The 230,686-nt window shown below is 36.4% G+C and carries 233 protein-coding genes, 1 other RNA gene, 2 pseudogenes, 2 riboswitches and 1 other annotated feature (2 of these 239 cut by a window edge); of the genes and pseudogenes, 35 read left to right on the top strand and 201 right to left on the bottom strand.

The window, feature by feature from the left end; genetic code table 11:
* The 23 genes from tatC to MHI57_RS05645 all read right to left on the bottom strand — a co-directional run.
* On the bottom strand, positions 1 to 434 hold the 5' portion of the coding sequence (tatC, locus tag MHI57_RS05535) for a twin-arginine translocase subunit TatC (protein ID WP_307313215.1). It extends 310 nt beyond the left edge of the window; the window shows 434 of its 744 coding nt (coding positions 1-434); its start codon is at positions 432 to 434; its stop codon lies off the left edge, out of view.
* Positions 435 to 635: 201 nt separating this feature from the next.
* A complete protein-coding gene (locus MHI57_RS05540) occupies positions 636 to 824 on the bottom strand; it encodes a twin-arginine translocase TatA/TatE family subunit (RefSeq protein ID WP_095372866.1) in 189 nt (62 codons plus the stop codon).
* 85 nt (positions 825 to 909) lie between these two features.
* Entirely contained in the window at positions 910 to 2,178 is a 1,269-nt protein-coding gene (gene ilvA, locus MHI57_RS05545; protein ID WP_095372865.1) for a threonine ammonia-lyase IlvA, read from the bottom strand.
* A gap of 654 nt (positions 2,179 to 2,832) precedes the next feature.
* Entirely contained in the window at positions 2,833 to 3,318 is a 486-nt protein-coding gene (locus MHI57_RS05550) for a dihydrofolate reductase (RefSeq protein ID WP_095372864.1), read from the bottom strand.
* Positions 3,319 to 3,451: 133 nt separating this feature from the next.
* Positions 3,452 to 4,432, bottom strand: coding sequence for a thymidylate synthase (locus MHI57_RS05555; protein WP_095372863.1), 981 nt, complete (start codon positions 4,430 to 4,432; stop codon positions 3,452 to 3,454).
* Positions 4,433 to 4,458: 26 nt separating this feature from the next.
* Positions 4,459 to 5,169 (bottom strand): anthrax toxin lethal factor-related metalloendopeptidase, encoded by a 711-nt coding sequence (locus MHI57_RS05560; RefSeq protein ID WP_307313209.1) that lies wholly within the window; start codon positions 5,167 to 5,169, stop codon positions 4,459 to 4,461.
* Positions 5,170 to 5,287: 118 nt separating this feature from the next.
* On the bottom strand, positions 5,288 to 5,899 hold the full coding sequence (locus tag MHI57_RS05565) for a TerD family protein (RefSeq protein ID WP_340975329.1): 612 nt from the start codon (positions 5,897 to 5,899) through the stop codon (positions 5,288 to 5,290).
* A gap of 22 nt (positions 5,900 to 5,921) precedes the next feature.
* On the bottom strand, positions 5,922 to 7,016 hold the full coding sequence (locus MHI57_RS05570) for a toxic anion resistance protein (RefSeq protein ID WP_370873270.1): 1,095 nt from the start codon (positions 7,014 to 7,016) through the stop codon (positions 5,922 to 5,924).
* Positions 7,017 to 7,044: 28 nt separating this feature from the next.
* Positions 7,045 to 8,676 (bottom strand): YceG family protein, encoded by a 1,632-nt coding sequence (locus tag MHI57_RS05575; RefSeq protein WP_095372859.1) that lies wholly within the window; start codon positions 8,674 to 8,676, stop codon positions 7,045 to 7,047.
* A gap of 436 nt (positions 8,677 to 9,112) precedes the next feature.
* Positions 9,113 to 9,958, bottom strand: coding sequence for a hypothetical protein (locus MHI57_RS05580; protein ID WP_340975331.1), 846 nt, complete (start codon positions 9,956 to 9,958; stop codon positions 9,113 to 9,115).
* Complete coding sequence (locus MHI57_RS05585; protein WP_340978552.1) at positions 9,955 to 11,040, bottom strand: cysteine protease StiP family protein; 1,086 nt, start codon at positions 11,038 to 11,040, stop codon at positions 9,955 to 9,957. The genes MHI57_RS05580 and MHI57_RS05585 overlap by 4 nt, the downstream gene beginning before the upstream one ends.
* Positions 11,041 to 11,065: 25 nt before the next feature.
* Entirely contained in the window at positions 11,066 to 12,424 is a 1,359-nt protein-coding gene (locus MHI57_RS05590) for a phosphoribosyltransferase family protein (RefSeq protein WP_322909530.1), read from the bottom strand.
* On the bottom strand, positions 12,333 to 13,544 hold the full coding sequence (locus MHI57_RS05595) for an HpcH/HpaI aldolase/citrate lyase family protein (protein ID WP_328197680.1): 1,212 nt from the start codon (positions 13,542 to 13,544) through the stop codon (positions 12,333 to 12,335). Before MHI57_RS05595 ends, MHI57_RS05590 begins: the two co-directional genes overlap by 92 nt.
* 130 nt (positions 13,545 to 13,674) lie before the next feature.
* The gene (locus tag MHI57_RS05600) at positions 13,675 to 14,445 is read right to left on the bottom strand and encodes a TerC family protein (protein ID WP_095372854.1); all 771 of its coding nucleotides are present in this window, start codon (positions 14,443 to 14,445) and stop codon (positions 13,675 to 13,677) included.
* Between the two features lie 90 nt (positions 14,446 to 14,535).
* Complete coding sequence (locus tag MHI57_RS05605; protein ID WP_307313193.1) at positions 14,536 to 15,114, bottom strand: YpjP family protein; 579 nt, start codon at positions 15,112 to 15,114, stop codon at positions 14,536 to 14,538.
* A 31-nt stretch (positions 15,115 to 15,145) separates the two neighbouring features.
* Positions 15,146 to 16,312: an LL-diaminopimelate aminotransferase gene (locus MHI57_RS05610; protein ID WP_095372852.1), complete on the bottom strand. Its 1,167-nt coding sequence runs from the start codon at positions 16,310 to 16,312 to the stop codon at positions 15,146 to 15,148.
* A gap of 267 nt (positions 16,313 to 16,579) precedes the next feature.
* On the bottom strand, positions 16,580 to 17,356 hold the full coding sequence (locus MHI57_RS05615; protein ID WP_095372851.1) for a class I SAM-dependent methyltransferase: 777 nt from the start codon (positions 17,354 to 17,356) through the stop codon (positions 16,580 to 16,582).
* Positions 17,357 to 17,454: 98 nt separating this feature from the next.
* Positions 17,455 to 17,889, bottom strand: a complete 435-nt coding sequence (locus tag MHI57_RS05620; protein ID WP_340975333.1) for a BrxA/BrxB family bacilliredoxin — start codon at positions 17,887 to 17,889, stop codon at positions 17,455 to 17,457.
* Positions 17,890 to 18,614: 725 nt separating this feature from the next.
* The gene (locus MHI57_RS05625) at positions 18,615 to 19,595 is read right to left on the bottom strand and encodes a hypothetical protein (protein WP_340975334.1); all 981 of its coding nucleotides are present in this window, start codon (positions 19,593 to 19,595) and stop codon (positions 18,615 to 18,617) included.
* A 287-nt stretch (positions 19,596 to 19,882) separates the two neighbouring features.
* A complete protein-coding gene (locus MHI57_RS05630; RefSeq protein ID WP_340975336.1) occupies positions 19,883 to 21,007 on the bottom strand; it encodes a conserved virulence factor C family protein in 1,125 nt (374 codons plus the stop codon).
* Positions 21,008 to 21,090: 83 nt separating this feature from the next.
* Entirely contained in the window at positions 21,091 to 22,974 is a 1,884-nt protein-coding gene (locus MHI57_RS05635; protein ID WP_340975338.1) for an ABC-F family ATP-binding cassette domain-containing protein, read from the bottom strand.
* Between the two features lie 238 nt (positions 22,975 to 23,212).
* On the bottom strand, positions 23,213 to 23,719 hold the full coding sequence (locus MHI57_RS05640) for a hypothetical protein (RefSeq protein WP_095372845.1): 507 nt from the start codon (positions 23,717 to 23,719) through the stop codon (positions 23,213 to 23,215).
* A 24-nt stretch (positions 23,720 to 23,743) separates the two neighbouring features.
* On the bottom strand, positions 23,744 to 25,426 hold the full coding sequence (locus tag MHI57_RS05645; protein WP_095372844.1) for a formate--tetrahydrofolate ligase: 1,683 nt from the start codon (positions 25,424 to 25,426) through the stop codon (positions 23,744 to 23,746).
* Between the two features lie 188 nt (positions 25,427 to 25,614).
* Between MHI57_RS05645 and metA the strand changes: the two genes are divergently transcribed.
* The gene (gene metA / locus MHI57_RS05650) at positions 25,615 to 26,523 is read left to right on the top strand and encodes a homoserine O-acetyltransferase MetA (protein ID WP_095372843.1); all 909 of its coding nucleotides are present in this window, start codon (positions 25,615 to 25,617) and stop codon (positions 26,521 to 26,523) included.
* Positions 26,524 to 26,919: 396 nt separating this feature from the next.
* Here the strand turns inward: metA and MHI57_RS05655 are convergent, their stop codons facing one another.
* The 9 genes from MHI57_RS05655 to MHI57_RS05695 all read right to left on the bottom strand — a co-directional run bounded on the left by MHI57_RS05655 (position 26,920) and on the right by MHI57_RS05695 (position 35,496).
* On the bottom strand, positions 26,920 to 27,612 hold the full coding sequence (locus tag MHI57_RS05655) for an AIM24 family protein (RefSeq protein WP_095372842.1): 693 nt from the start codon (positions 27,610 to 27,612) through the stop codon (positions 26,920 to 26,922).
* A gap of 4 nt (positions 27,613 to 27,616) precedes the next feature.
* On the bottom strand, positions 27,617 to 28,297 hold the full coding sequence (locus MHI57_RS05660; RefSeq protein WP_340975341.1) for a class I SAM-dependent methyltransferase: 681 nt from the start codon (positions 28,295 to 28,297) through the stop codon (positions 27,617 to 27,619).
* A 118-nt stretch (positions 28,298 to 28,415) separates the two neighbouring features.
* Entirely contained in the window at positions 28,416 to 28,838 is a 423-nt protein-coding gene (gene mntR, locus MHI57_RS05665; RefSeq protein WP_095372840.1) for a transcriptional regulator MntR, read from the bottom strand.
* A gap of 196 nt (positions 28,839 to 29,034) precedes the next feature.
* Positions 29,035 to 31,185, bottom strand: a complete 2,151-nt coding sequence (locus tag MHI57_RS05670; protein WP_340975342.1) for a DNA topoisomerase III — start codon at positions 31,183 to 31,185, stop codon at positions 29,035 to 29,037.
* Positions 31,186 to 31,382: 197 nt separating this feature from the next.
* Complete coding sequence (locus tag MHI57_RS05675) at positions 31,383 to 32,273, bottom strand: metal ABC transporter permease (RefSeq protein ID WP_340975343.1); 891 nt, start codon at positions 32,271 to 32,273, stop codon at positions 31,383 to 31,385.
* Entirely contained in the window at positions 32,274 to 33,185 is a 912-nt protein-coding gene (locus tag MHI57_RS05680) for a metal ABC transporter permease (protein WP_307313741.1), read from the bottom strand. It abuts the gene before it with no gap.
* Between the two features lie 8 nt (positions 33,186 to 33,193).
* A complete protein-coding gene (locus tag MHI57_RS05685) occupies positions 33,194 to 33,949 on the bottom strand; it encodes a metal ABC transporter ATP-binding protein (RefSeq protein ID WP_370873260.1) in 756 nt (251 codons plus the stop codon).
* A 38-nt stretch (positions 33,950 to 33,987) separates the two neighbouring features.
* Complete coding sequence (locus MHI57_RS05690) at positions 33,988 to 34,905, bottom strand: metal ABC transporter solute-binding protein, Zn/Mn family (protein WP_340975344.1); 918 nt, start codon at positions 34,903 to 34,905, stop codon at positions 33,988 to 33,990.
* A 264-nt stretch (positions 34,906 to 35,169) separates the two neighbouring features.
* Complete coding sequence (locus MHI57_RS05695) at positions 35,170 to 35,496, bottom strand: hypothetical protein (RefSeq protein ID WP_095372835.1); 327 nt, start codon at positions 35,494 to 35,496, stop codon at positions 35,170 to 35,172.
* 388 nt (positions 35,497 to 35,884) lie between these two features.
* Here MHI57_RS05695 and cspD point away from each other — a divergent pair, with 388 nt between their 5' ends.
* Complete coding sequence (gene cspD / locus MHI57_RS05700; RefSeq protein WP_053476725.1) at positions 35,885 to 36,085, top strand: cold-shock protein CspD; 201 nt, start codon at positions 35,885 to 35,887, stop codon at positions 36,083 to 36,085.
* A gap of 40 nt (positions 36,086 to 36,125) precedes the next feature.
* Here the strand turns inward: cspD and MHI57_RS05705 are convergent, their stop codons facing one another.
* Positions 36,126 to 36,305, bottom strand: a complete 180-nt coding sequence (locus tag MHI57_RS05705; RefSeq protein ID WP_095372834.1) for a zinc-finger domain-containing protein — start codon at positions 36,303 to 36,305, stop codon at positions 36,126 to 36,128.
* A 15-nt stretch (positions 36,306 to 36,320) separates the two neighbouring features.
* Positions 36,321 to 36,977, bottom strand: a complete 657-nt coding sequence (locus MHI57_RS05710) for a reverse transcriptase-like protein (protein ID WP_095372833.1) — start codon at positions 36,975 to 36,977, stop codon at positions 36,321 to 36,323.
* A gap of 200 nt (positions 36,978 to 37,177) precedes the next feature.
* On the opposite strand from MHI57_RS05710, the gene MHI57_RS05715 reads away from it, so the two are divergent.
* Together MHI57_RS05715 and MHI57_RS05720 are read left to right on the top strand one after the other, a co-directional pair.
* Positions 37,178 to 37,570 (top strand): reverse transcriptase-like protein, encoded by a 393-nt coding sequence (locus tag MHI57_RS05715; RefSeq protein ID WP_095372832.1) that lies wholly within the window; start codon positions 37,178 to 37,180, stop codon positions 37,568 to 37,570.
* On the top strand, positions 37,570 to 38,460 hold the full coding sequence (locus tag MHI57_RS05720) for a DMT family transporter (RefSeq protein ID WP_340975347.1): 891 nt from the start codon (positions 37,570 to 37,572) through the stop codon (positions 38,458 to 38,460). Before MHI57_RS05715 ends, MHI57_RS05720 begins: the two co-directional genes overlap by 1 nt.
* A gap of 106 nt (positions 38,461 to 38,566) precedes the next feature.
* On the opposite strand, the gene MHI57_RS05725 is transcribed toward MHI57_RS05720, so the two are convergent.
* The 13 genes from MHI57_RS05725 to MHI57_RS05785 form a co-directional block, all read right to left on the bottom strand.
* A complete protein-coding gene (locus MHI57_RS05725; RefSeq protein WP_191811007.1) occupies positions 38,567 to 38,836 on the bottom strand; it encodes a DUF6123 family protein in 270 nt (89 codons plus the stop codon).
* Between the two features lie 76 nt (positions 38,837 to 38,912).
* Positions 38,913 to 39,938, bottom strand: a complete 1,026-nt coding sequence (gene splB, locus MHI57_RS05730; protein ID WP_095372829.1) for a spore photoproduct lyase — start codon at positions 39,936 to 39,938, stop codon at positions 38,913 to 38,915.
* Complete coding sequence (locus MHI57_RS05735) at positions 39,935 to 40,183, bottom strand: transcriptional regulator SplA domain-containing protein (RefSeq protein WP_095372828.1); 249 nt, start codon at positions 40,181 to 40,183, stop codon at positions 39,935 to 39,937. Before MHI57_RS05735 ends, splB begins: the two co-directional genes overlap by 4 nt.
* Before the next feature lie 191 nt (positions 40,184 to 40,374).
* Positions 40,375 to 41,274 carry a 5'-3' exonuclease gene (locus MHI57_RS05740; protein ID WP_307313135.1) on the bottom strand — a complete coding sequence of 300 codons (900 nt, stop codon included), beginning with the start codon at positions 41,272 to 41,274 and terminating at the stop codon, positions 40,375 to 40,377.
* A gap of 159 nt (positions 41,275 to 41,433) precedes the next feature.
* Complete coding sequence (locus MHI57_RS05745) at positions 41,434 to 42,267, bottom strand: sulfurtransferase (protein ID WP_328197654.1); 834 nt, start codon at positions 42,265 to 42,267, stop codon at positions 41,434 to 41,436.
* Positions 42,251 to 42,454 carry a hypothetical protein gene (locus MHI57_RS05750; RefSeq protein WP_095372826.1) on the bottom strand — a complete coding sequence of 68 codons (204 nt, stop codon included), beginning with the start codon at positions 42,452 to 42,454 and terminating at the stop codon, positions 42,251 to 42,253. Before MHI57_RS05750 ends, MHI57_RS05745 begins: the two co-directional genes overlap by 17 nt.
* Before the next feature lie 19 nt (positions 42,455 to 42,473).
* Complete coding sequence (locus MHI57_RS05755; RefSeq protein ID WP_340975352.1) at positions 42,474 to 46,124, bottom strand: dynamin family protein; 3,651 nt, start codon at positions 46,122 to 46,124, stop codon at positions 42,474 to 42,476.
* Between the two features lie 194 nt (positions 46,125 to 46,318).
* Positions 46,319 to 46,492: a hypothetical protein gene (locus tag MHI57_RS05760; RefSeq protein ID WP_157733949.1), complete on the bottom strand. Its 174-nt coding sequence runs from the start codon at positions 46,490 to 46,492 to the stop codon at positions 46,319 to 46,321.
* A gap of 18 nt (positions 46,493 to 46,510) precedes the next feature.
* Positions 46,511 to 47,062, bottom strand: coding sequence for an isoprenylcysteine carboxyl methyltransferase family protein (locus MHI57_RS05765; protein WP_095372824.1), 552 nt, complete (start codon positions 47,060 to 47,062; stop codon positions 46,511 to 46,513).
* A 5-nt stretch (positions 47,063 to 47,067) separates the two neighbouring features.
* The gene (locus tag MHI57_RS05770) at positions 47,068 to 48,153 is read right to left on the bottom strand and encodes a type III polyketide synthase (protein ID WP_095372823.1); all 1,086 of its coding nucleotides are present in this window, start codon (positions 48,151 to 48,153) and stop codon (positions 47,068 to 47,070) included.
* 408 nt (positions 48,154 to 48,561) lie between these two features.
* Positions 48,562 to 49,362 (bottom strand): formate/nitrite transporter family protein, encoded by an 801-nt coding sequence (locus MHI57_RS05775; RefSeq protein WP_340975354.1) that lies wholly within the window; start codon positions 49,360 to 49,362, stop codon positions 48,562 to 48,564.
* Positions 49,363 to 49,615: 253 nt separating this feature from the next.
* Positions 49,616 to 50,407, bottom strand: coding sequence for a formate dehydrogenase accessory sulfurtransferase FdhD (gene fdhD, locus MHI57_RS05780; RefSeq protein WP_095372821.1), 792 nt, complete (start codon positions 50,405 to 50,407; stop codon positions 49,616 to 49,618).
* A gap of 14 nt (positions 50,408 to 50,421) precedes the next feature.
* On the bottom strand, positions 50,422 to 50,772 hold the full coding sequence (locus MHI57_RS05785) for a DUF2294 domain-containing protein (protein WP_095372820.1): 351 nt from the start codon (positions 50,770 to 50,772) through the stop codon (positions 50,422 to 50,424).
* A gap of 446 nt (positions 50,773 to 51,218) precedes the next feature.
* Here MHI57_RS05785 and fdhF point away from each other — a divergent pair, with 446 nt between their 5' ends.
* The 5 genes from fdhF (at position 51,219) to MHI57_RS05810 (ending at position 58,800) form a co-directional block, all read left to right on the top strand.
* On the top strand, positions 51,219 to 54,158 hold the full coding sequence (fdhF, locus tag MHI57_RS05790; RefSeq protein WP_095372819.1) for a formate dehydrogenase subunit alpha: 2,940 nt from the start codon (positions 51,219 to 51,221) through the stop codon (positions 54,156 to 54,158).
* Positions 54,159 to 54,179: 21 nt separating this feature from the next.
* A complete protein-coding gene (locus MHI57_RS05795; RefSeq protein WP_095372818.1) occupies positions 54,180 to 54,662 on the top strand; it encodes a DUF1641 domain-containing protein in 483 nt (160 codons plus the stop codon).
* 503 nt (positions 54,663 to 55,165) lie between these two features.
* Positions 55,166 to 56,254, top strand: coding sequence for a hypothetical protein (locus MHI57_RS05800; RefSeq protein WP_340975358.1), 1,089 nt, complete (start codon positions 55,166 to 55,168; stop codon positions 56,252 to 56,254).
* A gap of 418 nt (positions 56,255 to 56,672) precedes the next feature.
* Positions 56,673 to 57,809: a stage II sporulation protein P gene (gene spoIIP, locus MHI57_RS05805; protein WP_340975359.1), complete on the top strand. Its 1,137-nt coding sequence runs from the start codon at positions 56,673 to 56,675 to the stop codon at positions 57,807 to 57,809.
* Between the two features lie 376 nt (positions 57,810 to 58,185).
* Entirely contained in the window at positions 58,186 to 58,800 is a 615-nt protein-coding gene (locus MHI57_RS05810) for a PH domain-containing protein (RefSeq protein ID WP_095372815.1), read from the top strand.
* Positions 58,801 to 59,123: 323 nt separating this feature from the next.
* Here the strand turns inward: MHI57_RS05810 and MHI57_RS05815 are convergent, their stop codons facing one another.
* From MHI57_RS05815 to MHI57_RS05865, 11 genes are all read right to left on the bottom strand, one after another.
* The gene (locus MHI57_RS05815) at positions 59,124 to 60,434 is read right to left on the bottom strand and encodes a nucleobase:cation symporter-2 family protein (protein ID WP_340975361.1); all 1,311 of its coding nucleotides are present in this window, start codon (positions 60,432 to 60,434) and stop codon (positions 59,124 to 59,126) included.
* Positions 60,431 to 61,030, bottom strand: a complete 600-nt coding sequence (locus MHI57_RS05820) for a xanthine phosphoribosyltransferase (protein ID WP_340975363.1) — start codon at positions 61,028 to 61,030, stop codon at positions 60,431 to 60,433. Before MHI57_RS05820 ends, MHI57_RS05815 begins: the two co-directional genes overlap by 4 nt.
* A 118-nt stretch (positions 61,031 to 61,148) precedes the next feature.
* Positions 61,149 to 61,250: riboswitch (purine riboswitch) on the bottom strand.
* 298 nt (positions 61,251 to 61,548) lie between these two features.
* On the bottom strand, positions 61,549 to 62,460 hold the full coding sequence (locus tag MHI57_RS05825) for a DMT family transporter (RefSeq protein ID WP_340975365.1): 912 nt from the start codon (positions 62,458 to 62,460) through the stop codon (positions 61,549 to 61,551).
* A gap of 26 nt (positions 62,461 to 62,486) precedes the next feature.
* Positions 62,487 to 64,007 carry a carboxypeptidase M32 gene (locus MHI57_RS05830; protein ID WP_095372811.1) on the bottom strand — a complete coding sequence of 507 codons (1,521 nt, stop codon included), beginning with the start codon at positions 64,005 to 64,007 and terminating at the stop codon, positions 62,487 to 62,489.
* A gap of 218 nt (positions 64,008 to 64,225) precedes the next feature.
* Positions 64,226 to 66,157, bottom strand: coding sequence for an ATP-dependent DNA helicase (locus tag MHI57_RS05835; protein WP_328197633.1), 1,932 nt, complete (start codon positions 66,155 to 66,157; stop codon positions 64,226 to 64,228).
* A gap of 98 nt (positions 66,158 to 66,255) precedes the next feature.
* Positions 66,256 to 66,423 carry a hypothetical protein gene (locus MHI57_RS05840; RefSeq protein WP_157733946.1) on the bottom strand — a complete coding sequence of 56 codons (168 nt, stop codon included), beginning with the start codon at positions 66,421 to 66,423 and terminating at the stop codon, positions 66,256 to 66,258.
* A gap of 108 nt (positions 66,424 to 66,531) precedes the next feature.
* A complete protein-coding gene (locus MHI57_RS05845; RefSeq protein ID WP_285840841.1) occupies positions 66,532 to 67,680 on the bottom strand; it encodes a THUMP domain-containing class I SAM-dependent RNA methyltransferase in 1,149 nt (382 codons plus the stop codon).
* A 166-nt stretch (positions 67,681 to 67,846) separates the two neighbouring features.
* Positions 67,847 to 68,234, bottom strand: an RNA gene (gene rnpB, locus MHI57_RS05850) — RNase P RNA component class B.
* 77 nt (positions 68,235 to 68,311) lie between these two features.
* A complete protein-coding gene (gene gpsB, locus MHI57_RS05855; protein WP_095372809.1) occupies positions 68,312 to 68,620 on the bottom strand; it encodes a cell division regulator GpsB in 309 nt (102 codons plus the stop codon).
* 86 nt (positions 68,621 to 68,706) lie between these two features.
* Entirely contained in the window at positions 68,707 to 69,270 is a 564-nt protein-coding gene (locus tag MHI57_RS05860) for a DUF1273 domain-containing protein (protein ID WP_340975371.1), read from the bottom strand.
* A gap of 409 nt (positions 69,271 to 69,679) precedes the next feature.
* Positions 69,680 to 69,931: a CotD family spore coat protein gene (locus tag MHI57_RS05865; RefSeq protein WP_095372807.1), complete on the bottom strand. Its 252-nt coding sequence runs from the start codon at positions 69,929 to 69,931 to the stop codon at positions 69,680 to 69,682.
* A 443-nt stretch (positions 69,932 to 70,374) separates the two neighbouring features.
* Between MHI57_RS05865 and MHI57_RS05870 the strand changes: the two genes are divergently transcribed.
* Positions 70,375 to 70,788, top strand: a complete 414-nt coding sequence (locus MHI57_RS05870) for a VOC family protein (protein WP_095372806.1) — start codon at positions 70,375 to 70,377, stop codon at positions 70,786 to 70,788.
* 22 nt (positions 70,789 to 70,810) lie between these two features.
* Here MHI57_RS05870 and MHI57_RS05875 read toward each other — a convergent pair whose 3' ends face one another.
* Complete coding sequence (locus MHI57_RS05875; protein ID WP_095372805.1) at positions 70,811 to 72,067, bottom strand: ribonuclease H-like domain-containing protein; 1,257 nt, start codon at positions 72,065 to 72,067, stop codon at positions 70,811 to 70,813.
* Positions 72,068 to 72,083: 16 nt separating this feature from the next.
* Positions 72,084 to 74,348, bottom strand: a complete 2,265-nt coding sequence (locus MHI57_RS05880) for a DEAD/DEAH box helicase (RefSeq protein WP_095372804.1) — start codon at positions 74,346 to 74,348, stop codon at positions 72,084 to 72,086.
* A 173-nt stretch (positions 74,349 to 74,521) separates the two neighbouring features.
* Here MHI57_RS05880 and MHI57_RS05885 point away from each other — a divergent pair, with 173 nt between their 5' ends.
* A complete protein-coding gene (locus tag MHI57_RS05885) occupies positions 74,522 to 74,968 on the top strand; it encodes an Hsp20/alpha crystallin family protein (protein WP_095372803.1) in 447 nt (148 codons plus the stop codon).
* 28 nt (positions 74,969 to 74,996) lie between these two features.
* Here MHI57_RS05885 and MHI57_RS05890 read toward each other — a convergent pair whose 3' ends face one another.
* Both MHI57_RS05890 and MHI57_RS05895 read right to left on the bottom strand, forming a co-directional pair.
* Positions 74,997 to 77,315 (bottom strand): ABC transporter permease, encoded by a 2,319-nt coding sequence (locus tag MHI57_RS05890; protein ID WP_340975373.1) that lies wholly within the window; start codon positions 77,313 to 77,315, stop codon positions 74,997 to 74,999.
* Entirely contained in the window at positions 77,308 to 78,174 is an 867-nt protein-coding gene (locus tag MHI57_RS05895) for an ABC transporter permease subunit (RefSeq protein WP_307313084.1), read from the bottom strand. The genes MHI57_RS05890 and MHI57_RS05895 overlap by 8 nt, the downstream gene beginning before the upstream one ends.
* Before the next feature lie 1,460 nt (positions 78,175 to 79,634).
* Here MHI57_RS05895 and MHI57_RS05900 point away from each other — a divergent pair.
* Together MHI57_RS05900 and MHI57_RS05905 are read left to right on the top strand one after the other, a co-directional pair.
* Positions 79,635 to 80,855, top strand: coding sequence for a peptide ABC transporter permease (locus MHI57_RS05900; protein ID WP_340975376.1), 1,221 nt, complete (start codon positions 79,635 to 79,637; stop codon positions 80,853 to 80,855).
* Positions 80,852 to 81,514: an ABC transporter ATP-binding protein gene (locus MHI57_RS05905; RefSeq protein ID WP_251161904.1), complete on the top strand. Its 663-nt coding sequence runs from the start codon at positions 80,852 to 80,854 to the stop codon at positions 81,512 to 81,514. Before MHI57_RS05900 ends, MHI57_RS05905 begins: the two co-directional genes overlap by 4 nt.
* Before the next feature lie 172 nt (positions 81,515 to 81,686).
* Here the strand turns inward: MHI57_RS05905 and MHI57_RS05910 are convergent, their stop codons facing one another.
* Both MHI57_RS05910 and MHI57_RS05915 read right to left on the bottom strand, forming a co-directional pair.
* The gene (locus MHI57_RS05910; RefSeq protein WP_340975378.1) at positions 81,687 to 81,917 is read right to left on the bottom strand and encodes a hypothetical protein; all 231 of its coding nucleotides are present in this window, start codon (positions 81,915 to 81,917) and stop codon (positions 81,687 to 81,689) included.
* A 459-nt stretch (positions 81,918 to 82,376) separates the two neighbouring features.
* A pseudogene (locus MHI57_RS05915) lies at positions 82,377 to 82,952 on the bottom strand (site-specific integrase).
* Here MHI57_RS05915 and MHI57_RS25040 point away from each other — a divergent pair.
* Positions 82,952 to 83,086 carry a tyrosine-type recombinase/integrase gene (locus tag MHI57_RS25040; RefSeq protein ID WP_445293194.1) on the top strand — a complete coding sequence of 45 codons (135 nt, stop codon included), beginning with the start codon at positions 82,952 to 82,954 and terminating at the stop codon, positions 83,084 to 83,086. The pseudogene MHI57_RS05915 and the gene MHI57_RS25040 overlap by 1 nt on opposite strands.
* A gap of 19 nt (positions 83,087 to 83,105) precedes the next feature.
* Positions 83,106 to 83,336 (top strand): hypothetical protein, encoded by a 231-nt coding sequence (locus MHI57_RS05920; RefSeq protein WP_340975379.1) that lies wholly within the window; start codon positions 83,106 to 83,108, stop codon positions 83,334 to 83,336.
* Positions 83,337 to 83,555: 219 nt separating this feature from the next.
* Here MHI57_RS05920 and MHI57_RS05925 read toward each other — a convergent pair whose 3' ends face one another.
* Entirely contained in the window at positions 83,556 to 84,131 is a 576-nt protein-coding gene (locus tag MHI57_RS05925) for a YppG family protein (protein WP_251161907.1), read from the bottom strand.
* A gap of 298 nt (positions 84,132 to 84,429) precedes the next feature.
* Between MHI57_RS05925 and MHI57_RS05930 the strand changes: the two genes are divergently transcribed.
* Complete coding sequence (locus MHI57_RS05930; protein WP_095372800.1) at positions 84,430 to 84,642, top strand: YppF family protein; 213 nt, start codon at positions 84,430 to 84,432, stop codon at positions 84,640 to 84,642.
* Between the two features lie 178 nt (positions 84,643 to 84,820).
* On the opposite strand, the gene MHI57_RS05935 is transcribed toward MHI57_RS05930, so the two are convergent.
* Positions 84,821 to 85,183, bottom strand: coding sequence for a DUF1798 family protein (locus MHI57_RS05935; protein ID WP_340975380.1), 363 nt, complete (start codon positions 85,181 to 85,183; stop codon positions 84,821 to 84,823).
* 81 nt (positions 85,184 to 85,264) lie between these two features.
* Entirely contained in the window at positions 85,265 to 85,525 is a 261-nt protein-coding gene (locus tag MHI57_RS05940) for a hypothetical protein (protein ID WP_224937460.1), read from the bottom strand.
* Between the two features lie 319 nt (positions 85,526 to 85,844).
* On the opposite strand from MHI57_RS05940, the gene recU reads away from it, so the two are divergent.
* Together recU and MHI57_RS05950 are read left to right on the top strand one after the other, a co-directional pair.
* On the top strand, positions 85,845 to 86,465 hold the full coding sequence (gene recU, locus MHI57_RS05945) for a Holliday junction resolvase RecU (RefSeq protein WP_340975381.1): 621 nt from the start codon (positions 85,845 to 85,847) through the stop codon (positions 86,463 to 86,465).
* Positions 86,466 to 86,492: 27 nt separating this feature from the next.
* A complete protein-coding gene (locus MHI57_RS05950) occupies positions 86,493 to 89,135 on the top strand; it encodes a transglycosylase domain-containing protein (protein WP_340975383.1) in 2,643 nt (880 codons plus the stop codon).
* Between the two features lie 122 nt (positions 89,136 to 89,257).
* Here the strand turns inward: MHI57_RS05950 and MHI57_RS05955 are convergent, their stop codons facing one another.
* From MHI57_RS05955 to MHI57_RS06045, 19 genes are all read right to left on the bottom strand, one after another.
* Positions 89,258 to 89,737: a YpoC family protein gene (locus tag MHI57_RS05955; RefSeq protein WP_340975384.1), complete on the bottom strand. Its 480-nt coding sequence runs from the start codon at positions 89,735 to 89,737 to the stop codon at positions 89,258 to 89,260.
* Between the two features lie 6 nt (positions 89,738 to 89,743).
* Positions 89,744 to 90,397 carry an endonuclease III gene (gene nth, locus MHI57_RS05960; RefSeq protein WP_224937456.1) on the bottom strand — a complete coding sequence of 218 codons (654 nt, stop codon included), beginning with the start codon at positions 90,395 to 90,397 and terminating at the stop codon, positions 89,744 to 89,746.
* 18 nt (positions 90,398 to 90,415) lie between these two features.
* On the bottom strand, positions 90,416 to 91,123 hold the full coding sequence (locus MHI57_RS05965) for a DnaD domain-containing protein (protein WP_307313069.1): 708 nt from the start codon (positions 91,121 to 91,123) through the stop codon (positions 90,416 to 90,418).
* 132 nt (positions 91,124 to 91,255) lie between these two features.
* The gene (asnS, locus tag MHI57_RS05970; RefSeq protein WP_157734009.1) at positions 91,256 to 92,548 is read right to left on the bottom strand and encodes an asparagine--tRNA ligase; all 1,293 of its coding nucleotides are present in this window, start codon (positions 92,546 to 92,548) and stop codon (positions 91,256 to 91,258) included.
* Between the two features lie 144 nt (positions 92,549 to 92,692).
* On the bottom strand, positions 92,693 to 93,883 hold the full coding sequence (locus MHI57_RS05975; protein WP_095372791.1) for a pyridoxal phosphate-dependent aminotransferase: 1,191 nt from the start codon (positions 93,881 to 93,883) through the stop codon (positions 92,693 to 92,695).
* A gap of 77 nt (positions 93,884 to 93,960) precedes the next feature.
* Complete coding sequence (locus tag MHI57_RS05980) at positions 93,961 to 94,440, bottom strand: cell wall elongation regulator TseB-like domain-containing protein (RefSeq protein ID WP_095372790.1); 480 nt, start codon at positions 94,438 to 94,440, stop codon at positions 93,961 to 93,963.
* Positions 94,441 to 94,452: 12 nt separating this feature from the next.
* Positions 94,453 to 94,623: a YpmA family protein gene (locus MHI57_RS05985; RefSeq protein WP_340975385.1), complete on the bottom strand. Its 171-nt coding sequence runs from the start codon at positions 94,621 to 94,623 to the stop codon at positions 94,453 to 94,455.
* Between the two features lie 103 nt (positions 94,624 to 94,726).
* A complete protein-coding gene (dinG, locus tag MHI57_RS05990; RefSeq protein WP_095372788.1) occupies positions 94,727 to 97,528 on the bottom strand; it encodes an ATP-dependent DNA helicase DinG in 2,802 nt (933 codons plus the stop codon).
* Positions 97,529 to 97,753: 225 nt separating this feature from the next.
* Positions 97,754 to 99,124 carry a vWA domain-containing protein gene (locus MHI57_RS05995; RefSeq protein WP_095372787.1) on the bottom strand — a complete coding sequence of 457 codons (1,371 nt, stop codon included), beginning with the start codon at positions 99,122 to 99,124 and terminating at the stop codon, positions 97,754 to 97,756.
* A gap of 256 nt (positions 99,125 to 99,380) precedes the next feature.
* Entirely contained in the window at positions 99,381 to 99,764 is a 384-nt protein-coding gene (panD, locus tag MHI57_RS06000) for an aspartate 1-decarboxylase (RefSeq protein WP_095372786.1), read from the bottom strand.
* Between the two features lie 21 nt (positions 99,765 to 99,785).
* On the bottom strand, positions 99,786 to 100,631 hold the full coding sequence (gene panC / locus MHI57_RS06005; protein WP_307313061.1) for a pantoate--beta-alanine ligase: 846 nt from the start codon (positions 100,629 to 100,631) through the stop codon (positions 99,786 to 99,788).
* Positions 100,628 to 101,464: a 3-methyl-2-oxobutanoate hydroxymethyltransferase gene (gene panB, locus MHI57_RS06010; protein ID WP_307313060.1), complete on the bottom strand. Its 837-nt coding sequence runs from the start codon at positions 101,462 to 101,464 to the stop codon at positions 100,628 to 100,630. Before panB ends, panC begins: the two co-directional genes overlap by 4 nt.
* Positions 101,465 to 101,717: 253 nt before the next feature.
* Positions 101,718 to 102,698 carry a biotin--[acetyl-CoA-carboxylase] ligase gene (locus tag MHI57_RS06015; protein ID WP_340975387.1) on the bottom strand — a complete coding sequence of 327 codons (981 nt, stop codon included), beginning with the start codon at positions 102,696 to 102,698 and terminating at the stop codon, positions 101,718 to 101,720.
* Positions 102,683 to 103,879 carry a CCA tRNA nucleotidyltransferase gene (locus tag MHI57_RS06020; protein ID WP_095372782.1) on the bottom strand — a complete coding sequence of 399 codons (1,197 nt, stop codon included), beginning with the start codon at positions 103,877 to 103,879 and terminating at the stop codon, positions 102,683 to 102,685. The genes MHI57_RS06015 and MHI57_RS06020 overlap by 16 nt, the downstream gene beginning before the upstream one ends.
* Positions 103,879 to 105,018, bottom strand: coding sequence for an N-acetyl-alpha-D-glucosaminyl L-malate synthase BshA (gene bshA, locus MHI57_RS06025; protein ID WP_095372781.1), 1,140 nt, complete (start codon positions 105,016 to 105,018; stop codon positions 103,879 to 103,881). The genes MHI57_RS06020 and bshA overlap by 1 nt, the downstream gene beginning before the upstream one ends.
* A 2-nt stretch (positions 105,019 to 105,020) precedes the next feature.
* Positions 105,021 to 105,731, bottom strand: a complete 711-nt coding sequence (bshB1, locus tag MHI57_RS06030; RefSeq protein ID WP_095372780.1) for a bacillithiol biosynthesis deacetylase BshB1 — start codon at positions 105,729 to 105,731, stop codon at positions 105,021 to 105,023.
* Between the two features lie 2 nt (positions 105,732 to 105,733).
* On the bottom strand, positions 105,734 to 106,138 hold the full coding sequence (gene mgsA / locus MHI57_RS06035) for a methylglyoxal synthase (protein ID WP_224937444.1): 405 nt from the start codon (positions 106,136 to 106,138) through the stop codon (positions 105,734 to 105,736).
* Between the two features lie 17 nt (positions 106,139 to 106,155).
* Positions 106,156 to 106,956, bottom strand: a complete 801-nt coding sequence (gene dapB / locus MHI57_RS06040) for a 4-hydroxy-tetrahydrodipicolinate reductase (RefSeq protein WP_095372778.1) — start codon at positions 106,954 to 106,956, stop codon at positions 106,156 to 106,158.
* Complete coding sequence (locus MHI57_RS06045; RefSeq protein ID WP_095372777.1) at positions 106,943 to 107,293, bottom strand: nucleotide pyrophosphohydrolase; 351 nt, start codon at positions 107,291 to 107,293, stop codon at positions 106,943 to 106,945. The genes dapB and MHI57_RS06045 overlap by 14 nt, the downstream gene beginning before the upstream one ends.
* A gap of 242 nt (positions 107,294 to 107,535) precedes the next feature.
* Between MHI57_RS06045 and MHI57_RS06050 the strand changes: the two genes are divergently transcribed.
* Positions 107,536 to 108,405 (top strand): YitT family protein, encoded by an 870-nt coding sequence (locus tag MHI57_RS06050; RefSeq protein WP_095372776.1) that lies wholly within the window; start codon positions 107,536 to 107,538, stop codon positions 108,403 to 108,405.
* 66 nt (positions 108,406 to 108,471) lie between these two features.
* On the opposite strand, the gene MHI57_RS06055 is transcribed toward MHI57_RS06050, so the two are convergent.
* Positions 108,472 to 109,149 carry a zinc metallopeptidase gene (locus MHI57_RS06055; RefSeq protein WP_095372775.1) on the bottom strand — a complete coding sequence of 226 codons (678 nt, stop codon included), beginning with the start codon at positions 109,147 to 109,149 and terminating at the stop codon, positions 108,472 to 108,474.
* Between the two features lie 386 nt (positions 109,150 to 109,535).
* A complete protein-coding gene (locus tag MHI57_RS06060) occupies positions 109,536 to 110,327 on the bottom strand; it encodes a sporulation protein YpjB (protein ID WP_095372774.1) in 792 nt (263 codons plus the stop codon).
* A gap of 327 nt (positions 110,328 to 110,654) precedes the next feature.
* Between MHI57_RS06060 and MHI57_RS06065 the strand changes: the two are divergent.
* Positions 110,655 to 111,177 (top strand): annotated as a pseudogene (locus tag MHI57_RS06065) (IS1595 family transposase); the annotation flags it as partial.
* Positions 111,178 to 111,696: 519 nt separating this feature from the next.
* On the opposite strand, the gene MHI57_RS06070 reads toward MHI57_RS06065, so the two are convergent.
* From MHI57_RS06070 to MHI57_RS06215, 30 genes are all read right to left on the bottom strand, one after another.
* Positions 111,697 to 112,302 (bottom strand): DUF1405 domain-containing protein, encoded by a 606-nt coding sequence (locus MHI57_RS06070; protein WP_340975391.1) that lies wholly within the window; start codon positions 112,300 to 112,302, stop codon positions 111,697 to 111,699.
* A 75-nt stretch (positions 112,303 to 112,377) separates the two neighbouring features.
* Positions 112,378 to 113,145 carry a menaquinol-cytochrome c reductase cytochrome b/c subunit gene (locus MHI57_RS06075; RefSeq protein ID WP_095372771.1) on the bottom strand — a complete coding sequence of 256 codons (768 nt, stop codon included), beginning with the start codon at positions 113,143 to 113,145 and terminating at the stop codon, positions 112,378 to 112,380.
* Between the two features lie 36 nt (positions 113,146 to 113,181).
* Positions 113,182 to 113,856 (bottom strand): menaquinol-cytochrome c reductase cytochrome b subunit, encoded by a 675-nt coding sequence (qcrB, locus tag MHI57_RS06080; RefSeq protein WP_095372770.1) that lies wholly within the window; start codon positions 113,854 to 113,856, stop codon positions 113,182 to 113,184.
* A 13-nt stretch (positions 113,857 to 113,869) separates the two neighbouring features.
* Positions 113,870 to 114,367 carry a ubiquinol-cytochrome c reductase iron-sulfur subunit gene (locus MHI57_RS06085; RefSeq protein WP_095372769.1) on the bottom strand — a complete coding sequence of 166 codons (498 nt, stop codon included), beginning with the start codon at positions 114,365 to 114,367 and terminating at the stop codon, positions 113,870 to 113,872.
* 149 nt (positions 114,368 to 114,516) lie between these two features.
* Entirely contained in the window at positions 114,517 to 114,981 is a 465-nt protein-coding gene (locus MHI57_RS06090) for a YpiF family protein (protein WP_095372768.1), read from the bottom strand.
* Between the two features lie 412 nt (positions 114,982 to 115,393).
* On the bottom strand, positions 115,394 to 115,936 hold the full coding sequence (locus MHI57_RS06095) for a ReoY family proteolytic degradation factor (protein ID WP_095372767.1): 543 nt from the start codon (positions 115,934 to 115,936) through the stop codon (positions 115,394 to 115,396).
* A gap of 75 nt (positions 115,937 to 116,011) precedes the next feature.
* Positions 116,012 to 117,274: a tetratricopeptide repeat protein gene (locus MHI57_RS06100; protein ID WP_340975394.1), complete on the bottom strand. Its 1,263-nt coding sequence runs from the start codon at positions 117,272 to 117,274 to the stop codon at positions 116,012 to 116,014.
* Positions 117,275 to 117,295: 21 nt separating this feature from the next.
* Positions 117,296 to 118,195, bottom strand: coding sequence for a hypothetical protein (locus tag MHI57_RS06105; protein WP_340975395.1), 900 nt, complete (start codon positions 118,193 to 118,195; stop codon positions 117,296 to 117,298).
* 149 nt (positions 118,196 to 118,344) lie between these two features.
* A complete protein-coding gene (aroA, locus tag MHI57_RS06110) occupies positions 118,345 to 119,640 on the bottom strand; it encodes a 3-phosphoshikimate 1-carboxyvinyltransferase (protein ID WP_340975397.1) in 1,296 nt (431 codons plus the stop codon).
* A 27-nt stretch (positions 119,641 to 119,667) separates the two neighbouring features.
* Positions 119,668 to 120,774 carry a prephenate dehydrogenase gene (locus MHI57_RS06115; protein ID WP_340975399.1) on the bottom strand — a complete coding sequence of 369 codons (1,107 nt, stop codon included), beginning with the start codon at positions 120,772 to 120,774 and terminating at the stop codon, positions 119,668 to 119,670.
* Between the two features lie 150 nt (positions 120,775 to 120,924).
* The gene (hisC, locus tag MHI57_RS06120) at positions 120,925 to 122,025 is read right to left on the bottom strand and encodes a histidinol-phosphate transaminase (protein WP_322909557.1); all 1,101 of its coding nucleotides are present in this window, start codon (positions 122,023 to 122,025) and stop codon (positions 120,925 to 120,927) included.
* 20 nt (positions 122,026 to 122,045) lie between these two features.
* A complete protein-coding gene (gene aroH / locus MHI57_RS06125) occupies positions 122,046 to 122,420 on the bottom strand; it encodes a chorismate mutase (protein ID WP_095372762.1) in 375 nt (124 codons plus the stop codon).
* A gap of 2 nt (positions 122,421 to 122,422) precedes the next feature.
* The gene (gene aroB / locus MHI57_RS06130; RefSeq protein WP_095372761.1) at positions 122,423 to 123,505 is read right to left on the bottom strand and encodes a 3-dehydroquinate synthase; all 1,083 of its coding nucleotides are present in this window, start codon (positions 123,503 to 123,505) and stop codon (positions 122,423 to 122,425) included.
* A 2-nt stretch (positions 123,506 to 123,507) separates the two neighbouring features.
* The gene (gene aroC, locus MHI57_RS06135; protein ID WP_095372760.1) at positions 123,508 to 124,680 is read right to left on the bottom strand and encodes a chorismate synthase; all 1,173 of its coding nucleotides are present in this window, start codon (positions 124,678 to 124,680) and stop codon (positions 123,508 to 123,510) included.
* A gap of 135 nt (positions 124,681 to 124,815) precedes the next feature.
* On the bottom strand, positions 124,816 to 125,613 hold the full coding sequence (locus tag MHI57_RS06140) for a CheR family methyltransferase (protein WP_095372759.1): 798 nt from the start codon (positions 125,611 to 125,613) through the stop codon (positions 124,816 to 124,818).
* Positions 125,614 to 126,046: 433 nt separating this feature from the next.
* A complete protein-coding gene (gene ndk, locus MHI57_RS06145) occupies positions 126,047 to 126,493 on the bottom strand; it encodes a nucleoside-diphosphate kinase (protein ID WP_095372758.1) in 447 nt (148 codons plus the stop codon).
* A 111-nt stretch (positions 126,494 to 126,604) separates the two neighbouring features.
* Complete coding sequence (gene hepT, locus MHI57_RS06150) at positions 126,605 to 127,567, bottom strand: heptaprenyl diphosphate synthase component II (protein WP_095372757.1); 963 nt, start codon at positions 127,565 to 127,567, stop codon at positions 126,605 to 126,607.
* Between the two features lie 77 nt (positions 127,568 to 127,644).
* Positions 127,645 to 128,346 (bottom strand): demethylmenaquinone methyltransferase, encoded by a 702-nt coding sequence (locus tag MHI57_RS06155; protein ID WP_095372756.1) that lies wholly within the window; start codon positions 128,344 to 128,346, stop codon positions 127,645 to 127,647.
* 4 nt (positions 128,347 to 128,350) lie between these two features.
* On the bottom strand, positions 128,351 to 129,187 hold the full coding sequence (locus MHI57_RS06160; RefSeq protein WP_095372755.1) for a heptaprenyl diphosphate synthase component 1: 837 nt from the start codon (positions 129,185 to 129,187) through the stop codon (positions 128,351 to 128,353).
* Between the two features lie 311 nt (positions 129,188 to 129,498).
* On the bottom strand, positions 129,499 to 129,732 hold the full coding sequence (gene mtrB / locus MHI57_RS06165) for a trp RNA-binding attenuation protein MtrB (protein ID WP_095372754.1): 234 nt from the start codon (positions 129,730 to 129,732) through the stop codon (positions 129,499 to 129,501).
* A gap of 19 nt (positions 129,733 to 129,751) precedes the next feature.
* Positions 129,752 to 130,318 carry a GTP cyclohydrolase I FolE gene (gene folE / locus MHI57_RS06170; RefSeq protein WP_095372753.1) on the bottom strand — a complete coding sequence of 189 codons (567 nt, stop codon included), beginning with the start codon at positions 130,316 to 130,318 and terminating at the stop codon, positions 129,752 to 129,754.
* Positions 130,319 to 130,821: 503 nt separating this feature from the next.
* Positions 130,822 to 131,094: a non-specific DNA-binding protein Hbs gene (gene hbs / locus MHI57_RS06175; RefSeq protein WP_066200607.1), complete on the bottom strand. Its 273-nt coding sequence runs from the start codon at positions 131,092 to 131,094 to the stop codon at positions 130,822 to 130,824.
* A gap of 630 nt (positions 131,095 to 131,724) precedes the next feature.
* Positions 131,725 to 133,203, bottom strand: a complete 1,479-nt coding sequence (spoIVA, locus tag MHI57_RS06180; protein ID WP_095372751.1) for a stage IV sporulation protein A — start codon at positions 133,201 to 133,203, stop codon at positions 131,725 to 131,727.
* A 223-nt stretch (positions 133,204 to 133,426) separates the two neighbouring features.
* A complete protein-coding gene (locus tag MHI57_RS06185; protein WP_095372750.1) occupies positions 133,427 to 134,137 on the bottom strand; it encodes a hypothetical protein in 711 nt (236 codons plus the stop codon).
* A 51-nt stretch (positions 134,138 to 134,188) separates the two neighbouring features.
* A complete protein-coding gene (locus MHI57_RS06190; RefSeq protein ID WP_095372749.1) occupies positions 134,189 to 134,392 on the bottom strand; it encodes a DUF2768 domain-containing protein in 204 nt (67 codons plus the stop codon).
* Between the two features lie 370 nt (positions 134,393 to 134,762).
* Complete coding sequence (locus tag MHI57_RS06195) at positions 134,763 to 135,812, bottom strand: NAD(P)H-dependent glycerol-3-phosphate dehydrogenase (RefSeq protein WP_340975410.1); 1,050 nt, start codon at positions 135,810 to 135,812, stop codon at positions 134,763 to 134,765.
* Positions 135,813 to 136,056: 244 nt separating this feature from the next.
* A complete protein-coding gene (gene der / locus MHI57_RS06200) occupies positions 136,057 to 137,367 on the bottom strand; it encodes a ribosome biogenesis GTPase Der (protein ID WP_095372747.1) in 1,311 nt (436 codons plus the stop codon).
* A 155-nt stretch (positions 137,368 to 137,522) separates the two neighbouring features.
* Positions 137,523 to 137,708 carry a capping complex subunit for YIEGIA gene (locus MHI57_RS06205; protein ID WP_095372746.1) on the bottom strand — a complete coding sequence of 62 codons (186 nt, stop codon included), beginning with the start codon at positions 137,706 to 137,708 and terminating at the stop codon, positions 137,523 to 137,525.
* Positions 137,709 to 137,724: 16 nt separating this feature from the next.
* Entirely contained in the window at positions 137,725 to 138,603 is an 879-nt protein-coding gene (locus MHI57_RS06210; RefSeq protein ID WP_095372745.1) for a YIEGIA family protein, read from the bottom strand.
* On the bottom strand, positions 138,596 to 139,207 hold the full coding sequence (locus MHI57_RS06215; RefSeq protein WP_095372744.1) for a YphA family membrane protein: 612 nt from the start codon (positions 139,205 to 139,207) through the stop codon (positions 138,596 to 138,598). Before MHI57_RS06215 ends, MHI57_RS06210 begins: the two co-directional genes overlap by 8 nt.
* Positions 139,208 to 139,313: 106 nt before the next feature.
* On the opposite strand from MHI57_RS06215, the gene MHI57_RS06220 reads away from it, so the two are divergent.
* Positions 139,314 to 139,451 (top strand): YpzI family protein, encoded by a 138-nt coding sequence (locus tag MHI57_RS06220; protein WP_340975412.1) that lies wholly within the window; start codon positions 139,314 to 139,316, stop codon positions 139,449 to 139,451.
* Positions 139,452 to 139,679: 228 nt separating this feature from the next.
* Here the strand turns inward: MHI57_RS06220 and fni are convergent, their stop codons facing one another.
* The 9 genes from fni to prsW form a co-directional block, all read right to left on the bottom strand.
* The gene (fni, locus tag MHI57_RS06225) at positions 139,680 to 140,744 is read right to left on the bottom strand and encodes a type 2 isopentenyl-diphosphate Delta-isomerase (protein ID WP_307313035.1); all 1,065 of its coding nucleotides are present in this window, start codon (positions 140,742 to 140,744) and stop codon (positions 139,680 to 139,682) included.
* Positions 140,745 to 140,757: 13 nt separating this feature from the next.
* Entirely contained in the window at positions 140,758 to 141,894 is a 1,137-nt protein-coding gene (gene rpsA / locus MHI57_RS06230) for a 30S ribosomal protein S1 (RefSeq protein ID WP_095372741.1), read from the bottom strand.
* A 173-nt stretch (positions 141,895 to 142,067) separates the two neighbouring features.
* Complete coding sequence (locus tag MHI57_RS06235) at positions 142,068 to 142,649, bottom strand: lysophospholipid acyltransferase family protein (RefSeq protein WP_095372740.1); 582 nt, start codon at positions 142,647 to 142,649, stop codon at positions 142,068 to 142,070.
* Position 142,650: 1 nt separating this feature from the next.
* Positions 142,651 to 143,322, bottom strand: coding sequence for a (d)CMP kinase (gene cmk / locus MHI57_RS06240; protein WP_095372739.1), 672 nt, complete (start codon positions 143,320 to 143,322; stop codon positions 142,651 to 142,653).
* Positions 143,323 to 143,578: 256 nt separating this feature from the next.
* Complete coding sequence (locus MHI57_RS06245; RefSeq protein ID WP_095372738.1) at positions 143,579 to 143,764, bottom strand: DUF5359 family protein; 186 nt, start codon at positions 143,762 to 143,764, stop codon at positions 143,579 to 143,581.
* Positions 143,765 to 143,820: 56 nt separating this feature from the next.
* Complete coding sequence (locus MHI57_RS06250; protein WP_340975414.1) at positions 143,821 to 144,474, bottom strand: flagellar brake protein; 654 nt, start codon at positions 144,472 to 144,474, stop codon at positions 143,821 to 143,823.
* Between the two features lie 231 nt (positions 144,475 to 144,705).
* Positions 144,706 to 146,055 (bottom strand): germination protein YpeB, encoded by a 1,350-nt coding sequence (gene ypeB, locus MHI57_RS06255; protein ID WP_322909560.1) that lies wholly within the window; start codon positions 146,053 to 146,055, stop codon positions 144,706 to 144,708.
* A gap of 13 nt (positions 146,056 to 146,068) precedes the next feature.
* Positions 146,069 to 146,845, bottom strand: coding sequence for a spore cortex-lytic enzyme (sleB, locus tag MHI57_RS06260; RefSeq protein WP_370873269.1), 777 nt, complete (start codon positions 146,843 to 146,845; stop codon positions 146,069 to 146,071).
* Positions 146,846 to 147,368: 523 nt separating this feature from the next.
* A complete protein-coding gene (gene prsW / locus MHI57_RS06265) occupies positions 147,369 to 148,055 on the bottom strand; it encodes a glutamic-type intramembrane protease PrsW (protein ID WP_095372734.1) in 687 nt (228 codons plus the stop codon).
* 102 nt (positions 148,056 to 148,157) lie between these two features.
* Between prsW and MHI57_RS06270 the strand changes: the two genes are divergently transcribed.
* The gene (locus MHI57_RS06270) at positions 148,158 to 149,129 is read left to right on the top strand and encodes an asparaginase (RefSeq protein WP_095372733.1); all 972 of its coding nucleotides are present in this window, start codon (positions 148,158 to 148,160) and stop codon (positions 149,127 to 149,129) included.
* A 272-nt stretch (positions 149,130 to 149,401) separates the two neighbouring features.
* Here the strand turns inward: MHI57_RS06270 and MHI57_RS06275 are convergent, their stop codons facing one another.
* From MHI57_RS06275 to MHI57_RS06315, 9 genes are all read right to left on the bottom strand, one after another.
* Positions 149,402 to 150,370: a YpdA family putative bacillithiol disulfide reductase gene (locus MHI57_RS06275; RefSeq protein WP_340975415.1), complete on the bottom strand. Its 969-nt coding sequence runs from the start codon at positions 150,368 to 150,370 to the stop codon at positions 149,402 to 149,404.
* Between the two features lie 120 nt (positions 150,371 to 150,490).
* The gene (locus tag MHI57_RS06280; RefSeq protein WP_095373653.1) at positions 150,491 to 151,768 is read right to left on the bottom strand and encodes a Glu/Leu/Phe/Val family dehydrogenase; all 1,278 of its coding nucleotides are present in this window, start codon (positions 151,766 to 151,768) and stop codon (positions 150,491 to 150,493) included.
* A 363-nt stretch (positions 151,769 to 152,131) separates the two neighbouring features.
* A complete protein-coding gene (locus tag MHI57_RS06285) occupies positions 152,132 to 152,710 on the bottom strand; it encodes an adaptor protein MecA (protein WP_095372731.1) in 579 nt (192 codons plus the stop codon).
* Positions 152,711 to 152,745: 35 nt separating this feature from the next.
* The gene (locus tag MHI57_RS06290) at positions 152,746 to 153,567 is read right to left on the bottom strand and encodes a metallophosphoesterase (protein ID WP_095372730.1); all 822 of its coding nucleotides are present in this window, start codon (positions 153,565 to 153,567) and stop codon (positions 152,746 to 152,748) included.
* Between the two features lie 312 nt (positions 153,568 to 153,879).
* Positions 153,880 to 154,338 (bottom strand): YpbF family protein, encoded by a 459-nt coding sequence (locus tag MHI57_RS06295; RefSeq protein WP_095372729.1) that lies wholly within the window; start codon positions 154,336 to 154,338, stop codon positions 153,880 to 153,882.
* A 62-nt stretch (positions 154,339 to 154,400) separates the two neighbouring features.
* Positions 154,401 to 155,126 carry a LysM peptidoglycan-binding domain-containing protein gene (locus tag MHI57_RS06300; protein WP_095372728.1) on the bottom strand — a complete coding sequence of 242 codons (726 nt, stop codon included), beginning with the start codon at positions 155,124 to 155,126 and terminating at the stop codon, positions 154,401 to 154,403.
* A complete protein-coding gene (locus MHI57_RS06305) occupies positions 155,123 to 155,713 on the bottom strand; it encodes a CPBP family intramembrane glutamic endopeptidase (RefSeq protein ID WP_340975418.1) in 591 nt (196 codons plus the stop codon). Before MHI57_RS06305 ends, MHI57_RS06300 begins: the two co-directional genes overlap by 4 nt.
* Entirely contained in the window at positions 155,703 to 157,205 is a 1,503-nt protein-coding gene (locus tag MHI57_RS06310; protein WP_328197565.1) for a RecQ family ATP-dependent DNA helicase, read from the bottom strand. Before MHI57_RS06310 ends, MHI57_RS06305 begins: the two co-directional genes overlap by 11 nt.
* Positions 157,205 to 158,260: a helix-turn-helix domain-containing protein gene (locus tag MHI57_RS06315; protein WP_157733942.1), complete on the bottom strand. Its 1,056-nt coding sequence runs from the start codon at positions 158,258 to 158,260 to the stop codon at positions 157,205 to 157,207. The genes MHI57_RS06310 and MHI57_RS06315 overlap by 1 nt, the downstream gene beginning before the upstream one ends.
* Positions 158,261 to 158,572: 312 nt before the next feature.
* Here MHI57_RS06315 and MHI57_RS06320 point away from each other — a divergent pair, with 312 nt between their 5' ends.
* Complete coding sequence (locus MHI57_RS06320) at positions 158,573 to 158,821, top strand: ferredoxin (RefSeq protein ID WP_095372725.1); 249 nt, start codon at positions 158,573 to 158,575, stop codon at positions 158,819 to 158,821.
* Between the two features lie 302 nt (positions 158,822 to 159,123).
* Here the strand turns inward: MHI57_RS06320 and MHI57_RS06325 are convergent, their stop codons facing one another.
* The gene (locus MHI57_RS06325; protein WP_095372724.1) at positions 159,124 to 159,708 is read right to left on the bottom strand and encodes an ECF transporter S component; all 585 of its coding nucleotides are present in this window, start codon (positions 159,706 to 159,708) and stop codon (positions 159,124 to 159,126) included.
* Positions 159,709 to 159,866: 158 nt separating this feature from the next.
* Positions 159,867 to 160,032: riboswitch (FMN riboswitch) on the bottom strand.
* Positions 160,033 to 160,294: 262 nt separating this feature from the next.
* Here MHI57_RS06325 and serA point away from each other — a divergent pair.
* Positions 160,295 to 161,869, top strand: coding sequence for a phosphoglycerate dehydrogenase (gene serA / locus MHI57_RS06330; protein WP_095372723.1), 1,575 nt, complete (start codon positions 160,295 to 160,297; stop codon positions 161,867 to 161,869).
* Positions 161,870 to 162,019: 150 nt separating this feature from the next.
* Here serA and MHI57_RS06335 read toward each other — a convergent pair whose 3' ends face one another.
* The 18 genes from MHI57_RS06335 to MHI57_RS06420 all read right to left on the bottom strand — a co-directional run bounded on the left by MHI57_RS06335 (position 162,020) and on the right by MHI57_RS06420 (position 179,407).
* Positions 162,020 to 162,832 (bottom strand): histidinol-phosphatase, encoded by an 813-nt coding sequence (locus tag MHI57_RS06335; RefSeq protein WP_095372722.1) that lies wholly within the window; start codon positions 162,830 to 162,832, stop codon positions 162,020 to 162,022.
* A 205-nt stretch (positions 162,833 to 163,037) separates the two neighbouring features.
* Positions 163,038 to 163,685 (bottom strand): peptidoglycan DD-metalloendopeptidase family protein, encoded by a 648-nt coding sequence (locus MHI57_RS06340; protein ID WP_445293215.1) that lies wholly within the window; start codon positions 163,683 to 163,685, stop codon positions 163,038 to 163,040.
* Between the two features lie 297 nt (positions 163,686 to 163,982).
* The gene (locus tag MHI57_RS06345) at positions 163,983 to 165,275 is read right to left on the bottom strand and encodes a hypothetical protein (RefSeq protein ID WP_095372720.1); all 1,293 of its coding nucleotides are present in this window, start codon (positions 165,273 to 165,275) and stop codon (positions 163,983 to 163,985) included.
* Entirely contained in the window at positions 165,250 to 165,801 is a 552-nt protein-coding gene (gene sigX, locus MHI57_RS06350) for an RNA polymerase sigma factor SigX (RefSeq protein ID WP_095372719.1), read from the bottom strand. The genes MHI57_RS06345 and sigX overlap by 26 nt, the downstream gene beginning before the upstream one ends.
* A 405-nt stretch (positions 165,802 to 166,206) precedes the next feature.
* The gene (locus tag MHI57_RS06355) at positions 166,207 to 167,982 is read right to left on the bottom strand and encodes an ATP-binding protein (protein WP_307313015.1); all 1,776 of its coding nucleotides are present in this window, start codon (positions 167,980 to 167,982) and stop codon (positions 166,207 to 166,209) included.
* The gene (locus MHI57_RS06360; protein WP_095372717.1) at positions 167,979 to 168,695 is read right to left on the bottom strand and encodes a response regulator transcription factor; all 717 of its coding nucleotides are present in this window, start codon (positions 168,693 to 168,695) and stop codon (positions 167,979 to 167,981) included. Before MHI57_RS06360 ends, MHI57_RS06355 begins: the two co-directional genes overlap by 4 nt.
* Positions 168,696 to 168,817: 122 nt before the next feature.
* On the bottom strand, positions 168,818 to 170,005 hold the full coding sequence (ccsB, locus tag MHI57_RS06365; RefSeq protein ID WP_095372716.1) for a c-type cytochrome biogenesis protein CcsB: 1,188 nt from the start codon (positions 170,003 to 170,005) through the stop codon (positions 168,818 to 168,820).
* 2 nt (positions 170,006 to 170,007) lie between these two features.
* Positions 170,008 to 171,651, bottom strand: a complete 1,644-nt coding sequence (gene resB / locus MHI57_RS06370) for a cytochrome c biogenesis protein ResB (protein WP_340975422.1) — start codon at positions 171,649 to 171,651, stop codon at positions 170,008 to 170,010.
* Positions 171,652 to 171,670: 19 nt separating this feature from the next.
* Positions 171,671 to 172,195 (bottom strand): thiol-disulfide oxidoreductase ResA, encoded by a 525-nt coding sequence (gene resA, locus MHI57_RS06375; RefSeq protein WP_340975423.1) that lies wholly within the window; start codon positions 172,193 to 172,195, stop codon positions 171,671 to 171,673.
* A 134-nt stretch (positions 172,196 to 172,329) separates the two neighbouring features.
* Entirely contained in the window at positions 172,330 to 173,061 is a 732-nt protein-coding gene (rluB, locus tag MHI57_RS06380) for a 23S rRNA pseudouridine(2605) synthase RluB (RefSeq protein WP_095372714.1), read from the bottom strand.
* Positions 173,062 to 173,327: 266 nt separating this feature from the next.
* Complete coding sequence (locus tag MHI57_RS06385; RefSeq protein WP_095372713.1) at positions 173,328 to 173,858, bottom strand: spore maturation protein; 531 nt, start codon at positions 173,856 to 173,858, stop codon at positions 173,328 to 173,330.
* A gap of 5 nt (positions 173,859 to 173,863) precedes the next feature.
* Positions 173,864 to 174,451, bottom strand: coding sequence for a nucleoside recognition domain-containing protein (locus MHI57_RS06390; RefSeq protein WP_095372712.1), 588 nt, complete (start codon positions 174,449 to 174,451; stop codon positions 173,864 to 173,866).
* Positions 174,444 to 175,586, bottom strand: coding sequence for a D-alanyl-D-alanine carboxypeptidase family protein (locus MHI57_RS06395; RefSeq protein WP_307313009.1), 1,143 nt, complete (start codon positions 175,584 to 175,586; stop codon positions 174,444 to 174,446). Before MHI57_RS06395 ends, MHI57_RS06390 begins: the two co-directional genes overlap by 8 nt.
* Positions 175,587 to 175,878: 292 nt before the next feature.
* Positions 175,879 to 176,760, bottom strand: coding sequence for a superoxide dismutase (locus MHI57_RS06400; RefSeq protein ID WP_095373652.1), 882 nt, complete (start codon positions 176,758 to 176,760; stop codon positions 175,879 to 175,881).
* Positions 176,761 to 176,931: 171 nt separating this feature from the next.
* A complete protein-coding gene (locus tag MHI57_RS06405) occupies positions 176,932 to 177,420 on the bottom strand; it encodes a YpuI family protein (protein WP_095372710.1) in 489 nt (162 codons plus the stop codon).
* 72 nt (positions 177,421 to 177,492) lie between these two features.
* Positions 177,493 to 177,849: a hypothetical protein gene (locus tag MHI57_RS06410; RefSeq protein WP_095372709.1), complete on the bottom strand. Its 357-nt coding sequence runs from the start codon at positions 177,847 to 177,849 to the stop codon at positions 177,493 to 177,495.
* Between the two features lie 223 nt (positions 177,850 to 178,072).
* Positions 178,073 to 178,654: an SMC-Scp complex subunit ScpB gene (scpB, locus tag MHI57_RS06415; RefSeq protein WP_340975424.1), complete on the bottom strand. Its 582-nt coding sequence runs from the start codon at positions 178,652 to 178,654 to the stop codon at positions 178,073 to 178,075.
* A complete protein-coding gene (locus tag MHI57_RS06420) occupies positions 178,655 to 179,407 on the bottom strand; it encodes a segregation/condensation protein A (RefSeq protein ID WP_095372707.1) in 753 nt (250 codons plus the stop codon).
* 216 nt (positions 179,408 to 179,623) lie between these two features.
* Between MHI57_RS06420 and MHI57_RS06425 the strand changes: the two genes are divergently transcribed.
* Both MHI57_RS06425 and MHI57_RS06430 read left to right on the top strand, forming a co-directional pair.
* Entirely contained in the window at positions 179,624 to 179,758 is a 135-nt protein-coding gene (locus MHI57_RS06425) for a YjcZ family sporulation protein (protein ID WP_095372706.1), read from the top strand.
* A gap of 111 nt (positions 179,759 to 179,869) precedes the next feature.
* Positions 179,870 to 180,382 carry a DUF309 domain-containing protein gene (locus tag MHI57_RS06430; protein WP_095372705.1) on the top strand — a complete coding sequence of 171 codons (513 nt, stop codon included), beginning with the start codon at positions 179,870 to 179,872 and terminating at the stop codon, positions 180,380 to 180,382.
* A 13-nt stretch (positions 180,383 to 180,395) separates the two neighbouring features.
* Here MHI57_RS06430 and MHI57_RS06435 read toward each other — a convergent pair whose 3' ends face one another.
* The 17 genes from MHI57_RS06435 to spoIIM all read right to left on the bottom strand — a co-directional run bounded on the left by MHI57_RS06435 (position 180,396) and on the right by spoIIM (position 195,360).
* Positions 180,396 to 180,758, bottom strand: coding sequence for a GNAT family N-acetyltransferase (locus MHI57_RS06435; protein ID WP_095372704.1), 363 nt, complete (start codon positions 180,756 to 180,758; stop codon positions 180,396 to 180,398).
* Positions 180,759 to 181,127: 369 nt separating this feature from the next.
* A complete protein-coding gene (lysA, locus tag MHI57_RS06440; RefSeq protein ID WP_095372703.1) occupies positions 181,128 to 182,447 on the bottom strand; it encodes a diaminopimelate decarboxylase in 1,320 nt (439 codons plus the stop codon).
* Positions 182,448 to 182,629: 182 nt separating this feature from the next.
* Positions 182,630 to 184,111 (bottom strand): spore germination protein, encoded by a 1,482-nt coding sequence (locus MHI57_RS06445; RefSeq protein WP_095372702.1) that lies wholly within the window; start codon positions 184,109 to 184,111, stop codon positions 182,630 to 182,632.
* Positions 184,108 to 184,674, bottom strand: coding sequence for a stage V sporulation protein AE (locus MHI57_RS06450; protein WP_095372701.1), 567 nt, complete (start codon positions 184,672 to 184,674; stop codon positions 184,108 to 184,110). The genes MHI57_RS06445 and MHI57_RS06450 overlap by 4 nt, the downstream gene beginning before the upstream one ends.
* A gap of 28 nt (positions 184,675 to 184,702) precedes the next feature.
* Positions 184,703 to 185,125, bottom strand: coding sequence for a stage V sporulation protein AB (locus MHI57_RS06455; RefSeq protein ID WP_095372700.1), 423 nt, complete (start codon positions 185,123 to 185,125; stop codon positions 184,703 to 184,705).
* Positions 185,115 to 185,735 (bottom strand): stage V sporulation protein AA, encoded by a 621-nt coding sequence (locus MHI57_RS06460; protein WP_095372699.1) that lies wholly within the window; start codon positions 185,733 to 185,735, stop codon positions 185,115 to 185,117. The genes MHI57_RS06455 and MHI57_RS06460 overlap by 11 nt, the downstream gene beginning before the upstream one ends.
* 167 nt (positions 185,736 to 185,902) lie before the next feature.
* Positions 185,903 to 186,658, bottom strand: a complete 756-nt coding sequence (gene sigF / locus MHI57_RS06465; protein ID WP_095372698.1) for an RNA polymerase sporulation sigma factor SigF — start codon at positions 186,656 to 186,658, stop codon at positions 185,903 to 185,905.
* An 11-nt stretch (positions 186,659 to 186,669) separates the two neighbouring features.
* Complete coding sequence (gene spoIIAB, locus MHI57_RS06470) at positions 186,670 to 187,110, bottom strand: anti-sigma F factor (protein WP_095372697.1); 441 nt, start codon at positions 187,108 to 187,110, stop codon at positions 186,670 to 186,672.
* A complete protein-coding gene (gene spoIIAA, locus MHI57_RS06475) occupies positions 187,111 to 187,461 on the bottom strand; it encodes an anti-sigma F factor antagonist (RefSeq protein ID WP_095372696.1) in 351 nt (116 codons plus the stop codon).
* A 177-nt stretch (positions 187,462 to 187,638) separates the two neighbouring features.
* Complete coding sequence (locus MHI57_RS06480; protein ID WP_095372695.1) at positions 187,639 to 188,817, bottom strand: D-alanyl-D-alanine carboxypeptidase family protein; 1,179 nt, start codon at positions 188,815 to 188,817, stop codon at positions 187,639 to 187,641.
* 270 nt (positions 188,818 to 189,087) lie between these two features.
* Positions 189,088 to 190,392 (bottom strand): pyrimidine-nucleoside phosphorylase, encoded by a 1,305-nt coding sequence (locus tag MHI57_RS06485; RefSeq protein WP_095372694.1) that lies wholly within the window; start codon positions 190,390 to 190,392, stop codon positions 189,088 to 189,090.
* A 22-nt stretch (positions 190,393 to 190,414) separates the two neighbouring features.
* On the bottom strand, positions 190,415 to 191,233 hold the full coding sequence (locus tag MHI57_RS06490; RefSeq protein ID WP_095372693.1) for a purine-nucleoside phosphorylase: 819 nt from the start codon (positions 191,231 to 191,233) through the stop codon (positions 190,415 to 190,417).
* Entirely contained in the window at positions 191,233 to 192,429 is a 1,197-nt protein-coding gene (deoB, locus tag MHI57_RS06495) for a phosphopentomutase (RefSeq protein ID WP_340975427.1), read from the bottom strand. The genes MHI57_RS06490 and deoB overlap by 1 nt, the downstream gene beginning before the upstream one ends.
* A 249-nt stretch (positions 192,430 to 192,678) precedes the next feature.
* A complete protein-coding gene (gene xerD, locus MHI57_RS06500; protein ID WP_095372691.1) occupies positions 192,679 to 193,572 on the bottom strand; it encodes a site-specific tyrosine recombinase XerD in 894 nt (297 codons plus the stop codon).
* Positions 193,573 to 193,579: 7 nt separating this feature from the next.
* A complete protein-coding gene (locus MHI57_RS06505) occupies positions 193,580 to 193,807 on the bottom strand; it encodes a YqzK family protein (RefSeq protein ID WP_095372690.1) in 228 nt (75 codons plus the stop codon).
* 195 nt (positions 193,808 to 194,002) lie between these two features.
* The gene (fur, locus tag MHI57_RS06510) at positions 194,003 to 194,467 is read right to left on the bottom strand and encodes a ferric iron uptake transcriptional regulator (RefSeq protein WP_224936064.1); all 465 of its coding nucleotides are present in this window, start codon (positions 194,465 to 194,467) and stop codon (positions 194,003 to 194,005) included.
* A gap of 251 nt (positions 194,468 to 194,718) precedes the next feature.
* The gene (gene spoIIM, locus MHI57_RS06515; protein WP_307312990.1) at positions 194,719 to 195,360 is read right to left on the bottom strand and encodes a stage II sporulation protein M; all 642 of its coding nucleotides are present in this window, start codon (positions 195,358 to 195,360) and stop codon (positions 194,719 to 194,721) included.
* Positions 195,361 to 195,577: 217 nt separating this feature from the next.
* Here spoIIM and MHI57_RS06520 point away from each other — a divergent pair, with 217 nt between their 5' ends.
* Positions 195,578 to 196,147 carry a GNAT family N-acetyltransferase gene (locus MHI57_RS06520; protein ID WP_095372687.1) on the top strand — a complete coding sequence of 190 codons (570 nt, stop codon included), beginning with the start codon at positions 195,578 to 195,580 and terminating at the stop codon, positions 196,145 to 196,147.
* Between the two features lie 93 nt (positions 196,148 to 196,240).
* On the opposite strand, the gene MHI57_RS06525 is transcribed toward MHI57_RS06520, so the two are convergent.
* From MHI57_RS06525 to MHI57_RS06535, 3 genes are all read right to left on the bottom strand, one after another.
* Positions 196,241 to 197,149, bottom strand: a complete 909-nt coding sequence (locus tag MHI57_RS06525; RefSeq protein WP_307312989.1) for an EamA family transporter — start codon at positions 197,147 to 197,149, stop codon at positions 196,241 to 196,243.
* A 225-nt stretch (positions 197,150 to 197,374) separates the two neighbouring features.
* Complete coding sequence (locus MHI57_RS06530; protein WP_095372685.1) at positions 197,375 to 198,547, bottom strand: endonuclease Q family protein; 1,173 nt, start codon at positions 198,545 to 198,547, stop codon at positions 197,375 to 197,377.
* Positions 198,544 to 199,098: an NUDIX hydrolase gene (locus MHI57_RS06535; RefSeq protein ID WP_095372684.1), complete on the bottom strand. Its 555-nt coding sequence runs from the start codon at positions 199,096 to 199,098 to the stop codon at positions 198,544 to 198,546. The genes MHI57_RS06530 and MHI57_RS06535 overlap by 4 nt, the downstream gene beginning before the upstream one ends.
* Positions 199,099 to 199,174: 76 nt before the next feature.
* On the opposite strand from MHI57_RS06535, the gene mciZ reads away from it, so the two are divergent.
* Together mciZ and MHI57_RS06545 are read left to right on the top strand one after the other, a co-directional pair.
* Positions 199,175 to 199,345: a Z-ring formation inhibitor MciZ gene (gene mciZ / locus MHI57_RS06540; RefSeq protein WP_307312985.1), complete on the top strand. Its 171-nt coding sequence runs from the start codon at positions 199,175 to 199,177 to the stop codon at positions 199,343 to 199,345.
* Between the two features lie 93 nt (positions 199,346 to 199,438).
* Complete coding sequence (locus MHI57_RS06545; protein ID WP_095372682.1) at positions 199,439 to 200,350, top strand: aldo/keto reductase; 912 nt, start codon at positions 199,439 to 199,441, stop codon at positions 200,348 to 200,350.
* Positions 200,351 to 200,411: 61 nt separating this feature from the next.
* Here MHI57_RS06545 and MHI57_RS06550 read toward each other — a convergent pair whose 3' ends face one another.
* Both MHI57_RS06550 and MHI57_RS06555 read right to left on the bottom strand, forming a co-directional pair.
* The gene (locus tag MHI57_RS06550; protein WP_307312981.1) at positions 200,412 to 200,663 is read right to left on the bottom strand and encodes a YqkE family protein; all 252 of its coding nucleotides are present in this window, start codon (positions 200,661 to 200,663) and stop codon (positions 200,412 to 200,414) included.
* A gap of 74 nt (positions 200,664 to 200,737) precedes the next feature.
* A complete protein-coding gene (locus tag MHI57_RS06555) occupies positions 200,738 to 201,928 on the bottom strand; it encodes an acetyl-CoA C-acetyltransferase (protein WP_095372680.1) in 1,191 nt (396 codons plus the stop codon).
* Between the two features lie 133 nt (positions 201,929 to 202,061).
* On the opposite strand from MHI57_RS06555, the gene MHI57_RS06560 reads away from it, so the two are divergent.
* Both MHI57_RS06560 and MHI57_RS06565 read left to right on the top strand, forming a co-directional pair.
* Positions 202,062 to 202,955, top strand: a complete 894-nt coding sequence (locus tag MHI57_RS06560) for a hydroxymethylglutaryl-CoA lyase (protein ID WP_445293165.1) — start codon at positions 202,062 to 202,064, stop codon at positions 202,953 to 202,955.
* Between the two features lie 96 nt (positions 202,956 to 203,051).
* Positions 203,052 to 203,999 (top strand): alpha/beta hydrolase, encoded by a 948-nt coding sequence (locus MHI57_RS06565; protein ID WP_095372678.1) that lies wholly within the window; start codon positions 203,052 to 203,054, stop codon positions 203,997 to 203,999.
* Positions 204,000 to 204,170: 171 nt separating this feature from the next.
* Here MHI57_RS06565 and MHI57_RS06570 read toward each other — a convergent pair whose 3' ends face one another.
* The 7 genes from MHI57_RS06570 to MHI57_RS06600 all read right to left on the bottom strand — a co-directional run bounded on the left by MHI57_RS06570 (position 204,171) and on the right by MHI57_RS06600 (position 208,773).
* Complete coding sequence (locus MHI57_RS06570) at positions 204,171 to 204,530, bottom strand: GIY-YIG nuclease family protein (RefSeq protein WP_322909571.1); 360 nt, start codon at positions 204,528 to 204,530, stop codon at positions 204,171 to 204,173.
* Between the two features lie 12 nt (positions 204,531 to 204,542).
* Positions 204,543 to 205,286: a DUF2087 domain-containing protein gene (locus MHI57_RS06575; RefSeq protein WP_095372677.1), complete on the bottom strand. Its 744-nt coding sequence runs from the start codon at positions 205,284 to 205,286 to the stop codon at positions 204,543 to 204,545.
* Positions 205,287 to 205,370: 84 nt separating this feature from the next.
* A complete protein-coding gene (locus MHI57_RS06580; protein WP_095372676.1) occupies positions 205,371 to 205,697 on the bottom strand; it encodes an iron-sulfur cluster biosynthesis family protein in 327 nt (108 codons plus the stop codon).
* 108 nt (positions 205,698 to 205,805) lie between these two features.
* Positions 205,806 to 206,144 carry a DUF1048 domain-containing protein gene (locus MHI57_RS06585; protein ID WP_307312973.1) on the bottom strand — a complete coding sequence of 113 codons (339 nt, stop codon included), beginning with the start codon at positions 206,142 to 206,144 and terminating at the stop codon, positions 205,806 to 205,808.
* Positions 206,141 to 206,470, bottom strand: coding sequence for a PadR family transcriptional regulator (locus MHI57_RS06590; protein WP_095372674.1), 330 nt, complete (start codon positions 206,468 to 206,470; stop codon positions 206,141 to 206,143). Before MHI57_RS06590 ends, MHI57_RS06585 begins: the two co-directional genes overlap by 4 nt.
* A gap of 211 nt (positions 206,471 to 206,681) precedes the next feature.
* Positions 206,682 to 207,938: an L-lactate MFS transporter gene (locus MHI57_RS06595; RefSeq protein WP_095372673.1), complete on the bottom strand. Its 1,257-nt coding sequence runs from the start codon at positions 207,936 to 207,938 to the stop codon at positions 206,682 to 206,684.
* A 97-nt stretch (positions 207,939 to 208,035) separates the two neighbouring features.
* On the bottom strand, positions 208,036 to 208,773 hold the full coding sequence (locus MHI57_RS06600; protein WP_095372672.1) for an SDR family NAD(P)-dependent oxidoreductase: 738 nt from the start codon (positions 208,771 to 208,773) through the stop codon (positions 208,036 to 208,038).
* Between the two features lie 153 nt (positions 208,774 to 208,926).
* Here MHI57_RS06600 and MHI57_RS06605 point away from each other — a divergent pair, with 153 nt between their 5' ends.
* Positions 208,927 to 209,841 (top strand): LysR family transcriptional regulator, encoded by a 915-nt coding sequence (locus MHI57_RS06605; protein ID WP_095372671.1) that lies wholly within the window; start codon positions 208,927 to 208,929, stop codon positions 209,839 to 209,841.
* Between the two features lie 17 nt (positions 209,842 to 209,858).
* On the opposite strand, the gene MHI57_RS06610 is transcribed toward MHI57_RS06605, so the two are convergent.
* The 5 genes from MHI57_RS06610 to MHI57_RS06630 all read right to left on the bottom strand — a co-directional run bounded on the left by MHI57_RS06610 (position 209,859) and on the right by MHI57_RS06630 (position 214,908).
* Positions 209,859 to 210,188 (bottom strand): YolD-like family protein, encoded by a 330-nt coding sequence (locus MHI57_RS06610; RefSeq protein ID WP_095372670.1) that lies wholly within the window; start codon positions 210,186 to 210,188, stop codon positions 209,859 to 209,861.
* A 23-nt stretch (positions 210,189 to 210,211) separates the two neighbouring features.
* Entirely contained in the window at positions 210,212 to 211,471 is a 1,260-nt protein-coding gene (locus MHI57_RS06615) for a Y-family DNA polymerase (protein WP_095372669.1), read from the bottom strand.
* A 468-nt stretch (positions 211,472 to 211,939) separates the two neighbouring features.
* The gene (locus MHI57_RS06620) at positions 211,940 to 213,055 is read right to left on the bottom strand and encodes an NADH-dependent flavin oxidoreductase (RefSeq protein ID WP_095372668.1); all 1,116 of its coding nucleotides are present in this window, start codon (positions 213,053 to 213,055) and stop codon (positions 211,940 to 211,942) included.
* Between the two features lie 85 nt (positions 213,056 to 213,140).
* Positions 213,141 to 213,935 (bottom strand): SDR family NAD(P)-dependent oxidoreductase, encoded by a 795-nt coding sequence (locus MHI57_RS06625; RefSeq protein WP_095372667.1) that lies wholly within the window; start codon positions 213,933 to 213,935, stop codon positions 213,141 to 213,143.
* 4 nt (positions 213,936 to 213,939) lie between these two features.
* On the bottom strand, positions 213,940 to 214,908 hold the full coding sequence (locus MHI57_RS06630; RefSeq protein WP_095372666.1) for an MBL fold metallo-hydrolase: 969 nt from the start codon (positions 214,906 to 214,908) through the stop codon (positions 213,940 to 213,942).
* A gap of 509 nt (positions 214,909 to 215,417) precedes the next feature.
* Between MHI57_RS06630 and proC the strand changes: the two genes are divergently transcribed.
* Positions 215,418 to 216,245: a pyrroline-5-carboxylate reductase gene (gene proC, locus MHI57_RS06635; RefSeq protein ID WP_095372665.1), complete on the top strand. Its 828-nt coding sequence runs from the start codon at positions 215,418 to 215,420 to the stop codon at positions 216,243 to 216,245.
* A gap of 174 nt (positions 216,246 to 216,419) precedes the next feature.
* Here the strand turns inward: proC and MHI57_RS06640 are convergent, their stop codons facing one another.
* Positions 216,420 to 217,772 (bottom strand): sodium-dependent transporter, encoded by a 1,353-nt coding sequence (locus MHI57_RS06640; RefSeq protein WP_095372664.1) that lies wholly within the window; start codon positions 217,770 to 217,772, stop codon positions 216,420 to 216,422.
* Positions 217,773 to 217,911: 139 nt separating this feature from the next.
* Positions 217,912 to 218,138 (bottom strand) — a binding site (T-box leader).
* Between the two features lie 160 nt (positions 218,139 to 218,298).
* The gene (gene rnz, locus MHI57_RS06645) at positions 218,299 to 219,222 is read right to left on the bottom strand and encodes a ribonuclease Z (protein ID WP_340975431.1); all 924 of its coding nucleotides are present in this window, start codon (positions 219,220 to 219,222) and stop codon (positions 218,299 to 218,301) included.
* A gap of 236 nt (positions 219,223 to 219,458) precedes the next feature.
* Here rnz and zwf point away from each other — a divergent pair, with 236 nt between their 5' ends.
* The gene (zwf, locus tag MHI57_RS06650; RefSeq protein ID WP_307313734.1) at positions 219,459 to 220,922 is read left to right on the top strand and encodes a glucose-6-phosphate dehydrogenase; all 1,464 of its coding nucleotides are present in this window, start codon (positions 219,459 to 219,461) and stop codon (positions 220,920 to 220,922) included.
* A gap of 128 nt (positions 220,923 to 221,050) precedes the next feature.
* Here the strand turns inward: zwf and MHI57_RS06655 are convergent, their stop codons facing one another.
* From MHI57_RS06655 to mce, 5 genes are all read right to left on the bottom strand, one after another.
* The gene (locus tag MHI57_RS06655; protein WP_328197505.1) at positions 221,051 to 222,325 is read right to left on the bottom strand and encodes a DNA polymerase IV; all 1,275 of its coding nucleotides are present in this window, start codon (positions 222,323 to 222,325) and stop codon (positions 221,051 to 221,053) included.
* A 47-nt stretch (positions 222,326 to 222,372) separates the two neighbouring features.
* A complete protein-coding gene (locus MHI57_RS06660; RefSeq protein ID WP_157733941.1) occupies positions 222,373 to 222,849 on the bottom strand; it encodes a chemotaxis protein CheW in 477 nt (158 codons plus the stop codon).
* A gap of 599 nt (positions 222,850 to 223,448) precedes the next feature.
* Positions 223,449 to 224,567: a M20/M25/M40 family metallo-hydrolase gene (locus tag MHI57_RS06665; RefSeq protein WP_095372660.1), complete on the bottom strand. Its 1,119-nt coding sequence runs from the start codon at positions 224,565 to 224,567 to the stop codon at positions 223,449 to 223,451.
* Between the two features lie 112 nt (positions 224,568 to 224,679).
* Entirely contained in the window at positions 224,680 to 226,230 is a 1,551-nt protein-coding gene (locus MHI57_RS06670) for an acyl-CoA carboxylase subunit beta (protein ID WP_307312961.1), read from the bottom strand.
* Positions 226,230 to 226,643: a methylmalonyl-CoA epimerase gene (mce, locus tag MHI57_RS06675; protein ID WP_307312959.1), complete on the bottom strand. Its 414-nt coding sequence runs from the start codon at positions 226,641 to 226,643 to the stop codon at positions 226,230 to 226,232. Before mce ends, MHI57_RS06670 begins: the two co-directional genes overlap by 1 nt.
* A 189-nt stretch (positions 226,644 to 226,832) precedes the next feature.
* On the opposite strand from mce, the gene prli42 reads away from it, so the two are divergent.
* Positions 226,833 to 226,910, top strand: a complete 78-nt coding sequence (prli42, locus tag MHI57_RS06680; RefSeq protein ID WP_218971988.1) for a stressosome-associated protein Prli42 — start codon at positions 226,833 to 226,835, stop codon at positions 226,908 to 226,910.
* Positions 226,911 to 227,000: 90 nt separating this feature from the next.
* Here prli42 and MHI57_RS06685 read toward each other — a convergent pair whose 3' ends face one another.
* From MHI57_RS06685 to MHI57_RS06705, 5 genes are all read right to left on the bottom strand, one after another.
* A complete protein-coding gene (locus tag MHI57_RS06685) occupies positions 227,001 to 227,498 on the bottom strand; it encodes a L,D-transpeptidase (protein WP_307313732.1) in 498 nt (165 codons plus the stop codon).
* Between the two features lie 34 nt (positions 227,499 to 227,532).
* Complete coding sequence (locus MHI57_RS06690; protein ID WP_224936034.1) at positions 227,533 to 228,528, bottom strand: aromatic acid exporter family protein; 996 nt, start codon at positions 228,526 to 228,528, stop codon at positions 227,533 to 227,535.
* A 250-nt stretch (positions 228,529 to 228,778) separates the two neighbouring features.
* Positions 228,779 to 229,501 (bottom strand): amino acid ABC transporter ATP-binding protein, encoded by a 723-nt coding sequence (locus tag MHI57_RS06695; protein ID WP_095372656.1) that lies wholly within the window; start codon positions 229,499 to 229,501, stop codon positions 228,779 to 228,781.
* Entirely contained in the window at positions 229,494 to 230,153 is a 660-nt protein-coding gene (locus tag MHI57_RS06700; protein ID WP_095372655.1) for an amino acid ABC transporter permease, read from the bottom strand. Before MHI57_RS06700 ends, MHI57_RS06695 begins: the two co-directional genes overlap by 8 nt.
* Before the next feature lie 106 nt (positions 230,154 to 230,259).
* A protein-coding gene (locus tag MHI57_RS06705; protein WP_095372654.1) for a transporter substrate-binding domain-containing protein crosses the window boundary here: on the bottom strand, positions 230,260 to 230,686 show its 3' portion. Its footprint extends 347 nt past the window's final position; the window shows 427 of its 774 coding nt (coding positions 348-774); the start codon falls outside the window, past its right edge; the stop codon is at positions 230,260 to 230,262.

The following is a 230,686-nucleotide window of genomic DNA, read 5'->3' on the forward strand; positions in this document are numbered from 1 at the left end:
TCTACCGTAAAACTCATTTCCATCATACCTTCACTTAACCCAGTCAAAAAGTTAAACAATGTAGGCATAATGACAAAATAACCAAAGCTTAACCCAACTAAAAACAATACAAAAAGAGCTGGAATGTAAGCTAATGTAATTTTTCTCTCTTTAGGCACAAGTCCAGGTTTAACAAATTGCCATAATTGCAATGCCACAACTGGTATTGTCCCAGCTATGGCAATAACAGAAGCAATCGTAAAATACACCCAAATGATATCACTTGGTCCAAGTACAATTAACTGCTCTTTCAAATCACGGACAAACCATTGGTAAATATGATCGACGAACAGAAAACCGACAATAAAAAACAATACAAATGCCACTATACAAAGAATTAACCGCTTTCTTAATTCCTCTAGATGCTCAATATAATTCAATTCTTCTTGTTTCATAACCTACTCCTGCTTCGTTTTCAATTTAACCTGTTGAATCTTGCTTCACTTTTGTCCACTATTTAAAGACGAACAAAATGGAAAACCTACACAAAAAACGAGAAACATGTGGTTAGGTCAAAAGTAGTTGATTACTTTGACTAATACATGTTTCTAATTTTCACAATTATTCATTTTCATAACTATATGTAGCCCTTTCGATTAGGCCTTTTTATTCATTGTCTCTCTCTCAGCATCATCGTCATTGGCTAATTCTTTCGTAGATTTCTTAAACTCTCTTAATGTATCACCTAGCGCGCGACCAATTTCGGGTAATTTCTTTGGACCGAAGATGATGAGTGCCAGCACAAGAATGAGAATAAGTCCTGGAAAACCTATGTTTGAAAACATGAAAAACATCCCCTTAAACTGTTGTTCAAGCCATCCCCATTATAGCGTTATTTTAAAAGAAAAGTCAATTAATTCCTAACAATCATTAGACTAAAAGATGAAACAAATTTTCATCATTGTTAATTTCTTGGTAAGAGAATCCTTTTTTATTCATGCGCTCGATTAAACTATGATTATCACGTCGATTCTTTAGCTCAATACCGACTAGAGCTGGACCACTACCTTTATTGTTCTTCTTTGTATATTCAAATCTTACAATATCATCCGTAGGACCAAGCACCTCATCTAAAAACTCTCGTAATGCCCCTGCTCTTTGAGGGAAATTAACAATAAAATAATACAATAACCCTTCATACAACAAGGATCGTTCTTTAATTTCCTGCATTCTTTCAATATCATTATTTCCACCGCTTAAAACACATACAATTGACTTTCCTTTAATCTCATCTTTATAAAAGTCTAAAGCTGCAATTGATAATGCTCCTGCTGGTTCGGCAACAATTGCATGCTCATTGTATAATTCTAATATTGTTGTACAAACTTTTCCTTCTGGGACGCTAATAATGTCATCTACATATCGTTTACAAATATCAAATGTCATCTCACCCACTCTTTTAACTGCTGCACCGTCGATGAATTTATCAATTTCATCTAGGGCCACGACTTGATTTTGTTGAACGGATTCCTTCATCGAAGAAGCTCCTTCAGGCTCGACACCAATCATTTTCGTTAAAGGTGACACACTTTTAATGTACGTGGACAAACCAGACATCAATCCGCCCCCGCCAATACTTGCGAAAACATAATCAATTGGTTCATCGCAATCATGAAGCATTTCAACAGCAATAGTTCCTTGACCAGCTATCACATGCTCATCTTCAAAGGGATGAATAAATGTGCGCCCTTCCTGATTACAGCAAGCCTGAGCCTCAGCGAATGAATCATCAAATGTATCGCCAACAAGAATAATTTCAATTGAATCTTTGCCGAATAATTCAACTTGGCTTACTTTCTGTTTAGGTGTAGTTGCCGGCATAAAGATTTTCCCGTTAATACCTAATCGATGGCAAGCATAGGCAACCCCTTGTGCATGATTGCCTGCACTTGCACAAACAACGCCGTTCTTTATCCGTTCCTCTGGTAATGACATCACTGAATAATAGGCACCTCTTAGTTTAAAAGAGCGTACATGTTGCAAATCTTCCCGTTTAATATACACATTGCACTCATATCTTTCAGACAAGCGATTATTTTTTTGCAGCGGTGTATGGGCAACGATATCCTTTAAGTGCTGGTACGCAATTAAGATATCCTCCAATTGCACCATTTTCTCTTTCACTGCTCTCTGTTCCATTTGCCAACTCATCCCTTTTCCTTTTGTAATTTGTACATTATAACATGAGAATAATAGATTGATGCACAATTTTTTAAAAATTCATGTTTTTTAAAATGAAAACGGTTACTTTATTTCTGATTTTTTAATTTCCTATATATGGAATAATAATCATTTACTTCATAGAAAAAAATTGATGAGGAGATTATAGTGAATCGGGCATAAGACTTGGAGTACATACACTTATAATTGTTCCCGAGCAATAATGGGTTGCACGATTTTTTAGAAGTAAAAACTGGGATGAACGCTTTTTCAAATGTGATTTTACGTTATTCATGGTATGAGGGCAAATTGGCAATGTCATGTTTACATGCAAGAGTCAGAAGAAAAAAGATGACAACTGGTAGAAATGATATTATTTTATAAGAATCACCAGAAAAAAGATAAATGTAGGTGTACCCACCCATAACATATAATTGTTTTTGGACATTCTTAAGTAATCAAAAAAAGAGATTAATAGCTTAACGTTTATAGTTACGCCGCATAATGCATTTTCTTACTCCTTGCCTGTTTTAGGGTAGGCAAATAGATAAAGAACAAATACTTCATAGGAGACCATGAAAAAAACACGAAGCCACTTCGTGTTTTTAATGGCTCATAAAGAAGCCGTCTATTTTATTTTCTAACATATACTTGAAATTCGTAATCGTAAGCATTTTTTTCGTCTTTGCTTCGTTTCTCGACGGACACTTGTTTCCATTCGGTGAGGTCGAATGATGGAAAGCTTGTGTCACCCTCGATTTCAGCATGAATTTTGGTAATATAGAGCTTATCTGCATAAGGTAAAGTAGATTGATAAATTTGCGCTCCACCAATGACAAAAACTTCCTGCTGTTTTTCTTGACTGTATGTAATTAATTGTTCAATCGAATTTAATACTGTTGCTTGCTCTGGAGAAAAATCTGTATTCCTAGTAATGACAATATTTTCTCTTCCTGGAAGTGGCCTTCCAAGTGAGAGCCATGTTCTTCTCCCCATCGCAACTGGGTGACCTAACGTCGTCTCTTTAAAAAACTGCAAGTCCCCTGGTAAATGCCACGGTAACTGATTATCTTTTCCTATCACTCTATTTTCACTCATTGCCCAAATTAATGAAATCATTTTCATATCCTCCAATCGGCACTAGCAATTAATTATAAGTTTAATATAATTCTCTGCACTTGAAAAGAAAATCCAATAATAAAGCTTCTCAGCAAAAGAAAAGCACTCATCCCATGATGAGTGCTTGGTCTACTTAAACGGCAACTGGGGCTTTAATTGTTGGATGAGGATCATAGCCCTCAATTGTTAAATCTTCCATTTCTATATCAAAAATCGAGGTTTTATTGTTATTAATTCGTAGTTGCGGCAATGCCTTTGGTGTTCTTGATAATTGTTCCTGTACTTGCTCAAGATGATTCGAATAAATATGCGCATCACTGATTGTATGAACAAAATCACCAACCTCTAAACCACACTCATGAGCAATTAAATGAGTGAGCAACGAATAGGAAGCCACATTAAATGGAATCCCTAAGAAGGTGTCGCCACTGCGTTGTAATAGATGGCAACTCAACTTACCATTTATGACATAAAATTGGAACATGGCATGACAAGGAGGTAATGCAGCTTTGCTTCCTTTTCCACCTGCATTGATCACATCTTCAGGGTTCCATGCATTCACAATGATTCGTCTTGAGTCAGGGTTATTTTTTATCTGTTCTATCGCATCTTTTAACTGGTCAAGCTCTTCCCCAGTTGAAGCAGTCCAATTTCTCCATTGCTTTCCATATACATTTCCTAAATCTCCGTATTTTTCTGCAAACTCATCGTTAGTAAGGATTCTTTCACAAAACTGTTGTAATTCTTTTTGATAGATTTCATTAAACTCGTTATCAATTAAACAACGTCTACCAAAGTCTGTCATATCAGGACCGTTATATTCATCTGATTCAACCCATTTTTTAAACGCCCATTCATCCCAAATATGGTTATTATGCTGCAATAAATAGCGAATGTTTGTATCACCTTTAATAAACCAGAGTAATTCACTTGCAATTAAACGGAACGGTACACGCTTTGTTGTAAATAATGGGAATCCTTGACTTAAATCGAAACGCATTTGATAGCCAAAAACACTTAAAGTTCCAGTACCAGTACGATCTTGTTTCTTTTGTCCATTTGTTAAAATATGTTGTAGCATGTCTAAATATGCCTGTTCTGGATGTTTCTCCATGACACTCACCTCTTAAACTTTATATCTTAATGATTATGGGCCATTTGTCTAATAAAAGAAAACGTTTTTGGCGCATTTTCATACAAGTAACTTCTCGTTTCTACATTCAAAAAATAAAGGGCAAAGCTCTCAGCAAAATATTCTTCGGAAAACGTAGAGAAATAGGAGTCATTTGGAAATAATCGTGGTTGCTCTTCTTGCCAAATACGAATAAATTGGCTATTCGAACGGATTTCCTCAAAGATATAACGATCAATGGAATGTGCCAGCTCATGTAATTCCAAATTAACGGAGCCATGGTCCATCCCTTGGTCACTATAGCCTATTTTTACAAGCACTGTTTTCCCTCCACCAATGCCTGGAACTTGATCCCATGTCGTTGATGAAGTATATCCACGTGGAATCATTCCAGTTAGATGTTTTACGCTAGGATTCTCTGTCAACCTGCCTGAAAAAAGCTTAATCTTAATATTTTGATTGTCTATTTTTTGTAATAAGGTAGACGGTAATTGGTCCAAGCGGGATATGATGGCAGCTGCTTCTATTTCATCAAAAGATTCTGTTGGTAATAAGACAATCTCTCCTAACAAATCCGCTGATGTAAGATCAACTGCTTGCTTTAGTTCTGAAGAATATGGATAGTTCTTTAACTGAATCGCACCGATATCGGCTTGTGAACTTCCCATTAATGTTAAGGAAACAACTAAAAATAAGCCTGTAAATATCCACTTTTTCATAGCTGTTCCTCCCTTTTCTATCATTAATCGTATCATTACTAGTCTATTAATTATATCATAGATTTTCATTAAATATAAAAAGGACTAATCAAAGATCAGCCCTTTTAATCTAGCACACTTATGAATAAGAACGAACAATATCGCTTAAGGTAGCAGCTTGCGTACCATTCCCTACCGCTGCAAATTTCCAGTCTTGACCATGGCGGTAAATCTCACCAGCAACTAAACTTGTTTTCCCATCGTAATTTTCCGTTAAGTTAAAATGAATTAACTCTTGATGATTATTTGAATTGACAATGCGAATAAAAGCATTCTGAATCATACCAAAATGTTGTTTTCGTTTTACACAATCATAAATATTAACAACAAATACAAGTTTATGGATATGACTAGGAATACGACTCAAATCGATAAGGATTTGTTCATCATCACCATCTCCATCGCCCGTTAAATTATCACCGGTATGTTGAATGCTTCCATCACCACTTTTTAAATTTCCAAAATAAATGACATCTTTATTGTTACGTAATTTATCGTTATCCCCAAGCAGTATAACCGAAGCGTCACAATCGATATCGACACCCCCACCGCCTCCAAAGAGACCAGCTAATAGTCCACCACTACTTTTTTGCTTTACTGGATCCCATCCTAAACCAACAAGTATTTTTGAAAGACTTGGATTCCCTTTTGTTAAATCTACTCTTTGTCCCTTTTGTAAACTAATCGCCATTGTTTATCTCCCCTTTGTTTTTTTATCTCTTGTTTTTCATATTGCGAAAATTATCTTGCAACTGTTCTAATTTTTTCGTTCCTTCTTCTCTTAATTTGCGATTCTCTTCCTCAATCGACTTTGTTTCTTGCATCCCCTTCATGATGATATCCCAAGACTGTTCAATTGTTTCAATCTTAATACTTGGTCCACCAGCAAGTCTTGCAATGTCTGTACTTTGTTGTGATATATTTTGCGCATTTCTAACTAACATTTCATTTGTTCTGCGATCTAATTCACTCATCGAATCAGCAACGAGCTTTTGCCTTTTCGCTGCCATCGCTTGAATAAGTCCATTTTTAAAGATTGGAATCGTCGTCACAAAAGCTGAATTAATTTTCCCAATTAACTTCGTATTCCCTCTTTGAAGCATACGGATTTGTGGTGCCGTTTGTAATGCAACCATTTTCGCCATTTCTAAATCATACACTCGTTGATCTAATAATTCGACTGCATTTCTTAGAGTATCTAATTGCATAGAGGCCATTTGATCACCTGCAATTGCTTTTTGCTCTAATTGTGGCAATTGATTGGCTTTGAGTTCATCAGATTTCATCTGACCAGCAACAGCATACTGTTCAAGGGAAAGGTAATATTGATAGTTTTCCTCATACATCCTATCTAACGTAGTGGTTGCTTCAACCATTTCATTTTGATATTTAGAGATTTCAACATAAATTTTATCGATTTCCTTGCCCATTGTTTGGTATTTTCCAAACAACTTTTCAATAAGTTTTTCGCCCTTTTTGAAGAGTTTATCAAAGAAACCTGGCTTTTCTTTCTCAAAATCTTTCGGGTCAAACTGATCCATAATTTTTCCAAGCTGTTTCAATAATTCTCCGGAATCCTCTACTTTTGTTGTTCTCATATTGCCGAGAATTTGATCAGAAAACTTGGATATCTCCTCAGCTGGTTCTTTACCAAATTCCAAAATTTGGATTTGATCGCGCTCGTCTATTGAGGCAGAGAGTTGTTGAACCTCTTTATTTTCTCTTAAAGCTAGTTTAATTTGACTCGCAGATGCTTCTGTTAACTTGTCTTCTGGGTTTGTTGAAATGACATCCAAATTCGTTTGCATATCAGATGAATTCATTTATTTCACTCCTTTATAACTTCTTGAAAAATTTAGTTAGTGCAGATTTTATGAAAGATGGTTCTTTATACTCTAATTCAAAAATGACATCTTCCAACCAATGAACATCATATAAACGCTCATCAATATAATTCTCAATATCATTATGTCCTGCTGGATTATAAACGGTGATATCCACACCGAACTGATTCATCAAAAGTAGCAATACGGCATCATGGCGACTCATTAAGCCATTTAATTCATTATTAAATAAGATAAGCTTAGGTACATCTTGTGAATAATCAAAACGTTGAATGAGTTGTAGCATCTTACCTTGGAGTTGCATACTTTGAGCGAAAATATAAACCTTTAAATCTTCTTCAGATTCATTTGCTTGTTTTTTTAATAATGATTTTTCACAAATTTTTCTTATCGCATAGGCTATCCCTTGCTGTAAGCCATTAGGTAAATGCTTGTAAGTCCAAAAATGAGCATTCATCACTTTATCTGGATCAACTAATCCGTCTTGATCAAGTGCATTACGATAATGGTAGCGATAATCGCTGCTCACCCCTTTTGAAAAAGGAAAAGAGCGGATTAAATAACTATGATCGTTTTCTTCAAGTGTGTGAAGCCTTTCCCAGTATTCTTTGCGGTCTCTACTGACACCTTGAATTTTTGCAAATACGTGCGGAATTTTCACAACCTTGTCTGCCACATCAAAATTAGGGCGAATCATCGCCTTTTCTTTAACAAGTAGAAAAAGTTCATCATAAGTTGTTTTCAACGTCAGCGACGCGGGCAAATATTCTCGTAATTGCCATGGCTTAAAAATACCTGATCCATCTTGATTAAGTATCGATTCTATTTCTTTTGATGCACGATAGGCAACGGTCGATTTTCTTCGTCGCTTTTCAGTTGGAAAAGGTTCAGCCTCATTCTTATTTTGAAAATGATGTACCGGAGTATTTGCCCAATCTAATTGAAACGAGGCAAACGCATCTTCTCCACTAGGTGATATGTAAATCACATCACAACCGAGCGAAAGTAAATAGTAAATAAAGTAAGCATGCGTTTTTTTATAAGGTCCATACCAAATAAATTTCGGGAGCTTTACTGTTAAATCAGCGTTGGTTAAGCTTTCTCCCAAATGGTTATGAGACCATTTAATAAGATCTGTTAAGATTCTACGCAAATCATTATGCTTAAGCCCACCTTCCTCTTTATCAGAGAAAAGTTGTAATGTTTCCATTAATGCTTCGCGGATTTTACGCTGAATAGCTGGTAGTTCTGAACGAAGTAGTAATCCTTCCCCATCTAAAAAAGCGACAAATCGATTAATTGAAAGCTGCTGATCTCTATGGATATTAATAACCTTTTGGATGGACTTAAAATGTTCATTATTCATCGATTTGTCTAAATAGTCTTCACCAATTACTGAAATATCGATCGTTGGATCATTAGCTAGGTCAAACAGTTCATTATAATAGGCATCCTCGTCTAATGGTACACCTAATAACCGGAGAAAGATTTGATTATAAGTAAGTGTACGATTGGCCACCTCATACATCGGCCTTTCATTTAGTGGCGTTTTTAATGCTTCTTTATACCCTTCATATGTAACTGCCATTCGGATATTTTTCACATGACTATGAGTGACATTCATTGACTGATCCCTTCCCTTTAATACATTCGTCTTACAGGTTCATTTTGTATATATATTGTTGTTTTAGAAACAATGATTATAAACACGTATCCATTTCATCTTAACATAAATAGTTACGATTTGAAGCTATTGAATAAGGGCTTCTGCCATTTTCACCATTTACTGTGGTTATGCATATAGTTGCATTACTAAGGATACCTGTATTTGCTTCAAACGAAAGGATAAATGTAATCAAAGGATGGATTAAAAATGAGAATGTTAGCGAAGCGTTCCAAGTTACCTAATATCGATTCAGAATTAAAAATACTGGAACGAACTTTAAACTCCTCAATATTTATAATGCTTGATTTACTCTTTTTGGCTGCCTTTCTTTCATTATTCACTTATACAGTTCACCAGTCCATTTTCTACACGAGCATGATCTTTATTTTCTTTATCACAGCTGGATTGGTTGTATTTTCTGTTGTAAATCGGATCTTTCTCTCCGGTCGAAAGGATTGGTAACTGTCTGAAGTATTTTAGTAAGGAATTCTTCTGTTGCCAGCATCCCTTTTTCCTTTGTTAACCAACGGGAAGACTTTTTTATATGTTGAGCCAGTTCTCCATGAGCAGGAACAAATGATTCATCACAAATTTTTAAAAAGTCATAATCTAATAATGAATCGCCTGCTCCGAATAAATACTGGGCCCCTTCATTTTCTGCGATATACTGTAGTGCCCTACCTTTGCTTATCGCATTTGGTATAAAATATAATTTTCTACCTTGCAAAGAAATACGCCATCCAAGCCCTTCTGCCGTTAGGCGTATTTCAGCCAATTGGCAATCTGGCAATGTTTCCATTAGCACATAGTAGAAAAACCACCCATCTGCTTCACGCAATCTACCCTCTATCTTAAAGGGGATTAAATGATTCAAGAGTTTCTCTTTCGTTCCACTCTTATCATAGACTTCTCGCTTGATACTTTCTTCCCAATTTAGCAAAGGCTGACCGTTATATAGAATTTGTGCGCCATTGGCAACAACTGCATAACGATGGCTAAAAGGAAATTCAATCCGCTCAAATTGTTGCCGTGTTCGTGTAGTAATTGGCACGAACAGAAGGGTATTGCGAATTTGTTGTAATAATTTTATGGCACGATCACTCATCACAGATAAAGCTTTATTATTTTTATATTCAACAACGGTTGCAGATTTACTTGGAATTGCTTCCAATTGCGATATCGCTGTCTCTGAATAGATTAATGTCCGATCTAAATCTGAGGCAAAAATTCCTCCTCTCATTGGATAACCTTCTTAATTAGCCCACAACATGTATAGCTCATTTGTGGATAATAAACCAATTCAATCTTTCTCTCCTCAGCAAGTGCAAACAAATGTTTTAGATAAGGACTATTTTTATCTTTAATCAGTATTTTCCAAGGTACCCTTCTTAAAGCTACTCTCGTCGTCTCACCTACACCTGGTTTAACGAAATGAGAAGATTCGATACCGAACTCCTTTTGGATTCTTAGTATTTCATTCATACCTGAAAAGGTCGCTCCGTAATTTTCATCCACTATTTTACTTGCTTCCTGCTTTGCAATAGATACAACTTTTTGAAATTGCTGAGTTATTTTGTCTAAATAGATGTTTGATAAATCTTCATCAATCATATGATGGTAATATTTCGCCCCATGAAAATCCTTTTCACCAATCCATTGATTATTTAAAACCGTCCTGCTGACTAGTCCAGAAACAGTCGAATTTAAGCAAGCACTCGGAATTAAAAAGTCTTCCCTCGTTCCAAATACGGTTGTACAATGGCCAGGGTCAGCTAAAACAGCCAATGTATCATCAATTTTCACTCCATATTTCTGAAAGAATAAGTGGCAAGCATTTGTTAATTCTATCGAAATGGCACCTTTTCCTGTCCAACCGTCTACGAATTGAATCATTCCCTTTGAATGTTTTTCTAAAATATAGTGAAGAGCATTTTCATCGATTCCTCTATCGCGAATAATAGAAATACTATAATGCGGCAAATCTACATGGTATTTAAAAAACAAATATCTTTTAATTAAAATGCCTATTGGTGTACCTGCTCTCGCTAGTGAAACCAAAACTGTCTGTTTGCCTTTAGCTGCATAAATCTGTTCTGCTACAACAGCTATACTTAAAGCCACTTTCTCTTTAAATTCGTCTAAAGAACGAAAGAAAAGATCGATATACGCTTTTGGTGGCTGGTATTCTATTGGTAAGGTTTCACTATAATGAGCACCTGATTGAATGGCATGTTCTCTGTTTTCTGTTGTATCTTCTAAATGGATATGACTTAAATCCTTTAAAAGAAAGGTGACCTCTCTTCGGTCATATGACCCAAACATAGGCTGTCTGGCGACAATAGTCAAATCACCTCACTCCTTTCAAAAAGACAACTTGAATACTTGGTATTTTTAACTGTTGTAAAAACTTGCTTAAAACCTGTTCATCTACTAATCTTTCAAAAAAGATAAATACTTCATCATATGTTTCCGGTGGAATATTATAGATATAGTTCACCACTTCTTCCACTTCAGGGCTAGGAAAAGTCATACCAAAGCGTGCGCCATAGGATGGTTTATTATGGACATGAATAGGGCTACGGGTTGTACTTTGATACTTTACACTACCCTCCATTAAGCTAGCTATTTTCATTGGCAAATACATAAACTCACCTGTGCCGATACATAAAATATGTTTACCCTTTCTTTTTTGATCAAGAAATGTTGCAACCTTCTCTGCTTTTGAGTTTAATAAAACGTTCACTTTACTATCCAACCCGAATCGACCACTTTCAGCAATATAAGGAACAGTGTTGAAGGGAGACTTTTGATTTGTCGTAGGATAATACTTAGAAGCAAACAGCATAGGTAATTCTTTTTCTATGTAAATTTCATTCATTTCTGTAGATGGACGGTAAAAGTCTACACTTTCTTCCTCCTTAATAACTGGGTTCCCATCTACTTCAACTTCGCCAGCAAGAAGGGATATATGACGTATAGTGATATCTAACGCTTCCTCTAATTCAATAAATGCATTCTTGTTGGTCTCATTTCTCCAATCAAGAATAGAAACAACAGTGTAATGCTTCCTTGGAAACTTATCATGTAATGAAGTGATAATATTTCGCGCTGTCTTTCCAGTCGTCATCTCATCATCTACTAATATAATTTCCCGACTATTTTGCAACAAATTGGCGTCGATATAACAACGATGAGAAGTAGCATGTGAATGCTCTTCCTCAAAATGAATGATCGATTCAACGTTTAAAAGATCTTCTCTCGTTGTATGAAAATAATCTGCATTCTTAAACGCTTGAAAAAATGCCTGACCGAGCGCTGTCGCAGTTTCTGCAAAACCAATAATGATGGGGGAATATTGATCGCCAATAAATGCTGTATCACTAAATTTAGACTGCTTATTTTTCAGTACATCCACAAAGGGTGATGATGACGAAAGCTTTTTCCCTTCCACATCCTTAAGGTAGCTTTCTGCTAATAACAGTCCCGTTGCTAACCCTTTTGCCGGCGAGATAGGCAGATGTTTACCTAACACTTTACTAACGAATAAAAAGGATCTTTTTTTATTCTTTCTTGCTGCCATCTGGAATAATTCATCGAATTTAAAATGGTAAGGATTATAGTTGATATTTAGCTTCACCTGCATGGGCTCGATGACGTCTATCATGTGATAACTGTTGGAAGAAATCAATTGTGTTGTATTGTTCATTTAGCACCCCGTAAACTCTTGATTTTAACTCGATTTTTTTTGCCCAATAATAATGGGGCTTCATTTCGTTCATTTTGTTCTGACTCGCACTTTTCATCACACCACGGGCCCCATTTGAATGATTTAATATATCCAATGCATCATTGTATTCTTCATAAGTCACAGTGTTTAAAGCTTGTACCGGCGTAATTTGCGTGGGATGTATAATCGTTTTACCGATGATACCATTACTAATATCGAGTAATATTTCTGCTATGAATCCTCTCATCTCTTTCGGTAGTTTGTTCATAAATGACGATGAATCCATGATTTGCTCCGTTTGATTACTTAGTACGTTAACTTTTTCTTTAGAAACAAAATGCTCCCAAACAGGTCCAGAAAGTAAGTAAGTATTAGGTGCCCTTTGGAAAAAGTTCATAATGTCTGCTAGACAATCTCTCAATACAGCAATATCATATAATGAAGTGGATGTGTTTCTTCTGATTCCTAAAAGTCCACAAAAATCTGTCGCCCCTATCCGGATATTCAAAATAAAATGGGCGTACTTATCGAATATTCCTTTTAGTTTTTTTAATTCTTCCATTCTTGTTTCTTTAAATAGAACTTCTTTCGTTTCAAGAATTGGCATCGCATATAATTCATGGCCACTATTTCGTATCTCACTTACGAGTTGCAGCATGTCTTCACCATCGATTGAAGAGAATTTTGGAATGACAATACCAGTTAGTAACTGCCATTCATCTTTAAATAAAGTTATTAGCCGAACTAACTGCTCTTTATTTCTTATACGAATAAAAAGTAATGGCAATTCTTCTAATGTAATAAAGCCTCTAGAAATATCTTGTTGAAGTTTATGTAATGAATGCTGTAATTCCCTTTCCGCTATTTCCACTTCTAGATCACCAATACTATCTTCTAAACAAATGACAACTGATGTTAGACCAGCGTGCTTTTTATTAATCAAATCTTGATGGATTGCAGGACGTGTTGCAGGCATATAAAGGGTGGCTGCTAATGCATATGCAAGCTCATTCTTCGGTGTATATTTATTAAATGTCGTCGGTTCTTTAAAAAAGTACTCATCTAGTGCAGCTTGAGATAAATCTGTAAATAACCTCATACGCCAACTCCTTTTTTTAATTTCAGAAAAATTTAATAGAGGGGACCCAGAAATAATTGCAATTATTAGCAGATATTGGAAGATATTGATGGAGTGAAAAAAGAGGGATGAAGCAATTCATCCCCTTTTCTTATGAGCCTGCTGCTTCAGTACGTTTTCTCTTCGCATGTACAATAAAAGTAATTGCAAAAACAATCACAAGTACGCCAAAGAAATACATATGATCTATGTGAATACCTGCTGCACTTAACAACATCTTTAAAGAGATTAATAGAATAAGAATATAAGAGCTTGTTTCAAGTTCAGGTACACGGTCAATTAATTTTAAGAATACCCCTGCAACGCCCCTCATCATGATGATACCTAGCATACCACCAACAAGAAGTACCCATATTTCTTGACTCACACCTAATGCTGCTAAAATGCTATCAATTGAAAAAGCAATATCCATTAATTCAACGGCAATAACTGTTCCCCAAAATGTCCCAAACAGACGAATCAATAAGCCTCGTTGATTGATTCCTTCCAACGCTTCTTCGTCTTCTGCTTCTTCTGCTTTCTTTTTGTCGATAAAATATTTAATAGCTAACCAGCCTAAGTAAGCGGCTCCTAGTACTTTTATCCACCAAAATTTAATTAAAAATACACCTACACCTATCGCTAAAAAACGGAAGAAATAAGCGCCAAGCAACCCATAAAAAAGTGCTTTCTTTCGTTGTTTTGGTGGTAGGTGCTTAACCATTACTGCTAAGACAAGCGCATTATCGGCTGAAAGCAAGCCTTCTAAAATGACCAATGTGCCAATTAGCACCCATGCATCTGGTCGAGATAATGCCTCAACCCACATATCCCAATCAAAGAAACTAGAATAGGTATGTAGGATCCCATCGATAATTTCCATAGTGAATTTTTCCCCCTGATCAACTTTATATACTATCGTTCCTCACCTAGTATATACGAATATGTACTAGAAAAGTTTCAATTTTTGAAATTAACTCATCCATTTTGGCGGGGTATTTTTATCCCAGTAGATAGATCCTAGTTCATGGTGAGTTTGGAATTGATCATAGGCAGTATGATAATGGAAATTAAACCAATAACCTTGCTGTGGTGGATGATCTCTTCTGACATGAAAACGAATGACATCTTTCTGCTTGGCCTCATCTGCTATATGAAAAATTCGTTCTGAAACGCCCGCAGAGGCCGTTTCAGTGATACTCAAATGATGCAGATTCTCCTCTGTATACTGCTCTGCAACTTCTGAAATCGCCTTTTCTATATTAGGTAGGATGACGATTTGAAATTCTGATTCAATGACCGGTTTAATTTTTTCACCAAACTTTTCGAAAGAATGCTTTTCCGCGGAAGTAACCATTTCCTTTATAAAATCCTCCCTCGAAACTTGTGAAGTTTCTTCTCCACTTACATCTGGTAAGCTTTCAGCTAAAACTGCTTTTCTTGGTGACTTATCTTCTTCATGCTGAATAGGTAATAAACTCGTTGGTGTTACCAATCCAAATGTAAAGATTGTCACCATCACCACTAATGATTTTCTTAACCAACTCGGCAAGTGTATCTCCTCCTCAGATGACTTTCATTATTTATTTAAAAATGCCACTTTTCTCAATACGGGAAACAACTTCTAATAATGTTTCTTCTGATTGGACAATACCCATGCGTACATAACCTTCGCCCCATTCACCAAAGGCATTTCCAGGTGTTACAACGACTCCCGCTTTTTCAATTAATTCAAGTGCGAATGGCTTAGATTTCATTCCAACCGGTAATTTCCCCCATACGAACATCGACCCTTTAGGTAAAGCCACATCCCAACCTACTTCTCGTAATCCAAGAACAAAAGAATCTCTTCTTTTTTTATAGACCGCTCTCAATTCATCTAAAAAGGAGGAATCATCAGCTAACGCCTGTACAGCAGCCATTTGAATAGGATAAAAAACGCCATAGTCAAGGTTAGACTTTAGATTACTTAAAAGAGAAATAACTTTACGATTTCCTGCAGCATAAGCCACACGACACCCTGCCATATTAAAGCTTTTAGATAACGAGTTCATTTCAATCCCTACATCCATCGCACCATCAACTGATAAAAAACTAATTGGCACCTCTTCAAAATATAATTCAGAGTAAGCAAAATCGTGGAGAATGACAATCTCATTTTCTTTCGCATATTCGATTGCTTGTCCAAAAAATTCTTTTGTCGCCAGGGCAGGAACCGGATTTCCAGGATAATTTAGAATCATTATCTTTGCTTTTTTACTAACTTCTTTTGGGATATCAGCGAAAGAAGGTAAGTAATCATTTTCTTCTTTTAAAGGCATACGATACATTTGCCCTCCTGCAAGATTCACACCTGCTTCGTACGCTGTATAACCAGGATCTGGAACGAGTACTATATCACCAGGATTACAAAGCACCATTGGTAAATGGACCAAACCGTCTTGTGAGCCCATCAGTAACGTGGTTTCTTCCTTCGCATCGAGGGTTACGCCGTATTTTCTACTGTAATAATTCGCCACTGCCTCATGAAACTCCGGAATCCCTTTTAATGTGTAACCATAAAGCTTTGGATCACTTGCCATTTCGCCCATTATCTTTGTTATAATTGGAGGAGGTGGTAAATCGGGACTACCGACACTAAGATCGATCATTTTTATGCCTTCTTCTAGTTTCCGTTGCTTGATTTCAGCTAGTTCCGAAAAAATACTCTCTTGGAATTGCTCCATTCTCGCTGCCATTTGAATATTCATGTTCATTGCCTCACAAAATTTTTCTTTTATTCTACCATATTTTATCACTTTTTGGGCATTGGTTCATGATTAATTGCTGCTTTTTTGGGGGATATATACAAATAAGAAAATAAGAAGGGGGAAGGTACATAATGGATTCTAGTTGGATTGCGCTTGTTGGTGGTTTAGTACTACTTGCTTACTTTGTTTATATGTGTATCACTGATTAAAAAACGTTTGCCATTAGTTTCGATTGCTGTAGCCATTAGTAAGGCAACAGCAATCTTTTTATCTTTTTTCCCACACACCGTAGTGGAATTTCGCTGATTTACGTTTGATTTGCTGAAATGCAAAGGCTTGGAATCTTTCACTACGGAAATGATCCTTCAATACCACTCTCTCTTTAGACACGCGCTTCGCCTCAATAATCATATCCTCAGTCAAATCACCTTTGTATGTAATCGAATGTAATGCATTGATATTAGGCGATTCTTTTATCGTTGTTTCAAACATGGGGTCAATATAGACACATTCAAAGGAAGCATCAGGGACAGATTTCAAGTAATTGATGGCTAAATCATGAACTACTTCGATTCTTTCCATACTGCCTTTCATGATTACGTTGTCATTTGGCCATTCTTTCAAACCTTGACCAACGAAATACGCTATCACCTTACTTGCTTCTAACCCAATTACCTTCCCTGTCTCACCTACAGCATAACTTGCCACAATGCTATCTGAAGCTAGCCCAAGTGTGCAATCAAGAAAAGTAGAACCCGCTTTTAGTTGACAAATTTCTATAAAAGGATCATGTTCACCTTTTTGCAGACGCTTAAGGCGGAACATTGCTGAACTAGGATGAAAGAAAAAAGGGCTTTCCTCACCTACTTTATATAGTTCCATTCGCTCTTTTCCAACGACAATTCCGTTCGTTTCGTATTGATTGACCATACTCTTTATTGTTCTTTTTCTTCTATGTATAAAGGGAAGGTTCAGCGTCCTTGCTACCTGCTTTGCCTTATTGGTTTCGTCAGGATTTGTCCTCGCTGATGTTGTAACAAACATCAAAACACCTACTTATTTTATTGAAATTAAAAAGCAACAGTCAGGATAAGAGTGCTCCTAACTGCTGCATTCAATCACCTTTTATCGTGTGATCCTTTTTATAATTTATTATCAAACGCTGCTAATAAATTGTGCATAATTTCTTCCATAGAGTGATCTTCAATATCATGACGTGGAAAAAAATGTACCACTTCTTTCCCTTTAAGAAGGGCCATAGATGGAGAAGACGGCTCAATACCTGTGAAATATTCACGCATTTTTGCTGTTGCATCTTTATCTTGACCAGCAAAAACGGTCACTAAATTGTCTGGTTTCTTCTCTGCATTTAATACAGCCTGAGTCACTGCAGGTCTTGCTAATCCTGCTGCACAGCCACAAACAGAATTCACGACAACTAATGTTGTACCTTCTGCTTGCTCCATATAATCGTTTACTTCTTCTTCAGTTGTTAACTCGCTAAAACCGGCCTGAACAAGCTCAGCTCTCATCGGCTTCACAACTTGTTTCATATACTCTTCATAAGCCATAGACATAAATATTCCCCTCCTTTACTAATGATTGCACAGTAAGCATACTATATTTCAAGCCTATATTGCAAAGTTATCGTTCTCGGATAAAAGGAATAGCCAATGATAGACGATTGAATAATTGGAAATCCAAAATATTTATGACTGGACGGATGCTTCTAAGTCTATTGCAGGGTTTCGCCTTTTTTGAGGTGTTGATGCATGTGTTTTTTTCGGATAATACCAAAAGTGCGATGTTAGATCACGTCTCAAAGGGAGACATCCCCACACACATTAAGCTAACAAACACAAGAGCCCACAATTGAATAGTCCTACTATAAATTTTTGCCTAAGGTTAGTCAATTAGCCATAAAAACTGCTGCTCGCTGAAGTTACTATTGATTGCCCTTCCACTCTTTTCTAAGCAAACTATAAGTGACAATATTGTTATAACATCCGTTGATGAACTCAGCTTCACGGTTTACACCTTCTTGTTTAAACACTAGACGTTTAGGTATATTTCTACTTTTAATATTTGCTTCTGCACACTGAATCTCGACTTTATTAAGCCCTAAATCACAGAGAATATAGTCAAGCAGTGCTTTTACACAACATTGAAATTATCCCCTTACCTTCAATAGTATCCCATGCTCGTATGTTTTCTTCCAATTGATAAAATGAAGTGAACTCATCCCAACTAATCTACCATCGTAAAATATACCTGTGTTAAAACCTTGATTTCTGCAAATTGCTTAACCAGATAGGAACTCAATCTCTTTTGCGAATCTGAGTGACTTGCAAAAACTGTTTGCATTGCTCTCAATCTTATTTGCGAACCTGAGTGACTCGCAAATCCAATTTGCTCTGCTCTCAACCTCCTTTGGGAGCCTGAGTGATCTGCAAAACCTATTTGCACTGCTCTCAATCTTATTTGCGAATCTGAGTGATTTGCAAAATTTGTTTGCACTGCTCTCATTACTTTTTTTCGACCTGAGTGACTTGCAAATCCAATTTGCTCTGCTCTCAACCTCATTTGGGAGCCTGAGTGATCTGCAAAACCTATTTGTACAGCTCTCAAACTCATTTGTGGAATCTGAGTGACTTGCAAATCCAATTTGCTCTGCTCTCAATCTCATTTCCGAACCTGAGTGACTTGCAAATCCAATTTGCTCTGCTCTCAACCTCATTTTCGAATCTGAGTGACCTGCAAAAACTGTTTGCATTGCTCTCAATCTCATTTTCGAATCTGAGTGACCTGCAAAAACTGTTTGCATTGCTCTCAATCTTATTTGCGAATCTGAATGACTCGCAAATCCAATTTGCTCTGCTCTCATTACTTTTTTTCGACCTGAGCGACTTGCAAATCCAATTTGCTCTGCTCTCAACTTCATTTGGGAATCTGAGTGACTCGCAAATCCAATTTGCTCTGCTCTCAACTTCATTTGGGAATCTGAGTGACTCACAAAACCTGTTTGCATTGCTCTCAATCTCATTTTCGAATTTGAGTGACCTGCAAATCCAATTTGCTCTGCTCTCAACTTCATTTCCAAACCTGAGTGACTCGCAAATCCAATTTGCACTGCTCTCAATCTCATTTCCAAACCTGAGTGACTCGCAAATCCAATTTGCACTGCTCTCAATCTCATTTCCAAACCTGAGTGACTCGCAAATCCAATTTGCACTGCTCTCAAACTCATTTCCAAACCCGAGTGACTCGCAAATCCAATTTCCATAGCTCTCATTCCCTTTTTCTAACCTGGCCGACGTGCAATTCCGGTTTGCCCACTCTTTTTCACTCAACTCATGGAGGCACGCACACATCTCGACATAACACTATTCCTGCCAATGTAAAAACCTTCTATATCTATGTTTCTATCTCTACTTTTTGATCGAGTTTCTTTTGGACTGAACCCTGCTTATCCTCAGTTCTAACACAAAAAAATTACCTACGGCTTCGTCGTATACTGGTTATGATTGAAAAAGGACACCTGCATGTTGCGCATGCAGGTGTCCTTCTAACTCATCCATTTTTCCGTGATTCTGTCATTTGCTTCCATACAGACCCTTTTGCTTCTTCGCCTTGCTCAATTCTTTCAATTGCTAGTTTAATTTGCAGACTTACTTCAAATTCATTATCATTTTCAGCTGCTTTTAAGGCAGGAAGCGCTTTTTCGTCGCCTACTTCGTATAAGAACATTGCTGCACGCCAGCGAACCAGCTTGCTTTTATCAGATAATGCTTCCATCATTTTTTCAGAAGCTTCAGGGAAGCCGAGATCTGATAAACAATCCCCCGCTGTTCTTCTCACTGTGACTGATTTATCTGTTAGCGCTTTATATAGATAAGGTAGTACTTGAACGTCTTCAATCATCCCTAAGTAAACAGTTGCTAATCTTCGCACAGACGCTTTTTCATCTTGAAGGGCAAAGTCAAGTACATCTAAATCATCTAGAGAAGGATCAGCCATTTGCTCAAGCTTTTGATAGCGTATACGCCAGTCTTCCACTTTTAAATCATCTGGGGTAAGTTTAAGACGGACTCTAGGTGCCAATGCTTCTTCTGATTCTGGACTTTGGGCTGCAGTGATGAGTGTTTTTACTCTTTCCTCTGGGTATGCAGCTAGAATCTCATCCACTACTTCTTTACCTACTTGTTCGAATTCACCATAACGCACTCCTAGTTCTTTCCACTTTCTCACCATGACTACATTATCATCAGGTGCTTGTGCATTACCTACAGCTTTAACATAAAGTTCCGGTAAGCCAAAGCGCTTTTCTTCTGTACCATCTGTTAATTTCACTTGCATCGGTATGCCTTTATACGTTTGCACAAAAGCTTGTACTTCACCAAAATGTTCATTTACTTCCGTTCCCCCAGCACTCTCAGCTTCTTCACCAAAGGCTGCTCTCACTTGAGGAAGTAAATCTTTCCAATCGAATTTCGCATTTCGTTCGACTGCAAGAAAATCGGCTACATGATAGACACCTTTAATTCCATCTATTTTTAAGATATCAACAATGACTTCCGGCGCTCCTTCAGCCTGACCTACTTTGTAATTATTGCTTGTCCCCATAGGCAGTTCTTTATCTAAGATCACCTTCATCGTATTCGGACTTGGTGTAGGTTCAATCGCTTTTATAATCAATGAAATCACCCTTTACTTTAATTGTTATCTCATGATAATTATTCTAACATAAATCATCGTCTACTTTCATTTATCTACATTGATTAAGCATCTGCCCATTCAGACAGATAACTCCAACGTTCAATGAGATATTCTAAATCATGATTTAGCTTTTTTTGTTCATCCATGAGCTGTTGAGCTTTTTCGAAATCACTACCAATATTGTTCATATCCTCATCGATTTCTTTCAAACGACTTTCAATCGCTTCCATTTTGTCATCGATTTGCTCCCATTCTCTTGCTTCATTATAGGAAAGCTTTTTCTTTTTTGGTTTACTTTCTTCCTTTACTTCTACTATCTTTTTCTCTTCCGCTTTTTTACTTGATGCTTGTTTTGATTTCTCAAGGTATTCACTATAATTCCCATAATAACTTGTTATTTCCCCATTTCCTTGTAATACAAGTAATTGAGTGGCGACTTTATCGAGAAAATAACGATCATGTGAAACCGTTATAACCACACCAGCAAAGCTTTCTAGATAATCCTCTAGCACCGTTAACGTCTGTGTATCAAGATTATTTGTCGGCTCGTCTAAAAGCAAAACATTCGGTGAAGTCATTAAGATTTTCAATAAATATAATCTACGTTTTTCTCCACCTGAAAGTTTTCTAATTAATGTACCATGCATATAAGGTGGAAACAGAAAACGCTCAAGCATTTGAGCAGCAGATATCGTTTTTCCGTCAGTTGTTTCGATTACTTCGGCCGCTTCCTTTAAGTATTCAATCACTCTTTTGCTCTCATCCATTTCTTCACTTTCCTGTGTGTAATAAGCGATTTTAACCGTCTGACCGATGATTCTCTCACCTTGGTCTAACGGTAAATTGCCGGCTAAAATATTTAGAAAAGTGGTTTTTCCTGTCCCATTTTGACCAATAATGCCTAGTCGGTCACCTGGTTTCACTAGCAGGTCATAGTTTTTTAGGATGGCTAAATCACCATAGTATTTTGTCGCTGATTTCAACTCAAATACTTGCTTTCCTAACCGACTACCACTTAAAGACATGTCTAATTTTTCACTTGAAGTAACATTTGTCAATTTTTCATCTAATTGATCAAAACGATCTATGCGCGCTTTTTGTTTGGTTGTTCGCGCCTTGGCACCGCGTCTCATCCACTCTAACTCTCTACGATATAAATTCCGTTGTTTATCGATTACAGCTGCTTCATTCTCCTCTCGGATCGCTTTCGCCTCAAGGAATGCTCCATAGTTACCTTTATAACTGTATAATTGTGCGGCATCAAGTTCAAACATCCGGTTTGTCACACGATCAAGGAAATAGCGATCATGTGTCACAAGCAGAATTGCTCCCCGGTATCGGGTAAGATACTCTTCTAGCCATTGAACCGATTCATGATCAAGATGATTCGTTGGCTCGTCGAGAATTAATAAATCACTATCTTGTATCAACGTTTGTGCTAACGCTACCCGTTTTTTTTGTCCACCGGACAATTCACCAACTTTTTTTTCAAAGTCGACAATACCTAGTTTTGTTAGGATCGTTTTGGCATTTGTACTTGCTTCCCATCCATTATTAGCATCTAATTTTTTTTGTAATTGGAAAAGATGCTCCTGTACTTCGCTATGATCTGGATGTTCATTCAAAGCGATTAATGCTTGCTCATACTCTCTTAAAAGCACGAGTAAAGGAGAATCGCCTGCAAATACTTGTTCAAGTATAGTCAATTGTTCGTCTAATTTAGGTTCTTGTTCAGCGTAGGAGACTGAATAATCCTTAGGCGCAATAATCTCTCCAGCATCAGGCAAATCAATACCAGCGACGATTTTTAACAGTGATGACTTTCCTGTTCCATTTACACCAATTAAGCCAACGCGGTCATTTTCTCCGATAGTAAAATTAATTTGCTTAAATAGCTCTTTTTCACCGTAAGTTTTTGTTATATTTTCTAATGATATATTTTTCATTTCGACCATCCATTCATTAATCTATCTAAACCAGCTGTATTGCGGTTAGTCTATTAACTATTCTAATAGCTAATTGTAACATGAAAAATGGCGATCCGTGATATATTCATGCTTATCAACTTTACTCATACAATTTTTTATAAAAAAAGTCGAGACAATAGGAACTGGATTGTTCTACTGAGCACCGCTTTTTAGCGTTGCCATGTAAGAATACCATCTCACCTATTGTCTCAAACCTCTAATATTGATCTAATACTATTAATGTTTGTTGTGTGTAGTCAATTAAATCAAGTAAGTCTTCTAATTGATCTTCTGTTATCAGTCTGTCAAAATTGACTACTATCTCTTGCGTCCATTCATTCTCTACCTTTATTAATCGTTGTTGAATGGTACGGCGATTCCCCCATTGTTTAACGACTTGCTCGTAAGCTGATTCTAATTTATTTTTTTCCTGTTTTTGCAGAATAAAAGAGATGGATAGATGAGCACCGATTTCATTTGTGAATGGGTGCGTAGGCTGCAATTCCGCCGTAATTTGTTGCAAATTGGCCTGTAAGGTAATTTTTGCTGATAAAGTGTTAGCAACGGTTGTATCCGTAAATGAGATGTCATAGCGTCGGCTAAATTTCGCTAGATTCATCCAATCATTTCGATCGATTATCTTCATTTCACCCGTTAAATCAAAATCATAAATATGCCCCTCTAAAACAACCTTCATATTATCAAAAGCTATTGGGTCAAACAATGTATCAATTCCCCTTTATATTGATTAAAATAATCCTTTCGCTTGTCCTTGTTGATCCACATCCATTTGCATCGCTGCGGGTACTTTAGGTAACCCAGGCATTGTCATAACAGCTCCTGTTAATGCCACAATAAAACCGGCACCTACAGAGGGCTTTAATTCTCTTATAGTTATTGTGAAGTCAGAAGGAAGACCTAATTTTGCTGCATCATCGGATAATGAGTATTGGGTTTTAGCCATACATATAGGGAGATAAGACCAGCCAAAGCGTTCAAAATCGGCTAATTGTTTCTTTGCTTTCGATGTAAACTCAACTCTGCTTGCACCATACACATTTTTAGCAATTGTTTCAATTTTCTCTTCTAAGCTGTCATGTAAATTGTAAAGTGGTGTAAACGATTGGTCTGTTTTTGCAATTTGCTCTAACACTTTCTCTGCTAACTGTAAGCCACCTGTTCCTCCTTCTGCCCATACTTCTGTTAGTGACCATTGTATATTTTGCTCTTCACACAACTCTTTAAAAGTCTCAATTTCATCTGCGGAATCACCATTAAAGCGATTAAGTGCAATAACGAACGGCAAACCGAAACTCTGAACTGTTTCAACATGCTTTTTCAAATTAGAAAATCCTTTTGCTAGTGCAGCCGTGTTCTCTGAGCTGAGATTTTCCTTAGCGACGCCCCCATGCATCTTAAGTGCACGAATCGTCGCCACAATGACAACTGCATCAGGACTTACACCCATATTTCTCGCTTTTATATGTAAAAATTTCTCTGCTCCTAAATCGGCGCCAAATCCCGCTTCTGTTACAACATAATCAGCTAACTTCAAAGCAGTGTTTGTCGCGATCACACTATTACAACCATGTGCAATATTCGCAAATGGTCCACCGTGTATAAGTGCAGGTGTATGTGCTAAAGTTTGTACTAAATTAGGCTTGATTGCCTCTTTTAATAAAAGGGTTAAAGCACCTTCAGCACCTAAATCAGCCACCGTAACCGGTTGTTTGTTAATATTATAAGCAATAATCATTTTGCCTAATCTTTTCTTCAAATCATGTAGGTCTTTCGCTAAACATAGTACAGCCATTACTTCAGAGGCCACTGTAATATCAAAACCATCTTCTCGCGGAATACCTTGAGCAGGACCTCCCAGACCAACAATGACATTTCTTAGCGCACGATCATTTAAATCCATCACTCTTTTCCAAATAATTCTTCTCTGGTCAATTTTAAGATCATTTCCTTGTTGGATATGATTATCGATTAAGGCAGATAAGGCATTATTTGCTGTAGTAATCGCATGAATATCACCTGTAAAATGAAGGTTAATATCTTCCATCGGTACGACTTGTGAATAGCCCCCTCCTGTCGCTCCACCTTTAATGCCCATTGTTGGACCTAGAGATGGTTCTCTCATGGCAATCATCGACTTTTTCCCTAACAGATTTAATGCATCACCTAAACCTACAGTAACAGTTGATTTCCCTTCGCCTGCAGGTGTGGGATTAATGGCTGTAACAAGAATTAATTTCCCATTTTCCTTACTCTCCACTCTTTTAAGTGTTTCGGCTGTAAGTTTCGCTTTATATTTACCAAATTGCTCTAAATCATCGGCTGTAAGTCCGAGCTTTTCCCCAATCTGGTGAATTGGTTTCATCGTTGTTTCTTGAGCAATTTCAATATCTGACTTCACATATTTCCCCATCGCTTTTCCTCTCCTCTATACCAGTTGTCATTGCAAGCGTTACTATTGTATCACTTCCTAAATCTAAATAATGATATGTGACGAGAAATTTTCAAATTAATGATAATTTTAAGGTTTTCAGGTTGCTCAATAAGTTAAACGTCTTTATAATAAGTTTATTGAAATTTCACACAGTAGGGGATGATCACTTGCCAATCACCATTCCACAAGGACTTCCAGCACGGGAAATTCTCGAGGAAGAGCAAATATTCATTATGGATGAAGGTCGCGCTAAGGGGCAAGATATTCGCCCATTAAACATACTTATACTTAACCTCATGCCGCAAAAAGAAAAAACAGAAACACATTTATTAAGGTTATTAGGTAATACACCGCTTCAAGTCAATATTACCTTGTTGAAAACCGTTACACATCATTCAAAAAATACAAGCCACATCCATCTTGAGCAGTTTTATTCAACATTTTCTGAAATCAAACAAAAAAAGTTTGATGGCATGATTATTACGGGTGCTCCGATTGAATTACTCTCCTTTGAAGAAGTCGATTATTGGGAAGAGTTAAAAGAAATAATGGACTGGACAAAAACCAATGTCACGAGTACACTCCATATTTGTTGGGGAGCACAAGCAGCACTTTACCATCATTTCAATATTGATAAGTTTGAGCTACCGGAAAAATGTTTCGGCGTGTTTGACCATGATGTAGAAAATTGGTCAGAAAACTTATTACGCGGTTTTGATGACTCTTTTGTCGCACCCCATTCAAGGCATACTGATATATCATTAGAAGAGTTAAAGAATCATAGTAAGGTCAAGGTTCTTGCTGCATCACCTCAAGCGGGTGCTTTTATTATGAGCGCCAATGAAGGTAAACAAATTATGATTACCGGTCACCTTGAATATGAAGCAACGACTCTTGCTGAAGAATATGAGCGAGATCGGGCAAAAGGATTGCCCATAGCCATTCCGAATCACTATTATCCCAATGATGACCCAACCAAGACACCAAAAAACAAATGGCGTTCGCACGCCCATCTTTTATTCTCCAACTGGTTAAATTACTATGTTTATCAACAAACACCCTATGAATGGGATTAAAAATAGCCGATCCGTAGAATATACGGATTGGCTATTTTTTTATTTTGCATACATTGTGAATAGGAATTGATTTTGAAGAACTAGACAGTTGACAATTAAGAGGATTCTACTCGGACAAAAATGGTCACAATAGCAATCTCGGCAATAATTTTGATTACTCCGTTTCGAGCAATAGTAGAACTATTATTGAGAGATTCCTTAATTCCTCTCCTTGGGAAACAGTATTTTAAAACTGAGTTTCATTATTGCATTATGATCAGGTCAGTTTCCATAATCAAAAGCGGTGTTTTCCCCCTTTTTGCACTACTCCCTATAGTCACTTTCATCGCCCATGAGCAGCGTCTCTCTTTTGAGGCCCTTTTAAATTCTGCTATACAAACAACCAATACATGTACACTAATTCTGCTGCACATAGCCACCTTCTTCATACGGTTGGACAACGACAAAACCTTCGCCTGAAAATTTCATTTGCACTGAGTCACCGCTCCCACGGCCTACAAATGTTTTGAATGAGACATCCGCAACGAATTCCGGTTGCAAATGGCCAGACCAAGCGACCGTTGCATGGGGATCTGTTAATACCGGTTTATCAGGAGTTACCTTTAGTGTTAATGGTTCATAATGAGTCGTTATTGCCGCCATTCCCTCTCCTTCTAAGCGAATATTGAATAGTCCACCTGAAACGATGCCAGCTACTTTTCTCATAAGCTTGACGTCCCACTTCAAACTTGGTTCAAACGCTAATAAATCATTGGCACTCACGCATAATGTATCATTATGAAAGCGGATGATGGAAATCTTCTTTCCTTGATCCGCTAAATAGAGTTTCCCCCTACCTGTTGCCTTCATAAGAGCTGTGCTCTCCCCAGAGAAAGCACGTTTGAACATTTTCCCAATTCCATGTTCTAAAATCCCTTCACGCACAAATTTGATTTGACCTTCATACGCAATCATGGAACCAGCTTTTGCCCAAATCTGCTGTTGTAAGTTCACTTCTAATAACCGATCCGTTTCTAACTCAAATAGGCCCTGACCCCTATCTTCTTGCTCTGTTTTCTCTACAAACTCTGATAATGAGTACCTACTCATAAGCTCACTCCTTTTGAAAAATAAAAATCCACATAAAAGATAGTGCTTGTTGCAATGGAAGAGGTAATCCTCCTTTAGGTAACGACTCTGCAGCCTTTTTATAAACACCTTGCTCTGCCACTTTTTTCATTGGGAGCCCTTGCATTAGCTGTTCAAACTCCCATGGCATCATCGTGTTGCAAATGACCTTTTCTCCTAGTAATCTAGGAAAACTATTGTTTCTAGGTCCGGCAGTTGGTCCCAGTATCCCAAAACACCCATAACCACCCGGCTTCAATATTCTCACAGCCTCTTTCATTGCATTATACGGATTTTCTGTCCATTCCATAGAATTTATTGCCAACACCCCGTCAAAATGATGCTCAGCAAATGGAAGTTCTGATAAATCCCCTTTGATAAATTGGTTATCATTCGTTTGGTTCACCCGGTTTGCTTTTATAAGCATTTCATCAGATACGTCGACCCCAACTACATTGATGGCATGTGTTGAAAGCTTATAAGCTCCCATTCCATCACCACAACCAAGGTCACATACCTGATTATTCGCCTTTAGGTACTGAAGGAAGAAAGGGATAATTTCCTTGCGGCTCCCTTCATTCCACATACTTTCTGATCTTTCATGCCAACTATCCGACCGCTTATCCCATTCTTTAGCAGATGCCTTTTTCCAATCAAATTCAGCCATCAAATATTCACCTAACCCTCTTTATACCTATTTTTACATTATGTGATATAAAATATTTAATTTTCTGTCTATATTAATGTAAAAAAAGCAGAGTTATCCACCCTCCATAACTCTGCTTTTATTCTTCTTCATTTTTTCGTTGCACCACTCTTAATGACTCTACTCTATCTTTATTCTCTTCGAAAAACTGTACTAAATCACCAATGCGGTCAATAGCATCCCAACTTAAATGATGTTCAATTCCTTCAACATCTTCATATATATGTTCTTCTTTCACACCAATAATTCGAAGCATTTGCTCTAATAACTCATGGCGGTAAACGAGGCGTTTGCCTATTTTCTTTCCTTTTGTCGTTAATACTAAACCACGGTATTTTTCATATACGAGATATTCATCTTTATCTAATTTCTGCACCATTTTAGTGACTGAAGAAGGGTGAACAGATAGTGCTTCTGCGATATCAGAAACGCGTGCATAGCCTTTTTCTTCAATTAATAAATAGATTTGTTCTATATAATCTTCCATACTAGGTGTTGGCATGTGGATCCTCCCAAAAAAGGCTAACATCTATGATAAACGATATTTGTTACATACAGTATAGCCGCTTACTTGATCAAAAAAAGCATAATGATAGTGGTTTCATAAGCTGTTATAACGCAAATGAAAAACCACTACTTAAAATATTACTATAAGAATCCTCATGAAACAAGGAAGATATGGGAATAGACGGAAAGACTTAGGTTGGAAACTTAAATTTAATTTTATTTTCCTTTTTATCCCACACCAATGCTGCTGCAAACAATTTGTCTTTCCCTTGGAAACCCTCCAGCACATCAGTCTCACCACTTTTCAACAGTTGTTTCACTATTTTTTGTGTCATTGACTTACCGAGAATTTTCTTAGATAAGGTAAATGTACAATTCTTTTTCTGATAGTTGCTGCAACCAAAAAATTTACCCTTGTCTACCACTTGACCATCACATAATTGACAATTACCTAATGGGGATTGTCGCTTTTTCTTAAATGTTTTTGGGATAAATTGTTGTTTATCTTCTTCAGAGAATATCCATTCATTCGTTACTTCCTTCGTAGCGGCAATTAAATGATGGACCATTTGACTTGTTTGATCCATAAATTGTTTAGGCGATGCCTCTCCTTTAGAGATTTGCTTTAAGCGTTGCTCCCATTTCGCCGTCATTTCAGGAGATGCTAATATCTCTTTACCAACCGCGATAATGAGAACCTTAGCTTTTGAAGTAGCATAGACTATATTCTTTTTCACATCAATATAACCACGATCTTTTAGCATCGTAATAATGCCCGCTCTTGTTGCTTCAGTTCCAAGTCCTTCTGTCTGTGTTAATACTTGTTCAAGTTCTTTATCATCGATATGTTTTCCTGCTGTTTTCATCAACGTTATTAATTGACCTTCAGTGTATCTTTTAGGAGGCTGTGTTTTACTCTCCTTTACTTCTGTTTTTTCTGTTATTCCTTTATCTCCTTTATCTAATAAGGGGAGATTCACATCTTTATCTTTCTCAACTGGAGAAATCACTTGGCGATAGCCTTGATCAACAATTACTTTTCCTTTAGAAATGAACATCGCTCGCTCATCAACCAGAGTTCTAATTGTTGAGTACTCGATTATTGCTTTCTTATGGTGGGCAGCGATGACACTTTTCGCAATTAGGTCATAAAGTTTTTTCTCCTCAGAAGCAAGTTTGGAGAAGTCTGGAATTTGCTCAGTCGGAATAATGGCATAATGGTCAGTCACTTTCTTTTCATCCACATAGCGCTTATTCTGAATGATGGAGGAAAACGGTAAAGGAAAGAAATCCTCATAATCCTTTATTTTTTCATAACGAGCCAAAATTTGTGGCAATGTGTTGGCCTCCTCCGTGGTAATATGCCTTGAATCGGAACGAGGATAAGAAACCCACCCTTTTTGGTATAACTTTTGAACAATATCAAGTGTTTTCTTAGGTGAGAATTTATAACGCCGATTTGCTTCTGCCTGAAGTGCTGACAAATTATACAATTGAGGCGGTAGGAATTCTTTCTTTTCCTTTTTTATATCTGCTATTGTTGCTTCCTTCCCTTGGCAAAACAAAGCAATTTTCTCAGCTAATGCGCTGTCCATAATACGACTATTACCCTTATCTTCCCATTTCCCCTTATATTTTTTCCCGGTGATCTTGAAGGTTGCTTCTACTTCCCAAAAAGGTTCAGAAACAAAAGATTCAATTTCAAGCTCCTTTTTTACAATCAATGCTAATGTAGGTGTTTGTACTCTACCAACCGAGAATACATCTGAGAATCCTTTTTGTTGTAATAATAACGTATATAGTCTAGAAGCATTCATTCCGACAATCCAATCGGCACATGACCTTGTATAAGCTTCGAAAAAAAGGTTTCTCGTATCTTCTTCATCTAATAGCTGTTGAAACCCTTTTTTAATGGCATTCGGCGTTAATGAAGAAATCCATAATCTCTTCATTGGCAAATTTGATTTTGCTTGACGCAATATATTTCTTATTATCAGTTCCCCTTCTCTCCCTGCATCTCCCGCATGAATAACTTCATTCACCTCTTGATGTGATAAGAGCTTTTTAATGACCTGGAATTGCTTTATTTTATCTTTGGAGACTTCGTGCTGAAACTGGTTAGGTAGAAGAGGGAGTGTATCTAATGTCCATTTTTTCCAAGTTGTATTATACACTTCAGGAGGAGAGAGTTGACATAAATGCCCGATAGCCCATGTGATAAAGCCACCATCTGTCAAAATAGGATTAGGAAGAATTTCGATATAGCCTTGGTGTTTCTTTTTGGGGAAAACAGAAGCGAGTGTAGCTCCTTGGTCTGGTTTTTCTGCAATAATTAGTTTCATTCTTACTCTCTTTTCTATCAAAATATTATGTTTCTATCTTACTAAAAAATGTGAAGAAAGCAAGAAGTAAGAGGTCGATATCTTAAGATGGATTACTATAAATGATTTATACATTCCCATTCGTAAACTTTTATTTAACAAAAGTAGAATAAAGGCTGCTATTTTAAATAACAGCCTTTATTACATATGAACACGATTTAAGGAGCAGTAGTTCCTGATCGAAAACGTTTATGATTCAGCTTTTTACCTAACAGTCCTTTTGTTGGTGAAAAGATAAACACGAGAGCGAATAGAGCCCCACTCATCATCGCCATTGAACCAGAGATTGAACTGTCAATCCAGGTAGCTACATAATAACCACTAATCGCTGCTATTACTCCGAAGAATGCACTTAAACACAGCATATGACTTAGTTTATTGGTTAATAAATAAGCAGAAGCACCTGGTGCTATTAACATCGCTACGACAAGTATGGCACCGACACTATCAAATGAAGCGACAGTTGATACTGAAACCATGCCCATCAATAAGTAATGAATAAACATAACTGGAATACCGATAGAAGCAGCAAGTGCAGGGTCAAAAGATGTAATTTTTAGTTCTTTATAAAATAACATCATCAAAATAATATTTAATATCAGTATACTCATTAACATGATGAATGCTTTTGGAAGCGGTGGTAAAAAACCGATTTCCACCATGTCGAATGGAACAAAGGCAATTTCACCCATTAAAGCATGGTCGACATCTAAATGAACACTATCAGCAAACACTGTGATAAGTATCACGCCAATAGCAAAAAAGAAGGTAAACACGACGCCAATTGATGCGTCTTCCTGAATGCCCTTATGATTAAGAAATTGGATAAGCATAGCCGTAAATAAACCAACTATTGCAGCACCGATGAGCATATAAATTCCATTCATTGATTGACTGATTAGAAAAGCAAGCACAATCCCCAACAAGACTGTATGACTAATTGCATCAGCAAGCATCGCCAACTTCCGTAAAATGAGGAAACAGCCGATTACACCACAAGTAATGCCCACTAATGATGCGACAATAATAATCCAAATTTCATAACTCATCTACTTCACCTGCCCTTGTTCACGAAGAAGCTTTTGATTGGTCATTCTCCGTTTGATTTTAAGTGTGATGATACCACGGGCAGGTGCAAATAGAATGGATATAAAAAAGATAATCGTAGCAGTTACTACGATAAAGGGGCCAGTTGGAATCCCTCTATCTAGTGAACTAATCAAAGTACCAATCACACCTGATATCGCTCCGAATATGCCAGAAATCATGACCATTTTACTAAGTGAATTCGTCCAATAACGGGCAGATATCGCAGGTGTAATAAGTAATGCCGCCATCAGAATGACACCGACTGCCTGAATACCGATTACAACAACAGCTACTAAAAGGGTCATAAACAAAAAGTTTAACGCGCTAACCGGTAAACCTAAGCCTTTAGCGAATTCCACATCAAAAGTAATTAGTTTAAATTCTTTAAAGAAAATAATGGTCACCATAAGTAATAATGCCGCTGCCCCTGCCATTAATTTCACATCACTACTAACCATTCCTGCTGCCTGACCAAAGATAAAAGAATCTAGACCGCTCTTATTGCCAGAAGGCATTTGCTGTACTTTCGTTAATAAGACAATACCTACGCCGAAAAACGTGGATAGAATTAAACAAATGGCCGTATCTTCTTTTAAAATAGACGCGGAGGCAATGTATTGAATACAATAAGCAGCTAGTAAACCTGTAAGGGTCGCTCCTATTAAAAGGATGATGAGCGACCGCTCTCCTGTTAACATAAACCCTATACATATTCCTGGTAATGCAGCATGTGCAACAGCATCTCCGATTAAGCTTTGTTTTCTTAGTAAGGCAAAACTCCCTAAAATACCGCTAGCTAACCCTAGAAGGAGCGTACCAATTAACACCCACTGCGTATTTGCTGCTAGTAGCATTTGCCCTATTTGTTCCATCACTCATGTCACCTCTTTTGTTCCACCATTACTTTTCCTTTATCTAAAAAAGCTAGCTTGCCCCCGTATGTTTGGTGTAATTGTTCTACTGTAAAAACCTCTTCAGTGACACCAGATGCAATGACTTCTTTATTTAATAAAATACAATGGTCAAAGTATTCTTCAACTGTTTGTAGGTCGTGATGAACAACAATGACTGTTTTCCCTTGATCTTTAAGGTCTGTTAATAATTGTATAATCGCTTTCTCTGTTGCTGCATCCACACCGACAAAGGGTTCATCCATAAAGTAAACTTGTGCATCTTGAACGAGCGCTCTTGCTAAGAATACCCTTTGCTGTTGCCCCCCGGATAATTGACTTATTTGCCTATTGGCGTAGGAATCCATTCCCACTTTCTTCAAACTTTCTTTTGCGAGTGCCGTATCCTCTTTACCTGGTCGTTTAAACCAACCGATATGGCCATACCTTCCCATTAAGACAACATCTAATGCACTTGTTGGAAAATCCCAATCCACTGACCCTCGTTGGGGCACATAACCCACCAGACGATCTTTTGCTTTGTAAGGTTTTCCGTATATTTTAATCTCACCTGACACTTTAGGAATTAGGCCCAATATCGCTTTAATCAAAGTAGATTTTCCGGCACCATTTGGTCCAACAATTCCGGTTAAACTGCCTTTTGGTATTGAGAATTGAATATCCTTTAGTACTGCCGTTTTATCATAGGCTACAGTTAAATTTTTTATTTCTATTGGATTTGTCACTATAATCACTCCTATATACACTTACATAAAAACAATCTTTATTTTAATGATTGAACAATCGTATCTACATTATGTTTATACATACCAACATAAGTGCCTAGTTCAGTGCCCTCTTCTCCCATAGCATCAGAGTATAATTCTCCACCTATACTTACCGTATGGCCCTTTTCCTTCGCTCCTTCAATCACTGCATTAATTGATCGTTCGGATATACTTGACTCTACAAAAACGGCATTGATTTCTCTATCTGCAATTGTATTCACTAAATGTTGCACATCCCCTAAACCATATTCAGCGTCTGTACTTAACCCTTGTAAACCCATAACTTCCATATCATAAGCATTACCAAAGTAATTAAACGCGTCATGAGCAGTGACTAGAACACGTTTCTCTTCAGGAATTGAATGAATTTGTTCTGTGGCATATGCTTTTAATTCTCTCATCTCTGTAAAATAGGCTTCTGCATTCGCTTCATAATCATCTTTATTTTCAGGATCAACTTCAATCAATGCATCCTTTGCTGTAGTCAATGCCTCTATCCACAAATCAATATCGAACCAAATATGTGGGTCTACCGCATTTTGATTATCTTTATCAGCTAGTAAGTTGGATTCTTCTAATGAATCGCCTACTGCCACAACAGTAGTTTTCTCGCCCATTTTCTCTAACACTTCAAGCATCTTGCCTTCTAAGTGCAAGCCATTATACATAATTAAATCCGCATCTTGAAGCAGACTAATGTCACTTTGCGTAGCTTTATATAGATGTGGGTCTGTGCCTGGTCCCATCAGACTATTTACTTCCACATGTTCACCACCGATATGCTCAATACCATCAGCTATTTGAGCAATAGTCGTTGTTACTTTCAATTGATCATTTTCGGTATTTCCTGCTTCATTACTTGAACAAGCGGCAAGCACCATTAAACTAAACATAGTAACTAATATTCTTTTCATCTCTACCCTTCTCTCCCTTTATATTCCTTATTTGATTATATGCATACTTTTTTAATCGATACACTTTTTTTAACTAAATCTATAAAAGTTTCCTATGTGCAACATTTTAACTCATGGTGAAAAAACCGTCAATAAGTAAACATGACAAAACAGAAAAAACCCGCAAACAGCGGGTTTCTCAATTTCTATTATAAACTGCATCAAACTAAGGTTCGTTTATCAACTTCAGGAACCATTTTTTTCTCATAAGAGACTAAAGAATCACTAATGCTGATCTTTTTTCCTCGAAACGATGCCATTTTTTATTTGGAACCAATCGACTTCATTTATAATGTTAGCAACGGTGAGGATATATGATGGGATCGTCTCAATTGAAAAAATGATCGCACCGATATCTTTGTCAAATAAAATAAAGGAATCCCCATGATTATAGTGTAAAATCTCATGTCCCATTTTAACAATCGATTGAAAAATAATATTCTTTTCTATATCATCAGCATCCACATTAATAGCAAAACGCAAAATCCACTCCCTCTCATTGATGCGAAAACGATACATATGGCCACCTTCTTTGATTGATTTACCTATCATATGAATGCCGCGATTAATTATGACACTTTCTTCCTAATAACCATAATAGAAAAACATGTATCTAAGCTTGTCATTCTTACTTTGAACCAATCATTTAGGATGGTTATATTCTTCTAAATAAAGCTACTTCTATCACCAAAATATCCATTTGATAACCCAACTTAGTAGCGCCACTCCACACCCTGGAGAAAAAACTGAAATTTTTACAATATTTTAAAGAAAAAACTTTCAGATTTCTTGACGGAATTCGATTAGTATTGTATATTTAATACATCATTTAACAGAATATATTTCCTATATTCCATGATAATATTGCAGTATGTTTATGTTGGATGAAAATTTTTTCTGAAGGCTTGGAGCCTTCAAAGTTTTAGGAGGAAAAGTTCACATGCAAAACGGTAAAGTAAAATGGTTTAACAATGAAAAAGGTTTCGGTTTCATCGAAGTTGAAGGTGGAGACGATGTATTCGTACATTTCACAGCTATCACTGGCGAAGGCTTCAAATCTTTAGAAGAAGGTCAAGAAGTTTCTTTCGAAATCGTTGAAGGTAACCGCGGACCTCAAGCTGCTAACGTTGTAAAACTTTAATCTGTATATAATCAAGGCTGGCAAAATTGCCAGCCTTTTATTATGTAAAATTTTTGCCAATACTTTGGATTTTTTCTCCCACAGTACATTTGGTTATACAAAATCGGTGAGCAAAGTTTCGTCCATATTCTTTACGATGATATTTGTATAAGAAACAATCCTCACAATAAAAATCAATGACTTGATCAACCTCTTTTACTAATTTCTTTTTCTCATCCACAATAAACCTTCCTTCCTATAACAACTGCATTTTACTATAGATTCTTTTCCCGTTTAAACTTTGTGTCGCTAACTTATGTGCTTCCTGATTATCTTTTCTTACAATAGGAGTGTACGTTACATTTAATGATAATAGGCTCAGCTTTTCCTCAATCCGATCTAACCAATCATTTAATACTTTCTCATAACAAGGCCATTCGCCAGCTAATTGCATTAATAGTCCTTTTGCATCTCCTCTTATTTCACAACTCTGCCGACTGACATTTAATTCTTCTAATTGTGAAAGAGCAAAGAAAAGGGCAGCATATTCCGCTTCATTATTTGATTCTAACTCGTGAAAACATTCATTGGCTCTTATACGATACTTTTTCTTTCCTTGTCGATAGTAGATAACAGCACCTAAGCCTGAGGTCTTCGTTTCGTCATGAAAGCCACCATCAAAATAAATCACTAAATCATGCGGTTCTTCCTCTACTTCTTCTAATAGCTTATTTAATTCTTTTATGGTCCAAGATGTACCGTTTTCATCCAAACACTTTATTTCTGTCCATTTAGGATGATGAGAAAACTCTTCTCCCATATCAAGAGCAGACTCACCATCTAACCATTCGGAAGAAAATAAATAGCTTTCGTTATTTTTTAGTTTATAAGCTGCAATCAATTGATATTTCATTTATTTTAACACGCCTTTTAATAAAATGATGATTCAAAAATAAGGTGCTTGTATGCTACACTTACTTGTAGTTTGTATTTTTCATCATATGTCTTTCTGTAGCAAAATATCTCTTTAATGTTATACGATTATTATGAACATTTCTCCTTCATCGCATTACAAAGAACTCCCACTATTTTATCACAAAAGGAGGAATTGCATTGATTGAAGTATATATAGACGGTGCAAGTGCTGGTAATCCTGGTCCGAGTGGTGCAGGAATATTTATAAAAGCGAACGGAATTGTAGAGAGGCATAGTATTCCACTTGGAAATATGGAGAACCATGAAGCGGAGTTTCAAGCATTGATTTTAGCATTAAGAATTTGCATAGAAAATAACTATCGAACCGTTTCCTTTCGCACGGATTCACAAGTGGTAAATGCGAGTATTGAAAAGGAATTTGCCCGTAATAAAAAGTTTGCTCCACTTCTTGATGAAGCACTTGAATTAAGTAAGCAGTTCGACCTTTTCTTTATGAAGTGGATACCAAGTATACAAAATAAACCTGCGGACGAATTGGCAAGAGCGGCTATTCGAAGAAATAAAAAATAATGTGGCAGTCAACTAAAACGGCAGACTTCTCTCTTCTACTTGTCGCGTTCATTTGGGGAACTACTTTTGTTCTTGTACAAAATGCTCTCCAATCTCTTAGCGCCTTTTCATTTAATGGTATCCGCTTTCTTATTGCTGCATTTTTCTTAACAATAATGGCGATTATTTTTTATAGGAAGCAGTGGGAAAGACTAACTAAACGTACACTAATGGCAGGTATCTTGTTAGGTTTATGTCTCTTTATCGCCTATACATTTCAGACAATTGGGCTTCATTATACTTCTTCAAGTAAAGCAGGTTTTATTACTGGTTTGAGTGTGATTCTTGTGCCTATATTATCAATTTTTATATTAAACATAAAGATTACTCGTAATGCTTTTATTGGCGTATTTGTCGCTACCTTAGGACTTTACTTACTAACAGCACAAGATATCTCTGCATTTAATAAAGGTGATGGTTTTGTATTCATTTGTGCATTAGGCTTTGCTTTCCATATTATATTAACAAATTTATTTGCACAGGCTCATTCAGCTATTATTTTAACTATTATACAAGTAACAACTGTGGGTTTACTCTCTATTTTATCAGGTTTTGTCTATGAGGGATGGTCTTACGATAGTGAATTATTATTCAGGCAAGAGGTTATATTCTCCTTACTCATTACAAGTATTTTTGCTACAGGGCTGGCCTTTTTAGCACAAACACACTTCCAGCAATTCACCTCTCCAACAAGAGTCGCTGTTATATTTGCAATGGAGCCTGTTTTCGCTGCACTGACAGGCTATATCTTTGCTGGAGACCGTTTATCGATCATCGCCATGTTTGGTTGCCTATTCATTCTACTTGGTATGATATTAGCTGAGTGGCCGCAAAAAAAATCGTTTTACTGAGAATTCAATCGAAAAAAAATGAACTGTACCTCCAATTGTTAGCTCATATGTCTAAAATTTGGGGCGCAGTTCAGCCTCTACATCATGCTTGTTCATTTTTTATTTTTTAAATAGATATATGCAAACTCGTTTTCATATAGTTAATTGCTTCCTTGCGGTTCGGTATATTATTTCCCATAAAACGCTCTAACAGTGATAAATAAAAACTGCCATCAAATGATTTTTGCGCCTTTAATGTCATCTCTATTGCTGTATTAACTAATTCATCTGGTGCATTTGTGTAATGTTTACCGAAGTATATAAAGCCTATACTATCTTCTTCAAGCTGAAACCCTTTACCTTCCAAATGGCATAAATATTCTTCTAACGATTTCAATGGTCGCGCCAGTCCCCTCTTTTTCTCCTACTCAATACCTATATTTTAGCTTATTTTCCGACAAGTTTCTACAATATTAAGTGAAGTATTCTAACTTTGCTTCAGGAAAGAATTTTACCATATATTGATAGAGCGTCTCCTTTATATCTTCCTCTTCTTCTTTTTTATAAACATATTTTCCAATTCCATACTTTCCCCATTTATATCGTCTTTTTTCCTCATCTAGTTCAAGTTTTGTCATTGGATAGTTTTTTTCAATTACTCGTTTCGCCGGCTTAGTAAAACGATGTTGAATAAATTCAAAAGTTAAATCTTTTTTTGCTTCAATTGGCAACTCGGCTTCTAACCGTTCAAACATTTCATAATATCCTTGTTGCCAACCGTCATGTAAATAAATAGGTGCCACAATAAACCCGAGTGGATAACCAGCTCTCGCCACTTTGCCAGCAGCTGCTATACGATCTTTCAATCTTGATGTTCCAGGTTCAAAAAACTTAATTACATAATCAGCATTCACACTAAAGCGAAAACGTGTTTTACCATTATGGTTCGCATCTAATAAATGATCGACATGATGAAACTTTGTCACAAACCGCAATTTACCATATTCTGATTGCCCAAAATGTTCAATCGCTCTTTTTAATGTGTGAGTAATATGGTCAATGCCAACAATATCAGATGTACAAGATGCTTCAAATCTTGTTATTTCTGGTGCTCTTTCCGCCATATATTCATCAGCAGCAGTTAGAATCTCGTCTACATTTACATATGTGCGAATATAAGGTTTACTTCCCATTGTTGTTTGTAGATAACAATAATGGCAATGTCCCATACATCCAGTCGCGAATGGAATCGCATATTCTGCTGAGGGCTTTGATGTATCAAACTTTAACGTTTTCCTTATACCGACAACTAACGTAGATTTAGCAACACGATATTTTTGAAAATCATTGTCCCCTGGTAAATTTCTGACTTGATTATGGGATGTTGTATATCTAATTTCTACATCAGTATTTTCAAACCGCTTCTTTAATTGTTGGCCAAGTGGATAATCCAGCGCGTTCGGTTCAAAATAAACAAGTTTTGGCTCGAATGGCTTCAATCGTCTATCCCTCCTTGAAGGGTATCATCAAAATAGTTTCCATATGTTTCATATGCTTCTGCTTCATTTGAGAAAACAGCCACTTCCTCTGTTAATGGATAATAATTTTCATATAAAAACAATGCTAACTCACCTGGTCGCTCTGGGTTATTGACGACAGCAGCAGCCTGAATATTAGCTACATCTTGTGTATGCGGATTACGATAAAATACATAAACAATATCTCCAGCATTATAATTCATCATAACGTCTCCTTTTAATGAATGATCTATCATACATTTTGTGTTAGTTTCCTAAATACTTGCTATAATAATTTTGGTAAATTTATTGAGAGGAAGTGCAATATACGATGAACTGGAAGGTGTAGTTGGGGAAAACGTAATTTAGTATAACAAAAAAAAGCCATCAGGAATGACCATTCCCAATGACTTAAACGTTAAATCACTGCAGGATGACGCAGTAATTTAGCAATACCTCTTAGTTCAATTTCTTCTAGCTTCTGATTAACTTTATTTACGTTATATTTCCATTCAGCTTCTACTAAAGTACATTCAACAGGAACATCACATTTAATTTCTGCTAATTGTCTGCTTAAATGTAGCATGTCCAAATCTTGCTCGATTTTAGTTTTTTGCCCTTTTGTTAGTGCTTCAATGTTCTCTAATACGCCTTCTATGTGCTCGTATGTTTGTAAGAGTTTTAGTGCAGTCTTCTCACCAATCCCCTTTACCCCAGGATAATTATCGCTTGGGTCACCCATAAATGCTTTTAAATCGATTAACTGCCTTGGTTGTATCCCTTTCTCTTCATAAAAGCTATCTGGTGTGTGGACTTCATAATTACCCATCCCCTTTTTCAAAAGGGCAACCGATACATTCTTATCTAATACCTGTAAAATATCACGATCCCCTGTAAGAATCACAACCTCTGCTTCTTCTTTTAAAACCTGTGAAAGCGTGCCGATACAATCATCTGCTTCATAACCTGTAACACCGATATTTGGAATATCAAAGCTCGCTACCATATCTTTCGCCAGCTCAAATTGTGGGACCAATTCAATCGGTGCTTCCGGTCGATTTGATTTATACCCGTTATACATATCTGTTCTGAATGTTTTACTGCCCATATCCCAACAAACGGCAACATGGCTAGGGTTAAAATGGTTCACACCCATTAAGAAATGCTTCATAAATCCATATATGCCATTCGTTGGCGTTCCTTTAGAGTTATACATAAATTGACCAGTTACAGCTGTTGCAAAATAAGCTCGAAATAATAAAGCCATCCCATCTACAAGAAGGAATCGCGGGTTTTGTAGTTGTTGATTTTCGTTCAAAGTTGTTCCTCCTCCATCTAAAGTATCATTATTATAACATAGATATAAAAAATGTATGGTTTTCGCTCTGTAACTGATTTATTGCTGAAAAAAAAGAGGAAAATCCGTTGTCATCGCAACCAGTTAAGGTGACAAAGAGTTCGGATTTCCCTATAAAAATTATTTCTCTTTCGTTGCAACCGAATGCTCCTCATAAGAAATCCAGTCACTAAAGCTACCAGGATAGAGCTTTACATTTTTGTAACCTGCTTCTTTTAATGCTAAATAATTGGGGGAGGCAGTAATCCCTGAACCACAATAAACTATAATCTGCTTGTCTTTCTCAATTTCTGAAAACCGTTGCTTTTGCTCATCAATTGATTTAAACTTGCCTTCACTTAGAGTGTCCATCCAGACTTTATTCATTGCTCCAGGTATATGACCTGCTTTCTTATCAATCGGTTCAATCAAACCGAGATATCTCTTTTCTTCTCTTGAATCAATTAACACCACTTCATTATTCGGATGCTCAATTGCTTCTTTTACTTGTTTGTAATCGGCAACCATGTCCGTTTGAATGGTTGCTGTGAATTCACCGCGTCCAAATGACTGAACCTTGCTTTCAGTAGGATGACCTGAAGCTAGCCATTCTTTAAAGCCGCCATCTAAAATATATACTTTCTCATGACCAAAATAGTGAAACACCCACCAACAACGAGCAGCAAATGACCCTTCCCCGTTGTCATAAACGACAATTTTTGTATCATTCGTTAAACCGACCGCTTCTGCCTTTTCGACAAATTGCTCTGTTAAAGGCAGTGGATGTCTACCCCCATGCTTTTCTACTTTTGATGATAGATCTTGTTCTAGGTGAAAATAAACAGCGCCGGGAATATGACCGGTGCGATACTGCTCAAATCCTTCTTCAGGATTAGCGAGGTTAAATCTACAATCAATTACTCTCACATCATTTAGATGTTGGAAGAGCCATTCTACGTTAACTAAGCTGTTCATCCCCGTCACCCTTTCTTTTTTCAATGAGTCTTTTCACATGATCCTTAGGCTCCCAGCAATTAAACTTGTAATTAGGCTTCGTTTCATAACCTAAACGTTCACAAAAATATCTCATTCCATTTTCATTTTTAACGGCTAAGAAGTTTATACAAGTTGCACATACATGAAAGGTGTTTACATCTTTCAAGCATGTCACCTCCAATGCCTTAATAGGCCCTCAGACGTTCTTCTGTTGCAACTAACTGTTCAATTGGGAAGTCTTGAGATAATGTTGCTAACAACCCTTTATAATACTCTTCTGATTCAGCAATTAAATCAGACAGTAGTTGTTGATAAACGGTTGAAAGTTTCTCATCATAATAATCTTTGAGTTGTTTAGATGATTCATGTAAATATACATCTGTTGGTTCTTGCAAGCTTTCCTCAAGACTTTCTGCCAGTAATTTTCTTTCATTCTTCTCAAAGAAGTTCTTAGGGTTTTTAAAATAACTCATTGCTTTTTTAAATGTAGTGCGATCCACGTTACTGAAAGCAGACTCAAAATTCACCCCTTCAAAAGAAGGATTTTCTGGACGACTAAAGGTTACATCGCGATTCAATTGGTTTACTTGGTTACTTCGTTTCTCGTATGTTTGTTGTAATAACTTTCCTATAAATACTTCTAGACGAATGGTCGTCGCTCGCAATTCTTGGGCAAAGTCAAATCCGAAACTTTGTAAAAAGTCCTCTAAAGCTACTTGGAGCGCTTTTTTCATATCACGGCCATCCTCTTTTAATTGTCCTGGATTAAAAGATTCTTTTAAGAAATCATTAAATCGTAAGAAAACTCTTTGTTTGATATAAAACACTAGTTCGTCCGCTTCTTGATTTAATGCTTGAGTTAATAAATCAAGATCATCTTTAGCAATCTTCTCTTTAATAATCGCTAGTTCATTCGTTAGAAGTTCTCTTTTTGCTAACTTTGCTTCTTTACTTTCTTTAGAAGATTCAATAAATGTACGCAATTGGTTCATTACTCGATTCCACTCAAGTTCAGCAGCAGATAATGAAAGTGACATCAAATCGTGATTAATGAAACGATAGAAACTTTCTTCAAAATCCTTCATTCCAGAAGAATGTTCTTCACCTGATTGTTTTTCGAATAATGCCTGTAAACTCGATAACCCATGTAAGGTTGGTCTTCTAATGCCGTATTGAATGAGCTGATCATGAACATATTGCAAGACATCGTTTTTCTCTTCTTCATCACTTGCAAGGTCAATAGCGTTGACAACAAAGAACATTTTATCAAGTTCAAACGCATCTTTAACCCGGCCCAACTGTATAAGGAACTCACGATCGGCTTTGGAGAAAGCATGATTATAGTACGTCACGAAAAGAATGGCATCTGAGTTTTTAATATAGTCAAAAGCTACTCCTGTATGACGTGCGTTAATGGAATCCGCACCTGGAGTATCAACGAGTGTAATGCCTCTGTCAGTCAATTCACATTGATAAAATACTTCAATCATCTCAACAAAACATGATTTTTCTTCTTTAGCAACATAATCTGCTAGTTCTGTGAGGTCTGTAATCACTTCTTTACCAAGCTTTTCTTGAAAATTATTATACCCTTTGGCAAAGGCCGCAAGAAAGGCAAAGTGCGTTTTTTCATGCGCATCAAAATCATGATGCTCTTTTAAAATCACATCTATCTTCCCTATAGCTTCAGTAAATGATTGTGCTTGTTGATTAAAGACTTGTAGCGAACGATTAATATCTGCAAACATGACTTTTTCACTTTTTACAAATACCTTAACGGTACCATGAGGGTACTCTGCAGTAACAGGCATAATTTTATTAATGGCAGCAGTTGTTGGATTTGGCGATACCGGCAAGATTTTTTCACCAATTAATGCGTTGGCAAACGAAGATTTTCCAGCACTAAAGGCACCAAACAAAGCAACAGTGAAACTGCGTGATTGTAGTCGGTCAGCTTTCTCTAATAGCTCTGCTGATATTTTGTGGAAACCTGGGATATCTCGTAACTCTTTTGCGGTATGCTCGAGCTTACTAATTAGAGCCTCGATATCAGCTTCATGATTATTTTCTTGGTTCATTTCTTTTTCAACAATTGAATGAGTACTCACTACTTGTTTAGTATCAACAAACTCTTCTTCACCTTCACGAATAATTTGGACATCTTCATCCTTTGGTCTCATTAACTCTTGGACGGAAGCTGAAACTTTTTTATGGTCTAGCTCTCCTGCCAATAGTTTCTTAATTTCTGCTTTTTGCTCTGATTGTTTTGCTTTAATTTCCTTTAATATACTAAGTGCCTCACCGAAACGAGCATAAGCATCCCATTCATCTTTCATTGCGAGAATTTTTTCATTAGCTAACTCTTCTAACTCTTTCAAATACAACTCTTTCCAGTTGATTATTTGTTTCTTCGTTTCTTTTTTTACAGCATCAGACACATCCCGTGTATATTGCAAAACATAATCACCTGAGAGCCTCGCCCCTTCTTTAATAGCTGTCTTTAACAGGCTTTCTGGTATATTGATATTAATGTTTTGAGCTTGTGACTGTAACTCATTATGATGTATGTGATCATCTTTTAATTTTTTTAAGAATAACTCTTTCACATGCCATTCAATTTGCGATTGGACTTTTTCCTTTAAATCGTTATATAAAAGACTTAGCCTTGTACTTCGTTCTTGTTCAGTTTTAGCCTTCGCAAATAATAGGCCCACTTTAAAGCCAGGTTGCATTGATTCTAAATAATTCTCAGCTAATTCTCTCGTTTGAAACGGCATTAAATAAGCATTATTTAAGATATCTTCCATATCATGATTCAAATCAATTTCTGCCTGATATTTTTTTTGCTGCAATGCTTGTTTATGTGACTGTAATTGTTCAATCTTTTCAAATACGAGCGCTCGTTCATCTTCAGGCAGAGCTGCTAAAATTTCCTCATTAGCTGCTATGTCATGAGCGTCTTTTTCTTCTAAGAAGATAAAATGTTCTTCAGTTAATTTCTGTAATGAGTGAAGAACAGATTGTGGTAAGAGCCTATCTTTTTGGCCAATTTGTTCGTAGATGAACTTCTGAAGAGAAGAAAAATCATTATGTGGTAACTCTGGTTTCTTCAACGATGTATAGAAGATTCTTTCAGGTTGAACGCCCCACGAGGCGAAAGAATCCTTTACACTTTCAGTAAAATGTTGAAAACTTAATTCTTCTTCTCGATGCTTATCTATTTGATTGATAATTAAGTATACTTGTTTACCCGCTGCAGTTAAGTCTTTAGTGAATAAGAAGTTGAGTTCTGATTGCACATGATTATAATCCATCACATAAAAGACCATATCAGCTAAATGTAGAGCCGACTCAGTAGCAATTCTATGCGCATCATCTGTTGAATCAATTCCTGGTGTATCCATAATAACCGTATCTTTTGGCAAAAATGTTTCCGAATGGCTAATTTCTACAGTATGAATGAGGTCTCCATCTTTACTATATTTTTTAATTTTTTCATAATCATAAGGTGCAGGATAGAGCTTTGGCATCCCTTCCTTAAGATACACCTTGGCATAATCCTCTCCAGATTTCACTTTAACTAAATTCGCACTTGTTGGGATAGGGCTGGATGGCAGTAAGTTTTCTCCCACAATTTTATTGATCATGCTCGATTTACCCGCAGAGAAATGTCCACAAAATGCAATCGCGTATTGTGAATCTCGTAATTTATAGACGAGGTCTCTTGCTCTTGAAGCAGAAACATTATCTCCATTTTGTTCAAAAAACAATGATAATGCTGCTATTCTTTCAATTAATTCATTTTGACTAAGTTGTTTACCCACTGTTTGAACCATAATTAATCCCCTTGTCACATCAATTTACTACTATTATAATTGCGCAAGCTTTTTTCCTATATAGGTATTAATATATTATAAATATGGGGTAAAGTGAACCTTTCGTTATGAAAATTGGTATTTTCACCAAAAAAAAGAAGAAGCCTCACTCACTAAGGCTTCTTCCTATATGTAATAAAGGGGTAAACGCTAATTTAAGATTTTGCTTCTGACTTTGTAACACCATTCAACACATATTTCATTACTGCACCATAAACAGCGATAGTGCCAACCACAAAAAGAGCTGTCAAATGTATCACGCCTTTCATTAATTGAGAATAAGTATCATCTTCAATTAATAATTTATCATAATCGAGAATGATTTTCAATACTAAAATAAACCTTTTTCAAATTTTTCCTATTTCTTCATCTCTCTTCATAGGAAACGCTTCTTCATATTTCGTTAATGCTTTTAATGCTTCTTCCTCAACTGGAATACGAATGGCTAAAATAAAGAAATTTAACAGAGTGAAAACCAGGGCAGTATAGTAAGCTTGAAACAATAGAGGCATAATAAGAAACTCCATTGCAACGACTGTATAGTTTGGGTGCTTTAGCCAACGGTATGGTCCTTTAGTTACCACTTTTGCTTTGGGTAAAACAATAATCTTTGTATTCCAGAACCTCCCTAAGGAAGATAACGCCCATATTCTTATCACTTGTGTGAGTATAAATAACGGCAGTAAATAATACCAATAAGGAGATAATCCTTTACCGAACACAATTACCTCAACTGTTAAAACAATAAAAAACAAACTATGTACCATAACGATTAGTGGATAATGACTTTGACCAAATTCAATGCCACCTCTTTTTTTCATCCAATCCTCATTGAATCTTGCGACGATTAACTCGATACACCGTTGAGAAATAACAAATAGAAGAAAATAAAAAAACATTTAATTCACCTCCATTTTAATAAAAGTAATTCCGAGCTAAAACCCGGCCCTAAGGCAGTTGCCAAACCTATATCATCCTTTTTTCCAAGGAGAAAAAACCTTCGCAAAACATATAATATTGTGCTTGATGACATATTGCCGAACTCCCTTAGAACGTCAAGTGAAGTGGCGGTCATCTCAGCAGGAATTTGTAAAGACGCTTGATAAGCATCAATCACTTTTTTTCCACCTGGATGAGCAATAAAATGTTGCAAATCGGTTATTTGTAATGAGAATTGATTTAAGAATGTCTGTACATTTGGCTTCAGCCAGCCTTCAATAATTGTGGGAATATCTCTTGAGAATATGACATATAAACCATCATCCTTTACGTCCCAACCCATTACATCAAGCGAATCCTTTTTTGTCGTTGATTGTGTCCCGTATATATGGGGGATGGCAGGCAATTTCTGATATTTTTGATAACCACTTTCATCACCAGCGATTAATGCACAGGCAACACCATCAGCAAATAAAGAAGTACCAACAAGATTACTCTTAGAGCGATCATTTCTTTGAAAAGTTAAACTGCATAATTCAATTGTTAATACTAAAACCTTTGCTTTTGGATAAGCTAAGCAATATTCATAAGCCCTTGATAAACCCGATGCACCACCTGCACAGCCTAAGCCCCATATTGGGATCCTTTTTGTTTGCTCAGAAAAGGGTAATAGATTCATTATTCTTGCCTCAAGCGATGGTGTAGCTAAACCTGAGCTAGTAATCGTAAAAATCGCATCTATCTCTTGATACTTAATAGGTTGATTTAGAAACTCCCTCGTTGTTAAACACTTTTCAATCGCCTCACACCCAAGTTTTACTCCCGTTTCAATGAAGGCATCATTTTTATCAGCAAAGCTATGGTCCTCTTTAAACCAATCTAGTTCTTTGGCAAAATGACGTTTTTCAATTTGTCCGTTTTGGAATACTTTTAATAAACGATCGATATCTTTGAAAGATTGCCCAAATAAGTGGCGTGCAAATGCTACCACTTCATTTTGAGTAATTTCATTTGATGGGGGTACTTCTGAGATAGATAAAATAGCTGGCATAAGGAACTCCCTTTCTGTCTATGTACGGGTATTTTTTCCTTAATAAGGATATTTATGCATTGATTGGTTTTTAATCTTTCTCGTTCATTTTTTGCATAAAAAAAAGCCGAATGAGTTATCTCATTCGGCTCAGAAAGATGTGTTTTGAAGGAGTTGCTGTGCCCTTTTATCATATCTTAAAGTGGCTCTCTTGGCATTACGCAAACTTTACCAATTATAATTGCTTATTTATTGCCTTGCTTATGCACATCAATGATAATGGTTTTATCAATGATTTGACCACAGACACGACAAACTCCTTGTTCTTTATATAGCGTTTTACAATAATCACAATAATATTGCTGCATTTGCTCACATCCAATATCTCTAATAGATTATTTTATGTAAGCTATGATGAATGTGCTTCTATTATGAAGCTTTTTTCAACTGAGGTTTTGTTTCATTTTTTGGTTTATAAGAGACAAAGTAAGCTAGGCCAACAAACACAGCCCCTCCAACTACATTACCTAAAAAGGCAGGTATGATATTGCCAATGAAATCTACCCAAGTAAACGAACCTGCAAAAATCGCAGCTGGAATAACGAACATGTTGGCAACAACGTGCTGGAATCCAATCGCAACAAATGCCATAACCGGGAACCAAATAGCCAAAATTTTACCTGCAAAATCATGAGCACCATAAGCTAACCAAACAGCTAGGCATACGAGCCAGTTACAACCAATCGCTGAAACAAATGTTTGTAAGAATGTATCATCAATTTTTGCACCAGCAATCGCTACTGTTTTATCAAGGTATGGACCTGTCTCTGTTAATCCAACGACATGTCCAAAGAAATAAGCAACAAACAGTGCCCCTACAAAATTGGATAATAACACCCAAAACCAATTATTCAATAATTGCCCAAGACTAATTCTCTTTGAGAACAAAGCACTCGCAACTGACATCATGTTACCTGTAATTAATTCAGCCCCAGCCAATACTACTAATACAAGGCCTAAAGGGAAAACTGCTGCACCTAAAAACGATCCGAAACTTCCCCACTCTGCCGGTAAATTCCCAATAACACGAATGTCTAATAAAAATCCTAGTGCAATAAATGCCCCACCTAAAAAGCCTAAAACCAACAGCGACAAAAGTGGTATTTTCGTTTTTGCAACACCTGTTGCAATCGTCTGTTCCATAATTTCTTGCGGTTTACTAAATCCCATTCTAACTACCCCCTAAATAAAAAAGGCAGCACTCAGACATCCCTTACTTTTGTAAAGGATTTCAAAGAATGCTGCCTAACCCTTCTGCAATCCCCTACAGAAGTATCAGTCATCATATTTATATTGTTTGTAAAAAGAAATAAAACAGTGCTTGCCTTACTTCCATTTACCCATTGCAAACTATATGCTACCAAAAAACAAAAAATTTTACTAGACTATTTTTTATTTTTTTCGTGTAGCGAAGTATTTCTTTTTATAATAGGATTCGTTCAGGATAAGTATATATATTCATGTTGCCATTACGAATAAATCCAACAGTCGTAATTCCTAATTCCTCTGCTGAGCGCAAAGCAAACTCTGTTGGTGCAGATTTTGAGAGAATCATTTCACAACCAATTTTTGCTACCTTTAAAAGTATTTCTGAGGAGATTCTTCCTGTGAAAACAATAATCTTCCCTTTCATGCTGATGCCCTCTCTTAAACTATAACCATATATCTTATCAAGCGCATTATGCCTACCAATATCCATTCTGCTTAATAATATCCCATTTTTGTCACAAAGCGCAGCGCTATGTACACCACCTGTTTGTTTAAATGTAGTCGCAGACGCTTGTAATTGTTCCATTAACTGATTACATTCATTGACAGTTAATCGAATATTAACATCTTCCATTTTCTTAGCTGTTAATGCATCATTAACAAAAACAAAGCCTTGTCTACTCATACCACAACAAGAAGTAATATATCTTTTATTTTGGAAGTTTTGTATATAAGGATTTGTACGATCTGTTGTAACATGAACGAACCCTTCCTTTTCTTGTACCCATATATCTTTAATATGCTTGTAAGATCTTATGATACCTTCTGATGCAAGATAACCTATCACCATGTCCTCAATATATTCTGGTGTACATACCATTGTGACTAGCTCTTCTCCATTCAGCTTAACCGTTACTGCATATTCGGTAACAATGGTATCTTCCATTTTTTCAACTTTATTTCCAGTCACTCGTATGATTTTACGACTCGTTTCCACTTGCTTCATCTTTTCTCCTCTTTCTATGAATCTATGATATTTTTATCGAATACAAATACAGATATCGCCATATTCTCTTCCACTTTAATATCAGAAAACAAATGTAACAGCGTCGCACCGACCAATTCTTCCATTCCTTCTGGCGTACCTTCTGCATATACATCTTGAATCATTTTTGTTCTTGCTGAATGCACCATTTCTTTGCCATCTTCTGTACGAGAAATAAATTGTTCTGTCGGTGTGAGATTACCGTATAAAGTCGAAACGGCCATATTCTCTACAAACACTGTGTGGATTTTCTCCGGTCCCTTACCAAATAAGTCTTTTCTTAATTTACGAATGATATCATTAAACTCATGCACCATTTTTGACATCTTCTTTACCCCTTTATATAAGATTCTGTCTCAATTGTATAATCATAGTACATGCTTAAAAAAAATGAAAGGGGCTGCAAATAGGAAAAAAATTGCACGATGATTGCTTCACTGTTTCACAATACCAAAATTACCCTATTGGACTGTAATCGTTATAAGATTAAATTCATTATTGTTAAATTTAATTTTTAGCGCTATAATAACTAGTGGAATTGTTGGAGGGGTAATATTTTCATGTTGTCTCTCTATCAATGGTACTTTCTACATACTAAAAATGGTATGGATTGGTATAATAGCAAGCGTTGTTATTTAACTATTCCACCATGGATTATGCTCGCTTTTTGAAAGCGGTATAGTACATGGTGGTTTTTTTATTGGTTTAAGCAGAAACACTCACTTTATTCTCTTTAAACCATTGTTTGATCAAGTGTAAGGGGGAAACAAAATTGACTTCCAATGTAAACATTACAATTAATGGTGTGGATTATGAGGGGCATGAGGGGCAAACCATTCTCCAAATCATTAATCAAAATCAAATTGAACATCCACAGATTTGTTATTTACCAGAGGTTGACCCAATACAAACATGTGACACATGTATTGTAGAAGTAAATGGTCAACTTATGCGCTCATGCTCGACTGTAGCAGAAAGTGGTATGAGTGTTAGCTTAAGCTCCAACCGTGCCAAAGAGGCACAAACAGAAGCAATGGACCGTATTTTAGAAAACCATTTACTGTATTGTACAGTTTGTGATAATAATAACGGCAACTGTAAAGTCCATAATACAGCTGAATTATTAGAGATTGAGCATCAAAAGTATCCTTATACGCCTAAAGAAGATAAATCGGCTGTCGATATGTCGCATCCTTTCTATCGTTATGATCCAAATCAATGTATTGCCTGTGGACAATGTGTTGAGATTTGTCAAAGTCTACAAGTAAATGAAACACTTTCAATTGATTGGGAAAGAGAAAGACCAAGAGTTATTTGGGACCAAGGTGTATCCATTGATGAATCGTCATGTGTTTCATGCGGACAATGTGTAACGGTTTGTCCATGTAATGCCTTAATGGAAAAATCAATGCTCGGTAATGCAGGTTTCATGACAAAGATTGATGATGAGATCATGACACCAATGATTGACCTTGTAAAAGAAGTAGAACCGAACTATGGCACGATTTTTGCTGTATCAGAAGTTGAAGCTGCGATGCGTGAAGAAAGAATCGAAAAAACAAAAACCGTTTGTACTTTCTGTGGTGTAGGTTGTTCGTTTGAAGTATGGACAAAAGACCGTGAAATTTTGAAAGTGCAACCAAGCCACGATGCACCAGTAAATGCAATTTCCACTTGTGTCAAAGGTAAATTCGGTTGGGATTTTGTTAATTCTGAAGAGAGAATTACAAAACCATTGATTAGAAAAGAAGGTCGCTTTGTAGAAGCTAGTTGGAACGAGGCATTAGACCTTGTAGCTAGTAAACTAGGAAGTATTAAAGAAGAATTCGGCAAAGATTCAATTGGCTTTATTTCTTCTTCAAAAATTACAAATGAAGATAGCTATTCATTACAAAAATTAGCTAGACAAGTATTTGAAACGAATAATATCGATAACTGCTCTCGTTATTGCCAATCACCAGCCACTGATGGCTTATTCAGAACTGTAGGTATGGGCGGTGACGCTGGAACCATTAAAGATATTGCTGAAGCAGGTCTTGTCATTATTGTTGGTGCAAACCCAGCAGAGGGTCACCCTGTTCTTGCTACACGTGTAAAAAGAGCCCATAAATACCACGGTCAAAAGTTAATTGTCGCAGACTTGCGTAAAAATGAGATGGCTGAACGTTCTGATATATTTATAAGTCCGAAACAAGGAACAGACCAAGTTTGGTTAATGGCTGTAACCAAATACATGATCGATCAAGGTTGGCATGATGCTGAATTTATTAAGGAAAATGTCAATTACTTCGATGATTTTAATGAAGTTTTAGAGAAATATACGTTAGCATATGCTGAAGAAACGACTGGTTTATCACAATCACAAATCATCGAAATTGCCGAAATGATTCGTGATGCTGACGGTACTTGTGTCCTTTGGGGTATGGGCGTTACGCAAAATACTGGTGGTTCTGATACTTCAGCTGCTATTTCTAACCTGTTATTAGCAACAGGTAACTATCGTCGCCCAGGTGCTGGAGCTTATCCATTGCGTGGACATAACAATGTACAAGGTGCATGTGATATGGGTACCTTACCTACTTGGTTACCAGGCTATCAACATATTACCGATGATATCGCTCGTGCGAAGTTTGAGAAAGCTTACGGAGTTGAAATCTCAGGTACACCAGGTTTAGATAATATTCAAATGTTACAAGCGATTGAAAAAGATGAAATGAAAGCAATGTACCTTGTTGGTGAAGACATGGCACTTGTTGATTCGGACGCGAACCATGTAGATAAAGTACTTTCTAGTCTTGACTTCTTTGTTGTTCAGGATATATTCTTCTCTCGCACAGCTCAATACGCTGACGTTATTTTACCTGCCGCACCATCACTAGAAAAAACAGGTACATTTACAAATACTGAGCGTCGTGTACAAAGATTGTACCAAGCGTTACCAACATTAGGAGACTCTAAACCTGACTGGTGGATTATTCAAGAAGTAGCTAATCGCCTAGGGGCAAATTGGACATATACACACCCTAGTGAAATCTTTGCTGAAATGGCGAGTCTTGCACCACTATTCTCTCAAGCAAGCTATGATGTACTAGAAGGTTGGGGTAGCTTCTTATGGGGAAGTCTTGATGGAGCAAGCACACCATTGTTATATGAAGATGGTTTTAACTTCCCAGACAAAAAAGCGCGTTTCGCCTTATCTGATTGGGCAGAACCTGCATATTTCCCTGAAGAATATGACCTCCATATTAATAATGGGCGTATGCTTGAACACTTCCATGAAGGAAATATGACCAATAAGTCAAGAGGCCTGACTGCAAAAGTACCAGATGTATTTGTGGAAGTATCAGAAGAACTAGCACAAGAAAGAAAACTTTCAGATGGCTCGACAGTAAGACTCGTCTCTCCATTTGGTGCAGTTAAATTGAATGTTCTAATTACAGACCGAGTGAAGAAAAACGAACTGTACTTACCAATGAATTCAGTTGATAAGGATTCTGCTATCAATTTCTTAACTGGTCCTTTATATGATAAACGAACGCGTACACCGGCTTATAAACAAACGAAAGTTCGTATGGAAATTTTAAATAACAAAGCCGGCGACAAACCATTACCAAAAACGAACCCGCGTAATAAAAAACGCAATCCACAAAACGGTGTGGAAGTTCAACGTAAATGGAATCGCGAAGGGTATGTTCATTTAACAGATCAATAAAGATTGGAGAGGTGATTCATTATGGCAGCGCCTATTACTGAAATTCATCGTGAGAGAAATGAAGCACTTGAACAAGAGCAAAAGCTTAACGAATTAAAATCATTACTCACTGAAAATGATCAAGCAGTACAAAGTATCATGGCTCTTATTGGCGAATTACAACAAGCAGGTATGCTTGATGCAGCCAATTCCATGTTAAAAGGGAAAGAACAAATTGCTAAAGTAGCACTTGGTCAAGTCACAAAAGAACCTGTAACCAACTTGATTAACACATTAATGGGTGCAACTGGTGCACTTATGCAAGCTGACCCTGAACAAACAACAAAACTCATTAAAAGTGCAGTATCAGGCATGGACGAAGGAAAAAACTTCTTACATGAAGAAAAGAAAATTGGTATTATGCAATTGGCCAAAGTTTTAAATGACCCTGATATTAATCGCGCTATTGGATTCGGTATTCATTTCCTTAAAGGCATGGGTAGGGAATTAAAAGAAGATAAATAATGCAGTAAACCTCCCACTCGATTGTTGTGGGAGGTTTTTCATTATCATTCACCCTGAGCAATATAAAAGTTATACAAAGAAAGATTCTCCCCCCTCTTCCTCTGGCTACATATAAAACCTAACTTATCGAGATAGAGGACTTCATCATCCTCCTTTCTTTTCTAGTTAATCGTTCACTTCCTAAAGCTATTCTTATACCATGACTTAATCTCATAGATGAGTGTCTATTTTGGTGCTCGATCTTCATTTCTGTTTTTTTCCTAAATGCTGCTAAGATTATCTACCTTATACAGCTTTGATGATCTATCATTAATCAAATACGACCGTTAGTTATCCCCCACGCAACCTCAACAAGCCCGTAAAAAAGGCTAACCCTATCAAGCTTTCAAGCCTGATTCTCTCATATGGAATCAATCCCCTTCAAATGTTTGTCAAGGTCCGTCACAGCAATGGTGGCCTTCTAAAAGGAGGTTTTATACGAAACGGGGTTTGCGCTATTTATCTTGTTGGTTCTTCTCTTTTATAGCGGGAATTGGGTTGCCCTACTTATCTTGTTGGTTCTTCTTTTTTTAGTAGCAGGGGTTAATTTCGCGCTACTCATCTTGTTGATTCTCCTCTTTTTAGTAGCGCATTTTGGGGTTACCCTACTCATCTTGTTGATTCTTCTCTTTTTAGTCGCGCATTTTGGGGTTACCCTACTCATCTTGTTGATTCTTCTCTTTTTAGTCGCGCTTTTTGATTTTGCCCTACTTATCTTGTCGCTTCTTCTCTTTTTAGTCGCGCTTTTTGATTTTGCCCTACTTATCTTGTTGGTTCTCCTCTTTTTAATCGCGCTTTTTGATTTTGCCCTACTTATCTTGTTGATTCTTCTCTTTTTAGTCGCGCTTTTTGATTTTACCCTACTCATCTTGTTGATTCTTCTCTTTTTAGTCGCGCATATTGGGGTTACCCTACTCATCTTGTCTCTTCTTCTCTTTTTAGTCGCGCATTTTGAGGTTACCCTACTCATCTTGTTGATTCTTCTCTTTTTAGTCGCGCTTTTTGATTTTGCCCTACTTATCTTGTTGGTTCTCCTCTTTTTAATCGCGCTTTTTGATTTTGCCCTACTTATCTTGTTGATTCTTCTCTTTTTAGTCGCGCTTTTTGATTTTACCCTACTCATCTTGTTGATTCTTCTCTTTTTAGTCGCGCATATTGGGGTTACCCTACTCATCTTGTCTCTTCTTCTCTTTTTAGTCGCGCTTTTTGAGGTTACCCTACTCATCTTGTTGATTCTTCTCTTTTTAGTCGCGCTTTTTGATTTTGCCCTACTTATCTTGTTGGTTCTCCTCTTTTTAATCGCGCTTTTTGATTTTGCCCTACTTATCTTGTTGATTCTTCTCTTTTTAGTCGCGCTTTTTGATTTTACCCTACTCATCTTGTTGATTCTTCTCTTTTTAGTCGCGCATATTGGGGTTACCCTACTCATCTTGTCTCTTCTTCTCTTTTTAGTCGCGCTTTTTGAGGTTACCCTACTCATCTTGTTAATTCTTCTCTTTTTAGTCGCGCTTTTTGATTTACCCTACTCATCTTGTCGCTTCTCCTCCTTTTAGTCGCGCATTTGATTTTGCCCTACTCATCTTGTCGCTTCTCCTCTTTTTAGTAGCGCATTTTGATTTTGCCCTACTCATCTTGTCTCGTGCCCTCTTTTTTTAGTAGTTTTATTGATTTACGCCACACTCACTTTACCCTCACGTTCATTTTAAGTAGCTCAGCTTGATTCTAATTATTGGCTTCCAAATCCAATTTACGAGGCGCTCAACTCTATTTTCTAATTTGAGTGACTTTAAAAGATACACCCATTTTTTATCCCTACTTGGATATAAGAGCAGTTTTGTAACCTTCCATTATCTCTACTATTTTTATATCCACAATTAGTTATTTTTTTATAAAAGGCAAAATTGATAGTCTTAAATTTAGCATATCTCTCTCTTTTTCTTCATAAGCATTTTAATAGAAAGGATGGATGATATGCAAAAATCACAAGGCTATCAGTTATTTCTATTTATTAACACTACTGCTCTCTCCATTACTATTGCTTGCATTTTTTTAGCAAGTACCGTCGCACTCGTCACAATAAAGATGTCTTCTGATATTGCTAGTTCTGTCATCAATGGACCTCAATCGCATTCCATTTATCTACACTTATTAAAAAGTGCTAACCAAAGTTTTATTAGTGAGGATGCGATTGAAGAAGTGGCTATCTCTGACCTTGCTTTTAAGTTTGCAACAAGTATTACACCTGAGGATCCACGAACATTCCTTGGTAGAGAACTTCCTTTATTCTCCTTTTTCGATGGCAAAATTCACATCGCTGGAAAAGGAACAGATTATACAACTTTACCAATTGAGTCAACAAACGTACCAATGGATAAATTAATAAAAGACAAAGAGACTTTCGGAAACGATGATGATAATAACGATGACGAGCAGGAAGGAACAACTTCACCTAAAGAAAAAAATGTGTATATTTATCATTCACATAGCTATGAATCTTACCTTCCATTTATAAAAGAAGCACAAACAGCAGACGACGCTGTAAGTAATGATGAAAAGTATAATGTGATCTCAGTTGGTTCTAAACTACAAAAGGATTTACATGCTGAGGGTATCGGCGTTGAACATAACAGAACAAATATGACAGAAGCATTGCATAGTCAAGGATTACAGCATAATGATGCTTATACAAGGGCAAGAGATTTCGTTTCTGAGGCATTGGCTAGTAATAAAAACTTAACTTACATTATTGATATTCATCGAGATTCACAGAGAAAAGATGTCACTACTATTGACATTAATGGTAAAAGTTATGCTCGACTCTTCTTTGTTGTCGGTGCAGAGAGTAAGAATTACGAAAAGAATTTAAAACTGGCAGAAGATCTTAATAAAGCTGTAGAGGAAAAATACCCTGGTCTAAGTAGAGGAGTCTTAAAGAAAGATTACTCAGTAGGCAATGGTGTCTACAACCAAGACTTATCCGATCGCGCCATCCTTCTAGAAGTCGGCGGTGTCGACAATAACCGTGAAGAACTTGATAATAGTACAGATGCCTTTGCCGATATTTTTAGTGAATATTACTGGAAGCAAAAAGAAGTAGAATCTCAGTAATTAAACAGCGACTATTCATTTTGAGTAGTCGCTGTTTACTGGGGATATATTTAACTGTCACATTTCACCCTACTTACAATTGATATAGATAAAGAGATCAAAGGAATTTATAGTAGGGTTGATATAAACTTAATTATTTGGGAGAGATTATCAGATTCAAGTTCCGATTGGTGCAAGTGGAACGAACTCGAATTTTTAATTAAGTTGGTTAAGTAAATCGCTATTAAGCATTAATTAGTTTCTTTCATTCTTTCTTCTTAATTGACTTCATACTTATTTTAAATTTTACAAATCTGTGATGCAAATCTAATGTAATATCCCTTATAATGATAGTTGGAAACAATCGACTAATTATATTACAGAGGGGCGTATTTGAATGTTTAAAAAAATTGCTTCAGATGCATTAGGCTTATCAGATATCGGAAAAATTATAAAACCAGAGGATTTTGATAAAACACAATCAGATGATTTTGTACGTCATGAAGATAATGAAAAAATCTATTTTCTTATCATGACGAAAAGTGATGAATATTGCTTTACTAACTTAGGTTTAATTCATATTGATGGACAAAACGCAATCTCTTCAAAAAGAGTCATGAAGCGTTATCCTTACTTCCAATTTGACGTCAGTGACGTAAAGTTAGAAACAGCTGGTAAGATTGATTTAGATGTAGAGATTAAATTTAATCTTGGTAGTATCCCATTCAGTATTGATGTTGATAAAAAACAAGTAGATGAATTGAAAGATTTATATAAGGCCTTATTATATATTGCTGAAAAAGTGTATGAAAACAAAATTATGTTAAAAATGGCCAATGATAGCCTTGATAAAGCTGTGCAAGTTCTACATAATTCGAGAATCGGTGAACAAGATCTAGCAAAACAATTCCAAGCACTCACGGAATTTTCATTTAATTGGCTTGACTCAAGTAAAAATCAACTACATGAAAAAGACTTCGGTTCAGTGTTCGAAAAATATATTAATAACTAAACAGAAAAGATTCTTGCCGATTATAGATGAAACAAAAGGCAAAGGCATGTCGTTTATACTTTCTTATGTATCAGCAGTTCGTAGTACATATCTAATAAAACGAGTTTTGCTCGAATATCTTGCATTTCCTTTAGATGTACGAGCAAATCCCTTTTGACGATTTCTCTCTCGATGAACGAGCAATCCTTTTTTCCTCTGCTATCATCCATTTTTATATCAAAGACGAATAATCAAATCGACTTTTAATGAATCGGATTTGAACCGCCTTTTTTTAAAGCAAAGAAAAGCAGCTGACTTGAATATCAGCTGCTTTCCATTACCTATTAAGAAGCTTTCGCTTGCTCAACTTGCTCTTCATTTACTCCATTCTTTTTGCCAAGCATATTAAAAACGATATTTAAAATAATTGCCGTTAAACTCCCAACCACAATTCCGCTTTCAGTAATTATACGGATATTTTCTGGTAGATTCGCAAAGATCGTTGGAACAAATGTAACCCCTACACCTAGCCCAACAGAACAAGCGATAATGAGTAGGTTTTCTTGTGAGTTAAAGTCTACTTTGCTTAACATTTTAATTCCTGATGCTATAACCATACCAAACATAGCAAGCATGGCTCCACCCAGAACAGAAGATGGGATAACTGTTGTTAAGGCACCGATTTTAGGTACTAACCCTAAAATGACTAAAAATGCACCAGCAACATAAATAACATTTTTGGTCTTTACACCTGATAATTGAATTAAACCTACATTTTGCGAAAAAGTTGTGTATGGAAATGCGTTAAAAATACCACCAAAGACGATCGCTAATCCTTCTGCACGATAACCGTTTGCTAAGTCTTTATCTTTTAATTTTTTATTCGTAATATCACCTAATGCGAAATATACACCCGTAGATTCGACAAGGCTGACCATTGCCACGAGAATCATTGTAAGAATCGGAATCAAATCAAATGTAGGCATTCCGAAATAAAATGGCTGTGGCATATGGAAGAATGACGCCTCGCCAACCGCTGAAAAATTCACTTTCCCCATGATAGAAGCAATAATCGTTCCGACAATAATACCAATTAAAATCGAAATAGCACGTACAAAGCCTTTTGTAAACTTATACAAAACTAAGATAACAAGAAGCGTTGTAAAAGCTAAGATAACATTTTCCGTTGAACCAAAATCTGGGCTACCTTCCCCGCCAGCCATATTATTCATAGCTACAGGAACTAAAGTTAATCCGATAATTGTCACAACTGATCCTGTTACAACAGGAGGGAAAAATCTAACCAATTTACCAAAGAAAGTAGCAACCAATATTACAAACAATCCAGAAACAAGAATGGCACCATAAATGGATGTAATACCATAGTTTCCGCCGATTGTAATCATCGGCCCTACTGCTGTAAATGTACAACCTAGAACAACAGGCAAACCGATACCAAAAAATTTATTCTTCCAAACTTGCAATAATGTCGCAATCCCACACATCATAATATCAATTGATACAAGATAGGTTAATTGCTCTGCTGTTAAACCTAGGGCACCACCAACAATCAATGGGACAATAACTGCTCCAGCGTACATGGCCAGCACATGTTGTATTCCTAGGGAAGCTAATTTCAACGGATTTTGATTCATTTTGAGGATTCCTCCATCTCTTCAACTTGTGTAAAAGTAACCTTGCTATCCGCAAGTGATTGAACAATTGCTAAAGATTCAACTTTATAACCTTTTTCGCGTAATTGTTTTCCTCCATCTTGGAATCCCTTTTCAATGACAATGCCCATACCAGCGATAGATGCTTTCGCTTGGTCCACGATATCCGCTAAGCCTAGAGCTGCCTGCCCATTTGCTAAGAAGTCATCAATAATTAACAGACGGTCATTTTCACTTATAAATTTTTGCGATACTGAAATCTCATTGGTTTCTTGTTTTGTAAATGAATACACCTCTGCAGTTAACAAATCATTAGCCAATGTCAAGGATTTTCTTTTCCTAGCAAAGACAACAGGTACATTCAAATATAATCCAGTCATGACAGCTGGAGCAATCCCTGAAGATTCTAATGTAAGTATCTTCGTCACGCCTTCTTCTTTAAACCGAGCTGCAAATTCTTTGCCTATTTCTAACATAAGCTCAGGATCAATTTGGTGATTAAGAAAAGAATCTACCTTCAAAACAGTATCTGAAAGTACTTTTCCTTCTTGTTTGATTTTTTCTTTAAGCAGCTCCATAATTATCCCCCTTGGCTATAATACAAAAAACCTAAAAGTCATCCGCTTCACTTTCAACTTGAGTGCAGCAAGGACCTTTAGGTTTTAAAGGTGTGGAAACAAGAGCAGATAAAGACTACTCCTCCACTTGCTCACCCATAGTCAAATAATTTACGGTTATTCGGTAGAAACTCGCGGACCATATTTCCGCTATTATATGAATGACAACTATTAAGTTATTTAATTTGAATTACTATCATTATATCATGCGACTTCAAAAATTCAATAGGATAATGATAGAAAAAACGAACAATAGAGAATTTCATGTAATTATCATTCGTATATTATTGGTAATTTTCTAAAATCTCATTTTCCGTTACTCCGTTTATATAAAGAAATAACCATGATAAAAATGTTCCCTTCTCTTAAAATCATCTTTACTCTTGATATTTCTGCAAACAATATCATTTCTAACAAAAAAACATCTAAACCTACTTCAATGAATAGGTTCAGATGTTTAAATATCTTAATAATCGTCATTATTGGGTGATTTCATCGCTTGTATAGCGCTTCCTTTTCTTTTGCGGTAAGTTCACCACAACAACTGAACCGACAATAAACAGGGCACCCACTACTTGTAACCAAACAAGGCTTTCATTAAATAATAATACACCCATTATTGTAGCAACCACAGGTTCAACTGTGGAAATGACTGCGGCTGTACTTCCTTCTGTTTTCTCTAACCCTTTTGTATAAAGAATATAAGCAAGTACTGTTGGTATAAGCCCTAGGCCAACACTTAAAAGCATGACATCAGTTTGTATGAAGAGTGTACTTTTCTCCCACAAACTTGTTATTGGTATAAGCACAACAGCTGCGATAATAAAAGTGAAAAATGTTACGGCAAACGGAGAATAGCGGTTGAGTGCAAATTTACCAAATATTGTATAAAGTGCATAACCAATACCTGAGCCTAAACCAGTAATTATACCTAAAATGGTTATTTGACTCTCTCCTAAAGCTAAGCCTGCAATTAATATACAACCTGCCATTGTCATAATAACGGCGATAATTTTATTTATTGTCATTTTCTCTTTTAAAAACATAAATGATAGAATCGTTACAAATGCAGGTGCTGTATAAAGAAATATAACTGCCATGGAAATACTCATCTCACTCATTGTCGTGAAATAACAAAAATTGAATAACACGATGCTACAAATGCCTGTACCCAGGAAGTACCGTACATCACCTACAGCGTGTAACTTCATCTCTTGGCGATAATGGATAACACCTATCAGCAATAAAAATAAAACAGCAAAAATAGCGCGAATCGCTACGATTTCCATTGAAGTGAAACCAGCAGAAGCTAATCCCTTCACAAATAAGCCAATAATTCCCCATAAACTTGCTCCAGCCGCAATCATTATAAAGGGCAGAATACGTTTCATCTTCCACTCCCCGTTTCTAGCGATATCTAGTTTAGTTGATAAATTGCACGATACTTATCTGTTAAATAATCAATAAGATATTGTACATTTAAGCCTTCTCCAGTTGCCGATTGAATGATTTCTAATGGCTCTTTCATACGCCCGTAGCGATGGACATTCTCAGTTAACCACTCTCTAATAGGGGTAAGATTGCCCTCTTCTAACAATTGATCAAACTCAGGTATACTCTTCAACATACTTTGTTTTAATTGTGCTGCGTACATATAGCCTAACGCGTAAGATGGGAAATATCCAAAGCTTCCGCCTGCCCAATGAACGTCCTGCAACACACCCTCAGCATCAGTTTTAGGGGTAACCCCTAAATATTCTTCATATTTTTCATTCCATAGCTGTGGTAAATCCTTCACTTCTATTTCATCATTAAATATTGCCTTTTCTAATTCATAGCGAATCATAATATGAAGTGGGTAGGTTAATTCATCCGCCTCAATACGAATCAAAGATGGCTTAGATTCATTAATTGCACGATAAAATTCATCTAAGGTAATGCGGTCAAATTGGTCTGGGGCATATTGATTGAGCAGTTCAAAATTATGTTCCCAGAACCCTTGATGACGACTAACAAAATTTTCGTAAAACAGTGATTGCGATTCATGGATTCCCATTGATGCGCCATCACAAAGAAGTGTATCTACCAACTCCTTAGAAATATTTTGCTCATATATGGCGTGTCCACCTTCATGAATCGTACCAAATACAGCCATGCGAAAATCATTCTCGTCATATCTCGTTGTAATACGGACATCTCCAGGATTAATACCAGTGGCGAATGGATGTACCGTATCATCTAGACGACCTGCATCAAAATCATAACCCATTTGATCAAGAATTTGCAGTGTGAATTCCTTTTGTTTTGCCTTCGGGAAAGTATCATAAAGGAAATCTGTACTTGGTTTATTCAGTGAGTCAGCGATGTCTTTCACTAATGGAACAATCGATTGACGTAACTTACCAAACACTTCATCTAAGGTTTTTACTGTCATCCCTGGTTCATATTGATCTAATAATGTATCGTATTTATGTTCTTTATATCCCCAGTAACCGATAAAACGTTTATTATAATACACAAGTTTTTCTAAATAGGGTAAAAACATTGCGAAATCAGACTTTTCTCGCGCTTCTTCCCAAATCGTTTCTGCATGTGCTTGAATTGTAACATATTCTTTATATTCATCTGCAGGTATTTTCTTGTTTAAGTCATACTCTTTCTTACATTCTTCTACCAATCTATTTGTCCGTTCTGAAAGACTCTCCTTTGCCTCTTTATTACTTAGTTTTCCTATGTATGCTGCCATCTCCTCGCTCGTTGACATTGCAAATAATTCAGAAGATAACATACTGATCGTTTCAGATCGTTGCTCGGCACCTTTTCTCGGCGCACCGGTTCTTAAATCCCAGTACATGAGTGAAACAGCCTCTTTATAAGCCATCATTTTTTTAACAAACGCTAAAAACTCTTTTTCAATGCTTAACATCGTCGCATTCATCTTCGTCTTTCCCCCTTCTTATTTCTAGGTTTATTTTAGCATATTCCTTTCTATAAAACTTGTTGTTTAATATCACTATATTGGCCTAACAGCGCTTCATTCTCAATTAACCATTTGTTTTTTCGCTTAATTTTAAGAAAAAAACTATTCATATATAATAAAAATCAACCAGTAGAATCAAAAAAAGAGAGACCAGACAAGTCTCTCCTTTTTCATTTTTACCGTATATTCACTTCCACAGGAAGTATTTTAAACACTTTATCTTTCACATCTCCAGGTTGATCATCTTCTAGTAATATATGCACTGTACCATGATCCTCATTTGTACGAATAAGACGGCCAATTCCTTGTCTCATGCGCAACAACATATAAGGCATGTCCACCTCTTCAAAAGCCTTACTTGTTTGTTCTCTTTTTGATTGGAACACTGGGTCATTAGGTGGAAAAGGTAATGAATAGATAAAGACATTTTCAAGCGATGCACCAGGAATATCCAGCCCTTCCCATAAATGAACCGACGCAAGAATGGACTGCTCTTCATTTTGGAATTTTGAAACGAGCGTACTGATTTCTGCTTCACCTTCAAAATAAATCGGGTAGGTAAGTTTTCCTTCTGCATAGTCTTTAAACAATGCTAACTCTTCTTTCTTTGAAAAAAGAAGTAAACTACCACCTTGCACTTTATTTAATTGCGCAATCATATAATCCATTTTTTGTTGATGGTCGCCTGTCTCAAAGAATGGTGCCAAGGCAGTCATATTATTTTCGTAATCAAATGGTGATTCTACTGTGAAGGAAAGAAAATCATCCACACCTAAGCTTTTCGCAATATAGTTAAACGATTGGTCTTCAGATAAAGTTGCTGATGAAAAGATAAAAGGAATGTTCTGAGAGAATACTTCCTCTCTCATAATTTCTTCTACCAATCTCGGCATAATGATCAATGTTCTTTCTTCTTTTTCTTCTTCAAACCAGGCGATACCACTTTGGTCTTTAATAAATAGTGATAAAGAATAGGATATCTGCTCAAGATACTCTTCCACAACCTTTAGTTCGTATTCATTAATGACATACATTTCACTCTCAAACACGAGTTCTTCTTCTAGCTGACTAATATGGGCAAATAGTTTTTTCGCCTCGTCTATTAAAGCTTTCTCTCGTTTAATCATTTGTTTTTCAGAGCCTGTAATTTTCTCAGTCGTTTGTGATAGTATGCGAAAGAACATTTCACTTTGGTAAATTGTATCTTCAATTGTATGCAATGTTTTTTCACGTACATCGTTCGCCATTAATCTCGTTAATAAAGACTCTAAAATTTGTTCAGTTAGTCGATAAGTTAAAGCTTTTTGAGCAGCATATTCTAACAAATGTCCTTCATCAAAGACAACACTTGAAGCTTCTGGCAATAGTGGTAGCTGTCCTTCTCGCTTCCTTGATTCCTTTGTCCAAATATGTTCCATATAAAAATCATGCGAGCAAATAATGATGTCTGTTGATTGGCGATAATGGTCTCGATGCAATGTTTGTCCACAACGGTGACGTTTTTCACAAGTGAAACAATCTTGCAAAGAGTCCCAACCAATCTGCTCCCATTGATCATCAGTCAGCTCCGGATAGCTTTTGCGATCACCATAAGGAGTAAACTTTTTCATCGAGACATTTTCCTCAACAAAAGATGGGAGGCTTTCGTGTACATCCATAAAGATATCATCACTATCAATCGATGCTAGCTGTTTATCCAGCTTATTCAAACATAAATATTGCTCTCTTGATTTAGCTAAACGAACATCGATATTTAAATTTAAAGCTTTCTCTAACTTGGCAATATCTCCTTCTGGCTTTACTAACTGTTCAATTAACGTTTCATCAGCACAAGCAATAATCGCAGGCTGGTGGCGGTACCGCGCGTAACAAAGGGCATATAATAAATAGACTATGGTTTTTCCTGTTCCCACTCCTGCTTCAGCAAATACGACCTTTCGATCTTTCATCGCATTTTCTAATTGGAAGGCCATATAAATTTGTTCATCGCGTATATCAAATCCACTCTCTGGAAGTAGATCATAGAATACATCACCAATCCAATCCCCAAGTTTCTCGTAGAATGATTCTGTTTTTTCAACCGTAAACGGCATCTGACTCTGTTGCATGACGTTCCCCCGTTTTCTTCTTTTATGAACCCTATTGTAGCAAAAAAAAGTCGAAACCCCTCAATCATACAAGGTTTCGATAAGCGATTACTATCTCTTTAATTTATTTTTGATAATGAATACGATAATGCATGCCTAATTTCTTGTTGGGCAGATTGCAATTTTTTTAGTGCATCACTATCTTTCATTTGATCTGTTGATATCGCTTGTATAGATCCATCAATTGCTTGCATTATTTTGTGAAAATCAATTTGCGTATCTTTCATTATCATGACCTCCATGAACCATTCGATATATGTATTCTATTCACTTTTATGGCATCATATACCTGCTTTAAAAAGAGAAATACAATCATAAATCTCATGGAGAGTCCATTAATTATTGCGTGGAGGTCGCTTGCCCCAATATTGATAGTAGTCTGTTTTAATAAACCCATTAAAAAGTTTTCTTTTCTTTGTTGCAGGTTTTCCAAACACTTGTTCAAATTCTTCATCAGAAGTAAGGATATAAATAGACCATGTATCAAGTAAAGACAAAGCTTCACCCATTTCTTTATACATTCTTTGGACTGCTGGTTTATCACCTAACCGCTCACCATATGGCGGATTTCCTACAATGACACCGTAGTCCTTTGTTGTTGTAAAATCACGTACTTGCATCTGTTTAAATTGCACAAGATCGCCAAGTCCCGCTTCAAAAGCATTCTCTTCAGCAATTTTCACCATTCGATGATCGATATCCGTTCCAGTAATGTCTAGTGGTTGATCATAATTAGCAAGATCTTCCGCTTCCATTCTTACCTCATCCCAAACTTTAGTAGGGATAATGCCCCAACCTTCTGAAACAAATTCTCTGTTAAAACCAGGAGCGATATTCTGACCTATTAAAGCAGCTTCAATAGGTATCGTTCCTGACCCGCAAAAAGGATCGACAAATGGTTTGTCTGGATGCCAATTAGTAAGCATGATCAGTGAAGCTGCTAAAGTTTCCTTTATTGGCGCTTCACCTTGTCCAGTTCGATAACCTCTTTTATGCAATCCACTTCCACTCGTATCGATTGTTATTGTTGCTACATCCTTAAGAAGAGCCACTTCAATCTTGTACAATGGGCCATTCTCATCTAACCAACCATTTGTTTTATAATGATGCCTCAATCGTTCGACAATCGCTTTTTTTACAATTCCTTGACAATCAGGAACACTGAATAGTTTGGACTTAACGGATTTACCCGAAACAGGAAACTCTGCATTTTCCGGAAGAAATGCTTCCCATGGTAAAGCCTTTGTTTTCTCAAATAATTCATCAAAAGTTTTTGCTTTAAATTCTCCCACTTTGATTTTGATACGATCAGCAGTTCTTAACCACATATTGCTTCGTGCAATCGCATGCGCATCACCTTCAAAAGTGATTTTTCCATTATCAACTTGACATTCATAGCCAAGCGCACGAACTTCCTTGGCTACAAGTGCCTCTAGCCCCATTGCAGAGGTGGCAATCAATTGAAATTTAGACACAACGTTCATCCTTTTATCTCTTATTCGGTCTCGCTTAACAGCAAGTTTATTAAGTCTAAGCATATAATTTCGTTTATTAAAGTACACCTAATTAACTGATTTCTATTCTTTAATTGAAAGAAAAGCTCTCCTTATAATAGGAGAGCCTATAATTTCTTTTTTTACATTAATTCCGTTCTGTAAGCCATGTTTTGTTCTACGTACTACAAACGGCAATGTATTGCCTCGTACATAGTGGTAATCATCTATCTACAGACGAATACGCCTGTCCTTCCTATCAGTTCATTTCCTTTAGGAAAGTGCCCCTACCATAATTTGGGTTTCTCACTCGCGGGGTTTACCTCGTTCCACTCTTCTCATTTCTGAGAAGACTTCGTCACTGTGGCACTTTTATAGGTATTCATACCCTATCTTTAAAAAGACTTAGGTATTTTCCCTGCCGTCAACTGTTAAAGTTGCCCTAGCTTATGTCTTCGCCAGGCACGAACACTACTGGCATCTCAGCCTGTGTGAGCATGGACTTTCCTCTACAATTTAAAAAATTGCAGCGATTACCCGAACGTTATTAATGATACAACGAATATTATATGTAATATTCTTATGAATAGCAAGGGCTTTTTTGAAAGTCACTAATGTTTAATTAATCGTACAATTTACTCCCAAATACATGCTTCTCTAAATTTGATAACCTTTTAAGGATATCAAAATTTGTTGTACCAGCTGGTTGAGAAGCTGCTTGTGGTCTTTTATTATTAGACTCCTCAAGTTCTTTTCTTAATTTCAAGTTTTCATGTTGTAATTCTTCAATTTCAGTGTGGAAGGTTTCATAATCTTTAATAATTAAATCTAAAAACTTATCTACATCTTCAGGTTTGTAGCCTCTCATGGCGGTTTTAAATTCTTTTTCTAATATATCCTTACTTGTTAATTTTACTTTATCAGATAGCATTATACTCACCTCTAGTATCGCCAATAGTATTCTTTATTTTTTCAAATAACAACACTTTTGTCAATTTAATTTATCGGTTTCACGCGTTAAAATCCATCTTGGGTCATTTGATCTTCTTCTACTATTAATTGTATATCATAAAACGAGATTTGATGTATGGAGTAATTTTTTTTATTTTGATAATTAAGTGCCTCTTCAAATAAATATTTGGGAGACCCTTCTTTTTCCGTATCATAAAAAAGGATAAGACAATCACTCTTCGATAGATGAAAAATGTTTTTCATTTTAAATTGATTAGGATTTTCATAAGGCTTACGCGAAACTGCATCAACATAATCAGCACTTGCTACAATTGATTCATACCATTCCTTATTATCTTCTTTCCAATTCCCCTCTACATTTAAAAAAGGTGTAATCACACCTAACTGTAAGTGTTCAAATCCTTCCTCCTGCAACTCGTACACGACCTCTGCAGCCCATAGCTCCGTTCCAAGCTGTCCACTAATGAGCACCCACTCTAATCCTTCATCAAGTAATGAAAGCAATTGTTTTTTTATGGCTCTTTTAATATACGTCACTGCTTGTTCATCTTTTTTAAAAATTCCTAATTCGAAAGGCTTATAACCTGATACAGTGGTTACTTTTACCAATTTTAACTTCTCCTTGCGTCTATTTCAAATACTTATTAGCCTAATTTTAACATATTCCCTTATTTAAATCGAAAGATTATAAAGAGAGGACAAGATATCTTTAGTTTTAACGTGATGATACCTGGAAATGATAGAGTTTCTCTTCCCTTATATGTCGAACCAATCTTTTCTAATAAGTGAACTTTTTAAACCAGCTTTATTTTTATTCCTACATTAATCGTATATTTACGAGCAAGTTTCTCAGCTTTCTTTCCTCACTTTGCTCATTATTGAGAAAGTTCGGATAGCAAACCGAAATTCAATCATAATATGCCCTTCAAATACATGTTGTATATTCTTTTTCTCACGCTATTAGTGAATAATTAAAAAAGGACCCATACAATATTATGAGCCCTTTAGTGATTCATGTTCAATATCTTCTAAACCTTCTGTTGAAAGGATGAACTGGCAAAGGGCGATACGGTACTTGCCCATGTAAAGCCGGTACTTCTGAAGAAGGATGATTGAAATGTACATGCTGATAATTAATATGTTTCACTGTTGTCGTATGACTGGGATGAAAATGTGGAATAATGATGGTCTCATAAACATGGTTAACATGATGATTAGTTGGATGAACAATCGGTTGCAAGTCATTTGGTTTAGGTGGAAATTGGTGCATAAAAATCTCTCCTCTCAATCGATAAAAAAACCTTTTTTTCATTCTATGAGAAGTTAGGAAATCTGCCCTGAGAAATTCACCTATAATCGCACCCAAATTATTTCATTATATAAATAGTAAACTATAAAAACTATCCTTCATCGTGGTCATAAACACGGCTGTAATAATAACGACAAAAAAGAAAATATATAAAATAGCTCTGTACATTTAAATATCATCCTCGCAATTAGCATTCATTTCATACACGGAATATTGTACAAGGAAATATCTTATAAAACAACTAAGAAAGTTGTCCTTTTTAGTGGTGTTTTTTTACAAATACAAATCCGAATGTCGCAAACGAAGTAAGTCTAAAGTCTTATAAAATTTCAGACAGCAATCTGTCGGCAAAGAACCTTTCCTCTTTCTATAATAGGATTGAAGAAAGAAATGGAGGTTTTCCAATGACAAAGATATGGTCAAACGGCGCAGCTGTTGCTCAAGTAAGAGTCGCACGTCCGACAAATCAACTAACAGAAATAGAACGGTTTTATTGCAGCGGTTTAGGGTTACAAAAGATAGGGTCTTTCCAAGGTCATAGTGGATATCAAGGTATAATGATTGGTTTACCAAATGCTAGTTATCACTTAGAAATAATCCAACACGAATCTGGACAGCCTGTTCCTTCACCTACAAAAGAAGACCTATTAGTTTTTTATATTCCTCAATTATCAGAAATCCTAGAAATAAAAAATAGGTTGCATAGCTTGGGATACCACTCTGTTTTACCAGAGAACCCGTACTGGGAGGAGAAGGGTTTCACATTTGCAGACCCTGATGGCTGGGGAGTCATTTTAATGAATACTTCAGGTATATAAACAAAGCTTTCCACCGGGACAATTACTCATCCTGGTGGATCCTTTTCTGTAATTTCCTTAAGAGTCTTTCACGCCGTTTATACAGACTCTCTTTATGCTTTTTATATTTCTCTTTCGTTTCAATTTGCTTTAACGCCTTATCTGTATATTGTATCGCTCTCATGAGATCAGGCAGCCTGTGTTCATATATTTTTGCCAACTCAACACATGCGCTAAATTTTTCTTGGTCATCACCATCAGAGGAAACCATCTGCCATAACTCTGCTGCTTTCCCCCATTGCTTTTTCTTTTTTAACTGCCAAGCCAGCTGATGTTTCGCTTTTATACCTGCCACATCATTCATTTGTGCTAATTCTTCATACCCCTCTTGCGCTTTTTTGATTTCACCAATAGAGCTAAACCACCTTGCTGTCTCATAGGCTTCTCTTGTGGTTTGCTCTTTATCTAACCCTAGTAATTGGTTAGACAAGTGGATATATAATGTGATCAGTGAGAGGATGTCTATTTCATTATGTTTCATTATACCTAGCATGCCTTCAGGGTTTTTAGTATCTAAATAATCAAAGTAAATCATCGGCGCAAGATAACCTGGGATATCATCCTCTCTTTTTACTCCTAATACTTCTCTTTCAACAATAGATAACTTCGTCCGCTCAAGTTTATGTTTCCATAACCTTCTTGAAGCATGATATAAATCAAAATGACCGAATGGCGGTAGTTTGGGTAAATGTTCTCGAATTAATGTATGCCGTGTTTGTAACTGGGGCCAATCAAACGCTTTACCGTTATAGGTCACCATGGTTGTATAATCAATTGATTCTAAGAAGCTTTTATATAAAGCGATTTCTCCTCCAGGGTCAGGTAATATATGTTGTTTTAAAGTGACGCCTTTTCGACTCACGCTCGCATACCCTAATAAGAAAATCGTATTGCCTACTCCACCTCCAAGCCCTGTCGTTTCAGTATCAAAAAAGAACAAATCCTCTGCTTGATGGCCTCTCGCTGTTAACGGGTGACACTCGGTAGTTTCGTTCCATTTTTCAATGACCTTGTATAATTCTTGAAAGCGGTAATTTCCATGTAAATAATCTAGGGGATAATGAATTTCTCTAATGAGACAAGTACTACCTTCTATATCATGATAAGGCGAAACATGGTGTTGTTGCCATACGTCTTGGAAAGGGAAAACGGATGGGGACTTCTGCTCTACTTCTACTTTTTTTTCGGTAGTATGAGACATATGTGATTGTAAACGATTCAATTTATTTTTTAATGACACACTTCTCACCTACTCCTTATAGCCATGTTTGAAATAACTTTAACACATCACCTTTAGCCGTCTCAGAAGAAAGATCTGTTCCAATACAAGAAGGACAACCCGTTTCACAAGGACATCTCTCAATCATTGAGATGGCTTCTCTTATTAGTTGATCAATTTCATCGTAGACTTTCTCACTTAATCCTACACCGCCAGGGTATTTATCGTAGAAAAATAATGTTGGTTTTTCATTATGAATAGCTTTTACTTGCGGAACGACATGAACGTCCGTCTGATCACACATAACGAATAATGGCACGATTGCTTTAAGGGCATGAGCGGCTCCAATTAAACCTTGCTCCAGTCGTTCTTTTCCGAACATCAATCCTTCTGCAAAAAAGGTCACCCACGTAGCACTTGTATGCAATTCTTCTTCTGGTAAAGAAATGGGTCCAGAGCCGATGTTATCATGCGTATCAAATTTAATTTTTTTGAATATCGTTGCCATTGCCGTTACACTCACATCACCATAGCCAATCTGTTCGTTTCCAATTCGCTTTGTTTTATCTTCCTCTAATACTTTTAATTCGACAGCTAAGTTGGCGTCTGTATAATAATCGACTGCCACTTCTCGTACAAAAGCTTTTTTCTCTTCCCAATCTAAATACTCAACTTGAAATTGAGTACCTTGGTGGAGATAGATGGCTTCATCATGTAACAATGTCATCGCAGAAAAACGGTCCATCTCACCAATCACCTTCACATTCGCCACATCTGATTGATCGATTATGACAACATTCTCTTGCGATGCGGACCGTAAACTGACATTATGAGCTGGAAAAGAATCATTCATCCAATAATACTTGTCTTGATTTTCGTGCAGTACCTGTTCTTCAGATAAATATTCTAATACTTCTTCAGTTTCAAAGCGACCAAATGACTCTCCTTTCTTAAAAGGCAATTCATAGGCAGCACATTTAATATGATCAATGAGAATGATTAAATTATCTGGATTGATTCTTGCTGTTTCTGGATTTCGTTTAAAGAAATAATCAGGATGATCAATGATATATTGATCTAATGGGTTTGAGCTAGCAACCATAATAACGAGTGATTCACTATGTCTACGCCCAGCTCTACCAGCTTGCTGCCAAGTACTAGAAATTGTCCCTGGATAACCAGTCATAATACAAACTTGCAGCTGACCAATATCGACGCCAAGTTCGAGTGCGTTTGTACTGACAACTCCATATATCTCTCCATGACGCAAACCCTTTTCAATCGATCTTCTCTCAGATGGAAGGTAACCGCCACGATAACCTCTGATTGCTTTCGGTCCAATCTTATGCTTGACTAGCTCTTGTAAATACTTAAGTAATACTTCCACTCTCACACGGCTTTTAGCAAAAATAATCGTTTGTACTTTATTCATTAGCATTTCACTTGCTAGCCTTCTTACCTCGAGTGTCGCACTTCTCCTTATATTTAATGGCTTATTGACAAGCGGTGGATTATAAAACACAAAATGTTTACGGCCGCTCGGCGCACCATTATTGTCAATTAATTTCATATTTGTTTCTGTTAGCTCCTCTGCAAGTTCAAGGGGATTGGCAATAGTCGCAGAAGTGCATATAAAAACGGGTTTACTTCCATAAAACTCACAGATTCTTAATAACCTCCGTAGAACATTGGCTACATGAGAACCAAATACACCGCGATAAATATGTAATTCATCAATAATAATAAAACGAAGATTTTCAAATAATGATACCCATTTCGTATGATGTGGAAGAATTGCTGAATGAAGCATGTCCGGATTAGTCATAACAATATGGCCAGCTCTTCTCACTTTTTGTCTAATATTTGAAGGCGTGTCACCATCATATGTATAGCTATTAACGGAAAGAGATGACTCTTCAATCAATTCATTGATTTCCATTTTCTGATCCTGAGCAAGTGCTTTTGTAGGAAATAAATATAGGGCCCTTGCTTGTGGATTATTTATGATAGTCTGCAATACTGGCAAATTGTAACATAAGGTCTTTCCCGACGCTGTTGGTGTAACAGCAACAATGGACTGATGAGCCATAACGGCATCGTAACTTGAGCGCTGATGAGTATACAGACGGGATATTCCTCTTTTTTCTAAGGCGCTCATTAAATGAGGATCTAGTCCAATCGGCATATCCGCTACTTGCGCTTCCTTCTCTTCCAATGTATGCCAATACGTTATTTGTTCTCCAAATTTATCGGATTGCTTGAGCTCTTTAATCAGTTCTTGTAAATTCTTTTTCACCTTCACGTTCTTCACCTCATCACTTTATTCTAGCGAATAAACGTTCGCAGAAAAAGGTTTTTTTACGATTTATTTATTAGAATATTATTCCATCTAGCCTATTTGAGTTTTAAAATCACCCAAACTTTATCGAGTGCATAGAATAAAAGGAATGTTTGATTTATTTGGGAGGGAGTTACATGAGTGAAAAAAGAAAGGAGCCGTTCGGAGATTTAATGAAATCCATGAATCAGTTTTTTCATGATAAACCTGTAAAAAACTTCATGCAGACAATGGACGACTTTTTTAAAAATCCGTTTCCTTTCGCTACTTCTTTTCATGTAGAAGTAAATGAAAACGCCGATGATTATATTATAAAAGCGGAACTACCAGGCATAAACCGTGAACAAATTGAATTGAATGCCATTAATAATTATATTAAAATTACGATTCACCGACTCGATATTGAGACAAGTGAAGATGACTTACAACAAATATATCAAAAAAAACAGGCATTCCAACAATCAACTAGGACGATCCCTTTACCTTTTATTATCGATGAAAGCACCATTCAAGCTTCTCACACAAATGGCTTACTCATCGTAAAAGTGCCTAAACCAAAAGGTAAAAGGATCAGCTTACAATAATATAATGACTGTAAAGCAAGTAGTAAATCTATTTTCTACTTGCTTCTGTATTTAACCACTGATTAAAAGCTCCTGAAGGTACACTGAAGTAGTCTCGTGTAAACTGAAGGAAAATTTCAGTATCTACTTCTCTTCCGGCAAACTGTTCGTAAAAGGAAGATAAATATTTCTCACCTACTTCTTCGGGACTAATCCCTCTATAAGCGTAATGTTCTTCGATTAATTCGATTATTTCCCAAGCAGGTTGTGCATTTAATATGGCTTCATGTTCAACCTCATTGATATTGGTATTGGATACTTGGCTTCCATTCACATGCTTTTCTAATCCCCCTATTTCTTCTTGTAAGTAAGCCAAAGCCTGTTGCTTACTTTCCTCACCTTGATCAACGCCGTATTGATAAGCAGCTAAATGCGATAGACCCGATCCAATCCAGCTATCATTTTGAGGATCCTGACTGATAGCCGATGCATAATAGAGAGCAGCCACCTCTTTAGCTAATATATATGGATTCCGAGCTTCTTCTGGATTCAGCATGACCATACCAGGCACACTCTCAGTTTCCAAGGAATCGCTAATAAAAATATCTGCTTGCTTAAATGGTAGAGGTGCTATCGCCTCTTCAAAATAATCAAAAACTGCCATGATCTCTTCTTCAGCTAAGTCCTTCCGTGATGAAGATTGATGCAAAAAGCTAACCTGCGTATCCTTTTGTGTAATCCTTTCACTTTTCTCCCAATTATCAGATACAATAGAAAAGGAGAAATTCTTCACATCATCGATGGAAACCTCTTCCTTGTCATTCTCAATAGCAGAAGATATAAATGTATATCCTGGTTGAAGGTCATAACTCACTTTAAATGAAGACAATAATGCATGATGATGATGAATATATGGATTATCTTTTGTCGCTTCTGCCCATCTTCCGTTTTTATATGGTGCTAAGGTAAAATACCAGTCTTGGAAAATATCAGCATCCTCTATTCCTCTCATTCTATAGTTAAATTGCACATCAAATTGACTCTCGCCTTGCCATTTTTTAGGTAACGTAATGTAATAAACGTCATCCTTTATTTCATATGGTAGATTTTCCTGGTTTACAATGATTTCATTCAGTTCTAATTGAGCTAAATTTCTCGGTGCAAAAAAAATGAGCTCTTTCCATTTATCTTCTGATTCGTTCTTAACTGACACTTCTTCTTTCACTGTAAACTCATTTGCACTTTCCATGGAAAGCTCTAAAGAATAGTCTCCTTTATTTTCATTTGTTACACCAATTTTCGAATCACTATATTGATTAACAAATATACCACCTAAAACAAATAATAGTAAAAGGATAGCAAAACCTACTTTATGTAAACTAAAGTTTAAAAATCGCTTTTCTCCTAATCTTTTTCGTGTTGGTCTCCCTTTTGGTTTAATTCCAGTTTTGATCCAAGGCATTCTAGCATAATCTGTTTGGAATTTATTTTTTAACCCCGCGGTTAATAAGCTAAAAGATATCGTGGTTATTAACAAAATGATAAGTGGCACCATTAATATATATTGATTGCCCATCAAATTCTCTCTCGCTTGTCCAACAAGACCAGATAATTCTTTTGTAACCGATAAATAGATAACAGGATCATTTCTAACAATCGTTCCACCGATAAAAATATTTAATAAAGCTAACTGTCCCATGATTGTAATCACATAAACAATTTCCATTGTGAACATCACAAGTAAAGATTCTTTTAATTGGGGAAACACGTTACGCCATAACAGCCTCCACCTCTTTGCACCAAGAGTCATTGATGCCAAAACAAAATCTCTTTTATAAATTTCAGCTGTTTTTTGCCGAACAGAAGATACGATACTAGGAGTACCAATAAGTGAGGCAATAACGATGAAATATGCTATAAGAATAGGCGTTTCCAATATAGAACCAAAATTAATAGGCAACAAGCAGAAATATAAAATTAAAAATGCAGGTACATAACTCCAAGCTCCTTCAAAAGCGATAATGAAAGACGGTGTTTTTTTCCATGTACCAATAAACATCCCCAGTACTGTACCGATTATCATCTTTATCGTAGCAACTGCAATGGCAATCCACACCGTATATCGCAAACCATAAAGTATCATTGATAATAAATCGTACCCCCACCGATCAGTCCCTAAAGGGTAAGCCATTGATTCAAATGGTTTTAATGGTGGTGAAATGACATCGCCATCAATATACTTCACCTCTAAGGCCATGAAGATGGAGTGTGGTGCTATTTTCGGACCAAATACCGTAAAAAATAAGACAATCGTTACACTAACTATCCCTAAATACAATGCGTAATTTCGATTATATATCTTATTCATAAATAAACCCTCGTTTAAATAAATAAAGTAAAAGTCTAATAACTACAAAGACAAGTAGAGAAATGAATAGCATGCCAAATAGCCCGATGGCAATAGGCTGAGGATCACCAAAACTTTGAAAAACAAACTTGGTTAGACCTGACACGTTGAGCAAATATTCCACAATAAATAAATTACCGATGGCAAGGGATAAAACTTTCACCAAATCAGCTACGAGAAACGGCTCAATATTTTTATACACATGCTGAAAATTAATACGATCAACTTTCAAGCCTTTTGCTACAGCTGTACGAATATAATCTTCTCCAGCTATTAAAAAGTACCTCTCAGAAATCAATTTAAATAGATAAATAGAAGGAGCAATCGCAACAAGAACCATCGGGAACCAAATATTCAATGCACCTCCATTCGGTAAAAAGGAGACGACTCTAAAGCCCGTCCATTTATAAATATTCACCGCAAAGAGTAGAGCAAAAATAATAAAAATAAAATCTGGAATGGTTGAGATAATATTCATCATGACACGGAAAATTTTTGTTAAGTAAAATCGACTTAAGAAAATACCGAATAATAAACTTAATAGAATTGAAAGTAATACACCCACAAAAACAATATAAAAGGAAGTGAAAAAATTATCTCCAATTTCTGAAGCAATCGACCTTTGCTCCATCCCTACATAATATGTACCTAAGCTGCCGGTGCTCAACTCTTTAAAGAAATTTCCTACCATTGATGGAAATTGAGCAAAATTCAAACTAACCGTACCATTAGTAGGGTTAACTAAAACGATTGATGGTAAAGTTGCTAGAAATAAAATAAGAAAGATGACGATAATCATTTGCTGGATATAACGAACCATTTCTTTCCCCCTTCTGCTTCTTTCGTCATGCTAACTATTTTTCATCTTTCCTACATTATTGTCAATATTTTTTTGATAATTCCCCCATTTCCGAATACAGGACTTTTCATTCAGATTTATATTTATTAAATAGCCCTTCAAATGGAAGAAAAAAGGGCGGCCAAATATTACTGTGCATTACCTCTTTTTTATGATGACATGTCTGAAACAAGTCATCATAAAAAGCCATGTGATTTTTTGCGGTCACATGGCGGTTTGTTGGTAATTAACTCCTCCTACCTTTTTTTAGCTAAATTTTTATTGGTAAAACTTTCATTTTCATACTCAGAATCATATATAATTAATTACAAAGATTGGTGGATTGTAGTTCTATCATATTAATAAGATATCTGTTAATCATTATATTATTTGTAAAAAATTATATTTTTTACATACCAAATATTGTAGTTTAAAGAAAATTATGTTATTTTTATACTCGTAATAAACAAATAATGGAAAGTAAGGATGAAATATAAAAAAGAAAATGACAAGACTTATTTGCTCGGTATTGGCAGTTGGTTCAATTGGACTAGGTGCAAATACAGCGTTTGGTGCCTCTTTCGGAAATTCTTCTAGTTGAGTCTCTACTAAAGAAGTTCTTGAAATTAGGTATAATGGGGCTGCCTGGAATTACTCTAGTTCGTCTTATAAGTCTACTTCGTTTAAATACTCACGAAATGGTAAAACTTTGCTAAACAAAACCGCCTATTCTAGCAAAGTGACAGGTTCTGTTTGGGACGATTTAAGATGGGGAGACAAGTATACTACGAAATTTTCTTGGAGTCGTGGAGCAAAAAAATAATTTTCTATAATTTTAATATTCATAATTTTTTTAAGAAAATCCAATATAATATAGAAAATCGTTCGGGCCTGATAGGTACTTTTCTACAGGGCCCGATTCGACTTTTAAATCTTATAAAATACCGCATTACTTTAATTATGAATAATAACTACGTAGTTGATGTCAACTAAAAGGTGATACTATTGAAATATTCTTTATTTAGATTTATCGACGTTATTGAGGCGTTTGCTATCTATCTAATGTGTTTTTCTACAAATTTAATATTTATTTATGTACAAACTTTGGATTTAGGAGATTCTTTTATTTTAGAGTCTTTTTTAGAAAGTATTATAGAGTATCAACTTGTAATAAATATTTTTCTTACATTTATTATAATAGTATTTCACTATCAATTTTTAAATCGTAAGAAAACAGAAATATCCTGCCGAATACTCGTAGGAGATACAATGGTAAATGTTGTAATTCGATATATCTTGAATAGTCTAACTATATTAGTGTTTAGTTTTTTACTGTCACTCTTATTAAACTTCTATTTAGAGTTGAATGTTACCAGTAATCTCTACTTAGTTTTTATTTTTATTATATATATATTAATTAGTGCAGCTAAGGTGGAAAAAGAATGAGAATTTTACGTTTTTTTATACTTAGAATATTTTTAAAAAGACCGATACTTGTTTTGGGTATGATAACATTACTTTTTTTAGCCAATTATCTTTCTTTTACAACTGTTCGTTCAGTTATATCAACTTTTCAAGGCTATGGAGAAATGGAAAATCTAAATCAAGAAGGGACTATTATTGCTAATCTAGACCCAGATAGTGAAGCTGATTTCAATGAAATTAATATAGAAGATACACAAAAAGTATATGAATACTTAAACAACAATTACACTTATGCTCTGCGAGTCGATGGTTTTGTTACTTCTTTACCTAATGAACATAAGATGGAAGTTCCTTTCAATTATATCGATGAGGAGGCTTATAAGATAAATCAATTGAAATTATCTCAAGGAGACCACTTAAACTTCAATTATAAATTTAATAAAGATGATATACCTATTTTAGTAGGTGCAGGTTTGGCCACAACATATCCTGTAGGGTCAAATATTGAGATTACAGATCCTGTGACCCAACAACTAGTTAATTTAAAAGTTCAAGGAGTCTTGAAGAAGAATACTCAAAGTTCTAATTTTTATGCTCCCAACTCAAAGAATTATCATAACTTTTCAATTTTTCTACCTATTAATGAAGAATTTATTCAAAATGCGGGTCTTGACCTCCACGTTAATGGTTTAATGGACCTTGTGCTTCTTGATTCGACAAAAGAAGAAGCAATGAATTTAAGAGAAAATATCAAGGTAAATGTAGGTTTAGAGTTTAACTTTTTTAATCAACAAGAAAACTTTGATTTCTTTGAAGATTATTATTTAAATTCATTAATAATCATCTGTACTATCACCCTTATTTTAACTATAATCATTGTAGGTCTCGCTATATGGAATAATTTGGTGAGTGTTCGATTAATGATAAGAGATTTTACAATCAATTTATTAGTTGGATTAAGTTATTCCAAACTAAGAGCAATTTTCTATAGCTATTTTGGAATATTGTTCTCTATTATTCTAATCATATTATCTGTGATAACCGCTTATAATAGATACGGCTCTTGGTTAAGAAACGATTCAACTTTTGCTACTTACGGAATATTTGGCTTAATAAGCATGGATTGGATGGCTTTACTTATTGTTCTTTTTATAGATGTTATTATTGCATTTGTGATTGTTGAACTTACGATAAAAAAAATTAAAAGTATTCCGATATCCGTAGGGGTGTTACAATGAATAGTATAATTAAGCTAGAAATCCAGAAAAAAACATTTAAGAAGAAAGGTTTTTCTATTCTAAATGACTTTGATTTGGAAGTGAAACCTGGGGAAAGACTTTCTATTGTAGGAGAGTCTGGAGTTGGAAAAACTTCTTTACTTAATATCCTTGGCCTACTTGATACAAAATATCAAGGGAATTATAGGCTTTTTGATTCACCTGTTAAGGATTTATCACGAAATAAACTAGCTGAGTGGCGTAATCAAAAAATTGGTTTTGTTCTCCAGGAGTCCTCGCTTATTAATTCTTTGACCATAGAGGATAATATTAAATTGCCGCTTATGTATGGTAACGTTGAAAAAAATCTAACTGTACAAGAGCGCTTTAAACGGATTACTAATAAAATTGGGATTGAGCCCATTTTGAAAAAAAAACCACTTGATTGTTCTGGGGGCCAACGATCTAGGGCCGTTTTTGCTAGGGCCGTAATTATGAATCCCCAAATAATTTTATCAGATGAACCAACTGCGTCTTTAGACTCGGAAAATAAAGAGAAAATTATCAATCTACTATTTGATATGAATAAAGAATTTAATACTACTGTTATTACAGTGACTCATGATTTAGATGTAGCCAATCGGCATGAACGTATAATTACTCTCGAAAGGAATGAATAAAATGGGGTTCATTGCAATGATCATGTCATTTATCCTTGGCATATTCTTCACAAACGGCATTTTTTATACAAGTTTTTTTAGTGCTAGGAATCATTCTCATACTTTTTGCTGTTTATCTAGCATGGCCTAAATAAGAATCATAATTACATATAGCACATTAAAAGAGTTATATTTAGTATTGGTTATAAAATCTTGGTTGCCCAATAAGATTCACTAAAACTCTTTTCTGCTTATGAGTTATGGGTGACCCTGATTTTGCTTTATTGTAAACATCTGTTGTTATTTCTTTATACGTATTGTTGGGTATATCTAGTTCTAGTTCATCAATAATTTTAATTAATGTTTCAGCACTTAAAGATTGTAATTGGTCATAAACCCATTCTATTTGCGAAAGATATGACATTTGTTCACTTCCTTGCTTATCGTGTTTATTAGTCCTCGTTTAATTCAAATGTAATGACTCCCCATTCTCCTTTTCCTTGATACCATTCAATACTACTTTGAAACACTCTTTTATATCCTTGTTTAGCAATTTCGTTCATCCGTTCACCTAATTCAGAAGGTGTAAGACCAAAATATGGTAATATATAGTTAAAGACTTTGAGGTGCGATAACTTGATCAACATAATATTAATTATTTTCTTAGCATTAACTTTTTTTGCCTCTATTACTGCATTAATTAATACTCATAAAATCCTAAGAGATCTAACAACGATAAAGGATAAACTAGGAATTAAAGAAGATAACATAAGTTCTAATTCCTTTTTTAAGAATGATCTTGATAAGGATTGATAAAATCGTGAACTTTATAACAACTACTTAACGAAACATAATACAAAGTCTATTTCTTAAATAACTTACATTACATATAACGCGCCTGAATTAGAAACTGGACAATTTTATAAACTAAATCATCCACAGCTTCATCTATAATGTCCTGATTAATTCCGATGTACCTCATAGTGACAGATGGGGATGAATGATTATATCTGTTGAAGAACTGCAACATCCTTATACTTTTGATAAAAATGATATCCGAATGTCTTTCTAAGGGTGTGCCTGCCGATTTCATCTAAGCCCACCTCTTTGGCAGCAGTATTTAATATCTTCCAAGCTTGCACTCGGTGTATACGGGCGTATCCTCTTCTGGACTTAAACAAATACTCTGCTTCTCTTTCTTAACGGTAAAATCCGTAATATGGCGCTTTAGATCGTTGTTAATCTTAAACCGTTTCAATTTACCAGTCTTTTGCTCAGTTATAACGATATGGTTTTTGTTTCTCACATCACCTACCTTCAACTTAAGCAAATCACTTATTCTAAGACCGGTATTAATCCCTAATACGAATAAAAAGTAATTCCTTTCATGCTGGTTCATCAAGACTTCTTTCATTGCAGCAACTTTCTCTAAATCACGTATAGGTTTAACGGTGTTCAATGCAACAACTCCCTTTTAATATTCTTCTATGGCTTCCAGCACATACCGGCATGAGAAAGGGAGAAATTCTCGGGTTAACTTGGGAAGATGTTGATTTTGAATCTAGAAAATTAAAAGTCAATAGAACTATATAAAAAAACAGGAGAATTTCTCTTGCAATCTCCCAAATCACCTTCATCTGTTAGAACAATATATATAGATGACGATCTTATAAGAGTTTTAAAAAAGCAAAAAGTAAAACAAAACATTGAAAAGATGAAGTTTGGGACTGTCTACAAAGAACATAATATGGTTTTTGCACAAGAAACGGGCGAGTTCATAAACCCTACTGCAGTAAACCAATTATTTTCTCGGTTCATTAGACAGTCCAAGCTCCCTGATTAGGTTTCACGACCTTAGACATACCCAAGCCACTATTTTACTACAAATGGGCGTAAACCAAAACTAGTGGCCGATAGGTTAGGACATTCTAGCGTTAAGATTACACTAGATACTTATTCTCATGTTCTACCAGAAATGCAACAAAATCTAATAGACCAATTCTCGAAAGCTATGAAAAGTGGTCAAATTGTGAGCAACTAAGTATTGAGGAGCGCTTAAACCCTACACCTTAAAGAAACCACCGACCCCTTTTACCATTGACGACACTTGGTTTACAGCATTCATCATTTGTCCCGCTGTATCCATCATCTTATTAAAATCAAGTGAACCATCTTGTGACTTAAAGCTATTCATAATCGATTGAACATTATTAGGTTGTTTCGCAACAAAAGATTGTTTTGGATACGGGTTCATGGTGTTATATTGGCTTTGCATATTATAAGATTTATTTACCGGCTGTTCATTGGGCTCGAGTGGATTGTGAAAATAATTCGGACTATCCTGTAAAGGGTAGTTTGGTTGGTGATTATTTACATCATGTTGAGGTGGATACATATTCCCATATGGAATTGTCTGATAGGGATAGTTATTCGTGTAAGCATAATTTATTTGAGATTGATTCCATAATGGCTGTTGTTGTCCATTCATTATTGGGTGTGGAACGGACTGCATTACCGGCAGTTGTCTTATTTCAGTAGGGTAGGACATATTAGATTGGTAAGGTGCATAATATGGATTAAAGCTCCATGCAACAGGCATATTTCGTTTACTTTTCTCATTTCTTTTACGGCCAAACATGGGCAAACATCCTCCTTATTCATCATCATTATACTGTATGATGAATAGGCGAATTAGGTGATTATCCTCAATAATATTTCCATTTTAAACAAGATATCCTTCCTTTTCAATCTGTCATTAATTGTTGAACTTTGTCGGAAGTTTAAATTTTTGAAAAATAAACAATCTATTTATTTCGTGTTACTATAAATTTAAAGATTTGTTTTTTCCTACATTTCTTTAAAACTTCATATTTCATCGCATGATTGGATGAGTATCCTTTTAAGATTATTTCATTATTTGGGGGAGGAAGATTCAAATGAATATTCACGAGCTAAAGCAGAAGTTTCAACAAGTGAAGGAAGTTAAGCCAGATCACGCGAACCAACTACTAGATTTCTCTAAACGAGCTTATATCCACAATGAAATTTCCATTTTGGATTATCGAAATCTTGTTCGTGAATTAGAATCATTAGGTGCTGTCATTCCTGAAAGTTTTTTTAAAGACGGATCCCTAATTACTATGAAATAGGAAAAAACATTCATAACTCAGAAGGAAAAAGGAGTCACTTTTTAGTGACTCCTTTTTCCTTCTATTATTTATACTGAATCCTGCTCTCCCTTTTCCTCTCATTCTTTGTAAGAAAAAGTCGCTCGATTATTTCATTCGCCCAAAGTTCGGACCTTTAAATCCTCAGTCTTAGTCTTGTTCACACTTCACTTTCTTCTACAATTCTTAACAACGTCTCAACAACATATTTTGCAGACTGCAATTGATTTGTAAATCTCGATTTACTTGTTTCAGGATAAAAGGCTTGAATGGAGCATGTTTCAATTTGGTCATAGGCGGAATTAATTTGCATCGGCCACAGCTTCTTCGTTGCTTTGGACTGTAAAAAATGAAGTGCTTCTTCCTGCCATACATCCAACTCTTGTTTCACCTTGTCTGCATAAGGCTTAACTTCGCCGAAAAAATCCGCTTTCTTATTTTCTTTTCTACCATCTATATAGCGCTTCTCTATCCATTCCAAATGCATTAATATCTCTTTTGAGTGTTTGGCTAGCTTGTTCATCATGTTCATCTCCAGTCATTCTGTAAAAATCATAGATGAGCTAACCTTATTGTAGCTTACGACTATACTACTCGTAAATGATTAGCGATAACCAAGTTTGTATTTCACAAAATGTGAATCCGTCGTATCTTGTTGATGAAGCTCGTCCATCGGAAATCTTTCTAATTCCTCTAACTTTTTATGACACGCTTCTACTTTTTCTATTTGTTCTTCTTGTTGATTGAACTTTAATTGTTGTAGATTCTTTTGCACAGCTGTCTCTAAAGCCTCCAATTGATTATAGATATCCTCTAGCATGAGTAATAATTCTTGTTTTTCTGTCATATTGGGTTTCATTGACAAGTCATGCCTCCTTTAAGGTCGCGTCTTTGATATAATGTACATTCGCTTTCCTATTTTTTTCTCCTTTGCGATTGACAAAACTAGAACTGATTCGGCAAAGAAAGAAGGATTTTTTATATAATGACCTTCTTTCGACAGCATATGAATAAACGTTTGAAAATATGACTAAACGGCAACACTGAAAAGAAAATGAAACATTTTTGCCTTCTATTACGTCAAATATTACAAAACAAGTACACCTTGTTGGATTAGTGCTTTTTGACCACCCGATTACATCTTGCTTCTGGTATGATAAGGTATAGTTTGTGAGGTGAAGTCTATGGCATTTCATTACCCGAACGGGAGGAAATATGTACCTGCAGAAAAAAGCACATTAGAAAAAAGAAAACGCAAGAATCCGTCATATGGTAAAAGAGGTATGACATTGGAGGACGATATAAACGACAGCAACCAATATTACTTAGATAGAGGGATCGCGGTCATACACAAGAAACCAACACCAGTACAGATTGTTCAAGTGGATTACCCTGCAAGAAGTGCTGCCGTCATTAAAGAAGCATACTTTAAACAGGCATCGACAACTGACTATAACGGCATTTACAAGGGTAAGTATATTGATTTCGAAGCAAAGGAAACTAAAAACACCACTTCATTTCCTTTTAATAACTTCCATTTGCATCAAATTGAACATATGAGGAACATCATTAAACAAAGGGGCATTTGCTTTGTCATTTTACGCTTTTCGACAACTGACGAGTTATTTTTACTAGAAGCTAAGGAATTACTCGTTTTTTGGGAACGCATGGAAAATGGCGGAAGGAAATCGATGACAAAGGATGAAGTGATAGAAAAAGGGCATCGCATAATACTTGGCTTTCAACCGAGAATTGATTATATTAAGATATTAGATAACATTTATCAGCTTGATAGCTCAACATAAGGTTTGAGATAGAAAGGAAGGACTTATATGTCAGAACAGTATAAATCTAGGGAGGAGCGCCGAAAACAACAACAGCAATCACCTAAACCGAAGAAGAAAAAATCAGGAAAAACGTTATTCAAGAAGATTTTTCTCACATTAATTGCACTCGGTATTGTTGGGATGATTGCAGGCGCAGCTACATTTGCCTTTATGGTTAAGGATGCTCCCGAGCTAGATCCAGCACTATTAAAGGACCCTATTCCGTCGGTACTTCTCGATATAAATGGTGAAAAAATTACGGAAGTCGGTGCTGGAAATTTAGATTATGTTGAATATGAAGATATACCTGACCTTGTTGAAAATGCTTTTCTGGCAACAGAAGATGTTCGCTTTTATGAACATAATGGCATGGATTTAATTCGATTAGGTGGAGCAGTTATCGCCAACGTAACAAAAGGTTTTGGTTCTGAGGGCGCTAGTACGATTACTCAACAGGTCGTAAAGAACTCATTCTTAAATAATGAAAAAACAATTAGCCGTAAAGCACAAGAGGCTTGGCTTTCATTCCAATTGGAACGAAAATATACGAAGCAAGAAATCTTTGAAATGTATGTGAATAAAATTTACATGTCAGAAAATAGTCACGGTGTGTTAACAGCATCACGTTTATATTTTGGTAAAGATTTGGATGAACTGGAGTTACATGAAGCCGCATTACTTGCAGGGATGCCGCAAAGTCCAAACAACTATAACCCGTTTACTCATCCAGAAAATGCCGAAAAACGACGTAACATTGTTTTATCTTTAATGAACCAACATGGATTCATTTCCGAAGAGCAAAAGACTGAAGCACAATCCATTCCTGTCACTGAAGGGTTAGTTGCTGAAGGTGAAAGAGAAATAGAAGATGATACACCTTATGATTCATTTGTCGATGTTGTCATTGATGAAGTAACTGAAAAATATCCTGACCTCGATATCTTTTCCGATGGTTTAACAATTCATACAACAGCAGACAAAGATATCCAAAAATATGTTTCAAATATCTTAAATAGCGAAGATGTCATACAATATCCTGATGAAGAATTCCAAGCAGGGATTACTTTATTAGATTCAAGTAATGGTGAAGTTCGGGCGATTGGTGGCGGACGGAATCAAGAAGTAAAACGTGGCTTCAACTTTGCCACAGACCAAAAACGTCAAGCAGGTTCAACATTTAAACCGATCGCCGGATATGCACCTGCCATTGAATTTAATCAATGGGGCACTTATCATACACTTGTTGATGAGCCATATAAATACAGTGAAGGAACCGAAGTAAATAACTGGGATAACTCGTTTAAAGGGACGATGACGATGCGCCAAGCATTGGCAGAGTCACGGAATATACCTGCTGTTAAAGCTATTCAAGAAGTGGGCACTGAGCAATCAATGGAATTTGCTAATCGACTAGGCTTTAACTTTAAAGATGAATATTATGAGTCATCTGTACTTGGTACAAAGGCCGTTTCTCCAATGGAAATGGCAGGTGCTTATAGCGCATTTGCCAATGAAGGTTTCTATACAGATCCTCATACTGTCAAAGCCATTGAAATGCGTGATGGTACGAAAATTGACACCACACCTGAAAGTGAAGCGGTGATGAATGATTACACTGCCTTTATGATTACAGATATGCTGAAGACAGCTATCTCAAGCGGTACCGGTACAACAGCAAATATCCCGGGATTACCTGTAGCTGGAAAAACAGGGACAACAAATTATACAGCAGAAGAAAAACAAAAGTATGATATCCCTAACGGTGCAACACCAGATGCCTGGTTTGCTGGTTATACAACGAATTATACGGCAGCAATTTGGACCGGATATGAAAGTAGGAAGACTTACCTACCATCAAACGGATACGATCAGAAGATTGCCCAAATGCTCTTTAAAAACATTATGCAATATGCTTCAGAAGGGAAAGAAACAGCTGATTTCAAAATGCCTAACTCTGTTGAAAAAGTGGCGATTGAAAAAGGTAGCAACCCTGCAAAACTAGCAAGCGAATATACACCAAGTGATCAAATTATTACAGAGTACGCTGTCAAAGGAAATGCACCAAAAACAGTCTCTGAAAAGTTCGATAAACTTGAAGCACCGAATGGTTTCAATGCCAAATATAATAAAGAAGCCAATACGATCGAACTCGTATGGAAACATAAAGACAAAGATAATACTCAGTTTGTGGTGACCGGCGCTATTAATGATGGCGGTGCCCAAGAGCTCACGACAACATCTGAAACATCACTTACAATTGAAAATCCTGAACCTGATAGCACATATACCTTCACCGTCAAAGCGGTTCAAGATGATAAGGAAAGTGATGCTGCCCAAACATCTGTTAACATACCGGCCAATGAAGAAGAGCCAGAAGAAGTCGAACCACCTGACGAAGAAACGCCAGGTGATGGACAACAACCACCTGGAGACGAAGAAGGTGGCAATGAGAACGAGAATGGCAATGGTGACGGAAATAACAGCGAAAATGGCGATGGAAATGGAAATAACAATGGTGAGGGCAACGATAACAACAATGGTAATGAGAATGGTAATGGTAATGGTAATGAAGATAATAGTGAAGAAGAAAATCAATCACCTGAAGAAGAACAACCACCATCACCACCAGATGAAAACCCTGAGGAATAATCGTTATGTTAAAGGCAGAGAAGCTATCTTCTCTGCCTTTATCTTACCTGTGTGATTGTTTCAAAATATTCAAGAAGGCATTTGCTAAAGCTTCTGCATAATAAAAAACACTCTTCGCATTTTTATTGCTTCGAGTGTTTTTTTCTTACCCTATTCTTAGCATCTAATTTAATTACTTCATTCATGAGTTCTATTAATTGAATAAAAGCTAAATGAAGTGCAGGTTGCCCCATAATAAATTGTAATCGATCGGCAAAGTTGAATGGGAGATGTACCAAACCATCACCTATTTGTTGTTCATCCAGTGAGACTGGTTTTTCATTTAACCAATACACATATTGAACTAAAAGGGCAACTCCCAAAACCATGAGTTGCTCTGCTTCCTGCTTATCTCTTTGTTGATGGGCTGATTTTAGCCTGATCTTTAATTGATCCCATTCTTTAAGAATCATTGCGATGAATCGCTCTGACTCTTCCCAAGGTTTTTCAGAAGCTATTCCTTGATACAACTGTCTTTCGTAATAAAATGGGACAAACTCCCCTACTTGATCCTGTATATTATTAAAAAAAGGATGCTGTAACCTTTTTAACCGCTCATTCATATTATTTTACGCACCTAAACTTTTCATTCTCTTTTTACCTTCTCTACAAATATCAAGAACTGGACATTCTTGGCACTTTGGATTTTGTGCTTTGCAATGATAACGCCCAAAGAAAATTAAGCGATGGTGGGTCACAGACCACTCTTCTTCTGGTATTTTCTTCATAAGTGCTTTTTCGACCTCTAGAACTGAATCCTTCCATCTACAAAAGCCAAGACGTTTACTTACCCTCTCCACATGTGTATCAACAGCTATTGCAGGGACATTATAGGCCACTGATACAACCACATTCGCTGTCTTCCTTCCGACTCCTGGTAACTTTGTTAATTCATCGCGATCAGCAGGAACCACACCATCATAGTCATCTATTAACATGCGACATAGTTTTTGAATGTTTTTTGCCTTATTTCTATATAAACCAATCGAGCGGATATCCTGTTGTAATTCTTCAATGGATACATTTAAATAATCCTCTGGTGTTTTGTACTTTAAAAAAAGCTTGCTCGTCACTTTATTCACTAATACATCGGTACACTGCGCTGATAATGCCACCGCAATCACAAGTTCAAAAGGATTCTTATGAACGAGCTCGCAGTGAGCATCGGGAAACATTTCTCCCATCTTATCTAAACAATATCTAATGTCTTTCTTATTTAACATATATCATCACCATTCATACTATTGTTCTAACCAATTATAAAAAGGTAGCGACTCATTTCTCTTATCACTATTCTCTACACTTTTCATTCTCTTCACTTGGTTTTGTCTAAATTTCTTCCCTTGATTCGTTGCTTGTTCTACTGTTTTTATACCATTCTTTTTCCATTCAAACAAGATACGATCAATATAGCGGAAATTCAATTTACCAGATATGACCGCTTCTTTTAATGCTGCCTTAATGATTTTCACCTCATGATGGTCATCATCTAACCAAAGCGCTAGAGTTTCACATTCAAAAGGAGAGAGCGGCCTGCCAAATTCACTTTCAAACACTGAATACAAATCAATTTCGTCTTGCTGATTTTCTTTTGCTTCATTTCTTTTATCTGCAATTAAAAAAGCATCTGCTAATTTTTCCCAAAAATTATCTAAACAGTATTTTTCAAAGCGAATACCCTCTTCACTATAACCCTCATTTATAGTGATTAACCCTTTTTGTATTAAACGGCGAAGCATCCCCGCACAGTCCTCTGCTGAATAGGTCATTACTTCTGCAAGTTCAAAAGGTGTCGGGAAGTCATTTCCCTTATCACTAATTGAAATCAAATGGAGGATAAGGACTACTTCCTCTTCTTTTAGGTTCATTGCTTTGTACTGCGTTAATAAAGCTCCAGGAATTGTAATGTCTTTTTCCTGTAACCATTTTAATAATATCTTCTTTGGCATCATACACACCTCCATACAAGTATATCATGAACCCTTTTAAGAAAAGTATAGAAATGTATTCAAATAAAAGGTGTAAAAAAGTGAAAAAGAGCCACAAAATGACTCTTTTTCGTTTGTTATTGTGTGAAAAGCTTAAGGATATAAACGGTTTAGAAGTCTTGGGAATGGAATCGACTCTCTCACATGCTCCACACCACTAATCCAAGCAACTGTTCGCTCTAGACCTAATCCAAAACCAGAATGAGGAACTGAACCGTATTGTCTTAATTCTAAATACCATTTGTATGCATCCATGTCTAATTCATGTTCTGCCAATCTTTGTTTCAATAGCTCGTAATCGTGGATACGCTCTGATCCGCCAATAATTTCTCCATATCCTTCTGGCGCTATTAAATCCGCACAAAGGACAACATCTTCTCTTTCAGCATCTGGCTGCATGTAGAAAGGCTTGATTTTTGTTGGGTAATGTGTAATAAAAACGGGTTTATCATAGCTCTCGGCAATCGCTGTTTCGTGTGGCGCGCCAAAGTCTTCTCCCCATGTAATATCATCAAACCCTTTTTCTTGTAAAAACGTAATGGCTTCATCATATGAAATTCTTGGGAATGGTGCTTGAATTTTCTCCAATTTAGACACATCTCGGTCTAATGTCTTCAATTCAACTTGGCAGTTTTTCACAACAGCTTGGACAATATAGGAGACATATTCTTCTTGCACTTTCAGATTGTCTTCAAACTCATAAAAAGCCATTTCCGGTTCAATCATCCAAAATTCGATTAGATGGCGTCTCGTTTTTGACTTCTCAGCTCGGAATGTTGGCCCAAATGAGAAAACTTTCCCTAAAGCCATCGCCGCAGCTTCCATATATAATTGACCGCTCTGAGATAAGTATGCATCTTCATCGAAATACTTGGTAGCAAATAATTCAGATGTTCCTTCAGGTGCACTACCTGTTAGAATCGGTGGATCAACCTTTGAGAAACCATTTTCATTAAAGAATTCATATGTAGCACGAATGATTTCATTACGAATTTTCATCACAGCATGTTGTTTTCGTGAACGTAACCATAGGTGACGGTGATCCATCAAAAACTCTGTTCCATGATTTTTCGGCGTAATTGGATAATCAGTAGATTCATGAATCACTTCTACATCTGTAACGAGTAATTCATAACCTAAAGGTGAACGATCTTCTTTTTGTACTTTCCCTATTACGTACACACTAGATTCTTGTGTAACCGATTTTGCTGCTTTAAATACTTCTTCAGAAACATCTGCTTTTACAACCACACCTTGGATAAAGCCAGACCCATCACGTAGCTGTAGAAAGGCAATTTTCCCACTGGAGCGTTTATTTGCAATCCATGCACCTATTTTTACTTCTTGATCAACATATTTATACGTTTCAGCAATTGTCGTTTTAATCAATTTAATACCCCTTCCAAAAACATTTACCAATTAGATTCAAGTCGCCTTTATTATACCCTTCTCTGATTCTCGAGGCAACTTTTCATCATACATAACTCTAGCATGAGAAAAGGAAGTGAAGGGCTCCACTTCCTTTAACGATTACTGCAGTTTTTGATTCACAAATTCATGTATTCGACGAACAGCTGCTTCTAATAGATCAAGTGATGTCGCATACGATAAACGAATATTTTTCGGAGATCCAAAACCAGAACCAGGAATAACAGCTACCTTCGCTTCTTCTAATAATCCTTTTACAAACGCATCAACATCTTCATAACCTGTAAGCTTTGCTGCTTCTTCTACGTTAGGGAATAGATAAAAAGCACCTTGTGGTTTAATACATGTGAAACCTGGAATAGCTACTAATTGTTGATAGATAATATTTAAACGTTCTTCAAACGCATTTTTCATTTCTTCTACAGGTTGCTGTGAACCATTATAAGCTGCAATCGCTCCGTATTGAGAAGGAGTAGTTGGATTAGATGTACTATGACTTGCAAGGTTTGTCATTGCTTTTATAATGGCTGTATTTCCGGCAGCATAACCAATTCTCCACCCTGTCATTGAATGAGACTTTGAAACTCCATTGATTATAATCGTCTGCTCTTTCAATTCTGGACTGATTTGTGCGATCGAAATATGCTGATGTCCATCATAAGTCAACTTTTCATAGATTTCATCAGAAATAATTAAGATATTATGTTTCAAACAAAATTCACCAATCGCTTCTAGTTCCGGTTTGCTATAAAGCATGCCTGTTGGGTTACTAGGTGAATTAATGATGACGGCTTTTGTGCGATCTGTTATAACGGTCTCTAACTGCTGAGGCGTGACCTTATATTCATTTTCTTCAAGACCATCAATAAATACCGGCTTTCCGCCTGCTAGTTTAACTTGCTCTGGATAACTTACCCAATACGGAGTTGGAATAATGACCTCATCACCTTTATTCAAGATGACTTGGAATAAAGTGTATAACGCATGCTTAGCACCACTTGTAACAATAATATCCGACGCTGGAATATCAATCCCTTGATCTTGTTTAAACTTGTTAGAAATGGCTTCTTTGAGTTTAGGAAGTCCTGCAGCTGCAGTATACTTCGTATATCCTTCATTCATAGATTGAACAGCTTCATCAATAATATGCTGGGGTGTATTAAAGTCTGGTTCACCCGCACCTAAACCAATAACATCAATTCCTTGTGCCTTCATTTCTTTTGCCTTAGCTGTAATTGCTAAAGTTGTAGATGGTGTCAGTGATTGCACTCTTTGTGCTAGTTCAAAGTTCATTATCCTAATCCTCCAGAATGTGTAATCTATCTTTATATATATAAGCTGACCATGGAATAGTCATCCAAACCACTTATTTAAAGATTTTCTAATATTTTTAATTCTTCGTTACCTGTCTCATAATCTATTACATAATAATTCAGAAGGCCTTCGCCAGTTTTATAGGAAATCTCCCACAGAGGGATAGATTTTTCCATTCCAAGGTTGACAGAAATAATATCATTGGGATTTTTTTTATTCTTTACCTTTTCGATTGCTTCTTCTTTTGAAATCCCATCTTCTTTATTTTTTATAATCACTTCATCCTCAGAATCGGCTGAAACCCATACATACACCTCTTCATCTTCTTGTGTAATGCCATCAATAATGTAATACGTTTCATTACCATTATATAGAGTTACTCTTTTTACGGTCTGTAGATTCGCCTCATTTTCCGCTTTTTCTTTTGCCACTTTTTCCGCTTGATTTATCGGCTCCATCGCTTTTATATAAACTTTTGCCGAAAAACCGATAATGACAACCATAATGGCTAGTACGATGATTAGTATTTTTTTCATTCTTTTCACTACCTATGTACGATATATTGTAAAAACAGCTTTGCTATCATCATTCTTATCCAATGCTAAGCCGAACATTAAATCTTTTTCTTTTAATGTTCTGTTTAAACTATCAACAACTTTGTATAAATCTGGACTATTTTGAATCGTTACTGTTGATAAGATCTCAATCTTGCTTTCCATCTGTATTTCCTCCTTGACAAGTAAGGCCGATTTTCTCTGTTACGTCTAATAGTATACCAGTAAAAATGGTTTGCATAAATATTAGACGATTAGTTTTTAAAAATTATAACCATTCTTCAATGATATGAATCGTTTCATTCAAATCACACTCTTTTGCTTCAACAGACGGTATCGATTGTAGAAAAGCTTTTCCATAACTTGCAGTTTTAATTCTTCTATCAAATACAATCACAACACCCCTGTCGGTATTCGAACGAATTAAGCGGCCAAACCCTTGTTTAAAACGAATCACAGCTTCCGGTATAGCGAGCTCTTTAAAAGGATTTCCCCCATCTCTTTTCATCTTTGCAGCTTTCGCACTAGCTACAGGGTCATCAGGCGGTGCAAATGGTAGGCGAACGATAATCAAGCATGATAAGTCTTCTCCAGGAATATCTACACCCTCCCAAAAACTACTTGCGCCTAATAATATCGCTTTATCAAACTTTTGGAAATTTCTCGTCAATCGCGAGCGACTACCTCCTGAGATTCCTTGAGCAAAGATCGCGTACTCACTAAGAAAGTCCGATTCCTTTATGAGTTGATACGTTTCTTTAAGCATTTCAAATGAAGTGAATAAAATGAGCATGCGCCCCTTGGTTACTTCAGCAACGGAAATAATTTGCTCTGCGATACTGGCAATATACTCTTCCATTTTCACCGCTTTAATATCTGGTAAGTCTTTCGGTATAATCATTTTCACTTGTCTTTCATATTGAAATGGTGAAGGGATTTGCTGACTAGTACAAGGTAAACCTTCTAGGCCTAATTCTTTCTCCATATATTGAAACGACTGGTTTACGGTCATTGTAGCAGAGGCTAAAACAACACTTTTTTTCTTGGTAAAAAAGGACTGACTTAGCCGTTCAGAGACATCTAATGGTTCCGCATAAATAGAAGTGACATTCTGAATTGCACGTAAATCAACTTCTACCCATGATGCTAAGGGAGAATCTTGGCTGTTTTTAAAAAAGAAGTCCAACGAATTGACATAACCTTCTAATTCCCTTACAGCAGATGCGACATCTTCTAATAGAGGCTGTGACTTTTCCGCAATAGGAGATGGTCCATTTTGAATAGCATGTAGCCTTGCTGTCAACATTTGAATAACCTCTTTTAGAATAGAAGAAAACCTCTCCACTTGGATATCCATTTGACGCCCATATTTAGCGATTAGGTTTTGGACATTCATTTTCACTCGCACTAATTTACTCTTCTTAGGACTAGATTTTTGCACAAGCTTCGAAATTAAGTAAAAGAACTCATCCATTTCTGTATGTAAGCTCTCCATCATCTCATTTACCTCAAATGAATGAATAACCTCATTTGAAACACCGACTTCTTCTAGCAATTGCTCAAGCTGAAAGATCCACTCTTTTTGTTCGAATAATCCTAATTTATTAATCGTGAGCCGAACAGTCATAAAATCTAGCATGCGTCCAAAATAAGGAGATGCAGCTTTTACAAAATGATGAGCCTCATCAATAATTGCATATTGATATGATGGCAAGATATCATAATCACTGATTGTATCAGAAAGTAACATACTGTGATTCGTAATAATCAATTGTGCTGACTCAGCTTGCTTCTTTGCACGATTATAAAAGTCTTTTTCTCTAAAGTCCTTGTCGTTAATAAATAACATGCGGTTATTTTTAATTTGATTCCAATACAATTGACCGCCACTAGATAAATTAAGTTCGTCGACATCGCCTGTTGTTGTTTCCGTTAACCATACTAAAATTTGCATCTTCGTTAAGCATGTATCATAGTTATCATCATGACTTCTAAGTGTATGAATAAACTTTGCTAAACTAATATAATGATTTCTTCCCTTTAGAATACTTGCCTTTATTGGCATTGGTATCATTTGCGTTAGTAAAGGTAAGTCTTTCTGAAGCAATTGATCTTGAAGTTGAGTTGTGAAGGTACTAATCACAATTCTTTCGTTTTCCTGCAAAGAAAAAATAATAGAAGGAAGTAAATAAGCCAATGATTTACCTACACCAGTTCCCGCTTCAATAAGTGAATGTTGTTCGGAAATAAATGCCTTATAAACTGCATCCATCATCTGATATTGTCCCTCTCGTGATTCAAAAGGTTTGAACACTTTTTGCAAATAAGCTTCTTTTTCTTCTTTTGTATAAGGATACAAGATACCAGATTTGTTTAATTTACCTTCTTGCTTGTTTTGACTTTTACGAAGAGCGATTCCATGATCAATTTCTAAATTGCTAGGAAGGGATTGATGGCTCTCCTCTTTCCATTGAATCCAATCATCTAAATATAAATCTAAGTCACTTTTTAAGCCAAAGGAAATATCTTTTAATTGTTTCAAAGTAAGCAATGGTAAGCTTTTCATTTTCTGTTCTAATATTAAAAGTAATTCTGCTGTTACATAAGCATCGCTATCCGCTTGATGTGGTCTCACATGAGAGAGACCTAAGTTTAGCGATAAATCAGATAGCTTATAGCTATCCTCACTTGGTAAAAAAATCCTTGCCAGTTCAACTGTATCTATAATTGGCCCATAAAAACCGGCTAAACCAGCCATTTTAAACTCTTCCTGTAAAAACGATAAATCAAAAAGGACATTATGTGCAACGAAGTAGGCACCTTCAAGCATTTGCTCCACTTTCTTGGCAATCTCTGAAAATTTAGGTGCTGTGGCCACCATTTCGTCTGTTAGTCCGGTTAGTTCTTCTATAAATGGAGGAATACTGTGACTTGGTTGTACAAGTGAAGCGTACTGTTCAGTTATCTGTCCATTTTCAATCACTACTGCTGCTAATTGTATAATTTGATCACCCTTTTTAGGTGAATTTCCTGTTGTTTCTAAATCTACGACAACATATTTATTACTCATGGTTACACCTCGAACATTCTGTCACACAAAACGTTATCATAAAAAGGATAAAAGAGAAAGTTATCTTTCTTTATTTCGCAAATGAGGAGTTTAATCATCAAAAAGATACCCTTCGTTTATAGTAAATAATTCTAATAAAATTTGCATAACCCTATCAATTTACACCTAACCAAATGAGCTTTTCTTCTCTTCTGAACACTTTTGCAAATTGTACATTCTATCTTCTTATTCACTCACGTTTTTTAAGAATATCTCACTAATCTCTTCCCAGTTATCAAGAAATGATTCCCTGTTCAGTTGATCCAGTTCAAGATAAAGATTACGTGCTTCTTTATCGACTTGTAAATAGTATGCCCGATAGTTTTCATCTAAGCGTAAGAAAACATCGGTATCTATCTTGTTTTCCTCATTTAAATAATTGATAGCCAATTGTAGATTTTTACGCTCTCTATTCATCTTTTCCTGCTCTTTTTGATGCCAGTCATTTAATTGTTTTTGCACCGTTTTATTAAGATTATTAATGGCATCATTGCTATTTCTATGCCATTCTGACCATACTTCAGCCATTTCCGTGGTTCGTTTAAATTCTGCCTTTAAATCCTCTTGATTTTGGACATTAATAAACTGTCCATTTGCAGCCCTTGCCATTTCTTTCAACTGCGTTAAGCCATCGTTATTAACTTGATAGCCAATGATTTGAACGACTGGACTTAAGTTAGAATCACTCAGTTTTTCCATTGCCTGTACAGGATTTCCTCCACAAGTTTCGATTCCATCACTCACAAGATAAATAATATTCGTATTCTCTGAACCATCATGTGATTCTAAATTAACCATTGCTTGTTCAACTGCTTTTGTCATTGGTGTCCATCCAGCTGGATTAAATTTACCTAGAGCATTTGTAAACTCTTTACTATCATAGGCTGAAAGAGAATACACTTCTTCTACAGTACTGCATGAAACTTCTTTATCTGCTTCATCTCCTGTTCCTTTATGTCCATATACAGTTAATGAAACTTTCGCTTTTTCTGGCAAACTATCAACAAATTGATTAATCGCTTCTTTTGCAAGTTCCATTCTTGTTTTTCCATTTTCTAGGGCACCCATACTACCACTAGCATCAAGTAATATAGCTACATTATAATTTTTCTTTAATTGGCTTTCCTCATCTGTAACGGTTGGATCTGCAAATTTCATTGCTTGCCATTGATCAATCGGTACATTTGGCATACTTAAATTCTCTTTAAATAGGGAAAAGATGTCACGTTCATAAGCATCAATCTCTTCTTCTGTAGCCTCCATCGTAATAGAGGGTAGCTGATCAAGTGCCGACTTTACTTCATTGGAAAATTCCTTCATCGCCCATTCCCCTGTGTAACCATAGTCAACTGATTCCTTAAACGATTGGGGAATAGGTAACGAAGTTTGAGAAACTGGATTTTCTTCATCTTTTATATCATTTGCTTTATCTGCTACAGCCTCAATTGATTCATCCTCATCTAAAACTTCTTCTTTTTTTGTCTCTCCGTTACTACACGCAACAATGATGAATATCGACAAGACTGCTAATGCTAATAATAAAGCTGTTTTTTTCACCTTGACCGTCTCCTTCAATGGTTTATTTCTCTTTATCCCTTCATACTCATACGAATTATTTTACCATTATTAACTAAAACTGTTGTCATTTTGTGCAAAAAGAAACTATGAATATAACAAGTCTGCAATGACCCCTATCTGCTTAGTAACTATTTGTATCGATAAACACAATAAAAAGCACAAACAAATCCTTTTTTAAAACAGAATTTGTTCGTGCTTATTCACTCAAGCATTTTTCTCAAACAGTTCTATAATTTTACAAAATCGTACTAGCTGGTTCCTGGTGAAGCATATCAATGATTTGATTATCTGCTCCCATAATCGCTACTTTTGGTTGATGACCTTTGAGTTTTTCCTCCGCTACTTGAGCATATGAAATGATAATCACAATATCCCCTTGTTGAACGAGACGTGCGGCAGCGCCATTAACACAAATAACACCACTCCCTCTTTCACCAGGAATAATATACGTTTCGAATCTTGCTCCATTATTGTTATTAACGATTTGTACCTTCTCATTTGGTAACATATCAACAGCATCTAAAATATCACTATCAATCGTAATACTGCCGACGTAGTTTAGGTTCGCTTCTGTTACTGTTGCTCTATGAATTTTGCCATTCATCATTGTTCTGTACATATTAAACCCTCCTCTATGACCTCATGCTGTGATGATGATATTATCGATTAAGCGGGCCTTGGTAAATTTCACGGCCAACGCTATAATGATTACACCATTAACTTCATCGCTTGGTTGTAATTCTGGATAAGAAAGAACCTCAATATAATCGACTTCACCACTTGTCTTCTCATGGAGCATTGTTTTCATCACGTCAATGATACGTGCTGTATTTTTTTCTCCTTCTGTGATGATTGCTTCCGCTGCCTGTAAACTCTCAAAAAGCACAGCCGCCTCTTTGCGCTCTATTTCTGTTAAAAATACATTTCTTGAGCTCTTTGCCAACCCATCACTTTCTCTCACCGTATCCACTGCAATAAGTTCAATCGGAAAATTTAAATTTTTCACAAGCAAATCTATTACAGCAAGTTGTTGTGCGTCTTTTTTACCGAAGTAAGCTCTTTCCGGCTGAATTATATTAAATAATTTAGAAACAACCACGACAACACCGTCAAAATGTCCAGGTCTAGAAGCACCACAAAGTCTTTCTGTTCTTTCTTCAACATGCATTGTTATTGCTTGCTTCTGCGGATACATTTCTTCTGCTGCTGGATGAAACAGGTAATCTACCTTCACTTCTGCTGCTAATTGCATATCTCTTTCTAAATTTCTCGGATAAGTGGCTAAATCTTCATTTTCTCCGAACTGTAGCGGATTTACAAAAACACTCATGACGACTATATCATTTTGTGAACGTGCTTTTTTAGCTAATGTTAAGTGGCCTTCATGCAAATAACCCATAGTCGGGATAAGCCCAATTGATTTTCCTTCTCGTTGGAAGCCTTTGATGATTTTCTGCATTTCTTTGATGCTTGTCACTTTTTTCATTTCTTTCCTCCGTAGAGACTTAAAAGTTCTTCTTCTTTCATATTAAAAGAATGGCTATCCTCTGGAAATTGTCCACTCTTAACCTCTTTTACATACGAAGAAATGGCTTCTTCCATCATTTCTCCACTATTTAAATAGCGCTTAACAAACTTTGGTACGCGCTCCACGCCATATGTGAGAATGTCGTGGTACACAAGTACTTGGCCATCTGTATGCACACCCGCACCAATCCCAATTGTCGGGATATTTAAGATTAATGATACTTCTTTAGATAGCTGTTGCGGCACACATTCAAGAACAAGAGCAAAAGCCCCCGCTTGTTCACATTTTCTTGCATCATTGATTAGTTTTTGGGCTGCTTTTGCATCTTTACCCTGTACTTTGTAACCACCTAACACACCAACGGATTGTGGTGTTAAACCTAAATGTGCGACAACTGGTATACCTGCATTTGTCATTGCAGTAATTTTATCTATTACTTCATCTCCACCCTCAACCTTAACTGCATGAGCACCAGTTTCTTGAATCAGGGTTCTCGCATTTATGAGCGCGTCTTCCATGGAAATATGGTAGCTCATAAACGGCATATCTACCACGATAAAAGTGTCTTTTGCCCCGCGCTTCACAGCTTTAGCATGGTGAATCATATCATCCATTGTGACCGGAATCGTTGAATCATAACCTAATACAACCATTCCTAGTGAGTCGCCGACAAGAATCATATCGACATTAGCTTGCTCTGATAATTTAGCCTGTGGAAAATCATATGCCGTGAGCATGGCTATTTTCTCACCTTTACTTTTCATTTTCAAAAAATCAGTCGTTTGTTTCATCCTACTTCCTCCTTTTTTAATAGGAAGAGGTGATGAACTACTGATAATGAGAAAGACATAAAAATAACCTTCTACAAAAAAGTGCAGAAGGATAGTGTGTGTTCTCATTATTAAACTCATCCCTCTGTCCTGGTCCTAAATGGATCTAGGCAGATTTCGCGTATAAATGATGGTCAAACAGGTGCAGTTCTTACCGATACTGCCCACACAAAGTATATCAATAATTGTGTTAACTTTCTATAAAAAATATATATTATTCTAAATCAATGTCTGCAGAATAAATTTGATGTCGCACACCAGCCTCATCTTCTAAAAGCAATATGCCTTCATCTGTAATTCCTATCGCTTTGCCCACTATGGTACCAGATAGTGTACGTGCTTTTATATTCTTCCCTATACTAATGGCATAACTTTCCCATAAAATTCTTATCGGTTGAAAACCATTCTGTAAATACAGTTGATACAGTTTTTCGAGCTTGAATAAAAGGGTTTGAATAATCTGTGCGCGCGAGATTTCTTCTTTCTTTTCAATTGCAAGGGAGGTGGCGATAGGTTGAATCTCCTCGGGATAGTCTTCTAATTTCTGATTCACATTAATACCAATCCCCATAATAATAGAAACGATTCGATCTGCATCTGCTTGCATCTCTGTTAATATCCCTGTTACTTTTTTGCCATTAATCAACACATCATTAGGCCATTTAATTTCAGCTGTTAAACCGGTCACTTTCTCGATTGCCTGAACAACAGCAACAGCTGCAATAAGTGTTAATTGCGGTGCACGATGAGGAGGAAGCTGCGGCCTAAGAATGACACTCATCCAAACACCTGTATATTTAGGGGATATCCATTTTCGATCCATTCTCCCTCTACCGCTAATTTGCTCTTCTGCTACTACAATCGTACCTTCACATGCACCATCTGTTGCTAATTGATGGGCGACTTTTTGTGTGGAGTCCACTGATTCTTCATAATGGATATGACTACCAAGTATATTTGTTTTCAACCCATAACGTATTTCATCAGCAATCACTTTTTTGGGTGTAGCAACGATGCGATATCCTTTTCGTCTCACCGCTTCAAATTCAAACCCTTCTTTACGAAGATTCTCTATATGTTTCCACACTGCTGTGCGTGAACAACCGAGTAAATCTGCAATAGCTTGCCCTGACAAATAATCATCTTGGTGAGTCGTGAAGGCATTTAATAACTTCTTCCTTATTTCTGATTCCATTGAAACAGCCACTCCCTGATATCTTCTTTATTATTTTGTAATTCTCCAAGTATAATTGCTTCCTCCACTTTTGCTAACAATTCCTTTAGCCAAGGACCAGCTGATTGCTGACTCCAAGTGATAATATCATTGCCATTGACTGCTAATTGTTTTCTTGAAGTAATCGCCAATTTGCTATACATTTCTACTAAATGATCAGGATATTCTACTCTTTCATGATTGTAAACTTGATGAAGTTTTTCAGCACTCACTGCTACTGATAAACCACTTTGGTAAATTGTAGTAGCTTGAAAAGGTGTTGATAGTCTTTTTTGGAACCATTGATATAGATTGAGTATTTCTTTCATGTCTTTACTTGACATCTTCCATTCTTTTAATCCTATCTTTGCTTCATGCTCATTTAATTGAAAAACCTTTAAGAGCAGAACCCATATTTCAAGCAAAGATAATGATTGAAGAGGATAAGTGACGAGCTGATTAAGTCCCTTCTCCTTTTGCGAAAGCATTGGTAAATAGTGATGCAAGTTTGAGTCTTGCAGAAGCGTCAAGGCATCTACTCGATAGTCTCCTTGTAATAATTTATTAAATTCAACGAGCTTCCTTTCAACTGCCACATGTTGCAGTAGATGCACTTTCTTTTTTAATGCATCATATGTTCCTTCTTCGAGCAGGAAACCTAATTGACTTTTAAAGCGCAGCGCTCGCATCATTCTTAAGGCATCCTCATTAAAGCGTTCTTCACTTGAACCAACGGTCTTTATTTCTCTATTTTTGATTGCTTCCCTTCCAGCGAAGGGGTCAATTAATTCACCATTTTTATCCATAGCAATGCTATTCATAGTAAAGTCTCTTCTCTGTAAATCCTCCTTTAAATGACGGATAAAACGGACTTCATCCGGTCTTCTAAAGTCACTATACGTTGACTCTGCCCTATATGTTGTTACTTCATATGCTTCACCTTTTAGAAGAATAAGTATGGTACCATGCTCAATACCTACATCAACCGTTTTAGAAAAAATCGCTTTCATTTCAATCGGTGTTGCAGATGTAGCGATATCTACATCTGCTATTTCACGACCAATTAGAAGATCCCTCACTGCACCACCGACAAAATAGGCTTCATAACCTGCTTCCTCAAGCTTTTCAATAATCGGAATAGCTCTTTGAAATATTGGTTTCATCATTTCGCCTCACTTAATAGATCAAAATAAAGCTGCTCGTATTGTGAAACAATCTTATCGGCATGGAAACTTGTCAGTACAGATTCTTTAGCTTGTAATGATAATTTTGTATGTAATTTTTCATCTTGTAAAATATCTAATGCGACTGCTGCAATACTTTCAATATCACCCAGTTCACAAATATATCCATTTACACCATCTTGGATAACTTCCGGAATACCTCCAACATTAGTCCCTATACACGGTACATTGCATGCCATTGCTTCAAGTGCGACTAAGCCAAAGCTTTCCTTTTCGGACAATAAAAGCATCAAGTCACTAATGGAATAAAGTTCCGCTAAGTTGTCTTGTTTGCCAAGAAATATAACTTGGTGTTTTAAGGATAATTGGTCTACTAATTTTGAAATATCACTCATCTGTGGACCATCACCTACAAGTAGGAGCTTAGCTTTTATATGTTCGGCAATTTTAGCAAACGAACGCACGACGTCATCTACTCTTTTTACACCACGAAAGTTAGACACATGAATAATAACCTTCTCGTCTTCAGCTATTTGAAATTCTTCTTTCAAGTAATCTACATCTTTTTTTACATATTCACGCTCATCAATAAAATTGTATACGGGAATAATTTTTTTCTGTGGATTGATTAAGTCGTAAGTTTGTGCGATTAATGCATTGGAAACAGCAGTAACACGATCCGATTGTTCAATTCCAAACTTTATCGCATCAGTTAACGATGAGTCATAACCAAGAACCGTAATATCTGTTCCATGCAAAGTTGTAACGATTTTAACATCTCGCCCGCTCATTTGCTTCCCTAATATGGCACAGATCGCATGTGGCACTGCATAATGTACATGAAGTAAGTCAAGATTTTCTCTTTTAATGACTTCTGCCATCTTGCTTGCTAACGCGATGTCATAAGGCGCATATTGAAAAACAGAGTATTGATTAACCTCTACTTGATGGTAAAAAATATTATGATATATCTTATTTAAACGAAAAGGAATGCTAGAAGAAATAAAGTGAATTTCATGTCCTCTTTCTGCCAGCATTTTTCCGAGTTCTGTGGCAATTACCCCTGACCCACCAACAGTCGGATAGCAAGTAATCCCTATTTTAAGTTTTCTATTCATTCTTACACTCCAAATAAATCGTTTTCGATCATCAAAGGTTTTTTCACCTTAAAACCTTCTGCATATTTGACACCAACTTGCTGTCCAAATAGGCGTTCTCTAGCTTCAACCATTTCCACATAGCCATTTGTTAACGGAGTATCGACAGCTCCCTCCGTTTTTGTGAATTGACTTTGGTAAGCATTTAAACTGGCGATCTTTTTGTCTATTGTTGATGTAATATCTATCATAAAATCAGGTTGGTGAAAACCATTAATCATATAATAGTAAAAGCTTTTCACTTTATGATCCGTTTGATACTCATTTGTTTGATATTTACGAATACCTGCAGAGAAGACTGCTTCTTCAACAATTTTCGTTGCATTCGCATGATCCGGGTGCCTATCTATTTCATATGGTGCAAAGACAATTGTCGGCTGATACTTCCTAATCATTTCTACTACCTGTTTGATACGCTCACTTGTTAAAAATAACTGTCTATCACCTAAATGAAGTCCTTCTCTTACAGACACATTTAATATTCGCCCTGCTGCAATTGCTTCTGTTTTCCTCAGAGTAGGATTACCGTTAGAAGACAGCTCGGCTTCTGTTAAATCGCAAATCCCTACTTTATAACCTTTTTCCACATACTTCGCTATTGTTCCTGACATGCCGATTTCTACATCATCGGCATGCGCTCCGAAAGCAAGGATATCAAGCTTTATTTCGTTCATTTCTATTCACTCTCTTTTATAATTTCTCTCCAGGAAAAATCTCCTCGTTCAAGTCCTTTTATTAGGACTTCCGCTGTGCCCATATTTGTCGCTAATGGTACAGCGTAAACATCACATAATCGGATTAACGCCGTAATATCTGGTTCATGTGGTTGTGCGGTGAGCGGGTCTCTAAAAAACAAGACGAGATCCATTTTATTTTGCGCAATCATACTTCCAATTTGCTGATCCCCACCAAGTGGTCCAGATTGAAAACGATGCACAGTTAGATTAGCTTCCTGCTGTAACCTTAAACCCGTCGTACCAGTTGCAAATAATTGGTGCTGTGAAAGAATAACTTGATACGCTTTAGAAAAATTCACAATATCATTCTTCTTTTTGTCATGAGCAATTAATGCAATGTTCATCGGCACCGCCTCCATACTTACTCGATAATATTTTCTAATCCGTAAACTAACGTATCAATTTTAACTACAGTATCGACAGCTAATGCAACACCACTCATGAATGATTCGCGATTGTATGAATCATGGCGAATTTGCAGTGTTTGTCCACTAGAACCAAACATTACTTGTTGATGTGCAATTAAGCCAGGAAGTCTTACGGAGTGGATATGCATTCCATCAAAATCAGCCCCACGAGCTCCAGCTAGCGTTTCCTTTTCATTTGGATGTCCTTGTTGCTTACTCTCTCTTACATCACGAATCATCTCAGCTGTTTTAACAGCAGTGCCAGATGGTGCATCTAGTTTTTGATCATGGTGCATTTCAATAATCTCTACATCATTAAAGTACTTAGCTGCCATTTGTGAAAATTTCATCATAAGCACAGCACCAACTGCAAAGTTTGGCGCAATAATCGCACCTAAATTAGTTTCATGACATAAATCCTCTAGTTCTTGTAAGTTCTCTTTGGTAAATCCAGTTGTACCAACAACTGGTCTCACTCCATAAGTAAGTGCTGTTTTCGTATGATACATACCAACTTCAGGCGTGGTTAAATCAATAAGAACATCACAATCTTCATTTTTAAAACATTTTTCTATATCAGAATAAACAGGAACATCGATTCCCTCAAAGCCTTTAAAATCACTTAAATTACCACCATCATTTTTATGATCTACAACAGCTACTAATTCATATTTATCTTTTTTCTGAACTAACTTAACTGCCTCACTCCCCATTCTACCTCTTGGACCTGCAATCACGATCTTAATTGTCTTCATTATTTTTTCCCCCTTCTTCAATACGTGTCCATCTATCTTTATCGCGCGTTTGAAACTTATGCATCACTTGGTCATGCGCTTTTGCTAAATCTATATTTAGAGAATTAGCAAGACAAATTAAAACAAAAAGCATGTCTCCCATTTCTTCTTCTATTGCTTTTTCTTTTTCTGTACTCTTTTTTGGTTTTTCACCATATGTATGATTGACTTCTCTTGCCAGCTCCCCTAATTCCTCTGTTAATCTTGCCACCATAGCAAGTGGACTAAAATACCCCTCTTTAAATTGCCCAATATAGGTGTCTACTTCCCTCTGTAATTCTTCCATCGACTTACTCATTGTTTCTCACCTCATATACATACCTTTTCAAATCATTTTATTCACACTCTCCATGTTAGCTAAACATAACCATTTTTACAATTCCTATCGTTTAATTCTTTATTTCTGTCCCATAAAAATAGTATATGTATGCGAGAATCGGCTGCCATGCTCCCCTATTAATGTGTGATTGCTTATCCTCTATTGAATCTATATAATGAGATGGCAAGTAATATATGTCATTATTTCGGAGGGCACAGTGAATGTTTGGATTGAAAATTAAGAATATTATCCTTATTCTGTTTGGCGCTAGTATATTCTCTTTCGGTATTGTTCACTTTAATATGCAAAACAACTTAGCAGAAGGTGGCTTTACAGGTATCACGCTCTTATTGTATTTCTTATTTGATTGGAATCCATCTTATACGAATTTGATTTTGAATATTCCTTTATTTTTCATAGGATGGAAACTACTTGGTAAAAAAGCCTTTATCTATACGATTATTGGTACGCTAGGCGTTTCTCTTTTCCTTGAAATATTCCAAAGATATCAAATACATATGCCATTAAAGAATGATCTTACTTTAGCTGCACTGTTCGCAGGTGTTTTTATCGGTGTTGGTCTCGGTATAATTTTCAGATATGGTGGAACAACGGGTGGCGTTGATATAATTGCACGACTCGTTAATAAGTATACCGGTACTTCTATGGGTAAAACGATGTTTGTATTTGACTTTTGCGTGATTGCATTATCACTGATTTTTTACCTCAAATATTATGAGGCAATGTATACTCTAGTTGCCGTTTTTGTTGGCGCGAAAGTAATCGACTTTATCCAAGAAGGAGCTTATTCTGCAAGAGGTGCAATGATTATCTCTGAGAAAAATGAAGAGATATCAGCGAAAATTCTCTATGAAATGGAGAGAGGTGTCACAGTTTTAAAAGGTCGAGGGTCATTTACTAAGCTGGATCGTGAAGTATTATATTGCGTAGTGGCTCGAAATGAACTAACTAAATTGAAGAACCTTATCCATTCAGTTGATCCTAATGCATTTGTCACCGTATCACAAGTGCACGATGTCTTAGGAGAAGGATTTACATTGGATGAAAACAAAAAACCTTTAGAACGCTGAGATTACTAAAAAACTAACAAAAAGCAACTACCTCAAGTGAGCAGTTGCTTTTACATTTAAAATATATTAATCATCATTGTTCATGCCAATAAAAGCAAGAACAAAACGCAGTAATTCCATAACAGCGATAACTGTTGCCGCTACATAAGTTAGAGCTGCTGCATTTAATACTTTTTTAGCGCCAGACTCTTCATCATTTCTAATCACACCAGAGCTTACCATAACATTGAGTGCTCTTGATGAGGCGTTAAACTCAACCGGTAATGTAATTACCTGGAATAATACCGCTGCTGCAAAGAAAATGATACCTAGTAACATCATACCAGTAAATTGAAACAATAATCCTCCTAAGATGAAAAAGAAGGATAAGTTAGAGCCAATGTTCGCAACTGGAACAAGCGCATGTCTAAAGCGTAAGAAAGCATAGTCTTCAGCATCTTGAATGGCATGACCCACTTCGTGTGTCGCCACTGATACAGAAGCAATGGAAGATCCATAATAATTATCCTCAGATAACCTCACGGTCTTATCTCTCGGATCATAATGGTCTGAAAGTTGCCCCTTTACTGGTTCGATAGAGACATTATAAAGCCCATTTTCATCTAAAACTTTTCTAGCCGCTTCTGCTCCAGTCATATTTGAAGAAGTAGATATTTGTAAATGTTTCTTATACGTCTTCTTCAAGTACATTTGAATAGCAATCGGGACAATCATAATAATGATAAAGTAAATCAAAAACGACATAGGTGAACCTCCTAATAAAGTATAAGCTTATCATCTACATGTGCATCATGTAGACAAACACTGGAAGAAATATTCACATACTAAGTTAAAGCTTTTAGTTAGTCTCTTAGTATGACAGAATGGCCTTGTAAATAGTGAAAACACGACTTTACATGGATACTTGTTTCTAAAAAAACTTGATTATTGGTCCATTCTTGCTTACAAACAATTCAAAAAAAAATGGGTAGCTTCGTCTCTAGATGCCTCAAGATGAAAGTCCATTTTTCCTGCCATCTCATTCTCCCATTACCTTTTCCTTCTTTAATTTATCTAAAGGAAAAGCTTATCATGTTTATGCTTTGATTTTATTTTACCTTTTTCTTATAAGACAATTCAAGCGTTTAGCCTTAGCTCTCTGGATTTTTTTCTTTTTTCTTTCCGCCCTTATATTTTTTAAAACCGACATACGAAAGCGTTAAGATAATTATACTTCCAGTTGAAATAATTACCCACCATAGTGATGGATCAGCTTCATCATCCGTAATTGTATCAAAAATGTCTTCTAGCTCACTATTCAATAATTCTAGTTCCCTTTTACCTTCTTCTTTCACCATTACATCTCGACGATATTGATCAATATATTGAATGCGTGTATGCAATTGTTGAATAGTTGCTGGCTCTACTTCTAATTTTAATGAAGGATAAATCGTATCATAAAGAGAGAGAAAGGTATTATACTGTGTATGAAAGCTCTCGCTATCACCCGCTTCTATTGACTCCCTTACTTCCCCAAGTGTACTTAACATCGGACCTTTCATTTCATGCCACATCGGTTCTTTCGCAGGAGATAGGGCGTCCATTAATATCCGAAGTTTTGTTGCTTTTTGTACTTTCGTCTCATAAGAGCTTTGTTCTTTATTTATTTCTTCAACTACTTCTTGGTGAACAGATGTGACAGTTCTCAAACTTTCCCTCGTCATCGCAGTTGATGTGCTTGTAGCCAATACAAATTGGTCTGTGAAATAATTCAACATTCTACTAGCATCTTCATATTTTTGCGCTTTAACCAAGTGTAGAACTTCATCTGATAATAGATCCAATTGATTCATCATACCATCGTCATTTTCTGTCTCTGCTACTATCATGTAAGGGAAAATGAGTGCAATAACTAAAATAATAGCCACAACTCTCCATTTCATACGTACCTGTCCTCCTTATCGGATTGCTAATAGCATTGTATGACAATGTGGACAAGGTTAGACCATTAATCAATAGATTTATCTACGAAACACTAGAAGCAATATGGCAATAATGAGGAAATAAAGCTAGAAGGCTTCTATAAGGAAGTTCTAACTTTATTTTTTTATTGATAGGCTATGTTAATCTTTGTTGTTGATATTTGTTTTTATCGAACAAACGAGCTATGAATAGCGAGGTTGGTGATGAATGTGAAGGTAACTGATATTTTAAAAGCAATCCATAAACTAAATCCAGCTGAGAAACACCGATAAAGAAAATATCTAATTGAAAAACCAACTGCATCATCTAAGGAGATAAAGCCTCGTAAGTGTGATGCTGCAAGGAAACGTGGCATAAGCAAAGAACAAGTATGTGTTCTAGTCGCAAGAGGCCGTGATAAATTAATAAATTTCACGTACATTGGGTATGGGTAGAATAACCAAAGGGAAATTAGATAAAGCAATTGGACATAAGCTTTCAAAAGGTAATATATAATGTACTGATGCCTGAAGAGCTTTTAAAGTTTACGCGAATGAAAAGGGAATGGAAATATATCAACTCAAATCAGATGGAAAAGTACGCACAAAAGGTCTTTATCATATTCAGAACGTAAACAATTATCAAGGAATGCAAAAAGGTTGGATACAACGATATCACGATAGACAATTACCTCTTGGTTTCAAGTCTTAGAAAGCATACAGTATCAGAACAATGTAGTTACTATAAAAGACTTGATTATCCAAGGGAACCTTACACAAAATACAGAAGCATATATATGATACATTAAAGTTAAGAAAATTCACGATATAGAAATTATTTTCATACGGCAAACGGCCTTTAAGGGAGAAAGGATTGTTTGTACTAATAATCGAGACTGGAGAGTGAAGGTGGTTTAATTGTTTAGGTCAGCAGTATATTTGGTACACGTATTAATATTCATATTAGTAGCTCTTATTGGTATAGGTCCAATGTTTAGCATTGCTGCACCAGACCCACACCGAGCCCCAATTTATAATTGGGGTTGGGGTTCATTGATTGGTATTTTTATTTTTCTTGTGTTGGTATCTGCTTATGTACAGTTAAGGATAAAAAAAGTTTGGGTGTTTTTAATATCCGTAATAGGCTTGATTGCTTTTTTTATTCTCACTTTACTATACTTATACCCTTTCGTTATGAATTTTTTTTAGAATTAACAAGGTAACAAGTGTTTGATTAAAGATTGCGATAATAGAAGAAGCAAATATTAAGCAAAAGAACTTCCATAAATCGGAAGTTCCTTTTTTCTATAAATATAAACATTAATTTTTAACATAGCTTATTGATAAAAGGTTATTGATGAATCGAAGGCATTTTCAGCTGATATCGCCCTTTTCGAATACATAATAGATAGGTCAAGCCTAAAGAAAATATGCTAAGCCAGAAAGTAAAATAACCGATTTGAGGAATATATTCATTAAGTACAGAATATCTCGGTAACATAAAGAAAACGTAGTCAATCACATCATTATGCAAAGTCCAGATAGCAGCAATTATAAGATGCCAAGCCTTTATGCGATAAAAAGGGGCATAGAGCACACCTTGTACAGCCATAGCACCATGGGAAATAATAAGCATGAGCGCCGTTATCTCCACTTCACCAGTCACTTGAAACACAAGTAAATTCATCACAACTGCCCAGATACCGTATTTCACGAGTGTAACAATTGCGAGTGCTTCAAAAATAGGCCAATTTCTACCTAATAAAAAGGCAATAAGAACAATAACAAAAAACAAACTAGCAGTTGGACTATCAGGAACAAATGGAAGGAATATTGCTGGTGTATCAACTAATTGCCACATATACCAATCGTAACCATATACAGTCCCGGCAATATTGATGATTAATAGAAGAATTAAAAAGCTTCGATTACCCAATATCGTATATATTTGTTTCATAGACTACCTCACTTACTACTTTTTATGTACGATACGAAAAGAAGCTGACAACTGCTGGTCAGCTTCTTTTTCACTTTATTCAGATTCTATACTGTCGATAAATTCGACCACTTTATCAAGTTCTTCATCACTACCTGTGAATATACCTGCTGGCATAGCTCCACGGCCGTTTTGAATCACATCTTTAATTTCTTCAGGTGATAATTCAACATCGATTAAAGCAGGTGCACCTGCACCACCTTGCAATTCATTACCGTGGCAAGTTAAACAAGTATTCGCTTCCATGAGCTTATACCCCTCTGCCTCGGTATCGACTTCAGCATCAGCAACGATTTTCCCTTGTTCTGCTGCAGCCTCCCAGTCATGGTGAGCAACTGATTCCCATGTAAGGAAGGTAACCCCCGCCAATGCAAGTAACATAAAACCTGTGGCAAAAGGACGTTTTGAAGGTCTACGTTCAGGACCGCGATCGATAAATGGCGCCAATGCAAGTGCACCAAATACTAATCCTGGAATAATAAATGCACCAATAACATTATATGGTCCTGATGCATATGTGTATTTTAGCAATTGATATAAGAATAAGAAATACCAGTCTGGTAGCGGAATATAAGCTGTATCACTCGGATCCGCGATTTTTTCAAGCGGTGGTTCGTGCGCAATTGTTAAACATAAGAAACCTACTAGGAAAACGGCTCCTACCATCCATTCTTTCAGTAAGAAGTTTGGCCAGAAAGCTTCTGTTTTGCCTGGATATTCCGAATAATCTTTCGGAATGAAAGTCTTACGTTCAGCAGATATACGGGAATCACCTACGAATTTCATTCCTTTTCCGCGATGCATGTAATAATTCCCCTCCTTTTAATAGAAGATTTCATTTTACAATGGACCAGAAATACCTTGTTTACGAATCATAATAAAGTGAGCAGCCATTAAGCCAAATAATACTGCTGGTAGGAAGAAAACGTGAATGGCGAAGAATCGTGTTATCGTTTGAGCTCCGACAATAGATGCATCCCCAGCAATAAGTGTTTTTAACATTTCACCAATAAATGGAGTTGATTCGACAATTTGAATGGTAACTTTTGTTGCAAATAAAGCTTTCATATCCCATGGTAATAGATAGCCTGTTAATCCAAGTGCTAACATTACAAAGAATATTCCTACTCCAACGAGCCAGTTTAATTCACGTGGTTTTTTGTAAGCACCTTGGAAGAATACGCGTAAAGTATGTAAAAACATCATAACAATAACTAAGCTAGCTCCCCAGTGATGCATGCCACGAACAATTTGTCCGAATGCTACATGGTTTTGTAAATAATACACAGACTCCCAAGCATTTTTGATATCTGGAACATAGTACATCGTTAAGAACATTCCAGATAAGATTTGAATGACAGTTACAAAGAACGTTAGACCTCCGAAGCAGTAAACAAACGCCGAAAAGTGATGCGCTGGGTTTACATGCTCAGGTACTTCGTGGTCAGCAATATCTCGCCAAATTGGCGTAATATCCAAACGTTCATCAATCCAATCATAAATTTTATTGAACAATGATTACGCCTCCTTATCGCGGTTCTGCCTTACCTAAGTGTAAGAACCCATCTACTTCTTTTGTTGGAAAAACATCAAGTGCTGCAATTGGTGGTGTACCTGGAACATTTGTACCATCTTTTGTATAAAGACCTCCGTGACAAGGACAATAGAAATGATTTTCATTTGCCTTATCTCCATTCCAGTTAACTGTACAACCTAAATGTTTACATACAGGTGATAATGCGACAACTTTATCATTCTCATCTTTGTAAACCCATGCAGTTCCAGTTTCTTCCGAAGAATACCAGCCATCTTGTTGTTCAAACGAATAGTCAACCCTAGTAGGCTCAGTTGTTAGGTCAGCTACCTTCTGATTTGTTGCAATAAAATCGCTTTCACCTTTCTTTTGTAGGACCGGATCTACTGCAAACCGCACCATAGGTAACAACATTCCTGCTGCCATGAATCCGCCTACACCTGTGAGTGTGTAATTAAGGAATTGACGTCTTGTCACACGATTTTTGCTCATACTTTTCCCCCCTCTATTATGAAGTTAAGTCCAACGGACAAAGTTCAACACAATATAAAACTAGGACATACCAATGATATATCAATCTTTATGGAAGGTCAATATAATCCTTCACTGAATCATCACAACTATGAGATTTATGTGACTCTTCAATCATTATTCTGCCATTTTTTCACAAATACATTCAGTAATTGTTTTACCTGATCTTCCAAAATTGAAAGCTTGTACTGATCATCCATGTTATCAAGCGGAATTGAAGGCATCCAAATTAACCCTCCATCTAACTGTTCTTCTACAGTTTTCCAATCACTATCAGAAGTTATGTAAAAAATATGTTTAAAATCTTGAGAAATTAATTCTTTTTCCCATTCTATTAAATCCGCAAGCCGTTTTTCCTCAGAAATTGTCTTTAGATAGCTCATTCCTGGTAACATAAGAATTCTGCCTTTAAATTGCTTTTCAAGTTGCCCAGATAAGAGGTTAATAAATTCGGTCATTGCTACTGTTTGCTTTATATCATCTGCAAAAGATACCGGATAAAGAGGAAGTATGACTGTATCAATATAATCTCTTTCTTTCAAAAACAATTGTATATCCTGTGTATGCCACTTCATCCTAATCACTCCAATTACGCCTTAATATTCCTTATTTATCATACCACGGAAATGACCTTCTATCAAAAGGCAACAGTGTCTATTTTTTGAACATTTCAGAATTAATTAAATATACTTTTTATACTTAGACGACGATGGTAAAGGGATTATAAATATTCCTAAGATTCATTAGCCTCTTACATGCCCATTGTTTTAATTAAAACCTTAAAACTCTAGAATTAAACTCAAAAAGCTTGGTGCTTTATTAGGACTTTCCGCATTCGCTTTTCACAAGAATAATATGCCCCCTGTTTTCATTTCATCATCTATTCGTCTTAACATATAATGAAATCAAAAAAAAGATATGACTCCCTTGAAAAACAGGAAGCATATCTTTTTTATCTGTACTTTTCTATAAATATAAAGAAAAAACCTATGTTTGAAGTTTATTCAATTTTGTTGTTAATTGAATAAATCTTTCTTTATCTTGTTTATCTAATGCCTCATCAATTTCTTTGAGTAATTTTTCCTTTTGAAAACGCGCTAAGCTCTCTGTTAAGAATCTTTCAGCTATCATACGGTCTTTTTCACTTATTCTTAATGTCTTTGGCATAAAAGGATTTTCTTCTAACACCGCTGCATATTGATGAGCTTTATTGGCAGCATGGAAGTTCAACTGAATAAATATATCTTCTTCTCTATTTAAGCGGATATCATGAAATGACTTTTCTGCGTCAGTTGTCATTACATTCTCTTTGTAAAAACGAAAAGGCGCTTCATCGACACAATGTGTAGACATAATTAATCCTCTCGGACAATACTGAGCCTGTTCCACAAAATGAACCTTCTCCATTAATTGATCATGACTCATTAAGTAGTTAAGAATCCAAACACACTCTCTTCTTTTTAACTGATAATGATTAAGAAACCAACGAATAAAGTCTTTCTTTTCATTGACAGATACAGGGGCCGTCATTTTGATTCCCTCCTCTGCTGCAGCTTTAATTTTTTTTACTTAAGCTTCAGGTAGACTTTCTGATGATGCAAACCTCTACGACTCATCTGAAAGCCGCTGCAGGATATCCTGATATTCTTCGTTGTGAGGTTCCAAACGAGTAAGCTTACTAAAAAGTTCGGCAGCCTCCTTTCGTTTTCCTTCTTCAATTAGAAAATATCCATAGTCTGCCAAGAAATCCGGCTGCTGTTTAAAATAAGTATATGCTTCATTGTATTTGTTTAATGCCTGTGAATATTCTTCTATTTCTTGATAACTTTTTGCTGCATCCCATAATAGTTGTGGATCAATCACTTCTGCGCTTTGCATTAATTCTGCAATTTCAATTACATCATTGAAACGCTCGTTATTCATAAAAACTTTATTAATCACAATAGCAGCATCAATATATTCTGGATCAATCGCTAACGCTTCTCTTAGGAGGTCAACTGCTAGTTGTTCATCTGGAATTTTCAAGGCTAGCTTACCACCATAAAAATAAAGTTCTTTATTATATTCATCTTGTTTAATTCCCAGTTTTACTGTTGCTAAAGCTTCTTGAACTTGTTCTTCACGTTCATATGCCTTTGCCAGATGCAAATACAGCGAGTGAAATTCTGGATCTATTTCTTTGAGTTCATTAAATTTCTCAATGGCTACTTGATTATAACCAGCTTGTAAAGCTGTGAATGCATAGCTAAATAGCGTATGTATTTCCAACTTTTCTTCAAGCGCTTTTTCATAATAAGGCAATGCTTCCTCAAAAGCTCCACCTGCACTTAAACTTTCAGCCATTCTTTGGTTAACGTTTACACCGCCAATAAGCTCCTTTTTTGTCAGTACTTTTTCATATAATTTAATTGCTTCTAAAAATTTTCCTTGCTCTGCACTCAACTCACCTAAGGCAAAATCGATAATTGGCTCATCGGGAAGTATCGCTTTCGCATCTAATAACTTCCTTTCACTGACCTCATATAAACCTTCCATCTGATATAAGTCTGCCAACAATAATAAGGCTTGGGGATAACTAGCATCTTGTTGATTTACTTGCTCTAATACGAGCACTGCTTCTTCTTCATTTCCTAGATCAATGAAGATTTCTGCTTTCATTACAAGCAGTTCGCCTTCCTCAGGGTAGGCATCTAACAGCCTCTCTATTAGTTGGTGTGCCTCCTTTAGAAACCCATATTGCATCAGTTCTTCCGCTAAAACAAACCTTTCTTCATGTGTACCGTGAGAAAGTATTTCTTTATATTTTTCTAATGCCTCATCATGTAACCCATTTTCTAACAAGGCAATAATCTTTTTTACTTTATCCATATCTATATCCTTTCAATACTATTATGATAGCTGGTAGTATGATGGTGTCTTAATCATGACTCTCTTACCAAATCCTTCAAGCGGATGATGCCAATCACCTGCCCGTAAGACTCTCCCACGTAAACATGAGATGACCAGCCTCTCTCTATGATAATGATATACATCTAATTCTTCAATATTTGTGATTTCCCTGCCTCGTTTGTAAAAATTATAATTCGCTTCTAATCCAGGTTGTAATTGTGTTTTAAAAGGGTATATACCGATTGTTGCTTGCGTTTGCTCATTGATTAATTCACCATTTCTCAATGGATGAGCCACATATGGCAGGCGATGCTTTTTCATATAATACACCCACTTTTGTTGCAGTAAACGGTAGTCTTTTTCATTATCAACATGCTTAAAAATAGGGATTAAGGTACTAAAGTAAGGAAAGAACGCTTCTTTCACCCATCCCCATGGCATATCGTCTAAATCATTGATTCCCGTTATTTCCACAAAAACAGCAGGAATTTTTTCTTTTCTTAATAATCTTATCATGTCTGGTTGCAGTGAAGCCAATGGCAATTGCACCCCTAACAAATAATCAATTGGAGAAATTTTCAGCTTATCATCCAACAGTTGGATAGCTGACTTTAATTGATGTTTATAGCTTATTTCCACCTTCGTCATAAACACTAGACATCCCTTTAAAATCAGCTCAGAAAGAAAGAAGTTAGGCATATCGTCAGGTATTTTCTCAACATACTTAACAAGGGTAGGAGAAATCACGTACGGGTCTCCGTCTATTTTCATATACGTATATTGCCTAAAGGGTGCTTCTCTAACGGCAAGGATTTTCTCATTACCGATAACGTAAGAGGTAGGAACATAGGCGCCCTTGCTTTTATTCTGCCGATAAACGTTCTCAATCATATATACCATTTATCATCATCCTTATCTCATCTTTTTAGACAAGCTATGATGAAAACAAGAATATATGATTAGTTTTTACATTTCGCTCACAAAAAGAAAAACTTGTGGTGCATACCGTATGTCATCATTGGCATGTACCACAAGCGAATAGATATGATTTATTTTACTAATAAATGATCAATATGATCAAAGAAGCTTGGATATGAAACAGCGATAGCATCTGGCTGATAGAGTTCTATATCCCCGTCTGAAATTAATGAAGCAATGGACAGCATCATACCAATACGATGATCACCATAGCTCTCGACAGTTCCTCCCGATAGAGAAGTTTGACCTTCAATAATCATCCCATCATCAGTTGCTTCAATATTTGCTCCTAGTTTTTTCAACTCATTCACAACTGTATCAATACGATTCGTTTCTTTTACTTTTAATTCTTGCGCATCTTTAATAATCGTTTTCCCGGTAGCTTGTGTCGAAAGTAGGGCAATAATTGGTATTTCATCAATTAATCTCGGAATCTTATCTCCGTCAATTGTCACACCTTTAAGTTCAGATGTTTCAATAAAGATATCACCCGCAGGCTCCTCGTGACCGTTACTCTCATAAGGCTCAATCGTCATTTTTGCACCCATTTCTTTTAGTACATCAATGATACCTGTTCTTGTTGGATTTAAACCCACATTTTTAAGGATGATTTTACTATTAGGTACGATAGCTCCTGCTGCTAGGAAAAAGGCAGCTGAGGAAATATCTCCTGGTACAATAAGATTCGTTGCTGTAAATGACTGACCACCTTCAACTGAAATCGTTCCATTATCATTTGAAACATTTCCACTGAAGGCATGAATCATTCTTTCTGTATGATCTCTCGTTTTTTCAGGTTCAATAATCTTTGTTGTCCCTTTTGCTTGTAATCCAGCAAGGATGATGGCAGATTTCACTTGAGCACTAGCTACTGGTAAAGTGTAGGTGATTGATTCAAGCTCACCACCAGTAACAGATAAGGGAGTGAACTCACCTGATTGACGTCCCTCTATTTTAGCACCCATCTCCTTTAAGGGTCCAACCACTCTTGTCATAGGACGTTTACCAATGGACGAATCACCGATTAAAACACTATGAAAAGGGCGCCCAGAAAGGATACCCATAATGAGACGAATGGTTGTTCCTGAATTACCGACATCAAGCACTTCTTCTGGTTCTTTTAGGGCGTCAATACCTTCACCATGAATAATAACTGTTTGATCTTCATGCTCTATTTTAACACCAAGTTTTCTAAAACAAGCAATTGTACTAAGGCAATCTTCACCAGCTAAAAAATTCTTAACGACTGTTTTACCTTTTGCAATTGAACCGAACATAATCGACCGATGAGAAATCGATTTATCACCAGGGATATGAATCTCACCAGATAATCCATTATGTGTAAAATTCAAATTCTTTACACTCACACTTAATCACCCTTTTTTTTAACATAGTTACATGCCAATTGTATGTTCAAAAGATGTTTGTCTATTTATGCAATCTATTGCACGATCACGATCCTCTTCTGTTTGAAAGCTAATCACAAGCACGCCAGTTATTTCTTCTCTCGTTTCTCTAATACTAATATTTGTGATACTAATCTCTTCTTTTGCTAAATAGCCAGTAATTTCCGAAATGACCCCTGGATAATCAGGGACATCGACAAATAGGTCATAAAAGGCCGGAATGGCTCCTTTTTGTTTTTGTGGCATTTCATCACGAAAGGTTTTGGCAGATTGAAAATATTGAAAGATCTCTTCATTATCCGCAGTAGTAAGCATATCATAGACATAGTTCATTTCTTTTTTCCAGTCTTCTAATAAACCTAATAACACCTCATTATTTTGCAAGAGTATATCACGCCACATCGCTGGGCTACTAGAAGCAATTCTTGTGATATCCCTAAAACCACCTGCAGCAAGACGAGGAATGAGCTTTTGTGTTTGACTACTCTCTTCTGCTCGACGAACGAGAGAAGCAGCAATAATATGCGGGAAATGACTAATCACACCTGTTAAGTAATCGTGCTCATGTGGTGTCACTGTAATAAACTTAGCCTTTGTACTTGTCAGCCACTCTTTTAAACGATTGATTTTCTCTTCCGTAATATGTGGTTCAGGTGTTAAAAGATAGAAGGCATTCTCAAATAAAAGTCGTCTGGCTGCAGATACACCACTCTTATGTGAACCGGCCATCGGATGACCGCCAATGAATGTAAAACCTTTTTGTTTTAAATAATTGGCAGATGATATAATTTCTTTCTTCGTACTTCCCGCATCGGTTATAATTACATCTCTTTTAAGATTCATGTGTGCGAGTTCTTCTACTATTCTTTTTGTCTCATTTACTGGTGTAGCAATAATAATCAGGTCAGCCTTCTCAGCACCTTCACGAATAGTTGAAACTGACTCATCAATTACACCCAACATCTTACCGAGTTTTAACTGTTCTTTATTTACATCATAACCGCTACATTTGGCTTCAAGATGAGTATGCTTAATTGAAAGTGCAATAGAACCACCGATTAATCCTAGACCAATAACAAATACTTGTCCATTCATGTTTTAACACACCTCTTGTTAGAAAACTCATTGATTGACGAAGGTATGAGGGTAAACTATTAAATAGAAAAACACCACTACCCTACAAATACTTTTTCGTGTAAAACAATTTCAGAGACGAATTTCGCCTCTGAAATAAAAAATTCCTAATTAAGATACTGTCTTGATTTCAGATAGAAATTGAGACATCGCTTGTATAACACCGTCATTTTGTTCCTTTGATCCAACTGTTACACGAACAGCTGTAGGAAACCCTAAGGCTTGACCCGATCTAACAATATAGCCCTTTTCTAATAGTGATTGAAACACGCGATTTCCCTCCACAGCAAAGTCGATCAAAATAAAATTTCCTTGGGATGGGTAGTAATCTAATCCGTTTTCCTCACAAAATTGATAAAATTGCGCTAATCCACTTCGATTTTCTTGTCTACATTTTTCAATGAACACATCGTCAGATAATGCTTGTATAGCTACCTCTTGACCGAAGCGGTTGGCATTGAATGGTTCCCTGACTGGCTCTAACGCGCGAATGAGTGGTGCTTGAGCAATCCCGTAACCAATACGTAGGCTAGCAAGTCCATAAATCTTAGAGAAAGTACGAAGAGCGATGACATGTGGAAAAGCCTCAACAATTTTAATGGAATCATGATAATCTTCTGCTGTCGTATATTCACAATACGCTTCATCTAGTACAACTAATACATCTTCAGGAACTTTACTTATAAACGCCACTAGTTCATCGTTGGGAATATAGGTGCCAGTTGGGTTGTTCGGACTACAAACCCAAACGATTGCTGTTTGCTCATCAATTTGCGCTAACATATTCTCTAGATCATGTTGCCCTTCTTTAAGCGGTACCTCACGTACCTCCGCTCCTTCAATGATTGCATTATGTTTATATTGAGGAAAGGTTGGTGTAGCCATAACAGTATTTGTTTCAGGACTTAATAATGCACGAGAAAGCATCATAATTGTCTCATCCGAGCCATTTCCAAAGATTAATTGATCCTGACTCACACCAAGATGACTAGCTAGGGCTTCACGCAAATTTGTAGCATAGCCGTCCGGATATAAAGCAAAAAATGCAGAAGGTTGCTGAATTGCCTCTGACGCTTTTGGTGAACAACCGAAGGGATTTTCATTAGAAGCAAGTTTTGTTATTTCACTTAGGCCATATTGTTTTTTTACTTCATCTATAGATTTTCCAGGTTGGTAAGGGGTCAAATTTAATATTTGCTGCTTCCACTTCATTTTCCTCATACTCCTCTTCTTTATCTATTTAATTCTTGTTGTAAATCCGGTCGTAATGATACTGCATTTCCTAAATAAATATGAGAAATTTTTTCTTGAGCAATCTCCGTGTTCACATGCATCATTACCCGAATACATTTTGTTAAACCTTTTGGAACAGGAATTTCTCTCATACACATGACTGGCACATATGTCCATCCCTCAATTGCCCGGAGCGCCTTTGCTGGAAAGGCTTCTGTGATGTCATCTGTTACAGAAATAAATACACTTACGACAGAATGTGCGTCTATATGATTCTCCTTAATCATTTCCCGTAGCAACTGCTCGGTAGCTGCCACTATTTCTTTTTCTTCATTCTTTTCAACAGTAACCGCACCTCTCACCCCACGTATCACCTTTATCCCCCCTTATGAAAGCTTGCCAATTCTTCTAGTATGATTTCATCGGAAATATCCTCTAAAACTGGTTTCCCGATTCTGGTTAACAACACAAACTTTACTTGGCCTGCCACACTCTTTTTATCTTGTTTCATTCTTTTTAATAGTTTTTCATGACTTATATGATCGGGAATCGTGGTTGTATATCCTAAAATCTGTAACCATTGTGTGAAATCTTCTACATTAAATGAAAGATTTAATTTTTTCTGACTTAATTTAAGAGCAAAAATCATTCCAACTGCGACCGATTCACCATGCGTCCAACCGCCGTAGCCCATTTCAGCCTCAATCGCATGACCTAATGTATGACCAAAGTTTAAATATGCTCGCACACCTTTTTCTTTTTCATCCGCTGCGACAAACTCTCCTTTTATTTCTATGCCTCTTGTTAAAAAGGATGAAAGTAACGTAGGAGAAAGTTCTTCTAGCGTATGGAGTTCACTACGCATCTGTGCATAAAACACTTCATCATGAATGAGTCCATGCTTAATTACTTCAGCGAACCCTGAGCGTTTTTCTTGCAAGGATAGTGATTGCAAAAATTCTAAATCATAAAAAACTGCTTCCGGCTGATGAAAAGAACCAATCATATTCTTTCCTAAAGGATGATTGATGGCTACTTTACCACCTACTGCACTATCGTGAGCAAGAATGGTAGTTGGTATCTGTATAAAAGGGATACCTCTCATGAATGTAGAAGCAACAAACCCTGCCAAGTCACCAATTGCCCCTCCACCTATTGCAATAATAAGCGATTTTCTATCGAGCTTTTTCTCAAGTAAAAAGCCGGTAATGTCATAATAGACATCAAAAGTCTTGGCATTTTCTCCGCTAGGTGCAATGTAAACGGAGAAGGGCAGCTCACTAAAAGCTGCCTTTAAGTCGTTCCAATAAATATCCGCTACCTTTTCATCAATAATGATGCCAATATTGGTGACTTCCTTCATATTTTCTTGAATGAATGCTTGTACACCATGAATAGCACCGCTACCAATAACGACTGGATAAGAGTGATGTTGAGTTGAAATTTGCAGCTGCACCATCTTTAAAACTCCTTTGCATACCGTTTTTGATCGGCAATTATATCCTTTAACGTCTCAAAGCGATCTGCATAGAATTGTTCAACAATCGCGCTTGCTAACTCCCAAGCAATTACATGCTCTGCCACTACTGCCGCCGCTGGTACTGCACAACTATCTGAACGTTCAATACTAGCATTAAAAGGCTCTTTCGTATCAATATCTACACTTTCTAATGGTTTATATAGTGTTGGTATAGGTTTCATTACACCTTTAACAACAATCGGCATACCAGTTGTCATACCTCCTTCAAAACCACCAAGATTATTCGTTTTACGATAATAACCTTTCTCCTCACTCCAAGCAATCTCATCATGTACTTGACTACCTGGCTTTCTAGCGGCTTCAAAGCCAATACCAAATTCAACACCTTTAAAGGCATTTATACTCAACATCGCATAAGCAAGTTTTGCATCTAGTTTACGATCATAATGAACATAACTACCAACTCCCGAAGGCATACCTTCTACAACTACTTCAACGACACCACCAATAGAATCACCATTCTTCTTGGCATTGTCAATCGCTACCATCATCTCTTCTGCTGCTACACTGTCTAAACAACGAACTGGAGACTCTTCAGTTATTGTTTTTAATTCTTCCATTGAAGAATAACTTTTCACATTTGAGACGATTCCACCGATCTCCACAACATGCCCCACAACTTCAATGCCTAAAGATGATAATAACTTTTTCGCTACAGCACCCGCTGCAACTCTCACTGTTGTTTCTCGAGCTGATGAGCGCTCTAATACATTTCTCATATCTCTATGACCGTATTTTACAGCACCATTTAAGTCCGCATGACCAGGTCTCGGTCTTGTTATTTTTCTTTTTACTTCTTCTAATTCCTCCGGTTCAATTGGTGCTTGCCCCATAATCTTAGTCCAATGCTTCCAATCATCGTTCTCAACGACAAGGCCAACCGGTGATCCTAATGTATATCCATGTCTAACGCCGGATGTAATCTGAACAGTATCTTTTTCAATTTGCATTCTACGGCCACGACCATATCCTTTTTGCCTTCTTGCAAGTGACTCATTAATATCTGTTTCTAGTAATGGCAACCCTGCAGGCAAGCCTTCAATAATTGTTGTTAATTGGGGTCCATGTGATTCCCCAGAAGTTAAATATCTCATTACTCTTTCTCCCTTCAACGCTTTAAAGGATTATGTATCAATATAACATATGAACATCTATAAACATAGTATAAATTTAAAAATAATCTTTTATTTCTATAAAAATTATGTAACTAGTTAGGTTGAAAAGCCTATTTATTTTATTAACGGCAGTCCGCTTGTCTTTTTATAAAAAAAAGATTGCTGATTTTTCAAGTCATATAGAGAGGGATTAAATATTTGTTCCGTACTTCCGACAAATAAGTAACCACCATTTTTAAGTGCTTTACTAAATTTGCTATAAATCATTGCTTTTGCTTCTTCGGTAAAATAAATAAGGACATTTCGACAAATAATTAAGTCATAGTCTTTTAAAAAAGAATCGGCAAGTAAATTTTGCTTTTGGAAGACTACTGTTTGTTTAATCTCATCTGATAGAATATATTGTTTTCCTTCTTGAAAAAAATACTTCTTTTTCATTTCATCAGGTATCTCCTGAAGAGAACGTTCATGGTAAATGCCTGTTTTCGCTCTCAGTAGTGCAGATTCATCAATATCAGTAGCAAAAATTCGGATTTTTGAAAGAGGTAAATATTTAGATAAGATCATCGCTAGTGTGTATGGCTCCTCTCCTGTTGAACAGGCAGCACTCCATAGCTTCAATGGCTCTTTCTTCTGTAACAATGGAGGTAGTATTTCTTTTTCTAACACTTCCCACCTCTTTCGATTTCGGTAAAACTCAGAGACATTAATCGTCATACGATCTAAAAACTCAGCCAACAGCTTTTTGTCTTTAACCATCGCAAGATATAACTGGTTAAAAGATGTATACCCCTTTTTATCATAGAAAGCTTGGAGTCGCCTTTTCATTTGTGTTTCTTTATATTGAGCCAAATCAATACCCGTATATTGTTTAACCTTTTCAATAAATTGCTCATATTCATGTTCGTACATGAGGTGTACACCTCCCTTATAAAGCTACATTTTCTATCTAGTATAAAACAAAAGTGCAAATAATGTTGAAATTTTTTTGAATTGCCGTAAATAATTCGATCTGCTTTATAAAAAGTATACAAAAGATCAACGGAGAGTTTATCGTTTTCTCTCTACTCTTGATAAAGCAGCTTAATGAATTGTCCTTAACGACTTTGCTCAGCTTTCTTTTTTCTCTTCATGGATGCGTTATTCCCTTTGGCACGCTATCTTTTCGTTTTTTAATCCAGACGGATGCGTAATACCATTTTGCTACGCCATCTTTCTCTTTTTCACTCCAGATGGACGCGCTAATCCCTTCTCCTCAACTGTATATAAACACCAAAATTATTAGAGCCATTATTTAAGCAAAAAAAACGCCTGGCAATTGCCAGACGTTTTTAGAGTGAATAGATTAGTTAGACCAATCGTTAATTAACTTTTTGTATTCGACAATCTGCTCTTCTTTAAAGAACAGACCGATTTCACGTTCTGCACTTTCTTTTGAGTCTGAACCATGAATAACATTCTTACCAACAGTTACTGCGAAATCGCCACGGATAGAGCCTGGTACAGCATCTTTAGGGTTAGTTGCACCCATCATTTGACGAGCTGTGGCAATCACATTTTCACCTTCCCAAACCATTGCAAAAACGGGTCCAGAAGTAATGAAGTCTACTAATTCACCAAAGAAAGGACGCTCTTTATGCTCTCCATAATGCTCTTCTGCAAGCTCAGTAGGAATACTCATTAACTTTGCGCCTTTTAGTTGGAAGCCTTTCTTTTCAAAACGAGAAACGATTTCTCCAATTAAATTACGTTGTACACCATCTGGTTTAACCATTAAAAAAGTTTGTTCCATTTTCAAACACTCCTCTTGCTCTATGTATTATTTATCATCCATAATCCATCAAAAATATTATCATTGTTTTGACAATTTAGCAACTTCCAATTGATAAAATGACAGTTTCGATTAAAACTTTCTTTTACCAATTGTTTTCGCAATATCTCGCAGTAAATTTTTTGCGCGGTTTTGTGGAAGCTCAGCAATCAATTTTAGCGCTTTTTCAAGGTATAATTCACTTAATGTTAGGCTACGATCAATCGCATCGGAATTTTTTATCAATTCTAATGCTCGCTCAATTTCTGCTTCTGTTGAATGGTCAGTTATTTTTACTAAATTGTCTTTAATAGCAGGTGTTTCCATAGCAAGTAATACAGGTAAAGTAATATTCCCTTGCTTCAAATCACCACCAGCAGGTTTCCCTAGCTCTTTTTCTGTCCCCACAAAATCAAGCACATCATCAATAATTTGATAACTCATTCCAATATAATAACCTATAAAATATAACTTTTTATGTAACTCATCCTCTACATCAGCTGCGATCGCTCCTAATTGACAGCTCGCTGCAATGAGGATAGCGGTTTTTCTTCTAATTCGACGTAAGTATTTTCGCAAATTTTGATTAAATTGAAATTTATCCTCAATCTGTTCAATTTCACCTAAACATAATTCCACAAGCGTATGAGCTAAAATTTGGTGCGCAATCGGCTTATTAATGTTAGAGAGAACATCCAGGGCTCTCGCAAAAATATAATCACCGGTATACATAGCAATCCGGTTATCCCACCTAGATTTAATTGTCGGCTGTCCGCGACGCAAATCTGCATCATCAATTACATCATCATGAACAAGTGACGCCATATGGATGAGTTCTAATGAAACTGCTACATTTTTTATGTTATTAATATCATAGTTGCCAAATTTACCACCAAGTAAAACAAATACTGGTCGTAATCTTTTTCCACCAGCCTGTAATAATGAAAGGGATGCCTCATGAAGCAAAGGCGATTCAGCCTGTATAGTGTCCTCTAATTCTTTTTCAATAATATTGATGTCAGCATTCAAAAAAGAATAGATCATCTTTAATTTCATATCGATACTCACCCAGCTTTAAATCCTTCATGCACATTCATACTTGTCAATGATGAATTACATTTCAGAACAAATTATTATTTATGTCCAATATGGACCGCCGCGACGCCACCAGTATATGGCTTATACTCAACATCACGAAAACCTGCTTTTTTAAACATTCCCGCTAATTCTTTTATACCAGGAAAATCTTTAGCAGACTCTTGTAACCATGAATATTCCTCATAGCTTTTTGCAAAGATTTTACCAAATGCCGGCATAATAAAACGGAAATAAAAACGGTAGCCTTGTTTAAAGCCAATCATTGTTGGTTGAGAAGTTTCTAAGCAAACAGCTATCCCACCAGGCTTCACTACACGATACATTTCCTTTAAGACTTGCATATAATCAGGAACATTCCGTAAGCCGAATCCGATTGTTACATAGTCAAAGCTATTATCAGGGTATGGTAATTCCATCGCGTTTCCATGGACTAATTCTATGTTCTTGATTGGGTGGTTGCTCACCTTCTCTTCACCAATCTTAAGCATATTTTTGCTAAAATCTAAACCAATGACTTCCCCATTTTCACCTACAGCTTCTGATAATGCTATCGTCCAATCGCCCGTTCCACAACAAATATCGAGCGCTTTTGCCCCAGGCTTTACATCCATTCGTTTCATCGTATCTTTCCGCCAGCGCAGGTGCTGTTGAAAACTAATGACTGAGTTCATCTTATCGTAATTACCATATATTTTTTCAAATACTTTATGCACACGTTCTTCTTTCGATTGTACCATGTATTTAACCTTCCTCTACAAATGATTGAACAGCTTCTTGTTGCTGGCTTTTCATCCATTTTAGTTTTTCTCTAAATAGCTCTGTATGTTCGCATTTATCAATGGATTGCTCAATTTCTTTAAAGGATAAGGAGACGTATTTATCACAAATATGAATAAGACTTTGTTTATTATTATGCAAAGTAAATGGTACACTTTGCTCTGTCTCAAATAATTTAGATAAAGCGTCAAATAAAATGGACGGTTTACCAGCTAAAAATTGCTTTTTCTCGAGTAACACTCTATTAATAAAAACAAGATTTGCTGCTAATTCACCAAGCTCACCTCTATTGTAAAAGTGAGTAATACGATCAAATAAAGAGGACTCCGTCTTTTTTAAAGACTCCATTAACGATTCTACAGTAACTCTGGCATGGCTATAAACAGAAACTTTATGTTCATTTACTTCCATAATTCCTTCAGCTAAAGTACGTATCATAAAAATATCATCTATTTCAGCTAAAATTTGGTAGTATAATCCACTATAATAAGTTCCTGCTAAAATGGTGAGCTGCCTTCCCTTTAGACGCTCTAATGGAAGAGGTTCATTTTGAACGCTTTCGTGTGTATCAAGGGCGATTTGCACAAGCATGGTCGTTATGATATATTTATCTGCTTTAGATTTCGGTATTTGCAGGTTATCGACAATAAACATGATTAAAAGAAGCTTGTCTTCGTCAATATATGGTTGTTGAATGATCTTTGACATATAAGGTTGACGCGTTTTTTTCTGAAGAACTTCCTTTAAGTTCATTAATCGTGTATTCATATCTTGTAGTTTGGCGTTCTTGTTTGCATTCATTATATATTCCCCCGATACGGGCAATCCTTATGATCGACATATGAACCAATCATTTACTAAAGATTATTTATAGTAGCACTTCCCTTTTACATTGCCCAAAAAGTGACTTAATTGTTCTCCCTTAGACATAAAAAAAGCCTCTCACTTTTATAAAATCATTGCGTCCATTCCTTTTTTAAAGCTTATTTAACTTGAATGGTAGAGCGCTTGACTTCAATGATAAGCCAGTGACAATTATATCATAAAACAAAGTGACTTGTTAGGGGAATATAAAGGAAAGGCATATAAATTCATGTCAATCGATCATACCTTTAAGCTTTCTTTTCACTTTCTACTTCTCCATATGCTGTTACGATGGACGCATGCCCCCGTATTTTAATAGCAGAAGTATGCTCTGTAAATTGAGCAATCATGACTTCTCCCTCATCTAATTTCTCCGAATGATGAAACCTCGTGTCTGAGCCTCTTGTTAAACCAATCACATTTACGCCATCTTCTTTTGCTTTAATGACGACATATTCATTGCCAGGATTTGTTCTCTCCATTTGAGTCACCTCTATCCTATTACCCTTTTATAAATGACAACACTTCTGCTCTTGTATTTCCATCTTCCGCAAAAACACCTCTAACCGCAGAGGTGACTGTTTTACTACCAGGTTTTTTCACACCACGCATGGTCATACACATATGTTCTGCCTCTACGACTACCATCACACCATGAGGATCTAATTTATGTAATATTGCATCTGCTACTGTAGCTGTAATGCGCTCTTGAAGTTGCGGTCTTCTTGCAACAGTTTCTACAGCCCTTGCTAACTTGCTTAATCCCGTCACCTTACCATTTCTAGGAATATAAGCAACATGCGCCTTCCCAAAGAATGGGACAAGATGATGTTCACACATTGAAAAGAATGGAATATCTTTTACAAGGACAAGTTCTTCATGGTCTTCACCAAAAACGGTTTCAAAATATTCTTCAGGGTCCTGGTGTATGCCCGAAAACACCTCTTCATACATTTTTGCTACTCTTTTTGGTGTATCTAATAACCCCTCTCGGTTCGGATCTTCTCCAATAGCGTCTAATATAAGCCTTACAGCTTCTTCAATTTGAGCGCGATTTACTTCTGACATTCAGCTACCTCCTATTACGGAACTATAAACTATTATCTTACATGCTAGCATAATTATTTCCTAACAGACAAAAAGTTATAGAAAAATAAAGGATAAACTTTCTTCCTTTTAGGATACTATTATATAAATGAACACAAGTACCGTCAAACTCCTATGATGGTTTTGAGAAAGAAATCTATATGTTAAGTACAAATAGTAGTAAAAAACATAGTTTTTTATAACTCATTCATAAAATGGTCATTCACTTGATATGGTGGAAAGTGCATTGATTTTGTAAAGAGAATGAAGATCAAGAATCATTCATTTTGTTGTAAGTCAGTTATTGGGGTCTTCTTAATCATTTAACGAAGAGAAAAAAATCCGTAGTCTTTAGCCCCTTTACCTTTGTGGATTGCACTACTGTTGTATGGGACTAGGCAATGTTTGAAATTAATCGTAAATTTATAAGAAAAACCGCGAAAAAAATTCGCGGTTTTTCCTTAAGCAATTAATTATGTAATTAATTACTTTACTGCATCTTTAAGCGCTTTTCCTGGTTTGAAAGCAGGAACTTTGCTTGCAGCGATTTCGATTTCTTCGCCAGTTTGTGGGTTGCGGCCTTTACGTGCTGCACGTTCACGAACTTCAAAGTTACCAAAACCAATTAGTTGTACTTTATCACCATTTTTAAGTGCATCAAGCACTGTATCGAAAACAGCATCAACTGCTTTAGTAGCATCTTTCTTAGAAAGCTCGCTAGCTTCTGCAACTGCATTAATTAGTTCAGTTTTGTTCATTACTTTCACCTCCTCCCAAAAAATATCGTAAACCCAGTAAAATAAAGATTCCTTACATTCATTTGTAAACAAAATTACTGAATTCTATACGTTGTAACGCATTTTTGTTGAAGCAGAAACTTATCATATCTCAAAAAAAGAAGAATTTCAACTTTTTTGATGCAAAAAGCCTTATTTCATAAGGGTTCTTACCGTTACAACGTTAATTCTGCTTAAAAGATTATCATAATCAATTGAGCATATCAAGGATATTTCATGATTTGATGGCAATCTTTTCTTATTTGAAACAAATTTGTAATAAGGGGAGAGAAAACCCGTCAATCTAGGCTTAAAGCTTGACAAATTTGTAGAGATAAAAAATGTAAGCTCTTTCATTTTCATAGTGTAATTCTTTATAAAGAACAAACCAAAGTAACCATACTGTATTTTTATTCGTTTCTATGTTACGAAAGGTTGATTGGTCTTTTTATAGGGTAATTCAAATAAGACTTCTACCGAAATTCCACGCTTCTGTCATTTTAGATAATACTTTATTTATCAACAAAAGTATACTAATCCGTTTTATACTTTTATTACCCATAAAAAAAAGACAACTTTTCATCCGAATAGAATGAAAGTCGCCTTTTATTTCTACAAAATAATGGCAATGAGTCCCCCAGAGCCTTCGTTTATAATTCTTTCTAAAGTCTCTTTGAGTTTATATCTAGCATTCTCAGGCATCAATGATAACTTTGCTTGGATTCCTTCTCTAACAATCGAGCTAAGCGATCGACCAAAGATATCTGAATTCCAAATTGAAAGCGGATCATCTTCAAAGTCTTGCATTAAGTAACGAACTAATTCTTCACTTTGTTTCTCTGTTCCGATAATCGGAGAAAATTCAGATTCAACATCAACTTTGATCATATGAATCGACGGTGCAACAGCTTTCAAGCGTACACCGAACCTTGAGCCATGCCTTGTTATTTCAGGCTCATCTAAACTCATATCAGACAGTGATGGAGCTGCGATGCCATATCCTGTCTGTTTCACCATTCTAAGCGCATCTGAGATTTGATCATATTCTGATTTTGCATGGGCAAATTCTTGCATCAGTTCAAGAAGATGATCTTTACCACGTATTTCAACACCGACAATTTCTTTTAATACCTCATCATATAAATCATCAGGCGCATATAAATCAATTTCAGCGATCCCTTGACCCATTTCTATACCGGCTAAGCCCGCACGATCAATAAATTCGAAATCACTAAACTGATGTACAACACGATCAACATCTCTTAACCTCTTAATATCTTTGACAGTCTCTTTTACGGCTTCTTGATAACTCTCACGTAACCAATGATCTTCGTGAAGGACCATTACCCAACTTGGTAAGTTTACATTTACTTCTAAAACAGGGAATTCGTACAACGCTTCTCGCATCACGCTATATACATCAGATTCCCTCATTCCTTCTACACTCATAGCAAGTACAGGGATATCATATTTCTCTGATAGCTTCAAACGAAGGTCCTCAGTTGCCGGATGGTGTGGTTGCACACTATTGATGACCATAATAAATGGTTTTCCTACTTCTTTAAGCTCTTCAATTACTCTTTCTTCAGCCTCGATGTAGTTTGCACGAGGAATTTCTCCAATTGTACCATCGGTCGTAATGACGACACCAATTGTAGAGTGTTCTTGAATGACTTTTCTTGTACCGATTTCAGCAGCTTCGTGAAATGGAATCGGCTCCTCATACCAAGGAGTATTAATCATTCTTGGACCATTTTCATCCTCATATCCTTTTGCTCCTGGGACTGTATATCCAACACAATCGACAAGACGGATATTAACCTCCAATCCTTCATCCACATGGACATTAGCAGCTTGATTCGGCACAAACTTCGGTTCTGTAGTCATAATTGTTTTTCCTGCTGCACTTTGAGGGAGCTCATCCTGGGTACGTGCTCGATCAGCCTCATTGTCCATATTTGGGAGGACTGCTAGCTCCATGAATTTCTTAATAAATGTCGATTTTCCAGTACGGACTGCACCTACTACTCCAAAATAGATATCACCGCCTGTTCGTTCGGCAATATCTTTAAAAATATCTACCTTTTCCAAGTGATCCCCTCCTGAATCATGAGTTAGTGGGATAATATTATCCAATAATTTATATTTGTACACTATATATCTATGATGTTGTCCGATATGAATATGCCAACTTTTTAAAAAAATCCCCTTTCTCACTTTTTCTTTATGCAATCAATAGTTGCTTTTCATTATTGTATTAAAAGAGAAAAAAAACCCTCCCTCTACAATATATTTTGTAGAGAGAGGGTTATGACTAATTCACTAAAAATATTGGTTCATTCTTTTTTTCATCTATTGTATACGGTAATGAATAAGATGGTACAAAAGGTGAATCTTCGACTAAATGGAAGCGTATATCATTGTTTTCAGCTTTAATATCCCCAGCCTCCATTAATTGCATTAAGTCGGTACGATAATCAACGAATACTTCTCCGTCGGTTGTCACCACATACGATAGTTCGTTACCACTAAACGGGCTAACAGCTTTCGGTTCATCATTATAACCGATTTTAGAGAAATCTAATGAGTATACATTTTCACCGATATTATCCTTATATGGTGGATATCCTTCCATGCGAATTCGGAGAGTAATATCTCTTATTTCATCAGCAATACGTAAATCAGACAATTTCACTTTCGGATCATCTTCAACATCAATCAGTACATATTGAAAAACGCCTCCAGATTCAAATGCATTGCTAGGATACTCAGCCATGTATTTTGGTACAAGTTTCTTAAAATCAATTGGATATTTTTGAAAAAGCGGTGTATCTTCTTCGGTCGTTTTTATAGGTAATAGACCACCTGTCTCATCTTGATATTGCTTGATGGCTGTTTGTACGCGATTAATTTCATCCTCGTAAGGAATTTGATTTTTTGCTCTTTCTTCTTCTGGGTACATACATCCAGATAAAAGAAGGGTAATGAGTATAAATAAGCTAGTTACATAGCTCTTTTTTTTCATATACATCAACCTTTAATTATGTATTTTCAGGGAGAAACCCCTTGCGATGTTCTATTCTGAAACGGGACCGCTAAATACGACTAGAAAAATAATGAGACCACTTACTACCATAAAACTATAGGCAAATAGAGCAGTTACCCCTTTCAATACCCCATTTTTCAACTTAAAACGACTTAAATAAATAAGTAAGATAGCAATAAACATAAAGCCCATTGAAGCAAGGGCAATCCACATTTTCATTAAACCAGGTGACATCTCATTCACTCCTTTTTCCGAATTGTATTATACCATACAGTTCGTTCGCTTTGACAGCATTATCAGATAATTTTATGTATTGCAGTAAAAGGCAAGCAATTATTGGACTACTCTAATATTCTCAATATCCATTTTAGGAATCCCCTAATTGACTTCTTATTCTCCATATTAAATGAATTGTAACATAGCAAGTAAAGTACAAAAAAATAACCGAGGAATAAGAAGGGGCTTCCTTATCCTCGGCAAATGACTAAAATACCCTATTCACCCTGTTCATTTTACCAGTTTGCTTCAAAGGCATTGTATGCAGAGGATAAGCCGCCCGTCTCCTCATATGCCTATATTTTTATAAACAGCACCAAATTATTAGTTAATCTTGATTTTGAGCCATAAAAATATCCGCAATATCTTCCATTTCATTTGTTTTTGTACGTGCCATTAGACGGTCAACTCCATCTTTAGCATCGATATCATTAAATAAAATGTCATATAGAACAGATGTTATGGGCATTTGCACATCGTATTTCTCTGCTAATTGATAGGCTGCTCTTGTTGTTCGAACGCCTTCAACAACCATACCCATATTTTCTAATACTTCGTCTAAGTTTTTGCCTTTGCCTAGAAGATTCCCTGCACGCCAGTTTCTCGAATGAGTACTTGTACAAGTCACAATTAAATCACCTATGCCAGCTAGACCTGAGAAAGTTAGCGGACTTGCGCCCATTTTTACACCTAGTCTTGTGATTTCTGCTAATCCTCTAGTTACTAGCGCAGCTTTAGCATTATCTCCATAACCAAGTCCATCTGAAATGCCAGCTGCTAATGCAATAATATTTTTTAAAGCGCCACCAATTTCAACGCCAACAATATCTGGATTAGTGTATACTCTAAAGTTTTGATTAATAAATAAATCTTGGACTTTTTCAGCTGCCTTCATATTTTTAGAGGAGACAGCTACAGTTGTCGGGTGGCGCAAACTAACTTCTTCTGCATGACTAGGCCCTGATAGTACAACCACATCTTTTAAAAGGGATGTAGGTGTCACTTCTTCAATCATTTCGGAAATTCTTTTTGAAGTATCTGGTTCAATCCCTTTACTCACATGGACGATGGTCAACGGTTCTTTTCTCACTTCAGCTATGCTCTGTAAAACTTCTCTAATCGCTTTCGTAGGTACAGCTAAAATGATTGTTTCGATACCTTCTAATACTTGATCAAGCTTTGTATAACCTACAATATTTTTTGGTAAAGTAATCGCAGGTAAATATGCTTCATTTGTATGGTTCTCATTAATTTCTTTGATTTGTTTTTCCTTGTGACCCCATAAACGCACTTCATGGTCATTATCTGCCAGCACCATCGCAAGGGCTGTACCCCAACTTCCGGCACCAATAACAGCTATTTTATCTTTTTGACTCATCTTGCATTCACCTCATTTCAATTCATTTCGCCTATTTAAAAGAAGGAAAGGAACCGCCAATCTGAGAAAAACATTAGTCGAGCGGATGAATAGTCATTTTTTTACCTTTACTAATTGGCATATACTAAAGAACCGGTGGTCCCATAAAGCTAGAAACATAATTATGTAAGAGACAGCTTATTATGAAATGATGAGTCATCAAATCATACAGCTGTCCGCTTTTACTATGCTAATAGTGAATAGTTTATTTTCGTTCTCTTGCAATAATTTTAATTGGCGTCCCTTCAAATCCAAAAGCATCTCTAATTCTGTTTTCAAGAAATCTTTCATAAGAGAAATGTAGAAGCTCAGGATCATTAACAAACACAACGAAGGTCGGCGGTTTGATTGCTACTTGGGTAGCATAGTATATTCGCAGCCTTCTTCCCTTATCTGTTGGTGTTGGGTTCATAGCTACTGCATCCATTATAACATCATTTAAAACATTTGTTTCCACGCGCATCATATGATTTTCACTAGCAATGTTCACCATTGGAATCAATGTATGAATTCTTTTCTTTGTCAATGCTGATAGAAAAACAATCGGTGCGTAATCAAGGAATTGGAAATGATCCCTAATATTTTGTTCGAACTTCTTCATCGTTTTCTCATCTTTTTCAACAGCATCCCATTTATTCACAACAATAATGACAGCCCTACCAGCTTCATGTGCATAGCCTGCAATTCGCTTATCTTGTTCAATGATTCCTTCTTCTCCATCTAGTACAATGAGAACCACGTCAGAACGTTCAATGGCCCTTAAAGCACGTAACACACTATATTTCTCAGTTGTTTCGTACACTTTACCTTTTTTCCGCATACCCGCTGTATCTATAATGACATACTCATCACCATTATACTTAAGCTGTGAGTCAATCGCATCTCTTGTCGTTCCAGCTACATTAGAAACAATAACGCGATCTTCTCCTAGAATAGCATTTACTAAAGATGATTTCCCCACATTTGGTCGGCCTATAAGCGAGAACTTTATGACATCATCATCGTATTGATTTTCCTCATGATTAGGGAAGCTTTTAGCTGCCTCATCTAATAAATCACCCAAACCTAAACCATGTGATCCTGAGATTGGAAACGGTTCACCAAAGCCCAGGGAATAAAAGTCATAAATCATTTGTCTCATTTCTGGATTATCAATTTTATTGACCCCAAGAACAACAGGCTTTTTTGCTTTATACAAAATTTTCGCTACTTCTTCATCCGCAGATGTCACACCTTCACGACCGTTTACTAAGAAAACGATCACATCAGCCTCGTCGATAGCGATTTCAGCTTGTTGACGAATTTGTTCTAAAAAGGGCTCGTCCCCAATATCTATGCCACCTGTATCAATAATATTAAAGTCATGAGTTAACCATTCTGCAGAACTATAAATGCGATCTCTTGTAACGCCAGGAATATCTTCAACGATTGAAATTCGTTCACCAACAATTCTGTTAAAAATAGTAGATTTTCCTACGTTTGGACGTCCGACAATTGCCAGTACTGGTTTTGTCACGAACATCACCCCTCAATTTCATTAAAATACTTGCTTATATTAATTTAATGTAAGCAAATTTGATTTAAAAGAAACCCTTCAACTAATGAAGGGTTCAACTATAATATATTACCAAACAGCCACCTTCCTTACAAGAAGAAGCTGCATATTCATGATTAATGGCGGACAATCACGTACATTTCTTCAGTCAGCATATGAGCGATTCCGTCTAAAATAGCTTCTAAATTTGTAGCAATCACTTCCATTTCTTTTTTATCCTCACAATGAAACACTGCTGCACCACTAGGGACTTTCTTTGGGTTTGTTGTTATAACTGCAAGTACAAATTTATTGATTTCCATCATTTATCCCTCCCTATTATTTTGGCACATGCATTTCTTTTGGCATTTTTATTGCATTTTCCAGGGTTGGTACACCACCAATTACTTTAATTGCTTTTTCAACTGTTCTTTCCTGTGGAAGGATGAATACCCCTACTCGCCCATCATCTAAATCCCGTTTAGCTAATGGCACAAGTGCTGGGGCACCAGAATCCGTCACGACCCCTAGAGCCGTTGAAACATCATGTAATATCGCTTGTCTTTGCCCTAAATTTGCAATTGTCGTATTTACATTAAAATTTTTCGGAACCAGAATAAAACCCATCCCATACTTTAAAATTTCTTCTTGTCTTTCCGGAAGTCCAATGTTCATAATATAAATGTTGTCAACATATAATCCGGCTCCGTCGAAATGCGGCTTCACATATTTGATTTCCACAATATCTGATAACTTACCACCACTCATCATTACTTTTGATAACACGACGGCAATAGCAGCAGCGATAATTGCTACCCAAAGATTAAATAAGAGGTAAAATAATGTAGTAATAAGAGATGTAAACATGACTAAATAATTCCTGCTTTCAAAGGCAATAGCAATTCCTTCTATATAAGTCCTACCCCGTGGAACCATTTCATAACTATCTAACTCAGTTAACGTATTTCTTTCCATATTCCTAACCTCACGGAACTGTGAAGCAGCCACGGTTAAGAAGGTGATCGCAGTAAAATCCTCCTCCATGATCGACGGGATGGCCACACTGCCTAATCCAGCAGCAATAAAACCTAAAGCAATATGAATAATCTTCCCATGTAGATAGGTTGGGTACTGTCGATAATCTGTTCTTAACATATAAATCCTTGTTAATGTGCCAACAATTACACCTAAAACAACTGGATAGATATATTCATTCATGATAATTTTGCTTCTCCTTTACTAATGGATTTAAGTTTCTTTCTAGGTAAGCAGCCAAATATTCAATCATATTCCATCCAGAAACAACTACAAATGCCATACTTAGGACATCAAGAAAACGAAAAGATCCAATTTGGAAAGGAAATCCATACTTTTGAATAATAAGGGCAAATATTACCTCCCCGTTTAATGCAGCAAATATTAATATACAAATACGGCTTAACGCTTGCTTATGAAGAAGTATGACTAAACACGCTAACATACCGGCTAACATCCAGTCACGGTTAAAAACAACCCAGATTGGATCAAACATCTCAAAGCAGAGAAAAGCACAGTAAGCAAATGAGACAATGAGCATACATGTAACCAAATAGAGAGGATGACCACATTGCGATTTTACAAAGAGAAAACTAGCGGCAATGTAGAGAAGGAAGAAACTCACACCAATTTCTGTCGTTCCAATTGAAAAATGATAAGGCGTAATGATAATAAGCAATAATAGTGCGAATGACGCTAAATAACGGTATGTATTTGCTTTACTTACGAAAAATGTGACAATAATCCAAAGTGACCAACCAATCCAATAAAAGAAAAGACCTTCCAAATAAATACACCTCCTACTATCCCCATTATGGGTAGAAAATATGTAGTTTAATCTATTTGAATAAAAAATGTCTGATTTCTTATCTTAATAATTAGGAGGTGTAGATATGGGAAAAGATCGTCAAGAAAAAAAACTAAAAAGCAGTAAGAGAGTAGAATCAGATCGTGACCAAAGTATTCAGTACGAAGGGGCAACAACAATGCAAAGTCCAGACAATGCACGCAAATTAAATAATAATAAATAACTTAAAAGAATTGTGTAAACCTCTTAGTAACGGGATTACTCTTTATTTAACTGTTTTACTTTAAATATTTTTGTCCTATTCGCGTGTTAGCGCGACTTTTGTTTCGTATTCAGTCAACAAAGTCGCGCTCTTCTTTTTATGACTTTTATTAATTATATAGTTTAAAAATCAATAGTTTTTAACGTAATAAAAGAGACTACCTTTGTAAGCAGTCTCTTATTTTAAACATTATTTTGCATGAATCATTCTTGTACTGTATGTATGTGTATTAATTTGTCGCTGTTGCAGCCACTCAAGTACTTCTCCCTTAAAAATCAGGGGGGCAAGTTGTAATTCGTTAAGATTGCTTGCACCTATAGCTGTCATAATTATTTTTAATTCTTCATGAAGGGAAGTAACTTCTTTTACTACTGCTTCATAACCAGAATCCACTAATATCTTCAAGAAGTACCCTGCCATTCCTACACCGTTAGCACCAAGCGCAATAGCCTTTGCAATATCCATACTTGTCTGAATTCCACCAGATGCAAGTATCGTTATATCACTATTATGTGATTGTGCTTCGACAATTGAAGTAGCAGTCGGAATCCCCCATCCATCAAAGAATGACAGTACCCTCTCTCTTCGTTCGTTTTCGATTTTAGAGAAATTAGTGCCACCATAACCACCGACATCTACGATATTAACGCCGACACCTTTTAGCTTTTCTACAGCTTCGCGACTCATACCGAATCCTACTTCTTTAACGATAATTGGCACATCTAAGTGATTTACAATCTTTTCGATACGCATGAGGGCATGCGAAAAATCACGATCTCCCTCTGGCATCGTTAACTCTTGGACGACATTTACATGAATTTGTAATGCGTCTGCTTGTATCATCTCTACAGCATCTTTTGCTTGGTTTACCGTGGCTTCGCTACCTAAATTGGCAAATATCAATCCATCTGGATTTTCTTTCCTTACAATTTCATACGAAAAGCGTTCTTCTGAATTTTTTATTGCTGCCATCTGCGAGCCTACTGCCATCCCTACCCCTGTCTCTTTAGCCACCCGCGCGAGCAGGCGATTAATTTCAAGTGTCTTTGCACCACCGCCACCGGTCATTGCATTGATAAAAATAGGCGAACTGAGTTGTAGTTCGCCTATTTTCGTTCCCAAATGAATCTTTGAGAGAGATGTGTTAGGTAAGCTTTGATGTACAAAAGAAACACAATCAAATCCAGCGTTATTCGTTTGACCAGTTGTTAGCGCATATTGAATATGATCCCATTTTCTCTTTGCTCTCGTCACTATACTACCACCATTATTTATTTAATTTCTTTAACTGTTCACCAATCATTTCACCTAATTGGAACCCCTTAGACTCTTCAGGCAGTTCATAATCAGTTGGTTCTTCTTCTTTTTCAACAAGATCTTTAATACTTAGAGAAAGTCTTTCATCGCCTTCATTCACATCAAGGACTTTCACTTGTACTGCTTGACCTTCTTTTAATACTTCGTGCGGAGTGGCAATATGTTTATGTGCAATTTGAGAAATATGAACAAGCCCTTCCACTCCAGGGAATACTTCTACGAAAGCACCATAAGATACAAGTCTTTTCACTGTGCCTTCTAACACACTACCTTTAGGGGCTTTTTCAGCAATACCATCCCAAGGACCAGGCAAAGTATCTTTAATAGATAGTGAAATTCGTTCATTATCCTTATCTACACTTAGTACTTTTACTTTGACAGATTGACCTTCTGTAACAACATCTGAAGGCTTAGCAACATGCTCATAAGAAAGTTGTGAAATATGGACTAAACCATCAACACCACCGATATCAACAAAAGCACCGAAATCTGTAATACGTTGTACAGTTCCATCAATCACGCTTCCAGCTTCAAGCGATCCAAGTAACTCTTTCTTTTGTTTTCCTTGCTCCTCTTCAACAACTACACGATGAGAAAGAATTAAACGATTTTTATCTTTATCTAACTCTACAATTTTAAAAGCTAATGTTTGACCTTTATAATCTGAGAAATCTTCAACAAAATGTGCTTCAACTAAAGAAGCTGGTACAAATCCGCGAACTCCAAGGTCAACGACTAATCCGCCTTTAACAACATCTTTGATTTCAGCATCAAAAACTTCACCGTCATTAAATTTTTGCTCTAGTTGTTCCCAAGACTTTTCAGCATCTACTTTGCGCTTTGATAGTACAAGCGCTTCTTCTTCTACTTTTAACACTTCTAATTGTAGTTCATCACCTTCTGCAACAGCATCGCTAGCTGTTTCTACATGAAGACTTGATAGTTCACTAATTGGAATAATACCATCTAATTTGCTATTTTCGATATCGACAATCACTTGCTTCTCTTCTACTTTTGTCACTTTACCATTTACTTTATCGCCAACTTCAAAATTTGCTACTTCAATTTCATTCATTTCTTCTGACATATGTATTCCTCCTTAATCCAATGGCTAATTTCATTTTCCACTTATAAAATGCAATCTTACAAAGTGTAAATTGCACTAAATAAACTAGAGTTGTAAAACCACTTTGATCCTGAAATATAAAATGCCTTTTTATAAACTTCTTACAAATAGCACCTTTTGTCAAGTAAGAAGGTTTAGCGATTCTGTTCGATTAATTTTTTGATTTCATTCATAATGATATCCGTTGTTTCTTCTGCATTGACTTTGTTTGCACGGATTTCATCCATTGGGATAGGCTTTCCGTAGACGACTTTTAATTTCTTAAAAGGCTTATACGGGCCAATGATGGCACAAGGTACGACTGCAGCATTAGAACGAAGAGCAAAGAACCCTGCACCGGCAAGACCTTTACCAACTTCTCCGGTTTTACTCCTCGTCCCTTCTGGAAATAAACCTAAAACATGCCCTTCTTTAAGAACCTTCAACCCTTTTCTCAATGCTTCACGATCACTCATTCCTCTTTTTACAGAAAAAGCATTCAGATGTGGTAATAACTTCCCTAAAATTGGCACGTTAAACAACTCTTCTTTTGCCATAAAGTGAATGTCTCTTGGCGCTGTTATCCCTACAATTGGTGGATCCAGGTTATCAATATGATTGCAACATAAAAGGACGCCACCTTCTGCTGGGACATTCTCCCTACCTTTAACATCCATGCGATAAACGGGCTTTAATAAGCCGTATACTAAAGAGCGTGCAAATGTATATACACTCATATTATTGAATCCTTTCCTCAACCAACTTCATAATTCTATCAACAACTTCGTGAATGCTTAGTGATGTTGTATCCAATTCTACTGCATCCTCAGCTTTTTTGAGTGGTGCAACTTCCCTTTCCGAATCTAACTTATCTCTTTTAGCAATTTCCTCTTTTAAAAGAGCTAAATCTGAAGGAAAACCCTTTTCTAAGTTTTCAGCATGGCGCCGTGCTGCTCGTTCATCCACTGATGCTAAAAGAAACACTTTTACCTCTGCATCAGGTAAAACATGTGTACCAATATCACGGCCATCCATCACTACACCACCTTCTTGACCGAAGCGTTGTTGACGGGCAACCATTTCTTCTCTTACCTGCTTATGTTTAGAAACCGTAGACACTGAATTAGTTACTTCAGCTGTTCTAATTTCCGTAGAAACATCTATCCCATCTAAAAGAATACGTTGGCCTGATTCTCCAGGATTTAAGACAATCTCTGTCTCTTTTAACAAAGGAATTAATGATTCTTCATCATTTATATCTATTTCTGACTGCAACGCTTTAAATGTTAACGCGCGATACATCGCCCCTGTATCTATATAAATATAATGAAGCTTCTCAGCTATAATCTTAGCAACTGTACTTTTCCCCGCTGCTGCAGGTCCATCGATGGCAATTGATATTTTATTCATAAACCCTCCTGAAATACCTATACAAATATATTCTTTACGTTTTATATTCTATCATAAATTCACTTAATTAGTTGTAATGATTATGTGTTATTAATAATCCCCTCCCCTAATAGGGAGTCTTTTTATTAGTTAAAATAATACGATAACTTTTAAAAAATAAGAAGAAACACTAAAAAAGGATGTTCTCAGGAAGAACAATCCAAAAGGTCTGTAAAGCTATTATTTCTATTGGCCTGATTTTCATCATAAAATCAAGTTAAGGCCTCTTTATGTAGAATACCTCCTCATCATTGTTTTCTAAATGATGATTCACTCCTTCATATCTTGTCACTTCATTAAAATGCGGAAATAGGTGTAAATAATGAAAAACGGTTTGAAATAATAGTAACAACCCAAGATGAAAAATGATTAATAGTATGAGCGTGCGTTCGAATACTTTCATCCTCCCACCTCCATTAATCATTATGGAGACACAAAAGAGATTTTATGCTGTTCTGCTTAAGATTGTTTACTTTTCTTCATATGAAGTAACTGTTGTTCGAAGCAAAACCTCATCATTGCTTGTCTATCTTCTGCATTTATTTGTGGAAATCTAAATGATATAACGAGACGCCCATCTGCTAATGCCTCTTTCCTTACATATTCTGACGCTAAAACAAAGGAACGCTTTTTACCTTCTATCACAAGTGTAAAACGCAATAAATAGGGCGATGGTTTATACAAATAGGTAAAATTATTAACAACTACAGCTATTCCCCCTGCACTTATATTTCTACTTATCCCTATAATAGAGTGAGACATCCCTTCACATACGGGTTGAATTTCAACAGATTCATTGAAATCAACTCTAACATACTCTCTCTTTTGTTCCTTCTCATGAGTAAATTCTTTTGCATAAGCAATTTTCAATAATGGTGTGGACTGCATCATTCGACCGACCACTCTTCCAGAGAAGAAAAACATTTTCCCATTTGCATTGTAAGCAACACACTTAATTCTTCTTCCATCTACTAAGTACATTTTCCGATTCGTTTGTAAACAAACGGGATAATGAATATGTAATATATCCTCTTTAATTTCAGCAATTCTAGATATGTACTTGCCCTCACTTGATAGATAATGTTCTATATACAATTGATCACCTGGTGACAATGTATTCCCTCCTAATCTTTTCTACTTTTCCTTATTTTATCACTTAACTGTTACAAAAGAACTATATTTTTATTTAAATGAGATGAGAATTATTAACATCATGGTATAATCACATTACTCTATTTAGTCCTAATTTTTTTCTACATTTATATTTCATCTTCCTGTCTTTATTTATCCAATGATTTCCATAAAGAAAAAACAAAAAGAACCCTTTTCGGGTCCTTATTTGCCTTATACCACATCTTCATAAATTGGTTCTGCATTTTGCAATTTTTCTACTTTTTCTTCTCTTCCATTTTCACTATTAATATAGATGCGATACGTGTCTTCACCTAATGTCCCAGTAAATTCATAACAAAGTACTTCTTCATTACTATCATTCAATATAATCGCTAACCGATCATCCATAATTTTTAGTTGACTATTGATTTTTTCTCTTGCTTCCTCTTTTGCTAACACAGCTTGAGGAATATCTCGCTTATGATGGGATTTCAAATAATCCTCTGCTGAAAATCCTAAAATTTGCCCATTATCTAATGCTACTTTCATCTTAATTGAATCTGGGTAAATTCTTACATCGTCCTGTTTAGACACAAATGTAAACACGCCCATTTGATCATATTGCACACTTTCAAATAGATCAAGATCTTCAAATTCATTATCTTTTAAAAATTTCACTGCTGATTGATGAGCATCTTCCAGACTAATTTTTTGTTGTTTTACATCTCTTGCCGTGATAAGCCAAATAGGATAACCGCCCTTTTTAGTAATATCTAAATTGGTTTCTATACTTTCTTTAGGAGACCTTAGTGATACACTAAAAAATCCATAATCCGATCCTTCGCCATTTTCTGCCACGGTTGCTTTAACATCATCAGGGGATTGCGCATATTTCTTCGCTTCTGATACAGCTTCTTTCTTAGATATTTCTTTTCCTTCTAAGTATTGATAGTTCTCATCTTTCTTTTGCATATTTACAAATGCGGGACCTAAATCCGTTTCATCGTATCCCTCAACTGTTTTTTCGACGGTTTGAAAGCCGTCTATAATTGTATTATCTGCTGCTTCATTATTTGTAGCAAGCGCTGTTTCTACATCCATCCATCGTAAGTCATTTTTGACGACCATATGCTGCACATTCCGTAATTCTGATTGAATATCTGCTGCCTGCTTGTATAATCCTTGTAAAGACTGATATTCTTCATCAGTCAATGGGTCTTTATCCAAGTCTCTAATCGCTGTCTTATAACTAAACTCACCAATTTGTGCTAAAAATTCTTCCGTCTTATTAAATGGTAAAAGTGATAGTGGCAGCTGACCTACATCTGAATGTGCTTGAGAGGTAATTCTCCAAACATCCGCAAGCGCAGGAGACAGTGAACTTCTAGAATTCATTGCCAAAGTAGATCCAATTTTATCATGTAATACATCGATTTCATAAGTGAGTTCATGAAATGCACGTTGATAATTGTTTTCTGCGTTAATTAATATCGCATTTTTCTCACGATGTTCTTGATAACCCCAGACAGCAGTTCCGATAACACCAACTGAAAGAACAGTTATGAGTATTCCTTTTAACACGTGACTTCACTCCTTATTTACAGAAAATATGTTGTCCAATTTTTTTAATTTGTGGTCTTGTCCAAATCCACGGACTTGTTGCAGTATCTGGATTAAAGTAATAAAGGGCATCTCCACTCGGATCCCAGCCATTAATTGCATCTATCACTGCTTCCCTCGCTGTTTCATTAGGTGTTAGCCAAATTTGCCCATCTGCAACAGCCGTAAATGCTCTTGGTTCAAAGATCACACCATAAACCGTATCTGGAAAAGACGCACTTTCTACTCGGTTCAATATTACTGCCGCTACCGCTACTTGCCCTATATAAGGTTCGCCACGCGCCTCACCGTACACCGCATTTGCCATCATTTGTATGTCGTTTTCCGAGAATCCACTAGGAACATTTGCCGAAGTTGTACCACCGGAATTACCACTTGATGCATTACCATCATTTTGATTTGATCCACTATTATTAGCAGGTGCTTGTTGACTTAAATCCGTTCCGCCATAATGTGTAAATGAATTCCCTTGATTAATTTGATTCTTCACATATTGCTCATCATAATTTGACGCACTCACCAACTTTTCCTTCGTACCAGAACCAGCAAGCCCATCTATATCCAAGCCAAATTCATATTGAAAATTGCGTAATGCCCAATATGTGCCCCAACCGAAGACCCCATCGATTTTACCATTATAGAATCCTAAATATTGCAATCTTGCTTGTAGCTCAATGACATCATCGCCTATCGCTCCTTGTCTAATCACTTGATTCGAAAAAGCATTTGCCGACTTATCCAATTCAGCCATTGGAATAGTGGTCGCTATAAGCAGTAGTATTAGCATCACTTTAGTAAACATCAATAGTTGTTTCATCGTACTAACCTCCAAAAATACATCTTTTCATCTGTTAAACAATCAGGTAACCTAATATGGCGTTTTGCAGGTAAAAAATGATGGCTGTAACAGTTATTCCTCGATCTCTCTTTTTCACGTTTACTAATCAGCGAGGAAGCTAACAATACATCTATTTTTTGGTTCCAATTGGCTTTTTATACAAATTCAATGAGAAAATCATTTGGATAAATATAGCATTTACAGGGTGGCCATCAAATAGAGGCTCGTACGCTTGAAATTTAACGATTTTTATAAAAAATTCAACTTCTATGTTAGATGTTCTGATTACTTATTTTTCCTTTAGAAGGCATCCGTTAGCCGGAGGAAGCTTGGTGATTTGACAAAAAGAAAAGAAGGCGGATTTGAGTTTACTCAAATCCACCTTCTTACTTTATCTGAACTGAAACTCATTACTTATAGCCTCTTTTAACCTATGTTAACCATAATTTGTTCTTGTATCTTCTAATGATTGATTATATTTAGCACTTAGTATTCTCGCTTGTTTGGCTTTCTTTAGCCCCATCCACCAAAGAAAGATCATAAATGGAACAATAAACAGCAGCCAATTTTCTAATGTTAACAAAATATAATCATATGTTCCATGCAAAAGGAAAGGAGTTGCTAGAGATAAGCATAGCCATTTCCCTCTAGATTTTTTCGAAAACTTTCCTTTTCCTAAATAATAGCCCATAATTACACCAAAAAGTGCATGACTAGAAACCGGGAATAATGCACGACCTAGCGCATGCTCTATTCCGAGTGTCAATAAATAAAAGATATTCTCCAATGTAGCAAACCCAAGTGATACTGCTGCGCCATAAACAATGCCGTCATACGGTTCATCAAAGTGCACATGGGGGTAAATAATAATAAGGAGGATAAACCACTTAAAAAATTCCTCAAGCATACTAGAAGAAAGAAAAGCAGAAACAAAATGAGAAGTAAACACTTGTTCTACTTCAAATACATATTGGATAAACATTATGGGAAACACAAGAAGTGCCCCAAATAAAAAGGTTCTAAAAACCATCGAAAAGGGCTCAGTCTCATATTGATCTTTTAAATAAAAGTAACTTAATAATGCCAAGCCAGGAGCAATGGCAGCAGATATTAATCCCAGCATGGGCTGTTCCTCTTTTCAAAGCTTTTCTTTAATCGTATCATGTATAGGTAAGATTGAAAATAAATTTACCAAAATAATTACATATTAAATGGAGGTACCAAGTTGGATAAAAAGAAAATACTCCTAATTCATACAGGTGGGACCATTTCAATGAGTGAGGATGTTGAAACAGGTGCAGTATTAACAAATGAAGAAAACCCATTAACAAGACAAACAAAAGAGTTAAATGAGCTTGCGCACTTGATTGTCGAAGAACCATTTCAATTACCCTCTCCCCATATTACGCAAAAGGAAATGCTTATATTACGAAACTTAATTCATTCTTACAAGGATAAGGTATCTGGTGTTGTCATTACACATGGTACTGATACATTGGAAGAAACTGCCTATTTTCTTGACTTAACAGTAAAGGGTTCTTTGCCGATCGTTGTGACTGGGGCTATGCGCTCTAGTAATGAAATTGGCTCAGATGGGTTATATAATCTGATTTCTTCTATTCGTGTTGCCATTTGCGATGAAGCGGATGGAAAGGGCGTTTTAGTAGTGCTGAATGATGAAATTCACACAGCTGAAAATGTGACAAAGACACATACTAGCAACGTCTCGACCTTTCAAAGTCCTCAATATGGACCCATAGGTATAGTCACAAAAAGGGGTGTACTTTTTCATCACCTCCCTGTTCAACATGCACATTTCGAAATCGAACAAGCAGATAAACAAGTGATGCTTATTAAAGCTCATGCCGGCATGGACTCTACCCTATTAGGAGCAATTGCACAAACTACATGCGATGGATTGGTGATTGAAGCGCTTGGACAAGGAAACCTTCCTCCAGCCATGCTTCCTGGTATAAAAGATTTACTTGCTAGAAAGATTCCCATTATTATCGTATCAAGATGCTTTAATGGCATTGCCCAAGATGTTTATGGTTATCCTGGAGGGGGCAAAGAATTAAAAGAGCTTGGCCTCATTTTTTCTAATGGATTAAATGGGCAAAAAGCTCGTATTAAACTATTAATCGCTTTGGAAAGCAGGATGCCCTTCGAAAAACTTGAAGAAATGTTTCAACTATAAATGTTTGATTTACTGACTTTCTTTATTCCATCTATTAGATGGGAAGTCTACTGAGTTGATCGCTCACTCCTTTGGCAGTTTATGAAGATCATAATGATAGTACGCCACAAAATTTCAACATATGGAAAAATCATCCTAGACAAAAGGCAAAAAATATTGACAAAGTGATGCAACATCATTTGAAAACCCGAACAAAGCAAAGCACCATTAAAGAGTGTTTTGCATAAAGTTCGGGTTTACTTAAGCTCATATTCTCGTCTGAACTTGTTTGATTATTGTTCTTTCTCTTTAATCGCTTTGGCAATCATTTCTCCATGATGCCTACCATTCTCGATAAATATTTCATTGGCATTATTACCCGCAGCAATCACGCCAGCAATATATATACCTTCTACATTGGTCTCCATTGTTTCAGGATGATGTTCAGGTTTTCCGGTCTCTTCGTCTTTTTTAATGCCTATTGATTGTAAAAATGGATGATCTGGATGATAACCAGTCATGGCAAAGACAAAATCATTCGCGATTTCCTTAATTTTCCCTTCTTTCTCATAGACAACAGAAGTTGCTCTTATTTCCTGGACATTCGCATTAAATTCCATTTGAATATTCTCATGGCGAACAAGTGAATCAAACTGCGGTAAAATCCACGGCTTAACGCTTTTTGAATATTCATCGCCCCGATAGAGAACCGTCACATTTGCCCCAGCCTTTTCTAATTCAATGGCCGCATCAACACTGGAGTTTTTCCCACCAATAACAACAACATCTTTATTAAAAAACGGATGGGCTTCTTTAAAGTAATGAAAGACTTTATCTAAATCTTCACCAGGGACCCCCATATAATTTGGTTGATCATAATACCCAGTTGCAACAATAACATAAGAGGATTGATATTCCGCTTTATCTGTTTGCACAGAGAAGTCATTATCTTTTTTCTTTATGATGCTTTCAACCTTTTCATATGCATTGACATTGATTGCTTTCCGTTTAACCACTTCTCTATAATAGGTAAGTGCTTGATTTCTATTGGGTTTCTGTTCAACCGTTACAAACGGTATATTACCAATTTCTAATTTTTGACTGGAACTAAAGAAAGTTTGATGAGTCGGGTAACGATAAATGGCATTAACAATGTTTCCCTTCTCAATGACTAAAACATCTTTCCCTAACTCTTTTAAACAAATGGCTGCGGCTAATCCACATGGTCCACCACCAACCACAATCGCATCTTTTTTATTCATGATGATCCACCTCTTGGACTGACCCGTATGATATTTTATATATGTAGAATTGAAAAAAATCTCCTAATGTATATAATAGGAGATTTTTTACCTTCTTTCAAATGTAAGAAATTGCGAAAATTAAATCCAACCTCTAAATCTTGATGCTTCAGCCATTTTACGTACACCAACCATATACGCAGCTAAGCGCATATCTACTCTACGTGTTTGAGCGGTTTCATAAATATTATTGAATGATTTCACTAGAATTTTTTCTAATTTTTCTTCTACTTCTTCTTCAGACCAGTAGTAGCCTTGGTTATTCTGCACCCATTCAAAATAAGAAACTGTTACACCACCGGATGATGCAAGCACATCAGGCACAAGAAGAATATCTCTTTCTGTTAATATTTGTGTCGCTTCTAATGTTGTTGGGCCATTCGCTGCCTCTACTACAATACTTGCTTTAATATTATGTGCGTTTTCCTCAGTAATTTGGTTTTCAATTGCTGCAGGAACCAATACGTCACATTCGAGCTCGAGTAGCTCTTTATTCGAAATCGTCTCATTAAATAACTTTGTTACAGTTCCAAAACTATCACGGCGATCAAGTAAATAATCAATATCTAAACCATTAGGGTCATGAAGGGCACCGTATGCATCAGAAATACCCACAACTTTTGCGCCTTCATCATGCATAAACTTTGCTAAGAAGCTACCTGCATTACCAAAACCTTGTACAACCACGCGAGCACCCTTTAAATTAATACCCTTTTTCTTGACTGCTTCATGAATACAGATCGTAACCCCTTTAGCTGTTGCTGATTCCCTACCATGAGAACCACCAAGTACAAGTGGTTTACCAGTAATAAATCCCGGGGAATTAAATTCATCCATTCTGCTATATTCATCCATCATCCAGGCCATAATTTGTGAATTTGTAAATACATCTGGAGCTGGAATATCTTTTGTAGGACCAACAATTTGGCTAATCGCTCTAACATACCCTCTACTTAATCTTTCAAGCTCACGGAAAGACATATCTCTTGGATCACAAACGATACCGCCTTTACCTCCGCCATATGGTAGATCGACTATACCGCATTTTAAGCTCATCCATATAGATAGTGCCTTCACTTCTTTTTCTGTTACATTAGGGTGAAAACGAATTCCCCCTTTTGTAGGACCGACTGAATCATTATGTTGAGCACGGTAACCAGTAAAAATTTTCACCGTCCCATCATCCATCCTAACAGGAATTTTCACTGTTAATAAACGCATTGGTTCTTTCAACAGTTCAAAAACCTCTTCTGGATATCCAAGTTTCTCCAACGCTTTGTGGATTACGATTTGAGTTGACTTCAAAACATCCATTTTATCTTCTTGATTCGTATGATCAGTACCTTTATCGGCCACTATTTGAAACCTCCTAGAAAAATTCACATTCTTTAGTTGTCCGCTTTCAAGACATAGTATACACCTTTACTCTATTTATGCAAGGAGAAAAAGCAATTTTTTCTTATTTTTATGTAAACGCTACCAAAGCTATAATATTACGTATTTTCCTTATTTTCAAAAATATTTACATCTATTTTATTTTGCCTTTATTAGCTGATTTCATTCATAAAATACTCATATGTATTTATCGAGTTAAATTGAATTAATCTCATCGATAAGCTCCATATTACATCCTATTCCCAAAGAACTAATACGATAAACATCAAGGCACCTGAATATTCAAACAAATAGGATCACTTAAATCCTATTTGCTTGAATGTACCATTATTTAAAATAGTGTTCGATCTTTTCTAATGCATGGTCTCTAATTAATTCTTTTCCGTATTCTTTAATAATATATAAACTAACAAAAGAAACGGTACCATATTCAGCTAAAATTGAAATCAGTTTTTCTTCCGCTTGTTTTCTATTGCCTTCAATCAATACATAATAAAGTCCGTTATACACATATAATGAATTTACCACTTCTTCTTTCCATATTTTCCGGTGACTTAATGAAATAATATTCTCAAAATCATGAAATTCATATAAAATATAATCTTGTTTGTCTACATCTACTTGAAAATCAATGATTCCATCCTTAAGCCATTCTTCTTCTACTTCTTCTTGTATCGTTACAATCATAACCATTCCTTGTATTTGCATTGAAAAAATCTCGATACTGATTGTGCCATATATATCAAGGTCAAATTCTTCACTTGCTTCCTCAAGCATATCTTGAAAAAGCTGATGCCATTTTAAAGAGTCCTTCCAAATATCTTCCTTTGACAAGCCTCTCTCAAACAAATCATCTAAAGTAAGCAAAATTTTAATTTTATTATCATTCAAACGCTCCAATTGCATTTCTTCTGCCCCCTGCCCAGAACCGACTCTTGTGATTAGTGTATGGTATATACTTTAGTTGGTGAGTCGTCCTTAACATTTCCTTCTAAACTTGGATATAAAGAAAGAATATGTGTTTGTGCAGGTGCGCCTAGCCTTAAAGGCAAGGCTGTTGTCCCATAACCATTACTTACAAAATAAGGTATACCGTTCTTATATTTCATCCCACCTTTTTCATAAGGTCCCCAGTTTAAGATACGGATTTGCCCACCATGGGTATGTCCTGACATCATAAACGAAATTTGATATTCTGGTAATAAATAGTCAACAATACCAGGGTCATGGCTCATGAGAATACGACAGCCATTCCCAGCATCCTCAATTGCAAGATCAATCTGGTCTCTTTCCCTACTAAAATCATCTGTTCCAAGTAACACGATACGTTTACCATCTGAGCCTTCAAAACTGACTGCTGAATTATCAAGAATTTTCACTCCGAGATCTAATAGCAATGCATCTAGCTCATGAAAATCCACTTCATAATCATTATTCCCCCATACAAAATAAGTCGGAGCAATAGAAACAAGGTTTTCTATATTCCGTTTCGTCCTTGCCAAAGGTACTCCCTTTTCTGTTAAATCACCGCCTATGCAAACGATATCCACCTTTCTATCTTTAACAGCTTGAATCAACTTTCCTGATAGCTCTCTACGATGGATATCAGAAATAAAAAAAATGTTCAATCCTGCAAGACTCTCTGGGAAACCTTGTATGGCAACCTTTCTCACTTCAATTGTATCTTTATGTGCTTCCTTATACATATAAACGACGACCCCAACGAAAATAAACAGTAATGCACCTGCTAAAATAATATACATGACTCCACCTCATCTATATGTACTAAAATTTAAGTTAGTCAATAAAAAAAGGATGCTCTATAAACGAACAACCTAAATATCATTTATTTCGCTTCTACAAACCTTATATTTCATGTGAACTTGCCCGATTGTCGCTATGATGACTTGAATCACCGTTAGTTGTTCTGTAAGTTCTTAGATTTTCAAATGATTCATGTCATGCAATCGCAAACTGGGGTAGGTTTTAGTCAGCAGTTCCTCTTCATTTCTCTGCTTCTTCATTCGTATGAGATAGGTTTAAATGTCTTTACTCCCTATGGCTTTGAACTATGATTATTTGTTCTCATGAAACAGATTAATATCATAATTTTTTTTCATCATATTAAAGACATGATGTCTATTTTTCCACTCATCCTCTTTTTTCCACAAGTCCTTACTCTTATCGATGATCTCGCATCTAAGTGCATGATATTCTTTTTCCGCTTTATCACGCTTCTGTTGTAACAGGACCATATATCCATAAAAGCCAATCAACGTTACCATACTGTATAAATTGAATGGATGATTAATATAAACAGAAAAAACAGAAGCAAATGAATAGGAATAAGGTAAATAAAATTGATAATACACAAAAATCACATAAGCAAATGATAGAAATACAACTAGCCACATAATAACCAAATGCCACTCTTTCAAGTGATCATATTTCGCTTTTCTTTCAACTACTTTTTGAAGCATTTGTCTCGTTGCTTGGTCTGTTCTTTCATCTAGTTGATTAATTGCTGTTTCCATAAAATCCCCCCAGTCATAGCTATGCTTGCCCACATTATATGATTGGAGGAGTGGATTCATGACTAGTCGAGGGGAATCCTTAATACTTGGCCAACGTAAATTTCCTCAGATGGCAAATTATTAGCAGCCTTAATTTTTGCAATCCCATCAGGTGACTTATAATAATTCATAGCGATTCTATACATTGTTTCTTGTGATTGAACCGTATGCTGAACAACTTTTGTTGCTTGTTTTTTTGCTTCCTCTTCTTTCGCCTTTTGTTCTGCTAATTCCTTCTCTTTTTGTACAGCTTCTTCTCGTGCTTTCTTTTCAGCCTCTTCCTTTTCTTTTTTGGCTGCTTCTTCTTTTGCTTTCTTCTCTGCTTCCTCTTGTTTTTTTCGTTCAGCTTCTTCTTGTTCTTTTAATTTTGCCTCTTCAGCTGCTTTCTCCTTTTCTTGTTCTTCCTTATCTTCTTCCTTATCATCAGGGGCGGCTGCAACATTTTGTGATGACCCATTATTACTGCTATTTGATATACCAACAGTTTCAAAATCTTCTTTTTCTGCTGAAGTTGAAGACTGATCAGCTAGCATAGGAACAAGATAATAAACAGACAAAGCCACTATTGGTACCATAATAAAAAATGCTGCAAGTAAACGAATGAGTGGGTAGTCCAACTTTTTATCCACTGTTTGTTTTTCTTTAGTACTGCTGATCTCCGCCATTGACAACTCTTCACTAACATTTACTTTTTGTAATCTTTGGCGATCTCTCTTTGCCTTCTCCCGATATGATGCCTCTCTATTCATCTATCTTCCCTTCCTGCTCTTTGACTTATATATATATATAACCCCAATAAACAATCAATAATAAAGTGCATAATAATTGTCGCTAACAAATTACCAGTTAATTCATATATCCAACCAATGAAGAAACTCAATAAAACGACATTTAAAAATAAGAACCATTGAAATAAATAACGATAATGGACAAGAGCAAAGATTAAACTAGTCACTATCAACCCAAAGTGAGTTTGCAGCACACCTCTAAATAACACTTCCTCACTAAAGGCAATAATTAACGTAATTACTACGATATGGGCTGGTGATAGTGAGCTGAATATCCTTATATTTACCCCACCATCATTATAATAGGAGGGAGGTAGGACCCGCATCCCTATTATATCAAGCATGACAATGACTAATCCTGATAATATACCAATCGCAATAGATGGTCCATCCCATTGAAATAGCGCAAAAAAAGAATCCCATGAATGAAAGAGAAATAGGCCAATAACCAATGCAATGAAAAGTAAGAACACTTGTGTTAAATATAAATGAAATCTTAATTCTTTATCAGATAACAAACGAATGGTTTCTTCATATTTACTCTTCATTTTTGGATGTCTCACTTAATAAAATGTCTTGTAGGATCTCTTCCCAATTTTCATATAAAGGCATTATCCCTAGCTCTTCAGTTTGCAGATCAGGGTAGTTGCTACCATTACAATGATCGCAGCATTCTCCTATATTTAATGTCGGCTCTTCACCAAAATAGTGTAAGATTTTTTCTCGCCTACATGTGGAACTATGAATATATTGATAAACAGTTTGAATGGCTCCTAATTTAAGCTGGAATTGTTTATTCATAATCACCTTTAGTTCATCTAAGGAACTTGCCTCCTTATGATCAAGGATAGCATTACGATGAAAATCCTTTAATATTCGCATAGATGTTTCACTAAGATTAGCAATTACTGTTATATCCTCTTCGTATTTTTCTAACTCCCACCACCTTAGGGAATCTGTTAAAAAAAAACGTTTTAAATTCTCCATTTGACTATCATTAATTAGTTCTGATTCTACCAACTGCATCGGCAGCTGTTCATCAAAAGGTGCATATAACAGTAAAGCAAGACTAGGCTTGCCATCTCTCCCAGCTCTACCAATTTCCTGTAAATATGATTCCATATTCATTGGCATATGAAAATGAATAACATAACGAATATTTTCTTTATTAATCCCCATGCCAAATGCACTTGTTGCACATATCACATCGAGTTGGTTATGAATGTATTGTTGCTGAATAAGTATTCTTTCTTCATGATTCAATCCGCCATGATAGATGCTCACTCTTTTTATCCCATTCTCTTTTAATGATTGTGCACAAACTTCTGCCGTTTTTTTACTAGAAAAATAAATAATACCTGGACCATGTAAAGCTCTTACCCTCTTAATTAACACATCGATTTTCTCTTGATAGCTTTCAACTTTCTCAACATGTAAAGAGATATTTGGTCGGTCAACTGAATAAAGAATATCAATACTGTTTTGCATGTTTAAAGATTGTTTAATATCCTGTTTCACCTTATCAGTTGCCGTAGCCGTTAACGCCAATATAGGCGGATGTCCTAACTCCTTCATTACAGAGCCAATAGCTAAATAGTCCGGTCTGAAATCATGTCCCCATTGAGAAATACAATGAGCTTCATCGACAACAAGTAATGTAATATGAAGCTCACTCAATCTCTCCATGAATAATTTTGATTGCAGCATTTCAGGTGAAGTAAAAATAAACTTATACTGGTGCAAATTTTTAAGTGCATACATTTTTTTTTGGTAATTTAAAAAAGAATTAAATGCGATAGCCCGTTTTTCCCCAATCAATAGTAATTGGTCTACCTGATCCTGCATTAAGGAAAGAAGTGGAGAAATAATTAAAGTTGTGCCTGGGAGCATAAATGTTGGAAGTTGATAACATAAAGACTTCCCAGAACCAGTTGGGAGCATGGCTAACGTATGCTTACCGGCCACTACCGCTTTTATTGTTTCTTCTTGTCCATCTCTAAAAGACGTATAACCAAATTTTTCTCTCAGTAATTGTTTCATTATACGCTCACCGCACTTTTATGTTTAGCTAGTACAAGCCGTATCTGAAAATAGCTTGCTTCAGGAACTGATTGACGGATATATTTTAGCTGCTTTATTCCGTTCGTTGAAGTTTTTATAATGTTACTTTGTACTTCTGGTGGAACATATACATCTATATTAAAAGACGAATCAACAATGGCCAATTCCACAATATGATCTTCAATTGTTCCTTGTTTTAATTTTCTTATTTTAATAATATCCTCAATATCGTATCCTTGATTTAAATAGATAGCTGTTTTTCTTGTTGATTGTGTTAGCTGTAACCACTCATTTGTCTCTTTTGTCTCTAATATTTGCTCGAGTAACGGATAAGAGGTGTTATTTTCTTTTACTTCAGTTAATATCATGTGAATCACATTTGTAAAATGTAACTGATAGGTTAACATTGACATTTGCAACTGTTCGGCTGCCTGCTGCTGTGTTAAGCCAATTCGATTACTTCCTGTTAACCTTAGAATGAGAATAAGAGGGTCAATTTTTTTATTCGTTAAAATTTGTTGTAACTCCTTAAACAGTTGTGTTGCCAACTCATGGCGATTGATTCTATTCCTTTGAATAAAGTTCTTTAACCAATCAAGATCAGGTTTATTATTTTGAATAGGGAGATACCTTCCGTTATATGCGACTAGGTTAGAAATTACTTGAACCATAAGAGAAAGGCGCTCCCAAAAAAGTTTGTCCATCCTGTTATATGACCAGCCATTGAGATAGCTAGGTATGATTGGTTCAGCAAACTCTTGGAGATACATATCCCCTTTTTCCGTCATTCGATAAGACCCCTCACCAAGACAAGTGACATATTTCTCCTCTAAAAGATGATCTAATATTTGATTAAATTCCTCTCTTGCCAAATGGGGTAACACATGAAAGTATTGCTTCAAGTGAAATAAATGAGCATCTTGTATTGTTTGAGATGACTTTTTGCCATTAAGCAAATGTAAAATGGCATAAGCAGTTCTCTGATTCTCAATTGATTTTAGACAAAATAAGACCAATTTCTGAATAACGCTCACATTTCTCTCCCCTTTATTCATTGACTAATTAGTTTTTAGAATAGCATTTCCGTGGTGAATTTGCAGACTTTTTCGACATTATTTTAATTTTTTTTGTTGAATTTTATTGTATCATGAAACCGTTATATACGTGATAATATCAGTCAATTTTTCATCATGAACAAGATGAAAAGTCCCACCATAGACTATTCTAGATGGTAGATTTTTATTGAAATGTTTACAAGACAGATTTACAATAGAACATGTGGTAAGTGTTTCGGCAGATATTTTCGTGCTTTAACATGAAAAAGATTTTAAATAGGAGGTTATTCCATGGCGAAGTATACAATTGTTGACAAAGAAACATGTATTGCTTGTGGCGCATGTGGTGCGGCAGCTCCAGACATTTATGATTACGATGATGAGGGCATCGCATTTGTAACACTAGATGATAATGAAGGAATTGTTGAAATTCCCGATGTTCTTATAGAAGATATGATGGATGCATTTGAAGGCTGTCCAACTGACTCAATAAAAGTCGCAGACGATGCCTTTGATGGTGATCCGTTAAAATACGAATAGAACAAAAAGAAATCTAATGGTAAAAAAAGAAAACGAGTAAATCCTATTTTAGGGATTTGCTCGTTTTTTCTATGAGCTACAGGGAATCACATACTCGTATACTCATTCGAATAAAAATCGTTCCCTCCATCAATTATCCAGTTGGAATTAAAATAGTAGTTATCGAAGATTGCATATGAGTTCATTGGTGCTATTACGAATGATGTAATATGATGAATAAGAGTGACAATTCTACTTAAGCGGCATAAAATTATATATTAAAAGGCATCTAACTTTTCAAAGTTAGATGCCTCCTTTATAAATTAAGCAATCGTATTTAGCGATCTTTGTTTATTAATCCAATTACTCATCTTAGCAAATACAAGCATAAATACCGATGCCATTAAAATTCCTTTAATAAAGTTAAAAGGTAGAATAAACATGACTGCAGTTGAACGCATTTCTGGTCCTGACATAGCGGGCATATTTAAAAACATTGTATAGGCAGGTAAAAAGACGAAATAATTAAGCAAACTCATGGATACAGCCATTACACTTGTGCCAATGATTAATCCTATTGTCATACCTTTTTTGGATTTCATCTTTGTATAAACATAATAGGTTGGCAAAATAAATAATAAACCTGCTACAAAGTTCGCAATATGACCAACAGGTACACCAGTAGCACTTCCCGTCATAAAATAATCCAACACATTTTTAAACAATTCGACCAGTATTCCCGCAATCGGACCAAATATTAACGCAGCCACTAAAGCAGGGATATCACTAAAGTCAATCATCAAAAAGTTCGGAAACGGTGGTAATGGAAAGTTTAACAACATAAGAATATACGCGATACTACTCAACATACCGATTGCAACAAAAGCTTTGACATTTAACTTCTTCAATTTTCCTCTCTCCTTTTAGGCTATCTCTCCTATAGAAGAAAGGTTCAGCAAATAAGCGTCTTTGCATAACAAAACCCTCAAGTAAACTTGAGGGAGAATTGAACAAAGACATTCTTAATAAACGTTCTTGTAGTGTATACTTTGAACGTTAGCAGAACCTCCATCTTCTCCCATCCAGACTTTACTGTCGGCTTTGGATTCTCACCAAATCCTGCCCAATACAAACGCTTCGTGCTAATTGCACTCCACTTTTAGGCTCGCGGGCTTAAAGTATAAATACTTATCACCGCCGGTCGGGAATTTCACCCTGCCCCGAAGATAGACCATATTTATTTGACAACTTCATTATACTGAAAAATAATTCATTTGTGAAGCCTAAAATAGTAAATATCTCGAATTAAAAACATTCCTTTCATTATGCACATTTGTCTTCAGGAGATAAAATTTTCTTTCCACGAAGATCGTTTTATTTTACTACATTAAAGCGTTTCCATTTTAAACACAAACAATAAATCCAATTGACAGAATAATATTCGTCTTGTAAAATAATCAGATAATTAAGTAACCAACTTAGGAGGGTTCATACATGTATCAAATATTAGTGGCTGATGCCATTAGTGAAGAAGGCTTATACCCTTTACTTAACGACACAAATGCTGAAATTATTCAAAAGAAAACCGACGATCCCGAGGTTGATTTATCAACTATTGAGGCTTTGTTAGTACGGAGTGCCACGAAAGTAACGGATGAATTAATGGCGGAAATGCCAAAGTTAAAAATTATTGCAAGAGCAGGTGTGGGTGTCGATAATATTGATGTTCCAGCAGCAACTAAAAGAGGCATTATCGTCATAAATGCACCAGACGGAAACACAATTTCTACGGCAGAGCATACTTTTGCTATGATGGCCTCCCTTATGAGAAATATTCCTCAAGCACATAGCTCAGTTAAGAATTTGGAATGGAAAAGAAATCAGTATGTAGGTACTGAACTATTCGGTAAAAGTCTTGGTATTGTTGGTATGGGAAGAATCGGGAGTGAAATCGCCAAGCGAGCAAAAGTATTTGGTATGAGTGTGTTAGTATTCGATCCCTTTTTAACGAAAGAACGTGCAGCAAAACTCGGTGTAGAATCTAGTACATTAGATGAAATACTGCAAAGATCTGATATTATTACGGTTCATACTCCACTTACACCTGAAACAAGAGGGATTATCAATGAAGAGGCATTGAAAAAAACAAAAAAAGGCGTTCGCTTACTTAACTGTGCCCGTGGTGGTATCATTGATGAGCAAGATTTAGCTAAATATGTGGCTAATGGACATGTTGGAGGAGTTGCATTAGACGTATTTGAAACTGAACCACCTGGTGAACACCCACTTTTGAAATATGAAAATGTCATTGTAACGCCACATTTAGGTGCGTCAACAAAAGAAGCACAATTAAATGTAGCAACACAAGTCGCTCAAGAAGTTCGGACTTACTTTGAAGGAAATCCAGTATCTAATTCAATTAACTTACCAGCTATCTCCAAAGACATTTATGAAAAAATACAACCTTTTTACCAAATCTCTAAACAAATCGGAAATATTTTAACTCAATGTGTTAAAGAAGGGGTACATGAACTCTCTATTACTTACTCTGGTTCAGTGACAGATTTAGAAACTGCATACTTAACAAAAGCAATGCTGTCCGGTTTCTTCAAAGGTAGAATTGACGTTAACGTGAATGAAGTTAATGCATTACTCACTGCAAAAGAGCGTGGTATCACTGTTGGAGAAAAGATTTCCACCGATGCATTTGGCTATGACAACTGCATTTCTGTCACAGCAAAAGGAGAAGAAAATGCATTTACAGTTAGAGGAACCTTTATTGATCATTATGGGCCAAGAATTGTCTATTTAAACGGGTTTAATATTGACTTCTTACCAGAAGGTAACCTTCTTTATATTCAACATATGGACAGACCTGGTGTTATTGGCCACGTAGGTCAAGTCCTTGGCGATCACCATATTAATATTGCCACAATGCAAGTAGGTCGTAAACAAGCAGGTGGAGAAGCGATTATGGTGCTAGCTTTTGACAAACCACTAAGTGACAAAGAGCTTTCCTTATTGAACAACTTAGATGAGATTGTTTCTATTAATCCTATTATTTTATAATTCCTTTTTGTAGAGAGTGGCCCTCAGTCGACCACTCTTTTTTATATTTAGGATAAAAGTAAAAGTCATTCACAACACAAACAGATTCCAATTAGAACCTGTTCATTTTATGAATGACTTTTTTAAATTGAGCACTATTCATCATTATTTCTAGCCTAAAGGGTATTCTTTACGTTCACCTTTTGAAAAAGTCATGATGGATGAATATCCAATTTCTTTTGCTAATGCAAGCGATTGATCAAAGTCTGCACCAACATGCTCGGGAAAATGAGCATCAGACGATAGAACGATTGGTATATTCTTCTCAAAACATTTTCGTAATAATCTTGGATCTGGATATAGCTCACCCACAGGTTTTCTTAAACCAGCACTACTAATTTCCACGCATGTTTTTGATTGTGCTAAAGCATCAGTTGCTCTTTCATATTGTTCTAATAGAAACTCTTCATCCTGAGGAACATACTTAAAAATCTTCACTAAGTCAATATGGCCGACAATATCAAATAGATTAGATTGAGCCAAAGTAACTATCTGATCATAATATTTACGATATACATCATAAAGATCGCGCCGTTCCCATTCCTTTTTGTACTCAGCTAAATCTATGCCAAAGTCACCTACCCAATGGACAGAGCCAATCACATAATCAAAATCATATGATTGAATGAATTTCTCCATTTCCTTATGCTTTCCAGGTGTATAATCCATTTCAATGGACATTTTTACATCTATTTCTTTATTCCATGCTTGGTGAAATAATGATACATAATCCTTCATATCATAATATCGTCTTTCATTTACCCATTTATTTTGCAGAATATCTGCCGTTTGGTAAAAGTGATAAGCATGTTCAGAAATACCAAATGAACCAATATTTTTATTATTAGCCGCGTTTGTAAATTGTTCTAAATAGTCTAATGTAAGTGTACCGTTCTCTAAATGATTATGATAATCCGTTAACATTTTGCCTGCCTCCTCAATTGTATGTAACAATTATACGCCTTAAAAGAGGCATGGACAATGAGATTTAACTATTTTTTTAGAATAATCAATACTTAAATGGCGTCAAATTATTTTGATTGAAAAAAGATGCGATTTTTTAAAAAAATACAACCTTTTCATTTATTTTCATATTACATGTACGTACCTTGTATGTATTCCTTTCAATTTAGGGAACCTGTAATATTTGATTAGGATATATGTTTTCTGACCGCAATCCATTCTTATTTACCAATTCTGCTACCGTCACATTATACCTTTCACTAATCGACCATAACGTATCTCCTGTTTTCACTTCATACGTATCCATATAAGGTCCGTTCATTTTTCCTGAAACAAGTATCGTATCCTCATCGTGATTAAATACTAAAAAAGGATCAAGCGCATTCTCCTTAGAAAAGGTCCATTCGTTTGCGTGAACTTCAAAATGCAAATGAACCCCTGAGGAATCACCGGTATTCCCCATCTCTCCTATTGTATCGCCTGCTGAAATCACTTCACCTTCAAATACTAAACGCTTTTTCAAATGAGCATAAATGGTTTCTGTATCGTTATGATGCTGTATAAACACAACATTACCATATGTATCAGAGTAATATGATCTTGTAACTACTCCACTATCCACTGAGTGAATAGGTGTACCTATCTCTGCAGCAATATCAATCCCTTTATGATGTCCTCCTCTAGTTCCATATGTATCTGTGATGACCCCTTCTACTGGCCATACCCAATTTTTTGTTTTTTCTGGCCAAGAGTCTGCTAAAGCATTTTTTTCACTACTGAATATTAAAAAAAGAAAACATATACTTCCGAACATGAATAAACGGCTTACTTTATACTTCAAAACTTTGCCTCCTATAGCGGTTATATTATATAGACAAATTAATTACTCTATGATTACGACAAATCCTGCCAAAAAACACATCCATTACTATGTACGAGTTTTTAAAAAATATGTATATAAAAATAAATTTTTCTTTTTTTAATGTAGCACCTTATTTTAAAATTATAGTTATGAGTGTTTTACTTTTTTCAATATTACCTTTGTCAAAAACGCAAAAAAGTTGGTAATATTAGACTTTTACAGTCATAATTACCAACTTTTTATTCTTTCTTATGGTAAATCCCTTTTATTAGGTGCTACCGGCACTTGAATTTCTTTTTCTAAATCAAACCGACCAATTTGATCAATTTCGGTATTTTCCAACTTAACCTCATTATATTCAAATTCCTTGGCTGTTAATAGAATCGCTTCAATCGTATATAAAGTTTCCTCATCATTCTTTATATCGGCATCATCTTCAAAAGTAATTAATAATTGTTCATCGGAAACGACTTCCGTTTCAAAGTCTATGTCATTAGGTATAGAAGCTTTCAGGTTATAAGTTTCAATCCCTTTTTTCATTGCTGCAAAAGCATCTGTCACTGAGTTTATTTTTTCTCTAAACGGAACAAGGAAAGGCGTTGTCCATTCTTCGTTAGGATAGTAAAAATAGTAAGCAGATTTATTAGACGTATCAACTTGATCTATTTCTTCTGTAAAGCCTTCATTTCCCATCTCTAGCCCTTGTTCACCATCTGTTAATAAATCGATTTTCTCTATATTAAAATCAGCCATCATATCCGTTAATATTTCTTTTATTGCTTCTGATTGACTGCTTGATGAAATATTTGTTGCAGCAGGAAAATCAACTGCAAGCACTTGATTTGAAGTATCATAATGAAAGTCCGCATTAAATGGGTTTAGCTCCCCTAACCCCCATTCAGCTTCTTTTAAATCTGACATATGATTAATGAATAATTCCATTTTAGAAAGATCTGCTTCTTTATTTACCATCACACTAATGGGAATAAAATTTTGAACATTATGATCCGGTATAGAATAAGTTAAAACTTCCTCTTGATCTTTAATATCTTCCGCATAGACTGCAGTTGGTTCAATTTGCTGTGTCACTGGTTGCTCATTATTATCATTGGCCTCTTCTGACTGGTCATTTTGAGCATAAATTTCATCCGTCTGATCTATATCTTCTTGCGGAGTTACTTCTTCATCCTTTACTATGTCTTCCGTATTTTCTTGCGTATGATTACTCTCGTCATTTGTTATCTCATCGTTTACTTCCTTTTGTTGAGTCGCATTCGATGCCAATTGATTCTCTTGCTCGCTATCATCTATATTACTTCCGGCTGAATCTTGAAAATTGATCATGGTCGGAACGAGAATACATAACAATAAAACAGCAACTGCAGAAGCTACAGATGGGGTTAACCACCTTTTTCTTTTCTTCTGCTCTTTAAATATCATCATTTGTTGATACATATCTTGCTTACTTATGTGGTTAGTAATTTTAGGAAGTTGTTTCAATAGTTCTTCGATGTGATCATCTTTCCAATCTTGTTTTTTCACTATTTAACCCCTCCTTTTCCCACATGTCAGACATGTTTTTCTTCAGAGCCTTTAATGCTCTGTGTTGCGTAGTTTTCACTTTACTTTCCGTCCAGCCTAGAGTTGCTGCCGTCTCAGCAATGGATAGTTCTTGAATATATCTCATTATAATAACCGTTCGTTGGTCCACTGAACACTTCTCCATGCACCGATATATCATTTGGATTTCCTGACTCTGCATAACTACTTCCTCTGGCATAGGGTGTTCATCTTTAATCTGTTGCTTTGACCAATCAAATTTTTCAATTATTTTTTGTTTCCAGCCTTTTTGTTTTCTAAATGAATCAATGGCCACATTCCTTGCAATTGAGAATAGCCATGTTTTTTCACTACTCTTGCCTTCGAATTTATCATATGACTTCAAAACTCTTATATATACTTCTTGCATAAGATCTTCTGCCAGCTCTCGATCTCTCACCATATAGAATAAGAATTGAAATACATCCTGATGGTATTTTGTATATAATTCATCGAAAACGGAGTCCAATAACTTCCCCTCCCCGTTCATAAATAATAGTCGTTATTAGAATTAAAAAAGTTACACTCTAACTATAGTATTAATGAAATTAAAATGGAAGGGTTTCTTTAGGAAATCTCTTTTTGCTTATTTCGCTTCTGTTTTCTGACATGAATGGTTTGCCAAATGCACATCGATTGTCTGAATCATCACATATCCAGCTCTTTTATACTTGTTAGAGATAAAATTCAAAAGAAGGCCTTATATTAATCCCATGTGGTATTGACATTCATACGTAAACAGGAATAAAAAAACCGAACACGCACTCTTAATTAGGAGTTCATGTCCGGTTTTTTGAATCGCAGTTACTATATTTCATTTTTATGATTGGAATGTTCCTTATGAATCAAGAGAATTCGTCAAGAATAGCGCTGACTATTCATGACTTTTCGGAAGAAAGATGGAAAATGTCGTACCATGTCCAATTTTACTCTGAACAGTGATTTGACCTTTATGGGTATCGACAATATTTTTGGCAATTGCGAGGCCAAGCCCTGTTCCAGATCTTCCTCTTGTTCGTGCTTTATCTGCTTTATAAAACCTTTCAAATACAAATGGCAAATCTTCTTCTGGAATTCCAGATCCAGAATCAACAACCTCTATCATTAGCCCTTTTTCGTTACTACGTTGAACGACAGTGACTTGTCCACCTTCAGGAGTATGTCTAATAGCATTATCTATCAGATTGGTCAAGACTTGCTCCATCCGATCAGGATCAAAGCTTGCCCAAACCCCTTTATCTTCCAATGACTCAGCTAATATAATTTTCTTTTCAGCCGCCAGTCTTTGAAACTTTCTAGTAACTTTTAGAATAAATGATTTTACTTCTACAGCTTCACGAATAAGCTGAATATGGCCAGCTTCCATCCTTGCGATATCTAGTAGTTCATTCACAAGTCTACTCATTCTTAACGATTCATCATAAATAACTTTAGCCATTTCTTTCTTTTCATCCTCAGTACCAGCGATGTCATCGACAATTGCTTCACTATACCCTTGCATTAAAGCAATTGGTGTCCGTAATTCATGAGAGACGTTGGCGATAAAATCTTTGCGTAATTTATCAAGTTGTCGTTCCTCTGTCATATCACGGATAACTGCAACAGCACCCCGAATATAGGTTTCATTATATAAAGGACTAATAATCATTACCCACGTTCGCCCTTGAATATTTACTTCACCTATACTTTCACTTTCTGTATTTACAGCTGTTTGGAACAACTCCATTACATAAGCAGGTACACTATTAGTGAGACCATCTTCACGTTCATAGGACCAATTACGCAGAAAACGGTCTGCGGGTGGATTTGTTATCACAATTTCACCATCTTTACTAAAGGTGAATACACCATCTGCCATACTGCTTAAAATACTAGATAATTGTTCTTTCTCTTGACTTAAAGCATCAATATTATATTTCAACTGCCGGCCCATCCGATTAAAGGTAATCGCTAAATCACCTATTTCATCTTTAGAAAGATAAGGTACTTTTGTATCAAAATTCCCTCGTGATGCTGCTGTGACGGCTTCTTTCATTTTTCTAAGTGGTGCAGTAATCCTCGTTGACAAGAAGAAGGCAAAAATAGTTGTTAAAATAATCGCTACCCCAGCGGCTAATAAAGTAAACTTAGTCGTTGACTCTGTTGTTTCTTGCATAACCTCCAAAGATTGATATATAAATACTGCACCATCACTTTCATTTGAAGGCGGAAGTGGGACCCCGCTAATCAGTATATCAGGATTATCTATATTTCCTTCTCCACCATTTGTTAAATAAGAAGACACCTTAGTAACTGATTCATTTTTTGTAAAAACAGCTTTTAAATCTGGGTCACCATGTAAATAGGATAGTGGCAACTCGAATGTTTGACTTTCATTGGGAGAATAGTACACTTGATCATCAGCAATAATAATTACTTTTGTCACTTCATCCACTAGCTCCCAAGCAATTTCCAGTCCTATTTCACGATCATGTTTTTCCAAGATCATTGCTATTTTATTGGCAGTTGCCTTCAATCCCTTTTCTGTTTGATCAATATGATAATTCTCAAAGAATTGCAGCAACATAACCGTTAAAATAAATAAGACAAAGGAGACCAGTATAAGAAAAGTTGCCCATAGTTTCCCTACAACACTATGCCATAACCTCATTCATTTACAACCTCAAACTTATAACCCACTCCCCAAACAGTAACAATCATTCTAGCAGCTTGCTCTGATACTTTGTTTAATTTTTCTCGCAACCTTTTTACATGTGTGTCTACTGTACGCAAGTCACCAAAGAATTCATAATGCCATACTTCTTTTAGTAACTGTTCACGATCAAATACTTTATCTGGTGCTTTAGCCAAAAAGTAAAGCAGCTCATATTCTTTAGGAGTCAAGCTTACTTCTTTACCATCTGCTAATACACGGTGAGCATCATTGTCTATTGTTAAATAAGGAAAGACAATGATATCTTTAGCAGTTGTTTCTGGTGGGACGTAAGAAGATTTAGACGACCTTCTTAGCAATGCCTTCACTCTTAAAACCACTTCTCTAGGACTAAAGGGCTTGACGATATAATCATCTGTACCTACTTCAAATCCTTGGACGCGATTTACTTCCTCACCTTTTGCCGTAAGCATAATGATTGGTGTTGTTTTCTTTTCTCTTATTTCTTTACAAACTTCTATCCCATCTTTACCTGGCATCATTAGATCTAAAAGAATGACATCATATTCATTTGTTAGGGCTTTATCTAGTGCCTCGTCACCATCTTCTGCTTCTTCAATAACATAGTCTTCTCTCTCTAAATACATTTTTAATAATCGGCGAATTCTCTCTTCATCATCAACAACTAAAACTTTTACTTCATTATCCATTTATAGCACTCCTTTAGAATGAAGATTATTTTCATAGAAAAAAGCCTTCACTCCACTACATGTGAAGTGAAGGCATAAAATCTAGCACTACCTTAATGCTCAATTCTATTTTAGCAAAATTTTCACGATCCTGCATAGGAATGCAACCCGGCAATAACTAAGTTGACAACAATTAAGTTAAACATGATAATAATAAACCCAATTACACCGAGCCAAGCAGATTTTTTACCATGCCAACCTTTTGATAATCTGAGGTGGAGGTATGCTGCATAGAATAACCAAGTAATTAATGCCCACACTTCTTTAGGATCCCAGCCCCAAAATCGCGACCAAGCGATCTGTGCCCATATCATGGCAAAAATTAACGCTCCTAATGTAAACACCGGAAAACCAATTAGGACAGATCGGTAACCTACTTCATCGACTAAATCTAAATTTACTCTCTTCGTTAGTGGTTGCAAGGCTAGCGTCATTCGTTTTCTAACAAATAACCTAAATAGCAAATAGAGAATTGCTCCTGTAAACAATGACCATAAAACAGTATTTAACTTTTTGGCATTAATGATACCAGGAGTCTCCACCAATGGGCTAAATTTATCCGGCGTTAAATGTTCACCTTCATGAGGCCCAACGAGAGCAGGTAAGTGATATTCTAACGTTTCTTCTACATTATTATTATCAACCCAATGAAACTCTGACTTATAGCCTGTTGCCCCAAATACGGAAGAAATGATAATAAAACCTAGTGTACAGACAACTCCAAAGAGAACAACTTCTAACCAGATTGCCTCTTTTGTTTTTTTCGTATGATCCACTGCTTTGATTAAATAGATTAAGCCAGCAACAAAGCTAATCGCTAAAATCGCTTGTCCTAACGCTGCTGTTGTTACATGGATATGAAGCCAATTACTTTGAAGAGATGGGACCAATGGTGTAATGTCCCTTGGGAACATGGCAGCATAACCAATAAGGAGAAGTGCCACTGGTAATGTAAATAACCCAAGGGCAGGAAGCTTATAAACAAAATAAATGACAATAAACGCCCCAACTAAACACATGCCAAAGAATGTTGTAAACTCAAATAAATTACTTACTGGTGCATGTCCAGCTGCTATCCATCTTGTAATAAAATAACCTACTTGACATATAAATCCGGCAATCGCTATCGTAACACCTATTTTTGCCCACTTATTTGGTCCATGATCTTTTTCTCTTGCTTTCTTGTCCTTAATCGAACCGGCAAAAAAAGCCGTGCCTACTAAATAGAGCAAAAAGGCGATAAATAATAAATTTCCACTTAATGCAACCATTATTACTCCTCCTTACCCTTCTTATTTGTTGTTTCATCTGATTGGTCAATCGGTTCTTGAATACCACTACCATCAAATACATGGGTGATCTCTCTCTTAAGTCCGTGCCAATTTTTATTTGTATGACCCGCAACTAAAACTTGATCTCCTAACCTTCTAACCCATACTCTGCGATGGTTCCAGTATGCACCTTGCACGACACCAATCATGAAGATGAGACCACCTATAGCTAGAATAGGAAGTGTTAAGTCTTTTCTTACGGTCAAAGCACTAACATTTTGCGTGTCTACTCCTTTAAAGGCCATCTTTAAGTCATTATCACCATATGGTTCAATCGTTTGTTGTATAGCAACGAAGCTAACTTCTCCATCAGGATGTTCGGGTGAGAACATTTTAAAGATAAACGCTGGGTTGTTCGGCACGCGTGATTTCGTGACTGGCTCTGAATTTTCATCAAATTCAAAATCAGGGAAATAGCTCATTAGCTCAACACTGTATCCATTTTCAAATGTATATTCATCTTGTGGGTTATGTAAATCAATCGTCATTTGACCAAATTCTTCATTTGTTTCTTTATTCGTTAAAGCAAACGACATTTCGCTTAGCTCACCTAGTTTATAGCTTTGTTGATAAAGAGCAAACTGTTCAAACTTTAAAGGTTCATTTACCCTTAATTCATAGTCTTCTACCTTTTCTAGTTCTGGGTCTTGCCCTGCAATCGTTTCTCCAGATTCTTTGTAAAGGCTCACATTTGTTTGAAAGTTCTTCGCGACTGTACCATTGTTTTCTATCGCTGTTGAAAACGCTTCATTTTCTTTTTCCTTTTCATAAGTTTCTAGAATAAATTCGTGATTTTCCAGATAATACTCGCCTTTTGTTTCTGGGATAACGACTGTTTCACCTTCACGGATCCATAGCAATTCGTCAACATACATTCCTGGCACAAAACGCAACATGCCTCCAATTAAAAAAATGATCAACCCAATATGGTTTATATAAGGGCCCCATCTTGAAAATCGATTTTTCTCAGCAAGTATACTCCCATTCTCTTCTCTTATGTTGTAGCGTTTTTCCTTTAGTTTCGCCTTGATTTTCTCAAATGAATCCTCTTCTACAGAAGCCAAGGTTGTAGCTCTATATAATCTTTGGCGTTTTAAAAACCCTTCATGCCGATCGACTCTTTGTTTTTTCAAGGCACGGTATAGAGGTACGACACGATCAAGACTACATATAACCAGAGATACGCCAATCGAAGCAATGAGCAATAAATACCACCATGAGCTATACAGGTTGTGAAATCCTAACGTATAATACACTTCCCCAGCAAACCCGTATTGATCCTCATAATAAACGGATGCATTTTCTGTAGGCGGTATATACATTTCTTGCGGGAAAATGGTACCAATTGCTGAAGCGGCTAATGTAATAATGATTAAAGTTACCCCTACTTTAACAGAAGAAAAGAAGTTCCATATTTTATCAATGATTGTTTTGTTGTACGTTTGTGACCTTCTCGCACTGCCCTCATAACGCATATCAACGAGCTTTTTACTTTTCTCTTCTTCTACTAACACACGACCGCATGATTCACATAGGACTGTACCATGAGGGTTTACATGGCCACATTCACACTTTACTTGTTTCATCATAAAAACTCCCCAATAATTACGGTTTGATTTGCGTCATAAAATCTTTTACCATTGGTTCTGTCAAAGTCCCCGTATGATATTTCACGACTTCACCTTCAGGATTAATGAGAAAAGTCGCAGGCAAAGGACCGATTCCATATGCTGCCTTTACATCTTCATTTTTATCAATGACTACCGGAAAAGTCATGCCATGTCTTTCAATAAACTTATTCACTGCTAGATTCGATTCACTTATGTTTACTGCGATTGTTTGAACCCCTTGATCTTTAAATTGTTCATATTGATTGTTGATAAATGGCATTTCTTTTTCGCAAGGCTTACACCAAGTACCCCAAAAGTTCAAAAAAACGCCTTGGCCTTTATAGTCAGATAATTGATGCTCTTTTCCACCCATATCGACTAATACAAAATCAGGAGCTTCTTTACCTATTTGTACTTTATGCACATTATCCTTATTAAAGTTTGCATATAGCGTGTAAGCAACGGCTGCAAATAGAATCACTAATATCGCTGTCCTCATAACGAGCCGTCGTTTTTTCATGAAAAATTCCTCCCAAAGTTAAGACACAAATTTTTAGCATTATTTTAACAATTTGGTATTTATTATATCACTAGTATGAAAACAGTCCTTGTAAACGGTGTGAAGGAAATGTGACAACTCTATGACTTTTTCATTTATTTACCTGTACTCTTTTTAGCTAATGCCCTAAATTGCTTTACTTCATGTGCTGTAAGTTCTCTTGCCCCGCCCGCTGAAAGTCCGTTCAATTGAAGGAATCCGTATCTTTCTCTTTTAAGCTTTTGCACTTGATGACCAACAGCCTCAAACATTCTTCTCACTTGACGGTTTCTGCCTTCGTGAATCGTTAATTCGATTATCGCTGTTTGTTTTTGTTTATCACTACTAAGCACTTTTACTCGTGCAGGAGCCGTTTTTCCATCTTCCAAGCGGACACCTCTTTGTAAATGATTTAAACTTTCTTTAGAAGGAATGCCCTTTACCTTCGCTACATATACTTTTTCAATTTCATTTCTTGGATGCATAAGCAAGTTCGCGAATTCACCATCATTCGTCAATAATAATAATCCTGATGTATCATAATCTAATCGACCCACTGGATAAATTCTTTGTTTCACATGTTCAAAGTAATCGGTTACCACTTTTCTACCTTTGTCATCCGCAACACTTGATAATACACCTCTTGGCTTATATAGAAGAAAATAAACCGGCTCTTCACCCTCAACCGGGATACCATCAACTTCGACTTTATCAGAAGGTGTCACTTTCACCCCTAATTCTTTTACAATTTTACCATTAACCTTTACACGGCCATCTACAATAAGTTGCTCCGCTTTTCTCCTAGATGCAACCCCTGCATGGGCTATGACTTTCTGTAATCTTTCCATTATCAGTCACCTCAAAATCTCTATTACTGTCCATATGAATTATGCCATAAGTTCAAGTTTTTTCAAAGAGCGCATTTTTTAACCAAATTGTACATTTTTAAACTAAGTATACAATAGTCATTCCCTTCTCTTTGAATTTGAACAGTTAGTAGGCAATTCTAACATAAAAGAAGCATTGTAGTAAGCTGTTATCACACTGCACAAAAAAAAACCAAACAAATGATCCAAATTTGTTCAGCTTCCTCTTTTATAAATAAAAGACTACATTATGAAAAGACAAGTAATACAATAAGGATGGCAGCGATAAAACCTGCTAAGTCTGCTAATAGGCCAACTTTCAACGCATCACCCATCTTCTTAATACCGACTGCTCCAAAATAAACAGTCAATACATAAAAGGTTGTATCTGTACTCCCTTGAATGACAGATGCCATTCTTCCAATTAATGAATCTGGTCCGTGTTCAGCTATTAAATCAGTTGTCATTCCTAAGGCAGCATTACCTGATATTGGACGAATAATAGCGAGTGGGACAACATCTGCTGGAATCCCGATAGCCACAAATAATGGTCTGATGAAATCAAGAAAGTATTCTAATGCACCTGATGCTCGAAAGATAGCAATAGCTACCATCATACCTACTAAGAAAGGAATGATTGAGATAGCAATTTTAATGCCATCTTTCCCACCTTCTACAAAACTCTCATAAGTCGGTACTTTTTTAAACGTCGCGTAGACTAATATAAAACCTATAAGTACGGGAATAAACCAAAGAGAAATTAAAGATACTATTTCCATCTATCTCATCCTTTTCGTGATCTCCTGTAATAAAAGTATCTATCAATCAAAATAGCGGAAATGGTCGAACAAATTGTCGCTATAAGGGTAGGACCAACGATGTCAGTTGGACTAGCTGACCCGTAATTCATGCGGATGGCGATAATTGTTGTTGGAATTAATGTAATACTTGATGTATTGATGGCAAGAAATGTGATCATAGAACGACTTGCTTCTGTACTTTCACCATTTAATGCTTTTAATTGTTCCATTGCTTTAATCCCTAGAGGTGTAGCAGCATTCCCTAAGCCGAACAAATTGGCCATCATATTCGATAATATATAGCCCATTGCCGGATGATCTTTCGGTACATCCGGAAAAAGTCTTGATATAAATGGTTTAAATAGTTTAGCCAGCTTGTCTAATAGACCTGCATGTTCGGCTATTTTCATCATTCCTAGCCAAAAGACTAATATGCTGATTAAACCAATACATAATGTGACTGCTTCTTTTGCCCCTTTAAATATCGCTTCATTTACATCACTTATAGTTCCATTAATCATGGCAAAAACGATACCAATGATCGCTAACCCTGCCCATATAACATTAATCATGTTGTTGTACTCCTAATATCCTTATAAACAGATGTTTGAAGTAATCAAAAAATTTTCCTTTTTCTTCTTTAACTCCAGCCTGATTATAGTGAATAGGCAAAGTTTTAATTGCTTCATCATTTAAGTAAACAACGGCTTTTCCTACTATTTCAGGTGATTTTTCACCTTTTCTCCAACTCTCTTTCGGTTCAATAAAATTATATTTAATCCGAAAAGATTCTTTCTCTTTTTCTGTTACCGGGTATGAAAAGGAGGAGTGCAGTGATACCTTATCTTTGTAGAAAGCATATTCTACCCCCTTAATTCTCCCTTCACTCAATACTTCAACTTGTTCATATTGATCAAATGCACCCTCATACATAGCAATATGATCATTCCAATCATCCGGTCCATTTAACGTAACGGCAATTAGATCAAGATTGTTTTTTGTCGCTGTTGTTACTAAAGTCCTTTTTGCTCTTTTTGTATAACCAGTCTTTCCACCAGTTGTATATTTATAAAGCTGGGTCAATAAACGATTTTTATTATTCCAGCTGTAATCTCTGTTTTCAGATCGATAAGATTTTGTCCCTGCTATTTTTTGATACGTCTCATTTTTCATTGCATAGCGAGTAAGTAACGCCATATCATAGGCAGTTGAATAGTGATTTTCATGATCGTCAAGCCCATGTGGATTTTCAAAATGCGTATTTGTCATGCCTATTTCTTCAGCCTTCTGATTCATTAAATACACAAAGCCATCTAAGCTTCCGCCTACATACTCTGCAATCGCAACTGCCGCATCATTACCCGAGCGAAGCATTAAGCCATAAACCAAATCTTCTAGTTTGATTTCTTCCCCCGGTTTCAAATAAATGGATGAGCCTTCTGCTTTTAAAATCGTATCAGTTACTTTCACATCTTCTTCTAGCTTATTTGATTCAATCGCCAATATTGCTGTCATAATTTTTGTTATACTAGCAATCCGGTTTCGATCATTGGCTGCCTTATCATAAATAATTCTACCTGATTCCTGTTCGATTAATACTGCATTTCTAGCACTAACAGAGGGCTTCGCCTCTACTAGTTGTGGACTTAAACTAAGCAATAAGGTGGACATTATGAGAATAGTGATTAGGTTTTTCCATTTCTTCATCGCACAAACCCCGTCTCATTTTATGGTTTGTACAATTCTATGCAGGACAAGTTTTGTTATGACAGATTCATGGCGATCGGTTCATAAATTAGTAGGCTGTATTTTATCAACCTTCATCGAAAGGAGTTGAACTATTCATTCAAATTGGGGTAAGGATACGGGTATTGTAAACTGTTGGATCACTTGGACTTTGTTGACTGACTATGATTGAGGTTCCGCAAGAGATGAAAGCTCAATACTCTTGCGGGGTGTAAAAAACATAAGCAACTGCCTGTTTTCTTGTGCTATTTTCTTAAAAAGGCTGCCATTTCATTTCATGTGCTTTTTGAAACCTTCTTGAAACATTGTCCCAGTTTACAATATTCCACCAACTGTCAATATAAGCACCTTTGTCATTTTTATATTGTAAATAATAGGCATGCTCCCAAACATCTAACACAAGTAACGGGATCGTGTCCCATTGTGTTAAGTTTTGATGTTTTTCAGATTGTAATACTTCTAAATGTCTAGCTCTCGGAGACCAAACAAGAATGGTCCAACCTGAACCTTCTACTTGCTTTGCCGCTTCTGTAAAATGTTTTTTAAAAGCTTCAAAGCTACCAAAGTATTTGACTATTTCTTTTTTCAATTCCCCCGTAGGTTCTCCACCACCTTGCGGACTCATATTTCCCCAAAATATCGTATGCAAATAATGGCCTGATCCATTAAAAGCCAATTCTCTTGACCAATGTTTAACTAGAGAAAAATCGCCCGAATTTCTCGCCTTTTCTAATTCTTTTTCTGCTTTATTCAGTCCATCCACATAACTTTTGTGATGCTTATCATGATGTAATCTCATGATTTCTTCTGAGATATACGGTTCTAAAGCATTATATCCATAAGGTAAAGGTGGAAGTTCATGCTTTCCAGCTTGAACACTTACTTCATTAACATAAATTTGTCCAAGTGATAATCGGTGATTGAAATACTGTTCCATCTCACCGTGAAGTTCTTCTACTTTTTCGTGAATTTCTTCTATTTCCTTGTCTCCCATACTATGATCAATTGTCTCCATAATGGCTGTCATATGATCAAGTTTATCCCATAGCTCATTGCTCTCTTCAATATTTTCACTCTCCAAAAAAGCCCTCATATCTTCATTCCATTGAAACACATTCTTTAAGTATTCATTCATACGATGATTCAAGCTAAATCCCTCCTCTTCACTACATCATATGTATAGTAATGATAAATAATATCGTTTTTTAGCCATTCTACATGATGCTTATCATTTTGAACGCTATAGACACAAAAAAGCACGAACAAATTTGTCCGTGCCTTAGCTCATTCTAAAGTATTTCATTATTTATTTGGATTGCATCATTTTTGTACGATAATCTGTTTCGTAGTATTCTAGTTCTTCTCTTATCTTTTGGAAATCGCTTTCTAATCCTCTAAATAAGTTCTCAAGGCGAACGGGTACTTCGTGATGAAAACGAATTGAATTCTTTCCTGTATACGCTGAACGACTATTCTCATACCACGCATCATTTTTAGGTGAGAAAAACTCTTCAATACAATGATGGTAAAGTTTATACAATGTTTGCTCAGCTGCTCCCCGCTGAAATTGATCACTCATGAGTATGATGCGACATGCTTCATGACCTTCCTCGCAAAACACTAGAAGCTTTCTCAAATTCGATAAAATGCTTTTATAATATCGCTCATCACCCTGTCCTTCCTCTTTAAGTACCGACAAGGTTGTTTCATTTAAGAAGTTCTCAAAAGTGCTTACCGTATTACTAAGGAATTGTTGCACATCTTCCATTTGTGATTCAACTATAGAATTTCCCATCATTTTCCTCCCGTATATTTAGCTACTCTTTTATCCATTTCGTTCTTCAGCCAATTTGTTTATATCAGCTCTTCATTTATTCTGCATCATTGTTTCTATTATGTTAGATATTTGCTTAAAATCAAATCCCTCAAATAACCGTATAAAAGCGGTCTCATCACTTATAAATAACCGTTTTCTCAGCTTCAATTCCGGATGATTGAGAAGAGAAGCTAGCGCTGCAATATCCTTAAAAGTTCTATCACTTACTGACTGTTCATATGATGTCAATTGATCAAGCTTTTCTTCAAAGTACTGCAAATAAGTTAATGTGAATTTTCTTTCCTCTCCATCTTCCTCATAAATGACTTCACTTTTATTAAAAAAATCTTCGAAGGAATTAGGAAGAGTTTTTTCAAGCGACCATCCTTTCGATTGCAGAATGAACAATCAGAACCCTCCTTCAGATTCAATCTACTTTTTGATAAGCATCGTGATTGATAATAATGAAGTTTGCTGATGATATAAATTTATTAAGGGAAATAATTTTCTTTTGTACCATCTGACATTATGTATATATGCCTTTGGTGTTTAATTATGCTAAACAAGTAAATCACCCTTAATGTTTTTATATTAACATAAATGAGCTGTTGATTGTTCAGAATTATTTCACTTATACATTATTTAATGTATCAAAGAACAAATCTGCTTCTGTTTGCTCAAACTCTTCGTCTCCTTGATCAGGTAGCTTTGGAAGCTCTTTTAAACTTTTTAATCCAAATGTATCTAAGAAACCCTTTGTCGTGCCATACAAATATGCACGACCATTACCTTCAGCTCTTCCTACTTCTTTGATTAATGCTTTTGCCACAAGTGTTTGTAATGGTCTTTCTGTCTTCACTCCACGAATTTCCTCGATTTCAATTCTTGTAATGGGCTGCTTGTAAGCAATAATTGCTAATGTCTCTAAAGAAGCTTGCGATAAAGAATGGGAGGAAGGAGCTTCCACGAGTTTCTTTAAATAGTCAGCTAATTCCTTTTTAGTCGTTAATTGATACGACCCACCAATTTCAATGATTTGTAATCCCCGTCCTTGGTTATTTGCTAACTCAGTCATTAAGTGATTCATTCTTTCACTTGCCTCTTGATCACTCACTTCAAATACCGAAGCAATCGATTTCAAATTAAGTCCTTCATCTCCTGCTGCAAATAAAAGCCCTTCTAAAATGGCTTTCCAATTTTCTTTCTTACTCACTTACTTTCCCTCCGCTACTTCTACATACAATTCTGCAAAGTTATTATCTTGTGTAACGAGCACAGCCTGTCTTTTCATTAACTCTAGAACAGCTAGAAAGGTTACAACAACTTCTTCTCTAGAATGTGCAGTAAATAAATCATTAAAGTTTTTACGGCCATTACTTTTTCTAAGTGTACGTATAACTTCGTCTATTCTTTTTTCAATCGGAATTTCCTGCCTGGCTACTTTCGTTGCAAGTGGTTCTTTCCATTTTTTTCTTCTTAATAACTTTTGCAGCGCACCTAACATATCGTAAAGCGATACGTCGACTTGGGTCTGTTCCATTTTCACTTCTTTTGCCATGTCAGAAAGGTCACTCGGTGCTTTTGTGTATAATAAGCTTCTTTCTTGTTCAAGTTCCTTTAAGTCCTCGGCTGCTTCTTTAAAACGGCGATACTCTATTAATCTTTCAACGAGTTCATCTCGTGGATCTTCTTCCATTTCCATATCAATATCTTCGTCATAGTTATCTTCTTCGTGCTTTGGGAGTAGCATTTGACTCTTGATAGCGAGTAACGTGGCAGCCATAACCAAATACTCACTTGCTATATCCAGCTCTAATTCTTGCATAGTATGTATATAGATTAAATACTGTTCAGTAATTTCTGCGACTGGAATATCATATATATCAATCTCGAGCCGATTAATTAAATGCAGTAATAAATCGAGCGGCCCTTCGAAGGCGTTAATCTTTACATTATAATGCTCCATATGTTCCACCAAAATTTCTATAAAATTATTTCTTTACTCTATACAGTATAGATGATTCAACGTAGCGAATCCAACATAATTCTTTCCTTTAACAAGGGACTCTTTTTTCAACTTTTAGAAACTTACTTTTTATTTTATCCTAAGCCCAAACATGAGACAAACTACTCACATACAATGAGAAGGTAATGACAATTAGGTACTAATGGAGGTATAAATATGTCCAGAGAAAATTATGGTGACAATCATCATAGAGAAGAAGAGTGCTATGGTGGCGGTTTCGGTGCAGGCTTTGCTTTAATCGTTGTTCTCTTCATCCTACTTATTATCGTAGGCGCTTCTTGGTTATTTTAATGTAAATAGACATTGCCTGGCATTGTAATTTGCCAGGCATTTCTTTTTTCCATCATTATTATATGATACCATGAAATTAATCAACTGTATGTTTGAAGGAGGAGTGTAACTTTGCATCCCCAAGCTTTTATTGACTATTTAGCTCATTATCACGGCGATCGTGATTATTTTGAATGCCACGAAATTTTAGAGGAATATTGGAAAGAAGTAGACAATCGAAACAAGCAATCCATCTGGGTTGGCTTGATTCAAGTCGCCGTGTCTAATTATCATCATCGTAGAGGGAATTTTCATGGTGCTAAAAAAACATTGCAAAAAGCAGCATTTATTCTTTCGTCATATCCAAAAGAAGTAAAACAACTTGGTATTGACCATCAACAACTGTTAAATGATATACACACAATGCAAGAAGAAATTGATAAGGCCTTTCCTTATAAAAGCTATTACTTCCCTATAAACGATGTTTCCTTATTAGATGAGGTCAAAAAGACATGTAATTCTAAAGGATTCCGATGGGGACAGGAAAGCAATCTTGAAAACGAAGAAATTGTTCATCGACATATGAAAAGAGATCGGTCAAATGTCATCGCAGAAAGAGAGAAAGCCCTCCAAAGACATCGCTAAAAGGCAGCGAAAATTATTCGCTGCCTTTATTTATCTCTTCACATTTCTGTAAAAAGGCTTCTGTAACATTGTCCGCTGTTAGTTCTTTATGTGGATAAGTGTCATTTAATGCTTTTATCATCGACTTACCGACTCCTTGCTGACGATGAGAAGGGTTGACTGATATATGACGAACTTCAATATGATGATCAGATAAGCATACACCAACTAGCCCAATAATATCTTCGTCTTCTTTCCACAAAAACAATTGCAGATTTTCTTCACTTTCATACTCTTTAATCGTCTGTAACAACTGCTTTAATACTTTTTCTTTTGGCATAAAAGATAAAAGTCCCATAGCAATCTTCTCAAAAGACTTTTTATAGCGTATTAACATGATAACCCCTCATTATTAGTAAAACCGTTTATTTGCTATTATTTCCATTTCACAACTAACATAAACTATTTTATCATATGTATCTATAGATTGAAATGGAACTAGTTATGATTGCGGGGCAATAAATAACCAATAAATAAGCCCCCATATAAAAGCTATACCTAAAATAAAGACAAATAACATAATATTACTTTTTTTATCCATACTTTCTTCAGTAGCTCCCCTTTTGATATACATTCATCTTTATTGTACAGGAAAGGTTTCTACATTCCAATATGTTAAAAGAAGGAGTTCGCCAAATAAGTAGAATAATAGGTGAGTCCCTTATGAAGATTCTGAAACCCACCTAAGTTTCTTGGTTCATGTTAATTACTGATTAACCTTGTTTTTTAAAGGTAAATCTAGCCGTGCCATATCTTCAAATGATTCTCTTTTAATGACCAATCGATCTTCTCCATCTTCCACAAACACAACAGGTGGACGAGGGATACGATTATAATTATTTGCCATTGAATAACCATATGCACCTGTACAAAAAACAGCTAACAAATCGTTGTTTCCAGCCTTCGGAAGTGGCAAATCCCAAATAAGCATATCTCCGGATTCACAACATTTACCTGCGATAGAGACTTTTTCCTCTATATCATCTAGGACACGATTAGCAAGAACAGCTTCATATTGTGCCTGATAGAGAGCAGGACGGATATTATCACTCATTCCTCCATCAATAGCCAAGTATTTTCTTACATTCGGAACATCTTTTGATGAGCCAATTTGGTAGATGGTTGTGCCAGCATCACCGACAAGTGATCTTCCAGGTTCAATCCATATTTCAGGTAAAGTCATCCCGTGATGGCTTGTTTGTTTTTTTACTTCCTTGATAATTTCCTCTACATACGTTTCTGGGTCGAGTGGTTCATCTTCCTCTGTATATCTAATCCCAAATCCTCCACCTAAATTAAGAACTTCAGATTCATAATCATATTTTTGGCTCCACGTTTTCAATTTGGCAAAGATTTTTTGTGTGGCAAGGATAAATCCAGTTGGTTCAAAGATTTGTGAACCAATATGACAATGGAACCCAAGTAAATGGATGTGTTGGGAATTAAGGGCGATTTTTAATGCTTCCTCTGCCTGTCCATTTTGTAAATCGAAACCAAATTTAGAATCTTCTTGCCCAGTTAAAATATAATCATGTGTATGCGCTTCTATTCCTGGAGTAATCCTTAGTAACACATCGACGCGCTTATTCATTGATATAGCTACTTCTTCTAATAAGTTCATTTCATGGAAATTATCTATGACGATACAACCAATATTATAGGAAAGCGCCATTTCTAATTCTTCACGGCTTTTATTATTCCCATGAAAATGAATACGTTCAACTGGAAAATCCGCCCTAATGGCAGTGTATAGTTCTCCTCCAGAAACAACATCTAAAGACAATCCTTCTTCTTCCACTAACTGAATCATCGCTACAGAAGAGAAAGCCTTACTTGCATAGGCTACTTGTGCCTTTATATTATTTTCCTGAAACATTTTCTTAAATCCACGTGCTCTTCTTCTTATTAACTCTACATCATAAATATAAACAGGCGTGCCATATTTACTAGCTAATTTTACTGTATCAACACCGCCAATTTCTAAGTGTCCTTTGTCATTTACCTTTGATGTACCGTGAAAAAACATGCTTTCCCCTCTTTCGTCCATTACTTCTCTAATCAAAGAATTGATGCTTATTTTTATCGGACTAAAATGAAGAAATAGACAGAATCCTTAAGAAACTGTCTATTCTGTTATCCTTTAACCCTTTATTCAGTTGAACATACTTTACCATAATTCCCATATGCCTGCAATCGCCATTTACCCAATTATTTTGGTGGCTGCTTAAAACGATTGCGAGAATGGGTAATACTTGGTCGGATTTTTGACCCTGGGACGGCTCTTCTAAAAATAATATGAACGATAGCGCCAGGGCAAAATGGAATGAATGGCCATAAATATGGTGTTCTAAATGAACGCATGGATACAAGAAAAAGAATAAATAGCGTAATTCCGACAACTAAACCTGGTGTATGAAAAATTGCAACTAATATTAACAAGAGCATACGAATAAGTTTATTTGCCACACTTAATTCATAGCTCGGAGTGGCAAAAGTTCCAATTGCCGCAACAGAAACATAGAGAATAACTTCAGGTACAAACAATCCAACAGTGATTGCAATTTCTCCTATTAGTATTGCAGCTATTAGTCCCATTGCCGTTGATAATGGTGTCGGTGTATGGATAGCAGCTAATCTTAAAAACTCTATCCCTAAATCCGCTAATAATAATTGAATAAGAATAGGTATATTTGATTGTTCATTCGGCCCGATATAATCAATGGCATCCGGAAGCAAAGACGGTTCTAAGACAAATAAAAACCACAATGGTAGAAAAAATAAAGAAGCAGCAAGTCCGATAAACCTCATAAATCTAACAAAAGTACCGACAGCTGGGGCTTGCCTATATTCCTCTACATGCTGCAAATGATGAAATAAAGTCGTTGGGGCGATGATTACACTGGGCGATGTATCCACAAAAACCACGACATGACCTTCCATCAAGTGAGTGGCCGCTACATCCGCTCTTTCAGTGTACCTTACAAGTGGAAATGGATTATAACTTTGATGAAGGATGAATTCTTCTACCGTTTTATCTGCCATGGGTAGCCCATCGATATCGATTTCATTAATTTCTTTACGTAACACTTCTACTAGGTTGGGATCAGCTAACCCTTCAATATAGCCTAAGGAAATATCAGTTTTTGACCTTACACCAACATGGAGCATTTCAAACCTTAAACGTTCATCACGAATTCTTCTTCTTGTTAGAGCTGTATTGACAATTATATTTTCTACGTAACCATCACGAGAACCTCTAATTACCTTCTCCGTATCAGGCTCTTGTGGTGTTCGTCCTGGATAACTTCTTACGTCTATTACTAAAGCGGTACCTTCACCTTCCATCACAATAACAATAAGCCCTGATAATACTTGGTCAACGAGCTCATCAATTGTCTTAATGCGATCAACTGCTTGATGAACGATACGGTTCTCTACAATATCAAAGAGATGGGTCGATAATTTTTCTTTATCATTAATCCCTACAAGCTCTTCAACAATTTCAATGATAAATTGTGTCTCTGTTAAACCATTAATAAAGTATAAATGAACATCCTTTTTTAATACTTTAAGCTTTCTCACTCCAAGGTCAAAACTTGTTCCAAGACCTACATGGTCCTGCATGTACGCTTCAACTTCCTTGACGGATGTGGGTAATGGTCTCTTTCTTATTTTTTCTTTTTCGCTCATAACATACCGCTCCTTTCCAGTATAAGTTCAACAGCTTGTTTCGTAATGGGTGAACCGGCTTTTATTGAATCAATTCTTGCCATTTTACCAATATCACCAATACCGACGATAAAAGGGATATTTAACATTTCAAGACAATAAACGGTATCACCTACTATTCTGCCTTCATCCATATCTGCTATCCCAGATTTATCAACACCATATTCTGTCAATTCACCAAAGCGATCAATGCTTACATCTACCTTTGTCCATTCCTCGTGGTGAGTCCTTGATGCTACAGCTATTGCACCAATGACTTCAATATCAGGGTGATTGGCAACGAAAGTCATCGCTTTCTCTCCTGGACCTTCTCCGATATAACCACTATCATCAAACATGATATAAACAGGATCTGAATGAGCTTTTTTAATTAAATGCACCATCTCTTCACCAGACAGTATAGTTGGATTTCCTTGAGAAGCAGAAATACAACTACCACCAATATCATGAGCAATGAGCTCTATTGTTCGCTTTGCAAACTCATCTCCATCTGTAATCAATATGACTTTTCTCCGTTCTTTCATCGCCATTTCCCTTTCTAAGTGAGCAAATCTACAGATTGACATAATATATCCATTGAAATAAAGATCCGATAATTTTCCCAAAAACAAAAGCCATTAATAAATAGACAATTTTCCCTTCTACACCAATGCGTTTAGCTAATATCGGGAAGACATTTAGAACTTCCGTAAGTGCAGCTGCAAGCATTCCTACAAAGATTCCACATAACAGGCCAATCGGAATAAGTATAAAGGGCGGTGCTTGTAGTACTGGCTCCCACATGGAAGCTACAGCTCCAGCAATCACCCCGCACACCGCTGCCCATTCATAAGCATGGATCATCTTCATTGTTTTTGTTAGTTGTGTAAGCCTTGGAATAATTCCTAAGACAGATAAGAATGCAACTACTCCACCACCTACAGCTATACCACTCGCTAAGCCTATAAAGATGGCAAAGATAATTTTACCGCTCATCAATATTCTTCATACTCTCTTTGTTTTCGTGTAGGGAAACATAATTATCCAAATCCATTTGATAATTAAACATCTCTACCTCTAAAGGACTAGGCTCTTCATTTAAACGCTTTTTAAATACATGATTGAAGAAGAGAATCATTCCTAAGCCTAATCCAATTGAGTATGGGATTTGAAAAATCAATGGCCGACTATCTACTTCACCTGTAATCAATGTATAAATCTTTTGTTGAACTTCTTGCATACTAACGTCTTCATGAAAATTCATGATGGTGAGAGCAGCACCAAAAAATAATAAAAACCATATTAGCATAAACAATGGAAGTGAGACTTTTCTTCTTTTCACGGCAACTTCAACAATAATCTGTGTCGGCCCAACCGTTTGGATTTCCAAACTCGGAAAACATTTTGTAATATGCTTAATTACCTGCATAACATCAATAATGATAATATTTTTATCTTCCTTAGACACACGGTATAACAGGAGATTAGCTAATTTATCATAAACTTCGTCATCTGCAATCAACTGCGCAACATCCGATAAAACAATAGTTTCGTGCGGTTTAACCTGCAATCGATGTCGCAAGCGTAAATAAACAATACGTTCCATCCTTTCACTTCCCACACAAAGATTTCCTTGCATATAGTATGAGTAAAGGTATTTCACTTCATGAAATCCAATAATTTCCTCACACTGATATTACTTTCTTGGTTATTAGTAAATACATAAACGTCGACTTTCTTCGCTTAAAAGATGCAAATGAAAGAGCATATAGACTATAAGTCCATATGCTCTTTCATTTGCTTCAATATTTTCTTCTCAAGCCTCGAGACTTGTACTTGTGAAATGCCAAGCCTGACTGCTACTTCTGATTGTGTTTGGTCTTTGTAATAGCGCAAATAAACAATCAGTCTCTCTCTTTCATCTAATTCATTTATCGCTTCTTTTAATGCGATTTTATCAAACCATCTCCCCTCATCCCCATCATCTATTTGGTCAAGTAATGTAATAGGGTCACCATCATTTTCATACACGGTTTCATGAATTGACGAAGGGAGTCGACTAGCATCTTGGGCCATGATAATATCCTCTGTTGGGATATCAAGGAATTCTGAAATCTCTGATACGGTTGGTACCCTACCTAATGATTTCGATAACTCATCTTTTGCTTTTCGAATTTTATTTCCGAGTTCTTTAAGTGAACGACTGACTTTAACTGTTCCATCGTCTCTTATAAAACGTTGGATCTCACCAATAATCATAGGAACAGCGTAAGTAGAAAATTTCACATCATAACTCAAATCAAATTTATCAACCGATTTCAACAATCCAATACAGCCAATTTGAAATAAGTCATCTGGTTCGTATCCTCGATTGAGGAAGCGCTGGACAACTGACCATACTAAGCGCATATTCTTTTGGACAATCAAATCTCTAGACGCTTGATCACCATTTTGACTTTTACCAATGAGCTCTTTAACTTCATGATCTTTTAAATATTGCGTCTTTCCTGTTTTAACCTCCACATCCATAGCAAGACTCCTTAATTACATAGCATTTTACTATTTGATAAATGCTTCTTTAAACGAACCTCTGTGCCTTCACCTGGGTGTGATACAATACTAATTTCGTCCATAAAATTTTCCATAATCGTAAAGCCCATTCCTGATCTCTCTAGCTCTGGCTTTGTTGTATAAAGAGGCTGTCTTGCCTCTTCTATATCCATAATACCGAGACCTTCGTCTTTAATGGACAGTTCGACTATTCCTTCCTCAATGGTTACTGAAATGTGTACAATGCCATCTGGGCTCATATCATAGCCGTGAATAATAGCGTTCGTTACAGCTTCTGAGACAACGGTCTTAATTTCTGTTAATTCATCCATTGTTGGATCAAGCTGAGCAATAAAAGCTGCCACTGTCACTCGAGCAAATGATTCATTTTGACTGAGAGCAGTAAACTGCATTTGCATAACATTTTTCACTTACGCCACCCCCAATCGTTGCAGGGCAAACGCTTCAGTAGGTTCTAAGCGAATAATTTTAAATAAACCAGACATATCAAAAAGTCTTTTTACAGATGGAGAAATTGCACATACAACCATTTCGCCATTTTTTTGTTTCACTTGTTTATATCTGCCAAGAATTACTCCAAGTCCAGAACTATCCATGAATGTTAATTGTTCCAGATTAAGAATAATATGGTGGATATCGTGTTCCTCAATCGTTTTTGTTGCTTTTGCTCTTAATTCATCCGCAGAGTGATGATCAAGCTCCCCGCTTAAACGAATACATAATACGTTGTTTTTTATTTCTAAATTAATTGCTAGACTCACTAACCATAGCCTCCTTTGTAATCAGTTGTCTCTATGGATTAGACAGGATTGACACCAATAGAATATCAACCTGCCTTTAGTGAGTCCAATTCTATACTATGAACTGTTTTTCCTTCATGAAGACAAAACTAGTGTTTATTCGCTAAAACAGGACTTGTCTTCACTCGATTCGACATATTACTCTGAGACTTTCGTAAACATTCCCATTGAACGCTTAAACAATGTCCATACGTTGGCTTTTTTACTATCTTGACTTGCGACTAAAGGACTTTCAACCATTGTTTTTCCGTCTTTTTCAAAAATAATCTTGCCGACTTCATCACCTTTTTTAACAGGAGCCTTCATATTTTCATCGAGTACAACCGTTTGTTTCACGTTTTTAATATCTTCACCTTTTTTAGCTAATATTGAAATGGGTTCGCTTGTTAATGCTTCTACTTGTTTCTTTTCACCTTTTGACACTTTCACTTTTGCCACCGCTTGATTCCTTTTATACATGGCATGAGTTTCATATTTATTAAAAGCATAGTCTAGCATTTTCGTCACTTCTGCATTTCTCTCTTTTGAGCTAGGTGCACCGAAAACAACCGCAATGACACGCATGCCGTTTTTCTCAGCTGTCGCCGTTAAACAATACTTTGCTTCTTGAGTAAATCCAGTCTTAAGACCATCTACCCCTGGATAAAAACGCACTAATTTATTCGTATTTACTAACCAGAACTTTTTATCGGTGTCTTCACGCAAATAAGCCTCGTAAGTACCGGTAAAGTTTGTAATATCTTCATACTTCAGTAATTCCTTTGCCATCATCGCCATATCATGAGCCGTACTAAAATGATCCGTTACCGGGAGGCCTGTAGGATTTTTGAATACAGTGTCCTTTAAACCTAGCTCTTTTGCTTTTGCATTCATCATATTGACAAAGTCATCTACCGTACCCGCTAATCTTTCTGCTACAGCAACAGAAGCGTCATTTCCAGAACCGATTGCAATTCCTTGTAACATTTCTTTTGTTGTCATTTCTTCTCCAGGCTCAAGAAAAATTTGTGAACCACCCATAGAAGCAGCATATTCACTTGTCTTAATCTTTTCATCCCATTTAAGTTTGCCTTCATCGATTGCTTCCATAATTAAAAGCATCGTCATAATCTTCGTCATACTTGCGGGTGGTAATTGAACATCACTATTTTTTTCATACAGAACTTTGCCTGTATCTCGCTCAATTAAAATAGCTGACTTTACATTTTTCACAACTTCTTCTTCAGTCATTTTTTCACTTTCACGTGCAAATACTTGTGGTGCTATGGTAGAAACCATGAGAATACATATAAAAAATACACTAACTATTCGCTTCATCGCACAAACCCTCCATTCTTTATAGTTTCCATGATTACCATTTGTTGATAATTTATACCAATGAAAATACCATAAACTACATTTTATAAATGAGAAATTCCGTGTTTTACTTTGAAAAAAGATCGGGAAGGTGAGAGGTATGAAATGAGACCTTCTATGCTTTGATGTGGGAATTATTCGAAGGAAATATTTTAAGAATGAGCATCTTTCAGTTAAATTGTACTAAAAAAGCTTAAAGGTTTTATTTCCTTTAAGCTTTTTCTAGTATTTTTATTCTGTGATGACTTGATGTATCAATGTTGGTGCTGTTACTTCTTCTGACACTATTTTAATATGATTAATAAGGATATCTTTTACTTCTTCCACATCTTCCATATTGCTATGAATCGTTAACAACGCTTCTCCTTTTTGGACAGAATCGCCAACTTTTTTATGAAGAAGGAGGCCTGCTGCGAGATCTATAATAGAATCTTTTGTTGCTCTACCCGCACCAAGCATCATTGCAGCAGTACCAAGTTTTTCTGCAGCAATTTCAGAAATATATCCACTTTGTGCAGCTTCTACCTTTATTTGATATTTTGCCTGTGGAAGTAGAGATGGGTCATCAACGACTGCAACATCTCCTCCTTGAGATTGGATAAATGTTTTAAAAGTCTCTAACGCTTTACCACTACTGATTGCTTCTTGTAATAGCGTGCGCGCACTTTCTAACGTATCGGCCTTTTTCGCTAATACGACCATTTGACTTCCAAGAGTTAAACATAAATCAGTCAAATCTTCCGGGCCTTCTCCTTTTAAAGTATTTATCGCTTCTTCTACTTCTAAAGCATTACCGATTGCTAGGCCAAGGGGTTGGCTCATATCTGAGATGACAGCCATTGTCTGTCTACCAACATGATTCCCGATTTTCACCATTGTTTTTGCTAAAGCAATTGCTTCTTCAATCGTTTTCATAAATGCACCTGAACCCGTTTTCACGTCTAAAACAATTGCATCTGCACCCGCAGCAATTTTTTTACTCATGATACTTGATGCAATTAATGGGATGCTATTAACAGAAGCGGTCACATCTCTTAACGCATAAAGCTTCTTATCAGCTGGTGTCAAGTTTCCACTTTGACCTATGACTGCTAATTTATTACGATTGACTAAATTCATAAATTCATCATTATCAATCTCTACATGAAATCCATCTATAGCCTCTAATTTATCAATGGTCCCACCCGTATGGCCCAGACCTCTTCCGCTCATCTTTGCAACTGGTACACCTACAGCAGCTACTAGCGGCCCTAATACGAGCGTGGTTGTATCTCCTACACCCCCAGTAGAATGCTTATCGACTTTGATTCCATCAATGTTTGAAAGATTAATTTCATCGCCTGATTTAACCATTGCCGTTGTTAAATCAGCTGTTTCTCTTTCATCCATTCCTTGAAAATAAATCGCCATAGCAAGTGCACTTGCTTGATAATCAGGGATTGTTTCATTTGTGTAGCCTTGAATAAAATAGTTAATTTCCTCTGTCGTTAAGCAATGACCATCCCTTTTTTTCTCAATGATGTCCACCATTCTCATCGTATCGTTCCCCCCACTAAATTTAAATTTTTGTCACGATTCCTTTGACAAAGCTTAAAAATTGTTGTTTTACTTTCTCCGTTGTTTCTATCACTTCTTCATGATTTAATGGTTGGTCTAAAATACCTGCAGCCATATTAGAAATACAAGAGATTCCAAGTACATTCATACCAGCATGATTCGCAACAATAACTTCCGGAACAGTTGACATACCAACTGCATCTCCACCACAAATTCTAAGCATTTTTACTTCTGCAGGTGTTTCATAAACTGGCCCTGTATTAGCTACGTATACACCAGTTTGTATGTTTAATTGTTGGTGTTCTGCGACCTCTTTTGCGACTTGTATCATTTCTTTATTGTACGCTGATGACAAATCTTGAAAACGCACACCAAAATGGTCATCATTAGGACCTATAAGTGGGTTTACCCCCATATTGTTAATATGGTCTGTGATGATCATTAAATCACCTGGTGAGAAAGTTTCATTAACGCCTCCAGCAGCGTTGGTTACGATTAATTTCTGTACTCCCAACTCCTTCATTACACGGATCGGAAACGTAACTTGCTGCATAGTATAGCCTTCGTAATAATGAAATCTTCCTTGCATCGCAACAACCGCTACACCGTTTAATCGGCCAATAACGAGTTGACCTGCATGACCGGCTACTGTTGATTGCGGGAAACCCGGTATATCTCTATAAGGTATTTTTATCGCATTTGTTATCTCTTCAGCAAGAACCCCAAGTCCAGAACCTAATATAAGTCCTACTGTTGGTGTTTGGTCTATTCTAGATTGAATTAATTCTTTCGCTGCTTTTACCTCATGTAAACTAGTCATTATTTCCCTACTCCCTTGACATTTTTAAGAAAGCTCTCTCCAATCAATGGCTTCTTTACTTGGAAATTCTCTGCAATAGTCGCGCCAATGTTAGCAAATGTCTTGCCTTGAGGCAGTTCTTCTCCATGAGATAAGCGCTTAGAATAAACAAGTAATGGCACATATTCTCTCGTATGGTCTGTACCATGATGGATTGGGTCATTACCATGATCCGCTGTAATAATCAGAAGATCATTTTCATTTAACTGCTCGAACAGTTCAGGTAAACGAGCATCGTATTCTTCTAATGCTTGACCGTATCCAAGTGGATCTCTTCTATGTCCATAAAGGGCATCGAAGTCTACTAAATTCAAAAAGCTCATGCCTGTAAAGTCTTTTTTTGCTATAGCTACCATCTTGTCCATGCCATCCATATTTGAAGTGGTTCTAATTGCTTCTGTTACGCCTTCTCCATCATATATATCATTAATTTTTCCGATGGCTATGACATCTAGATTGGCATCTTTTAACTCATTCATTACTGTTCTGCCAAATGGCTTTAATGCATAATCATGTCTATTCGCTGTTCTTATAAATGCCCCCGCTTTACCAACAAATGGTCTAGCAATGACTCTACCTACCATGTATTTTTCATTTAAAGTCAATTCTCTAGCAATTTCACAAATACGATACTGTTCTTCAATTGGTATGATTTCCTCATGGGCGGCGATTTGTAGCACCGAATCAGCCGACGTATAAACAATAAGAGAACCTGTCTCCATATGCTCTTCCCCTAATTCGTCTAAAATCACTGTTCCACTCGCAGGTTTATTACCAATCACTTTTCGACCTGTCTTTTCTTCTAGTTCTTGAATTAACTCCTCTGGAAATCCATTAGGAAATACTTGAAAGGGTTTTCGAATATGAAGGCCCATTATTTCCCAATGCCCTGTCATGGTATCTTTCCCAACAGAAGCTTCTTGAAGCTTTGTATAATAAGCCTCAGGTTGTGCGACTTTTGCTATCCCTTTTATTTCATTGATATTACTTAATCCGAGACGTTCCATATGTGGCATATGCAAACCGCCCATTTTCTCGGCAATATGGCCTAACGTATGAGAACCTTCATCACCGAAATTTTTCGCATCAGGTGCTTCTCCTATTCCAACAGAGTCCATTACAATAAGGAAAATACGTTTATATGTAAATGTGTTCACAATTAACACTCCTTTCTAACTATTTCTTTACTACAGAAATCCTTACTTATCATACCCCAAAAAGGCTTTCATCAACAGCGAAGGATAGTGTAAAACGTCTAGAACCTAACAAAGAGGAATGTCATGAATATACTTCACCTTTAAGAAAGATTTCTTTCGTCAGAAGTCTGACATCTATATTGTACTGAAAATAAAAAAAGAAAAACAGTCTTTTATATCACTTTTCACTGTTTTTCTACATATTTCCTGTTAAGCCCTCGGATGGAATTGTTTATATACATCTTTTAATCTCGTTTTTGACACATGTGTATATATTTGTGTCGTAGAAATATCTGCATGGCCAAGCATTTCTTGTACAGCTCTTAAATCTGCTCCATTTTCAAGTAAATGGGTGGCAAATGAATGCCTTAAAGTATGAGGCGTTAACTCTTTTTGAATACCAGCTACTTGTGCTGTTTTTTTTAAGTTTTTCCAAAACCCTTGCCGTGATAACCCTTTACCGTGATGATTTAAAAATAAGTATTCTGTCGGGTGTTTTGGTGATAACAACTGTTGTCTACCCTTATCTAAATAATCTTGAATAGCTGCTTGTGCTGTTTTTCCTAATGGAATGATTCTTTCCTTATTTCCCTTACCAATACATCTTAAAAAACCCATGGTTAGATGAACATCATTTATTGTTAAATGGATTAATTCACTGACGCGGATTCCTGTTGCATAGAGTACTTCTAGCATGGCTTTGTCCCTTAAATAAAAGCGGCTGCCATTGTTCGGGAGGTCTAGCAATCTCTCAACTTCCTTCATATTTAAAACCTTTGGCAAAGATTTTTCAGCTTGCGGTGTTTCAATATGAATAGAAGGATCGTGATCTGCTATTTTTTCACGAAGTGCAAATTGGTGAAAGGAACGAATAGACGCTATATGCCTTGCAATTGTTTTAGCAGACTTACCATCATCCTTAAGCTGAGCTAGAAACTGAACAATATGAACACGTTCAATCTCATTCATCGATTGCTTCATCATCTTCTTCTCAATAAACAATATATAACTTCTTAAGTCTCTTTCATATGACATTATCGTATTTCTGGCTAGCCCTTTTTCAATCATTAAATAGTGGATAAAATCCTGCAGATGATCATTCATAAAATCATTACTCCCCATTTAAATAAAACAGAATCAACCGATCCAACCAAGAAGAGTCCGTTGCATTCGCACTTGCTGCTACCTTCACGGCTGCCCCACTCGGTTCATCATAACGATGATAATCCTGATACTCTTCATTTAACCACATAATACCATAATAAAAAAGAATTGTGCTTCCTGTAAAAAGAACAAAAACCTTAATGGTTTGATAGACTAGTTTGATCCATGCACTCATCATTTCTCCCCCAAATAAAACGTCTTATTAGAGGGTATGCCATTTTGGACAAGATTTATACCTGTTTCCAACGAGGAATCATTTAAGTTCTGTGAGCTTCTATCGAACAAAAACCTTAATTTCGTTCGCAGCTTGAGGCAGAATTAGAGAAAAATAAGAAAACCCTTTCCAATGAAATTAGAAAAGGGTTTTACCTTATGCTTCTGGCTCTTCATCATTTTTTTTATCTTGACATCGATAGCAGATGCCATGAAAAGTAAGACGATGGTCTTTTATTTTGAAATGCCAACGCTTCTCAACAACTTCTTCCACATCTTCTAGTAGATCTTCTTGAATTTCATCTACTGCACCGCATTCTATGCATACAAGATGATGATGGAAGTGAGCAGCACCTTCTTGACGTAAGTCATATCGGGAAACGCCATCACCAAAATTAATTTTATCAACAATTTTTAATTCAGTTAGTAATTCAAGTGTTCGATAAACAGTTGCTAAACCGATTTCTGGCGACTTTTCTTTAACAAGGAGGTATACATCTTCCGCACTCAAATGGTCCTCTTCATGTTCTAACAAAACGCGAACCGTGGCTTCACGTTGTGGTGTTAGCTTATAACTGGATGAATGCAACTGTTTTTTGATTCTGTCAATTCTGCTTTCCATACCGAAAGTCCCTCCCTCACCACTAACATTCTCATTATAACAGATAGATGTATAGAATCAAACTAAAATCATTATAAAGAGACCTTTATAATAACTCTTATATTAGAATTGTTATAATAGCTAAAACAACATAAAAGTACAGAACCTAACGTAGGCTCTGTACATGATAATTTATCCAAGTAGTCATTATTACTAAACTCATATGATAAAAGAATTATAGCATTCAAATCTTATATAAGCAATCGATGAGTTTAGAGGACTGAATCAATGACTGACTTCATTAACACCGGTGAAATATACGCCTCAATAGCTGATGCACCAGCTAATATAATAATGGCAATAAGGAAAGAAATTAAGTATTTACCTAGCAACGGCATAAATGGATTATTTACTTTCTTCATAAACAACCGACGAATCATCTTCATTGAAAATGAAATCGCAAAAGTAGATGTAATAATAAAAATTGGAATGATAATCATATTTTGTGGCAAAATGGACACAAAAGATAGTAAAAACCCATGCCACTTTAATTGACTTACTAAAAAACCGACAGTAAAACCAACGACCATCCCTTTCACAAATAATAAAACTAAAATAAGCGGTAATCCAATAATAGATATCCCCAATAGCCATATCACGCCTATATATTTACCATTATGAAGTAAGCTTTGTTCAAATATGTTAGCCGGTGTCGCCATTTCTTCATTTGAAACATGACCAAAAAACTGAGTCAAGTATTGAAATAAATCCTCTTTTTGCGTCAAACTTAAACTGTTTACGACCACCGCTCCAAATATGACACCCATCAAAAACAATATAATAACAAACAAGTAGATTGAGGAATGCTCACGGAAATGATTTGCTACGACGTTCTGGTACATTTTTTTTATCATTGCTCTTCCTCCTGAAAATGATTTCACTTACTAGAATGTATGCTAGACTTGCTGAGATCATGACAGAAAGATACGAAATAATATAACTAATCTATTAAAATTTTTATTGTCAATAAGATGTTATTTATTTACACTTTAAGAAAGTTACATTTACTATATGTAAAAGGGTATGATAGACCGGCGATAGGCGCTATTAAATTAAAAAGGAGAATAAAGAATGAATCCCATCTTAGTAGATTTTCCAGAGAAAATAGAAACAACACGTTTGTATTTTAGACCATGTTTGCCTGGTGACGGCAAGATAGTGCATGAAGCCATTGCAGTGTCGCGAGATTCTCTAAAAAAGTGGTTGCCTTTTGCTGTAAAAGAAGAGACTGTTGAAGAAGTAGAAGCTGGAATACGCGCATCTTTTGCCGAATTTATTAACCGAAGCGATTTCCGTCTACATATCTATCTGAAGGAGAATCATCTTTTTGTTGGCTCAATCGGCCTTCACCGGATAAATTGGGATATTAAAAAATTTGAAATTGGTTATTGGTGTGATAGCCGCCAAATTAAGAATGGCTATATAACAGAAGCTGCAGAAGCTTTGACAGCTTTCTGTTTTGAGCATTTCAAAGCGAATAGAGTTGAAATCCGCTGTGATGAAAAAAATATAGATAGTCGGCGAATAGCGGAACGTCTCGGTTTCCCATTAGAGGGCATATTGCGTAACGATAGCTTAGCAACCGATAACATATCCCTAAGAAGTACATGTGTGTATGCAAAAGTAAAAGTTGATGACTAATTGATATCCTCATACAAAAAGGTGAGGGCCTTGTCAAAATCTTAAACAAAGCCCCCACCATCTCAAGAAAAAAATAAACATATCCCCGATTAATTAACTCGCCTTTGACGACTGAATGAGGTCGTGGTCCTTTTTTGTTTTATGAGCCACATTACCATAAATAATCCCTAAAATGATAATACAAACCCCTAACCACTGAAGCGGGACAAGTTCTTCCTGTAAAACCAGTACAGACATTAGTAAAGCAACTGGTAATTCTGACGATGTCAATATTGTACCTAACCCAGCACCCACATGAGGCATTCCGATTGCAAATAACAATGGTGGTAAAGTGACACCAAAAAGACCTAAAAACAATCCGTACGGCATAAGTGCCGTTACAGTTGCTGCATCAGCTAAGAAAACTGGCGGGAAGATGACAAAAGTAATGAGTAATCCACCAATGGCAAAGACAGCGCTTCTTTGGATCGGCGGTACTTCTTTCCCTACCGTGCTACTAATATAGGCGAAGATGGAGAAGGATAATGCCGCAAGCATACCCCATCCTGCACCAACTAGAGAAAAGTCATTAAATCCTTGTGACAAAATACCTGTTGCCAAGAAAGAGCCAATAAGTAACAGCAAAATCGCACGTAATTTTTTCATTCCTGGTTTTTTTCTATCAACAATAAACTCAATAGCCGTACCAATCCAAACAAACTGAAATAAGAAAATGATGGCTAACGACGCATTTAAAGACTGTAAGGATTGATAATAAAATATTCCCGTTAAACCAGTTGGCACACCACATAATACGAGAAAGCTAAAACGCTTGAAGCTTATCTTCTGTTTTTTTGTAAACAAGAATATAAGCCAAATCAGTAACGTCCCAGCTAAAAATTGACTTCCAGAAACTTCAGCAAGTTCGAACCCCTCACCGTAGGCAAGCTTGACAAAGGTTGATAATACACCAAAGCAAGCACCTCCGATAAGGACTGCTAAAGGATACATTGATTGTTTCATCCGTATTTCCTCCTCAATCTACCGGTTGACAAATATCGTTTTAATAAAGATAAGAGCATTTTTTTAAAATACAAAAAGCCACACATCGATGCTACTTGCATCAATGTGTGGCGAAAAAAGAGTGTCTACTCTTAAAAAGTCCACAAATCCGTACCGGTTTTGGCATTCAATTATTTATACCACTGTATCTTATCCCCGACATGGGTAGTCTGTCAAGTCTAGTATTTAATCAATGCGAATTCTACCATATCTTCCTCCGCCACCTACGTCAAATTGTAAGCTCCCTGATCTCGCCTGCTCAATCAGAAGCGCTGCTTGTTCAGGTATGACTTGTTGCAATGAGGCAAGAGGAACATCATGGATGATGGCCATTTCTGTGCCATAATGAAGAAGTAGCTTTTCTAATGTCTTTACCCCGATTCCGGGAATAAACTCTAAAGGGATTTGATGGATATAGGGTGGTCGTTTCCTCCCTTGAGCCATTGAAGTTACATTTGCTAACTCTTGAATACGATTTTTTACCCCTTTAATGATTTTCTTACTAGCACAGTTACTGCATAGTACTGTCCCTTGTGGCTGGGCCACACCACATTGAACACAGACCGTCTCATGATATTTACCCAGAAGCGGATCTAATCCATAATTAGCTTCAACTGCTCTTCCATCCATTTGTTGCAGTGCCATAGTTAACTCCTTAAAACTTAATTCTTGGAGGGAGATTTTTTGGTATTCTCTTGCAATTTTCGCTAATGAATGCGCATCAGAGTTTGTTATAAATGGATAGTCATGTAACTCAGCTATCCTGTCGGCCATTTCTGTATTAGCACTCAATCCTAATTCAATTGCATCAATCGAATGAGGGTCAAATACTTCCTTAAGTGAATGCTTTACGCCCTTTCCATATAAGCTTTTAAAAGGTGTAAACACATGGGCAGGAATAAACAAACCTTCTAATTCCTTTACCTTTTGTTGAAGCATACGTCCTTCTATATAAACACGCTGTGAACTCAGTTGAATATTCTTCATTAAAACTGACAACCAGTTTGAAAAATCTTTCATGTGGCTAAGTGTTGGGAAAAACGATAGAACATGGATGGGCCCATGACAATATTGATCATAAATCTCGAGCTCTGAACCAAGAATAATCATCATATCATCAAATAATAATCCGCCATCCTCATGTTCTTGTAACTCACCCTCCTGAAGTAAAGCCTCTATTTCAGTTATCACTTCTGGAGAATGACAATCGATAATCCCAATGATGTCTAACCCTTTTTGATTTTTTGCATGATGAATAATGTTTGTAAAAGTCAAGTTTTTTGAACCTGTGATTTTAACCGGCTTTCCAGTAGCGGTTCTCCCAATATGAATATGCAAATCTGCATAATAAGATTTCATTTTTCCTGCAATGCTTCTTTTAGTTGCATATATTGAACTGCATAAGCGGTTTTCGCATCATAGATTTTTTGCTCTCCTATTAATTGGACAGCTTCTTGAACAGTGACTTCTTTCAGATTAACAAATTCATCTTCATCAAGATTGGCCGAATTTTCTATCACATGTAAACCTTTTGCCATATACAAATGAACAATTTCATCAGCAAAACCAGGAGAGGTATAAAAAGAAATAAGCCACTCTATCTCATCACACCCATACCCTGTTTCTTCTTCTAATTCTCTTTTTGCACATTGTAGGGGATCTTCGTTTCCTTCTAATTTACCTGCTGGTATTTCAATTATCGTCTTCTCAAGTGCTTTACGGTATTGTTCAACCATAACCATTTTTCCTTCATCTGTTAGTGCTAATATTGCTACTGCACCTGGGTGCTTGACTACTTCTCTTTTCGACAATTGTCCGTTCGGTAGTTCAACTTCCTCTACTTGGAGTCGAATAATCCTACCGTCAAAGATTTTTTCCGTTTTTAACGTTTTTTCTTCTAGGCGACTCATTTTCTCTCGTCACTCCTGTTCTATCCGATTATTCTGCTCATACATTTTAACATACTTATGTTTAGGAGAGCTCTTGATGAAAATTTACGTTCATGAAAAGGGTATTACCTTTGTTGGTAAGGCATGGGAAATAAAAGAAAAACTAAAGGTTTATCAGAAGTCATTTACTTATGTTAGAGAATGGATAGATGGAACAACAAATGATGATTATTACAAGGAGCCCAAGAATAGCGAACGTGACTCATAAATTCTCCATGCAATGAATCAAAAGATTTGTTTAACCTCTCTCAGTATCGGTAAAATAGATAAAAAATACTCAGAGAAGAGCGGAGGTTCACAAATGAAAAAAGTACAGTTAGGTAAATCACCATTAATGGTTACTCCACTTGGTCTTGGTTGTATGTCACTTGGAACAGATAAACGAAAGGCACAAGCGATTATTGAAACAGCACTAGAAGAAGGTATTAATTATTTTGATACAGCCGACTTATACGACTTTGGTTTGAATGAACAGCTAGTTGGAGAAGCGTTAAAACGCGTACGAGAGGATGTCGTTATTGCCACAAAAGTAGGTAATCGGTGGACTGAAGGAAAAGAAGGCTGGCGCTGGGATCCGTCAAAAGCTTATATAAAAGAAGCCGTAAAACAAAGCTTGAAACGATTAAGTGTAGAATATATTGACTTATATCAATTGCATGGCGGGACGCTAGAAGATAATATACTAGAAACAATTGACGCGTTTGAAGAGCTTAAACAAGAAGGTTTTATTAAGGCATATGGTATCTCCTCCATTCGTCCTAATGTGATTCGCGAATATGTTAAGCATGCCTCTATTGATTCAGTAATGATGCAATATAGTTTACTTGATCGTCGTCCAGAGGAAGAAGTTTTACCACTATTAGCTGAAAATAACATTAGTGTCGTTACGAGAGGTCCACTCGCTAAAGGTTTATTAAGTGAAAACTGGATTGATAAACTATCGGAACAAGGATATTTAGATTATAGTGAAACTGAATTGCGTGCTCTTCTGACTGAGCTTAAAGCAAAGTTTACTGAAACACGCCATCTACAAGAAGCGGCTATACAATATAACTTGGCACATAAAGGGGTTACTTCTATTATTGCCGGTGCCTCTTCTATGGAGCAGGTTAAAGAGAATGTTGCCGCCGTTCGTGCAGAGCCATTATCTAAGTCAGAATTAACTTTCATGGAACAATTAGCTAAAATGAATAAGTACGAGGCACATCGTTAACACTTACTTAAATCAAAAAGGATGACGTACCTTTGGATACGTCATCTTTTCTCGTAATCTATTATTTAAATTCTTTCCAATTTAAGTTACTTTCGCCTAAAAGCTCTTCAAAGCTTTTATTTTTCTCACGTAATTTACGCTCTTCTGCTTTTCTACGTGATTCTTCCTCAAACTTTATTTCTTCCGCTTTTTTTAGCTCATTTTTCTTCACTTGCAACCCTCTGACAAGCTCAGGATTTAACATATCTCCTAAAGTAAGCGGCTTATCTTCACTTATTTTCTTTGATTGTGCTCGCTGTTTTCTCTGCTTCATGACTGGTGTCCTACCCCCTCATTCTTTTGTATAGAATGTATGGTTATTATAGCATAGAACCCTCTCACCATAAATTATTCTGCAAGCTCTATTACAGTTGCCACACCTTGGCCACCACCAATACACAATGTTGCTAAACCTTTCTTCGCTTGGCGTTTTTGCATTTCATGGATGAGAGTAACTAAAATTCGTGCGCCACTTGCACCAATTGGGTGCCCTAGAGCAATTGCGCCACCGTTTACATTTAAGATGTCTTTCTTAAAGTTCAATTCACGATCAACCGCTAGGGACTGGGCCGCAAAAGCTTCGTTTGCTTCAATTAACTCTAATTCTTCCAATGTAGTATTTGCTTTCGTTAATGCTTTCTTCACCGCTTCTACTGGACCAATTCCCATAATACTTGGGTCAACACCAGCATTCCCATTTCCTTTAATTGTAACAAGTGGCTTAATTCCTAACTCTTCCGCTTTTTGTTTACTCATTACTACCACTGCCGCTGCACCATCATTGATACCAGATGCATTGCCTGCTGTCACACTTCCTTCTTTTCTAAATGCTGGGCGGAGTTTACCTAATTTTTCTGCCGTTGTACCTGCTTTTGGATGTTCATCTTGATCAAAAATGATTGGCTCTCCTTTTCGCTGCGGAATCTCTACCGGAACGATTTCATCTTTAAAGCGACCAGATTCGATTGCTTGCGTTGCTTTCTCTTGGCTCTCAGCCGCAAATTGATCTTGTTCCGCTCTAGAAATCTCATATTTATCACATAAGTTTTCAGCAGTTACACCCATATGATACTGATTAAATGCACATGTTAGCCCATCATCAATAAGGGAGTCATATAAAGTAGTATTACCCATTTTAAACCCATCACGTGCACCTTTTAGAATATAAGGTGCTTGACTCATATTTTCCATGCCACCAGCGACAATAATGTCTGCATCTCCAGCGACAATTGCTTGCGTTGCTAAATGAACGGCTTTCAAGCCAGAGCCACACACTTTATTAATAGTCATTGAAGAAACACTTTCAGGTACACCTGCTTTTATAGCTGCTTGTCTTGCTGGGTTTTGGCCTAATCCTGCTTGCAGCACATTCCCCATAATAATTTCGTCAACTGCCGATGCTTCTACCCCTGCTTTTTTTAATGCTTCCTTAATAACTACTGCTCCTAGATCTATCGCTGATACCCCTTTTAAACTCCCATTAAATGTTCCTAACGCTGTTCTTGTAGCGCTTACAATAACGACTTCTGCTCGTTCCATACTGTTTTTCCCCTCCATGGTTACCTTGTTATGAATCTACCTCTCTATTATGCCACACTTTACTTAATTCTTGCATTTCTGAATATTAAACCACTACAATAAAGTAAACGCTTTCTATAAAAGGAGGAATATAATGTTTACACTGCCAAAAGAAGTGACGATTATTGAAGTGGGCCCGAGAGATGGACTACAGAATGAAAAAAACTTCGTTCCAACAGATATCAAAAAACAATTTATTCAAAAATTAAAAAGTGCTGGTGTAAAAGAAATGGAACTTACCTCATTTGTTTCGCCAAAATGGGTACCGCAAATGAGTGATGCAGCTGAAATTGTTGCTGATACCCTCACATCACATACGCGAGATATGGTGCTTGCTCCCAACCGAAAAGGGATTGATCGTGTTTATGCTACTGATTGCCAGGCCGTTGCTACTTTTGTTGGTGTTAGTCAAACGTTCAACAAAAAGAATATTAATAAAACAACCGAAGAAAGTGTCGCTGAAATTGTGCCAATAATCAAAGAATTAAAAGGAAATGGATATTTTGTACGTGCTTGTATTTCCACAGCTTTTTATTGTCCGTACGAAGGAAAAGTAGATGTAAATGATACATTAAAATTATGCCAAGCCTTTGTCAATGCAGGAGCAGATGAGTTAAGTGTTGCTGATACCATCGGAATGGCGGCTCCGCATGAATCATTTGATGTATTTAAAAAGTTAAAAGATGCTTTTCCTAAAACACTCATTACCGCTCATTTTCATGATACACGAAAATTAGCTCTTCCTAACATCCTTGCTGCTCTTCAAGCTGGTGTCGACCGTTTTGATACTTCTGCTGGTGGGCTTGGCGGCTGCCCTTTCGCTCCAGGTGCAGCTGGGAACGCTGCTACGGAAGATGTGGTATATATGTTAGAGAGAATGGGTATCTCAACCAATATAGACTTGCAAAAGTTAGTTGAAGCCATTCATCTCGTTAAGCCACATATGACAAGGACAATTGAAAGTAGTTATTTTCAACTAAATGCTTAAACAATCCGTCCATCTTATGACACGAACCGGTGTTTTAAGATGGATATTTCTTTTGTCCAAATGGTAAAATAAAGGAAAACACCATGGAGGGAAAAAATGAAAAGAATCCTGCGCTATAGTTTATTACTGCTAACTGTTATTCTCTCTATTGGCACCTATTTCACAAATAAATTAATGTATATTCGTAAAAAAGATAACGCGGTTATCGTTGAAAGAGAAAGCATCGCTGGCAGATTAAATGTCTCAGCCTATGATCAATTAGAAAAGGAAGAACATTTTATCCATTCTCCTTTAGGATACTCTCTTAAAGTTGTCGTTGCTGCACCTTATCCTAGTAATAGATACGTCATCATTTCTCATGGGGTGACAGAGAATAAAACGAACTCTATAAAATATATGAACTTGTTTTTATCTCGCGGGTTCAATGTTGTTATTTATGATCACCGAAGACATGGTGAATCTGGCGGGAAGACAACGAGCTATGGCTATTATGAGAAATATGATCTTAAAGCTGTGGTAGATTGGCTCAAAAGGCAGAAAGGTCCTGATGTACTCTTAGGTATTCATGGTGAATCAATGGGGGCAGCGACAATGCTCTTATACGCTGGGAGCCTTGCTGATGATGCTGATTTTTATATTGCTGATTGTCCTTTTTCTGATTTATCTGGTCAACTTACTCATCATTTGCGTACGACCTTTAAATTACCACCTAAAGTAATCTTGCCAATAAGTAACGTTTTTCTTAGATTGCGTGACAAATATTCCATCCATGACGTGTCACCACTCGCTGTCGTATCTTATATCAGTAAGCCTGTTCTTTTTATCCATAGTAAAGATGATACATTTATCCCACCTGTTATGACGGAAATGCTGTATGAACAAAAAAATGAACCCAAAAAACTGTTCATTGCTAAAAATGGCGCACATGCTCAATCATACAATGAAAATAAAGAAGCCTATGAAGCAGCCATCGACTCTTTCTTTACGGATAATGGAATCCCCTTTCAAGTGGAAGATTCACCTGCCCATAAATTTGAGCGATAGCCTACCATAAGCTGATTTTTAACCAAATTCCCACCCTCTATCATTGACTAGACTGAAGCTTTTGTTTTTACTTGTTGCTCATTTCTCTTTTTAGCGCACACAGCTCTTTATAGATGCCCTCAACCAAGGCATAGAAAATCAAATTTGCCTAGCATAACTTTTCTAAGGCTATTATTCCTCGGGTTTATGGTGATAGCCTTTGTCATCATAAGCCTCTTCTTTAAGAATCCATTCTTTTCTCTTTTTTTGCAGTTCGAACTTCATATCGTTGATCTCACTTTTATCCTTCTGCCAGAGTACTTCATAACTAAACACTTCTTCACCGTATTTATGCCAATCTTCTTGTAATTCTTTGTTCATATGACGACCATCATTTAAGATCATTTTAGAAGTAAGCCAACGATTTTTCACATTTGGTACAGCATCAATAAATTTTTTTCCATTGCTTTCGTTTTTTATTCTAATCACACCATAATAGGTTTTCATCTCTTTATACTGTTGTTTTAATTCTTTCTTACGATCGGGTTTCAATAGTATTCCTCCTTAATCATTTACCCAATAGGCTTTGCCATCTGGCGTCCTGTTCATATATCCATAATCGATTAAATACCTTCTTATAGTGACATAATCATCGTATATGCCTACTAGTATTTCTTTTATTTCATCTTCTCCGTATGTGCGCCCAGTAACAAATTCTTTGATGATGCGACTTAAAATCGCGATTTTCTTTTTCTCTTTTTTCGGTAATCGTTTTAACTTGAGCGGATGGAGGCTCTCGAAATTTTCATTTATGATTTGCTCTCGTTCTTCTATTGTCATAAAGTAGCGTTCATCCACCATAGTCGCACCGTTATGAATAGGGATGATTTCTTCCTGAAGATGACCTAGAAACGCATTTTCATATATGGCTAAGTATAGCTTTGCTTGCTTTGCCTTTTCACGAAATGAAAACTTTTGATGGCGAATCGTTGAGTGAGATACATTCATCTCTTCTGCAATTTGGGCATCTTTTTTACCCGATTGAAAGGCGCTTAACAACTGCTTTTGTTTATCTGTTAGCGTATTATATTTACTCTCGTTTGAAAGTAGCTGCAGAAAATTCCCTCCGTGCTCTTCGGATATATGCCACTCTACTGCTTGTTTTCCTAAAAACATTTCTTCGGCAAATTGATAAACCCGCCCTGTTTCAAAAGTCTGTTGGCAATAATTACATACGTAAACAGCTTCTTGTGATCGATATTGATATCCTTGCTTTAGTTCAGTGACAGTTAATGATTGAAAGTCCATATTGCCCTCCTTATATAAACAAATTTTAAATATGTTTACTAAATTAGTCAACAAAAAAGAGAAGATTTCTGTTTCTTCTCTTTCTCATTTCGTATAATCCATAAAAGCCATACGTGGATTCAAGTATTCATAATTATTTTTTAATTGAAAGCATCTTGCCTTATCACTATAATCAATCGTTACCTCTTCTGATAAAAAGACTTCCTTAGAAGGCTCGATATAAATAGACATGAAATCTGTTTGTACTTCGCTGTCATCTGGCTCTAGTTCTTTCACAAGCCACAAAGCAGTTACACCACTTACAACACAGCCACAACCTTCAGTATCATATTTTAATTTTAAATAACCATCTTTATTTTTTAATTTTTCTGTTAGTTTCATTATGGCTCTTGGTGTAATTGTTATCTTCAACTTTACCGCCCTTTCTTCCTATGTTAATCATGATTATAACAACGAAAATGATTGAATAACAGCTTCAGTCCATTAGGTACCATTTGACAACCATCCAACTGCCATTATCTAATTATTATTTAATCTTTCTATTTCCAATCTGAGCTTTTCTTGGCTTTTAATAAACCAAAGTTCCTCTGGATATTGCGCCATAATGGCATTTGCAAATTCAACAGGATCATTACCCATAATATCCTGTAATGGAAGTTGCTCAATTGAACTTTCTTTAAATAATTGAAGCATATTTTCTAACACTTCCATAAAATTTTCTCCTTTGGCGAAATTCCACATATACTGTTCTAACGCATGAAGGGCGTCCTTGTAACTTTGTGGCAACTGCTCTTTTTCAGCTTTATAATCGTTATACCGCTTTTTACTGCCAATTAATTTTTCAAATAGGTTTTTCATTTACTATCATTCTCCTTTATGTCATTTAATTTTCTAGAGAGAAAAAACCATTTCTCCCAAAACTTATCGAGCTCATACTTTCCGGAATCATTTAACGTATAAAACTTCCTTGGTGGACCAAGCTCCGATTTTCTTTTTTCAACATGTAACAGCTCTTTCTTTTCAAGTCTAAGCAACACAGTGTACACAGTTCCTTCTGCAATATCTTCAAAGCCTATGTTTTGTAAATACTGTGTGATTTCATAGCCATAAGTCTCCCCCTGCCCTATTTTCTGAAGCACAATTCCTTCTAACACACCTTTCAATAACTCTGTTAACCCTTTCACTCGTTAAACCCCTCTTTCATTCTTAACTAAGTAGTAATACTAGGTAGTATACATAAACAACTTGTTCTTTAACATAAACGATATTAACTATATAGTAAAACTAAGTACTACTACATAATATGACTAAGTAGATAAATTGTCAATGGTTTAAAAAAATAAAAAACCACCTGAACTTCTTTTCTTAAAAGGTTCAGGTGGGAAGCACTTATGCTTACGCAATGATTGCTTGCTGTTTCTTTTCTTTCTTTTTATTTAAAAATAACACTAAACCTACAAGCCCAATACCGATAGCTGTTAAGATTGCTGCTGCGATATAAGCAGTCGTAAAGCTTCCTGTTGTTTCCTTGAAGTAGGAAGCGATACGTGGACCTACAAAAGCGCCCCCAGAATAGCCAAGAAAAACGATGGCATAGTTCATACCGAAATTCTTTTGACCAAATGACTGACTAGTTAAAGGCGGAAACACAACAAGTAAACCACCAAAAGCAAAACCGAGAATAATAATACAAATGGTGAAGTACACAAGTGATGTCGCCATCGTTAATAGTAATAATGCTGCAATCGTCATAACTAAATTAATTAATAGAGCGATATAGGAACCGAATTTATCATAAATAACACCAAACGCTAAGCGTCCAACAAAGTTCGATAATGTGCTAATACTGACAATGACTGCACCAACTGTCGCTGTTAACCCAACTTGGTCTTGAGCGATTACAGAGGCAGAAGATACCATCATTGTTCCTGCCGTACTCGCTGCCACTAAAGTTAAAAATAATAGATAAAACAGTGGCGTAGCAAGCATTTCCTTCCAATTTAGATTGATGATTGCCGCCTTTTTCTTTTGACTTTGTTCTTTTTCCGATGGTAATTTCCAGCCTTTAGGACGGAAGTTAGCTGGTGCAGTGTACATTAACCAACCCACAGCCCAAACACCGATAAAAAAGACGATCCCCAGTATACGAAATGATACTAGCACACCGAAACGTTCAATAATCATCGCCGCAATCGGAGACAATATAAATGGACCAATTGCTGCACTTGATAATAATAACCCTGAAATCTTTCCACCCTTATCAGGGAACCAGCGCATGGCTGTGACTAAGGCCGAATTATACATCATCCCCGCTCCACTCCCAGCGATTAGGCTGAAGGTTACATAAAGCATAGGAATGGTTGTCACTGAAGCGGTTAAAAACCATCCTAACCCAAAGAATAACCCACCAATATACATCAGCCACTTGACCCCATAGCGGTCAGTAATCATGCCGGCAAATATGGCAACAATAGCAAAAATTAAAGTGTACAATGAGTAAGCTAAGTTATAGTCCGCACTTGACCATCCATGTAATTTTGTCATCGGTTCCGAAAAAACACTAAAAATCGCAATAGAGGCGACGAGAAAAATAATGATCCAGGCACTAGTGAAAATAAACCAGCGATTTGGTACTTTCTTTGATTTTGACATGTTTATCCCCCTTTTTCGAACAATCGCTTCATTTCTTATCTTTAAAGAAAGATAGCCATTAAGCCTTTACTGCTTAATGACTATCTTCAAAAAGTAATTATACGATTGTGTAGCCGCCATCAATTGGTACGACTGCACCGTTCATAAATTTCGATTCATCTGATGCTAAAAATACGGCTAGATCAGCCACTTCATAGTCATTACCGAAACGGTCTAACGGTATTTTATTTGTTGGACGTGTTTTTAACATATCTGCTGTTAATGGCGTACGGATTGTTCCCGGTGCAATCGCATTAATTTTGATACCTTTTGAACCATAGACTGCAGCAATATGCTTCGTATAACCGACTACCGCATGTTTTGACGCCGTGTAAGCGGCTCCACCCATTTGTGCAACAAGACCTGCAATGGAAGCAATATTGACGATTGTTCCTTCACCGCGCTTTATCATATTTGGTAATACAAGGTTTGTAATTTTATAAATGGCTTTCACGTTAATATCAAATATTAAATCCCATTGTTGCTCTGTTGTTTCTAAACTGTTCGTGTATTTATCAAAAATTCCAGCATTATTGATAACAACATCAATCTGACCGTAGTTATCCATAGCTGTTTTTACCATATTTTCTAAATCAGCTTGTTCTGTTACATTGACTTTTACCGCTAAAGCTTCCCCGTTGTTTTCCTTTATTTCTGTTACTACTGCTTCAGCACCTTCCATATTTAAGTCAGCAACAATTACTTTCGCTCCTTCACTAGCAAAACGAAGGGCTTCAGCCTTGCCCATACCAGATGCTGCCCCTGTAATAATAGCTACTTTATTTTGTAATCTCATAACTGTCTCCCCTTTGAAAGTAAATTAAATTAGGATAAGTGATTGCCTATTCCTTTGTCCTACGTTTACTATTGTAAAATAGTCTTTTAATAACGTATAATACATATTTATCTATAATTTATAACTTTGAAGTTATGAAAGAGGTGGATAGTTTTGGAGCTTTTACAGTTACGCTATTTTCAAAAAGTAGCTCATTTAGAAAGCATCACAAAAGCAGCGAATGAATTACATGTATCTCAACCAGCATTGAGTAAAATGATTGCAAGACTTGAACATGATTTGGGGGCATCTCTTTTCGATCGTCAAGGACGAACCATTCGCTTAAATGATTTTGGTCGCTCTTATTTAAATAGAATCAATCGTGTGTTTTTTGAATTGGAGGAAGGCGAGCGTGAAATAGAAGAAATGGTAACGACACAACATCGTATCACTTCGGTTTCCATTGCCCTGCCACATATCTTACCCTTCTTTATTGGAGAGTTTATGAAGGAGCATCCTAATGTTCATATTAAACAATACACCGGCACAGCAGCAGCGATGAAAAAGCAATTAGAGGATGGAGATATTGATTTTTGTATTTCTATGAGGCCTATCGAAGGGACAGAAATTGAGTGGATGACCCTCCTTGATGAGGAAATCTTTTTATCTGTTCCACCTGATCACCACCTTGCCCACCGATCTTCGGTTCATTTAAATGAAGTATGTAACGAGGTATTTATTAATCGTCCGATGGGCTATGATTTTAGAGATTTAACGGATCAGTTTTGCTCTGAAGCAGGCTTCACTCCCCATACTCCGCTTGAACTTGAAGAAGCAGGGGCTATTTTACGATTGATTGAGCTCGGTTTAGGGATTTCTTTTACACCACAGTTATCATTATTGCAAGAGAATTTACCGAAAACAGTGCAACTCCCGATCACTGCTCCTCGTTGTCGACGTAATATTGGACTCGCCTGGCATAAAGGACGTTATTTCTCTCAGGCTGCGACTGATCTCCATCAATTTACGGTGCGTTTTTTCAAACACATCGCTCTTACTTATTTTGACGATCAGAGTGTTGGCGATTGATACGGGGTATAGTTAACTTAACTTTCTTCTATATGAATGATTTCTGGTAGGAAAATGATATCAATACTGTCATCCTCCTTTACTACTCGAAGCGATTGTTTGAATGTATCTACATAATGAATGCGACCGGAAATAGTCACTTGTTCTCCTCGACGGAACAAGGTAAATGTTAACAAAGTATGAAACGCCATGGCCTCGCTAATCACCTCATCGAACTGTTCATATTGTTGTTCATCTAACTGAGGTTTAGTTTGTTTATGGTGACTTTCATCATACTCTCTTAAAAGCTTGACATGTTCCGGTAGCATCATTGAAACCCATTTCTTATTCCCACGATCACGAAGCATCACTTATTCCTTCTTTCTCATTACTATTTTTTATGGCCACCGACAAGTGTTGCTCTATGTCTCGCTGTACCTGCATCGGTATAAGAAACCGCTCGCAATAAGGAAGCAGATCCGAAGCGGGCACGAATGCGATCGACGGTATAGCCGAGCTTGCGCTTGTTAAAGCCGTTTTGATCAAATAAACTAAGCTGATACTCGTGATCATCGGTTATTTGTCCAAGAGAAATAGTAATCTTCCGAACCGTTTTGCCGTTATAATGTTCATCTAATAAAGCTAAACAAACATGATAAATGGTCATTGTTACATTTGTCGGCTCCTCCATTGTCCGAGAACGATAAAATCCACCACCAAACTCATCCTTGCTATATCCAAGCCCAAAATGAACGGTTCTTCCAGCCTTACGATGTGTGCGCGCCCTTCTTGCAACCTCCTCACACATTTCTAAAACAACATGCTTGATTTCTTCTTTATCAGTATAATCTCGAAGCAAGATTTGACTTTTCCCAAAGCTAATTTGACCTTGTAAAATCGGAGCACCGATTTCTGACAAATCTATTCCCCATGCGTGATAATATAGCTGATTGCCCATAATACCAAACTTTTTTTCTAGTGTAGTTAGATTAAAATGGGCAAGCTGACCAACCGTGAAAATGCCCATACTGTTCAAATTTTTCTCCATTCTACTGCCTATACCCCACATTTGACTTAATGGAGAAATCGGCCAAAGCTTTTCTTCTATCTGCTCATAAGTCCACTCAGCAATACCAGCCTTCTTTGCTTCTAAATCAAGACAAAGCTTTGCCATTAACATATTAGGACCAATTCCAACAGATGAAGGTAGTTGAAATTCCCTTTCGATATCATCTTTTATCTTTTGGGCAATCGTATAGGCGTCACCCCATATATGTTCTGTTCCGTCAATACGAATAAAACTTTCATCGACACTATAAGTGTGCACAGCCTCTTTTGGTACATAGCGATGAAATACACGTGTAATTTCCATAGAGACACGTAAATACGTAGCCATCTTTGGCTCTTCAATAATAATGCGCGGGTCATTGGGTACTTCAAATAGCCGCGACCCTGTTTTTATGCCAAATTCTTTCTTCATTCTCGGTGAAGCAGCAAGAATGACACTACCTTTACGATCATGATTTCCCGCCACTACAAGATAGCATTCCATTGGATCTAATCCCCGTATAACAGCTGAACAACTGGCATAGAAGCTCTTCATATCTATACATAAAATTTGTTGTTTTGGCATTACACTATAATCAACCATTAGATTGCCTCTTCTCACTATAAAATAAGAACTTATGTTCCGTTTATTTATACCCATAATATTAACCGAATATACGTTCTCTTTCAATGGAAATTTTACGACGAATTTCTTATATTCGACTGCCTAGACAAAACCTGGGATTAAATAAGAATAGCTCTATCATTAGATGAGATGGACTACGGGTAAAACAAACTCTTGTACAGCAGAAGGCCGCTCCTTCCATTATTCTATGTATAAATATTCGACATATTATGATATTTTACCTAAATCTATAATCAAAAAAAGTCCCAGCTTTTCCTCTTTTATTTGACATGCCTGTTATTTAACGGGAATGTTTAATGGATAGTCGAAAAAATCAGTGTTGCTCCGCTTCTTTGGCGGTTTGTACGAGCAAATCTCTTTTGTAACCAAAATAAGACACAAAAAAAACATGAACAAATTGTTCATGTTCCTGTTTTCTAAAGATTCCTAGCGAGTAAATGGGACCCAACCTTCTGCAGCTAGGATCACTTCCCATAATCCGTTCGGAATGTCATATTTATCTCTTTCTTTTAAATTCAGGGCATATTCTATTTTCTCAAGACGATCTTCTTGAATATATGCAGCCCATCTTGGTGAAATGAGCAATTCTCTACCTATAGCAATAAGCGGGATATTTCGTTCTCTAACAGCTAATGCATCATCAGGTGAATTCACTTTTCCAACGGCCATCAACGGAACGCGTCCGTTAATTACTTCATTCACCAGCTCAATTCTTGTGCGCTCTGTATCCGCCCCGCGGTGAGGAGTAGATAGTGCATGCATAAGGGAAATGTGCAAATAATCGAATGGAAGATTTGATAAGGCATCCACTAGTTGAAAGGTTTCAGTCATTGTTAAACCAGGTGTCGACGGCTCTTCAGGTGAGAAGCGATAACCGAAAATAAATGGTCTCTTTGCATGCTTATCAATCGCTTTTTGGCAAGCTTCCGCAACAGCCAATGGAAACTTCATCCGATTTTCTACGGATCCACCCCATTCATCCGTACGGTTATTCGTATAAGGGGAATAAAACTGCTGTACTAAATACCCGTTTGCACCATGAATTTCTACTCCATCAAAACCTGCTTCAATTGCTCTTCTCGTTGCTTCTCCAAAAGCTTCGATGATTTCTTCAATTTCCCCTGTCGATAGGGCACGAGCCTTTTGGTTATCACGATCGATATTTGATGCAGATACAACATCACCATCGGGAACAAGTTCAGAGGGACATGAAATGCCGCCGTGATGAATTTGTATCACCGCTTTTGCCCCTTCTTGTTGAACCGTCTCGGCTAGTTTTTTTAAACCAGGAATAAATTGGTCATCGTAAATAGCCGGTTGACCAGGAAAAGCTTTACCATTTGGTGTTACATTGGCGCAAGCAGTAATAACTGTACCTAAATCCTTTGCACGGGCCTTAATAAAGACTAATTCTTCTTCCGAAATAGAGCCATCTTCATTAGAAGAATAATGTGTCATCGGTGCGAGTGCAAGTCGATTTTTAACTGTCACACCGTTAGGAAATGTATAGGATTCAAATAATGGTTCAAATTTTGCTTTCATATCTATCACCTTTTCTCTATAAATATCTTCACGATTTCACCATATAGATAAAAACAGCCCGATGCAAACCATTCAACTTGAAACATTATTTTTTATTAAACACACCGCGTCCAGCCCATTCAAATAATCTGGGAGCAATGGCAAATACTTTACTTCCTAAATTCATCCACCTTGGGAGATTGACCTCTCTTGTTGGCGTCAACATCACATCAACAACTTTTCGCGCAACATACTCCGGCTTTAACATATATCGCTGAACATTTTTCACATATGTGCCTTCTTTATCGGCAATATCAAAAAAATTCGTCTCAATTGGACCTGGGTTCACTGTTGTAATATACACACCTTGAGAAGCAACTTCCATCCTTAGGCTATTAGAATAACCTAATACTGCATGTTTGGTTGCAGAATAGGTACTTGATTTCGGCGTGGCAATTTTTCCAGCTTGTGAAGCGATATTGATAATATGCCCGCTTTTGGTCGCTAACATTTTTGGCAATACTTGCTGAGTGCAAGCAATTAAACCCAGTACATTCACATCGAACATGCTTTTTACTTCTTTCATATCTGCATCATGAGCATAAGTGAAAATGCCGTATCCCGCATTATTCACAAGGACGTCGATTACCTTAAACCGTTCGAGAATCAATGGGAAAACTTCCTCTACCTTTTCCATATTAGAGACATCTAAAGAAAATGTATAAATATCAATAGAATAGCGTTGCTCAAGCTCTTCTTTCATTGCAGCTAACTTATCTGTCCTTCTAGCCACTAAAGCAAGATTGGCTCCTCTTTCCGCACAAAGCCTTGCCATCTTTTCACCTATCCCACCTGATGCACCTGTAATAATAATGTTCTTTCCATGTAAATCTTTTACCATTTTATCACCTCATTTGGCTACTATAGAAAGACACACCGTCCTTCTTATACTCATTTACTTCCCCCATCGCAAGCAAATAGTCGAGCTGACCGATTGTTTCAGATACCGTAAGAGGTAATTGCATTTTGTAAGCTTTCGGAAAAAGGCGTTTACATATATCAAAGACCGTCATTGATTCTTCCATGAGCCATTTCTTGACCTTCATCGCACGTTCATGCTGTGCTTTTTTTCGTTGAGGAATGATTTCATTTACATTTGTGAAGACTTCCCCATGACCTGGCAATACAAGTGCAAGCGGATAACGGCTTAATTTATCAAGTGATTCGTTATATTGCAATAATGATTTAGGACGCTCAGATTGCCCCGGTAAAGGTGGCTCCATTAACGGATTCGGAGAAATATGAGCCAGCAGATGGTCACCACCAATATAAATTCCGTCACTTTCTCGCAATAAACCAATATGACTTTGCGCATGACCCGGCGTTTCAATAACACGCCATCCCTTTAACCCTGGAGGTTCGTCTCCCTCACAAATCTCTTGAGCTAATGAGCGATCACAGAAGTAGGCAAGCTCACTATGTAGTCTTGTCATTACTTTATCGTAATACTGAATCAAGCCAAACTCAGTGAGAACATGCTGATAAAAATCATTATTTTGCTGTAGGAAATCCTCTGTCCGATTGAGCCATCGCTCATTTAAGGGATGACCAATAATTTGCATATCAGCCGGAAAATAATCAAGCAGACCAACGTGATCTGGATGATGATGAGTAAGAATCACTTGCTCAATATCTGACAGTGTTAAGCCTAATTCATTTAGTTCTGACTGCAACGCTACCCAAGCTTCCTCTGTTTTAGGTCCAGCATCTATAAGGGTTAGCTTCTCTCCTTTGATGACATAAAGGTTAACATCACCTACAGGAAAAGGAGTAGGAATCACGAGTCGACCGATATCATTAATCCATTGTGCCATTTTCATACCCTCCAACAATCATTATATTTAAATAAAATATGTGTAGAACAACCTAATCTTTAAACATATATATATTTAATCTTAGCTTTATTTCTCAACAATGTCATTATTTTCACATAACTTTTAACAAATTATCTCTAAAAACGAATGAAAATGTTATTGACAATTTCCCTTGTTATCCCTCATAATCACAATAAATTAATGATTTAACGCGATGAATAAGAATAGTAGATGAACATAAGACGAAAAGAGAGTGAAACTCAATTAGGCTGAAAGGTTTCACCGTCCACTAGTCCATCGAACCTACCTTATGAGTGTTAGCAAAACTAACCGTAGCCGGCGTTAACGGATTCGAGATTGTCTGTTCTAATTTAAAGAACATGACAAATGAAGGTGGTACCACGGAAGCACGTCCTTTCGTCCTTTACAGGATGAAGGGGCTTTTTTTATTGACCTTGACGGAGTTTGCAAGTACGAACCTTATCAACATTATCAAGGAGGAAAAAAAAATGAAAATCGCATTTATTGGCGCAGGTTCGATGGCTGAAGCTCTAATATCTGGCATCATTACGCAAAAATTAGTAAGTGGAAACAATGTATGGGTAACAAACAAATGCAATCAAGAAAAACTCTATGAATTACAACAATCTTATGGTGTCAACATATCTTATGACATAAAAGACATCCTCTCTCATGTCAATATCGTCTGCTTAGCTATGAAACCAAAGGATGTTGGAGAAGCGATTCAAAGTATTCGAGCTTATTTACGTAAAGACATGTTAATCGTCTCCGTCTTAGCAGGGGTATCCATTACTTCTATTGAAGAAATGGTAGACACAGACCTAGCTATTGTTCGAGCCATGCCTAATACTTCAGCAACAATTGGTAAATCTGCCAGTGCATTAGCCATCAATCATAATGTAAACCATTTACAATTAGAAACAGTTAAAGGAATGTTTGAAACAGTTGGTTTAACGACCATCGTAAAAGAGGAAGACTTAGATGCGGTTACAGGATTATCTGGAAGTGGTCCAGCCTATATTTATTATCTAGTTGAAGCGATGGAAAAAAGTGCAGTAGAAATAGGGCTCGAAAAAGAGGTAGCGAAAAAGTTTATTATTCAAACCTTAATAGGTGCTGCAGAAATGCTTGAGAGATCGTCAAAGGAATCTGCACAATTACGAAAAGAGGTCACTAGCCCTGGAGGAACAACAGAGGCAGGATTAAAGGTACTCGAAGCACATGCGGTACAAGAAGCATTTGTAGAATGCATTAAAGCAGCGACAGCACAGTCTAAAAAGCTTGGTGAGATTTTTGCTAATAACATGAAAGTTTAACCTAATAAATTGGTATCAATATTTACACTGCTGCACATTCATCATTTTTTTGCATTCTTTCTTGATTATAGATAGGGACTGAGACAAAAAAATACGAACAAACAGGATTACCACCATTTGCTCGTATTTCTATCACTCGATTAGCATCTTGATATTGTCTCAGTCTTTCAATTGTTACTTGAATAGATTAAATAAACCAGAAGAATCTAAGAACACAATTACAATAATGATTGGTACGATATATCTCATCAAAAAGAACCAAACATTAAATACCCCTGTCAGCGCCGTAGAGTTCATGATAATTTCGCTTTTTAATAAGTCTTTTTTCATTCGATATGATACGAATAGAGCAATCAACAAAGCACCAAAAGGTAAAAGAATATTACTCACTAAGAAATCAGCACTATCAAAAATAGATTTACCAAAAATAGTTATGTCAGATAGTAAGCTATAAGAAAGATTAGAAGGAATTCCGACAATGAATATCGCCAAACCAAATAACCAAGCGATTTTACCCCTATTTTTTGTCGCTCCTTTCGTAACCGAAGCTACTGCAATTTCAAGCATTGAAAAGGCAGAAGTCAGTGTCGCGAATAAGAACAAAGCTAAGAATAACAACAAGAAAACTTTTCCAAAAATAATTTGATCAAATACAGCTGGTAAGACGATGAATAGTAGGCCAGGGCCAGCAGTTGGCTCAAACCCTAATGAAAAGACGGCTGGAAAGATGGCCAAACCAGCCAGTATAGAAATGAATAAGTTCATTGCGACAACAGAAAGTGCCGGTTGTAACAAACTTTCTTTCTTTGATAAGTAAGAACTATACGTAACCATTACAGAAATCCCTACACTAAGAGAAAAGAATGATTGCCCCATCGCATATAATAAACTTTCAGAGTTTAATAAAGAGAAATTGGGTTGCAAGAAGAACTTTATTCCCTCTGAGGCGCCTTCTAATGTAACAGAACGAATAATAATAATAATAAACAAGATAAATAATGCTGGCATCATAAATTTACTTACCTTTTCAATCCCTTGCTGTACACCCTTGGCAACAACGAAAATTGTAATGATGAGGAATAACGCCTGTGCACCTAAAGAAATATACGGATTAGATACAGTTTCATTAAACAGACTCTCATACCCCGACATCCCTACACCTTTATCACTTGTTACTCCATAAAATAAATATTGAATAACCCAGCCACCGATTACACTATAAAAAGAGAGTAATAAGAAAGAAGTAAATACGCCTAAGTAACCAACCCAATGCCACTTTGTTTTAGGTGCAATCGTTTTATAGGCAGTAATCGCTTCTTTTCCTGTACTGCGTCCGATAACAAACTCAGCCAGCAGTAATGGAAAACCAATAAATAAAGAGAACAAAATGAATAATAAAATAAAAGCGCCACCACCACTTTCCCCAGTCACATAGGGTAGCTTCCATATCGCGCCTAAGCCAATTGCTGAACCTGCAGAAGCAAGAATAAATCCAAGCTTAGAAGACCATTGTTCGTTTTGCATGATTTTTTCCTCCTTTTTTAACCTTTATCTATATCTTCCCCATTATTTCATCCCTGGAAATTAGGACATTTGTCTACGTGAATTTTGCTATAAAAATCCTCTATTCCTTATTGAAAATAAAACAAAAAAGCCGCAAAGCTCATAAAGGGACGTGTGACTCACGCGGTACCACCCTTTTTGAAAGCTTGCGACTTTCCACTCGAATTCATAACGGTATTGATAACCGTCCTTACTGTCTTCGGCCGAACATGACAGCAAAGAAAAAGCTCCAAGAATGAAATTCATCTTATTTATAGTTCAGCTCACACCAACCGCTGACTCTCTTTACTAGGGAAATAAGGTTTACTAGTTTCTCTTCATTGCTTTATAAAATATAATTTTAAAAGTATAAATGTGATTATAGTACGATTACTATCTATAAGTCAATAACTGTTTTTTTAAATTTTTAAGATAAAATGAAACAGATATTTCTCCCTATGTCCTGAGTTGGTCCTACTGTCGCATTTGGTTAAACCGATAAACTACGCAATTATTTCCTAGGGATATCTATTTCTTTAAAATCTTCAGCAAGGACTGCTGCAGGAAAATCTACCTTTGCCTGCTCTTCTAGCTGTGACCACTCACTACGTTCATAGCGTGAACTAATATGTGTGAGACATAATTGTTCTACACCCGCTTGCTGGGCTACAGCAGCTGCTTGGGCAATTGTTGAATGGTAATAATCATGTGCGAGCTGTTCCTCACCATTCGCAAAGGTTGCCTCATGAACAAGTAAATTTGCATTGCGTGCTAATTCAATTGCCGCCGAACAAAAACGCGTGTCACCTAAAATAGTCACGATTCTCCCCATTTGTGGTGGCCCAACATAATCTTTAGGATTAATTATGCGACCATCCTCAAGAGTAATTGTCTCACCCTCTTTAATTCTTTTAAAAATAGGACCTGGCCTTACACCATCTTCTATCAATTGATCAGCCATTAAAGTTCCCGGCAAATCTTTCTCTACAACCCGATAACCGAAAGATGGTATACCATGGTCAAGTTTCTTCGCTGTCACTATGAATTGATCATCACAACAAACGACCCCCTCGTCTATTTCAATAATCTCCAGAGGGTACTGCAAGTAAGTTTGACTAACCGAAAGAGACACTTCGATATATTCTTTTATTCCCTTTGGACCATACACTGTTAGCTTTTCTTTGCCGCCTTGATGTGAACGACTAGCTAAAAATCCCGGCAAACCATATATATGATCGCCATGAAGATGAGTAATAAAAACTTTCTCTATTCTTCTTGGCTTGATTGTTGTATGTAAAATTTGATGTTGTGTGGCTTCTCCACAATCGAACAACCATATGGCTCTTCTTTCATCTAAAAGCTTTAAAGCGATACTCGTAACATTCCTTGCTTTCGCAGGGACACCCGCACCTGTTCCTAAGAAAAAAACTTTCACTGCCTTTTCTTCCTTTCTCCTCATTCATTATTATCATCATACAGAAAAACACCATAAAGCTAAAGCGCTACAGTTATTTCCTTTTAAAAAAGGTTGCTGTTTTTCACTTTAAGCGATAAAATTTTATACTTGAGTGGGTATATATTTCATCGTTGAGATGAACCTAAAAAATAGAACTTTTTTACATAGAAAGGAATATCATTGTGAATAATTCAGAAAATCCAACTGCTTTGATTATGATATTCGGTGCAACAGGTGACTTAGCGAAACGTAAACTATTTCCATCACTTTACCGATTGTTTAAAAGAGGAAAACTATCTGAACGCTATTGTATCATTGGCGTTGCTAGACGAGAACTAACGAACAGTGCTTTTCAAGAAAGTGTGCGACAATCTATTGAAGAAGCTGAGGGGCATCATGATGACCTTAATGAGTTTATCACACACTTTTATTATCATTCCCATGATGTTACAGATTCCAGTTCTTATTTAGCGTTAAAAACACTAGCAAATGACTTAGATACACATTATCAATTAGAAGGTAATCGCATTTTCTATTTAGCGATGGCACCAGAATTCTTTGGCACAATTGCCGATCATTTAAAATCAGATGGACTAACAGATGTTGACGGTTTTAAACGTTTAGTGATTGAAAAACCATTTGGTCATGATCTACCTTCAGCAATAGAATTGAACAATCGCCTTCGCCAAGCGTTTGCTGAGGAAGAAGTTTATCGGATAGATCATTATTTAGGAAAAGAAATGGTCCAAAATATAGAGGTCATTCGCTTCGCCAACGCCATATTTGAACCACTATGGAATAATCGCTACATATCTAATATCCAAGTGACATCAAGTGAAGTATTAGGTGTTGAAGAACGTGGGAGATATTATGAGAATAGCGGTGCCCTTAGGGATATGGTGCAAAACCATATGCTGCAAATGGTTGCCTTACTTGCTATGGAACCACCAATTAAACTGACAGACGAGGAAATCCGTTCTGAAAAAGTAAAAGTGTTCCGTGCTTTGAAATCACTTGAAGGAGAGGCTGTAAAGGAGAATTTTGTTCGTGGCCAATATGGACCAAGCAACAAAAATAATGAGCCAATTAACGGTTATCGTCAAGAACCGATGGTCAAAGCTGACTCCAATACCGAAACTTTCGTTGCCGGAAAACTGATAATTGACAATTTCCGTTGGGCCGGTGTTCCTATTTACATCCGTACAGGAAAAAAGATGGCAACGAAATCAACAAAAATAGTCGTTCAATTCAAGGATATTCCAATGAATTTATACTATCAGCATGAAAAGACGTTAAACCCTAATTTACTCGTCATTCATATCCAACCAGATGAAGGAATTAGTCTTTACTTAAACGCACAAAAATCTGGTGACACAATGAATGCCACACCAGTAAAGCTCAACTTCTCCAACAATAGTGTCGATCACATGAACACACCTGAAGCTTATGAGCGACTCCTTTATGACTGTATGCGCGGAGACGCAACCAACTTTGCTCATTGGGATGAAGTAGCTTTATCTTGGAGCTTCGTCGATAAGATCTCACAAGTTTGGGAAAACCAACAAGCAGAGCAATTTCCAAACTACGAAGCGGGAACAATGGGTCCAAAAGCGGCTGACGAGTTATTAGAAAAAGACGGCTTCCACTGGTGGCCGGTAGAAAGTGGCGACTATCGTTAATATGAATGTACAATATAAAAGCAAGGCATAAGGGAAAAAAACCTTATGCCTTGCTTTTATTTTTAGGTTCAATTTTTAAGATTTAAAAAACACCACAACAAGATAGTTTGTGGTGTACATGTTTTCGCTTATTCTTTCTCTTTTTTTAATCGCTGTAAAAAATCTTTATTAAAGCTGGTTGATGTACCGATATTGGCTTTTTTCTTTTGTATAGACTCAAGAGACGCTGCCTGATCAACAATCGATGGGCCATACTTTTTCCTCAAACTTTCAATGGTTTGGTAAAGAGGCTCTTTTTTGGCGTCTTCTTCATAATGAAATAAATCTAATTGTTTCACAGCTTGTCCTTTTTCGACAAGATCCGTACCAGTTATGCCAAGCAACCTCACAGCATCACCACTCCAGTGTTTCATAAAGAGATGCTGAGCCTGATTATAGATTTCTTCCACTGACTGAATAGCAAAACCAATTTTTTTACTTCTCGTAATCGTATGGCGGTTTTTATAACGGATCATCACGCTTATACCAGTAGCATAGACTTTTTTTCGTTTTAGCCTCGTAGACACTTTAAAAGCGAGTTGATTCAACACTTCAAAAAGTTCTTTCTGCTTACTCATATCCCGAGGGAGTGTCGTTGAGTTACCGATACTTTTAAATTCCTCGGCAGCTTCTGGATCAACCGGACGTGAATCTATGCCATTTGCTCTATCTTTTAAACGCTCACCATTAATGCCTAATGAAGATTTTATCATGAACGTGTCTGCCTTCGCTAAATCACCAATCGTATAAATACGCATACTATCAAGCTTCTCACTTGTCTTCTGACCAACACCATGCATTTCTTTTACAGGAAGAGGCCACAATTTACTAGGCACATCCCTTTTTCTTAATATTGTAATGCCAAGAGGCTTCTTCATATCAGAGGCCATTTTGGCTAAAAATTTATTTGGTGCAATGCCAATACTACAAGGTAAATCTAACTGCTCTTTTATACGGTTCTGAATAATTGAAGCCACTTCAATAGGAGTGCCAAACTGTTCGCTAGCAGTAATATCCATATACCCTTCATCAATAGAGACAGGCTCTACAAGATCTGAATAATGATTAAGCACCTCAAACATACCAATTGACGCTGCACGATACCTTTCAAAATTAGGGCGTAAAATAATTAATTGCGGACATAACTTTTTCGCTTCCCACAATGGCATCGTTGTTTTTACGCCAAATCTCCTTGCTTCATAGCTGCAAGTAACAATAATCCCTCTACGCTCCTCAGGATTTCCAGCAATAGCAATAGGCTTCCCCTTTAATGTCGGATCATAGGCCATTTCTACAGATGCATAAAAACTATTCATATCAACATGTAAAATCACTCGGCCTGCTTTAGGATACATTGAATTCACTTAAAGCACATCCTTTAGGTTTGTATCCTCCAATTATAGCAAATAGATTATAAAGCTGCCTCTGCTTCTTTAGATTCTGTAATATATTCAGCAATGGAAACATTACCATCCAATGAGCTTAAGAAGCGATGGCTGTCAATGATAGAAATTAATCTATTTTTAAAATTAGCAATCCCTTTTAAGTAGTCTAGACGAATATGTAAAAGAAGTCCTGGCTTTTCAATAAGACCTTCCGCTATATCAATAATCTCCTTCGTTTCCGCAACAAGTAAACCGTATTCAAATTCTTCTCCTTGAATGATGATGATTCTTCTATCGTTACTTTCTTCAATCGCTCGATCATAAAATATCATTTCAATATCAAGAACCGGGACAAGGTGGCCCCGAGAACGTATCATACCTTTTACATAATGCGGGAGTTGTGGGACTGATGTAAAACCTTCTGCCCGTTCTATAGCAATGACCTGATCAATAGTAATCGCATACTCTTCCTGCCTACATCGAAACACAATATATTTATCCAAAAGATTCACTCCTTCTTTTGTTCATAGTAAAAATATATCATATAATTAGTAAAAAAGAAGAGAGAAGAGTAGGGACTATTTTCCTAATGGAGAATTATATGTTTGATAGGGTTCTATCATGTTCTTCACAACATTTCCACTGAATTCTATTGGGATCATTTATGTAAATGTCAATTCTAACGATGTACAATTTTGGTTATTTAAGAACGTACAAATATGTACTACGGGAATAAATAATCGCAAATTCATCTATTTTCTAGTGCTTTTTGTACGAAAACGTGACTTGTGCAACCCTCTGACTTATCCTTTTGTCTTTTGCACGTTAACATGATGTACTTCCAAACTTTCTTCTTTTTGAATTGAACGAGCACACCCCATTTGCTCATATACCTTTCTAATAATTAGCAAAGATTCGCTGTGTATGAAGGTTATCCGTCCAACTCATTCTCCTACTTTTCTTCTCATTTATGTTCACCAAAACCACTCTAAGAATAATTTTTCATCAACAAAAAAGAAAGCCGCTAGCACAAATTAAAATGTGCTCTGCGACTTTCAAGGTTGGCCTTACTTGAGCTGTAGCTATGCTCTATCGTGAGGATTTAAGCTGCTACTTCCTCGATAATTGCTATTACCATTTCAGCTAACTTATTGAGTTCTTCGATAGACATTCTTTCGTTCGTTGTGTGAATTTCTTCATAACCTACTGCCAAGTTTACTGTAGGAATATCAAATCCAGCAATAATGTTGGCATCACTGCCACCACCGCTATGCAATAATTCCGGTTTACGCCCTACTTTTTCCGCCGCCTTTTTGGCAACTTCGACAACATGGTCACCGTCTGCAAATTTGAATCCTGGGTACATCACTTCAATATTAACTTCTGCTCTGCCACCCATTTCTTCTGCTGCACTTTCAAATGCCACTTTCATTTTCTCAACTTGCGCTTCCATTTTTTCAGCAATGAGAGAGCGTGCTTCCGCAAGAACGTCGACATGATCACATACGATATTTGTTTGTTTTCCGCCTTCAAAGCGACCGATATTGGCTGTTGTTTCTTCATCAATTCTACCTAAAGGCATTCTAGAAATCGCTTTTGATGCCATCGTAATTGCAGAAATACCTTTTTCTGGTGCTACTCCAGCATGTGCCGTTTTGCCAATCATCGTTGCTCTCACTTTCGCTTGTGTCGGCGCAGCAACAATAATATTACCTACTTTTCCATCGCTATCAAGAGCATAGCCGAATTTTGCTTGAATGAGAGAAGAGTCTAATGCTTTTGCACCAACTAGTCCAGATTCTTCACCGACAGTAATTATAAATTGGATTGTACCGTGAGCAATATTTTGCTCTTTAAGTACTTTGACGATTTCAAGCATTACCGCTAACCCAGTCTTATCATCAGCACCTAAAATCGTTGTGCCATCTGTAACTACATAACCATCCTGAATTGAAGGTTTGACCCCGATACCAGGCACAACCGTATCCATATGAGATGTGAAATAAATAGGGTCAACGCCTTCTTTATTTCCTTGAAGTGTACAAATTAAGTTGCCCGCTCCATGCCCTGTCACCGCAGTCGTATCATCTTCAAATACTTCTACTCCAATGTCACGGAATTTCTTTTTTAATACTTTTGCAATCTGTGCTTCATCCTTTGTTTCAGAATCAATTTGCACAAGTTCTAAAAACTCATTTAACAGTCTTTCTTCATTAATCATCCGTCAATAACCTCCAAATATCACGAGCCTTATTATGCTTTTAAACAGTTCTCTTCAACACTAATTAGTATACTCCTAACGAAACTTATCAGCAAATAAAGAATGTTTTATTCTATAAAGGCATATTCCCATGCTTTTTAAACGGGCGTGTTTCCTTTTTATTTTTTAACATATCTAACGCCTGGATGATTTTTATTCTTGTTTCTCTTGGATCAATGACATCATCTACCATACCCCGACTGGCTGCGACATATGGGTTGGCAAATTTTTCACGATACTCTTCTATTTTTTGCGCTCTCGTTTGTTCAGGATTTTCACTCGTGGCAATCTCCTTAGCAAAAATAATATTAGCTGCCCCTTGAGGGCCCATGACAGCCACCTCAGCGTTTGGCCAAGCAAAAACCAAGTCTGCCCCAATAGATTTACTATTCAGCGCTACATAAGCCCCTCCGAACGCTTTTCGCAGTATGACGGTTAACTTAGGTACCGTTGCTTCTGAATAGGCATAAAGAATTTTTGCGCCATGACGAATAATTCCCCCATGTTCTTGCTTAATCCCAGGAAAGAACCCAGTTACGTCCTCAAAAGTCACTAATGGGATATTAAATGAGTCACAGAAACGAATAAAGCGGGCTGCTTTATCAGATGAATCAATATCTAACCCGCCAGCCATCACTTTAGGTTGATTACAAACAAGTCCAATTGATTCTCCCTTTATCCTCGCTAAGCCAACAACAATATTCTTGGCAAAATCAGGTTGCACCTCTAAGAAAGAATCAGCATCCACCACTTGATCAATTACTTTACGAACATCATAAGGTCTAATTGCATCAAATGGAATGATATCCGTTAAATCTGGTCGATAATCATCTGTTGATTCATCTGCTTTTCTTGGTGTGCGTTCTTCATTGTTTTGCGGGAGATAACTTAATAAATCCCGAACTTGCGCAATGACCTCTTCCTCTGTCTTTCCTTTAAAGTGAGCATTGCCACTTATCGTATTATGTACGTTTGCTCCACCTAAATCTTCTGCCGTAATTTTTTCTCCAGTAACGGTCTCAATCACTTTTGGTCCTGTAATGAACATTTGGCTCGTATTCTCGACCATAAAAACAAAGTCAGTAATAGCTGGCGAATAAACAGCCCCACCTGCACACGGACCTAAAATAACAGATATTTGTGGGATAACACCTGAATAAATTGAATTTCTATAAAAAATCTGTCCATATCCATCTAAAGAAACGACACCTTCTTGTATACGGGCACCACCAGAATCATTTAAGCCAATAAACGGAGCTCCGTTCTCTGCGGCTAAGTCCATAACATTCACAATTTTTTTTGCATGCATTTCCCCTAGTGCACCACCAAAAACGGTAAAATCCTGTGAGAAAAGAAAGATCGGACGCCCGTTCACTTTTCCATATCCAGTAATAACCCCATCACCAGGCCCTTTTTGTTTATCTAAACCAAAATCATTGCTACGGTGTTCAATAAACGGGTTTAATTCCACAAATGTACCATCATCGACTAATAAAGCAATTCTTTCTCTTGCTGTTAGTTTTCCTTTTTCATGTTGTTTTTCAATTCTTTCGTCTCCGCCACCAAGCTCTACTTCTCTTCTACGATCATAAAGTTCGTTAATTTTTTCATAGATGTCTGCCATTAGCTTGTCATTCCCTTCTTTTCACATAATTCATATAAAACACTGCCAGTTGATTTAGGATGCATGAAGGCTACACTCGCTCCACCTGCACCCAATTTTGGCTGATCTTGAATCATTTGAATTCCTTTTGTTTTCATTTCTTCGATTCTCTCTTGAATAGAATGGACGCCCAATGCCACATGATGAAGACCTTCTCCCCTTTTAGCGATAAACTTCGCTACAGCGCTTTCATCTGTTTGCGGCTCTAATAACTCAAGTTTCGTCTCCCCAATTTGAATAAAGGCTACTTTAATGCCTTCACTCTTCACTTCTTCAATTCCTAACAAAGGTAATTGCAATGTTTCCGTATAAAAAGGTAATGATTGCGCTAATGATCGAACAGCGATACCAATATGATCAATTTTTTTGATCAACGAAATCCCCCCTATTCTATCTATTTAAAAATATCATTATTTTCTAACTATATATAATTATAATAATTTTCCACGAATATGTCGAATATACGAGAAAAAAACTCTATGTTGTTCAAATGAGAAAATCCTAGTAAAATAAAGAGGAATACCACTCAAGGGAGAGGGTGAAAGAAATTGCCGAAAAAAACAATGAAGATCATAGTCTATTTGATGATTTTCGTTATGCTTGCATCAACACTTCTAATGGGTCTAACGATGTTCTTCTAATATAAAATTAAAAAAGCATGGAACTACTTGAAGCTTAACAAGAAAAAGGACGGCTCAGCACTCGGAAATTCCGAATGTTGAGCCGTCCTTTTATAACGCGCCATATTTTTTCGCTAATTGTTCTGTGGTTTCATCAGTTGAAACAATTAATATTTTCGTTCCAATAGGAATTCTCTCAAATAAAGCTTCAACATGGTCATTCTTCAGGCGAATACAACCATTAGAGACATAGTGACCTATCGAATCTGGGTCATTGGTGCCGTGAATGCCATAAATTCTGCCATCTGTCTCCTTCGCATCAAACCCCATCCAGCGTGTGCCTAACGGATTATTTTTCTTTCCTCCTGGAATGTCTTTTTTTCGATAATAAGGATTTTCCGCTTTTACTATAATTGTAAACATACCCTCTGGTGTTAAGCTATCAGTCTTTCCTGTAGCAACATGAACAACCTGTTGAACCTCCCTATTATCAATAAAAGTTAGCTCATTTGTGCGCTTATTTACAATCACGAAAGGATCTCCCGGTAACGGGTTTGGGCCAATGGGCCAAAGTGGAGAAATCATTAACACTAGAAAAAGATGACTCATCACATTTAGCAATAGAATCACATCCTTTTTCCCTTTATTGTTCTCCAGTGGCTGTATTTTGATACAAACTCTTGCTTCCTTTTAACCCCGCAAATTGACTTTTGATAAAGAGATATTCTTCCATTTCTTTAATAAAATAAAGTAAATCCGCGCGTGCTTCAAATTCTTCTCTTGTTTGTGGTAATGGCATTTCAGCGAATTGGGCCCGCATTTGTTGTAACTTATCGATGAAGAGACTGGCCGTGTTTCCTGGATGAATATGTTCGGATAAATCCTCTATAAAATCAGCTATCATCTCTGCTTGCTCAACATTTTCATCTATCGCTGTCACCACTGGCAAAACATGCTCAATGATTTCAAATTGTTTCTCTCTCATTTTGAAATAACTATAATAGAGACTCTCGTTCCTTAATACATGATTTTCCACTTCTCTGAATGCTAATGCTTTTGCTTCTTCAATTAATTGATACGTCTCCGTGATTTCCTTACCATCCCAAGTACTTTCATTAGTTCTTAAATATATGACAATCTCATCAAAAATCAGTTTGAAATTTTGTTCAATTTCTACTTGATATTCCTTTAATTTCACGTCAAGGCTAGGCATGTATAAATTGGCTAATAATGCAATTCCAACCCCAATGATAATAATTCCTACCTCATTTAAAATCAGTCCCACTGTCACTTGTTCAGCTGAATAAATATGTAGAATAATAACGGAACTTGTAACAATTCCATCGCTAGCTTTGAACATCACCGCTAATGGAATAAACACAAGTAAGACGATACCAATAACTAATGGATGATAGGCAAGTATTTCAAAGAGTAGAGACGCAACAAATATAGCAATGAAACACGCGAATATCCGATCCCATGAAGCACGCAAGGAATCTTTTTTTGTCACCTTCACACATAAAATTGTTAAAATACCGGCGGAGACATAATTCTCCAAACCAAGCATTTGCGCAATCATAATAGCAAGAGTTGCTCCGACTGCCGTTTTCACTGTTCTATAGCCTATTCTAAATTTCATCTTATTACTCCTCGTATGTTCATCATGCTAGTGCATTAAGAACGAATCAGTCTCGTATTCTAAAGCGAAATGTATCATTCAACATCCTTCATAACCATTCCCTACAAAATATATGATTATAACATATCAACCATTCATTTAACAGAGATTGTCCTCTCATCCCTCATACAATGCTATGTTTTATTATTATACAGTATTCACTTTTCAATAATGAAAAAAAGATGATCAGTTTGACCATCTTTTTCCGCTTTTATAATACTTTTTGTAAGAAATCTTGCGCACGCGAAGACTTAGGGTTGGAAAAGAATTCGTTAGGCGGGGCATCTTCTACTAGCACGCCACCATCTAGAAATAATACTCGATCCGCCACCTCACGCGCAAACCCCATTTCATGGGTAACAATAGCCATTGTCATACCTGAATGTGCGAGTGTTTTCATTACATCTAACACTTCTTTTACCATTTCAGGATCAAGTGCTGAGGTTGGTTCATCAAATAGCATAATTTCTGGATTCATCGCAAGTGCGCGAGCAATCGCTACCCGCTGCTTTTGACCCCCTGATAATTTGTTAGGATATTCCTGTGCTTTTATAGCTAATCCGACTTTTTCTAGTAATTTCATAGCGTTATTTTCCGCTTCTGATTTTGTTATTTTTTTTACCTTTAATGGTGCATAAGTTAAATTCTCCAACACGGTCATATGAGGGAATAAGTGGAAATGCTGAAACACCATCCCTACATTTTGTCGGACTTTTAATATATCTGTTTGTCGATCGGTAATATCCGCATCTTTAATCCATATCTTCCCGTTTGTTGGCTCTTCCAATTTATTAATACAACGCAAAAAAGTGGATTTACCTGAACCGGATGGACCAATAATAGCAACAACTTCACCATTATTTATCTGTGTTGAAATACCTTTTAGCACTTCATTCTTCCCGAAGGATTTATGCAATTTTTCCACTTTAATCACTGGATCTCAACCGCCCTTCAACTAGTTTGCCTAAGAATGTGAGTATCGTTACTAAGATATAGTAAATAATTCCGGCAAGAAGGAGTGGTTCCATAAATTGATACTGATTCGCTCCTACTTGATACGCTCGTCTCATCACATCCATTACCCCAATTGTCGTCACAAGGGCAGATTCTTTCGTTAATGTAATGAATTCATTCATAAGCGCAGGTAAAATATTCTTCATTGCTTGTGGGAGAATAATATTTACCATTGTCGGACGATACGGAACGCCTAAAGCCATTGCCGCTTCTTGCTGTCCTTTATCAATTGCTTGTATGCCTGCACGAATAATCTCAGAAATATAAGCGGCCGAGTTCAATGCAAATCCGATAATGGCTGCTGTTACACCCTCTATTTGAAAGCCTAGTACTTGTGGTGAGCCAAAATAAATAATCATCAATTGTAAAATTAATGGCGTACCTCTAAAAACGGAAGTATAAGCATTCGCTAACCAATTTAATAGCTTAATTTTACTAATCTTACATAAAGAAAGGATAATTCCTAATAAAAACCCTAAAATACCCGCTAAACAAACAATCTGTAGTGTGACACCGAGCCCTTGTAAAATGAAAGGTAGAGAAGGGAGGACAGAGGTAAAATCTAAATTCATATATTGCCATTCCTCTCAGTAATTAATATTTGAAATTCATTTGATCCACCCATTGAAGGGAAAAAACGCCCAGAAGGTTTTTTCCCTTCTGAACGTTGATTTGGGTTTACTGCTCAGAGAACCACTTTGTGATAATGTCCTCGATTTCCCCGTTATCAATCATTTCTTGTAAGGCTTTATTAAATTCTTCTGTTAGCTCACTACCTTTTGGTAAAGCAATCGCATAGCCGCCGTCAGCATCCTCAATCGTTACACCAGCTAAATCTTTCTCTTTTTCAAGAAAGCCTTGTGCAACTGTATCTTCAATAATGGCTGCTTCAAAGCGACCTGCTTTAATCTCTTGAATGATCTCAGGAATACGATTACGGCTTTCAACCTTCATATCTATCCCTTCAGCTAAATCATTTGCTTTTGTCTCTTGAATAGAACCTAATTGTACACCAACTGTTTTTCCTTCTAAATCTTCAGCTGTTTCAATACCGCTACCTTCTTTAGAGATAATCATATGTTTAGAAGTATAGTAGATTTCAGTA

The organism is Cytobacillus sp. FSL K6-0129, from assembly GCF_038007625.1.
GTDB lineage: Bacteria > Bacillota > Bacilli > Bacillales > Cytobacillaceae > Cytobacillus > Cytobacillus kochii.

What these genes read in the sequence shown, in the direction of transcription:
- MHI57_RS06070 (WP_340975391.1), bottom strand. Translation starts at nt 112,302, where the DNA reads ATGAAACAAATATATACGATATTGGGTAATCGAAGCTTTTTAATTCTT.
- MHI57_RS05885 (WP_095372803.1), top strand. Translation starts at nt 74,522, where the DNA reads ATGAGTGAAAAAAGAAAGGAGCCGTTCGGAGATTTAATGAAATCCATG.
- MHI57_RS05675 (WP_340975343.1), bottom strand. Translation starts at nt 32,273, where the DNA reads ATGAGTTATGAAATTTGGATTATTATTGTCGCATCATTAGTGGGCATT.
- MHI57_RS06445 (WP_095372702.1), bottom strand. Translation starts at nt 184,111, where the DNA reads ATGAGCGAAAAAGAAAAAATAAGAAAGAGACCATTACCCACATCCGTC.
- MHI57_RS05695 (WP_095372835.1), bottom strand. Translation starts at nt 35,496, where the DNA reads ATGATAGGTAAATCAATCAAAGAAGGTGGCCATATGTATCGTTTTCGC.
- MHI57_RS05870 (WP_095372806.1), top strand. Translation starts at nt 70,375, where the DNA reads ATGACAAAGATATGGTCAAACGGCGCAGCTGTTGCTCAAGTAAGAGTC.
- MHI57_RS06355 (WP_307313015.1), bottom strand. Translation starts at nt 167,982, where the DNA reads ATGAGGTTATGGCATAGTGTTGTAGGGAAACTATGGGCAACTTTTCTT.
- MHI57_RS05775 (WP_340975354.1), bottom strand. Translation starts at nt 49,362, where the DNA reads ATGGGATTTAGTAAACCGCAAGAAATTATGGAACAGACGATTGCAACA.
- MHI57_RS05625 (WP_340975334.1), bottom strand. Translation starts at nt 19,595, where the DNA reads ATGGAAATTGGATTTGCGAGTCACTCGGGTTTGGAAATGAGTTTGAGA.
- MHI57_RS05645 (WP_095372844.1), bottom strand. Translation starts at nt 25,426, where the DNA reads ATGGGGAAATATGTGAAGTCAGATATTGAAATTGCTCAAGAAACAACG.
- MHI57_RS05895 (WP_307313084.1), bottom strand. Translation starts at nt 78,174, where the DNA reads ATGGTTCGTTATATCCAGCAAATGATTATCGTCATCTTTCTTATTTTA.
- MHI57_RS06235 (WP_095372740.1), bottom strand. Translation starts at nt 142,649, where the DNA reads ATGAGTGTATATACATTTGCACGCTCTTTAGTATACGGCTTATTAAAG.
- MHI57_RS05615 (WP_095372851.1), bottom strand. Translation starts at nt 17,356, where the DNA reads ATGTTTGTTACAACATCAGCGAGGACAAATCCTGACGAAACCAATAAG.
- resB (WP_340975422.1), bottom strand. Translation starts at nt 171,651, where the DNA reads ATGAAACAAGTAAAGTGTGAATGTGGCCATGTAAACCCTCATGGTACA.
- MHI57_RS06305 (WP_340975418.1), bottom strand. Translation starts at nt 155,713, where the DNA reads ATGAAGAGTAAATATGAAGAAACCATTCGTTTGTTATCTGATAAAGAA.
- mgsA (WP_224937444.1), bottom strand. Translation starts at nt 106,138, where the DNA reads ATGAACATTGCATTAATTGCTCATGACAAAAAGAAGAATGATATTGTG.
- MHI57_RS05785 (WP_095372820.1), bottom strand. Translation starts at nt 50,772, where the DNA reads ATGTCAAAAATGGTGCATGAGTTTAATGATATCATTCGTAAATTAAGA.
- aroB (WP_095372761.1), bottom strand. Translation starts at nt 123,505, where the DNA reads ATGGTGCAGCTGCAAATTTCAACTCAACATCACTCTTATCCAGTCGTT.
- MHI57_RS06565 (WP_095372678.1), top strand. Translation starts at nt 203,052, where the DNA reads ATGAAAAGAATCCTGCGCTATAGTTTATTACTGCTAACTGTTATTCTC.
- MHI57_RS06700 (WP_095372655.1), bottom strand. Translation starts at nt 230,153, where the DNA reads ATGAATTTAGATTTTACCTCTGTCCTCCCTTCTCTACCTTTCATTTTA.
- aroC (WP_095372760.1), bottom strand. Translation starts at nt 124,680, where the DNA reads ATGAGATATTTAACTTCTGGGGAATCACATGGACCCCAATTAACAACA.
- gpsB (WP_095372809.1), bottom strand. Translation starts at nt 68,620, where the DNA reads ATGCTATCTGATAAAGTAAAATTAACAAGTAAGGATATATTAGAAAAA.
- MHI57_RS06360 (WP_095372717.1), bottom strand. Translation starts at nt 168,695, where the DNA reads ATGGATAATGAAGTAAAAGTTTTAGTTGTTGATGATGAAGAGAGAATT.
- sigF (WP_095372698.1), bottom strand. Translation starts at nt 186,658, where the DNA reads ATGGATGTGGAGGTTAAAACAGGAAAGACGCAATATTTAAAAGATCAT.
- MHI57_RS05980 (WP_095372790.1), bottom strand. Translation starts at nt 94,440, where the DNA reads ATGAAAAAAATACTAATCATCGTACTAGCCATTATGGTTGTCATTATC.
- MHI57_RS06195 (WP_340975410.1), bottom strand. Translation starts at nt 135,812, where the DNA reads ATGAGTCAAAAAGATAAAATAGCTGTTATTGGTGCCGGAAGTTGGGGT.
- MHI57_RS06460 (WP_095372699.1), bottom strand. Translation starts at nt 185,735, where the DNA reads ATGGAACGTATTGTTTATTTACGCTTGCGACATCGATTGCAGGTTAAA.
- MHI57_RS05910 (WP_340975378.1), bottom strand. Translation starts at nt 81,917, where the DNA reads ATGTCATATCTTTCGCAAATAGAATGGGTTTATGACCAATTACAATCT.
- MHI57_RS06020 (WP_095372782.1), bottom strand. Translation starts at nt 103,879, where the DNA reads ATGAAACCAATATTTCAAAGAGCTATTCCGATTATTGAAAAGCTTGAG.
- MHI57_RS06100 (WP_340975394.1), bottom strand. Translation starts at nt 117,274, where the DNA reads ATGGATAAAGTAAAAAAGATTATTGCCTTGTTAGAAAATGGGTTACAT.
- cmk (WP_095372739.1), bottom strand. Translation starts at nt 143,322, where the DNA reads ATGAATAAAATATCAATTGCCATCGATGGACCTGCAGCAGCGGGGAAA.
- MHI57_RS05820 (WP_340975363.1), bottom strand. Translation starts at nt 61,030, where the DNA reads ATGGAGCTGCTTAAAGAAAAAATCAAACAAGAAGGAAAAGTACTTTCA.
- mciZ (WP_307312985.1), top strand. Translation starts at nt 199,175, where the DNA reads ATGAAAATTTACGTTCATGAAAAGGGTATTACCTTTGTTGGTAAGGCA.
- MHI57_RS05810 (WP_095372815.1), top strand. Translation starts at nt 58,186, where the DNA reads ATGTTTAAAAAAATTGCTTCAGATGCATTAGGCTTATCAGATATCGGA.
- prsW (WP_095372734.1), bottom strand. Translation starts at nt 148,055, where the DNA reads ATGCTGGGATTAATATCTGCTGCCATTGCTCCTGGCTTGGCATTATTA.
- MHI57_RS06685 (WP_307313732.1), bottom strand. Translation starts at nt 227,498, where the DNA reads ATGAGTCATCTTTTTCTAGTGTTAATGATTTCTCCACTTTGGCCCATT.
- MHI57_RS06205 (WP_095372746.1), bottom strand. Translation starts at nt 137,708, where the DNA reads ATGGAAATCAATAAATTTGTACTTGCAGTTATAACAACAAACCCAAAG.
- MHI57_RS05660 (WP_340975341.1), bottom strand. Translation starts at nt 28,297, where the DNA reads ATGGCTGAATTTGATTGGAAAAAGGCATCTGCTAAAGAATGGGATAAG.
- panC (WP_307313061.1), bottom strand. Translation starts at nt 100,631, where the DNA reads ATGAAAAAAGTGACAAGCATCAAAGAAATGCAGAAAATCATCAAAGGC.
- MHI57_RS06420 (WP_095372707.1), bottom strand. Translation starts at nt 179,407, where the DNA reads ATGGAGCATTATAATGTAAAGATTAACGCCTTCGAAGGGCCGCTCGAT.
- MHI57_RS06595 (WP_095372673.1), bottom strand. Translation starts at nt 207,938, where the DNA reads ATGTCAAAATCAAAGAAAGTACCAAATCGCTGGTTTATTTTCACTAGT.
- MHI57_RS06300 (WP_095372728.1), bottom strand. Translation starts at nt 155,126, where the DNA reads ATGAATAGAGAGGCATCATATCGGGAGAAGGCAAAGAGAGATCGCCAA.
- MHI57_RS06550 (WP_307312981.1), bottom strand. Translation starts at nt 200,663, where the DNA reads ATGAAGCAGAGAAAACAGCGAGCACAATCAAAGAAAATAAGTGAAGAT.
- MHI57_RS06190 (WP_095372749.1), bottom strand. Translation starts at nt 134,392, where the DNA reads ATGTCACCTGGTTTAATGAAAATGTGGATTGCCCTTGCTTCAATGGGC.
- MHI57_RS05710 (WP_095372833.1), bottom strand. Translation starts at nt 36,977, where the DNA reads ATGAAATATCAATTGATTGCAGCTTATAAACTAAAAAATAACGAAAGC.
- MHI57_RS06615 (WP_095372669.1), bottom strand. Translation starts at nt 211,471, where the DNA reads ATGGTTGATTATAGTGTAATGCCAAAACAACAAATTTTATGTATAGAT.
- MHI57_RS06620 (WP_095372668.1), bottom strand. Translation starts at nt 213,055, where the DNA reads ATGAAAGCAAAATTTGAACCATTATTTGAATCCTATACATTTCCTAAC.
- MHI57_RS06560 (WP_445293165.1), top strand. Translation starts at nt 202,062, where the DNA reads ATGTTTACACTGCCAAAAGAAGTGACGATTATTGAAGTGGGCCCGAGA.
- MHI57_RS06435 (WP_095372704.1), bottom strand. Translation starts at nt 180,758, where the DNA reads ATGTTAATACGCTATAAAAAGTCTTTTGAGAAGATTGCTATGGGACTT.
- MHI57_RS05735 (WP_095372828.1), bottom strand. Translation starts at nt 40,183, where the DNA reads ATGATGAATTATAATGCTGGAGATATTGTTTATGTATTTTATCGTAAT.
- resA (WP_340975423.1), bottom strand. Translation starts at nt 172,195, where the DNA reads ATGAAAAAACGACGGCTCGTTATGAGGACAGCGATATTAGTGATTCTA.
- MHI57_RS05555 (WP_095372863.1), bottom strand. Translation starts at nt 4,432, where the DNA reads ATGGAGAAACATCCAGAACAGGCATATTTAGACATGCTACAACATATT.
- MHI57_RS06115 (WP_340975399.1), bottom strand. Translation starts at nt 120,774, where the DNA reads ATGAATGGACAAGTATTTGTTATTGGTCTAGGATTAATCGGTGGTTCT.
- MHI57_RS06425 (WP_095372706.1), top strand. Translation starts at nt 179,624, where the DNA reads ATGTCCAGAGAAAATTATGGTGACAATCATCATAGAGAAGAAGAGTGC.
- MHI57_RS05900 (WP_340975376.1), top strand. Translation starts at nt 79,635, where the DNA reads ATGAGAATTTTACGTTTTTTTATACTTAGAATATTTTTAAAAAGACCG.
- mntR (WP_095372840.1), bottom strand. Translation starts at nt 28,838, where the DNA reads ATGCCAACACCTAGTATGGAAGATTATATAGAACAAATCTATTTATTA.
- MHI57_RS05890 (WP_340975373.1), bottom strand. Translation starts at nt 77,315, where the DNA reads ATGAATAAGATATATAATCGAAATTACGCATTGTATTTAGGGATAGTT.
- bshB1 (WP_095372780.1), bottom strand. Translation starts at nt 105,731, where the DNA reads ATGAACGAAATAAAGCTTGATATCCTTGCTTTCGGAGCGCATGCCGAT.
- MHI57_RS05905 (WP_251161904.1), top strand. Translation starts at nt 80,852, where the DNA reads ATGAATAGTATAATTAAGCTAGAAATCCAGAAAAAAACATTTAAGAAG.
- MHI57_RS06045 (WP_095372777.1), bottom strand. Translation starts at nt 107,293, where the DNA reads ATGAGTAAGTCGATGGAAGAATTACAGAGGGAAGTAGACACCTATATT.
- MHI57_RS06625 (WP_095372667.1), bottom strand. Translation starts at nt 213,935, where the DNA reads ATGGTAAAAGATTTACATGGAAAGAACATTATTATTACAGGTGCATCA.
- MHI57_RS06210 (WP_095372745.1), bottom strand. Translation starts at nt 138,603, where the DNA reads ATGAATGAATATATCTATCCAGTTGTTTTAGGTGTAATTGTTGGCACA.
- MHI57_RS06670 (WP_307312961.1), bottom strand. Translation starts at nt 226,230, where the DNA reads ATGGCAGACATCTATGAAAAAATTAACGAACTTTATGATCGTAGAAGA.
- panD (WP_095372786.1), bottom strand. Translation starts at nt 99,764, where the DNA reads ATGTACAGAACAATGATGAATGGCAAAATTCATAGAGCAACAGTAACA.
- MHI57_RS06575 (WP_095372677.1), bottom strand. Translation starts at nt 205,286, where the DNA reads ATGGACTTTCAATCATTAACTGTCACTGAACTAAAGCAAGGATATCAA.
- MHI57_RS05690 (WP_340975344.1), bottom strand. Translation starts at nt 34,905, where the DNA reads ATGAAAAGAATATTAGTTACTATGTTTAGTTTAATGGTGCTTGCCGCT.
- MHI57_RS06015 (WP_340975387.1), bottom strand. Translation starts at nt 102,698, where the DNA reads ATGGAATCAGAAATAAGGAAGAAGTTATTAAATGCCTTCACGACTCAC.
- MHI57_RS06485 (WP_095372694.1), bottom strand. Translation starts at nt 190,392, where the DNA reads ATGAGAATGGTGGACATCATTGAGAAAAAAAGGGATGGTCATTGCTTA.
- MHI57_RS06665 (WP_095372660.1), bottom strand. Translation starts at nt 224,567, where the DNA reads ATGATTAATGAAGAAAGACTGTTAAATGAGTTTTTAGAACTTGTGCAA.
- MHI57_RS06530 (WP_095372685.1), bottom strand. Translation starts at nt 198,547, where the DNA reads ATGAAATCTTATTATGCAGATTTGCATATTCATATTGGGAGAACCGCT.
- zwf (WP_307313734.1), top strand. Translation starts at nt 219,459, where the DNA reads ATGATATTCGGTGCAACAGGTGACTTAGCGAAACGTAAACTATTTCCA.
- rpsA (WP_095372741.1), bottom strand. Translation starts at nt 141,894, where the DNA reads ATGTCAGAAGAAATGAATGAAATTGAAGTAGCAAATTTTGAAGTTGGC.
- MHI57_RS06385 (WP_095372713.1), bottom strand. Translation starts at nt 173,858, where the DNA reads ATGGAAATAGTATCTTTAATTTCTCTTTGGTTTATTCCCGTACTTATA.
- MHI57_RS05570 (WP_370873270.1), bottom strand. Translation starts at nt 7,016, where the DNA reads ATGCAAACGAATTTGGATGTCATTTCAACAAACCCAGAAGACAAGTTA.
- MHI57_RS06690 (WP_224936034.1), bottom strand. Translation starts at nt 228,528, where the DNA reads ATGAAATTTAGAATAGGCTATAGAACAGTGAAAACGGCAGTCGGAGCA.
- MHI57_RS06405 (WP_095372710.1), bottom strand. Translation starts at nt 177,420, where the DNA reads ATGGGAAATTCTATAGTTGAATCACAAATGGAAGATGTGCAACAATTC.
- MHI57_RS05550 (WP_095372864.1), bottom strand. Translation starts at nt 3,318, where the DNA reads ATGATTTCATTAATTTGGGCAATGAGTGAAAATAGAGTGATAGGAAAA.
- MHI57_RS06220 (WP_340975412.1), top strand. Translation starts at nt 139,314, where the DNA reads ATGGGAAAAGATCGTCAAGAAAAAAAACTAAAAAGCAGTAAGAGAGTA.
- MHI57_RS06140 (WP_095372759.1), bottom strand. Translation starts at nt 125,613, where the DNA reads ATGTACGAACATGAATATGAGCAATTTATTGAAAAGGTTAAACAATAT.
- MHI57_RS05655 (WP_095372842.1), bottom strand. Translation starts at nt 27,612, where the DNA reads ATGAGTAGGTACTCATTATCAGAGTTTGTAGAGAAAACAGAGCAAGAA.
- bshA (WP_095372781.1), bottom strand. Translation starts at nt 105,018, where the DNA reads ATGAATAGAAAACTTAAAATAGGGATTACTTGCTATCCGACTGTTGGT.
- MHI57_RS05680 (WP_307313741.1), bottom strand. Translation starts at nt 33,185, where the DNA reads ATGGAACAAATAGGGCAAATGCTACTAGCAGCAAATACGCAGTGGGTG.
- MHI57_RS05635 (WP_340975338.1), bottom strand. Translation starts at nt 22,974, where the DNA reads ATGAAAAATATATCATTAGAAAATATAACAAAAACTTACGGTGAAAAA.
- MHI57_RS06455 (WP_095372700.1), bottom strand. Translation starts at nt 185,125, where the DNA reads ATGAGCGGTAAAATTATCTTTGCCATCTTTATAGGCTTAGCGAGTGGT.
- MHI57_RS06095 (WP_095372767.1), bottom strand. Translation starts at nt 115,936, where the DNA reads ATGACGGCCCCTGTATCTGTCAATGAAAAGAAAGACTTTATTCGTTGG.
- MHI57_RS06490 (WP_095372693.1), bottom strand. Translation starts at nt 191,233, where the DNA reads ATGACTAGTTTACATGAGGTAAAAGCAGCGAAAGAATTAATTCAATCT.
- MHI57_RS05580 (WP_340975331.1), bottom strand. Translation starts at nt 9,958, where the DNA reads ATGAGAGGAGGAATTTTTGCCTCAGATTTAGATCGGACATTAATCTAT.
- lysA (WP_095372703.1), bottom strand. Translation starts at nt 182,447, where the DNA reads ATGTTTTTTCACGGTACATCAAAGGTAAATGACAAAGGACACTTAGAA.
- MHI57_RS05540 (WP_095372866.1), bottom strand. Translation starts at nt 824, where the DNA reads ATGTTTTCAAACATAGGTTTTCCAGGACTTATTCTCATTCTTGTGCTG.
- MHI57_RS06505 (WP_095372690.1), bottom strand. Translation starts at nt 193,807, where the DNA reads ATGAGTGCATGGATCAAACTAGTCTATCAAACCATTAAGGTTTTTGTT.
- proC (WP_095372665.1), top strand. Translation starts at nt 215,418, where the DNA reads ATGAAAATCGCATTTATTGGCGCAGGTTCGATGGCTGAAGCTCTAATA.
- MHI57_RS06335 (WP_095372722.1), bottom strand. Translation starts at nt 162,832, where the DNA reads ATGTTAACGGATTATCATAATCATTTAGAGAACGGTACACTTACATTA.
- MHI57_RS05795 (WP_095372818.1), top strand. Translation starts at nt 54,180, where the DNA reads ATGGCAGCGCCTATTACTGAAATTCATCGTGAGAGAAATGAAGCACTT.
- MHI57_RS06310 (WP_328197565.1), bottom strand. Translation starts at nt 157,205, where the DNA reads ATGAAACAATTACTGAGAGAAAAATTTGGTTATACGTCTTTTAGAGAT.
- MHI57_RS06555 (WP_095372680.1), bottom strand. Translation starts at nt 201,928, where the DNA reads ATGGAACGAGCAGAAGTCGTTATTGTAAGCGCTACAAGAACAGCGTTA.
- MHI57_RS05670 (WP_340975342.1), bottom strand. Translation starts at nt 31,185, where the DNA reads ATGAAACTAATTATTGCAGAAAAACCAGACCAAGGAGCTACACTCGCT.
- xerD (WP_095372691.1), bottom strand. Translation starts at nt 193,572, where the DNA reads ATGAATGATCATCTGCAGGATTTTATCCACTATTTAATGATTGAAAAA.
- dapB (WP_095372778.1), bottom strand. Translation starts at nt 106,956, where the DNA reads ATGAAGACAATTAAGATCGTGATTGCAGGTCCAAGAGGTAGAATGGGG.
- MHI57_RS06185 (WP_095372750.1), bottom strand. Translation starts at nt 134,137, where the DNA reads ATGAAAAAAAAGAGCTATGTAACTAGCTTATTTATACTCATTACCCTT.
- MHI57_RS05575 (WP_095372859.1), bottom strand. Translation starts at nt 8,676, where the DNA reads ATGAATGTCACTCATAGTCATGTGAAAAATATCCGAATGGCAGTTACA.
- MHI57_RS05950 (WP_340975383.1), top strand. Translation starts at nt 86,493, where the DNA reads ATGTCAGAACAGTATAAATCTAGGGAGGAGCGCCGAAAACAACAACAG.
- MHI57_RS05925 (WP_251161907.1), bottom strand. Translation starts at nt 84,131, where the DNA reads ATGTTTGGCCGTAAAAGAAATGAGAAAAGTAAACGAAATATGCCTGTT.
- spoIIP (WP_340975359.1), top strand. Translation starts at nt 56,673, where the DNA reads ATGCAAAAATCACAAGGCTATCAGTTATTTCTATTTATTAACACTACT.
- MHI57_RS05965 (WP_307313069.1), bottom strand. Translation starts at nt 91,123, where the DNA reads ATGCCAAAGAAGATATTATTAAAATGGTTACAGGAAAAAGACATTACA.
- MHI57_RS06450 (WP_095372701.1), bottom strand. Translation starts at nt 184,674, where the DNA reads ATGAAAGAACGGAGAAAAGTCATATTGATTACAGATGGAGATGAGTTT.
- MHI57_RS05835 (WP_328197633.1), bottom strand. Translation starts at nt 66,157, where the DNA reads ATGCAACAGAGTCAGATGCCGTTTACGGTTGAAAAAACAGAATCATTC.
- MHI57_RS06075 (WP_095372771.1), bottom strand. Translation starts at nt 113,145, where the DNA reads ATGCATCGCGGAAAAGGAATGAAATTCGTAGGTGATTCCCGTATATCT.
- MHI57_RS05560 (WP_307313209.1), bottom strand. Translation starts at nt 5,169, where the DNA reads ATGAAAAAGTGGATATTTACAGGCTTATTTTTAGTTGTTTCCTTAACA.
- cspD (WP_053476725.1), top strand. Translation starts at nt 35,885, where the DNA reads ATGCAAAACGGTAAAGTAAAATGGTTTAACAATGAAAAAGGTTTCGGT.
- dinG (WP_095372788.1), bottom strand. Translation starts at nt 97,528, where the DNA reads ATGAGTAATAAATATGTTGTCGTAGATTTAGAAACAACAGGAAATTCA.
- MHI57_RS05930 (WP_095372800.1), top strand. Translation starts at nt 84,430, where the DNA reads ATGAATATTCACGAGCTAAAGCAGAAGTTTCAACAAGTGAAGGAAGTT.
- MHI57_RS06245 (WP_095372738.1), bottom strand. Translation starts at nt 143,764, where the DNA reads ATGAAAGTATTCGAACGCACGCTCATACTATTAATCATTTTTCATCTT.
- ilvA (WP_095372865.1), bottom strand. Translation starts at nt 2,178, where the DNA reads ATGGAACAGAGAGCAGTGAAAGAGAAAATGGTGCAATTGGAGGATATC.
- MHI57_RS05590 (WP_322909530.1), bottom strand. Translation starts at nt 12,424, where the DNA reads ATGAACAATACAACACAATTGATTTCTTCCAACAGTTATCACATGATA.
- rluB (WP_095372714.1), bottom strand. Translation starts at nt 173,061, where the DNA reads ATGGAAAGATTACAGAAAGTCATAGCCCATGCAGGGGTTGCATCTAGG.
- MHI57_RS05985 (WP_340975385.1), bottom strand. Translation starts at nt 94,623, where the DNA reads ATGGAAAGCAAGATTGAGATCTTATCAACAGTAACGATTCAAAATAGT.
- hbs (WP_066200607.1), bottom strand. Translation starts at nt 131,094, where the DNA reads ATGAACAAAACTGAACTAATTAATGCAGTTGCAGAAGCTAGCGAGCTT.
- MHI57_RS06400 (WP_095373652.1), bottom strand. Translation starts at nt 176,760, where the DNA reads ATGAATGAATACTTAAAGAATGTGTTTCAATGGAATGAAGATATGAGG.
- hepT (WP_095372757.1), bottom strand. Translation starts at nt 127,567, where the DNA reads ATGAAATTAAAGATGATCTATTCTTTTTTGAATGCTGACATCAATATT.
- MHI57_RS06060 (WP_095372774.1), bottom strand. Translation starts at nt 110,327, where the DNA reads ATGAAATGGAGAGTTGTGGCTATTATTTTAGTTATTGCACTCATTTTC.
- MHI57_RS05720 (WP_340975347.1), top strand. Translation starts at nt 37,570, where the DNA reads ATGTGGCAGTCAACTAAAACGGCAGACTTCTCTCTTCTACTTGTCGCG.
- fdhD (WP_095372821.1), bottom strand. Translation starts at nt 50,407, where the DNA reads ATGAAGCAAGTGGAAACGAGTCGTAAAATCATACGAGTGACTGGAAAT.
- recU (WP_340975381.1), top strand. Translation starts at nt 85,845, where the DNA reads ATGGCATTTCATTACCCGAACGGGAGGAAATATGTACCTGCAGAAAAA.
- MHI57_RS06055 (WP_095372775.1), bottom strand. Translation starts at nt 109,149, where the DNA reads ATGTCGTTTTTGATTTACTTTATCATTATTATGATTGTCCCGATTGCT.
- MHI57_RS06295 (WP_095372729.1), bottom strand. Translation starts at nt 154,338, where the DNA reads ATGGAAACAGCAATTAATCAACTAGATGAAAGAACAGACCAAGCAACG.
- MHI57_RS25040 (WP_445293194.1), top strand. Translation starts at nt 82,952, where the DNA reads ATGCAACAACTCCCTTTTAATATTCTTCTATGGCTTCCAGCACATACC.
- MHI57_RS05845 (WP_285840841.1), bottom strand. Translation starts at nt 67,680, where the DNA reads ATGAACGTTGTGTCTAAATTTCAATTGATTGCCACCTCTGCAATGGGG.
- spoIIM (WP_307312990.1), bottom strand. Translation starts at nt 195,360, where the DNA reads ATGATAAAAAAAATGTACCAGAACGTCGTAGCAAATCATTTCCGTGAG.
- MHI57_RS06390 (WP_095372712.1), bottom strand. Translation starts at nt 174,451, where the DNA reads ATGATTAATGTTATATGGGCAGGGTTAGCGATCATTGGTATCGTTTTT.
- fur (WP_224936064.1), bottom strand. Translation starts at nt 194,467, where the DNA reads ATGGAAAGCAGAATTGACAGAATCAAAAAACAGTTGCATTCATCCAGT.
- MHI57_RS05815 (WP_340975361.1), bottom strand. Translation starts at nt 60,434, where the DNA reads ATGAATCAAAATCCGTTGAAATTAGCTTCCCTAGGAATACAACATGTG.
- MHI57_RS06275 (WP_340975415.1), bottom strand. Translation starts at nt 150,370, where the DNA reads ATGAATAAAAAAGATGCGATTGTGGTTGGTGGTGGACCATGTGGATTA.
- MHI57_RS06585 (WP_307312973.1), bottom strand. Translation starts at nt 206,144, where the DNA reads ATGAAAAACCTATTTGAAAAATTAATTGGCAGTAAAAAGCGGTATAAC.
- MHI57_RS06050 (WP_095372776.1), top strand. Translation starts at nt 107,536, where the DNA reads ATGTTTGGATTGAAAATTAAGAATATTATCCTTATTCTGTTTGGCGCT.
- folE (WP_095372753.1), bottom strand. Translation starts at nt 130,318, where the DNA reads ATGTCAGAAGTAAATCGCGCTCAAATTGAAGAAGCTGTAAGGCTTATA.
- MHI57_RS06480 (WP_095372695.1), bottom strand. Translation starts at nt 188,817, where the DNA reads ATGAAGCGAATAGTTAGTGTATTTTTTATATGTATTCTCATGGTTTCT.
- sleB (WP_370873269.1), bottom strand. Translation starts at nt 146,845, where the DNA reads ATGGCTGAATTGGATAAGTCGGCAAATGCTTTTTCGAATCAAGTGATT.
- MHI57_RS06155 (WP_095372756.1), bottom strand. Translation starts at nt 128,346, where the DNA reads ATGGTACAATCGAAAGAAGAACGTGTGCATAAAGTATTTGAAAAAATA.
- MHI57_RS05770 (WP_095372823.1), bottom strand. Translation starts at nt 48,153, where the DNA reads ATGCCAGCTATTTTATCTATCTCAGAAGTACCCCCATCAAATGAAATT.
- MHI57_RS05765 (WP_095372824.1), bottom strand. Translation starts at nt 47,062, where the DNA reads ATGTTTTTTTATTTTCTTCTATTTGTTATTTCTCAACGGTGTATCGAG.
- ccsB (WP_095372716.1), bottom strand. Translation starts at nt 170,005, where the DNA reads ATGGTTGCATTAAGTGGAAATTTATTATTTATCGCCTTTTTGCTCTAT.
- MHI57_RS05620 (WP_340975333.1), bottom strand. Translation starts at nt 17,889, where the DNA reads ATGTCTATGGCTTATGAAGAGTATATGAAACAAGTTGTGAAGCCGATG.
- MHI57_RS06610 (WP_095372670.1), bottom strand. Translation starts at nt 210,188, where the DNA reads ATGCTTCGTGATCGTGGGAATAAGAAATGGGTTTCAATGATGCTACCG.
- MHI57_RS06545 (WP_095372682.1), top strand. Translation starts at nt 199,439, where the DNA reads ATGAAAAAAGTACAGTTAGGTAAATCACCATTAATGGTTACTCCACTT.
- MHI57_RS06630 (WP_095372666.1), bottom strand. Translation starts at nt 214,908, where the DNA reads ATGGCACAATGGATTAATGATATCGGTCGACTCGTGATTCCTACTCCT.
- panB (WP_307313060.1), bottom strand. Translation starts at nt 101,464, where the DNA reads ATGAAACAAACGACTGATTTTTTGAAAATGAAAAGTAAAGGTGAGAAA.
- MHI57_RS05975 (WP_095372791.1), bottom strand. Translation starts at nt 93,883, where the DNA reads ATGAACTTTGAACTAGCACAAAGAGTGCAATCACTGACACCATCTACA.
- prli42 (WP_218971988.1), top strand. Translation starts at nt 226,833, where the DNA reads ATGAAGATCATAGTCTATTTGATGATTTTCGTTATGCTTGCATCAACA.
- MHI57_RS06105 (WP_340975395.1), bottom strand. Translation starts at nt 118,195, where the DNA reads ATGGTATATATGATTGAGAACGTTTATCGGCAGAATAAAAGCAAGGGC.
- ndk (WP_095372758.1), bottom strand. Translation starts at nt 126,493, where the DNA reads ATGGAACAAACTTTTTTAATGGTTAAACCAGATGGTGTACAACGTAAT.
- MHI57_RS05755 (WP_340975352.1), bottom strand. Translation starts at nt 46,124, where the DNA reads ATGGTTCAAACAGTGGGTAAACAACTTAGTCAAAATGAATTAATTGAA.
- MHI57_RS06395 (WP_307313009.1), bottom strand. Translation starts at nt 175,586, where the DNA reads ATGAAGAAATGGAAAAACCTAATCACTATTCTCATAATGTCCACCTTA.
- MHI57_RS06525 (WP_307312989.1), bottom strand. Translation starts at nt 197,149, where the DNA reads ATGAAACAATCAATGTATCCTTTAGCAGTCCTTATCGGAGGTGCTTGC.
- nth (WP_224937456.1), bottom strand. Translation starts at nt 90,397, where the DNA reads ATGTTAAATAAGAAAGACATTAGATATTGTTTAGATAAGATGGGAGAA.
- mtrB (WP_095372754.1), bottom strand. Translation starts at nt 129,732, where the DNA reads ATGGAGAGAACAAATCCTGGCAATGAATATGTCGTCATTAAAGCAAAA.
- MHI57_RS05595 (WP_328197680.1), bottom strand. Translation starts at nt 13,544, where the DNA reads ATGAGGTTATTTACAGATTTATCTCAAGCTGCACTAGATGAGTACTTT.
- MHI57_RS05825 (WP_340975365.1), bottom strand. Translation starts at nt 62,460, where the DNA reads ATGAAACGTATTCTGCCCTTTATAATGATTGCGGCTGGAGCAAGTTTA.
- MHI57_RS06160 (WP_095372755.1), bottom strand. Translation starts at nt 129,187, where the DNA reads ATGAATGCAAACAAGAACGCCAAACTACAAGATATGAATACACGATTA.
- MHI57_RS05585 (WP_340978552.1), bottom strand. Translation starts at nt 11,040, where the DNA reads ATGTTTGGGTCATATGACCGAAGAGAGGTCACCTTTCTTTTAAAGGAT.
- MHI57_RS05840 (WP_157733946.1), bottom strand. Translation starts at nt 66,423, where the DNA reads ATGAAAGATACGCAAATTGATTTTCACAAAATAATGCAAGCAATTGAT.
- MHI57_RS06285 (WP_095372731.1), bottom strand. Translation starts at nt 152,710, where the DNA reads ATGCAATTGGAGCGTTTGAATGATAATAAAATTAAAATTTTGCTTACT.
- hisC (WP_322909557.1), bottom strand. Translation starts at nt 122,025, where the DNA reads ATGAAGTGGAAGCAGCAAATATTAAATTTGACCCCTTACCAACCTGGA.
- MHI57_RS06090 (WP_095372768.1), bottom strand. Translation starts at nt 114,981, where the DNA reads ATGAAGTGGCATACACAGGATATACAATTGTTTTTGAAAGAAAGAGAT.
- MHI57_RS05745 (WP_328197654.1), bottom strand. Translation starts at nt 42,267, where the DNA reads ATGAACAGCTTAGTTAACGTAGAATGGCTCTTCCAACATCTAAATGAT.
- MHI57_RS06290 (WP_095372730.1), bottom strand. Translation starts at nt 153,567, where the DNA reads ATGTATATTATTTTAGCAGGTGCATTACTGTTTATTTTCGTTGGGGTC.
- MHI57_RS05935 (WP_340975380.1), bottom strand. Translation starts at nt 85,183, where the DNA reads ATGAACAAGCTAGCCAAACACTCAAAAGAGATATTAATGCATTTGGAA.
- serA (WP_095372723.1), top strand. Translation starts at nt 160,295, where the DNA reads ATGTATCAAATATTAGTGGCTGATGCCATTAGTGAAGAAGGCTTATAC.
- MHI57_RS05565 (WP_340975329.1), bottom strand. Translation starts at nt 5,899, where the DNA reads ATGGCGATTAGTTTACAAAAGGGACAAAGAGTAGATTTAACAAAAGGG.
- MHI57_RS05610 (WP_095372852.1), bottom strand. Translation starts at nt 16,312, where the DNA reads ATGAATATTCAAATGGCAGCGAGAATGGAGCAATTCCAAGAGAGTATT.
- MHI57_RS06535 (WP_095372684.1), bottom strand. Translation starts at nt 199,098, where the DNA reads ATGAGTCGCCTAGAAGAAAAAACGTTAAAAACGGAAAAAATCTTTGAC.
- MHI57_RS06600 (WP_095372672.1), bottom strand. Translation starts at nt 208,773, where the DNA reads ATGAGATTACAAAATAAAGTAGCTATTATTACAGGGGCAGCATCTGGT.
- MHI57_RS06340 (WP_445293215.1), bottom strand. Translation starts at nt 163,685, where the DNA reads ATGTTCGGAAGTATATGTTTTCTTTTTTTAATATTCAGTAGTGAAAAA.
- MHI57_RS05865 (WP_095372807.1), bottom strand. Translation starts at nt 69,931, where the DNA reads ATGCACCAATTTCCACCTAAACCAAATGACTTGCAACCGATTGTTCAT.
- MHI57_RS05955 (WP_340975384.1), bottom strand. Translation starts at nt 89,737, where the DNA reads ATGAATGAGCGGTTAAAAAGGTTACAGCATCCTTTTTTTAATAATATA.
- MHI57_RS05830 (WP_095372811.1), bottom strand. Translation starts at nt 64,007, where the DNA reads ATGAATGCGACGATGTTAAGCATTGAAAAAGAGTTTTTAGCGTTTGTT.
- MHI57_RS06320 (WP_095372725.1), top strand. Translation starts at nt 158,573, where the DNA reads ATGGCGAAGTATACAATTGTTGACAAAGAAACATGTATTGCTTGTGGC.
- MHI57_RS06520 (WP_095372687.1), top strand. Translation starts at nt 195,578, where the DNA reads ATGAATCCCATCTTAGTAGATTTTCCAGAGAAAATAGAAACAACACGT.
- MHI57_RS06085 (WP_095372769.1), bottom strand. Translation starts at nt 114,367, where the DNA reads ATGAGCAAAAATCGTGTGACAAGACGTCAATTCCTTAATTACACACTC.
- MHI57_RS05600 (WP_095372854.1), bottom strand. Translation starts at nt 14,445, where the DNA reads ATGGAAATTATCGATGGGATCCTACATACCTATTCTAGTTTCTTTGAT.